This window comes from Hoyosella levis, from assembly GCF_026008515.1.
In the GTDB taxonomy this organism is placed as follows: domain Bacteria; phylum Actinomycetota; class Actinomycetes; order Mycobacteriales; family Mycobacteriaceae; genus Lolliginicoccus; species Lolliginicoccus levis.
Genome location: NZ_BQYM01000008.1, coordinates 1 through 220,857, shown reverse-complemented (window position 1 = coordinate 220,857; position 220,857 = coordinate 1). Strand labels below are relative to the sequence as shown.

Annotated in this window: 209 protein-coding genes, 11 tRNA genes, 1 other RNA gene and 1 pseudogene; 131 read left to right on the top strand and 91 right to left on the bottom strand. The window is 67.7% G+C overall.

Annotated features, from left to right (window positions below; genetic code table 11):
- The 8 genes and pseudogenes from QC765_RS10885 to QC765_RS10850 all read right to left on the bottom strand — a co-directional run.
- Nucleotides 1-526: pseudogene (locus QC765_RS10885) on the bottom strand (arabinosyltransferase); the annotation flags it as partial.
- Nucleotides 527-662: 136 nt separating this feature from the next.
- Nucleotides 663-1,055 carry an Rv3202a family protein gene (locus tag QC765_RS16525; protein ID WP_507762903.1) on the bottom strand — a complete coding sequence of 131 codons (393 nt, stop codon included), beginning with the start codon at nucleotides 1,053-1,055 and terminating at the stop codon, nucleotides 663-665.
- Entirely contained in the window at nucleotides 973-1,287 is a 315-nt protein-coding gene (locus QC765_RS10875; protein ID WP_278314449.1) for a Rieske (2Fe-2S) protein, read from the bottom strand. The genes QC765_RS16525 and QC765_RS10875 overlap by 83 nt, the downstream gene beginning before the upstream one ends.
- Nucleotides 1,284-3,767, bottom strand: a complete 2,484-nt coding sequence (nirB, locus tag QC765_RS10870; protein ID WP_278314448.1) for a nitrite reductase large subunit NirB — start codon at nucleotides 3,765-3,767, stop codon at nucleotides 1,284-1,286. The genes QC765_RS10875 and nirB overlap by 4 nt, the downstream gene beginning before the upstream one ends.
- 290 nt (nucleotides 3,768-4,057) lie before the next feature.
- Nucleotides 4,058-4,813 (bottom strand): decaprenylphospho-beta-D-erythro-pentofuranosid-2-ulose 2-reductase, encoded by a 756-nt coding sequence (gene dprE2 / locus QC765_RS10865; protein WP_278314447.1) that lies wholly within the window; start codon nucleotides 4,811-4,813, stop codon nucleotides 4,058-4,060.
- Nucleotides 4,810-6,243 carry a decaprenylphosphoryl-beta-D-ribose oxidase gene (gene dprE1 / locus QC765_RS10860; RefSeq protein WP_278314446.1) on the bottom strand — a complete coding sequence of 478 codons (1,434 nt, stop codon included), beginning with the start codon at nucleotides 6,241-6,243 and terminating at the stop codon, nucleotides 4,810-4,812. Before dprE1 ends, dprE2 begins: the two co-directional genes overlap by 4 nt.
- Before the next feature lie 11 nt (nucleotides 6,244-6,254).
- Complete coding sequence (locus QC765_RS10855) at nucleotides 6,255-6,857, bottom strand: TetR/AcrR family transcriptional regulator (protein ID WP_278314445.1); 603 nt, start codon at nucleotides 6,855-6,857, stop codon at nucleotides 6,255-6,257.
- Complete coding sequence (locus QC765_RS10850) at nucleotides 6,854-7,375, bottom strand: SRPBCC domain-containing protein (protein WP_278314444.1); 522 nt, start codon at nucleotides 7,373-7,375, stop codon at nucleotides 6,854-6,856. Before QC765_RS10850 ends, QC765_RS10855 begins: the two co-directional genes overlap by 4 nt.
- 111 nt (nucleotides 7,376-7,486) lie before the next feature.
- On the opposite strand from QC765_RS10850, the gene QC765_RS10845 reads away from it, so the two are divergent.
- Nucleotides 7,487-7,972 carry a GtrA family protein gene (locus QC765_RS10845; RefSeq protein ID WP_278314443.1) on the top strand — a complete coding sequence of 162 codons (486 nt, stop codon included), beginning with the start codon at nucleotides 7,487-7,489 and terminating at the stop codon, nucleotides 7,970-7,972.
- A 16-nt stretch (nucleotides 7,973-7,988) separates the two neighbouring features.
- Here QC765_RS10845 and rfbC read toward each other — a convergent pair whose 3' ends face one another.
- From rfbC to QC765_RS10825, 4 genes are read right to left on the bottom strand one after another with little or no spacing between them, the layout of a single operon-like run.
- Entirely contained in the window at nucleotides 7,989-8,576 is a 588-nt protein-coding gene (rfbC, locus tag QC765_RS10840) for a dTDP-4-dehydrorhamnose 3,5-epimerase (RefSeq protein WP_278314442.1), read from the bottom strand.
- Entirely contained in the window at nucleotides 8,563-9,447 is an 885-nt protein-coding gene (gene rfbA / locus QC765_RS10835; RefSeq protein ID WP_278314441.1) for a glucose-1-phosphate thymidylyltransferase RfbA, read from the bottom strand. The genes rfbC and rfbA overlap by 14 nt, the downstream gene beginning before the upstream one ends.
- A 59-nt stretch (nucleotides 9,448-9,506) precedes the next feature.
- Entirely contained in the window at nucleotides 9,507-10,712 is a 1,206-nt protein-coding gene (locus tag QC765_RS10830) for an ABC transporter permease (RefSeq protein WP_278314440.1), read from the bottom strand.
- On the bottom strand, nucleotides 10,709-11,596 hold the full coding sequence (locus QC765_RS10825) for an ABC transporter ATP-binding protein (protein ID WP_278314439.1): 888 nt from the start codon (nucleotides 11,594-11,596) through the stop codon (nucleotides 10,709-10,711). The genes QC765_RS10830 and QC765_RS10825 overlap by 4 nt, the downstream gene beginning before the upstream one ends.
- 292 nt (nucleotides 11,597-11,888) lie before the next feature.
- Between QC765_RS10825 and rfbB the strand changes: the two genes are divergently transcribed.
- Nucleotides 11,889-12,875: a dTDP-glucose 4,6-dehydratase gene (rfbB, locus tag QC765_RS10820; protein ID WP_278314438.1), complete on the top strand. Its 987-nt coding sequence runs from the start codon at nucleotides 11,889-11,891 to the stop codon at nucleotides 12,873-12,875.
- A 128-nt stretch (nucleotides 12,876-13,003) separates the two neighbouring features.
- Here the strand turns inward: rfbB and QC765_RS10815 are convergent, their stop codons facing one another.
- Entirely contained in the window at nucleotides 13,004-14,146 is a 1,143-nt protein-coding gene (locus QC765_RS10815) for an NAD-dependent epimerase/dehydratase family protein (protein WP_278314437.1), read from the bottom strand.
- A gap of 136 nt (nucleotides 14,147-14,282) precedes the next feature.
- Between QC765_RS10815 and QC765_RS10810 the strand changes: the two genes are divergently transcribed.
- On the top strand, nucleotides 14,283-15,404 hold the full coding sequence (locus QC765_RS10810; protein WP_278314436.1) for a glycosyltransferase family 4 protein: 1,122 nt from the start codon (nucleotides 14,283-14,285) through the stop codon (nucleotides 15,402-15,404).
- 61 nt (nucleotides 15,405-15,465) lie between these two features.
- Here QC765_RS10810 and QC765_RS10805 read toward each other — a convergent pair whose 3' ends face one another.
- Nucleotides 15,466-15,918 carry a DUF4383 domain-containing protein gene (locus tag QC765_RS10805; protein ID WP_278314435.1) on the bottom strand — a complete coding sequence of 151 codons (453 nt, stop codon included), beginning with the start codon at nucleotides 15,916-15,918 and terminating at the stop codon, nucleotides 15,466-15,468.
- Nucleotides 15,919-16,129: 211 nt separating this feature from the next.
- On the opposite strand from QC765_RS10805, the gene QC765_RS10800 reads away from it, so the two are divergent.
- Complete coding sequence (locus QC765_RS10800) at nucleotides 16,130-17,350, top strand: DUF418 domain-containing protein (RefSeq protein ID WP_278314434.1); 1,221 nt, start codon at nucleotides 16,130-16,132, stop codon at nucleotides 17,348-17,350.
- Between the two features lie 188 nt (nucleotides 17,351-17,538).
- Here QC765_RS10800 and glfT1 read toward each other — a convergent pair whose 3' ends face one another.
- Genes glfT1 through wzm form a run of 3 tightly spaced genes read right to left on the bottom strand, consistent with a single transcriptional unit; the run spans nucleotide 17,539 to nucleotide 20,102 of the window.
- Nucleotides 17,539-18,426 carry a galactofuranosyltransferase GlfT1 gene (gene glfT1 / locus QC765_RS10795; RefSeq protein WP_278314433.1) on the bottom strand — a complete coding sequence of 296 codons (888 nt, stop codon included), beginning with the start codon at nucleotides 18,424-18,426 and terminating at the stop codon, nucleotides 17,539-17,541.
- Nucleotides 18,423-19,247 carry a galactan export ABC transporter ATP-binding subunit Wzt/RfbE gene (gene wzt / locus QC765_RS10790; RefSeq protein ID WP_278314432.1) on the bottom strand — a complete coding sequence of 275 codons (825 nt, stop codon included), beginning with the start codon at nucleotides 19,245-19,247 and terminating at the stop codon, nucleotides 18,423-18,425. The genes glfT1 and wzt overlap by 4 nt, the downstream gene beginning before the upstream one ends.
- Before the next feature lie 12 nt (nucleotides 19,248-19,259).
- Nucleotides 19,260-20,102: a galactan export ABC transporter permease subunit Wzm/RfbD gene (gene wzm / locus QC765_RS10785; RefSeq protein WP_444979975.1), complete on the bottom strand. Its 843-nt coding sequence runs from the start codon at nucleotides 20,100-20,102 to the stop codon at nucleotides 19,260-19,262.
- A 179-nt stretch (nucleotides 20,103-20,281) separates the two neighbouring features.
- Here wzm and QC765_RS10780 point away from each other — a divergent pair, with 179 nt between their 5' ends.
- Complete coding sequence (locus QC765_RS10780) at nucleotides 20,282-21,505, top strand: polysaccharide pyruvyl transferase family protein (RefSeq protein ID WP_278314431.1); 1,224 nt, start codon at nucleotides 20,282-20,284, stop codon at nucleotides 21,503-21,505.
- Between the two features lie 136 nt (nucleotides 21,506-21,641).
- Here QC765_RS10780 and QC765_RS10775 read toward each other — a convergent pair whose 3' ends face one another.
- A complete protein-coding gene (locus QC765_RS10775; protein ID WP_278314430.1) occupies nucleotides 21,642-22,193 on the bottom strand; it encodes a bacterial proteasome activator family protein in 552 nt (183 codons plus the stop codon).
- A 54-nt stretch (nucleotides 22,194-22,247) separates the two neighbouring features.
- Nucleotides 22,248-23,246, bottom strand: a complete 999-nt coding sequence (locus tag QC765_RS10770; RefSeq protein ID WP_278314429.1) for an NAD(P)H-quinone oxidoreductase — start codon at nucleotides 23,244-23,246, stop codon at nucleotides 22,248-22,250.
- Between the two features lie 132 nt (nucleotides 23,247-23,378).
- Here QC765_RS10770 and QC765_RS10765 point away from each other — a divergent pair, with 132 nt between their 5' ends.
- A complete protein-coding gene (locus tag QC765_RS10765) occupies nucleotides 23,379-23,867 on the top strand; it encodes a MarR family winged helix-turn-helix transcriptional regulator (protein WP_278314428.1) in 489 nt (162 codons plus the stop codon).
- 42 nt (nucleotides 23,868-23,909) lie between these two features.
- Nucleotides 23,910-23,995 (top strand) — tRNA-Ser (locus tag QC765_RS10760).
- A 264-nt stretch (nucleotides 23,996-24,259) separates the two neighbouring features.
- Here the strand turns inward: QC765_RS10760 and QC765_RS10755 are convergent.
- Both QC765_RS10755 and hisC read right to left on the bottom strand, forming a co-directional pair.
- Nucleotides 24,260-25,906, bottom strand: coding sequence for a bifunctional metallophosphatase/5'-nucleotidase (locus tag QC765_RS10755; RefSeq protein WP_278314427.1), 1,647 nt, complete (start codon nucleotides 25,904-25,906; stop codon nucleotides 24,260-24,262).
- Nucleotides 25,907-26,069: 163 nt separating this feature from the next.
- Entirely contained in the window at nucleotides 26,070-27,188 is a 1,119-nt protein-coding gene (hisC, locus tag QC765_RS10750) for a histidinol-phosphate transaminase (RefSeq protein ID WP_278314426.1), read from the bottom strand.
- Between the two features lie 62 nt (nucleotides 27,189-27,250).
- Here hisC and QC765_RS10745 point away from each other — a divergent pair, with 62 nt between their 5' ends.
- The 4 genes from QC765_RS10745 (at nucleotide 27,251) to QC765_RS10730 (ending at nucleotide 29,044) form a co-directional block, all read left to right on the top strand.
- Nucleotides 27,251-27,994 (top strand): dienelactone hydrolase family protein, encoded by a 744-nt coding sequence (locus QC765_RS10745; RefSeq protein ID WP_278314425.1) that lies wholly within the window; start codon nucleotides 27,251-27,253, stop codon nucleotides 27,992-27,994.
- Nucleotides 27,995-28,077: 83 nt separating this feature from the next.
- Nucleotides 28,078-28,169: transfer RNA gene (locus tag QC765_RS10740), tRNA-Ser, on the top strand.
- Nucleotides 28,170-28,201: 32 nt separating this feature from the next.
- Nucleotides 28,202-28,274 (top strand) — tRNA-Arg (locus tag QC765_RS10735).
- 182 nt (nucleotides 28,275-28,456) lie between these two features.
- Nucleotides 28,457-29,044 carry a putative glycolipid-binding domain-containing protein gene (locus tag QC765_RS10730; RefSeq protein WP_278314424.1) on the top strand — a complete coding sequence of 196 codons (588 nt, stop codon included), beginning with the start codon at nucleotides 28,457-28,459 and terminating at the stop codon, nucleotides 29,042-29,044.
- A 7-nt stretch (nucleotides 29,045-29,051) separates the two neighbouring features.
- On the opposite strand, the gene QC765_RS10725 is transcribed toward QC765_RS10730, so the two are convergent.
- Both QC765_RS10725 and QC765_RS10720 read right to left on the bottom strand, forming a co-directional pair.
- Nucleotides 29,052-30,461 carry an amidase gene (locus QC765_RS10725; RefSeq protein ID WP_278314422.1) on the bottom strand — a complete coding sequence of 470 codons (1,410 nt, stop codon included), beginning with the start codon at nucleotides 30,459-30,461 and terminating at the stop codon, nucleotides 29,052-29,054.
- On the bottom strand, nucleotides 30,458-31,435 hold the full coding sequence (locus tag QC765_RS10720) for a prephenate dehydrogenase (RefSeq protein ID WP_373876737.1): 978 nt from the start codon (nucleotides 31,433-31,435) through the stop codon (nucleotides 30,458-30,460). Before QC765_RS10720 ends, QC765_RS10725 begins: the two co-directional genes overlap by 4 nt.
- A 93-nt stretch (nucleotides 31,436-31,528) precedes the next feature.
- Between QC765_RS10720 and QC765_RS10715 the strand changes: the two genes are divergently transcribed.
- The 3 genes from QC765_RS10715 (at nucleotide 31,529) to QC765_RS10705 (ending at nucleotide 32,705) form a co-directional block, all read left to right on the top strand.
- Nucleotides 31,529-32,059 carry a tRNA adenosine deaminase-associated protein gene (locus QC765_RS10715; protein ID WP_278314420.1) on the top strand — a complete coding sequence of 177 codons (531 nt, stop codon included), beginning with the start codon at nucleotides 31,529-31,531 and terminating at the stop codon, nucleotides 32,057-32,059.
- Nucleotides 32,060-32,082: 23 nt separating this feature from the next.
- Nucleotides 32,083-32,541, top strand: a complete 459-nt coding sequence (locus QC765_RS10710) for a nucleoside deaminase (RefSeq protein WP_278314419.1) — start codon at nucleotides 32,083-32,085, stop codon at nucleotides 32,539-32,541.
- Nucleotides 32,542-32,617: 76 nt separating this feature from the next.
- A tRNA-Ser gene (locus tag QC765_RS10705) sits at nucleotides 32,618-32,705 on the top strand.
- Between the two features lie 193 nt (nucleotides 32,706-32,898).
- On the opposite strand, the gene QC765_RS10700 is transcribed toward QC765_RS10705, so the two are convergent.
- The gene (locus QC765_RS10700) at nucleotides 32,899-34,212 is read right to left on the bottom strand and encodes a sensor histidine kinase (RefSeq protein WP_278314418.1); all 1,314 of its coding nucleotides are present in this window, start codon (nucleotides 34,210-34,212) and stop codon (nucleotides 32,899-32,901) included.
- A 217-nt stretch (nucleotides 34,213-34,429) separates the two neighbouring features.
- Between QC765_RS10700 and QC765_RS10695 the strand changes: the two genes are divergently transcribed.
- From QC765_RS10695 to tgt, 5 genes are all read left to right on the top strand, one after another.
- Nucleotides 34,430-35,092 (top strand): DUF6875 domain-containing protein, encoded by a 663-nt coding sequence (locus tag QC765_RS10695; protein ID WP_278314417.1) that lies wholly within the window; start codon nucleotides 34,430-34,432, stop codon nucleotides 35,090-35,092.
- Nucleotides 35,093-35,094: 2 nt separating this feature from the next.
- Nucleotides 35,095-35,580 carry an aminoacyl-tRNA deacylase gene (locus QC765_RS10690; RefSeq protein ID WP_278314416.1) on the top strand — a complete coding sequence of 162 codons (486 nt, stop codon included), beginning with the start codon at nucleotides 35,095-35,097 and terminating at the stop codon, nucleotides 35,578-35,580.
- Between the two features lie 131 nt (nucleotides 35,581-35,711).
- Nucleotides 35,712-36,371: a TetR/AcrR family transcriptional regulator gene (locus QC765_RS10685; RefSeq protein WP_278314415.1), complete on the top strand. Its 660-nt coding sequence runs from the start codon at nucleotides 35,712-35,714 to the stop codon at nucleotides 36,369-36,371.
- Complete coding sequence (locus QC765_RS10680; protein ID WP_278314414.1) at nucleotides 36,347-38,671, top strand: MMPL family transporter; 2,325 nt, start codon at nucleotides 36,347-36,349, stop codon at nucleotides 38,669-38,671. The genes QC765_RS10685 and QC765_RS10680 overlap by 25 nt, the downstream gene beginning before the upstream one ends.
- 102 nt (nucleotides 38,672-38,773) lie before the next feature.
- Nucleotides 38,774-40,015 (top strand): tRNA guanosine(34) transglycosylase Tgt, encoded by a 1,242-nt coding sequence (gene tgt / locus QC765_RS10675; RefSeq protein ID WP_278314413.1) that lies wholly within the window; start codon nucleotides 38,774-38,776, stop codon nucleotides 40,013-40,015.
- 292 nt (nucleotides 40,016-40,307) lie between these two features.
- Here tgt and QC765_RS10670 read toward each other — a convergent pair whose 3' ends face one another.
- The 7 genes from QC765_RS10670 to QC765_RS10640 all read right to left on the bottom strand — a co-directional run bounded on the left by QC765_RS10670 (nucleotide 40,308) and on the right by QC765_RS10640 (nucleotide 45,469).
- The gene (locus QC765_RS10670) at nucleotides 40,308-40,580 is read right to left on the bottom strand and encodes a hypothetical protein (protein WP_278314412.1); all 273 of its coding nucleotides are present in this window, start codon (nucleotides 40,578-40,580) and stop codon (nucleotides 40,308-40,310) included.
- Between the two features lie 18 nt (nucleotides 40,581-40,598).
- Nucleotides 40,599-41,318, bottom strand: a complete 720-nt coding sequence (locus tag QC765_RS10665; RefSeq protein ID WP_278314411.1) for a queuosine precursor transporter — start codon at nucleotides 41,316-41,318, stop codon at nucleotides 40,599-40,601.
- Between the two features lie 21 nt (nucleotides 41,319-41,339).
- Entirely contained in the window at nucleotides 41,340-41,915 is a 576-nt protein-coding gene (locus QC765_RS10660) for an RDD family protein (protein WP_278314410.1), read from the bottom strand.
- Between the two features lie 103 nt (nucleotides 41,916-42,018).
- Entirely contained in the window at nucleotides 42,019-42,936 is a 918-nt protein-coding gene (gene gluQRS, locus QC765_RS10655; protein ID WP_373876732.1) for a tRNA glutamyl-Q(34) synthetase GluQRS, read from the bottom strand.
- 27 nt (nucleotides 42,937-42,963) lie between these two features.
- Nucleotides 42,964-44,094 carry an NAD(P)/FAD-dependent oxidoreductase gene (locus tag QC765_RS10650; RefSeq protein WP_278314409.1) on the bottom strand — a complete coding sequence of 377 codons (1,131 nt, stop codon included), beginning with the start codon at nucleotides 44,092-44,094 and terminating at the stop codon, nucleotides 42,964-42,966.
- Nucleotides 44,063-45,103, bottom strand: a complete 1,041-nt coding sequence (locus QC765_RS10645; RefSeq protein WP_278314408.1) for an arsenic resistance protein — start codon at nucleotides 45,101-45,103, stop codon at nucleotides 44,063-44,065. Before QC765_RS10645 ends, QC765_RS10650 begins: the two co-directional genes overlap by 32 nt.
- A 280-nt stretch (nucleotides 45,104-45,383) precedes the next feature.
- Nucleotides 45,384-45,469 (bottom strand) — tRNA-Ser (locus QC765_RS10640).
- Nucleotides 45,470-45,597: 128 nt separating this feature from the next.
- Between QC765_RS10640 and ffs the strand changes: the two genes are divergently transcribed.
- Both ffs and QC765_RS10630 read left to right on the top strand, forming a co-directional pair.
- Nucleotides 45,598-45,692, top strand: an RNA gene (gene ffs, locus QC765_RS10635) — signal recognition particle sRNA small type.
- Between the two features lie 29 nt (nucleotides 45,693-45,721).
- The gene (locus QC765_RS10630) at nucleotides 45,722-47,002 is read left to right on the top strand and encodes an aspartate aminotransferase type Ic (protein WP_278314407.1); all 1,281 of its coding nucleotides are present in this window, start codon (nucleotides 45,722-45,724) and stop codon (nucleotides 47,000-47,002) included.
- Nucleotides 47,003-47,042: 40 nt separating this feature from the next.
- On the opposite strand, the gene QC765_RS10625 is transcribed toward QC765_RS10630, so the two are convergent.
- Complete coding sequence (locus QC765_RS10625; protein ID WP_278314406.1) at nucleotides 47,043-47,837, bottom strand: class I SAM-dependent methyltransferase; 795 nt, start codon at nucleotides 47,835-47,837, stop codon at nucleotides 47,043-47,045.
- 88 nt (nucleotides 47,838-47,925) lie between these two features.
- Between QC765_RS10625 and QC765_RS10620 the strand changes: the two genes are divergently transcribed.
- The 3 genes from QC765_RS10620 to QC765_RS10610 all read left to right on the top strand — a co-directional run bounded on the left by QC765_RS10620 (nucleotide 47,926) and on the right by QC765_RS10610 (nucleotide 52,984).
- Nucleotides 47,926-50,247, top strand: coding sequence for a DNA polymerase III subunit gamma and tau (locus QC765_RS10620; protein WP_278314405.1), 2,322 nt, complete (start codon nucleotides 47,926-47,928; stop codon nucleotides 50,245-50,247).
- A gap of 308 nt (nucleotides 50,248-50,555) precedes the next feature.
- Nucleotides 50,556-52,376, top strand: a complete 1,821-nt coding sequence (locus tag QC765_RS10615; protein ID WP_278314404.1) for a hypothetical protein — start codon at nucleotides 50,556-50,558, stop codon at nucleotides 52,374-52,376.
- Nucleotides 52,373-52,984, top strand: a complete 612-nt coding sequence (locus QC765_RS10610) for a class F sortase (protein WP_278314402.1) — start codon at nucleotides 52,373-52,375, stop codon at nucleotides 52,982-52,984. The genes QC765_RS10615 and QC765_RS10610 overlap by 4 nt, the downstream gene beginning before the upstream one ends.
- Here the strand turns inward: QC765_RS10610 and QC765_RS10605 are convergent, their stop codons facing one another.
- Together QC765_RS10605 and QC765_RS10600 are read right to left on the bottom strand one after the other, a co-directional pair.
- The gene (locus QC765_RS10605) at nucleotides 52,985-54,334 is read right to left on the bottom strand and encodes a class I SAM-dependent methyltransferase (RefSeq protein WP_278314400.1); all 1,350 of its coding nucleotides are present in this window, start codon (nucleotides 54,332-54,334) and stop codon (nucleotides 52,985-52,987) included.
- A complete protein-coding gene (locus QC765_RS10600; RefSeq protein WP_373876731.1) occupies nucleotides 54,331-55,782 on the bottom strand; it encodes an FAD-binding oxidoreductase in 1,452 nt (483 codons plus the stop codon). Before QC765_RS10600 ends, QC765_RS10605 begins: the two co-directional genes overlap by 4 nt.
- A 175-nt stretch (nucleotides 55,783-55,957) precedes the next feature.
- On the opposite strand from QC765_RS10600, the gene QC765_RS10595 reads away from it, so the two are divergent.
- From QC765_RS10595 to QC765_RS10580, 4 genes are all read left to right on the top strand, one after another.
- On the top strand, nucleotides 55,958-56,404 hold the full coding sequence (locus QC765_RS10595) for an SRPBCC family protein (protein WP_278314399.1): 447 nt from the start codon (nucleotides 55,958-55,960) through the stop codon (nucleotides 56,402-56,404).
- Between the two features lie 113 nt (nucleotides 56,405-56,517).
- Nucleotides 56,518-56,859 (top strand): YbaB/EbfC family nucleoid-associated protein, encoded by a 342-nt coding sequence (locus QC765_RS10590; RefSeq protein ID WP_278314398.1) that lies wholly within the window; start codon nucleotides 56,518-56,520, stop codon nucleotides 56,857-56,859.
- Nucleotides 56,860-56,877: 18 nt separating this feature from the next.
- On the top strand, nucleotides 56,878-57,510 hold the full coding sequence (gene recR / locus QC765_RS10585) for a recombination mediator RecR (protein WP_278314397.1): 633 nt from the start codon (nucleotides 56,878-56,880) through the stop codon (nucleotides 57,508-57,510).
- Nucleotides 57,511-57,534: 24 nt separating this feature from the next.
- Nucleotides 57,535-58,104: a uridine kinase family protein gene (locus QC765_RS10580; protein ID WP_278314396.1), complete on the top strand. Its 570-nt coding sequence runs from the start codon at nucleotides 57,535-57,537 to the stop codon at nucleotides 58,102-58,104.
- 149 nt (nucleotides 58,105-58,253) lie between these two features.
- Here the strand turns inward: QC765_RS10580 and QC765_RS10575 are convergent, their stop codons facing one another.
- From QC765_RS10575 to QC765_RS10555, 5 genes are all read right to left on the bottom strand, one after another.
- A complete protein-coding gene (locus tag QC765_RS10575) occupies nucleotides 58,254-59,060 on the bottom strand; it encodes an alpha/beta fold hydrolase (RefSeq protein ID WP_278314395.1) in 807 nt (268 codons plus the stop codon).
- 3 nt (nucleotides 59,061-59,063) lie between these two features.
- Nucleotides 59,064-59,783: a type 1 glutamine amidotransferase gene (locus QC765_RS10570; protein WP_278314394.1), complete on the bottom strand. Its 720-nt coding sequence runs from the start codon at nucleotides 59,781-59,783 to the stop codon at nucleotides 59,064-59,066.
- Entirely contained in the window at nucleotides 59,776-61,065 is a 1,290-nt protein-coding gene (locus QC765_RS10565; protein ID WP_278314393.1) for a Mur ligase family protein, read from the bottom strand. Before QC765_RS10565 ends, QC765_RS10570 begins: the two co-directional genes overlap by 8 nt.
- Before the next feature lie 86 nt (nucleotides 61,066-61,151).
- On the bottom strand, nucleotides 61,152-62,450 hold the full coding sequence (gene nhaA, locus QC765_RS10560) for a Na+/H+ antiporter NhaA (RefSeq protein ID WP_278314392.1): 1,299 nt from the start codon (nucleotides 62,448-62,450) through the stop codon (nucleotides 61,152-61,154).
- 154 nt (nucleotides 62,451-62,604) lie between these two features.
- Nucleotides 62,605-63,285, bottom strand: a complete 681-nt coding sequence (locus QC765_RS10555; RefSeq protein ID WP_278314391.1) for a TetR/AcrR family transcriptional regulator — start codon at nucleotides 63,283-63,285, stop codon at nucleotides 62,605-62,607.
- An 88-nt stretch (nucleotides 63,286-63,373) separates the two neighbouring features.
- Between QC765_RS10555 and QC765_RS10550 the strand changes: the two genes are divergently transcribed.
- The 3 genes from QC765_RS10550 to QC765_RS10540 are packed head-to-tail and all read left to right on the top strand — an operon-like array spanning nucleotide 63,374 to nucleotide 67,195.
- Nucleotides 63,374-65,737, top strand: coding sequence for an FAD-dependent monooxygenase (locus QC765_RS10550; protein ID WP_278314390.1), 2,364 nt, complete (start codon nucleotides 63,374-63,376; stop codon nucleotides 65,735-65,737).
- A 10-nt stretch (nucleotides 65,738-65,747) separates the two neighbouring features.
- Nucleotides 65,748-66,713 (top strand): carbon-nitrogen hydrolase family protein, encoded by a 966-nt coding sequence (locus QC765_RS10545; protein ID WP_278314389.1) that lies wholly within the window; start codon nucleotides 65,748-65,750, stop codon nucleotides 66,711-66,713.
- Between the two features lie 2 nt (nucleotides 66,714-66,715).
- Entirely contained in the window at nucleotides 66,716-67,195 is a 480-nt protein-coding gene (locus QC765_RS10540) for an SRPBCC family protein (protein ID WP_278314388.1), read from the top strand.
- 253 nt (nucleotides 67,196-67,448) lie between these two features.
- On the opposite strand, the gene leuA is transcribed toward QC765_RS10540, so the two are convergent.
- Nucleotides 67,449-69,257, bottom strand: a complete 1,809-nt coding sequence (gene leuA / locus QC765_RS10535; RefSeq protein WP_278314387.1) for a 2-isopropylmalate synthase — start codon at nucleotides 69,255-69,257, stop codon at nucleotides 67,449-67,451.
- Between the two features lie 219 nt (nucleotides 69,258-69,476).
- Complete coding sequence (gene speB / locus QC765_RS10530; protein WP_278314386.1) at nucleotides 69,477-70,433, bottom strand: agmatinase; 957 nt, start codon at nucleotides 70,431-70,433, stop codon at nucleotides 69,477-69,479.
- 60 nt (nucleotides 70,434-70,493) lie between these two features.
- Between speB and QC765_RS10525 the strand changes: the two genes are divergently transcribed.
- Nucleotides 70,494-71,765 carry a saccharopine dehydrogenase family protein gene (locus QC765_RS10525; RefSeq protein ID WP_278314385.1) on the top strand — a complete coding sequence of 424 codons (1,272 nt, stop codon included), beginning with the start codon at nucleotides 70,494-70,496 and terminating at the stop codon, nucleotides 71,763-71,765.
- Here the strand turns inward: QC765_RS10525 and QC765_RS10520 are convergent.
- Nucleotides 71,731-73,371: an FUSC family protein gene (locus QC765_RS10520; protein WP_278314384.1), complete on the bottom strand. Its 1,641-nt coding sequence runs from the start codon at nucleotides 73,369-73,371 to the stop codon at nucleotides 71,731-71,733. The two genes, QC765_RS10525 and QC765_RS10520, sit on opposite strands and share 35 nt — an antisense overlap.
- Before the next feature lie 131 nt (nucleotides 73,372-73,502).
- On the opposite strand from QC765_RS10520, the gene QC765_RS10515 reads away from it, so the two are divergent.
- From QC765_RS10515 to QC765_RS10495, 5 genes are all read left to right on the top strand, one after another.
- Nucleotides 73,503-74,768 carry an aspartate kinase gene (locus tag QC765_RS10515; RefSeq protein ID WP_278314467.1) on the top strand — a complete coding sequence of 422 codons (1,266 nt, stop codon included), beginning with the start codon at nucleotides 73,503-73,505 and terminating at the stop codon, nucleotides 74,766-74,768.
- A 1-nt stretch (nucleotide 74,769) separates the two neighbouring features.
- Nucleotides 74,770-75,813 (top strand): aspartate-semialdehyde dehydrogenase, encoded by a 1,044-nt coding sequence (locus tag QC765_RS10510; protein WP_278314383.1) that lies wholly within the window; start codon nucleotides 74,770-74,772, stop codon nucleotides 75,811-75,813.
- Between the two features lie 124 nt (nucleotides 75,814-75,937).
- Nucleotides 75,938-76,468 carry a hypothetical protein gene (locus tag QC765_RS10505; RefSeq protein ID WP_278314382.1) on the top strand — a complete coding sequence of 177 codons (531 nt, stop codon included), beginning with the start codon at nucleotides 75,938-75,940 and terminating at the stop codon, nucleotides 76,466-76,468.
- A gap of 248 nt (nucleotides 76,469-76,716) precedes the next feature.
- The gene (locus tag QC765_RS10500; protein WP_278314381.1) at nucleotides 76,717-78,177 is read left to right on the top strand and encodes a catalase; all 1,461 of its coding nucleotides are present in this window, start codon (nucleotides 76,717-76,719) and stop codon (nucleotides 78,175-78,177) included.
- Nucleotides 78,178-78,258: 81 nt separating this feature from the next.
- Nucleotides 78,259-78,732: a Dps family protein gene (locus QC765_RS10495; protein ID WP_278314380.1), complete on the top strand. Its 474-nt coding sequence runs from the start codon at nucleotides 78,259-78,261 to the stop codon at nucleotides 78,730-78,732.
- A gap of 150 nt (nucleotides 78,733-78,882) precedes the next feature.
- Here QC765_RS10495 and QC765_RS10490 read toward each other — a convergent pair whose 3' ends face one another.
- The 5 genes from QC765_RS10490 to QC765_RS10470 all read right to left on the bottom strand — a co-directional run bounded on the left by QC765_RS10490 (nucleotide 78,883) and on the right by QC765_RS10470 (nucleotide 84,826).
- Nucleotides 78,883-79,557 (bottom strand): potassium channel family protein, encoded by a 675-nt coding sequence (locus QC765_RS10490; protein WP_278314379.1) that lies wholly within the window; start codon nucleotides 79,555-79,557, stop codon nucleotides 78,883-78,885.
- Nucleotides 79,547-80,884 carry a TrkH family potassium uptake protein gene (locus tag QC765_RS10485; RefSeq protein ID WP_373876736.1) on the bottom strand — a complete coding sequence of 446 codons (1,338 nt, stop codon included), beginning with the start codon at nucleotides 80,882-80,884 and terminating at the stop codon, nucleotides 79,547-79,549. Before QC765_RS10485 ends, QC765_RS10490 begins: the two co-directional genes overlap by 11 nt.
- A gap of 376 nt (nucleotides 80,885-81,260) precedes the next feature.
- Nucleotides 81,261-81,334, bottom strand: a tRNA-Pro gene (locus QC765_RS10480).
- A 28-nt stretch (nucleotides 81,335-81,362) separates the two neighbouring features.
- The gene (locus tag QC765_RS10475) at nucleotides 81,363-82,325 is read right to left on the bottom strand and encodes a metallophosphoesterase (RefSeq protein WP_278314377.1); all 963 of its coding nucleotides are present in this window, start codon (nucleotides 82,323-82,325) and stop codon (nucleotides 81,363-81,365) included.
- A gap of 71 nt (nucleotides 82,326-82,396) precedes the next feature.
- Nucleotides 82,397-84,826 (bottom strand): transglycosylase domain-containing protein, encoded by a 2,430-nt coding sequence (locus tag QC765_RS10470; protein WP_278314376.1) that lies wholly within the window; start codon nucleotides 84,824-84,826, stop codon nucleotides 82,397-82,399.
- A gap of 555 nt (nucleotides 84,827-85,381) precedes the next feature.
- On the opposite strand from QC765_RS10470, the gene QC765_RS10465 reads away from it, so the two are divergent.
- Nucleotides 85,382-85,690 carry a WhiB family transcriptional regulator gene (locus QC765_RS10465; RefSeq protein WP_149360394.1) on the top strand — a complete coding sequence of 103 codons (309 nt, stop codon included), beginning with the start codon at nucleotides 85,382-85,384 and terminating at the stop codon, nucleotides 85,688-85,690.
- 209 nt (nucleotides 85,691-85,899) lie between these two features.
- Here QC765_RS10465 and bagB read toward each other — a convergent pair whose 3' ends face one another.
- Nucleotides 85,900-87,063: an ArsA family ATPase gene (gene bagB, locus QC765_RS10460; RefSeq protein ID WP_278314466.1), complete on the bottom strand. Its 1,164-nt coding sequence runs from the start codon at nucleotides 87,061-87,063 to the stop codon at nucleotides 85,900-85,902.
- Nucleotides 87,064-87,068: 5 nt separating this feature from the next.
- Complete coding sequence (gene bagA, locus QC765_RS10455; protein WP_278314374.1) at nucleotides 87,069-88,070, bottom strand: ATPase BagA; 1,002 nt, start codon at nucleotides 88,068-88,070, stop codon at nucleotides 87,069-87,071.
- Nucleotides 88,071-88,123: 53 nt separating this feature from the next.
- Here bagA and sp36 point away from each other — a divergent pair, with 53 nt between their 5' ends.
- Nucleotides 88,124-88,291, top strand: coding sequence for a Sp36 family protein (sp36, locus tag QC765_RS10450; RefSeq protein WP_192039688.1), 168 nt, complete (start codon nucleotides 88,124-88,126; stop codon nucleotides 88,289-88,291).
- Nucleotides 88,288-88,755 (top strand): RidA family protein, encoded by a 468-nt coding sequence (locus QC765_RS10445; RefSeq protein ID WP_278314373.1) that lies wholly within the window; start codon nucleotides 88,288-88,290, stop codon nucleotides 88,753-88,755. Before sp36 ends, QC765_RS10445 begins: the two co-directional genes overlap by 4 nt.
- A 101-nt stretch (nucleotides 88,756-88,856) precedes the next feature.
- Here the strand turns inward: QC765_RS10445 and QC765_RS10440 are convergent, their stop codons facing one another.
- From QC765_RS10440 to QC765_RS10425, 4 genes are all read right to left on the bottom strand, one after another.
- Nucleotides 88,857-91,094, bottom strand: coding sequence for an NADP-dependent isocitrate dehydrogenase (locus tag QC765_RS10440; RefSeq protein ID WP_278314372.1), 2,238 nt, complete (start codon nucleotides 91,092-91,094; stop codon nucleotides 88,857-88,859).
- 151 nt (nucleotides 91,095-91,245) lie between these two features.
- Complete coding sequence (locus QC765_RS10435) at nucleotides 91,246-92,304, bottom strand: phosphotransferase family protein (protein ID WP_278314371.1); 1,059 nt, start codon at nucleotides 92,302-92,304, stop codon at nucleotides 91,246-91,248.
- Nucleotides 92,301-93,062 carry an SDR family oxidoreductase gene (locus QC765_RS10430; RefSeq protein ID WP_373876730.1) on the bottom strand — a complete coding sequence of 254 codons (762 nt, stop codon included), beginning with the start codon at nucleotides 93,060-93,062 and terminating at the stop codon, nucleotides 92,301-92,303. Before QC765_RS10430 ends, QC765_RS10435 begins: the two co-directional genes overlap by 4 nt.
- Entirely contained in the window at nucleotides 93,059-94,300 is a 1,242-nt protein-coding gene (locus tag QC765_RS10425) for an acyl-CoA dehydrogenase family protein (RefSeq protein WP_278314369.1), read from the bottom strand. The genes QC765_RS10430 and QC765_RS10425 overlap by 4 nt, the downstream gene beginning before the upstream one ends.
- Nucleotides 94,301-94,385: 85 nt before the next feature.
- On the opposite strand from QC765_RS10425, the gene QC765_RS10420 reads away from it, so the two are divergent.
- Nucleotides 94,386-94,982, top strand: a complete 597-nt coding sequence (locus tag QC765_RS10420; protein ID WP_278314368.1) for a TetR/AcrR family transcriptional regulator — start codon at nucleotides 94,386-94,388, stop codon at nucleotides 94,980-94,982.
- A 20-nt stretch (nucleotides 94,983-95,002) separates the two neighbouring features.
- On the opposite strand, the gene QC765_RS10415 is transcribed toward QC765_RS10420, so the two are convergent.
- Complete coding sequence (locus QC765_RS10415; RefSeq protein ID WP_278314367.1) at nucleotides 95,003-95,893, bottom strand: Gfo/Idh/MocA family protein; 891 nt, start codon at nucleotides 95,891-95,893, stop codon at nucleotides 95,003-95,005.
- Between the two features lie 83 nt (nucleotides 95,894-95,976).
- On the opposite strand from QC765_RS10415, the gene QC765_RS10410 reads away from it, so the two are divergent.
- Nucleotides 95,977-96,780 carry an MBL fold metallo-hydrolase gene (locus QC765_RS10410; protein WP_278314366.1) on the top strand — a complete coding sequence of 268 codons (804 nt, stop codon included), beginning with the start codon at nucleotides 95,977-95,979 and terminating at the stop codon, nucleotides 96,778-96,780.
- Nucleotides 96,781-96,981: 201 nt separating this feature from the next.
- Nucleotides 96,982-97,476: a helix-turn-helix domain-containing protein gene (locus QC765_RS10405; protein WP_278314365.1), complete on the top strand. Its 495-nt coding sequence runs from the start codon at nucleotides 96,982-96,984 to the stop codon at nucleotides 97,474-97,476.
- A 290-nt stretch (nucleotides 97,477-97,766) separates the two neighbouring features.
- On the opposite strand, the gene QC765_RS10400 is transcribed toward QC765_RS10405, so the two are convergent.
- Together QC765_RS10400 and QC765_RS10395 are read right to left on the bottom strand one after the other, a co-directional pair.
- On the bottom strand, nucleotides 97,767-98,441 hold the full coding sequence (locus QC765_RS10400) for a Crp/Fnr family transcriptional regulator (protein WP_149360403.1): 675 nt from the start codon (nucleotides 98,439-98,441) through the stop codon (nucleotides 97,767-97,769).
- A gap of 283 nt (nucleotides 98,442-98,724) precedes the next feature.
- Nucleotides 98,725-98,865 carry a hypothetical protein gene (locus QC765_RS10395; RefSeq protein WP_278314364.1) on the bottom strand — a complete coding sequence of 47 codons (141 nt, stop codon included), beginning with the start codon at nucleotides 98,863-98,865 and terminating at the stop codon, nucleotides 98,725-98,727.
- 167 nt (nucleotides 98,866-99,032) lie between these two features.
- Here QC765_RS10395 and nth point away from each other — a divergent pair, with 167 nt between their 5' ends.
- Genes nth through QC765_RS10375 form a run of 4 tightly spaced genes read left to right on the top strand, consistent with a single transcriptional unit; the run spans nucleotide 99,033 to nucleotide 102,317 of the window.
- The gene (gene nth / locus QC765_RS10390; protein ID WP_278314465.1) at nucleotides 99,033-99,752 is read left to right on the top strand and encodes an endonuclease III; all 720 of its coding nucleotides are present in this window, start codon (nucleotides 99,033-99,035) and stop codon (nucleotides 99,750-99,752) included.
- Entirely contained in the window at nucleotides 99,749-100,426 is a 678-nt protein-coding gene (locus tag QC765_RS10385; RefSeq protein WP_278314363.1) for a TlpA family protein disulfide reductase, read from the top strand. Before nth ends, QC765_RS10385 begins: the two co-directional genes overlap by 4 nt.
- Entirely contained in the window at nucleotides 100,423-101,133 is a 711-nt protein-coding gene (locus QC765_RS10380; RefSeq protein ID WP_373876729.1) for an NUDIX hydrolase, read from the top strand. The genes QC765_RS10385 and QC765_RS10380 overlap by 4 nt, the downstream gene beginning before the upstream one ends.
- On the top strand, nucleotides 101,130-102,317 hold the full coding sequence (locus tag QC765_RS10375; RefSeq protein WP_278314362.1) for a MarP family serine protease: 1,188 nt from the start codon (nucleotides 101,130-101,132) through the stop codon (nucleotides 102,315-102,317). Before QC765_RS10380 ends, QC765_RS10375 begins: the two co-directional genes overlap by 4 nt.
- On the opposite strand, the gene QC765_RS10370 is transcribed toward QC765_RS10375, so the two are convergent.
- The 4 genes from QC765_RS10370 to QC765_RS10355 form a co-directional block, all read right to left on the bottom strand.
- Complete coding sequence (locus QC765_RS10370; RefSeq protein WP_278314360.1) at nucleotides 102,279-103,259, bottom strand: alpha/beta fold hydrolase; 981 nt, start codon at nucleotides 103,257-103,259, stop codon at nucleotides 102,279-102,281. The genes QC765_RS10375 and QC765_RS10370 overlap by 39 nt on opposite strands.
- A gap of 34 nt (nucleotides 103,260-103,293) precedes the next feature.
- The gene (locus tag QC765_RS10365) at nucleotides 103,294-103,842 is read right to left on the bottom strand and encodes a phage holin family protein (RefSeq protein ID WP_373876728.1); all 549 of its coding nucleotides are present in this window, start codon (nucleotides 103,840-103,842) and stop codon (nucleotides 103,294-103,296) included.
- Nucleotides 103,843-104,037: 195 nt separating this feature from the next.
- Entirely contained in the window at nucleotides 104,038-105,987 is a 1,950-nt protein-coding gene (gene acs, locus QC765_RS10360; RefSeq protein WP_278314358.1) for an acetate--CoA ligase, read from the bottom strand.
- Between the two features lie 180 nt (nucleotides 105,988-106,167).
- Nucleotides 106,168-107,583, bottom strand: coding sequence for an MCE family protein (locus QC765_RS10355; protein WP_278314357.1), 1,416 nt, complete (start codon nucleotides 107,581-107,583; stop codon nucleotides 106,168-106,170).
- A 482-nt stretch (nucleotides 107,584-108,065) separates the two neighbouring features.
- On the opposite strand from QC765_RS10355, the gene QC765_RS10350 reads away from it, so the two are divergent.
- Nucleotides 108,066-108,785 (top strand): Fic family protein, encoded by a 720-nt coding sequence (locus QC765_RS10350; RefSeq protein WP_278314463.1) that lies wholly within the window; start codon nucleotides 108,066-108,068, stop codon nucleotides 108,783-108,785.
- 443 nt (nucleotides 108,786-109,228) lie between these two features.
- Here the strand turns inward: QC765_RS10350 and QC765_RS10345 are convergent, their stop codons facing one another.
- Complete coding sequence (locus QC765_RS10345; RefSeq protein ID WP_278314356.1) at nucleotides 109,229-110,050, bottom strand: HAD-IB family hydrolase; 822 nt, start codon at nucleotides 110,048-110,050, stop codon at nucleotides 109,229-109,231.
- A 353-nt stretch (nucleotides 110,051-110,403) separates the two neighbouring features.
- Here QC765_RS10345 and ssd point away from each other — a divergent pair, with 353 nt between their 5' ends.
- The 8 genes from ssd to QC765_RS10305 all read left to right on the top strand — a co-directional run bounded on the left by ssd (nucleotide 110,404) and on the right by QC765_RS10305 (nucleotide 116,407).
- Nucleotides 110,404-111,591 (top strand): septum site-determining protein Ssd, encoded by a 1,188-nt coding sequence (gene ssd, locus QC765_RS10340; protein WP_278314355.1) that lies wholly within the window; start codon nucleotides 110,404-110,406, stop codon nucleotides 111,589-111,591.
- On the top strand, nucleotides 111,588-112,778 hold the full coding sequence (locus tag QC765_RS10335) for a TadA family conjugal transfer-associated ATPase (RefSeq protein ID WP_278314354.1): 1,191 nt from the start codon (nucleotides 111,588-111,590) through the stop codon (nucleotides 112,776-112,778). The genes ssd and QC765_RS10335 overlap by 4 nt, the downstream gene beginning before the upstream one ends.
- A complete protein-coding gene (locus QC765_RS10330; RefSeq protein WP_278314353.1) occupies nucleotides 112,768-113,577 on the top strand; it encodes a type II secretion system F family protein in 810 nt (269 codons plus the stop codon). The genes QC765_RS10335 and QC765_RS10330 overlap by 11 nt, the downstream gene beginning before the upstream one ends.
- Entirely contained in the window at nucleotides 113,574-114,152 is a 579-nt protein-coding gene (locus QC765_RS10325; RefSeq protein ID WP_278314352.1) for a type II secretion system F family protein, read from the top strand. The genes QC765_RS10330 and QC765_RS10325 overlap by 4 nt, the downstream gene beginning before the upstream one ends.
- Before the next feature lie 150 nt (nucleotides 114,153-114,302).
- Nucleotides 114,303-114,500, top strand: coding sequence for a DUF4244 domain-containing protein (locus QC765_RS10320; RefSeq protein WP_278314351.1), 198 nt, complete (start codon nucleotides 114,303-114,305; stop codon nucleotides 114,498-114,500).
- A gap of 83 nt (nucleotides 114,501-114,583) precedes the next feature.
- Nucleotides 114,584-114,901: a TadE family type IV pilus minor pilin gene (locus QC765_RS10315; RefSeq protein ID WP_278314350.1), complete on the top strand. Its 318-nt coding sequence runs from the start codon at nucleotides 114,584-114,586 to the stop codon at nucleotides 114,899-114,901.
- Nucleotides 114,898-115,317, top strand: coding sequence for an Rv3654c family TadE-like protein (locus tag QC765_RS10310; RefSeq protein WP_278314349.1), 420 nt, complete (start codon nucleotides 114,898-114,900; stop codon nucleotides 115,315-115,317). The genes QC765_RS10315 and QC765_RS10310 overlap by 4 nt, the downstream gene beginning before the upstream one ends.
- 61 nt (nucleotides 115,318-115,378) lie before the next feature.
- Complete coding sequence (locus tag QC765_RS10305; protein WP_278314348.1) at nucleotides 115,379-116,407, top strand: iron-siderophore ABC transporter substrate-binding protein; 1,029 nt, start codon at nucleotides 115,379-115,381, stop codon at nucleotides 116,405-116,407.
- A 16-nt stretch (nucleotides 116,408-116,423) separates the two neighbouring features.
- On the opposite strand, the gene sftH is transcribed toward QC765_RS10305, so the two are convergent.
- Nucleotides 116,424-118,718, bottom strand: a complete 2,295-nt coding sequence (gene sftH, locus QC765_RS10300) for a DEAD/DEAH box helicase (RefSeq protein ID WP_278314347.1) — start codon at nucleotides 118,716-118,718, stop codon at nucleotides 116,424-116,426.
- Between the two features lie 127 nt (nucleotides 118,719-118,845).
- Here sftH and QC765_RS10295 point away from each other — a divergent pair, with 127 nt between their 5' ends.
- The 3 genes from QC765_RS10295 (at nucleotide 118,846) to topA (ending at nucleotide 123,746) form a co-directional block, all read left to right on the top strand.
- Nucleotides 118,846-119,766: an SGNH/GDSL hydrolase family protein gene (locus QC765_RS10295; protein ID WP_278314346.1), complete on the top strand. Its 921-nt coding sequence runs from the start codon at nucleotides 118,846-118,848 to the stop codon at nucleotides 119,764-119,766.
- A gap of 177 nt (nucleotides 119,767-119,943) precedes the next feature.
- A complete protein-coding gene (locus tag QC765_RS10290; RefSeq protein WP_278314345.1) occupies nucleotides 119,944-120,666 on the top strand; it encodes a hypothetical protein in 723 nt (240 codons plus the stop codon).
- A 206-nt stretch (nucleotides 120,667-120,872) separates the two neighbouring features.
- Nucleotides 120,873-123,746 (top strand): type I DNA topoisomerase, encoded by a 2,874-nt coding sequence (gene topA / locus QC765_RS10285; protein WP_278314344.1) that lies wholly within the window; start codon nucleotides 120,873-120,875, stop codon nucleotides 123,744-123,746.
- Nucleotides 123,747-123,827: 81 nt separating this feature from the next.
- On the opposite strand, the gene QC765_RS10280 is transcribed toward topA, so the two are convergent.
- Entirely contained in the window at nucleotides 123,828-125,447 is a 1,620-nt protein-coding gene (locus tag QC765_RS10280) for an adenylate/guanylate cyclase domain-containing protein (protein WP_278314343.1), read from the bottom strand.
- A gap of 118 nt (nucleotides 125,448-125,565) precedes the next feature.
- On the opposite strand from QC765_RS10280, the gene QC765_RS10275 reads away from it, so the two are divergent.
- The 3 genes from QC765_RS10275 to QC765_RS10265 all read left to right on the top strand — a co-directional run bounded on the left by QC765_RS10275 (nucleotide 125,566) and on the right by QC765_RS10265 (nucleotide 128,774).
- Complete coding sequence (locus QC765_RS10275) at nucleotides 125,566-126,777, top strand: DNA polymerase III subunit delta' (RefSeq protein WP_278314342.1); 1,212 nt, start codon at nucleotides 125,566-125,568, stop codon at nucleotides 126,775-126,777.
- Between the two features lie 105 nt (nucleotides 126,778-126,882).
- Nucleotides 126,883-126,955: transfer RNA gene (locus QC765_RS10270), tRNA-Thr, on the top strand.
- Nucleotides 126,956-128,594: 1,639 nt separating this feature from the next.
- Entirely contained in the window at nucleotides 128,595-128,774 is a 180-nt protein-coding gene (locus QC765_RS10265; RefSeq protein WP_278314341.1) for a hypothetical protein, read from the top strand.
- Between the two features lie 798 nt (nucleotides 128,775-129,572).
- Here the strand turns inward: QC765_RS10265 and QC765_RS10260 are convergent.
- Nucleotides 129,573-130,463: a DUF4747 family protein gene (locus tag QC765_RS10260; protein WP_278314340.1), complete on the bottom strand. Its 891-nt coding sequence runs from the start codon at nucleotides 130,461-130,463 to the stop codon at nucleotides 129,573-129,575.
- Nucleotides 130,464-131,511: 1,048 nt separating this feature from the next.
- A complete protein-coding gene (locus tag QC765_RS10255; protein ID WP_278314339.1) occupies nucleotides 131,512-131,835 on the bottom strand; it encodes a hypothetical protein in 324 nt (107 codons plus the stop codon).
- 327 nt (nucleotides 131,836-132,162) lie between these two features.
- On the opposite strand from QC765_RS10255, the gene QC765_RS10250 reads away from it, so the two are divergent.
- Together QC765_RS10250 and QC765_RS10245 are read left to right on the top strand one after the other, a co-directional pair.
- Entirely contained in the window at nucleotides 132,163-132,429 is a 267-nt protein-coding gene (locus tag QC765_RS10250) for a hypothetical protein (protein ID WP_278314338.1), read from the top strand.
- Between the two features lie 101 nt (nucleotides 132,430-132,530).
- Entirely contained in the window at nucleotides 132,531-132,860 is a 330-nt protein-coding gene (locus QC765_RS10245) for a hypothetical protein (RefSeq protein ID WP_278314337.1), read from the top strand.
- 145 nt (nucleotides 132,861-133,005) lie between these two features.
- On the opposite strand, the gene QC765_RS10240 is transcribed toward QC765_RS10245, so the two are convergent.
- The gene (locus QC765_RS10240; protein WP_278314336.1) at nucleotides 133,006-133,203 is read right to left on the bottom strand and encodes a CsbD family protein; all 198 of its coding nucleotides are present in this window, start codon (nucleotides 133,201-133,203) and stop codon (nucleotides 133,006-133,008) included.
- A 294-nt stretch (nucleotides 133,204-133,497) separates the two neighbouring features.
- On the opposite strand from QC765_RS10240, the gene QC765_RS10235 reads away from it, so the two are divergent.
- Entirely contained in the window at nucleotides 133,498-134,244 is a 747-nt protein-coding gene (locus QC765_RS10235; RefSeq protein WP_278314462.1) for a GntR family transcriptional regulator, read from the top strand.
- A complete protein-coding gene (locus tag QC765_RS10230; protein WP_278314335.1) occupies nucleotides 134,241-135,488 on the top strand; it encodes an MFS transporter in 1,248 nt (415 codons plus the stop codon). The genes QC765_RS10235 and QC765_RS10230 overlap by 4 nt, the downstream gene beginning before the upstream one ends.
- On the opposite strand, the gene QC765_RS10225 is transcribed toward QC765_RS10230, so the two are convergent.
- From QC765_RS10225 to QC765_RS10215, 3 genes are all read right to left on the bottom strand, one after another.
- Nucleotides 135,457-136,749: a M1 family metallopeptidase gene (locus QC765_RS10225; RefSeq protein ID WP_278314461.1), complete on the bottom strand. Its 1,293-nt coding sequence runs from the start codon at nucleotides 136,747-136,749 to the stop codon at nucleotides 135,457-135,459. The genes QC765_RS10230 and QC765_RS10225 overlap by 32 nt on opposite strands.
- A gap of 61 nt (nucleotides 136,750-136,810) precedes the next feature.
- Complete coding sequence (locus tag QC765_RS10220; RefSeq protein WP_278314460.1) at nucleotides 136,811-140,686, bottom strand: Pls/PosA family non-ribosomal peptide synthetase; 3,876 nt, start codon at nucleotides 140,684-140,686, stop codon at nucleotides 136,811-136,813.
- An 11-nt stretch (nucleotides 140,687-140,697) separates the two neighbouring features.
- Complete coding sequence (locus tag QC765_RS10215) at nucleotides 140,698-141,243, bottom strand: MarR family winged helix-turn-helix transcriptional regulator (RefSeq protein WP_278314334.1); 546 nt, start codon at nucleotides 141,241-141,243, stop codon at nucleotides 140,698-140,700.
- Nucleotides 141,244-141,463: 220 nt separating this feature from the next.
- Between QC765_RS10215 and QC765_RS10210 the strand changes: the two genes are divergently transcribed.
- Complete coding sequence (locus QC765_RS10210) at nucleotides 141,464-142,441, top strand: transporter substrate-binding domain-containing protein (RefSeq protein WP_278314332.1); 978 nt, start codon at nucleotides 141,464-141,466, stop codon at nucleotides 142,439-142,441.
- Nucleotides 142,442-142,498: 57 nt separating this feature from the next.
- Here the strand turns inward: QC765_RS10210 and QC765_RS10205 are convergent, their stop codons facing one another.
- Nucleotides 142,499-142,984 (bottom strand): inorganic diphosphatase, encoded by a 486-nt coding sequence (locus QC765_RS10205; RefSeq protein ID WP_278314331.1) that lies wholly within the window; start codon nucleotides 142,982-142,984, stop codon nucleotides 142,499-142,501.
- A gap of 128 nt (nucleotides 142,985-143,112) precedes the next feature.
- Here QC765_RS10205 and dacB point away from each other — a divergent pair, with 128 nt between their 5' ends.
- The 19 genes from dacB (at nucleotide 143,113) to QC765_RS10110 (ending at nucleotide 162,670) form a co-directional block, all read left to right on the top strand.
- Nucleotides 143,113-144,654, top strand: coding sequence for a D-alanyl-D-alanine carboxypeptidase/D-alanyl-D-alanine endopeptidase (gene dacB / locus QC765_RS10200; RefSeq protein ID WP_278314330.1), 1,542 nt, complete (start codon nucleotides 143,113-143,115; stop codon nucleotides 144,652-144,654).
- A gap of 78 nt (nucleotides 144,655-144,732) precedes the next feature.
- Nucleotides 144,733-145,746 (top strand): Rv3626c family coenzyme F420 biosynthesis-associated protein, encoded by a 1,014-nt coding sequence (locus QC765_RS10195; RefSeq protein WP_373876735.1) that lies wholly within the window; start codon nucleotides 144,733-144,735, stop codon nucleotides 145,744-145,746.
- Nucleotides 145,722-146,816 (top strand): tRNA lysidine(34) synthetase TilS, encoded by a 1,095-nt coding sequence (gene tilS, locus QC765_RS10190; RefSeq protein ID WP_278314328.1) that lies wholly within the window; start codon nucleotides 145,722-145,724, stop codon nucleotides 146,814-146,816. Before QC765_RS10195 ends, tilS begins: the two co-directional genes overlap by 25 nt.
- 2 nt (nucleotides 146,817-146,818) lie before the next feature.
- Entirely contained in the window at nucleotides 146,819-147,379 is a 561-nt protein-coding gene (hpt, locus tag QC765_RS10185) for a hypoxanthine phosphoribosyltransferase (protein WP_278314327.1), read from the top strand.
- A 215-nt stretch (nucleotides 147,380-147,594) separates the two neighbouring features.
- Nucleotides 147,595-149,778 carry an ATP-dependent zinc metalloprotease FtsH gene (gene ftsH / locus QC765_RS10180; RefSeq protein ID WP_278314326.1) on the top strand — a complete coding sequence of 728 codons (2,184 nt, stop codon included), beginning with the start codon at nucleotides 147,595-147,597 and terminating at the stop codon, nucleotides 149,776-149,778.
- Nucleotides 149,771-150,373, top strand: a complete 603-nt coding sequence (gene folE, locus QC765_RS10175) for a GTP cyclohydrolase I FolE (RefSeq protein WP_278314325.1) — start codon at nucleotides 149,771-149,773, stop codon at nucleotides 150,371-150,373. Before ftsH ends, folE begins: the two co-directional genes overlap by 8 nt.
- Nucleotides 150,370-151,266, top strand: a complete 897-nt coding sequence (folP, locus tag QC765_RS10170; protein WP_278314324.1) for a dihydropteroate synthase — start codon at nucleotides 150,370-150,372, stop codon at nucleotides 151,264-151,266. The genes folE and folP overlap by 4 nt, the downstream gene beginning before the upstream one ends.
- Entirely contained in the window at nucleotides 151,263-151,652 is a 390-nt protein-coding gene (gene folB, locus QC765_RS10165) for a dihydroneopterin aldolase (RefSeq protein ID WP_278314323.1), read from the top strand. The genes folP and folB overlap by 4 nt, the downstream gene beginning before the upstream one ends.
- On the top strand, nucleotides 151,649-152,152 hold the full coding sequence (gene folK / locus QC765_RS10160) for a 2-amino-4-hydroxy-6-hydroxymethyldihydropteridine diphosphokinase (protein ID WP_278314322.1): 504 nt from the start codon (nucleotides 151,649-151,651) through the stop codon (nucleotides 152,150-152,152). The genes folB and folK overlap by 4 nt, the downstream gene beginning before the upstream one ends.
- A 3-nt stretch (nucleotides 152,153-152,155) precedes the next feature.
- Nucleotides 152,156-152,635, top strand: a complete 480-nt coding sequence (locus tag QC765_RS10155) for a DUF3180 domain-containing protein (protein WP_278314321.1) — start codon at nucleotides 152,156-152,158, stop codon at nucleotides 152,633-152,635.
- A 55-nt stretch (nucleotides 152,636-152,690) separates the two neighbouring features.
- Nucleotides 152,691-153,278 carry a DUF6779 domain-containing protein gene (locus tag QC765_RS10150; protein ID WP_278314320.1) on the top strand — a complete coding sequence of 196 codons (588 nt, stop codon included), beginning with the start codon at nucleotides 152,691-152,693 and terminating at the stop codon, nucleotides 153,276-153,278.
- Between the two features lie 122 nt (nucleotides 153,279-153,400).
- A complete protein-coding gene (locus QC765_RS10145) occupies nucleotides 153,401-154,312 on the top strand; it encodes a Rossmann-like and DUF2520 domain-containing protein (protein ID WP_373876727.1) in 912 nt (303 codons plus the stop codon).
- The gene (gene panC / locus QC765_RS10140; RefSeq protein ID WP_278314319.1) at nucleotides 154,309-155,229 is read left to right on the top strand and encodes a pantoate--beta-alanine ligase; all 921 of its coding nucleotides are present in this window, start codon (nucleotides 154,309-154,311) and stop codon (nucleotides 155,227-155,229) included. Before QC765_RS10145 ends, panC begins: the two co-directional genes overlap by 4 nt.
- 15 nt (nucleotides 155,230-155,244) lie before the next feature.
- Nucleotides 155,245-155,682, top strand: coding sequence for an aspartate 1-decarboxylase (panD, locus tag QC765_RS10135; RefSeq protein WP_278314318.1), 438 nt, complete (start codon nucleotides 155,245-155,247; stop codon nucleotides 155,680-155,682).
- A gap of 2 nt (nucleotides 155,683-155,684) precedes the next feature.
- Entirely contained in the window at nucleotides 155,685-156,539 is an 855-nt protein-coding gene (locus QC765_RS10130) for a type III pantothenate kinase (RefSeq protein WP_278314317.1), read from the top strand.
- A gap of 186 nt (nucleotides 156,540-156,725) precedes the next feature.
- A complete protein-coding gene (locus tag QC765_RS10125) occupies nucleotides 156,726-157,565 on the top strand; it encodes a rhodanese-like domain-containing protein (protein WP_278314316.1) in 840 nt (279 codons plus the stop codon).
- A gap of 91 nt (nucleotides 157,566-157,656) precedes the next feature.
- Nucleotides 157,657-159,195 (top strand): lysine--tRNA ligase, encoded by a 1,539-nt coding sequence (gene lysS / locus QC765_RS10120; RefSeq protein ID WP_278314458.1) that lies wholly within the window; start codon nucleotides 157,657-157,659, stop codon nucleotides 159,193-159,195.
- Nucleotides 159,196-159,305: 110 nt separating this feature from the next.
- The gene (locus QC765_RS10115; protein ID WP_278314315.1) at nucleotides 159,306-159,653 is read left to right on the top strand and encodes a histone-like nucleoid-structuring protein Lsr2; all 348 of its coding nucleotides are present in this window, start codon (nucleotides 159,306-159,308) and stop codon (nucleotides 159,651-159,653) included.
- 467 nt (nucleotides 159,654-160,120) lie between these two features.
- Nucleotides 160,121-162,670: an ATP-dependent Clp protease ATP-binding subunit gene (locus tag QC765_RS10110; protein ID WP_278314314.1), complete on the top strand. Its 2,550-nt coding sequence runs from the start codon at nucleotides 160,121-160,123 to the stop codon at nucleotides 162,668-162,670.
- A gap of 84 nt (nucleotides 162,671-162,754) precedes the next feature.
- Here QC765_RS10110 and QC765_RS10105 read toward each other — a convergent pair whose 3' ends face one another.
- On the bottom strand, nucleotides 162,755-163,702 hold the full coding sequence (locus tag QC765_RS10105; protein WP_278314313.1) for a DUF5995 family protein: 948 nt from the start codon (nucleotides 163,700-163,702) through the stop codon (nucleotides 162,755-162,757).
- Nucleotides 163,703-163,812: 110 nt separating this feature from the next.
- Between QC765_RS10105 and QC765_RS10100 the strand changes: the two genes are divergently transcribed.
- A complete protein-coding gene (locus QC765_RS10100) occupies nucleotides 163,813-164,250 on the top strand; it encodes an OsmC family peroxiredoxin (protein WP_278314312.1) in 438 nt (145 codons plus the stop codon).
- Between the two features lie 163 nt (nucleotides 164,251-164,413).
- Here the strand turns inward: QC765_RS10100 and QC765_RS10095 are convergent, their stop codons facing one another.
- Nucleotides 164,414-164,734 (bottom strand): antibiotic biosynthesis monooxygenase family protein, encoded by a 321-nt coding sequence (locus QC765_RS10095; protein WP_278314311.1) that lies wholly within the window; start codon nucleotides 164,732-164,734, stop codon nucleotides 164,414-164,416.
- 32 nt (nucleotides 164,735-164,766) lie between these two features.
- Between QC765_RS10095 and QC765_RS10090 the strand changes: the two genes are divergently transcribed.
- Nucleotides 164,767-165,552 (top strand): alpha/beta fold hydrolase, encoded by a 786-nt coding sequence (locus tag QC765_RS10090; RefSeq protein ID WP_278314310.1) that lies wholly within the window; start codon nucleotides 164,767-164,769, stop codon nucleotides 165,550-165,552.
- Nucleotides 165,553-165,765: 213 nt separating this feature from the next.
- On the opposite strand, the gene QC765_RS10085 is transcribed toward QC765_RS10090, so the two are convergent.
- On the bottom strand, nucleotides 165,766-166,665 hold the full coding sequence (locus tag QC765_RS10085) for an HhH-GPD family protein (protein ID WP_278314309.1): 900 nt from the start codon (nucleotides 166,663-166,665) through the stop codon (nucleotides 165,766-165,768).
- A gap of 124 nt (nucleotides 166,666-166,789) precedes the next feature.
- Between QC765_RS10085 and QC765_RS10080 the strand changes: the two genes are divergently transcribed.
- Nucleotides 166,790-167,434 (top strand): carbonic anhydrase, encoded by a 645-nt coding sequence (locus QC765_RS10080; RefSeq protein ID WP_278314308.1) that lies wholly within the window; start codon nucleotides 166,790-166,792, stop codon nucleotides 167,432-167,434.
- Between the two features lie 105 nt (nucleotides 167,435-167,539).
- Nucleotides 167,540-168,367 (top strand): hypothetical protein, encoded by an 828-nt coding sequence (locus tag QC765_RS10075; protein WP_278314307.1) that lies wholly within the window; start codon nucleotides 167,540-167,542, stop codon nucleotides 168,365-168,367.
- Here the strand turns inward: QC765_RS10075 and disA are convergent.
- The 3 genes from disA to QC765_RS10060 all read right to left on the bottom strand — a co-directional run bounded on the left by disA (nucleotide 168,364) and on the right by QC765_RS10060 (nucleotide 171,733).
- A complete protein-coding gene (gene disA, locus QC765_RS10070; protein ID WP_278314306.1) occupies nucleotides 168,364-169,443 on the bottom strand; it encodes a DNA integrity scanning diadenylate cyclase DisA in 1,080 nt (359 codons plus the stop codon). The two genes, QC765_RS10075 and disA, sit on opposite strands and share 4 nt — an antisense overlap.
- Before the next feature lie 105 nt (nucleotides 169,444-169,548).
- Nucleotides 169,549-170,946: a DNA repair protein RadA gene (radA, locus tag QC765_RS10065; protein WP_278314305.1), complete on the bottom strand. Its 1,398-nt coding sequence runs from the start codon at nucleotides 170,944-170,946 to the stop codon at nucleotides 169,549-169,551.
- A 166-nt stretch (nucleotides 170,947-171,112) separates the two neighbouring features.
- On the bottom strand, nucleotides 171,113-171,733 hold the full coding sequence (locus QC765_RS10060; protein ID WP_278314304.1) for a copper chaperone PCu(A)C domain-containing protein: 621 nt from the start codon (nucleotides 171,731-171,733) through the stop codon (nucleotides 171,113-171,115).
- 351 nt (nucleotides 171,734-172,084) lie between these two features.
- Between QC765_RS10060 and QC765_RS10055 the strand changes: the two genes are divergently transcribed.
- The 5 genes from QC765_RS10055 to rlmB all read left to right on the top strand — a co-directional run bounded on the left by QC765_RS10055 (nucleotide 172,085) and on the right by rlmB (nucleotide 176,289).
- A complete protein-coding gene (locus QC765_RS10055) occupies nucleotides 172,085-172,570 on the top strand; it encodes a CarD family transcriptional regulator (protein WP_149360461.1) in 486 nt (161 codons plus the stop codon).
- 49 nt (nucleotides 172,571-172,619) lie between these two features.
- Nucleotides 172,620-173,315 carry a 2-C-methyl-D-erythritol 4-phosphate cytidylyltransferase gene (ispD, locus tag QC765_RS10050; protein ID WP_278314303.1) on the top strand — a complete coding sequence of 232 codons (696 nt, stop codon included), beginning with the start codon at nucleotides 172,620-172,622 and terminating at the stop codon, nucleotides 173,313-173,315.
- 29 nt (nucleotides 173,316-173,344) lie between these two features.
- Nucleotides 173,345-173,812 carry a 2-C-methyl-D-erythritol 2,4-cyclodiphosphate synthase gene (gene ispF / locus QC765_RS10045; protein WP_278314457.1) on the top strand — a complete coding sequence of 156 codons (468 nt, stop codon included), beginning with the start codon at nucleotides 173,345-173,347 and terminating at the stop codon, nucleotides 173,810-173,812.
- A gap of 61 nt (nucleotides 173,813-173,873) precedes the next feature.
- The gene (gene cysS / locus QC765_RS10040; RefSeq protein WP_278314302.1) at nucleotides 173,874-175,277 is read left to right on the top strand and encodes a cysteine--tRNA ligase; all 1,404 of its coding nucleotides are present in this window, start codon (nucleotides 173,874-173,876) and stop codon (nucleotides 175,275-175,277) included.
- Between the two features lie 43 nt (nucleotides 175,278-175,320).
- On the top strand, nucleotides 175,321-176,289 hold the full coding sequence (gene rlmB, locus QC765_RS10035) for a 23S rRNA (guanosine(2251)-2'-O)-methyltransferase RlmB (protein ID WP_278314301.1): 969 nt from the start codon (nucleotides 175,321-175,323) through the stop codon (nucleotides 176,287-176,289).
- Between the two features lie 59 nt (nucleotides 176,290-176,348).
- Here the strand turns inward: rlmB and QC765_RS10030 are convergent, their stop codons facing one another.
- Nucleotides 176,349-178,271, bottom strand: coding sequence for an acyl-CoA dehydrogenase family protein (locus QC765_RS10030; RefSeq protein WP_278314300.1), 1,923 nt, complete (start codon nucleotides 178,269-178,271; stop codon nucleotides 176,349-176,351).
- A 104-nt stretch (nucleotides 178,272-178,375) separates the two neighbouring features.
- On the opposite strand from QC765_RS10030, the gene QC765_RS10025 reads away from it, so the two are divergent.
- The 7 genes from QC765_RS10025 to ccsB all read left to right on the top strand — a co-directional run bounded on the left by QC765_RS10025 (nucleotide 178,376) and on the right by ccsB (nucleotide 184,838).
- Nucleotides 178,376-178,612 (top strand): SHOCT domain-containing protein, encoded by a 237-nt coding sequence (locus tag QC765_RS10025; RefSeq protein WP_278314299.1) that lies wholly within the window; start codon nucleotides 178,376-178,378, stop codon nucleotides 178,610-178,612.
- Nucleotides 178,613-178,669: 57 nt separating this feature from the next.
- Nucleotides 178,670-180,004 carry a glutamate-1-semialdehyde 2,1-aminomutase gene (gene hemL, locus QC765_RS10020; protein ID WP_278314298.1) on the top strand — a complete coding sequence of 445 codons (1,335 nt, stop codon included), beginning with the start codon at nucleotides 178,670-178,672 and terminating at the stop codon, nucleotides 180,002-180,004.
- A 31-nt stretch (nucleotides 180,005-180,035) separates the two neighbouring features.
- Nucleotides 180,036-180,701 (top strand): histidine phosphatase family protein, encoded by a 666-nt coding sequence (locus QC765_RS10015; protein WP_278314297.1) that lies wholly within the window; start codon nucleotides 180,036-180,038, stop codon nucleotides 180,699-180,701.
- A complete protein-coding gene (locus tag QC765_RS10010) occupies nucleotides 180,698-181,297 on the top strand; it encodes a TlpA disulfide reductase family protein (RefSeq protein WP_278314296.1) in 600 nt (199 codons plus the stop codon). The genes QC765_RS10015 and QC765_RS10010 overlap by 4 nt, the downstream gene beginning before the upstream one ends.
- Nucleotides 181,294-182,127: a cytochrome c biogenesis CcdA family protein gene (locus tag QC765_RS10005; RefSeq protein ID WP_278314295.1), complete on the top strand. Its 834-nt coding sequence runs from the start codon at nucleotides 181,294-181,296 to the stop codon at nucleotides 182,125-182,127. Before QC765_RS10010 ends, QC765_RS10005 begins: the two co-directional genes overlap by 4 nt.
- A 140-nt stretch (nucleotides 182,128-182,267) precedes the next feature.
- On the top strand, nucleotides 182,268-183,809 hold the full coding sequence (gene resB / locus QC765_RS10000) for a cytochrome c biogenesis protein ResB (protein WP_278314456.1): 1,542 nt from the start codon (nucleotides 182,268-182,270) through the stop codon (nucleotides 183,807-183,809).
- A gap of 33 nt (nucleotides 183,810-183,842) precedes the next feature.
- Nucleotides 183,843-184,838 (top strand): c-type cytochrome biogenesis protein CcsB, encoded by a 996-nt coding sequence (gene ccsB, locus QC765_RS09995; protein WP_278314294.1) that lies wholly within the window; start codon nucleotides 183,843-183,845, stop codon nucleotides 184,836-184,838.
- Nucleotides 184,839-184,963: 125 nt separating this feature from the next.
- Here the strand turns inward: ccsB and QC765_RS09990 are convergent, their stop codons facing one another.
- Nucleotides 184,964-186,079, bottom strand: coding sequence for a calcium/sodium antiporter (locus QC765_RS09990; protein ID WP_278314455.1), 1,116 nt, complete (start codon nucleotides 186,077-186,079; stop codon nucleotides 184,964-184,966).
- A gap of 228 nt (nucleotides 186,080-186,307) precedes the next feature.
- On the opposite strand from QC765_RS09990, the gene QC765_RS09985 reads away from it, so the two are divergent.
- Entirely contained in the window at nucleotides 186,308-187,432 is a 1,125-nt protein-coding gene (locus tag QC765_RS09985) for a MinD/ParA family ATP-binding protein (protein ID WP_278314293.1), read from the top strand.
- A gap of 111 nt (nucleotides 187,433-187,543) precedes the next feature.
- On the opposite strand, the gene QC765_RS09980 is transcribed toward QC765_RS09985, so the two are convergent.
- Nucleotides 187,544-187,762, bottom strand: a complete 219-nt coding sequence (locus tag QC765_RS09980) for a hypothetical protein (protein ID WP_278314292.1) — start codon at nucleotides 187,760-187,762, stop codon at nucleotides 187,544-187,546.
- A gap of 82 nt (nucleotides 187,763-187,844) precedes the next feature.
- Nucleotides 187,845-188,051 carry a BldC family transcriptional regulator gene (locus QC765_RS09975; protein WP_149360476.1) on the bottom strand — a complete coding sequence of 69 codons (207 nt, stop codon included), beginning with the start codon at nucleotides 188,049-188,051 and terminating at the stop codon, nucleotides 187,845-187,847.
- A gap of 255 nt (nucleotides 188,052-188,306) precedes the next feature.
- On the opposite strand from QC765_RS09975, the gene QC765_RS09970 reads away from it, so the two are divergent.
- The 5 genes from QC765_RS09970 to QC765_RS09950 all read left to right on the top strand — a co-directional run bounded on the left by QC765_RS09970 (nucleotide 188,307) and on the right by QC765_RS09950 (nucleotide 193,597).
- The gene (locus QC765_RS09970; protein ID WP_278314291.1) at nucleotides 188,307-188,654 is read left to right on the top strand and encodes a DUF4229 domain-containing protein; all 348 of its coding nucleotides are present in this window, start codon (nucleotides 188,307-188,309) and stop codon (nucleotides 188,652-188,654) included.
- A complete protein-coding gene (cds1, locus tag QC765_RS09965) occupies nucleotides 188,651-189,793 on the top strand; it encodes an L-cysteine desulfhydrase Cds1 (protein WP_278314290.1) in 1,143 nt (380 codons plus the stop codon). The genes QC765_RS09970 and cds1 overlap by 4 nt, the downstream gene beginning before the upstream one ends.
- Nucleotides 189,794-189,798: 5 nt before the next feature.
- Nucleotides 189,799-190,500, top strand: a complete 702-nt coding sequence (locus tag QC765_RS09960; protein ID WP_278314289.1) for an ABC transporter ATP-binding protein — start codon at nucleotides 189,799-189,801, stop codon at nucleotides 190,498-190,500.
- Nucleotides 190,493-193,003 (top strand): FtsX-like permease family protein, encoded by a 2,511-nt coding sequence (locus tag QC765_RS09955; RefSeq protein ID WP_278314288.1) that lies wholly within the window; start codon nucleotides 190,493-190,495, stop codon nucleotides 193,001-193,003. Before QC765_RS09960 ends, QC765_RS09955 begins: the two co-directional genes overlap by 8 nt.
- Before the next feature lie 213 nt (nucleotides 193,004-193,216).
- Entirely contained in the window at nucleotides 193,217-193,597 is a 381-nt protein-coding gene (locus QC765_RS09950; RefSeq protein ID WP_278314287.1) for a phage holin family protein, read from the top strand.
- A gap of 46 nt (nucleotides 193,598-193,643) precedes the next feature.
- Here the strand turns inward: QC765_RS09950 and QC765_RS09945 are convergent, their stop codons facing one another.
- From QC765_RS09945 to menE, 3 genes are all read right to left on the bottom strand, one after another.
- Nucleotides 193,644-193,997, bottom strand: coding sequence for a DUF2568 domain-containing protein (locus QC765_RS09945; RefSeq protein WP_278314286.1), 354 nt, complete (start codon nucleotides 193,995-193,997; stop codon nucleotides 193,644-193,646).
- 35 nt (nucleotides 193,998-194,032) lie between these two features.
- Nucleotides 194,033-194,902: a 1,4-dihydroxy-2-naphthoate polyprenyltransferase gene (locus QC765_RS09940; protein WP_278314285.1), complete on the bottom strand. Its 870-nt coding sequence runs from the start codon at nucleotides 194,900-194,902 to the stop codon at nucleotides 194,033-194,035.
- A 173-nt stretch (nucleotides 194,903-195,075) separates the two neighbouring features.
- Nucleotides 195,076-196,251 carry an o-succinylbenzoate--CoA ligase gene (gene menE, locus QC765_RS09935; RefSeq protein WP_278314284.1) on the bottom strand — a complete coding sequence of 392 codons (1,176 nt, stop codon included), beginning with the start codon at nucleotides 196,249-196,251 and terminating at the stop codon, nucleotides 195,076-195,078.
- A gap of 80 nt (nucleotides 196,252-196,331) precedes the next feature.
- Here menE and QC765_RS09930 point away from each other — a divergent pair, with 80 nt between their 5' ends.
- Nucleotides 196,332-197,516, top strand: a complete 1,185-nt coding sequence (locus QC765_RS09930; RefSeq protein WP_278314283.1) for a hypothetical protein — start codon at nucleotides 196,332-196,334, stop codon at nucleotides 197,514-197,516.
- A 78-nt stretch (nucleotides 197,517-197,594) separates the two neighbouring features.
- On the opposite strand, the gene QC765_RS09925 is transcribed toward QC765_RS09930, so the two are convergent.
- The 4 genes from QC765_RS09925 to QC765_RS09910 all read right to left on the bottom strand — a co-directional run bounded on the left by QC765_RS09925 (nucleotide 197,595) and on the right by QC765_RS09910 (nucleotide 200,749).
- Nucleotides 197,595-198,173, bottom strand: coding sequence for a hypothetical protein (locus QC765_RS09925; protein ID WP_278314282.1), 579 nt, complete (start codon nucleotides 198,171-198,173; stop codon nucleotides 197,595-197,597).
- Between the two features lie 403 nt (nucleotides 198,174-198,576).
- A complete protein-coding gene (locus tag QC765_RS09920) occupies nucleotides 198,577-199,365 on the bottom strand; it encodes an LmeA family phospholipid-binding protein (protein ID WP_278314281.1) in 789 nt (262 codons plus the stop codon).
- 17 nt (nucleotides 199,366-199,382) lie between these two features.
- Nucleotides 199,383-199,784, bottom strand: coding sequence for a VOC family protein (locus QC765_RS09915; protein ID WP_278314280.1), 402 nt, complete (start codon nucleotides 199,782-199,784; stop codon nucleotides 199,383-199,385).
- Nucleotides 199,785-199,831: 47 nt separating this feature from the next.
- Nucleotides 199,832-200,749, bottom strand: coding sequence for a 1,4-dihydroxy-2-naphthoyl-CoA synthase (locus QC765_RS09910; protein WP_278314279.1), 918 nt, complete (start codon nucleotides 200,747-200,749; stop codon nucleotides 199,832-199,834).
- Nucleotides 200,750-200,807: 58 nt separating this feature from the next.
- Between QC765_RS09910 and QC765_RS09905 the strand changes: the two genes are divergently transcribed.
- Together QC765_RS09905 and QC765_RS09900 are read left to right on the top strand one after the other, a co-directional pair.
- Complete coding sequence (locus QC765_RS09905) at nucleotides 200,808-202,436, top strand: 4Fe-4S binding protein (RefSeq protein WP_278314278.1); 1,629 nt, start codon at nucleotides 200,808-200,810, stop codon at nucleotides 202,434-202,436.
- A gap of 56 nt (nucleotides 202,437-202,492) precedes the next feature.
- On the top strand, nucleotides 202,493-203,485 hold the full coding sequence (locus QC765_RS09900) for an o-succinylbenzoate synthase (protein ID WP_278314277.1): 993 nt from the start codon (nucleotides 202,493-202,495) through the stop codon (nucleotides 203,483-203,485).
- Here the strand turns inward: QC765_RS09900 and QC765_RS09895 are convergent.
- Nucleotides 203,482-204,093 carry a flavin reductase family protein gene (locus QC765_RS09895; protein ID WP_278314276.1) on the bottom strand — a complete coding sequence of 204 codons (612 nt, stop codon included), beginning with the start codon at nucleotides 204,091-204,093 and terminating at the stop codon, nucleotides 203,482-203,484. The two genes, QC765_RS09900 and QC765_RS09895, sit on opposite strands and share 4 nt — an antisense overlap.
- Nucleotides 204,094-204,186: 93 nt before the next feature.
- On the opposite strand from QC765_RS09895, the gene menD reads away from it, so the two are divergent.
- From menD to QC765_RS09870, 5 genes are all read left to right on the top strand, one after another.
- On the top strand, nucleotides 204,187-205,815 hold the full coding sequence (gene menD / locus QC765_RS09890; protein WP_278314275.1) for a 2-succinyl-5-enolpyruvyl-6-hydroxy-3-cyclohexene-1-carboxylic-acid synthase: 1,629 nt from the start codon (nucleotides 204,187-204,189) through the stop codon (nucleotides 205,813-205,815).
- Nucleotides 205,816-205,844: 29 nt separating this feature from the next.
- Nucleotides 205,845-206,294, top strand: a complete 450-nt coding sequence (locus QC765_RS09885) for a DUF3592 domain-containing protein (RefSeq protein ID WP_373876734.1) — start codon at nucleotides 205,845-205,847, stop codon at nucleotides 206,292-206,294.
- Between the two features lie 62 nt (nucleotides 206,295-206,356).
- On the top strand, nucleotides 206,357-207,496 hold the full coding sequence (locus tag QC765_RS09880) for a glycosyltransferase family 4 protein (protein WP_278314273.1): 1,140 nt from the start codon (nucleotides 206,357-206,359) through the stop codon (nucleotides 207,494-207,496).
- Nucleotides 207,497-207,529: 33 nt separating this feature from the next.
- Nucleotides 207,530-208,228, top strand: coding sequence for a demethylmenaquinone methyltransferase (locus QC765_RS09875; protein ID WP_278314272.1), 699 nt, complete (start codon nucleotides 207,530-207,532; stop codon nucleotides 208,226-208,228).
- 104 nt (nucleotides 208,229-208,332) lie between these two features.
- Complete coding sequence (locus QC765_RS09870) at nucleotides 208,333-209,427, top strand: CaiB/BaiF CoA transferase family protein (RefSeq protein ID WP_373876726.1); 1,095 nt, start codon at nucleotides 208,333-208,335, stop codon at nucleotides 209,425-209,427.
- A 26-nt stretch (nucleotides 209,428-209,453) separates the two neighbouring features.
- Here the strand turns inward: QC765_RS09870 and QC765_RS09865 are convergent, their stop codons facing one another.
- On the bottom strand, nucleotides 209,454-210,299 hold the full coding sequence (locus tag QC765_RS09865; protein WP_278314271.1) for a TetR/AcrR family transcriptional regulator: 846 nt from the start codon (nucleotides 210,297-210,299) through the stop codon (nucleotides 209,454-209,456).
- Between the two features lie 137 nt (nucleotides 210,300-210,436).
- On the opposite strand from QC765_RS09865, the gene QC765_RS09860 reads away from it, so the two are divergent.
- Entirely contained in the window at nucleotides 210,437-211,477 is a 1,041-nt protein-coding gene (locus QC765_RS09860) for a polyprenyl synthetase family protein (RefSeq protein WP_278314453.1), read from the top strand.
- A 90-nt stretch (nucleotides 211,478-211,567) separates the two neighbouring features.
- Nucleotides 211,568-212,434: a zinc metalloprotease HtpX gene (gene htpX / locus QC765_RS09855; protein WP_278314270.1), complete on the top strand. Its 867-nt coding sequence runs from the start codon at nucleotides 211,568-211,570 to the stop codon at nucleotides 212,432-212,434.
- On the opposite strand, the gene QC765_RS09850 is transcribed toward htpX, so the two are convergent.
- Nucleotides 212,425-212,916, bottom strand: a complete 492-nt coding sequence (locus tag QC765_RS09850) for a YajQ family cyclic di-GMP-binding protein (protein ID WP_278314269.1) — start codon at nucleotides 212,914-212,916, stop codon at nucleotides 212,425-212,427. The genes htpX and QC765_RS09850 overlap by 10 nt on opposite strands.
- A 229-nt stretch (nucleotides 212,917-213,145) precedes the next feature.
- Between QC765_RS09850 and QC765_RS09845 the strand changes: the two genes are divergently transcribed.
- From QC765_RS09845 to rplA, 10 genes are all read left to right on the top strand, one after another.
- A tRNA-Tyr gene (locus QC765_RS09845) sits at nucleotides 213,146-213,227 on the top strand.
- 237 nt (nucleotides 213,228-213,464) lie between these two features.
- Nucleotides 213,465-213,537: transfer RNA gene (locus QC765_RS09840), tRNA-Thr, on the top strand.
- Nucleotides 213,538-213,584: 47 nt separating this feature from the next.
- A tRNA-Met gene (locus QC765_RS09835) sits at nucleotides 213,585-213,657 on the top strand.
- Nucleotides 213,658-213,894: 237 nt separating this feature from the next.
- The gene (hadA, locus tag QC765_RS09830; RefSeq protein WP_278314268.1) at nucleotides 213,895-214,368 is read left to right on the top strand and encodes a (3R)-hydroxyacyl-ACP dehydratase subunit HadA; all 474 of its coding nucleotides are present in this window, start codon (nucleotides 213,895-213,897) and stop codon (nucleotides 214,366-214,368) included.
- A gap of 29 nt (nucleotides 214,369-214,397) precedes the next feature.
- Complete coding sequence (locus tag QC765_RS09825; protein ID WP_278314452.1) at nucleotides 214,398-214,817, top strand: MaoC/PaaZ C-terminal domain-containing protein; 420 nt, start codon at nucleotides 214,398-214,400, stop codon at nucleotides 214,815-214,817.
- A 122-nt stretch (nucleotides 214,818-214,939) separates the two neighbouring features.
- Nucleotides 214,940-215,012 (top strand) — tRNA-Trp (locus tag QC765_RS09820).
- Between the two features lie 31 nt (nucleotides 215,013-215,043).
- Entirely contained in the window at nucleotides 215,044-215,421 is a 378-nt protein-coding gene (gene secE, locus QC765_RS09815) for a preprotein translocase subunit SecE (RefSeq protein ID WP_278314267.1), read from the top strand.
- A gap of 126 nt (nucleotides 215,422-215,547) precedes the next feature.
- Nucleotides 215,548-216,237 (top strand): transcription termination/antitermination protein NusG, encoded by a 690-nt coding sequence (gene nusG / locus QC765_RS09810; RefSeq protein ID WP_373876733.1) that lies wholly within the window; start codon nucleotides 215,548-215,550, stop codon nucleotides 216,235-216,237.
- Nucleotides 216,238-216,350: 113 nt separating this feature from the next.
- Nucleotides 216,351-216,785: a 50S ribosomal protein L11 gene (gene rplK / locus QC765_RS09805; protein ID WP_278314265.1), complete on the top strand. Its 435-nt coding sequence runs from the start codon at nucleotides 216,351-216,353 to the stop codon at nucleotides 216,783-216,785.
- A 158-nt stretch (nucleotides 216,786-216,943) separates the two neighbouring features.
- Nucleotides 216,944-217,654, top strand: a complete 711-nt coding sequence (gene rplA / locus QC765_RS09800; RefSeq protein WP_278314264.1) for a 50S ribosomal protein L1 — start codon at nucleotides 216,944-216,946, stop codon at nucleotides 217,652-217,654.
- Nucleotides 217,655-217,933: 279 nt separating this feature from the next.
- Here the strand turns inward: rplA and QC765_RS09795 are convergent, their stop codons facing one another.
- Nucleotides 217,934-218,851, bottom strand: a complete 918-nt coding sequence (locus QC765_RS09795; RefSeq protein ID WP_278314263.1) for an alpha/beta fold hydrolase — start codon at nucleotides 218,849-218,851, stop codon at nucleotides 217,934-217,936.
- 378 nt (nucleotides 218,852-219,229) lie between these two features.
- On the opposite strand from QC765_RS09795, the gene rplJ reads away from it, so the two are divergent.
- From rplJ to QC765_RS09780, 3 genes are all read left to right on the top strand, one after another.
- Complete coding sequence (gene rplJ, locus QC765_RS09790; RefSeq protein WP_278314262.1) at nucleotides 219,230-219,766, top strand: 50S ribosomal protein L10; 537 nt, start codon at nucleotides 219,230-219,232, stop codon at nucleotides 219,764-219,766.
- 80 nt (nucleotides 219,767-219,846) lie between these two features.
- Complete coding sequence (gene rplL / locus QC765_RS09785; protein ID WP_278314261.1) at nucleotides 219,847-220,233, top strand: 50S ribosomal protein L7/L12; 387 nt, start codon at nucleotides 219,847-219,849, stop codon at nucleotides 220,231-220,233.
- 460 nt (nucleotides 220,234-220,693) lie between these two features.
- Nucleotides 220,694-220,857: ATP-binding cassette domain-containing protein (locus tag QC765_RS09780; protein WP_278314451.1), on the top strand; the 164-nt coding region annotated here is incomplete at its 3' end.

Genomic DNA, 220,857 nt, shown 5'->3' with positions numbered 1-220,857 from the left:
CGATGTCGATGGTGAGGTTCAGGCCGGTGGGGGTGGTGGCGAGGTCGCTGAAGACACCGACCACCTGCGGCATGAACTGCGCCCCCGGCAGCACGAGATCGGCCTGGGAGGCGCCGCCTGTCGTGGAGATCGCGATATCCGACTTCGTCACCACCACGCGCAGCGACTCGCACTCCGCCATCGAATCGCGCGGCGCCGACCACACCACCGCGTTGCGCGACACGACCTGGGCGTCGGTGGGGGTGGCGCGGACCTGCATGCCGAAGCGGGTGGCGTCGGGCGCGCCGGGCGGGATGGTGGCGGCGACGATGCCGCCGTCGTCGGGCAGCTCGGCGAAGGCCTGGCAGGGGATGGTGGCGTCGAGGGCCTGGGGGAGGTAGGAGATCAGGGGCGCTTCGACGTCGGTGGCCTGGGAGTCCTGGGGCCAGCTCAGGGTGGAGGTGGTCTGGGCGACGGGCATCAGCGGGGTGGCGATGGCGAGGATGAAGCCGGCGAGGCCGGTGATCACCGCTACCAGGCGAGCCATACGAACAGTGCGCGCATCCCTTTTTGTTGCCACGGGAACTGATGGTATTCGGACCTCGTGCACGACGAAGCCCCGGCCATGGCTGGCCGGGGCGTGTCGGGGATCGTCAGGGGTATTCCAGGGCTAGCGAGGACGCCTACTCGCGCGGGTAGTCGTCGTCATCGGGGACCTCCTGGAGCTGTTCCGCGAGATCGGCCTCGTTCGCCTCCATGGTGCGGGAGCCCGTGTCCTGGGTGTCATCGTCCTCGGGGCTCACCGGGGTGGCCTGCTCGATCCGGTCAGCCTCGGAAGCGTCAAAGCTGTCGGACGAGGATGCGCGTGAGGTCATGGTGTCCCTCCTCGTATCGTTCGCGGAAGCCAGCCCGGCCGGGCCGTGCCATCCGCTCCAGTCTACGGAGCGGGCGACCGCGGGGCACGGCAATCCCGTGGCCGCGCTCCGCGGGCAGTCACACGGTGACGAGGATCGTTCCGTCGCGCACCTCGGCGTGGTGCACGGTGACGGGCGCGACGTCGCCGGAGGTGCATTCACCGGTGGCGAGCGAGAATCCGTACTGGTGGAGCGGGCATACCACCACGGAGTTGTCGAGCTGGCCGTCGGCGAGCGGCCCGCCCTTGTGCGGGCAGACCGCGGCGGTGGCGCGAACGGTGCCATCGGGCAGCAGGAAGACTGCGATCTGCTGGCCCTCGACAACGTAGGCGCGCCCCTCGCCGGGCGTGAGGTCGGTGACCGGGCCGACCGGGATCGCGTGGCGGGTGCTCATCGGACCGGCACCTGGGGCAGCGGCAGCAGCGGCAGCGCTGGCGCGAACTGCGCGGGCGAGCGGGGCTCGGTCCGCTCGAGCCACGGATCGCGGTAGCCCTCCACGGACTCCTGCAGGCGCGCGTCGAGACCTGCCGCGATGCCGTCGCTGTCCTCGATCAGCACGGCGCGCAGCGCGTCGAGCCCGATGCGGGGCACGAAGTCATAGGTGCGCTCCAGCCATTTGCCGTTCTCCCGGTAGTACTGCACGAACCGCCCGGCGAGCTGCAGCACCTCGTCGGCCGAGCCGACCGTGGCGAGCAGGTCGCCCTTGCGGATGTGGGCGCCCGCGGCCCCGCCGATATAGATCTCCCAGCGACCATCACCGACCGCCACCACACCGAGGTCCTTGCACAGCGCCTCGGAGCAGTTGCGGGGGCAGCCGGCCACCGCCATCTTCAGCTTCGCGGGGCATTCCAGGCCCTGCAGGCGTTCCTCCATGCGGATGCCGAGCGCGGTGGAGTCGTCGAGGCCGTAGCGGCAGAAGTCGCTGCCCACGCAGGTCTTCACTGTCCGCATGGACTTGCCATAGGCGAATCCGGACGGCATGCCCAGATCGCCCCACACCTTCGGCAGGTCCTCCTTCTTGATGCCGAGCAGGTCGATGCGCTGCCCGCCGGTGACCTTGACCATCGGCACGCTGTACTTCTCGGCGACGTCGGCGATCTTCCGGAGCTGCTCGGGCGTGGTCACGCCGCCCTTCATCTGTGGCACCACCGAGAACGTGCCATCGCGCTGGATGTTGGCGTGCACGCGATCGTTGATGAACAGCGCGCCCCGCTCATCGACCCAGTCCGGGCCCCACACCGTTCGCAGCAGCGAGGCGAGCGGCATCTTGGCCGCAGCGTCCTCCCGGCCTCCCTCGGCGAGCTCGGCGAAGACTTGCGAGACGGCACGCAGATCACGGGCGCGGACCTCGGCGATCAGGTCCGGCTTGGACAGCGGGATGCACGGCACATACCAGTCCGCGGCGGGATCGGACTCCAGCGCGCCCCCGGCGGCGCAGGCAACCACCTCGCCGACCAAGGCCTTGCAGGAGCCGCAGCCCTTGCCCGCCCGGGTCCTCGCCATGACATCGGTGAGTGACTTCGCGCCCTGCTCGACGCAGGAGACGATCGCGCCCTTCGTCACGCCATTGCAGTTGCACACCTGGGCATCATCAGCGAGATCGGCGGCGCCCTGGCCCGGCGACGGTCCACCGAGGTCGAACAGCATGCTGATGCGTTCCTCGGGCAGCTCCACCTTGTCGTCGAAGGCCTGGCTGAGGAACCCGATCTTGCTAACGTCCCCGAGCAGCATCGCCCCGATCAGCTTGCCCTCGCGCACCACCACGCTCTTGTACACGCCCGTGCTGGGCTCGTAGAACTGGACGAACTCGTCATCCTCGCGCTCCGGGCCCTTCACGCCCATCGCGGCGACATCGATGCCCGCCACCTTCAGCTTCGTCGTGATCCGCGAGCCAAGGTAGGCAGCCCGCGGATCGGCGCCGGTCACCACATCGGCGAGCACCACCGACTGCTCCCACACCGGCGCCACCAGCCCATACACCTCGCCGCGGTGCTGCACGCACTCACCGACCGCGAAGATCGCCGACTCGTCCTCGCAGCGCATCTGGTCATCCACGACCACGCCCCGCTCCACCACCAGGCCCGCGGACTGCGCCAGCGCCGTGCTGGGACGGATGCCCGCGGCCACCACCACCATGTCCGCATCGAGGCGCGACCCATCCGCGAACTCCACGCCCGTGATGTTGCCCGTGCCGTCCCGCAGCACCGCGGTGGTGCGGGCCCCGGTATGCACCCGGATGCCAAGCTTCTCGATCTCCTTGCGCAGCACCCGGCCCCCGCGCTCGTCGAGCTGCTGGTTCATCAGGTGCCCGGGCGAATGCACCACCTCCACCTCGAGGCCCTGGGTGCGCAGCCCATACGCCGCCTCGAGCCCCAGCAGGCCACCACCGATCACCACGGCGTGCGTCTTGTCGCGGGAATGCGCGAGCTGCAGCATCCCGTTGGTGTCCTCGATATTGCGGAAGCCGAACACGCCCTTGAGCAGGTGCCCGTCGGTGCCACGCAGGCCGTCGATGTTCGGGAAGAAGCTCGACGATCCGGTCGCGATCACCAGCACGTCGTAGCCGACGACACGACCGCTCTCGCACTCCACCTGCTTGGCGAACCGGTCGATCCGCACCGCGCGATCCCCCGCGTGCAGGGTGACACCGTTCTCCCGGTACCAGCTCATCGGGTTCAGCAGCAGATCATCGTCGTCGATCGTGGCTTCCCCCGCCAGCACATGCGACAACATGATGCGGTTGTAGTTGCCGTACGGCTCATCACCGATCATCGTGATGTCGAACAGGTCCCGGCCGCCGCGGGAGATGATCTCCTCCACCGCCCGCGCGCCCGCCATGCCATTGCCGATGACGAGCAGCTTCCTGGCTGTCATGCGACCACCCGCCCGCGATCGATGACCACCTCGCCCGCGACGGGGAAGGCGCCCTGCAGGAACCGTGGAGTGATCGACATGCGTCCAGGCTCGTCGCCGTCAGTGTCACGGCGACTACCCGAGCGTTACGCCGCAGTCAGGAAGTGCTCACAGCGGCGGAAGGCGCACGGTGCAGGGCCCGGTGGCCAAGGTGCCCCGACGGCAAAAGCACCGGAAACTGGTAGACGCGATAGATAAACCTCGTGTGCTGGTGCGGTTTCCGGTGCTTTTGCCCAGCGGAGGGCGCGAGCCTAGATGGGCAGCTTGCGGAACAGCGGGCGCGGCACGTGCCGCAGCGCGGACATCACGTAGCGGTATGCCGCGGGCGCCCACACCAGTTCCTTGCCCTTGCGGGATGCCTTGACGGCGATGCGGGCGACCTCATCGGCGGTGATGGTCATGGGTGCCTCGTCCATGCCGTCGGTCATCTTGGTGCGCACCATGCCGGGGCGCACGACGGTGACGAAGACGCCTTGTGGTCGCAAGGCCTCGCCGAGGCCGAGGTAGAAGCCATCGAACCCAGCTTTGGAGGAGCCGTAGACGAAGTTGGAGCGGCGCACGCGCTCCCCGGCGACGGAGGAGAACGCGATGATGCGGCCGTGGCCCTGGGCCTTCATCTTCTCGCCGAGGATCACTCCGGCGGAGACGGCGGCGGTGTAGTTGACGGTGGCGAGCTTGACGGCCTCGTCCTGGTTCTGCCACAGCTCCTCGGCATCACCGAGCAGCCCGAACGCGACGATCGCGACGTCGACATCATGGCCGCTGAACGCCTCGTCGAGGGCCTTCTGGTGGCTGCTCGTCTCGAGCGCGTCGAAATCAACGAGGGTGACCGTCGCGCCGGCCTGTCGCAGCCGGGTGGCCGCATCATCGCGGCGGTCGGAGGGGCGGGCGGCAACGATCACGCGCAGCGGGCCCGCCGTCAGGTACTCATCGGCCACCGCGAGGGCGATGTCGGAGGTGCCGCCGAGCAGCAGGATCGTGTTGGGGTTGCCTACAGCATCAATCACAGGAGTTCCAGCCTTCTGGCGAGATCGGAGACAAAGACACCATTGGGGTCCACGGAGCGGCGGACCTTGATCCACTCATCGATCCGCGGGTACATGGCATGGAAGGTCTCGGCGCTGGTGCGGGAGTCCTTCGCGAGGTAGAGGCGGCCACCCATCTCGAGGACCCGGCGGTCGAGGTCGCGGACGAGCTCGTGCAGGCCCGGCTTGATGGGGAAGTCCACGCAGATGTTCCAGCCAGGCATGGGGAACGACAGGGGAGCGTCGTTGCCGGGGCCGAAGCGCTTGAACACGTTGAGGAACGAGTAGTGCCCGCTGTGGGCGATGTCGTGGATGATGCGGCGGAACTCGTCGACGGCACTGATCGGCACGATGAACTGGTACTGCAGGAAGCCCACATCGCCGTAGGCGCGGTTCCATTCCCCGAACAGGTCGAGGGGGTGGTAGAACTGCGTCAGGTTCTGGATCTTGTTCCGGTAGGTGCCGGACTTCTGGTACCACAGCTCGCCGAGCATCCCGAAGGTGAGCTTGTTGCCCATGCCGTTGGGGAAGATATCGGGCAGCGTCATCAGCGTCGGCGCGTCGAACTTCAGCGGGTCCTTCTGCAGCTTCTTGGGCAGCTGATCGAACTTCGCCAGCGACCCGCGCGAGATCGCCGCGCGGCCGAGCTTGGGCCCCTTGGAGATCGCGTCGAACCAGCCCGACGAGTAGTCGTAGTGCTCCTCGCTGCCATCGCTGTGCAGGGCGATCGTCTCGTCGAGATCGCGGGTGCGGTCGCCGTCCGCGATGAAGTACGCCGTCTCCGTAGGGGTCATCTTGATGACGGCGCGCAGGATGATGCCGGTGAGGCCCTGCCCGCCCACGGTCGCCCAGAACAGCTCCGCGTCCTTGCCATGCGGGGTGATCGTGCGGATCTGCCCGTCGGCGGTCAGCAGGTCCAGCGAGACGACGTGGTTGCCGAAGCTGCCCGCGCTGTGATGGTTCTTGCCGTGGATGTCGGAGCCGATCGCGCCGCCGACGGTGACCTGCCGGGTGCCGGGAAGCACGGGCACCCACAGGCCGAACGGCAGCGCCGCCTTCATCAGCTGGTCGAGGTTCACCCCGGCGTCGACGTCAACGAGCTGGGTGTCCGCGTCGATCGAATGGATCGAGTTCAGCGGATTCATGTCGATGACGAGTCCGCCACCGTTCTGGGCCGGATCGCCATAGGAGCGTCCGAGCCCGCGCGCGATGATGCCGCGCTTGAGGTAGGACGGGGCGTCTTCGGCCTTCTCGCTCGCCATGCGAACTGCCTTGGCGATCAGCTCGATATCGGGCGTCGAGAGGACCTCGGCGGTAGTGGGCGCGGTACGTGCCCAGCCTGTGAGGGTGCGCGTCTGCGTGGGCAGCTCCGGCGAGAAGCCCGGGGCCCCGGAATTCGTGGTCGTGGACATCACGGTAGAGATTACTCGCCCCGCGCCGCTTCGGGTGGGTGGACAGCCGGGTTCGGTGCGGTTCGTGGCGTTGCCGCCGGTGTGATGGCCGGCGTGAAGGTGCGGGCGCCGGTGGCCCAGAGCGCGTCGAGGTCCGACCCCGGCGGGTAGCGATTGTCCAGCTCGAGCATGGTGGTGCCATGCGCGAACGACCACAATGCCTGCGCTGTCAGGGGATCACCGGTGACGAGGAAGAACGGTGTGCCTGCCCAGTCCTCCAGGCCTTCGGGCAGCTGGTCGCGGGGGAGTTCCCCGCTCGTGGCGAGCCGGTAGAGGTGCGGGCGCGCCGTGGCCTGGGCGCGGTAGGCGGCGAGCAGCTCGTGGACCGAGCCCGTGGCGGCGTGCAGGGCAAGGCCGGACTGGTGCAGCGCATCGGCGATCAGCACGGCGCGGATGGCGTCGCGGCTGGTGAAGTGCTTGTACAGCGACGGAGCCTTGATGCCGAGCTCGGCGGCCAGCGCGCGCATGGTGACCTCCTCCCAGCCGTGGGCATCGAGGATCGCATGGGCAGTGTCGGCGATCTCGCGAGCGCGGGGGGAGAGCGGTGGGGTCATCTGCGCTGGAGCGTGCGTCACGAGCGGGCCGCCTGCTGCTCGACGCGCTCCTTCAAGGCACGGTTCATGGCGTCGAAGCCATCTCGCACATCGAGCGAGTTGCCGGCGAGGGGCACGAGTGCGCCGCGGAACTGCTCGCCCTGCACGAGCCGCGTCTGGCCGCCAGGCAGCGCCTCGAGGACGAAGTAGTGCTCGCCGTCGACGATGCCGGGGGCGAGGAAGCGCCCGATCCAGCGGAGCTCCTGGGCTGGCTCCGCGACGGTGATGCGGGGCTCGAACGTCATCGCGGACCCGTTGTTGTCGAGGGTGTTGCGCAGGCGTGTGCCGGTGGTGGCGGTGCCAGCCGAGGAGGTGATGAAGGGGTTCCACTGCGCGTAGGCCTCGAAATCGGTGAGCGTGGCCCACACTGCTTCGGGCGGGGCGTCGATGGTGATGGCCGTCTCGATGCCGGGCTTGGTGACGTAGGTGTAGAGGTAGCTGCCGAGCGCTGCGGCGAGGACGGTCGCGACGAGGGCCGACGTGGCGAGGATGACGCGCATGATGCCTCCATGGCTAATGGTGTTAGCTACAATGCTAGGCTAACGGCGTTAGCTGCGCAATGTGCGGCGACGCGCGCCCCGCAACCTGGCGCGCCGCGATAGGCTCAACCGGTGACCCGACAGCCGCATCAGCCCCCCGAGCAGCACCACGAGGTGCCCCTGCCCGTCGAGCTGCCCCTCGACGAATACGTCAGCACAGCGGACGTCGACCTCAAGACCCAGATCATCCGGTTCGGCGTCACCGGCGGGCTCTCCGCCATCGTCGACTTCGGCAGCCTCTTGATCCTCCGCTTCCTCGGCCTCCCCTTCGAGGTAGCCAAGGCCATCAGCTTCATCCTCGGCACCACCACCGCCTACATGATCAACCGGCGCTGGACCTTCAAGGCCGAGCACAGCAACAAGCGCTTCGCTGCCGTCGTCGCCCTCTACGGCCTCACCTTCGTCCTCCAGGTCGGGATCAGCGCGCTGATCTACTACACGCTCGAGGACCGCTGGAACGAGCTCATCGTCATGACCATCGCGTTCGTCATCGCGCAGGGCATCGCCACCGTCATCAACTTCATCGTCCAGCGCGTCGTGATCTTCCGCATCCACTAGCGGGGGAGGGGGCGGGCTACCCCTGGAACCGAGGCAGGATCCCGGCGTCGAGCGCTTCCTGCAGGGTCGGCGCGGCCTTGTCCTTGTCGGAAAGGACCGGATCGAGCGGGCGGCCGGTATGGCCAAGGCGTGGCCAGTCGATGCCGATGGCAGGGTCGCGGGGATCGACGCCATGCTCGGCCGAGGGGTTGTAGCCGCTGGTGACGAGGTACGCGACGGTGGCGGTCTCGCTGAGCGCGAAGAATCCGTGCCCGAGGCCAACGTCGAGGTAGATGGCACGGTGCGAGAGGTCGTCGAGCAGCACGCTGTCCCATTGCCCGAAGGTGGGGGAGCCAACGCGGACGTCGACCACCACGTCGAGGACGGCACCGCTGACGCACTTGACGTACTTGGCCTGTCCGGGTGGCACGTCCGCGAAGTGGATGCCGCGGAGCGCGCCCTCGGCGGAGGTGGACATATTGGCCTGCTCGAGGCTGAACCGGCGCCCGGTCGCTTTCTCGAACGCTTCCTGCTTGAACCATTCATGGAACGAGCCACGGTGGTCGCCGAAGAGGCGAGGCGTGATCTCCCACGCGCCCGCGATGCTGAGTTCACGAAATTCCATCTGCAAGCTCCCGGTGCATCAGGTCGATCAAGTACTGGCCGTATCCGGATTTCACAAGCGGCTGGGCCCGCTCGATCAGCTCATCCTCGGTGATATAGCCGCAGCGCCAGGCGACTTCCTCGGGCGCGCTGATCTTGAGGCCCTGCCGGTGCTCGATCGTGCGCACGAAGTTCGAGGCCTCGAGCAAGGAGTCAAAGGTGCCGGTATCGAGCCAAGCGGTGCCGCGTCCGAGCTTCTCCACCGTCAGGCGCCCGGCGTGCATGTACTCGAGGTTCACGTCGGTGATCTCGAGCTCGCCGCGCGGCGATGGCTTGAGCTCCCGCGCGATCTCCACAACGTCATTGTCGTAGAAATACAGGCCAGGGATGGCGTAGTTCGATTTCGGGCGCGCGGGCTTCTCCTCTAGGGAAACAGCACGGCCATTCTCATCGAACTCGATAACCCCGTAGGAGCGGGGATTGGAAACCCAGTAACCGAATACCGAGCCGCCAGTGACCGTCGAGAACCGAGCGAGGCTGGTTCCGGTCCCGGGGCCGTAGAAAATGTTGTCACCAAGGATCAGGGCCACGGGGCCATTGCCGATGTGATCGGCGCCGAGAGTGAACGCCTGGGCCAGGCCTTTTGGCTCCTGCTGCACCTTGTAGGTGATCGAAATGCCGAACTGGCTGCCGTCGCCGAGCAGGCGCTCGAACTGCTCCCGATCATGCGGTGTCGTAATGATCAGGATGTCACGAATTCCGGCGAGCATGAGCGTCGAAAGCGGATAATAGATCATCGGCTTGTCGTACACCGGAAGCAATTGCTTGCTCGCGCCGAGAGTGATCGGATGCAATCGCGAACCGGTGCCGCCTGCCAGGATTATTCCGCGCATGCCGCAATACTGTCAGGTTCGAGGCCGGATGCAAGCCAGCCCGCGAGCGCGCCGCACCCCTATCGCCGGAGGGCCTCCCGCCACGGGATCCGCGCGCCCATGCGCAGCACCGAGTTGCTGTAGATGCGCGCAGCGAGCAGCGAGATCCCCGCGCACGCCAGCACCATGAGGACGAGCGATCCTGCGATCTCGATGGCCGATGCCTCGCCCGTGGCGACCCGGATCGGCATCGCGAACGCGGAGAACGGGGGCAGCCACGCCGTGACCACAGCCAGCGTCCCTCCAGGATTGGACAGGTTCACGACGCTCGCGCCCAGGCACGCGAACATGACCATGATCACCGGGGCCTGCACCGACTGGACCTCCTCCTGGCGGGACACCAGAGATCCGGCCGCGGCGTACAGCAGGGCGAAGAACAAGTAGCCCAGGATCGCCCACACCACCAGCGAGGCGAACGTGGCGATCTCTCCGCCGGAGACCGAGAGCAACCCCGTGAGGCTCGCGACCACCAGGCCCACGGCAGCGTAGGTGAGAACCTGCAGCAGCCCCGCCGCGCCGATGCCCAGCACCTTGCCCCACAGCAACTGCAAAGGCTTGATCGTCGACAACAGGATCTCGACCACCCTGCTCGACTTCTCCTCCACGACGCCCATCGCGACGTACATGCCGAAACCGAAAACCAGGCCCGTCAGCAGGTACAGCACGACGCCGGCGATGATGGTCTGCTGCGTGGCGTCCGAATCCGGCGGATCAGCAACCTCCACGTCGACCCCCGCCGCAGCATCCGCCGCGAACTCACTGGCATCCACGCCCTGTGACTCCAGAGCTGCATCCATGGCCAGCGCGCCCGCGGCGGACTCCAGCACCGCGACCATGGGTGGCTCCAGCGGCTCCACGCTGTAGGCACTAAGGACAGTGCCATCGCGGCCCAGCAACGCCACCCCGGCATCCTCCTCGTCCACCCAGGACCGCGCCTCCTCGACGCTCGCGGCGTCCCGGGCCTCGACGAGCACCCCGAGCGCCTCGCCCGCACCCTCGACAGCTTCCGACTCCACCGACATGCCCGGCGCCACCGCCACAACGGTCGGCTCCGGCTCTCCATCGCCCCGGAAGATCGAGAACGCCACCAGGCCGCCGACGATGATCACCAGCGTGATGATGTTGCCCACCACGAAGGACTTCGTGCGCACCTGTGCCCGGAACTCGCGCAGGGCTACCAGGAAAACCGCTGAACCACCGGAACTGCCACTCCTGCCACCGCTCATGCCGCCACGACCTCCCTGTACAGATCCGCCAACGACGGCACATGCGACGCGAACCGCTCCACCCGGCCGGTTCCCAGCGCCGCGCGCAGCACCGCCTGATCGTCAACCCCAGGCTCCAGCTCCAGCACCACCACACCATCGGTTTCGCTCACCAGCTGAACGCCCTCCACGCGAGGTACCCAGCCCGGCGGCGCCTCGGGCACCACCAGCTCCAGCATCCGGCCGCCGCGCGACCGCAGCTCCTCCACCGGACCCACCGCGCGCATCCGGCCCTCCTTGATGATCCCGACCCGGTCGCACAACCGCTGTACCAGCTCCAGCTGATGGCTCGAGAACACCACCGGCACTCCCTCCGCGGCCTTCTCCCGCAAGACCTCCGTCATCACATCCACCGCCACCGGATCCAGCCCCGAGAACGGCTCATCCAGCACCAGCACTGACGGATCATGCACCAGCGCCGCCGCGAGCTGCACTCGCTGCTGGTTGCCCAGGCTCAACGCCTGCAGCTCCATCGCGCGCTTGTCCGCCAGGCCCAGGCGCTCCGTCCACCGCTCCATCGCCAACGACGCATCACCGGGCGGCAAGCCATGCAACCGTGCCAGGTAGACCAGCTGCTCACCGACCCGCATCTTCGGGTACAAGCCCCGCTCCTCCGGCATGTAGCCGATCCGCTGCCGCACAGCTAGATCCACCGGCGAGCCATTGATCCTCACCGACCCCGCATCCGAGGCCAGCACCCCCAGGATGATGCGCATCGTCGTTGTCTTCCCCGCGCCGTTCGAGCCCACGAACCCGAACAACTGGCCTGCGTCCACCGAGAACGACACTCCATCGAGCGCCACTACCTTCCCGAAACGCTTGCTGACCGAATCAACTTCCAGCACCCCGACCGCCCTCCAGCCATCTTCCCGCCAACGAGACACACTGTGAGCAACACGCTAGCCGTGGGCGCGGTGGGGCGCAGGGCGAAGCGTGGGATGTCCGGTTTGCTGGGGGTGTGTGCGCTGGATTCCTCGGAAGTGTGCGGTTTTGCACCCTTCGGAGAGCTTGGGAGGGTGCAAAACCGCACACTTCGGGGGAGTCACCCACGTAGTACTGGGCGGCGGGCCCGAGGATGTTCGAGCCGACCTAGGCTGTAGGGACATCGTTCCGGTTGTTGGCGAAGGTGGGTTGAGCGTGCGGGTTCTCGTGACGGGCGGGGCGGGGTTCATTGGTGCGAACTTCGTGCACCTGACGGTGCGGGAGCGCCCGGATGCGCGGGTGACGGTGCTGGACAAGCTGACCTATGCCGGCCGTTGGGAATCGCTAGCGCCAGTGGCGGACCAAGTGGAGCTCGTGCAGGGCGATGTCGCGGACGCGGCGCTGGTCGATGAGCTGGTTGCCCGCCACGATCTGGTGGTGCATTTCGCGGCCGAGTCGCACAACGACAACTCGCTGCGATCACCGGAGCCGTTCATCCACACCAACATCATGGGGACGTTCGTGCTGCTCGAGGCGGTGCGGAAGCACGGGGCGCGGCTGCATCACATCTCCACCGACGAGGTGTTCGGGGACCTCGAGCTCGACGATCCTGAGCGCTTCAGCGAGGCCACGCCGTATCGGCCATCGAGCCCGTACTCGTCGTCGAAGGCTTCGGCTGACCTGCTGGTGCGGGCGTGGGTGCGCTCGTTCGGGGTGGCCGCCACGATCTCCAACTGCTCCAACAACTACGGGCCCTACCAGCACGTGGAGAAGTTCATCCCGCGGCAGATCACCAACCTCCTCACCGGGCGTCCCATCAAGCTGTACGGCGCGGGCGAGAACGTGCGCGACTGGATCCACGTCGACGACCACAACCGGGCCGTGTGGATGATCATCGACCACGGCAAGCTAGGGGAGACCTACCTCATCGGCGCGGACGGCGAGAAATCCAACAAGGACGTCATCGCCGACATCCTCGACCTCATGGGCCACACCTTCGACGAGGTGGAGCACGTCACCGACCGTCCCGGCCACGACATGCGCTACGCCATCGACGCCACCCGCCTGCGCACCGAGCTCGGCTGGCAACCGCACTACCGCGACTTCCGCGACGGTCTCGCCGCCACCATCGACTGGTACCGCGACAACGCCGACTGGTGGAAGCCCGTCAAGGACGCCACCGAGCAGCAGTACGAGGGGTAGCGCGGGGCGCAGCGGGAGGCTCGCGGCAAAGGCCTATGAGACTCAACGGAATGTGGCCGGAAACGGGGCGAATCGTAGCGTTTCATAGGCTTTTGTCGGCAGGAAGGTCGCCAGGAAGCCCGCCCCAGCTAGCCGCCCTGCGCGACGTACTGCTGGTGAAATGCCGTCATGGTCTCGCGGAGCAGGTCGGGGAGGTTCTTGCGGGGAGTCCAGCCGAGCTGGCGCTTGGCGTTTTCGATGCTGGGCATGCGCCGGTCGCAGTCCTCGTAGCCGGGACCGTAGAAGTCGAGGGAGGAGATGGATTCGATGGGGTGGTTCCGGTAGCTGTCGTCACCGGTGATGTCGGCGTAGATCCTGCGCATCAGCTCGGCGAGCTCGCGCATGGTGACCTCGTTGCTGGGGTTGCCGATGTTGAAGATCTGGTTCTGCGCGCCGTCGGGGTTGTCGAGCATCAGCATGAGCGCGTCGACGGCATCCTCGATGGAGATGATAGTGCGTCGCGCGCCGCCGCCATCGACGAGCTGCATGGGAGTGCCATCGATGAGGGCGGACATGAAGGAGGCGAGCACCCGTGGCGTGCCCTCGCCGTCGTGGCCGGGCAGGTAGTCCATGCGTGGTCCGAAGAAGTTCAGCGGCCGCACGATGGTGTAGGGCATGCCGGTCTCGTCGTTGTAGGCGTGGATCAATCGCTCCATCACCTGCTTCGCTGATGCGTAGGTCCAGCGCAGGTTGGAGATCGGTCCCATGATCAGGGGCGTGGAGTCTTCGCGCAGCTCATAGAGGTCGGGATCGTCGTAGGTGTTGCCCGGCAGGTAGCTCGCGATGGTGCGTCCATACACCTCGCTGGTGGAGAAATGGATCAGCCACTTCCGATGCTTGGCGCACAGCACGGGCACCTGGTAGGTGTCGAACAAGTTGGAGTGCAGCACCCGCAAGGGGTTGGTGACGTACTCGGCGGGGTTGCAGATCGCGGCGAGGTTCATGACGACGTCCGCACGGGCGATGTGTGGCTCGAGCGCGGCGATCGCCTCGGGGCTCGACAGGTGCGCGCGGTGGAACTCGAATCCTGGATGCGCGAGGTGGTTCTCGATCTTCGCGGACGAGACATCCCACCCCGTCACCTGCATCCCGGGGATGGCGAGCAAGCGGTCAAGGAGGTGGCTGCCGATGTAGCCGCCGCATCCAAGGATGAGGATCCTGGTAGCGAACATGGTGATCGATGCCTCCTGCTTCGCGAGCCGATGCGTCCTGGCAGCCGGTCCTTGTGCCATATCGGGCATTCTGCCGCTTTTGTAACGTTGTGGCAGGTTGCGGAGCTTTGTGCGGAGTGTCGCGCCGGGGGTTGTGGCAGAGTCCGCTGGCAGCGGCGACTTCGCCGCGGCTGGCATGGCAGGAGGGATTCGCCCCATGAACGATCCGCGGGGCCTGAAGGTCCACATCGTCGGGTTCTCGTCATCGAACAACTCGCTCACCAGGGCCCTGAGCCACGGGCTCGCCGCGCGCGAGATCGCCGACGTCGAGATCCACGCGTTCCGCACCGGTGCCCTGTGGGTCGGTGCCTCGAAGTACCCCTTCGATGTTCACGTGTTCGGGAAGAAAGAGATCGACGATCTTGCCCGGCGCATCGACAGGGATGCGCGGGACCGCCCGGTGGTGGTGTGGCTGTGCAAGGGGCGATGGCCGCTCGACCGCATCGCGAGTGCGCTCGAAGGATCATCCGCCGTGGTGATCGCGGACTTCAGCGACGATGAGCGGGCGCTTTCCGACGCCGTGCGCGATCAGGGCGTTCTCGGCAAGATCCTGCTGTTTCCCCTGATCAAGCACAGCCCATCGGGCACAGCGCGCAGCCAGCGGGCCGTGCTTGAGCGAGCGGATGCCGTGACCGCGGTCAGCGAGCATCTCGCGGGCGTGCTCGCGCGGCAGTATGGCGACTCCCGCTGCCCCACGCGCATCATTCCGCACACGCGGGAGAACTTCCCCGATGGCCCGACGGGTACCAGTGCCACTGCCGATCGCATCCGTGCCGGATTCCTGGGCACGGTCCGCCAGCACAAGCGTCTCGACCGCTTGATCGCCCTGACTCGGCATGATCCGCGCATCCACGGGGTGATCTACCGCCAGCACGGGGTGTCGATCCCCGGCGATGTTGCCGACCGCTGGACCCTCATCGATCCGGACACCCCGCTCCCTGAGGCCTACGCGTTGATCGATGTGCTGGTCATCCCCTCGGAGGAGGACGTAGCCATCACGGCCTCGCAACTGCCAGCGAAGCTCGTGGACGCGGCGGTCGCGGGCTGCGCCGTGCTGGCTACACCTACCCCTGCGATCAGTGAGTACGCCCGCGACGCGATTCTCGCGGTGCGGGACTGGGAGGATCAGGGCGAGCTCTCGGGCCTTCTCGAGCCGGAGCGCATCCGGGAGTCGGGGCAACGGATGCGAGCGCTGTACGAGGACCGGTTCAGCCCCCGCAGGACCGCGGCCCAGCTCGCGGCGCTGCTGTCCGACCTGGGCATCGCGGTACCGAACTAGGAGTGGCACGACCGGGGCCCCACGCAGATCATGCGAGGGGCCCCGGTCGAGTCCTGCTGGGTCAGCTTGTGGCCTTGTCCAGCTTGGTGGCGGCAATGCCCGCACCGACCATCACGGCGCCGAGCACGAAGTGCAACCAGTTGTCAGCGGTGTTGAGGCCGACGAAGTTGAAGTCGCTGTCCAGGTCGATGACCAGGCCGTAGATCCACAGCACGAGGTAGACGGCACCGCCGGCGAGGAGGAACCAGCGGGCACCGGCCGCGGTGCGGGCCAGGACGAGACCGACCACGCCGAACAGCAGGTGCACGATGTTGTGCAGCACGGAGACGGCGAAGATGCCGAGCAGCTGGGCGTGCTCGGTGCCATGGCCATGGCCGGCGAAGGCGAGGTTGTCATAGTTGGTGGTGATGCCGGGGATGAACCCGAGGATCCCGACGAGAAGGAACACGGCACCAAAGACACCGGCGATGATCTGGCCGGTGGACTTGCCATTGAGTATTGCTGGACGGGTCACAGGAGTGATCCTTTCTGTAGGTTGCGCTCTGCCGGTCATTCGCTGGCCAGCTACCTGGTGGATTGGCCGTTGACATGCGGCGATCATCACATCGTCCGTGTGGAACGGATCCACGCCAGCAGGCGATCGCGCGTGCGGATGCCGTGGGCCGGGGGCGTCGATATACTCCCGGCAGGCGCGACAATCTGTCGCAAAACCGGGAGGAGCCGTCATGGCAAAGGATCTCGCGCGCGGTCCCGCCCGCACCGGCGAACGAGCGCTCGCCCCTGACCTCGCCCGCGGCTTCATGCTGCTGCTCATCGCCATCGCGAACACCCCGTGGTACCTCTGGGGGCGCGAGGGGGATCGGCTCGCTGCGCATCCTCCCGGGGGGTCAACCCTGGATCAAGTGACGCAGGCCGTCATCATCACGACTGTTGACCTGCGCGTCTATCCGATGTTCGCGTTCCTCTTCGGCTATGGCATCGTCATGCTCTATCAGCGGCAGCTCGCCGCGGGAACCTCCGAGCGGGCCGCGCGCGCCCTGCTCCAGCGCCGCAACCTGTGGTTGGTCGTCTTTGGCTTCGTGCATGCGCTGCTGCTGTGGTTCGGCGACATCCTCGGCGCCTACGGGCTGGTCGGGCTCATCCTGGTGTGGTTGTTTCTCCGCCGCGCTGATCGGACCTTGCTGCTGTGGAGCGCGATCGGTGGCGGCATCCTGATCCTCCTGACCGTGACGGCTCTGGTCACCGCGCAAATGGTGCCGCCCGCGGACCAGCCGACTGAATCCTTCAACCCGTACTTCATCATCGAAGCCGCGAATGGCGAGTCGGACTACTTCGCTACGGCAGTGACGCGCGTTGTCTTCTGGGGCATTCTGAGCATTCTCCAGGGAATCGTCAGCCTCGCCGTCCCCATCGCGATCCTGCTCGGCATCTGGGCGGCACGCCATCGCATCCTCGAGCAGCCGGGCCAGCACCTGCGGCTCCTGCGCATCACCGCCATCACGGGCATCGCGACGGGGTGGGCCGGTGGCGCGTTCGCGGCATCAGCGAAGCTCGGTGCGTGGGAGCCGACCGAGACGATGCGCGGCGCGATCGAACTGGTACAGCTCAGCACCGGACTCGCCGGCGGGGTCGGCTATGTCGCCCTGTTCGGGCTGCTCGGGCACTGGCTGCAACCACGGGCGCCCCTGGGCATGGTCGGCACCGCCATCACTGCCGTCGGCAAGCGATCCCTGTCCTGCTACCTGGCGCAATCCATCCTGTGCGCGCCGATCCTCGCCGCCTGGGGCCTCGGCCTGGGCGAGCACCTGCACAGCGCCAGCATGGCTGCCTACGCCATCGCCGTGTGGGTGATCATCGCGGCATGGGCGTACTGGCTGGAGCGCGGCGGCAAGCAAGGGCCGTTCGAGAAGTTGCTGCGCGGCCGCGTCTACGGGCGAGCGGGGTAGGGGCTTCGAGGCTGCCGGTCGTTGCAGCCCGCCTGGCCACAACTGGACCTTGCGCAGCGCCAAACGCGATAGAAGCCGCAGAAAACCCAGGACCGTTTCTATCGCGTTTGACGGTTTCCCGTGCTTTTGCCCGGCCCGGAACCTGGCACCTGGCGCGGCACCCGGCCCGGCCCGGCCCGGCAAACACGCTAAGGCCGCCGGAACTGCTCCTCGCGCCCGAGCTTGCGCAGCCGGTTCCATTCGCGCCAGCCCGCGACGTCGCGCTTGCTCACCAGGAAGTACCAGCTGAACCGCACCCACTCCTGGAGTAGCAGCTTGCGCATCCCCGGCTGCGAGAGCAGGTAGCCACGATTGCGATAGGTGAAGTATCGCTTGGTCTCGTTGTCCGGGTACTGGGTGTGCATGCGCCCGCCCAGGATCGGCTTGAACTCGTCGGATCCATCGGGATGCAGGTACGCGGCCTGCAGGCAGGTGCCGAACGGCAGGCCGGATCGCACGAGGCGGCGGTGCACATCCACCTCGTCGCCGCGGACGAAGAGGCGCAGGTCGGGCACGCCCACTGATTCGAGGGCGGCGGCGGAGAACAGCGCGCCGTTGAACAGCGACGCGATGCCGGGCAGCAGGTCCTCGTCGCCGAGCTCGTGCCGCCAGCGCCGCCACACCAGGCCGCGGCGCAGCGGGAACGCCAGCCGATCGGGCTCGTCGATGTTGCACACCACCGGCGATACCTCGGATAGCCCGTTCCGCTCCGCGCAATCGAGCAGGGTGGCCAGCACGGCGGGCCCCTCGGGCCGTCCATCGTCGTCGGCGAGCCACACCCAGTCCGCGCCGAGGGCCAGCGCGTGCAGCATCCCGAGGGCGAATCCTCCCGCGCCGCCGAGGTTGCGCTGCGAGCCCAGGTAGGTGGTCTCGATGGGCTGGGACTCGACGAGCTCGCGCACCTCGGGCTCGTTGGCGTTGTCCACCACGATCAGGTGATCCACCGGCCGATCCTGGCTTGCCACCACGTTGAGGGAGGCAGCGAGCAGCTCGCGCCTGAGGTGTGTGACCACCACGGCAATGATGCGTTCGGTCACAGGTGCTCCTCGATCCCGTCGCGCTTGTCCTCGATGGCCATATCGGCCCGGACCTTGTCGACGATCTGGGCCGCCTCCGGCCCCTTGTAGTGAGTGAGCACGTCCTTGATGCTGCCGCGCTCCCGGATGGTGCCATGGTCGATCCACATGGCGGTATCGCAGAGCTGCGCGAGGAACTCGTCGGAGTGGCTGGCGAAGACCAGGATCCCCGACCGCGAGACCAGCTCCTCCAGCTTGCGGCGGGCCTTGCGCATGAACTCCGCGTCGACCGCGCCGATGCCCTCGTCGAGCAGCAGGATCTCCGGCTCGATGCTCGTGACCACGCCCATCGCCACCCGCACCCGCATGCCGGTCGAGTAGGTGCGCAGCGGCATGTTCAGGTAGTCGCCGAGCTCGGTGAAGTCGGCGATCTCGTCCATGCGGTCCAGCATTTGCTTGCGGGTCATGCCGAGGAACAGCCCACGGATGATGATGTTCTCGTAGCCGGAGATCTCCGGATCCATGCCGACGCCGAGGTCGAAGATCGGCGCCACTCGCCCCTGGACGCGGGCCTTGCCGCGCGTGGGCTCATAGATCCCGGCGAGCAGTCGCAGCAGCGTCGACTTGCCTGCCCCGTTGTGCCCGACGAGCCCTACCCGGTCGCCCTCGCGCAGCGACATGGTGATGTCCTGCAGGGCCTCGACGACCATCACGTTGGAGTTGTTGCGCTTCATCGCGCCGCCGGCCCTGCCGAGCACGGCCTTCTTCAAAGATCGTGTCTTCGCGTCGAAGATGGGGAAGTCCACATACGCCCCGGCGGTGTCGATCCTGACCTCGCTCACGCTGTTCCTCCCTCAGACCCAGTACGCCACGCGGGCGCGATAGTTGCGCATCGCCAGCAGGGTCATGCCCCAGCCAACGACGGTGAATCCCAGCACGATCACCCAGTGGTACAGGTCCACGTGGTTGCCGAGCATGGGCGCCCGGATGATCTCCAGGTAGTGGAACAGCGGGTTGATCTCCACTAGCCGCGCGCGATCAGCAGCCTCCCCGCCCCGGTTGATCAGCCCCTCGGTGGTCCACACGATCGGCGTCATGAAGAACATCAGCAACGTCAGGCTGTTGAGGATCGGATAGATGTCGCGGTAGCGGGTGGCGAGGATCCCGAAGAACATGATCACCCACAGCACGTTCAGCACCAGCAGCACTAGCGCGGGGAACGCCAGCAGGCTATGCCACCCCAGCGGCGGCCGGAACACTGCCAGCATGATCAGGTAGATCAGCATGTTGTGCGCGAAGAACAGCAGCAACCGCCAGGTCAGCCGGTAGACATGCACGCTCAGCGCCGACGGCAGGAACTTGATCAGCCCCTCGTTCTTGATGAACACCTCGGCGCCGTCGATGATGGCGCCCTGGATCATCGCCCACACGATCAGCCCCACCGTGACGTGCGGCAGGAACATGCGCAGGTCGACCTCGAGCAGCACCGAGTACAGCAGGCCCATGGCGACGGCCTGCACGCCGGTGGCGATAGTGATCCAGAACGGGCCGATCACCGAGCGTCGATACCGCTGCTTGATGTCCTGCCAGCCCAGCACCCACCAGAGCTCGCGCTGGGCCAGGCCGGTGCGCAGGTCCTCGATCGCGCGGCGCATCGTGCGCGAATCGGAGGTGATCTCATGCACCTCTACCTGCAGGGCATGGGCGGTCGGCTCGCCGTGGCCTCCGCTGGGCTGTGTTGCTGAGTCGGGCACGGGAGACAAGCCTAGTCGTGCTCCCCGTCCCAGCGCGCGGATGCCGCGCCGATAGCCTCGACCGGGGGACACGGCCAGCAACAGTATTTGCGCCGGACCTGTTGAGCAGTAATGGTTGTCGCATGCCAAAACCGGACATGGGCCAGGATGTCGTCTACCTCATCGCGCCCAGTGGTCACCCCAACTACGGCGATGAGCTGATCGCCGCGCAGTGGCTGCGCTACCTCGCGCGCCGCCGCCCGCGCTCGCTCGTCGTGCTCGACTGCCACACCCCCGGCCAGGCATCGATCCTCCTCCACGGCCTGCACCCCAATGTGATGTTCGTCGACACCGCCTGGCGGCTCGCCTCCGAGGCCAGCAAGCGGGAGCCCGCGCAGGCCGAGGACTTCCTCGCCCATGTCGTCGCGGAACCGGGCCGCGCCTGCCTCATCGTCGACGGCATCGAGCTGCTCGCCCGCGCCTCCAGCATCCACCTGCTCGGGGGTGGCTACCTCAACGCGATGTGGCCCCACCACTACAACCTGCTCGACATCGCGAAGTCCGCCCAGCAACGCTCCGGGGCGCGCCTCTACGCCACCGGGCAAGGGCTCATGCCCGCTGAGGACGCCGGCCGCATCGCCGGCGCCACCCGCCACTTCGACGTCTTCGACGTGCGCGACCAGCCCTCCACGCGCTTCAACGGCACGATCCTCACCGGCGACGACGCCTGGCTCGAACTGCCCACCGCGCCCACCGCGGGCACCGCGGCCGAGGCAGCGCGGCGCGGCACGGTGCTGTGCCTGCAATCCGACCTCACCGGCAGCGAGGACGGCGCTGAGCGGCTCGCCACCCTCGTTCGCGGGCTCCTCGACCACTGGGGCACCCCCGGCAGCGACATCGCCGTCATCGAGGCCATCCCCGGCACCGACCGCGTCGTGTTCGACCAGCTCGCGGACCGCCTCGGCGGGGCACTCTTCGTGCCCTTCACCGAGATCTGGCGGAACGGTTTCCCCGCCAGCCCAGGCCAGACGTGGATCAGCACCCGCTTCCACCCGCACCTCATCGCCGCTGCGGCAGGGGCATCGGGCATCGCCATCAGCGGCCAGCGTGGCTACTACGACACCAAGCACCAGTCGCTCATCGACCTCGGCTCTGGGTGGACGTTGCTGCACGTCGACGACGATCCCCAGGCCGTGCCGCGGCCCACGTCCGGCGGATTCGCTGCGTCCGATGTCGAGATGCTCGCTAGGGCCAAGAACGACCTCGCGGACGCCCTCTACCCGCCAGTTCCCCTGCGCGATCGCGCCCGCGCCCTCGCGCCGCCCCTCGTCAAGCGCGGGGCGAGGAGGATAGTGGGCAGGGGGTAGGGGCCTGCCCGCGGTGGTGGCCTCCGCGTGCATCTCGCAAAATCTGCGCGTCAATGTCACGCGACACGCTGCGACACGCGCCCGCGGACGTGACATTGACTAGCAAATTTCCGCCAGAGCTGGGTACGACGCTCGCCTACAGGTATTGGCCCGTGCCGTGGCCGTTCTGATGCGCCTCGCCCGCCTCAGGCACGCGCGGATCGGTCTCCTGCAGCCCGCCCAGGCTCATACCCGGCGGCAGCGCTCCCTGGCGCATCTGCTCGAGCTGCGCCCGCGCCGCCATCTGCTGAGCGAACAATGCTGTCTGGATCCCGTGGAATACCCCCTCGAGCCAGCCCACGAGCTGCGCCTGCGCGATGCGCAGCTCCGCGTCCGAGGGCACCACATCCTCGTTGAACGGCAGCGTCAAGCGGTCTAGCTCCTCGCGCAGCTCGGGCGCGAGACCATCCTGCAGCTCACGGATCGATGAGTCATGGACCTCGCGCAGCCTCGACCTGCTCGCCTCGTCCAGCGGTGCCGAGCGAACTTCCTCGAGGAGCTGCTTGATCATCGTTCCGATGCGCATGACCTTGGCGGGCTGCTCCACGAGGTCCGTCAAGGGTGTCTCGCGCGGCCCGGGATCGGTGTGGTCGTCGCTCGTGCCGAGCACCTCGATGCCGTCATGGTCCGTAACCGTCATGCATACCATGATGCGGTCGCGGCCCCGCCCGCGCTAATCGGCCAGCAATAGTCGGCCAGCGTGTCAGCTCACGCGCAGCAGCACCTTGCCCGCGACGTTCCCGGAATCGAGCAGCTCGTGCGCCTTGGCCGCGTCGGTGACCGGCAGCTCGTCATGGATCACTGGGCGCACCAGCCCGGCCTCGATCATCGGCCACACGCAGCGAACGGTCTCCCGGATGATCTGCTCCTTGCTCGACTCGCCCATCACCGGGCGGCCCCGCAAGTTCGTTGCCGTCAGCGTGGCCCGCTTCGCCAGCAGCTTCGCTAGGTCGATCTCCGCGCGGCGGCCGCCCTGCAGGCCGATGATGACGATCTTCCCGTCCATGCCCAGCGCATCGATATTCCGGTCCAGATACTTCGCGCCCATGATGTCGAGGATGATATCCGCGCCCGGGTGGGAGAATTCCTTTGTGTAATAGGCCATCTCGGCGACGAAATCGTCTTCCTTGTAATTGATGACGTAGCGGGCACCGAGCTCGCGGCACAGTGCAAGCTTCTCCGCGGAACCGGCCGTCACCGCGACCCGCACGTTCATCGTGCGCGCCACCTGGATCGCATGCGTGCCGATGCCACTCGCCCCGCCATGGATGAGCAGCGTCTGGCCCCGGTGCATGCCGGCGCGCATCCCGAGGTTCGACCACACCGTGCACGCAGCCTCCGGCAAGCTCGCCGCCGAGTACAGGTCCACGCCCTTGGGCACGCGCATCAGCTGGGCCTCGGGAACGGCCACGAACTCCGCGTAGCCGCCGCCGGAGAGCAGCGCGCACACATCATCGCCGACACGCCAGCCCTGCACGCCCTCGCCAAGCTCCACGATCGTGCCCGAGCACTCGAGGCCGAGGATCGGGCTTGCTCCCTCGGGCGGCGGATAATGCCCCGCGCGCTGCAACAGATCAGCCCGGTTCACCGCTGTCGCCGCGACCCGCAGCAGCACTTCGCCACGCTCCGGGCGCGCATCGGGCACGCGCGCCCACTGCAAGACATCTGGACCGCCGGGCCGGGACATAGTGATCGCACGCATGATCATGAGGGTAGTCGCCCGGCAGGCGCGACGGCGCGTCCTTCACCGGTAAGCCATTACGCGGGTCCCTATGCGGTATGACTATTCTCTTACGTGTCACGCAGGACGAATCAATGAGAGGACGCGGGATCCATGGGGGACAGTGACAATAGTGGCTTCGAATGGCTCAATGCCAACGAGCAACGAGCCTGGCGCGCCTTCATAGACGGCAGCCAGCGCCTCATCGGCCTCCTCAACCGTGACCTCGCCACCAGTGATTCCCTCTCCATCGCTGACTACCGCATCCTCGTGCTGCTTTCCGAATCACCGAACGGCGCGCTCCGCATGAGCGAGATCGCCGACGGCATTGTCGCCTCCCGCAGCAAGCTCACCCACCAGGCGCGTCGCATGGAATCGGTCGGCCTCATCCGGCGCGAGGCCTGCTCCGAGGACGGGCGCGGAGTGTGCGCCTACATCACCGATGCGGGCCGCCAGGCACTCAAGAAAGCGGCCCGCAACCACGTCGCGAGCGTGCGCTCCTACTTCATCGACCTCCTCGACGACACCGAGCTCGACTCGCTCGCCCACATCTTCGAGAAGATCGACAACCACGTCATTGCCAAGCAACACGGCGACGACTGAACGATTCGCCCCCGCTCCCACCAGTTCGATAGGATCGCCTACGGAAGCGTGGCAGAGCGGCCGAATGCACTCGCCTTGAAAGCGAGCGTCGTTAACAGCGACCGGGGGTTCAAATCCCTCCGCTTCCGCTCCATGCCCTGACCTGTTGATGCAGGTCAGGGCATTTTGGTTGGCGGGGGAGTGTGGCGGCGGCTGGCGGAGTAGTTTCGCCCCCGGGGTACATTCCCGCCACCCTTCGCGGCTGTCTGCCACCGTTCGCGCGGAGCTGCCACCGATATTTCCGTGGTCGCAATCGCTAGAGGTGGCGGGAACCAGCTATGGGTGGCACGAGTGGCTGGGGTGGCACGGGAAGAGCGCCCGCCACGCGAGGCACCCGAGCCCGCACGCACCGCCTACCCCGTCCGAGTGATGCGGTCTCGCTCGTCGACGGGCGCGGGGGTGTGGGCGGCGATGTAGGTGCGCAGAGCGCTGGCGCCGCGGATGGTGGTCTCGGTGGTGACGTCGTCGAGGGCGGTGAAGCCGCTGCCTGGGCTGGTGAGCGCGGGGTCGATGACGATTCGGTATTCCAGTCCGGGTTGCACCGACTCCGCGTTGATGGTGATGGCGCTGACCCGCGAGCCGATCGGGGCGGCCTCGTCGATGGTGTAGGCGAGCGCGGCCGAGGGCTGGAGCAGCGTGGCGCGGTCGTCCTGGAACTGCTGCTCGAGCAGTCGCGCGAGGGTGTCGCCGGAGATGTCGATGGTGGCGAGCGGGGTGTTGTCCACGGCGGCGAAGATATCTCCGTGGGTGACGGTCTCGCTGAGGTCCTGGCGCAGGAAGTCGGGGTGGATCAGCGCGGCTACGGCCGGGGAGTCGTTGGTGCGCCCGTTGTGGGAGTAGATCGCAGCATCGGCGATGAGCCTTCCGAGGGGGCTCTCGGTTGCTGCGGAGACTGGCTTGGGAGCTTGCTGGGTGAGTGTCCCCACGGGCGTGCGCGCTGCCTCGCCGATCGTGGACTCAACAGCATCGAGCGTCGCGGTGACCTCGTCGGCAGCATCGATATCGCGGGTGACGATCTGGTTGAACACGCTCACCCGGTCGCGCTGCACATCGCCGGTCGCGGCGTCGATCACGAGGTCTGCAACGGCGATGGTGCGGCCGTGCGATCCCGCGGCGAGCAGCGGGCGGTCGTTCCCGGCCGGGTCCCGCACGAGGCATGTGTAGGGGCGCGCGCCGCTGGTCATGACGAGGTCGATCTGGGGTGGCGCCGTGGCGGCTAGGTCATGCGCCGCGGTGTTGCCGGCGCCGCAGTCGCTGGGGCCGCCGGGTGCCTCGGGGAGGTCGGGGCTGTTGACGAGCAGGATCATCGCGGCGACATCGAGCCCCTCGAGTGCTTCGGTGGCGTTGGTGATGGTCTCGCGCTCGGAAGCGAGCGTGTATCCCGGTCCCGCATCATCGTGGATGGTCGCGCCAATGATGCCGACGGGGGTGCCGTCGACGTGGCGGATGGTGAACGGTGCCGTCAACGGGGTGTGGGTGGGCCCGTAGATGTTCGAGCTGACCATGGGAAACGATGCGCCATCGAAGGTTGTTTGCTCATCGCACTCGTCATCGAGGTGGCAGCCACCGTCCGCCTTGCGCAGCAGCTCGGGAACACCCTCAGCGAGCTCGGTGGCGCCGATCGCCGAGGCATCGAGGCCCCAGGAGTCAAGCATTTCGATGACGGGCTCGTGTCGGAGCACCGCGGTGCGGCTTGGTTCGTCCGGCGCGGCGACGTTATTGCCCGCGGAGAGGAACAGGGAGCGGCCCGCCTGGCGGCGCAACTGGTCGAGGTAGGTGCCGAGGTGCGCGGCGCCGCCCGCGTCGATGCGGGAACCGTCGGATTGCAGGACCGTCCCGGCCTCGCCGCCGAGCGGTTCGAGGGCGCTGCGCAGGTCACCGATCGAGAGGATGCGAACCTCGACGTCATCGGGGTGGCCAGCGATGGCGGCGGGCGCGGCGAGCATCGGCAACGCTAGCGCGGTCATCGCTAGGGCGGCTGCATGACGGAGCACGCTCATTCCATGCCTCCTCGACCAGCCCTCTAGTTCGGTGCGCTTGCGGGTTTCACTGCAACCAGTGTGGAGGCTGCCGCCAGATCGGGGGGCAACCATCGCGTCACGGTTGCATCACTATCCGGCACAGCATCGCGGCGAGAACGCCCCTCGCCGACAGCCGCGCGAGCTACGCCAGCCGGGTTGCCGCGTCGCTGAGCGCGAAATCGAGGAACTGGTCGTTCTCGTACGCATCGCCGATAGTGACCCGGACGCCCTCCCCGGCGAACGGACGCACCAGCACCCCGGCCTCGGCGCAGCGCGTCGAGAACTCGGTCGTGTTGACGCCGAGATCCAGCCAGACGAAGTTCGCATGGGTCTCGGGCACGGTGTAGCCAGCCGTGAGCAAGGTATCGCGCACCCTCCCGCGCTCGGCCACCACGACCTCGGTGCGCTCGAGCAACTCGGCCTCGACGTCGAGGGAGGCCAGCGCTGCTGCTTGCGCCAGGCTGTTCACGCTGAACGGGATGTAGACCTTGCTGACCGTGGCGATCACCTCGGGGGAGCCGACCGCGTACCCGATGCGCAGGCCCGCGAGCCCGTACGCCTTGGAGAACGTGCGCAGCACCAGCACGTTCGCGCGGCTTCGGCCCAGCGCGACCCCATCTGGCAGGTCCCCCTCGCCGAAGTCCTCGGCGCGCAGGTACTCGACGTATGCCTCATCGAGCACCACGAGCACATTGCGCGGAACGGCGTCGAGGAAGCGCTCGAGCTCGCTCCGTCCCATCGCGGTGCCGGTGGGATTGTTCGGATTGCACACCATCACGAGCCTCGTGCGATCCGTGATCGCGGCCAGCATCGCATCAAGATCATGCGTATGCCCAGCATCGAGGGGCACGCGGACCGGGACTGCCCCCGCGACTAGCGCGACCAGCGGGTACGCCTCGAACGAGCGCCAGGCGAACAGGACCTCATCGCCCGGCGAGCATGTGGCGAGGACGAGCTGCTGGCACAGGCTCACCGACCCGCATCCCACGGCGACCTGCTCGACCCCCACCCCGAGGCGGGCGGCCAGCGCTTCCCGGACGGCCATCGCGCCATTATCCGGATACCGATTGACCCCCTGCGCGGCGGCCGCGATCGCCCCCACCACGCTGGGCAGCGGACCCGGCGAGGTCTCGTTGCTCGCCAGCTTCAGCGCTCCCGGCCACGACTTTCCCGGCACATACATCGGCAGCGTCCCGAGGTCAGGGCGCAGCTGGACGTGGGCGAAGGGGTCGTTGGCAGGATCTACGGGCGAAGTGGTCACCTGCGCGAGAATAGTCGTTCCAGGCCTCGAAAATCAGGACGAGGAGTGGGAGAGTAGAACCTATGTCGGGAATTCACACGTCACGAGCCCGGCAGGAGTACGCGGCCCTGCCGGATGCATCCACCCATGTGCCGCTCACCGTCATCGCGCCCGAGTCGCAACCGCGTGGCGGAATCGTCTTCCTCCACGAGATGCGTGATTTCCACGAGCCCTTGCTGCAGCTGATGCACGAGCTCGCTGACGAGGGCTGGCTCATCGCGGCCCCGCACCTGTTCCATCGCCAGCCCGAGGACCAAATCGATCCTGTCTTCGGCGCGGAGCTGTTCGACGACGCAGATGCCGCCCGCGACTGGTTGGTCGACCACGAGGTCAATGCGGACAGCGTCGGGATCATCGGCTTCGACAGCGCGGGCACCGCCGCCGCGATAGTCGCCACCCAGCGCCCCTATGGCGCGGCGATCAGCGTCGCGCCGCATGGCATCGAGCGCGCGCTCGCGCCGGAAGCCACGCCCTTGCTCGAGACGGTGCATTCCCTGCGCACGCCGTGGCTCGGCATCTTCGGCGAGGACGATCCGAAGACACCGCCGGACTCGGTGAACGCGTTGCGCAACGCGGCCCTGCGCGCTCCCGTCGCGACGCTCCTCGTCAGCTATCCAGGCCTCGCCCATCGGCCCGACGATGGTTTTGGCACCTGGTCCTGGCACGACGTCGACGATGTGCCCGACGCGGAGCCCGCGGATACCGAGACCGCCGTCACCGCTGCCAAGCAGCACATGTTCGAGTGGTTCGACAGCTATCTCCGCTGACGTCGCCACGCCGCCTGCCTGTGGTTTTGCAAAACTACTGCAGACGTGTGTAGTCTTGCCGATGCCCGACGCAAAGGGTCCAGGGAGGCGTGCCAGAGCGGCCGAATGGGGCTCACTGCTAATGAGTTGTTCCCCCCAAAGGGAACCGGAGGTTCAAATCCTCTCGCCTCCGCCACCGGGGTTCCGGTAGTACAAGAAAATAAGCTCGCGCTCGTAGCTCAACGGATAGAGCATCTGACTACGGATCAGAAGGTTAGGGGTTCGAATCCCTTCGAGCGCACGTCTTGGTTGAGACAGCAATCGCCCCCGCACTCGTGCGGGGGCGATTGGGTTTCTACGGCCAGTTTGTGGCCGCGCCGCCCTCGGCTTTGTGGCCGCTCCGCCCTCGGCGAGGCTCGCGGCCACGCGGTGAATCCCCACGTTCCGTTGCGCGAGGCCCCGGTGCTTCATACGGTAGGAGGCGTGACAAACCCCGTATCGGAGCCGACTTCGTGGCCTGCCGTCCTGACGTGGAAGTCCACCTCGGCTCCGCGGATGGAATCCACCCGCATCCAGCTCTCGGGCAGGCGCGTCAAGGCGTCGGGCCGACTCATTGGTGGTACCTGCGAGGATCACGAGAGCTTCAGCGCTTCCTACGACCTCGTGACCGACGATGCTGGCATCACGCGACGCTTGTCGCTGCGTACCACGACGGCCAGGGGCGAGCGCGTGCTGTCGGTGTCGCGGGATCGGGAGGGCCACTGGACCGTGCACGAGGGCACTACCTCGAATCGTTCACGGTTCGGGGGCGCGCTCGATGTGGATGTGATCCTGAGCCCGTTCTTCAACGCACTGCCCATCCGGCGCCTAGGCATGCAGCATGAGGCGGGTGATGAGCAGGTCTCGGTGGTGTATGTGTCGCTCCCGGACCTGACCGTCCGGGAGGAATCCCTCACCTACAGCGCCGGACCAGAAGGCATCCACGTCATTTCGCCGGTCGCGAGCGCCACTGTGACTGTTGATGGGGACGGCTTCGTGATCGACTACCCCGGGCTCGGGGAGCGGATCTAGCTGCTGCTCACGCCTGCTCGCCGAGTGCCTGCGTGCCGATCGTGAGCGGCGCGCGCGCGGCAGTGCGGGGGAGCGCCGCGAGCTGCACGCCCACGGGGAGGCCGCCACTCTCTCGGCCATCGTGTCCGGGGCCATCGTGCGCGGGCCCGGGCATCGCGGCGACGGAGTAGCCAAGCACGCTGAACGGTATGCACAGCCGCAGGATCTCCGGGCGGACCGGCACCGTCGACCCATCGACGTCCAGATCCTCGACGCCGATCAGGGGAGCGCGGAACGGCACCGTGGCGGCGAGCAGCAGATCGATGCCCTCGGATCGCATGCGCTCGTCGATCCGCAGGCGCAGTTCCCGCAGTCGACGCATCGCCTGGATGTACTGGCTGGCTGTCCGGCCGCGCTGGGCGCGCAAGCGTTCCCGCGTCAAGGGCTGGAAACGGTCAGGAACCGACTCGAGGTCCCGCTCGTGCGTGGCCAGGGCCTGAGCGCCCGTGATGATGCCATATAGCTCCACGAGCTCGTCCGCCTCGCCCAGCTGCACATCCACCACATCATGGCCCGCGCTCGCGAGCTGCTCGGCGGTGGCGTCCACGGCAGCCTGTACCCGCTCGTCATGCACCTGCCAGCCCGGTCCCGCGAGACGGCCGATCCGGTAGCCAGCGACCCGTTCCCCAGCTGGCCCGTCATCGAGCCCCGCACGATCAAGACCGAGCGCGTCCCAGGCCAGCAGCGCGTCGGCGCCCGTCCGCGTGAAGAACCCCACATGGTCGAACGACTCGGCCAGCGGAAACACCCCATCGAGGGGCAGCGCGCCGTAGGACGGCTTCACGCCCACCACGCCGCACAAGGCGGCCGGGGCGCGCACGCTGCACCCAGTGTCCGTGCCGATAGCCAGCGCAACCACACCCTTGGCGACCAGCGCTGCCGATCCCGAGGAGGAGCCACCCGTGATGCGCCTGGCATCCCACGGGTTGGCGGCCGCACCATCCGCGCTCACCGCGCTCGTGGGCCCGTAGGCGAACTCATGCATGTGCGTCTTGGCGACGATGATCGCACCCGCTTCGCGCAGCATCCGCACGATCGCGGCATCCGCGGATGCGGGCTCCACGAACTCGCGCACCAGGCTGCCGCACCGAGTGGGAACGCCCGCCACGTCGATGAGGTCCTTCACCACCACCGCCACCCCGTGCAAGGGGCCCGTGGCCGCACCGCTGGCGCGCTGCTCATCGAGCACCCGTGCTTGCTCGAGCGCCTGCGCGGCGAGCCGATCGTGGAAGTCCCACCCCACCACAAGGTTCTCCCAGGGCGAGCCACGCAACGCCTCGATGCGGCCCAGCACCTCGGTGACATGCTCCACGGCAGTGATCCGCCCGCCGCGCAGCTCGTCCACCAGGCTCGATAGGGTCATTGCCCGTGGGGTCATCGCGCCTCCTCCTCGGGTAGTGCCACTAGTACCGCGCCCGCGCGCCCTGCCTCGCGCAGCGCATCCAGCCAGCCGGGCTCGCCGGGAACGATGCCGTCGATCACCTTCCGGCTCGAGCCACGATTCTCGTATCCCTGGCGCGCCGCGAAGCCCGCCGACGTGAGCACGGAAGTCGAGGAACGCTCAACGAGTGACTTCCTAGCCTCGTGCAGGGTGTCGAGCACCTCATCGAGCACCGGTAGCAACGCATCCGCGTTCGCCTCGCACATCGCATCCACCAGCGCGGGCGCCGTTCCGGCCACCCGGGTGCCATCGCGGAACGATCCGGCGGCCAGCGCCATCGCCAGATCTCCTCCCCGTGCCCCCGCGATCGCCAGCGACTCCGCTAGCACATGAGGCAGGTGCGAGATCCGTGCCGCAGCATCGTCGTGCTCCACCGACTCAGCGGGAACCACCACCGAACCGCAATCCAGAGCCAGCGCGGCCACCTGACGCCACACCGCGGGATCGCGGCCCTCGTCCACGCCCACCACCCAGGTGGCGCCCCGGAACAAGGCCGCATCCCCGGCCGTCCAGCCGGACTGCGCCGTGCCCGCCATTGGGTGCCCGCCCACGTACCGGGCATCGAGTCCATGCTCCCGCACCGCCGCGGCCACTGGGCCCTTCACGCTCACCACGTCGGTGACCGGGCATCCGGGCGCGAGCCGGGCGATCTCGCCCAGCACCGCACCGACCGCCGGCATCGGTACCGCCACCACGATCAGCGACTCCTCCCGCGCGGCACGCTCGAGCACCTCGCCGAGGTCGCTGCTCGCATCAAAGCCATCGGCGCGGGCAGCCTCCACCGCCGCAGCAGACCGGTTATAGCCGAACGCTTTCCGGCCGGCCACGTGCGCCGCACGCACTACCGAACCGCCGATCAATCCCAGGCCAAGGACACAAACAGACTCAGGCACACCACCAGGTTCGCACACCACCGCTGGCGTGTCGTGCCCCGACACCACCCCGCCACCTGCGATTTCCCAGTCGGAGTTCCCACACGTGCCTAGCCGCGCTAACCTCACGGCATGGCAGCACAGCGCGCTCGCACACAAAGCGACGACGATTACGAGGTAGACGGCTTCGCGGTAGGAGTCGTCCGAGAGGACGGCCGATGGCGCTGCGTCGCGCTCTCGCAGTCCGTGCTGACCAGCCTCGAGGACGCCGAGACCGAGCTCCGGGAGCTGCGCAGCTCGGGCGCCACCATCGGACTGCTCGATGTCGACGACGAGTTCTTCATCGTCATCCGGCCATCCCCGGCCGGGACTCGCCTCTTGCTCTCCGATGCCACCGCCGCCGTTGACTATGACATCGCCGCCGAGGCCCTCGACGAGCTCAACGTCGACATCCCCGACATCGACCCCGACGAGCTCGACGAGGTAGACCCCTGGGAGGAAGGCGATCTCGCCATCCTTACCGACCTCGGCCTGCCCGAATCAGTCATGAGCGTCATCCTCGCCGAGGACGATCTCTATCCGGATGAGCAGCTCCAGATGATCGCCGAGCGGCTTGGCTTCGAGCGCGAGTTCGTCACGATCATCGACTCGCTGCAGAACTAGCCAACCAGGTTGGCATCGCATCCATGACGCTCGCTGAGGACGAGGCCATGATCGCCGCTGCCATCGATGCGGCGGCGCTCTCCGGCCCCGACGATGTACCCGTGGGAGCGGTGATCCTCGCGCGCGACGGCACCGTGCTTGCTCGCGCGGGCAACCAGCGCGAGGCCACCGGTGACCCCACTGCCCATGCCGAGATCCTCGCGCTGCGAGCCGCGACGCATGCGATGGGGGATGGCTGGCGGCTCGAGGAGACCACGCTTGCCGTGACGCTCGAGCCCTGCACCATGTGCGCGGGCGCCCTTGTCCTTGCCCGGGTCGGACGCATCGTGTTCGGGGCCTGGGAACCCCGCACCGGCGCGGTCGGCTCGCTCTGGGACGTCGTGCGGGACCGCCGGCTCCTGCACCGGCCCGAGGTGCGGGGCGGCGTCCTCGCCGATCCCTGCGCCCGGCTGCTCACCGACTTCTTCGAAGCGCGCCGCTGAGCTGGGGTTGTCCGGCCGAAAAACGCGTTGACCAGGCGATTCGGCGCGAAACTCAACCTCGGGTACAGTTGTGCGCGGTGGCGTGTCCGAGCGGCCGAAGGTGCAGCACTCGAAATGCTGTGACGGGTAACCCCCGTCCGAGGGTTCAAATCCCTCCGCCACCGCTCTTGACCTCCCGCCTGCTTGCGCAGGTGGGAGGTCTTTTTTGTGCCTGGTTCCCTGGGGTCTGCGGCGGGCTGGTGCCCCGGAGTTGTAAATCTGCTAGCTAATGTCACGCTCCTGCGCGCGTGTCGCGGCGTGTCGCGTGACATTGACCAGCAGATCCTCCCGCAGCCAGCCAGCCAGCCAGCCAGCCAGCTACTCGCCCAAGGGCGCCGAGAGCTCGACGATGGTGCCGTCGCCCGGGCTCGAGTCGATGCTGGCGGTGCCGCCGATGTCGTGCATGTTGGCCTCGATGGCGTGGGTGATGCCATAGCCGCGCGGTGTGGTGGCGGGGTCGAAGCCGCGGCCGCGGTCGACGATGCGGACGGTGAGGCTGGTGTCGTCGGCGAAGGCGGTGAGCCAGGCCTCGGTGGTGCCGGAGTGCTTGAGGACGTTGTTGAGCGCTTCGCGCACGGCTTCGGAGAGGGTGTCGCACCGGTTTCCGGGGATGCGTTCAGGGAGGCTGTGCTGCTTGACGTGGACCTCGAGGCCGAGTGCTTCGACGTCGGCGAGCGTGGCGGACATGACGTTCTGGAGCCGGGATTCGGTGGCGATGTTGGTCTCGGGGTCGTTGGTGATCAGCGCGCGCAGGTAGGCGGCCTCGGCGGCGCAGCGGCGCTGGACCTCGGTGGTCTTGTGGTCGAGCCCGCCGCGGGCGATGGCGGTGAGGGTGGTCAGGACTGTGTTGTGGAGGTGCCGGTACTGGGTCTGGCGCTCGGTGGCGCGGGCGGAGCTGGCGGCGCGCTGGGTCTCGGCGCGGAGCTGCTCGGACTGGATCTTCTCGAGGATGCGGCCTTGCCCGCTGAGGTAGCGGCGGACGAAGTGGGCGGCGACGGCGTACCAGAGGCAACCGTTGAGCACGGAGAGCGTGGGCTGGGCGAGCAGGTCGAGCTGGTTGTCGTGCAGGTATGCGGCGGCGAGGAGGGCGGCGGCGATGATGGCGAGGCAGGTGGCGGCGAGCCACGGCCGGAACGCGGCCGCGGTCAGGGCAGCAGCGGCGAGCGCGAGCTGCACGGGCCAGTTGCTGTCGGAGAACACGTCGGCGCCGGTGACGTTGCGACTGCTGATGAAGAGCAGCGCGACGACGAGCGCGAGGTCGGTCCAGATGGTCCATCGCGGGAACCAGCCGCGGCGGCGCGCGATGAGCAGCAGCGCGACGTTCCAGCTGCCCGCGAGGGCGAGGAGAGCAGCATTGAGCGTGGCGCTCTGGTAGGTGATCGGCGGCGCCGTGGCGGCGGCGGCGATAGCGGGCAGCAGGTAGCTGGCACGCTGGATGAAGAGCAGCGCGAGGATGAAGCGGAGCGCCCGGTCGGTGCTGGAGCGGGTGGCGAGGTACTGGGGGTCGTTCCAGCTGAGGACGTTGCCGAATAGCACGTGCCAGGCTGCGCGCAACCGGGCCGTGAAGGGTGCGGTGAGCACGGCCGCGTCCGGGGATTCTGGTGCTGGCGGCGCTGTCTCGGCGGACTGCATGGCCCCTATTGTCCGGCATGTTGTGGCGGACAGGGTGTAACGGCTCTTGCTGATGGTGCGATTCTGGTGATGGAGTGGCCAGTGTGTGCTGCTGAGCACGTGTTGGTGAGACGGATGATCGCGGTCACCCTTCGCATGGGTTTGGTAGTGCAGCCGCTACCCTTCAATGAGGGTCGACAGTGGTGTGGGCCCGCCGACCATGGCGAAAGGTGGCGTGATGACTCGGGCAGACCGTGATTCGCGCAGTCATCTGGAGCTGGGCCTGGTGAACTTGTCGGATCCGGGCGCGGTTCGCGATGAGCCTGCGCTCGTTGAGCTCGATGGCTGGGTGCGGGCATTCCTGACGCGCCCGCATGCAGATCTGGGCCGCTCGGGGCCGGTGTGCCCGTTCACCGTGCCGTCCTTGTCCCGGAATCTCCTGTGGGCAGGTGTGGTGCGTGGCTCGAGGTTGTCGGAGGACGACATCTCGCTGGCGGTCGAGAAGCTCGTGGATGACTTCGCGCTGCTCGGCCCGTCCGAGGGCGGGCAGGCACTGTACAAGGCAGCCATGGTTGTCTTTCCTGACCTCGTGGACCATTCCCTGATCGATCGCGTGCAGCAGGCGCGCAAGCCGAAGGCTGTTGCCCACGGCTTGATGCTCGGGCAGTTCTATCCCGGTTGCGATGAGCCAGGCCTGTGGAACGATCATTTCCGCCCCCTGGATTGCCCGCTGCCGATGCTGGCGCTGCGCCACATGGTGCCCAGCGATCTGCCCTTCCTCGATGGTGATGAGGCGTGGACCGAGAGCTATCTCAAGCGGTTTGCCCCGACAGTGCCCGCGCAGGTGCGGGCGACGATGGTGCAGCGGCTGGTGCGTCCGCGCGAGCCGCGGGAGGAATAGCAGTGCCGACGGTGCACAGCAGGGTCCGTGAAGCGCTGGATCGTAGCGACCTGGATGTGACGGTGCATGAGCATGCATCGCTGCCGGGCCCGATCCGGAGCCCGCAGGACTTCGCGGATGCCTTGGGCTATTCGCTGGATCGCATCACCAAGTCGGTGTTCCTGCGCGCACGGAGCGGCACCACGCACGCTGTCGCGGTGTGCGCGATGGGGCGCAAGCTCGATATGGCCCAGGTTTCAGCCATCGTTGGCGCGGGGCGCATGGAGCTCGCGGGGCCTGACGAGCTCGCGCGCGTGCTCGACTATCCCCGGCACGGGGTGTCCCCGCTGGGCGTGCCCGCCACGGTCATGGTGGTTGTCGACGAAGGACTGCTCGTCGAGCCGACGGTCCTGGTTGGTGCTGGAGCGGCAGGGGTGGAAGTGGAGGTCGCGCCGCGTGATCTCGTTGCCGCCGCGGGCGCCGTGGTCGCCGACATCGCCCTGGGATAGCTGCGCTTGTGGCGCAAGCACCCACGAACGGGCGCCTGCGCACGGACAAATAAGACAGGGTGTCGCAAATCATATTCTTGCACCCACCTGAAATATTGCAGCCTGTTGCAAAGTGTTGAAGCATGGAAGCCATGCACAACGGACCCAGCCTGCGAGAGCGCAAGAAGGCAGCCACCCGCGCTGCCCTCGCGGCCGCTGCCGTCCGCCTGACCCGGGAGCGCGGCATCGAATCGGCCACCGCCGAGGCCATCGCCGCGCAAGCAGGAGTATCAGCCCGCACTTTCCACAACTACTTCGCTAGCCGCGAGGATGCGATCGTCCACCACCTCGAGACGCTCGTTGACACGCTCCTCGACACCCTCGAGGACATGCCCCGCGAGCTCGACACCATGACCGCGCTGCGGCAGCTCCTGCTCGATGCGGCCAGTGCCCCGCAGCACGAGCTCGCCGACCTCGTTGGCGCGCTCCACCTCGTCGAGGCGCACCCCACCGTTGCCTCGTGCAACCAGGCCCTTCTCACCCGGACCATGAACCGGGCCGTCCGCATCGTCGCCGACCGGGCCGGGATCAACGGCGACACCAACATCTATCCGCGGCTCGCCCTGGGCATCGCTAGCGCTGCCTTCAACGCCGCTGCCGAGGTCTGGGTCCGCGGATCACCCGGCGGCCGCACTCTCACTGACCTCGTCGACGAGGCATTCACACGCATCGCCGGCGGCATGACCGCCCCCAGGACCGACCAGAACCCACGACCACAGGAGCCCTCATGGCCACCTACCTCTACCGCCTAGGCCGCTTCGCCTACCGGCGGAAGGGCATCGTCCTCGCCTTCTGGCTCGCGATGCTCGTCCTTGCTGGCGGCGCGGCGGCGACCCTCTCGGGCCCCACGAAGGATTCCTTCTCCATCCCCGGCACCCCCGGGCAGGAGGCGCAGGACCTCATGGCCGAGCGGTTCCCCAATGCCGCCGCGGACCCGTTCAACTCGTTGAGCGCCCGCTACCTGTTCGTCGCGCCCGACGGCAGCACCCTCGACGATCCCGCTATCAGCGCCGCGATCGACGAGACCCTGACCGCCATCCGCGGCATCGACCAGGTCAGCGAGAGCGCTACCAGCACTGACGGCCCCGGCGCGCTCGCCAGCCCCACCGCCGCGTTCGGCGGCATGGTCGACCAGCTGATCGAGCAGGGCACGCCCGAGGACCAGGCGCTCGCCAACGCCGCCGCAGTCGGTCCGCTCAGCAGCGACCGCACCGTCGGCTACGTCGACGTTCCCATCGACGGCGATTTCGGCGACATCACCGAGCAACTCCGCGAGGACCTCAACGAGGCTGCCGACCCTGCTCGCGATGCCGGCCTCGACGTGCTCGTCGCGGGCTCGGTCATGCAGGACGTGGAGCCACCGGGCGGCACCGCCGAGCTTGTTGGCCTCGCCATCGCCGCTGTCGTTCTCGTCATCACCTTCGGCTCGCTCATCGCCGCTGGAATGCCACTTGTCGCCGCCATCGTGGGCGTGGGCATCGGCGTCTCCCTCATCACCGCGGCCACCGGGTTCATGGACCTCAGCTCCACCGTCTCCACCCTCGCCGTGATGATCGGCCTCGCCGTCGCCATCGACTACTCGCTGTTCATCCTCTCCCGCTACCGGGCCGAGCTCGCTACCGCTAGCTCCCGCGAGGAAGCAGCCGGGCGTGCCGTGGGCACAGCGGGCTCCGCCGTCGTCTTCGCCGGCCTCACCGTCATCATCGCGCTGCTCGCCCTGCGCGTCGTCAACATCCCGTTCCTCACCGACATGGGCCGGGCCGCCGCGCTCACCGTGCTCATCGCCGTGCTCATCGCGATCAGCATGCTGCCGGCGATCCTGGGCCTGACGAAGTCCGCGATCTTCAAGGGCCGTATCCCCGGCCTGCGCCAGGTCGACCCCGAGCATCCTGATCGGCTCACCAACGGGCGTCGCTGGGCCAACGTGGTCACCCGCATCCCTGCGGTCACCCTCATCGGCGCGATCGTCATCCTCGGCGTGCTCGCCATCCCGGCCGCCAAGCTCGAGCTCGCGCTGCCCACCCCGGCCACCGAGCCGCCCGGTACCGTCACCCGCGACGCCTTCGATGTCACCGAAGATGCATTCGGCCCTGGACGCAACGCCCAGCTCATTGTTGTCGCCGACGGCGTTGCCGTGGCCGAGGATGATCGCACCGATGCCTACGCGGAGCTCGTCGACCGCATGTACACCTACGGTGATGTGTCGAACGCCCAGATCGTCGGCATCAACGAGGCGGGGGATACCGCCCAGATCCTCGTCACCCCCGCCACCGGTCCGATCGAGGAAGCCACCAAGGACCTCGTCAACTCCATCCGGGATGCCGAGGAGCAGGTACGGGCCGAGACCGGGCTCAGCTACGGCGTGGCCGGGCAGACCGCCATCGAGATCGACGTCTCCGACCGGCTGCAGGATGCTCTCATCCCGTACCTCGTGGTCGTCGTGGGGCTCGCGTTCATCCTGCTGATGCTCGTGTTCCGCTCCATCCTCGTGCCGCTGACCGCCACCCTCGGGTTCCTGCTCAGCGTGGCCGCCACCTTCGGCGCCACCGTGGCGATCTTCCAGCTCGACTGGCTCGGCATCGCCACCAACCCGCAACCGATCGTCAGCTTCCTGCCGATCTTCCTCATCGGCGTGGTCTTCGGCCTCGCCATGGACTACCAGGTGTTCCTCGTCAGCCGCATGCGCGAGGCCTACGTCCACGGCGAGTCCGCGAAGGACGCGATCATCAGCGGCTTCTCGCACGGCGCCCGCGTTGTCACCGCCGCCGCGGTCATCATGATGTCCGTCTTCGCGGCGTTCATCGCCGAGGACATGGCATTCATCAAGGTGATGGGCTTCGCGCTCGCCGCCGCCATCGTGTTCGACGCCTTCCTCGTCCGCATGGTGCTCATCCCGTCGGTGATGGCGCTGCTCGGCGACAAGGCGTGGTGGCTGCCCGCGTGGCTCGACCGCATCCTCCCCAACGTCGACGTGGAGGGCGAGAAGCTCGACCAGCACATCGAGGAGCGGGAGCTCGCCGCGGCGCAACCAGAGCCGGCCACTACCCGCTAGGCGCGCTTCCCGGGCCCCGCGGCATCGCTTCCCTCCTCGGGAGCCTGCCGCGGGGCCCGCACGCTTTCGTCGGGAGGGTTGCCTCTGGTTGGATGGCTATCCGTGCCACACAACCAGCAGCAACCCTTCGACGTCCACGCCACCCTCGACGGACGCCTCGGCCGCACCGGGACCATCCACACCCCCCACGGCACCATCGAGACACCCGCGTTCATCCCCGTGGGAACCAAGGCGACCGTCAAGGCGCTCCTGCCCGAGACCGTGCAGAGCCTCGGCGCCCAGGCCGTGCTGGCCAACGCCTACCACCTCTACCTGCAGCCCGGCTCCGACATCATCGACGAGGCAGGCGGGCTGGGCCGCTTCATGAACTGGCCCGGCCCCACCTTCACCGACAGCGGGGGATTCCAGGTCCTCTCCATGGGATCCGGCTTCCGCAAGATCCTCGCCATGGAACTCGGCAAGGCCCGCCCCGAGGACATCCGCGCCCACCAGCGCGACCGCCTCGCCCACGTCGACGACGACGGCGTCAACTTCAAGTCCCACATCAACGGCTCGAAGCACCGCTTCACCCCCGAGGTGTCGCTGCGCATCCAGCACGAGATCGGTGCGGACATCATGTTCGCCTTCGACGAGCTCACCACCCTCGTCGATACCCGCGACTACCAGGTCGAATCCGTCGAGCGCACCCGGCTGTGGGCGCAGCGCAGCCTCGACGAGCATGAGCGCCAGACCGAAGCCCGCACCCATCGCCCCTACCAGGCGCTCTTTGGTGTGGTCCAGGGAGCCCAGTACGAGGACCTGCGCCGGGAAGCAGCCCGCGGCCTCGCCAAGCTCCGCTCCTACGCCGGCCGGCCCTTCGACGGATACGGGATCGGCGGCGCGCTCGAGAAGCACAACCTCGGCACCATCGTCCGCTGGGCCAACGAGGAGCTTCCGTACGAGACCCCCAAGCACATGCTCGGCATCAGCGAGCCCGACGACCTCTTCACCGCCATCGAGAACGGCGCCGACACCTTCGACTGCGTCTCGCCCTCGCGCGTCGCTCGCAACGCCGCCATCTACCTGCCCACCGGTCGCGTCAACATGGACAAGGCCCGGTTCAAGCGGGACTTCACGCCCATCGACGACACCTGCGACTGCTACACCTGCGGCCACTACACGCGCGCCTACCTGCACCACCTGTACAAGTCGAAGGAATTCCTCGCCTCCACCCTCGCGACGATCCACAACGAGCGGTTCATCATCCGCCTCGTCGACCAGATCCGCGACAGCATCAACGGCGGCTACTTCGCGGACCTGCGCGCGGACGTCCTCGGCCGCTACTACGCGCCGCGCGAGGGGTAGGGGCTAGCTGGCCAGGCGTGATGGCGGGTGGTCCGGTCGGTTTGCCCGGCCCGGTGGCAGGTGGCCCCGGTTGTGTGCGGTTTTGCACCCTCGGACGGCCGCGAAAGGGTGCAAGCGGTAACACTTCCGAGGCTGGACCGCGGCCGGGCGTGGTGGCCGCCGCCGCCGCCGACGCCGTCCGGGCAAACGCACCGGAAGTTGCGCGCGGACCCCGGATTTTTCTATCGCGTTTGAGGGTTACGGGTGCGTTTGCGGCGAGGACTAGCAGCGTACGGCCGCGGGGCGGGCCAAGCTAGCGGTGCAGCTCCGGACGTGGCGCGAGCTGGTTGGTGCGCCATTTCCGGAACGACCAGATCGCGAGGCCCGAGAGCACCGATCCCGCCGAGAGGAACGAGCCGATCGACAGGATCGACCCGAATGATGCCGCGGAACCGATCGACAGCGCCGAGCCGGTCGATCCTATGGACAGCACCGAGCCCGAGGAGGCGATGGAGAGGACGGAGCCCGTCGAGGCGATCGACAGCACCGAGCCCGAGGATGCGATGGATGCGCGCGATGCCGCCATGGTGTGCCTTCCCGAGGTCTAGGCCTGCTCAGGAATAGCGTAGGTGGGCTCGTGCTTCTTCACCAGGGCAACGACCTGATAGGTCACCGGAAGCAGGATTGCTTCCACCGCGGTCTTGTACACAAATCCGAAGAACAGGTAGTTGAGGAAGTCATCCATCGTGCTGATGCCGATGGCCGTGGCAGCGATGGCGCAGAAGATCAGCGTGTCAGTGAACTGCCCGACCACCGAGGAGCCCATGAGGCGCGCCCACAGGTGCCGCTCCTTGGTGCGCTCCTTGATCCGCACGAGCACGTACGAGTTGAACATCTGCCCGAGCAGGAAGGCGGTGAGGCTCGCCACGAGGATCTGCGGATAGACGCCCACTACCGCCTCGAGGGATTCCTGCCCCTCGTAGAAGCTCGCCGGGGGCAGCAGCGTCACGATCCAGAACGACACGGCTGCGAGGATCGCTACCCCGAAGCCGATGAGGATCGCGCGGCGCGCGGCCCGGAAGCCGTAGACCTCCGCGAGCACATCACCGAGGATGTAGGCGAGCGGGATGAGGAAGAAGCCGCCATCGGTGATGATCGAGAAGTCGCCCACGATGGGGCCGAACTCGACACCCTTGGTGGCGGCGATGTTCGCCATGAACAACAGGGACGCGAAAACCGCGACGATCGTGGCGTACATTCCGCTGCTCGCGCGCGCGAAAACGGCGGGGCCAGGCTGGTCGGCGGTCAAGCTGGCGTTAGGCATCCGGGTATCCAACCACACATCTCAGGCGCGGACCACCTGGGTGCCATCCGCGATGTCGTCATGCCTGCCCTGCTTGCGCGGGCTCCGTGCGATGCTGACCGCGATCGATGCCACCGCAGCGCCCGTCACGACCAAGGCGAGGAAGGCCACCGCGAGGAAAGGCATCATCACCAGGGCTTGAAGGATGTAGAAGGAGTTACGGCGGAAAGCCTCGCTGCGCGTGGGGAACTCGCCGTTGGGGCCGTACACGCGCAGCCGCATGATGCGCTTGCCGAACGTCTGCCCGCTCTCGGACTCGAGGATCACCGAGTATGCGATCAGGGTGACGCCGTAGATCAGCGCGCCAAGGAATCCGCCGAACGCGCCAAGGCCCTCGCCGAGAACCCGGTATATGAAAACAGCAGGGATGCCGACAAACAATCCGTCGATGACGCGGGCGATCGCGCGCGGCGCTAGGTCGGCCGGCTCATGCCCGGAAGGCAAGTACGAGGCATCGGCGCCGTATGCGGCGTGCGGATCGAAGGCACGTGGATTGCGGCCGTCGCCCGCCGGGGCATGGCGGCCATCGCGGCGTGGTTTTTTCTTCCCTTGGCTCATTGGCTCGATCCTGGCTCATCGCGGCGCGGCGGTTGCTTCGTGACGAGACAACAGTACGGCACACCCCGCGCACCCTGCATGATCGCTGCTTGCCGGGGCGCGGTCAGGGAGCCTGCCCGGGCGCGAACGTCCACGGCTCGCGGGGGAGGAGCTCCGCATCGAAGTCCCCGAGCAGGTCGTGCGGCGTGACCTCCGCCTTGTTGCTCAGCCCGAGCGATCGGGCCAGTAGCCCCATGATCCGGGCAGGAGGGTCGCCGATCTCGCGCATCGTCACCGCTCCATCGCGCTTGGCCAGTCGCTTGCCGCTGGGCCCGAGCACCAGGGGCACATGCGCGTACTGCGGCGGCTCGTGGCCGAGCAGGGAGGCGAGGTACGCCTGGCGCGGCGCGGAGCTGAGCAGGTCATCACCGCGGACCACCTGGTCGACCCCGGTGGCGAGATCATCGACCACGCATACGAAGTTGTAGGCGAAGGTGCCATCGCCGCGCCGGATCACGAAATCATCGACCGCGCCGGTGTAGCGGCCATGCAGCGCATCGCTGACCGTGCAATGGGTGGCGCTCGTCCGCAGCCGCACTGCAGGGGAGCGGCCGGTCGCGCGTCGTTCGGCGCGCTGCTGCTCGGTCAGGTCCCGGCACGTTCCCGGGTACGAGCCAGGCGGAGCGTGCGGGGCCGATGCCGCCGCATGGATCTCGCGGCGCGTGCAGAAGCACTCGAAGGTCAGGCCAGCGACGCGCAGCTCGTCCAGCTCTGCCTCATACGTCTCCTGCCGGTCCGATTGGTAGAGCACCGGGCCGTCCCAGTCGATGCCGAGCGCCGCGATGTCGGCGAGCTGCCGCTGCGCCGAGTCGGGATCGACTCGATCATCGAGGTCCTCCATGCGCATCAGGAACGCGCGATCGGTCGATCGGGCGAACAGCCACGCCAGCAGTGCTGTCCGGAGGTTTCCCAGGTGCAGGTCCCCCGTGGGGCTCGGCGCGTACCGGCCTGCCCCGGTGGCGGGCACGAGCGGGATCAACACTCCGCCGATGCTACCGGCGAGCCGGGCTCAGCAGGCGCACGAGGTATCGCAGCAGCTCACGTCCTCTACCCACATGCCGGAGGTCTTCCACGCCTTCAGCGCGCTCGTGTCCATGCCGAGCCGCGTGCCGATGGTGTGCGCCACGTGGGCGAAGCGCTGCCGGAACTTGTAGATGAAGCACAGGTGCAGGCGGGCGTGCCGCACGGCTGGGCCGGCGAGGAACAAGCCCGGGGTGATGGTGGATTCATCATTGCCGGTCAGCGCGGGCCACCCGTCCTCACGGCTCTCGAAAAGATGCTCCACCGGGCCGAGGTGCGGTCGGTAGCCGGTCGCGAGGACCGGCCGGGCGCGCGAGGCATGCGTCGTGCCGTCGCTGGCCGTCACCAGATAGCTGCCGTCGTGCTTCTCGATGGAGCTCGCCGCTAGGCCGCCGCGCAGCTCGTGGTGGCCAGTGGCGCGGGCCTCGCGTAGTCGCACCTGGGTGCGGGGCGCGAGCGTGAGGGAGGGATCCGAGCTCGCGCGCTCCCACGGCGTCTCAGGATCAATAACCGTCACGTGGTGGCCGCGCGCGGCCAGCGAGCAGGCGATGTCGATGCCGGACTCGAAGCCACCGATGACGACAATTGGTTCCCGCGGTGGGGGAGCCCAGGCGGCCGCGTCACTGCTATGGGTCGCCAGATCAGCGCCAGGGATCGGGGGGATGGCGGGACGGACGAACTCGCCGCCGGCCCACACGATCGTGCGAGCAGTGAGCACGCCCCGCGAGGTCGTCACCTGGAACTGGTCGTCGTCCGTGGGCACGATCTGCTCGACTCCGGTGTGCTCGACGACGGGCACCTCGTAGTGCTCGGTGATCTTTCGCAGGTAGTGGGCGTACTCCTTGCCGGAGGGGTAGTCGGTCTGCAGCAGCAGGGCAGGGGACGTCCGGGGGTGGATCGCGTTGAGGTCGATCGCGCCGAACGCATTGCCGGTGAAGGACGGCGTAAGGAGATTCATCTCGTCGGGCCACTGCTCGAAGGTGTGCCCGATGGTGGCTTGCTCGAGTACGCCATAAGTTATGCCATCGACGGCTTGCAGGGCGAGCGCGGTGCCCAGGCCGGCGGGCCCGGCCCCGATCACGAGGGCGTCAACGGTGGGGGACAGGCTCGGCTTGCTCATAGTTGCTCCTTGCGGCAGGGGTGCGTGGTCGCTCGCGGAGGACATGCGCGAGCAGGGAGAGGTGCGGGAACTCGAGGAGCATCGCCAGCACGATCGTGGCGTGCAGCACGGGCTGGTCCGGGAAGGCCACCATGCTCATGGCGAGCATCATGGGCGCGTTGCGAGCGGCGGTGGTCATCGTGAGGGTGACGCGGTCGGCGCGGGGCAGGCGCAGCCGGAATGCCGTCGCGGTGGCGATGCCCAGCGAGCCCGCGAGGAAGAGCGCGGTCGTGGCGAGCACGGGCAGGACCAGCGTGTTGTGGTCCGCCATGACTGGCGCGTTGCTCATGAATATCTGCAGCACCAGCGCGGCCAGCACCCAGGGCACCAGCGCATCAGTGATCCGTGTGGCGTCCACGGCGGCGCGCTCTCGCGAACCGATGCGGGCCAGGACGAGTCGAGCGGCAACAGCCAGCGCAATGGGGGCGCCGAACCACAGCGCCAGGGTCGAGGAGAGCTCGCCGGGGGAAAGCGTGCCCGTGCTCGTGCCCGCGCCGAGCATGACGACCACGGGAAACAGCAGCACCTGGCCGACCAGGTTGGCGGGGACCAGGGCCGCCGCAGCGGCGGTATTGCCGCCCGCGATGCGAGTGAACGCGAGGAACCAGTCGGTGCAGGGGGCCAGGAAGTACAGCATCAGCCCGAGCATCGCGGCGGGATGGCCATTCAAGGTGAGCCAGGCCAGGCCGATGCCGATCGGTGCGATGACGAGGAAGTTCAGCACGAGCGCGGCGGCGACCAATCGCCTGCTCGAGAGCGCGGCGCGCATGGCCGCGAGGTCGAGCGGCAGAAGAATCAGCACGACCAGTACGAAGAGGGTCATGGTGGTGCTTTGGTCCAGGCTCTCCCCGGTGCCGGGGGCCAGGGCCGCGGCTACGATCCCGATGATGATGGCGCCGAGCAGGAGCAATGGTGGCGGTAGGTGGCGCCGCAGCGGGCGTGCAGGCGCGCGATGTCGGGCAGTGGTCATCGTTCCCCCAAGGATTTAGATAACGATAACCGTATTCAGTTACGAAGGGGGAGGCAAGCTGCGGGCCCGGTAGCGGGTTGCCGCGCGCCAGTTGCCGCGTGCCAGTTGCCGCGTGCCAGTGGAAGCTTTTCCCGAATGGAGCGGAAGAAGTTTCCACTAGCGGGGCCTGGCCACTGTCGCGACCGGCCAGCGCGCCGCACCAGCGGGACCACGGTGCCCAGCGCGAACGAAAAAGGGGCTGCCCGCACTTGCTATCAGTGCGAGCAGCCCCTTCTCAGAGCGGAGGATAGGGGATTTGAACCCCTGAGGGCTGTTAACCCAACCCGCGTTCCAGGCGAGCGCCATAGGCCACTAGGCGAATCCTCCGGGGCCATCATAACCAGCCGGTGGGGGCCGAGCGCAAACCGAGGCTTGGGCTTGCGTTGCGACACGCGTGCGGAGCGCGCAGCGGGGGGTGCGCCTGCACGATCGTCGGCAATGTGGTTACACTGTTCCTCGGATCCCGCGTGGCGTGCATCCTGTGAACTCCCCCAGGGCCGGAAGGCAGCAAGGGTCAACGGGCTCTGACGGGTGCGCGGGGTCCCCCAACTTCTTCCGAGAGATGGCGGGGCATTGTTGATGGTGTCGTTCGAGGCGCTGGACCGCGAAGCACTCTCTGCCGAGGTCGACGAGCTGCGCGATCAGTACTCCCAGCTCCAGGCCAAGCAGCTCGACCTCAACGTGACCCGCGGCAAGCCTTCCCCGGAGCAGCTTGATCTCTCCGCCGAGCTGCTCGCGCTGCCCGGTGCGGACTACCGCGATGGCAATGGCCTCGACTGCCGCAACTATGGCGGTCTCGATGGCCTGCCCGAGCTGCGGGCCATCTTCGGCGAGCTCCTCGGCGTTCCCGTGGGCCAGCTCCTCGCGGGCAACAATTCCAGCCTGGAGATGATGCACGACACGATCGTCTACCAGCTCCTCCACGGCAACGTGGACTCGGCGCGCCCGTGGTCGGCGGAGCCGGGGATCAAGTTCCTGTGCCCGTCGCCGGGGTATGACCGTCACTTCGCGATCTGCGAGCATCTTGGCATCGAGATGATCCCCGTGCCCATGCGCCCGGACGGGCCGGACATGGACGTCGTCACTGAACTGGTGAATGACCCCCAGGTCAAGGGCATCTGGTGCGTGCCGATCTACTCCAACCCGACGGGCGTGACGTTCTCCGAGGAGACGGTGCGGGCTCTCGCCTCGATGCCGACCGGGGCGCACGATTTCCGCATCTACTGGGACAACGCCTACGTCGTGCATCCCCTTACTGATGCCGACGCGCCCGTGCATGACATTCTCGGCATGGCCGCTGAGGCCGGGCACCCGAACCGCCCGCTGGTGTTCGCCTCCACCTCGAAGATCACCTTTGCTGGCTCGGGCGTGGGTTTCCTCGGTTCCTCCAGCGAGAACATCGCCTGGTACAAGAAGAACCTCGGCTTCTCCTCGATCGGTCCGGACAAGCTCAACCAGCTTCGCCACCTGCGGTTCTTCAAGGATGCTGCTGGGGTGCGCGCGCACATGGCCAAGCATCGGGAGATCCTCGCGCCGAAGTTCAATGCTGTGCTCGATATCCTCGATTCCCGCCTCAGCGACACCAAGGTCGCCACGTGGACGCATCCGGACGGTGGATACTTCATCAACCTCGACGTCGTCGAGGGGACCGCCAAGCGAGTGGTGCAGCTCGCCAAGGAGGCAGGCATCGCGCTGACCGCTGCGGGCGCGTCCTTCCCCTATGGCAAGGACCCAGCAAACTGCAACATTCGGCTCGCGCCGAGCTTCCCGTCCCTCGAGGAGATCCGCGTTGCCATGGACGGGGTAGCAACCTGCGTGCTGCTGGCTGCGGCCGAGCACTTCGACGAGCAACGGGGCTGAGCGCCAGCACCACGCGTTGACGTCGGGCCGCGCGGAGCCATCACGCTGGCGCGGTGGCCCGGACATACTGGGTGACCCCATGCACCTCCTGCTCGATGCTGGCCATGCCGCGATCCGCGAGATGTCCCGTGAGCTCGTCGAGGCCAAACATGCGCAGGCCCATCGCGCCCAGGATCCGATCCTGTCCTCTGCGCACCGCACCGTGCCGGGACGCGCGCGACGCCATCAGCGCCAGCCTCCCTCCCGGCCGGAGCACACGGATCATCTCGTCGATCACCGCGAACGGCTCGGGAATCAGGTATAGCGCCGCGTAGCAGGTCACCGCGTCGAACGCCCCGTCCCGGAAGGGGAGCCGCGTGGCATCAGCGCGGGCATACACCGCGTTCTCGCGATCGTTCGTTGCCGCAGCACGCCGTAGCATCGGTACCGACACATCCACGCCGACCGCGACCCCGGGCCGAGCAGCATCTCCGGTGACCACTGCATCGGCGAACGCACTGGTGAAGTTTCCCGGCCCGCATGCCACATCCAGCACGGCGTCGCCAGGCCCGAGGCCGAGCCATTGGACAGTCTTCTTGCGCTCCTCGCGGAAGTGGCGCACATCAAGACCCATGAACGCCAGCACGCCAGCCGGGCGCCAGAGCCGCTCATAGATGGGCGCGAGCAGGGGGAACTCCATGACCCACTGCGTCATTGATCGTCCTGCCGTGCCGGGTGGTTCCTGTGGCAGCAGGTCGGCGTACCCCTCGGGGACCGGGATCGGCTGGCCTGCCCAAGCGTCGGCGAGCAACGGCTCGAGCGCCTGTGCCTGCCGGGATGGTGCGGAGTTGTCCACGATGACCTCCCTCGGGGCTCATTGTGCGCGCCCGTGCCGCCCATGTCGACCATCCGGGATAGTCGGTGCGAACCGGTAGGCTTGCCGCGTGGCGCTCTACCGCAAGTATCGACCCGCGACCTTTGCCGAGGTCGTCGGCCAGGAACACGTGACCGAACCGCTCAGCGTTGCGCTGAGCGCGGGCCGGATCAATCACGCATACCTGTTCTCGGGGCCGCGCGGCTGTGGAAAGACATCCTCGGCACGCATCCTCGCGCGCTCGCTCAACTGTGTCGACGGCCCCACCCCGGAACCGTGCGGCACCTGCTCGTCATGCGAGGCGCTTGGTCCAGGCGGGCCGGGCAACCTGGATGTGATCGAGCTCGATGCCGCGAGCCACGGTGGCGTCGACGACACGCGCGAGCTCCGTGATCGCGCCTTCTACGCCCCCGCGGAATCGCGCTACCGCGTCTTCATCATTGATGAGGCGCACATGGTGTCCAATGCTGGCTTCAACGCGCTTCTCAAGATCGTCGAGGAGCCGCCCGAGCACTTGATCTTCATCTTCGCTACCACCGAGCCAGAGAAGGTCTTGCCGACCATCAAATCGCGCACGCACCACTATCCGTTCCGGCTGCTGCCCCCACCCGTCATGCGTGGGCTCGTGGAACAGATCTGCGGCCGCGAGGGCGTCCATGTCGACGACGCGGTGTTCCCGCTGGTCATCAAGGCGGGGGCTGGATCCCCCCGCGACACGCTATCCGTGCTTGACCAGTTGCTTGCTGGGGCCGGAGACGAGGGCATCACCTACAACCGGGCGCTGGCCCTGCTTGGCGTCACCGACCTCGCATTGATCGATTCGGCCGTGGACGCGCTCGCGGAGAACGACGCGGCCGGGCTCTACGACACCGTCAACCGTGTGATGGATGCCGGGTTCGATCCACGTCGGTTCGCTGCCGACCTGCTCGAGCGGTTCCGCGACCTGATCCTCGTTCAGGCCGTGCCCGAGGCCGCGGGGAACGGGCTCGTGGACGCTCCAGCGGAACAGCTCGAGCGGCTGCGCGAGGATGTCGACCGGTTTGGCCCCGCCACCCTGACCCGCTACGCGGAGCTGCTCCACGATGGTCTGGCCGATATGCGGGGCGCCACCGCGCCGCGCTTGCTTCTCGAGGTCCTGTGCGCCCGCATGCTGCTGCCCTCGGCATCCGATTCGGAGGGCGCCCTGCTGCAGCGTCTCGAAGCGCTCGAACGGGGCGGGCCTCCTCGGTCCGTCGGCAGCGGTAGCGCGGGCATCGAGCAGTCGGCAGCATCATCGGGAACTGCCGCTGCTGGTGCTGAGCAGCCACCACGGTTCCAGCGCCCTTCGCTGCGGCCTGCCGCCGAGAAGGAGCAGCGTCCCGCAGTGGGGTCGAGCGAGGGGAGCCCGGGCACTCAACCCGTGCCCGTTGCGCCAGCCCCCAGCGCGCCAGCCGTGCGGATCCCGGCACCGGAATCTCCTGGCACCGAGAGTCCGGCAGTGGAGGCCCAAGCTCCGCAGCGCGGAGCAGCGCAGGGCCCGTCGACACAGCCCCAGCCGCCTCGCGAACCCACCGCCGGAGCGGCGCAGCCACCTTCGCCGGGACCCCCGTCCCGCGGGCCGGGCCCCATGCAGGAATCCAGCGCCGATGCCGAGCGCGCTACCGATGCCGCCCCGTCGGAGCCGGACGCCCCGTCGGAACATGATGCCCCTGGGGCCGTGCTCGATCCACGATCGGTGGAGGCAGCCTGGCCGCGCATCTGCGCCGAGGCCCGCAAGGCGAGCAAGATCATCGAGGTGATGCTCTCGGGCGCGCGGGTCTCCACCACCGAGGGCACCACCATCGTGCTCAGCCACGAGACCCCAGCGCTCGCGGCGCGCCTGCGGGAGCCACGGAACGCCGCTGCGGTGCAAGCGGCCTTCAGCGCAGTCCTCGGAATCCCTGATGCCACCATCGTGTGGTCGGGCCAGCAGCCTGCAGCCCCCGCCGCGCAGCCCCCTGCCCGCCAAGCCTCCGCGCAGCCCGGCCACGCGGCCAGCCACCAGCAGCAGCGGCCCGAGTTCGTGCGTCGCTCCCGCGCTTCCGCGTCCGCCGCGCCGAGCGGGAACCCGCGCAGCGCCCCGCCGCGATCGCCCGCGCCCCCGGTGGACGACATTCCGCCACCGGATGACCCCGGCTACCCGGACGATCCAGGCCCGGGCGAGCCGCACGGAGCATCCCCGGCAGGGAGACGGACGGCTGTTCCTTCGCCGGAGCCGCAGCAGACCGGGGCGACCGAGCCTGATGACGAGGACGAGCTGCTCGCCGAGGCGCATAGTGACACCGGCAGCAGTGACCCGGCCTCTCGCCGCGACCCGGAGGAGATCGCCATCGAGCTCCTCGCGAACGAGCTCGGCGCCAAGCGCATCGACTAGCGGCTTCACGAGGAGCGCAACCGCACTCGCTCGAGCAGTGCTCCGAACGTTGCTCGATCACAGGGTTTCCCCAGTAGGAGCGGTGGCGTTGTGGTGGACATTCCGGCTCTTTGCTCCCCATTCGACCGAAAACCTTGGGCGTACGTGTAATATCCGTGCGGTTGCATTCGATTATCTGCCCCGAATGAGCTACCGGAACATGTGCTGCTCGAGTTTGGTGCAGTGCCGCGAAGAGAAAGGGCGACCACGTGTCTGCTCGAGTCCGTAGGAACCATGCCAGAGCTCGGGTCACTAGTGCGGCAGCAATCGTGGCTCTCGGCGCGGGGCTCTCGCTGCCTGCTATCGCCTTGGCGGAGGAGCCTGGAGCCCCGCAGGGAACCGACGCCGGAGCAATGCCTCCGGAGGGTGATTCCAGCTCCGGAGCGGCAAGCAGCGACGCCAGCCCAACCGATAGTGATACCGATGCCGATGGGCAGGGCGCGGCCGATGCAGGCGAGGCGTCGGGAATCGCATCAGCCACGCCAGAAGGTGACGGAGAAGGCGGCACCAGCCGCGCTGAGGAGCAGAGCAGCACCGGGGAGCAGGGCAGCGCGGACGATGCGGCCAGTCAGGATTCCGACGAGCCGGCCCCATCCTCGGGCGAGGGTGAAGAAGGGGGCGGCGCCACCAGCAGCACTGAGGAGCAGGGCAGCGCGGACGATGCGGCCAGTCAGGATTCCGACGAGCCGGCCCCACCCTCGAGCGATCCCATCGAGCGCGCGGAGCAAGCGACCGCGAGCGCCGAGGTAGCAGCGGACCAGGCCAAGCAGATCGCCGAGGAGCTCTCCGTCGCGGCCGCCCAGGCGGATAGCGAGGCAGCCGCGCTCGAGGCCGAGCTCACGGACGCCAGCACGGGAGCCGTCCGGCTCGAGCAGATCGCTGCCGCTGCAGCAGCTGACGCGGACCACGGGGAGGAGCAGGCGGTCATGGCCGAGGAAGCGGCCGCTCGGGCGAGAGTCGCGGCCAGCGATGCCGCCACGGAGGCCGAGGAGCTTGCCCAGGAGGCCGAGCGTCTCGAGGCGGAAGCGGTCGAGCTCCGCGCCGCTGCCGAAGCTGGTGACCAGGGAGCTCAGGGCAAGCTCGCCCAGGCAGAGGCCGACGCGGCCATCGCCGACGAGAAGGCAGAACAGGCGGCAGCATCCCGCGATGCTGCCGAAGCGGCCCAGCAGGAAGCGAATGAAGCCGCGGCTGCCGTCAAGGAGATCAAGGGCAAGGCCAAGAAGAAGGAAGCGCGTACCCGGGCCCGCGCTGCGGTCGCGGAGGCCAAGGAACTAGCTAGCGCGGCGCGATCGGCACAGGACGAGGCTGATGCGGCTGCAGCGACCGCGGGCAGCTCCTCCGAAGCGGCCCAGATCGCGGCCGCGGAGGCCGAGGAGGCTGCGACCGCCGCAGCGACCGCGGAGGAGGCCGCCCGCGCGGCCCAGGCTGCGGCCGCGGAGGCCGAGAAGATCGCGGAGGAGAAGGCACTGGCAGCCGCGGTTGCGGGGGACGATGCCGACGGTGCGCGCGCCGCTGCCACCGAGGCAGCGGAGAAGGCTCGGCAAGCTCGGGACGATGCCGACGTGGCCATGAGCGAGGCGCAGGCAGCGCTCACCGAGTCGGACACGGCACGCGCGGCCGCGGAGGAGGCCCAGCTGGCAGCCGACGAGGCAGAGGCCGACGCCAACGAGGCCAGGGCCGTCGCTGATGCTGCTCGCCAGGCGGAGGAGGAGCTCAAGGCCGAGCGCGCTGCCGAGGAGGCCGCCGCGGAGCAGATCGATACCGATGTGACCGTCGGGGACGAGACCGTCGGGGACGTTCTCCTCGAGAAGATCAATGACTACACCGCGCGGGTCGTGTCCACGGAGTATGAGCTAGTCGGGTACTTCGAGGATGCGCAGTTCCATGTCGTGGACTACTACACCGAGGAGGGCCTGGCGGGAGAGCTCCCCCCGGTCGATCTCGCGCTGGGCGGCGCCTCCGCGGAGCCGGGCATGCCGGGCGACACGGGCCTGGGCGCTCCCGTGCTGCTGCTAGGGCTGGGCGTCGCGGGCGCAGCTGCGGCGGGTGGTGTCGTGGTCTGGCGCCGTAGGAACTCTGCTGGCCAGTGATCCGCCCGGGCCGGGCCCTCGCGGCTGCCACATCGATCCTGGCAGCTCTCCTGATCGGGTGCGCGCCGACGCCAGCATCGGCCCCGGGCCAGCCCCAGGCCACCGTTTCGGTGTTCGCGGGCGGGGAGGCCTGGCCCGTGCGGGTCGAGGTGCGGTCCGAGGACGGCTCGCCGGTGCTCGCTTCCGGGCTGCACCCGCAGGGAGTGGTCCGCACGGGCGCCGGCGAGGCGATCCTCGACCCTGTCGATGAGCGGCCAGCATGGTGGTCCGAGAGCGGGCTGCCCGTGAAGGACGCGCAGGAGACGGTCGTTATCGTTGGGCACAACTACAATGACCGCACCGCCCCGTTCGCCGCGCTGCGCGATGTGGTGCCGGGAGACGAAGTGAGCGTGCGCACTAGTGCGGGGGCACTGCGATACCAGGTCGAGCGCGTGGAGCCGCTAGCGAAAGGTGCCCTCCTGGGCGAGCACGAGCTTCGCCAGCATGTTCCGGGCCGCTTGATCCTTGCCAACTGCGATGTCCGGGATGGCGTGGACACCGGTGACAACTACCTCGTCATCGCGCAGTTCATGCACTGGCAGGAACTCGCTGCCCCGCCCCCGGGATGATCAGCGGCTCCACCAGGGGCGCAACGGCACTCGCGCATCGCCCGAACCGGTGGGCTTGACCGCGAGGATCTGGTGCAGCTGGATGGAGTTCTTCTCGAACGCCACGCGCGAGCCGGCGATGTAGAGCCCCCACACGCGCGCGGTGCCCTCGTCCGATGCAGCGACGCAAGCATCCCAATTGCGGGCGAGGTTGGCATTCCAGTCGCGCAGCGTCAGCGCGTAGTGCTCCCGCAGGTTCTCCTCGTGGCGCACCTCGAGCCCCGCGTCGTGGATCTCGTTGATGAGCCGACCGGGCGCGGCGAGCTCCGCGTCGGGGAAGACGTAGCGGTCGATGAACTCGCCGGCGTGCTCGCTGATGCGGTTGCTGGGACGCGTGATGCAGTGGTTCAGCAACCGACCGCCGGGGCGCAGCTTGTTATGCAGGAACCGGAAGTAGCTGGGATAGTTGCGCACGCCGATGTGCTCGGTCAACCCGATCGAGGAAATGGCGTCGAAGCCGGACTCGGGGATGTCCCGGTAGTCACTGAATCGCACCTCGGCGCGATCATCGAGGCCTTCGCGGGCGATCGCTTCCTGTGCCCATTCGGCCTGCTGGCGGGACAAGGTGGCGCCGATGACCGTGACACCGCGCTTCGCGGCATAGCGCGCCATGCCGCCCCAGCCGCATCCCACATCGAGGAGACGGTCCCCCTCGCGCAGGCCCAGCTTGTCATGCACGAGCGCGTACTTGGCTTCCTGCGCGTCCTCGAGGGTGGTGTCCTCGGTGGCATAGGTCGCGCAGGTGTAGGTCATCGATGGCCCGAGAACGTGCTGGTAGAACTCGTTGGACACGTCGTAGTGATGCTGGATGGCTGCCGCGTCGCGGGCCCGGGAGTGCAGCAGGCCCTGGGCGATGCGCCGCCATCGGGGCTGGTGCTCCTGCGGTGGGGGAGCGATGGGGCGCAGGTTCTGCCAGCCCAGGGAGCGCACGATCGTCGCCAGCTCGACGGGCGAGGGGCGCCGTACCGTCACCTCCTTCGTGAGCAGCTTCATCAGCGTGTACGGATCCCCGGGGTGGGCGCCGGTGATCACGAGGTCGCCGCTGACGTAGGCACGCGCCATGCCCAGGTCTCCGGGCGCGGACGCGAGGTAGCGGAGTCCGCGCGGACTGCGCAGGTGCATCACGTGCTGGGCATCCTCGGGCCCGTGGGCGGACCCGTCGTAGGCCGTGAAGCGGACCGGGAGGTCGTCCCCGAGCACCGAGCCGACGACCTCGGCGATCGAGAGGGTGTCCAGGTCGGGCACCCGCAGGAGGTCGGGCAGCCGCAGGGAAGCATGGGCGCCGGCCGAGGCCTTGTTCGATGCTCTCATTGGTTTCGCACCGCCTTCGCGTACAGGTCGAGTAGTCGTGAATGGGGGTCGTAGCGTTGCTTGAGCTGCCAGTAGGAATCCCCGCCGTAGAGCGCCTCGAACTCTTCCCGGGCGTAGTAGGAGTCCGAGTACAGCGACTTGTGCCCCTCGAGGCGGGTGACCTCGGCCTCGATCGCTCGGTTGGCCTGGCCGGGCTCGTCCGCCGGATCGGTGGGCACGGAGGACCAGAAGCCGATATTGACGTAGGTGCGATTCCGGTGCAGCGGATACAACGGCCACGGATGGTCCTGCTGCGAGCCCGTTCCCTCGGCCGTGCTGCCGCGGAGGCGCAGGGGGCACAGCCACACGGGCTCGATGGGGACGTGGGAGAGGAACCAGCGCAGGAAATCGGCGGTGCGCTCCACTGGGACCTCGATGTCCTGGACGACCCGTTCGCGTGGCGGGTTGCCCTTGCGCGCCTCGATCCGGTCGGAGAGGCCGATCTTGTTGTCCAGGCCGAGGAGCTTCCAGTAGACGCTGGAGCGGCGCCACCGGCCCGGCCATGCGCGGCGCAGCACCGGATGCTGGGCGCCGAACGCGCGCGAGCACCAGAACCAGTCGGTATCCCACCGCCACAGGTAGTCCCGGGCGCGCATCCGGTCCACCGCGGGTGTGTCGATCGCGTCGTGCTGGATGGACCGGTAGAAGATTCGCGAGCCGGTGTAGTCGCTGACCGGGCCGGGCTCGCTGGTCCACCGCCCGAGCACCAGGTAGCTCTCGGTGGCGGAGAACATCACCCCATCGAGGAAATCGACCAGCTCGCCCTGGTAGGTGTGCTGCTCGGCGATGTCGGCGATCGCATCCTGCAATGAATCGAGCTCGGGAAAGCGGATGTGGCGCAGCTCCACGAACGGCTCGATGGGCTCGAGCGTGATCCGTAGCCGCGTGGCGTAGCCGAGGGTGCCGTACGAGTTGGGGAAGCCATGGAACAGATCGGCATGCGGGCCTTCCGGCGTCGCGGTGATGACCTCGCCCGCTCCCGTGAGGATATCCATCTCTAGCACGGACTCGTGCGGCAGGCCGTTGCGGAACGACGAGGATTCGATGCCCAGGCCCGTCACCGCACCGCCGAGAGTGATCGTCTTGAGCTGCGGCACCACCAGCGGCATCAGGCCATGCGCCAGCGTGGCGTCGACGAGATCCTCGTAGGTGCACATGCCGCCGACATCCGCGGTGCGCCCTGCGGTATCGATCGAGATGACTCCGCCAAGCCCGGAGACGTCCAGGCCCGGCACCCCTGTTCGAGCACGATTCCGGAACAGGTTCGACGTCTTCTTCGCCAGCCGCACCGGAGCGTCCTCGGGGAGCGCGCGGTAGCTCGCCACAAGCCGCTCCACGGCAGCCTCGTAGCCGCGCGGCCGGTCTAGTGACGCTCGGTCGCCGGCAAGCCAGGATGTGATGCTCCGCACAAGCCCGACTGTAGACCTCCCGCGTGGCCACGCGCACGGCCCCGGCGTTGCTCCTGGGTGAATTTTCTGTCGGAACCAGGCAGTATGGTCTCCGGTACGAGGCAGCGGGTGGGCCAGCTCATGGCTGGTCCTCCTGGCAACGGTAATCAGCCAGCAGGCTTGAAGGGAGATCGGTGTGTCCACGCCGAACAAGGTCAGCGCATCCAGCACGGTCACGATCGATGCCCCCGCGGAGGCAGTGGTGGCAGCGCTCGCCGACTACAGCACCGTGCGGCCGAAGCTGCTGACGGAGCACTTCCATGACTATCGGGTCGTGGAGGGCGGCGCGGGCTCGGGCACCGTGGCGGAGTGGACGTTACAGGCCACGAAGAAGCGGTCCCGCGAGGTTCGCGCGGTGGTCGAGGCGGCAGGCAGCACCATCACCGAGCGCGACGCCAACTCCTCGATGGTCACCACCTGGTCGGTGGAGCCCAGCGACACCGGCAGCGTCGTCACGACGAGCACGGAATGGAATGGCGCTAGCGGCGTGGGCGGCTTCTTCGAGCGCACGTTCGCGCCCCTTGGCCTGCGCAAGATCCAGGCGGCGATGCTCTCCAACTTGCAAGCGCATCTCACGCGATAACGTCCACGAGCACCGCTCCGGAGCGTCCCGCGCCAGCGCGTGCCCGGGCGACTACCCTGGGGCACGTCCCGCGCGACGGGGGCCCGTCGCACACCTGATCGAAAGGGAGACCCATGCAGCCTGACGGCCAGCCTGACATGCAATCAATCATCCAGCAGGCGCAGCAGATGCAGCAGCAGCTGATGGAGGCGCAGGAGAAGATCGCCGCCGCAGTCGTCGAGGGGCAGGCCGGGGGCGGTCTCGTCACTGCCAAGCTCACCGGTACGGGCGAGCTTGTTGACCTCACCATCGATCCGAAGGTCGTGGACCCGGACGATGTCGAGACCCTGCAGGATCTCGTGATGGGCGCGATCAAGGATGCGAACGCAAAGTCGCAGAACCTCGCGGCCGAGACACTCGGGCCATTCGCGCAGGGCATGGGGGGCGGCTCCGGCATTCCGGGCCTGCCCTTCTGATACCGGGGCGAGGGGCACGTGTACGAGGGGCCGATCCAGGACCTGATCGATGAGCTGGGCAAGCTCCCCGGGGTTGGCCCCAAGGGTGCCCAGCGCATCGCGTTCCATCTCCTCACCGTTGATCGGGAGGAGATCAGCAGGCTGCAGGGCGCGCTGCAACGCATCCGCGACGGCGTGCAGTTCTGCGCTGTCTGCGGCACTGTCGCCGAGCAGCAGCTCTGTCGCATCTGCGCGGACCCGCGCCGCGATCGCGCGCTCGTCTGCGTGGTCGAGGAGCCCAAGGACGTGCAAGCCATCGAGCGGACCCGGGAGTTCAAGGGTCTCTACCACGTCCTCGGCGGGTCGCTGAACCCGCTCGCGGGGGTGGGGCCCGATCAACTGCGCATCCGTGAGCTGCTCGGCCGCATCGGCGGGCAGCAGGTGCTCCCCGAGGGCGTCACGCACGAGCCCGCCGAGATCACCGAGGTCATCATCGCCACCGACCCCAACACCGAGGGCGAAGCGACCGCGACCTACCTCTACCGCATGCTCAACGGCTTCCCCGGCCTCACCGTCACGCGCCTCGCAACCGGCCTGTCCATGGGCGGCGACCTCGAGTTCGCCGACGAGCTGACCCTCGGTCGCGCGCTCACTGGCCGCCGCTCCCTCTAGGTGGAGCGCGCCATCAGCGATCGCATGGGCCCCTCGACAGGCGCCATCGCCGAGCTCATCGAGCTCGCGCTAGGCCGCCCGCCACGGCTTGGGCCAGTGCGCGCGATCGCCATCGACGGGCCCTCCGGTGCAGGAAAGACCCAGTTCGCGCGAGCCTTGAAGCGCGAGCTGGAGCAGCAGGGCACTAGCACCGTCATCGTCCCCTGCGATGCCTTCGCCACCTGGGACAATCCCGTCGCCTGGTGGCCGATCCTCGAGGAAGCTGTGCTCGCGCCCCTCGCGCACGGCAAGCGCAGCAGCTACCAGGCCGTCGAATGGATCGACAGCACGCCCGTCCCAGGTCCGTGGCATGCCGTGCCCGTGCCGGAGGTCCTCATCATCGAAGGCGTCTCCAGCGCGCGGCGCAGCATCACCGCACGGCTCACCGCTAGCGCCTGGATCGGCTGGGGCGACGACCATGCCCGCCTCGAGGCCGCGGTGCGCCGCGATGGCGAGGAATGCCGGGAACATCTGCAACGCTGGCAACGCTTCGAGCACGGCTGGTTCCCCATCGACGGCGCGCGGCACCGGGCCGACATTCGCGTGACCGGCTAGCGGGCTCGCGACCTCGGCGGGCTGGCGGGACGGCGAGTGTGCGAAAAACGACAGGGTCTAACGCGTGAGCCTGTCGCTAATCGCACACTCGCGGGCTGGATGGGGTGTCACGGGCTGGATGGCGCGGGCTGGTTTGACTGAGCCAACCGCTACCGCGCGGCCCCCGACGTCGACAGCCTGGCGAGGAAAGCCTCGATGCGCGGGTTCACTACCTCGGGATGGGTGAGGTTGACGGCGTGCGCAGCACCTGGCACCTCCACCACCTCGCGGAGATCGGGCAGGTTGTCGATGAGCGAGCGGGCCCGCTCGATCGGGATGGCCACATCCTCGAGGCCACGGATGAGGATCGCCGGCGCGGTGATCGACGGGACCTGATCGGTGATGTCATCACGGTAGAGCAGGCAGTTGCCCGCCGTGGCGATCGGGATGCCCTTGCGATCCCGCCACTTGGCGATCCATGCGGGCTCGAGCTCCGGATCGCCGATGATCTGCCCGGCGAGAGCACTGGTGAGCTCGTCTACCGGTCCGATGGTGTCCCACACGAGGAACGTCTCGCCGTAGATCTTCTGCTCCTCGTCAGGGCAGGGCCCCGCCTCGGTGCTGATCAGGATCAGGCCGGTCACCCGCTCCGGGGCCATCAGTGCAGCCCGCAACATGGTGAAGCCGCCCTGCGACATCCCGCCGAGCACCGCGCGCTGCACCCCGATCTCATCGAGGACAGCCAGCACATCATCGGCAGCGTCCCAGTAGGTGAAGGGCGTGTCATCCGACATCGTGGCGCCGTGGCCGCGCGCATCGATGCACACCACCCGGTAGCGGTCCGAGAGGGCCTCGACCTGCGGTGCGAACATGCTCGTGTCCATGAAGAACCCGTGCGCGAGAACGATCACGGGCAGGTCCGCGCCGCCGCTATCGGTGAAATGGATGCGAGCACCGGTCTGCTCGATATAGGGCATGGCTCATCGCCTCCCCGCATCAAGGCGCTCGCGACGCAGCAGCTCCACGTCGGGCAGGTCGAGCGGCTCGAGGACCTCCACGTCGAGGGCGCGGCGGATCATCAGGTCCGCGAGCTCCGGGTTGCGGGCCAGCGCCGGACCGTGCATGTAGGTGCCGATGACCGAGCCCTGCACCGCTCCCTCCTGGGAATCGCCCACCCCATTGCCGATTCCGGCAGTGACCCGGCCGAGCGGCTGGGCGTCGGAGCCGAGAGTGGTGCCGCCGCGATGATTCTCGAAGCCCGTCAGCGGCCCGGCCAGCCCCTCGATGAGCGGGTTGGTGATGACCTCGCCGATGGCGCGCTTCTCCTGCGGCACCGTCGTGACGTCGAGCATGCTGATGCCGTCGACGCGCTCGCCCGCCGAGGTCTCGTACCAGTGGCCGAGCACCTGGATGGCCGCGCAGATCGCCAGCACCGGGGCACCCCGCTCGGCGGCGCGCTGCAGGCCAGGATGCTGGGTGAGGTGGCGCGTCGCGAGGCGCTGCGCGTAGTCCTCCGCGCCGCCGAGGGTGTACATGTCGAGGGAATCGGGCACCGCATCGTTGAGGGTGATCTCGATGATCTCCGCTTCGTACCCGCGCATCCGCAACCGTTGCCGCAGGATGAGCGCGTTGCCGCCGTCGCCGTAGGTGCCCATCACATCGGGCAGCACGAGGCCGATGCGCACGGTGGAATCAGCCACGGGAAACCTCCCTCTCGATGGCCCGGTTCAGGCCCAGGAACGCGGTGTAGTTCGCGAGCACCTCGACCTGCCCCGGCGGGCACGACTTGATCGCCTCCAGCGGATCCTTCACCAGGGTGTGCGTGACGTCGGCATAGGTGAGGCGCACCCCGAGATCGGTGCCCCGCTCGCCCGCGGCAACGACCTGCACGCCCTCGAAGCTCTCGAACCGCACGTCCCACAGCCAGGAGAGATCCTCGCCATCGGGCACCTGGCCGTTGACGGCGATGACAAGGCCATCGGCGCTGCTATCGACCATCGATAGCGCTTCCTGCCATCCGGCTGGGTTCTTCGCCAGCAGCATGCGCACGTTGTGCGAGCCGATCTGCACGGTGCTGTAGCGCCCGGCGACCTCGCTCACCGAGGAGACAGCCATGACGGCGTCGCTCGGGTCCACGCCCATCGCCACCGATGCGGCCACGGCCTGCGCGGCATTGCCCCGGTTTGCCCGCCCCGGCAGTGCTAGCTCCATGGGAAGCACAAGGCCATCGGGCCCGTGCAAGCTGGTGTCGTCCACCCACCAGTCCGGCTCGGGGCGCTTGAAGTCCCCGCCGGTGCTGTACCAGTGGTCGCCGTCCCGCGCGATCGGCTCGCCCGTGCGGGGGCAGCTCACCGAGTCGCCCAGCCAGGCGTTGCCCGCGGCGACCCAGATCACGTTCGCGCAGTCATAGGCCGTGGAGGTGACGAGCACATCGTCGCAGTTGGCGATGACGACGGCATCAGGGTGCCGCTCGAGGCTCGCGCGCAGGCGCCGCTCGATCATGTTGATCTCACCGACCCGGTCGAGCTGGTCGCGGGTGAGGTTGAGCATGATGATGGCCTTGGGGTCCACGAAGTCAGCCACGTGGGGGAGGTGCAGCTCGTCGACCTCGATGGCGGCGCGCGATGCGTCGAGGTTCTGGTTGTAGGCCGCGACGATGCCCGCATCCATGTTGGCGCCGTCCAGGTTAGTGGCGACCTCGCCGAGGGTGGCGAGCGCGGCGGCAGTCATGCGAGTGGTGGTGGACTTGCCGTTCGTCCCGGTCACGAGCACGGTGTCGCGATACGAGGCGAGCTGCGTCAGGATCGTCCTGTCGATCTTCAGCGCGATCAGGCCGCCGATCATGTTGCCCGCGCCGCGCCCGGTCTTGCGCGAGGCCCACGATGCGGAGCGGGCGGCCCGCAGGGCGAGCTTCCCGCGCGCGCTGATGGGTTGCCGCGCGACCGTACCGCTCTCGCTGCTTGAAGAGTTCCCCTTGGCCATGGCTATGAGGCTAGTACGTCGGGGTTCCGCCGGGGGTGGCAGGCGCGGAAAACCTTGCCCTCGAGGCAGTCCGCGCCCCTAGGCTGTCAGTCCCGATTCTGGTACACATCCGGGATGCCGTCGCGGTTGGCATCGCGCGTCTCGAGCGTATGGATGGCGCGGTAGGCGCGGTTGCGCGCCCGCAGGACGATCGAGGCGATGAAGGCCGCGAGCACGGACCCGGTGAGGACACCGACCTTCACATGCTCGTCGCGCAATGACTCGGGGCCGTAGGCGAGCTCGCCGATCAGCAGCGACACGGTGAACCCGATGCCCGCGAGCAGGGAGACGCCCAGCACGTCGAACCAGCTCAGGTCATCATCGAGCTTGGCGTGGGTGAACTTCGACATCAGGTATGTGGTGCCGAGGATGCCGATGGCCTTGCCGAGAACGAGGCCCGCCACGATCCCCACCACGATCGGGTCCTGGAGCGAGTCGACATACCCAGTGAGGCCGCCGACGTTGACGCCGGCGGCGAAGAACGCGAACACGGGGACCGCGAAGCCCGCGGAGACAGGCCGGACCATGTGCTCGAAGATCTCGGCCATGCCGGGTCCGGCGCTCTCGCCGCCGTTCTTCATGCTGCGCACCACGGGGACCATGAAGCCGAGCAGCACGCCGGCGATGGTGGCGTGGATGCCGGACTCGTGGACGAGGACCCAGGTGATCGCGCCGAGCGGCAGCAGCACGAACAGGTTGTGGAAGCGGCGCTGCACCAGGATCGCGAAGATGCCCAGCGGTATGAGGGCAAGTAGCAGTGGCAGGATCTTGAGATCAGCGGTGTAGAACACGGCGATGACGATGATGGCCAGCAGGTCATCGACCACAGCGAGGGTGAGCAGGAAGATCCGCAGCGCCGAGGGCAGGTGGGTGCTGATCACCGCGAGGATCGCCACGGCGAAGGCAATGTCGGTCGCGGTGGGAATCGCCCAGCCGCGCAGCGCCCCATCGCCGGTATTGAGGTTGAACGCCACGAAGATCAGGGCCGGGACGACCATGCCGCCGATCGCCGCCACGATGGGGATAGCGGCGCGGGAGGGATCGCGCAGATCGCCCTGCACGAACTCGCGCTTGAGCTCGAGGCCCACCATGAAGAAGAAGATCGCGAGCAAGCCATCAGCGGCCCAGGTCGCCAGCGAGAGGTTCAGGTGCAGCGACTCCGGGCCGATCTTGAAGTCGCGCAGCGCATCGTAGGTCTCGGCCCACGGCGAGTTGGCCCACACCAGCGCGGTGATCGCGGCGATGAGCAGCAGCGCGCCACCGACGGTTTCCTTCCGCAGGATCCCCGTGACACGCGAGGCTTCTGCCCAGGAACCACGGACAAACAGACGACGGGGAGTGGACATGGAGCTCCTCTTCGCTGGCAAGTGGCATCAGGCCGCCGCGATGGCCGGACGCACGATCTGGATTCCGGGCCAGTCTACCGGTGCGGGCCGGAAGGGCTGCACGCGCGTGCTCGGCCTCGCGGCATCGGTGCACGGGCGCGGGGAGGTGGCGCGCTCATGGGGTTGCCGTGGTGCCCTGGTTCCCGCGCGCCTGGTCGCGGGGGAACCAGGAACGGGAGGACCGCAGGGCGGAGTCGCGGTCATCGCCGAGCCCGATGACGAGGTTGAGCATCATCGGCCGGAGCACGTTGCGTATCCCGGCATCGGGCGGGGTGTAGTAACCGGCCAGCTCGAGCACCACATAGCCATGCAGCGCGGTCCAGATCTGGGCCGCGATCGCTACCGGGGCAAGCTCATCGAGGCGCCTGGACTCCACCGCGCGGCGCGCGGCCTCGACGATGTAGTCGTAGGCGTAGCGGCCGGTGCGCAGCAGGTCATCGGGCGTGCTGCGGTAGCCGCCGAGGGATGCCGAGCCGAACATCACGACATAGAGGTCCGGGTTTGCGCGGGCGTGAGCGATGTAGGCGGCGAAGATCCCGCCGAGGTCCGCCACGGGATCGTCGGTCCGGGGCGCGCGCTCGAACTCGTCCGCGAGCCGGGCGTAGCCCTCGTCGACCACCGCCTTGATGAGCTCGGGCATGGAGCCGAAGTGAGAGTAGAGCGTCATCGTCGAGGTCCTCGCGGCAGCGGCTACCTTGCGGGTCGACAAGCCGCTCGGCCCCTCGAGGGCAAGGAGATGGGCCGCGCTCTCCATGAGGCGCGCGTGCATCGGCGAATCAGTTCGGCGGCTGGCCATTCCAACATTTTCTACCACGAACCCTTTATAACGCTGATATATCAGTGTAATTTGGCAGTATTGCTCATCGCTCGAGGGAGTCCAGCTAGTGCCAGAAACCGTGGATGTCGTTATCGTCGGAGCGCGCTGCGCCGGAACCGCGATGGCCGTGCCCCTTGCCAGGGCAGGAAGGAAGGTCGTCGTGCTCGACAAGGCGGCCTTCCCCGCCGACACCTTGTCCACGCACGTGCTGTTCCCCATGGGGGTCACCGAGGTGGCGCGCATGGGCGCGCTCGAGCGCATCCTCGCCCTCGATCCGTCCCGCATGACGCATCTGCAGCTCGACATCATCGGCGCCAGCCGCACCGAGCGATTCCAGGAGATCGACGGCATCGACTACGGGATCAGCGTTCCCCGCATCGATCAGGACGCCGCGTTCATCGAGGCCGCGCGCGAGGCGGGAGCGGACGTCCGCGAGCAGAGCACCGTCACCAGCATCATCCGCGATGCCGGTGGTCGTGTGGTGGGGCTCGAGTACCTGGATCCGACGGGTGAGGCCAAGGAGATCCGGGCCAGCCTCGTCGTTGGCGCGGACGGCCGCGATTCGCTCGTCGCGCACCAGGTCGGGGAGTGGGAGCCCTACCGGCGCTCCCGCAACGGTCGCGGCATGGTCTTCCGCTACATGGATGACCCGGCCGCCGGCACGCATTGGGCAACGACGCTATGGGAGGGCCGCACGAGCGACACCATCGCTTTCGCCTTTCCCGGTACCCCACGGGGACGGCTGCTCATCCTGTTCATGGGCCCCCGGGCCGAGGTCGCCGAGGCCCGCGCCGACGGCGAGGCGTACTGGGCGCGAAAGGTATCGGAGTTTCCCGCCCTGGCCGCGCGGGCCGCGGGCGCGCGGAACCTCTCCCGCATCCGGGCTACCTCGCGGACCCACGCCTATTTCCGGCGATCATCGGGTCCGGGCTGGGCGCTGATCGGCGACGCCGGGCATTTCAAGGATCCTGTCCTTGGCCAGGGCATGCGTGATGCGATGTGGATGGGGCGACGGCTGGCCGAGCACGTCAGCGAGGTGCTCGACCAGCCGAGGAAGCTCGATCGAGCCACTCGCGCCTGGGAGCGCGCCCGCGACCAGGAATGCCTGCCCACCTACCACTTCGGCAATCTCGAGACCCGCATCCCGGCCGTGCCGCCGGAAATCCTCGCGGCCGTGGTGCGGGGCGTGGGAGGCGCGGAGCTATCGGACATCCACCAGCGGCTCATCAAGCCCCAGGGCGTCTACACCTTCCCGCGCATCATTCGTGCCGCCGCCTCCGCGCTCAGCGAGACCGGCCCACGTCCCCAGCTCCTCCGCCAGCTCGGCGGGCTCGCAGCGATGGAGGCATTGAGCCGCGCCGAGCTTCGGGCCGCGGGATCGCTCCCGGTGCGCATGCCGGGGCTCGGCATGGCAGTGGGCGAGAATCCCGATGACGGCCCATGGGGCCGGCCGCCCCGCGCAGCCAGGCCAGGAGGTAGCGGGCGTGGCGCCAGCGCCACGATGCGCGCCCTCGTCGCTCGGACCAGAGCGGCCACCGCCGAGGTGATCATGCTCGACCTGGTCCGCGCCGACGGCGAGCAGTGGCCCGAGTGGGAGCCCGGAGCCCACATCGACCTGCATCTCCCGTCGGGCAAGCTGCGGCAATACTCGCTATGCGGCACCCGCGAGGATCGGCGGTCCGTGTCCATCGCCGTGCTCCGCGAGGCGCAGGGCCGGGGCGGATCTAGCGAGATCCATGAGCTCGCGGAGGGCTCCAGCATCATGGTCGGCGGCCCGCGCAACAACTTCGGGCTCGAGGACGCCTCGGAGTACTTGTTCATCGCGGGAGGAATCGGGATCACGCCGATGCTGCCGATGATCGAGGCCGCGGAGGCGCTCGCGAAGCCGTGGCGCCTGCTCTACCGCGCCCGCTGCATCGACCGGATGCCGTTCGCCGCCGAGCTTGCCCACCGCTACGGCAGCAGAGTCGTGCTGAGCGACGCCGAGCACGCCGACCGTCCAGACATCGGCGCCTCGATCGCGGGGCTGCCCGAGGGAGCCGCCATCTACTGCTGCGGACCAAGCTCGCTCATGGACGCAGCCGTCGCGCACGCGGCCTCTCGCGAGGACGTCAGCGTGCACATCGAGCGCTTCGTCCCTTCCGATAAGAGCTCCGGGGAGGATCAGCCTTTCGAGGTCGTGATGCAGTCAACCGGTATGACCGTGCCGGTGCCCGCCGGGACCTCAATGCTCGACGCGATGCGCGCTGTCGCGCCGGACCAGCCAGCATCCTGCGAGAACGGTCTCTGCGGCAGCTGCGAGGTCGCGGTGCTCCGCGGCCGGCCAGATCACCGCGACGACATCATCCAGCCAGCAGAGCGTGCCCGCACCGACATCATGTATCCGTGCGTATCGCGATCGCTGGATGCCAGCCTGACCATCGACGCATAAGGAGCACGAAGTGCCGCGCACCCTCACCGTCGCCGCCGTCCAGCCCGCGCTGAAGCTCGCTGACGTCGACAACAACCTCGCCCGCCTCGAAGCACTCATCCGAGATGCCCACGGGGCCCACTCACCGGACGTGATCATCGTGCCGGAGGCCGCCTCCTCGCCGAACGTGCACCATCCGGCAATGCGGCGCGTTCCACGCCCCGAGCGCGGCGCGCCGTTCCAGCTGCTCTCCGGCCTCGCCCGCGAGCTCGGCATCGTGGTGGGCGGAGGCTATCTCGCCGAGCGCGATGGGGACGCCTTTGGGCACTACGTGCTCGCCGAGGCGGATGGGACTGTCACCGAGCATGACAAGGACATCCCCACGATGTGGGAGCAGAACTACTACGTGGGTGGTCGCGACGACGGCATCGTCCACAGCCCCACGCTTGGCCCGGTCGGGCTGGTGTGCGGCTGGGAGTGGGCCCGGTTCGCCACCGCCGCCCGCCTTCGCGGCAACGTCCAGGCAGTGCTCGGCGGCATGTGCTGGCCAACGACGCCCCACAACTGGATCGGCCCCGCCGGATGGTGGGGCAACCGCGAGCACCAGCTCCAGATCGGCCTAGCCCGGAAGCTTCCTGGCCAGTTCGCGCGTCTCGTGGGAGCGCCTGTCGTCCATGCTAGCCACGTCGGTCCGATCACCATGCGCATGCCCGGGCTGCCCCGGGTCCCGTACCGGACGAGCATGCTCGGCGAGACCCAGATCGTGGAGCGCGACGGAACCATCCTGGCCAGGCTGTCCGAGAAGGACGGGGAGGGTCACATCGCTGCGACGATCGAGCTTGCCGAGCCGCACCCGATCGATGACCTCGAGGACGACTACTGGATCCCCGATATGACCGCCACCGTGCGTGCTACCTGGGATCTCGCCAACCTCCACGGCAAGGCCAACTACCGGTTGCGCAAGATCGCCGGAATCCATATCGCACAGAGGGAGTAGTAATGTTCGACCTGCATGAATGCGACGAGGCGTTCTTCCAGACGGCACCAATCGTCCACGCCTTCAGCCTGGACCTGCCCGTCCCCGCATCACGTGTGTGGGAAGGGCTCGCGGGCGACCGACCGCTGGAATGGTGCCGGTTGCTCCGCAACGGCCGCTACACCTCGCCGCGCCCCTTCGGCATCGGCACGACCCGCGAGATCACCGTGGGCGTTGGCTTCCACCTGCGCGAGGAGTTCTTCCGGTGGGACGAGGGCCGGGGGCACTCGTTCTTCGTCACGCAGTCCAGCCTTCCGTTGTTCCGGCGCTTCGCGGAGGACTACGTCATCGAGCCTCTGGGCAACGAGCAGTGCCGCTTGACCTGGACCATCGCGTTCGAGCCAAGCAAGCCGATCGCGCGGCCATCCAGCTTGGCGGGCGAGGGGAACAAGCTGATCCTCGCATGGTTCGAGCATGACACTCGTCGCCACTTCGGCGGCTAGGGGCCGCACCGGGCTCGATGCCGCGCCCCTTCCCGATAGTGGAAGCTTTTCCCGCCCCAGCCAGGAAAAGTTTCCACTATCGGCGGTGCACCCGGCGGCCAGGGCCGTGTGGCGGCAAAAGCACGAGAAAGCGACAAACGCGATAGAAGCCGACCAGGTTTCCCGACGGCTTCTATCGCGTTTTCGGCCAGCGCTGAGGTTTGGCGGCAAACGCCTACGTTTGGCGGCAAGCGCTGGCGCCTGCAAGCCCTGGCTACTCCGCGGCGTGCAGGAAGGCCCGGTTCACGGCCGACACGACTGCGCGCAGCGATGCGGTCGTTATCGATGTAGCAATACCGACGCCCCACACCTGGGTGTCACCGACGAGGCATTCCACGTAGGCCGCGGCCTGGGCGTCATCCCCGGCCGACATGGCGTGCTCGCTGTAGTCGAGCACGCGCACATCGATATCAAGGGTGCACAGCGCGTGGACGAAGGCGGCGAGCGGGCCATTGCCCTTGCCCGTGATCTCCCGCTCCTCGCCGCCATAGATCACCGTCGCGCTGATCGAATCAGTGCCGCCATCGATCTCGGCCTGGTCGAACAGCTGCCGGATGCGCTCGAGGGGCTGCACCGGCTCGAGGTACTCGCGGGAGAACGCCGCCCACATCGCCTCGGGGCTGATCTCGCCGCCCGCGGTGTCGGTGTGGTTCTGGATGGTGCGCGAGAACTCGATCTGCAGGCGCCGGGGGAGCTGCAGGCCATGATCGGCCTTCATGATGTAAGCGACGCCGCCCTTGCCGGATTGCGAGTTGACGCGGATCACGGCCTCGTAGGTGCGCCCCACATCCTTCGGGTCGATCGGCAGGTACGGCACCTGCCACACCATGGTGTCGAGCTCCTTGCCGTAGTGCGCGGCATCCTCGCGCATCGCGTCGAAGCCCTTGTTGATCGCGTCCTGGTGGCTGCCGGAGAAGGCGGTGTACACCAGATCCCCGCCGTAGGGGTGGCGCTCGGGCACGTTGAGCTGGTTGCAGTACTCGACGGTGCGGCGGATCTCGTCGATGTCGGAGAAGTCGATCTGCGGGTCCACGCCGCGGCTGAACAGGTTCATGCCCAGGGTCACGAGGCACACGTTGCCGGTGCGCTCGCCATTGCCGAACAGGCAGCCCTCGATGCGGTCCGCGCCGGCCTGGTAGCCCAGCTCGGCGGCGGCGATGGCCGTACCCCGGTCATTGTGGGGATGCAGCGACAGGATGATCGAGTCGCGCCGCGCGAGGTTGCGGTGCATCCATTCGATGGAGTCCGCGTAGACGTTGGGCGTGGCCATCTCCACGGTTGCCGGCAGGTTGAGGATCACCGGCTTCTCGGGCGTGGGCTGGAAGATCTCGGTGACCGCATCGCACACGTCGCGGGCGAAGCTCAGCTCGGTGCCGGTGTAGGACTCGGGGGAGTACTCCCACATCCAGTTGGTGTCGGGGTACTTCGCGGCTTGCTCGAGGCAGATCAGGGCGCCATCGACGGCGATCTTCTTGATGACGTCCTTGTCGGCGCGGAACACCACGCGCCGCTGCAGGATCGAGGTGGAGTTGTAGATGTGCACGATGGCGTTCTTCGCGCCCGCGCAGGCCTCGAACGTGCGCTTGATCAGTTCCTCGCGGCACTGCGTGAGTACCTGGATGTAGACATCGTCGGGGATCGCGTCCTCTTCGATGATCTCGCGGACGAAGTCGAAATCGGTCTGGCTGGCAGCGGGGAAGCCCACCTCGATGTGCTTGTAGCCCATGGCGACGAGCAGGTCGAACATGCGGCGCTTGCGGGCCGGGCTCATCGGGTCGATCAGGGCCTGGTTGCCGTCGCGCAGGTCCACCGCGCACCACACCGGGGCGCGCGTAGTGATCTTGTCGGGCCAGGTGCGGTCGGGGAGCGATACGTCCTCCACCTCGTCCGCGAACGGCAGGTAGCGGTAGACCGGCATCGAGCTGTTCTTCTGCGTGTTCCACACCGGCTGATCAGTGGGCGCGGGGCGGGATGGCGCGGTCACCATCTCGATGCGGCCTTCGGTGGGATCAGTGATCGTCATCGGAAGTTCTCTCCAGGATTGTGTGAACTGCTTGCTCCCCACGTGCCTGCAGCCGCCGGGGAGTCGACCAGCACCATGAAGCCCCGCGGCGGGACGCCGGTCTGGGTCAGACCCCGCCGCGGCAATCAAGGAGAAGGCCGCGATGCATGATTCAACTGTACATCCGAGCATGGCGCTGTCGCAGCGGCCGGCCCGGCCTGCACCGCCGGGTCCTCGCGGCTACGGCGCCGGCACCATCGCCGAGATCAACTCATAGGCGATGTGAGCTGCGGCGATACCCGTGATCCCGGCGTGATCGTAGGCGGGGGATACCTCGACGACATCAGCTCCGACGAGCTCGTGGCGTGACAAGGATCGCACCATCGCGAGCAGTTCCCGCGAGGTCGCTCCGCCCGCTTCCGGGGTGCCCGTTCCCGGAGCGAACGCAGGATCGAGGACATCCACATCGACGCTGGCATAGACAGGCCCGCTGCCCAGCCGGCGGTGCATGCGCTCCATCAGCGCGGGCAGCCCCTGCTCCTCGAGATCAACGCAGGTCAGCTGCTCGAAGCCGAGCGCCGTATCGTCCGTGAGATCCGCGGCCGAGTACAGCGGCCCGCGCACGCCCACGTGCACGCTGCGCCGCCGGTCGATCAACCCCTCCTCCGAGGCCCGGCGGAACGGAGTGCCGTGGGTGAGCGGCGCGTCGAAGTAGGTGTCCCAGGTGTCGAGGTGCGCATCGAAATGCACCACCGCCACCGGGCCATGCCGTGCCGCGACCGCCCGCAGCAAGGGCAGCGCGATGGTGTGGTCGCCGCCGAGCACCACTAGTCGGACATCCTCGTCGGCGAACTGCCGGGCAGCAGCCTCGATAGCGATCACTGCGGCAGCGATGTCGAATGGCGTCACCGGGACATCGCCCGCATCGGCGACTTGCACCACATCGAAGGGAGCATGGCCGGTCGCGGGGTTGAAGGGGCGCAGCAGCCGCGAGTTCTCCCGGATGTGCGCTGGGCCGAACCGGGCGCCTGGGCGAAAGGTGGTGCCCGCGTCGAACGGGATGCCGAGCACGGCGATGCGCGCCCCCGGGGCATCCTCGATGCGGGGCAGCCGCGCGAAGGTGGGAAACCCCGCGAACCGTGGCACCTTGCTGCTGTCCGCAGGACCCACTGGGGGACCGGTCGGCCCGTTCGCCATGGTCCAAGGCTACGCGCGGTCGCTATATCGCGCGGCGGCGGCAACCGCTAGCGTGGGGGCATGGCAGCTGCGGAATCACAGGCACGGGAATTCGATCTGGTCCTCTATGGCGCGAGCGGCTTCGTGGGCCGGTTGACCGCCGCGCACGTCGCGCACCGCGCGCCTGACTACGCGCGCATCGCGGTGGCCGGGCGCAATCGCGACAAGCTGCAGGCCGTCCTCGACGAGATTGGCGGTGTCGCGCATACCTGGCCGATCGTCGAGGCCGATGCGAGCGATCCTGGTTCGCTGCGCGCGCTCGCCCGGCGCGCCCAGGTGATCGTCACGACGGTGGGCCCGTACGCCCAGTACGGGATGCCGCTGGTGCAAGCCTGCGCCGAGGAGGGCACCGACTACGCGGACCTCACCGGCGAGCAGCTCTTCGTCCACGACACCGTCGAGCAGTGCCACGAGGTGGCAGTCGCCTCGGGCGCGCGCATCGTGCATTCCTGCGGGTTCGACTCGGTCCCCTCCGACATCAACGCATACCTGCTGTACAAGCATGTGCTCGCCGACGACGCGGGGGAGCTGCTCGACACCACCCTCTATGTCAAGGCCGCGCGCGGCGGGCTCAGTGGCGGCACCGTCGCCTCGGGCCGCTACCAGATGGAGCGGGAGGCGCGGGACAAGGAACTGGCCCGCATCACCCACGATCCCTACACCTTCAGCACCGATCGCGCGCTCGAGCCGGAGCTGGGGGAGCAGCCCGAGGGTGGTTTCGGCAAGGCGTCGGATATCGATCCCGGCCTGCGGGGCTGGACGGGGACGTTCCTGATGGCGCCCTACAACACTCGCATCGTGCGCCGGACCAATGGCTTGCTCGGCTGGGCCTACGGCAAGCAGTTCCGCTACCGCGAGGTGATGGGCACTGGCTCCGGCGCCGCCGCGCCGATCGTGGCGGGCACGATGTCGGCCGCGCTGGGCGCGTTGTGGAAGCTCGGCCCGACGATGTTCCGCCGTGTTCCCCGGCCGATCCTTGATCGCCTGCTGCCCGCGCCCGGGACTGGTCCGAGCGACGAGGCGCGCGCCAAGGGGTTCTTCGTCATCGAGACCTACGCGGATACGACCTCCGGGGCCCGCTACAAGGCGACCTTCACCGCCCAGGGCGATCCGGGATACGCCGCCACAGCGATCATGCTCGGCGAGTCCGGGCTCTGCCTCGCCCTCGATCGGGGCGAGCTCTCCCCCCTCACGGGCGTGATCACCCCGGCCGCAGCGATGGGGGACGTGCTGCCCCGGCGGCTGCGCGACGCCGGGATCACCGTTGGGACAGAGCGGCTTCCAACTCCCTGACCTCGGCGTGGAACGCGTCCCGCAAGGCTAGCGGAGCTGTGTTGACGCTGGCGAGGACGCGATAGCCCAGCGCGATGATCGCCACATGCGTGGCCCACTGCTCCCGTGCCCATGCGCGGTCGCTGTGCGCCGTGGCATCCGCGGCGAGGACCGCGCCGATCAGGTCGAACTGGGTATCGCGGCGCAGCTGGCGCACCATCGCCGGATCAGGCTCCTCGAGGAGCGCGCGGACCCGGTCGAGCAAGGACCGCTCGGCCCGGGTCTGCATGCGCCGGTCCGCCCGCCGCGACCATGCCCACAAGGTCACTAGTGCCAGGCCCACGCCCAGTGCGGTCTCGGCGAGCCGGTACGCGGACGTGGCGAGCACGCTCGAAAGCGGGTTCATGGATGTGCTGAGCAGCAGCGCGAGCGGAGTGATGAACGTGGCCGCGACCGCATAGTTGCGGGGCACGGCCAGCTCCACCGCGAACAGCAGCAGCGCCAGCACGACGATCAGCGCGAGCCCGCGCGGCCCGGCGGAAACGATCAGCATGAACACCCCGATCCCCGCGACCGTGCCGAGGAACCGCTGCGCGCCGCGATAGGAGCCGAGCACGCGGTCGGGAGCGCCGCCGAGCACGAGCGTCGCTGCGACCATCGCCCACTCGGGGTGCTCGAGGCCCAGCATCGCGCCGATGCTCGCCGCCACGATCGTCGCGATTAGTACTCGGCTCGCCGTGATCATCGGCGGTGAATCGGGGTGCCACGCGCCCGCGAGCCGGTGCCAGGCCGAGGGGCGGCCCAGCGGGATGATCCCCTGTGGCAGCACCTCCTCCAGCTCATCCCCGGTGCCGCCCGGCTTCTGCGCCTGGTCCTGCTGCTGGCCGACGAGTCGAAGAAATCGCTTGTGCGCCTCGCGGAGGCGGCCCGCGAGGGACCCAGGTGCCGGATCCTTGGCGAGCCGGGCCTCGTGCAGCGTCGCCCAGCCCTGATGGATGGCCGCGCCCGCGACGTGGTGCGCGGACCTCGACGGGGCCGTGGCGGATGCCACCTTCTCGACCGCCTTGTCCGCGGCTGCTACCGCCCGCCGGGCGGGGCCGTAGGGATCCACGAGGATTGGCGCCATGGTAGCGACCAGCGCGCCCGCGACGCCGAGCGCCACCCACGACGATGCTTCGAGGACTGCCAGCCCGGAATGCGGGGCGAGCGCGCCCACCGATGCCGCGAGCGCGACGAAGACTGGTCCGGGCGGACCCATGCGCAAGGCGTTCATGCCGTAGGTCGTGAGCGCAGCGATCACGCCGATCACAGGAATGATGGCCCAGTAGGCCCCGTCCGCGTGGGCGCTGGCCGCCATCGTGGTGGCGAAAGCGCCCGCCATCGTGGCCCCCACCGCGGCAACGACGAGCCAGCGGATCCGGTAGGCGCGGTTCTCCCCGTAGAGCACGGCGAGGGCACCGATGCTGCACAGCACCGCCTCCCGCGGATGGCCGAGCAGCGTGGCGAGCAGGGCGGGGAGCAGGAAAGCCGTGCTCGCCCGCACCGCATTGGGCCACAGTGGCGGCGCGGAGGCGAATCCGAGCAATATCGAGCGTGCCCTGGGGGGTACCGGGAAGTCATCGGTCACCTGCGTATTCTCGCGTCCCAAGGGGGTGCGGTGGCAAGCCGGAATCGGTACACGCTGGCGCATTATGGCTGGATACTCGCTAGACTGACTAGCTGAATCCCAGCAAATTACGCGGAAGGGTGAGTATTAGCGTGGCGCTTGTCGTGCAGAAGTACGGAGGGTCCTCGGTGGAATCCGCCGAACGGATCAGGCGTGTCGCCGAGCGGATCGTCGAGACTAAGCGCCAGGGCAATGATGTTGTGGTGGTTGTTTCCGCGATGGGCGATACAACGGATGACTTGCTGAAGCTCGCTCATGCCGTGTCGCCCTCGCCGCATCCGCGCGAGATGGACATGCTGCTGACCGCTGGCGAGCGCATCTCCAACGCGCTGGTCGCGATGGCGATCCATTCGCTCGGCGCGGAGGCGCGGTCGTTCACCGGGTCGCAGGCGGGGGTGATCACCACGCAATCGCATGGCAAGGCGAAGATCATCGACGTCACCCCGGGGCGCGTGCGCGCGGCCCTCGACCAGGGCTCGATCGTGCTCGTCGCGGGCTTCCAGGGCGTGAGCCAGGACAGCAAGGATGTCACCACGCTTGGCCGCGGTGGTTCCGACACCACAGCCGTGGCGCTCGCGGCGGCTTTGAACGCGGATGTGTGCGAGATCTATACCGATGTCGATGGCATCTACAGCTCCGATCCCCGGATCGTCCCGTCCGCGAAGAAGCTTGACAAGATCACCTTCGAGGAAATGCTGGAAATGGCAGCGGCTGGCGCGAAGGTGCTCATGCTGCGTTGCGTGGAGTACGCGCGCCGCTACAACACGCCCATCCATGTTCGTTCGTCATACTCAAACAAGCCCGGAACGATCGTGTCCGGATCAATGGAGGACATCCCTGTGGAAGACGCCATCCTGACCGGTGTAGCGCATGACCGCAGCGAGGCGAAGGTCACCGTTGTCGGCATTCCCGATGAGCCTGGCTTTGCCGCGCAGGTCTTCCGCGCTGTCGCCGATGCCGAGATCAACATCGATATGGTCCTGCAGAACGTGTCGAAGATCGAGACCGGCAAGACCGACATCACCTTCACCCTGCCGCGCGATGACGGCCCGCGCGCCGTCGAGTTCCTCACCAAGCGCCAGGACAAGATCGGCTTCAGCCAGGTCCTCTATGACGATCACATCGGCAAGCTGTCGCTGATCGGCGCGGGCATGCGCTCCCATCCCGGGGTCACCGCCACGTTCTGCGAGGCCCTCTCGGACGCGGGCGTGAACATCGAGCTGATCTCCACCTCCGAGATCCGCATCTCCGTGCTGTGCCGCGACACCGAGCTCGACAAGGCCGTCCAGGCCGTGCATGCCGCCTTCGATCTCGGCGGCGAAGAGGAAGCCACTGTCTATGCCGGGACGGGGATCTGACATGAGCACAACCATTGCAGTAGTAGGCGCCACCGGCCAGGTCGGCCGCGTGATGCGCCAGCTCCTCGAGGAGCGGAACTTTCCCGCCGACACCGTGCGGTTCTTCGCCTCGGCGCGCTCGGCGGGCAAGACCCTGCCGTTCCGTGGCGAGGACATCGTGATCGAGGATGTCGCCGCGACGTCCGATGAGGACCTGCGCGGCATCGACATCGCCCTGTTCTCGGCGGGGGGCACCCTGTCGAAGGAGCAGGCGCCTCGCTTCGCCGCGGCTGGGGCCACCGTGGTGGACAACTCCTCGGCGTGGCGCAAGGATCCCGAGGTGCCGCTCATCGTCAGCGAGGTGAACCCGGAGCAGATCCACAACCTGCCCAAGGGCATCATCGCCAACCCGAACTGCACCACGATGGCGGCCATGCCGGTGCTCAAGGCGCTGCACGACGAGGCCGGCCTGCAGCGGCTCATCGTCTCCACCTACCAGGCGGTCTCCGGCAGTGGCCTCGCCGGGGTGAACGAGCTGCTCACCCAGCTCAAGGCTGTCATCGATGATGCCGAGAACCTCGTTCACGACGGTTCCGCGGCGAACTTCCCCGAGCCGGGCGTCTACGTCAAGCCGATCGCGTTCAACGCGCTGCCGATGGCAGGCTCGATCGTCGACGATGGCAGCGGCGAGACCGACGAGGACCAGAAGCTGCGCAACGAGAGCCGCCGGATCCTCGGCCTGCCCGAGCTGCTTGTCTCCGGCACGTGCGTGCGGGTTCCGGTGCTGACTGGTCATTCGCTGTCGATCAACGCGGAGTTCGAGCGTCCGCTGTCGGTGGAGCGGGCCGAGAAGGTCCTCGCTGACGCTCCTGGAGTGCTGCTCTCGGACGTCCCGACCCCGCTCGACGCGGCCGGGCAGGACCCCTCCCTGGTGGGGCGCATCCGCCAGGATCCGGGTGTTCCCGATGGCCGTGGACTCGCGCTATTCATCGCGGGCGACAACCTGCGCAAGGGTGCCGCGCTCAACACCATCCAGATCGCGGAGCTGCTCGTCGCCGCGAAGTAGCTCGTCCGTCGCCGCTTGCCCGGCCCGGTAGCCGCACCGTCGGCTGCCGGGCCGGGCTGTTGCGTGGTGCCGAAGCGCGGGTCGATGTGGCCGATCGGGTGCCGCGACCAATAGGGTGTCGGATGTGAGTGCGAACCATGAGGCTGTGCCCCCGCCCCCGATGCCGCCGCGCATCCTCTGGTGGGGGTGGTTCCTGTGGCGCCTGGGCGCCGCGCTGTTCCTGCTCGCCGCGGCGCGCATCATCTGGAACCTGGGGGAGATCCGCTCCCGCCTGGCCGAGGAGCTGCGCACCGATCCCAATTGGGCGTTCCGCGAGGTCGGGGAGGTGGAGCGCACTGCTGGCTTCGCGCCGCTCGGCGTCATCGTGGCGGGCGTGGTGCTGCTGCTCGTGGTGCTCGTGTGCGTGGCGCTGATGCGTCATGTCGGGTCGCGCGGGGCGCGCATCGCCGCCATCCTCTTTGGCATCGTCCTGGTGTTCGTGACCGAGCTGGCGATCAATCTTGGTGGGCAGACGAGCGATGCCACCCCGTCGCTGGTTGATGCAACGCCATTCCTGCAGGCTGCGGTCATGCTCGCGGCGACAGTCCTGGTGTATGTGCGGCAAAGCTCGGAATGGTTGTACCTGGCCCACGAGCACTGGCTCGATCAGCGCTAGCGGGTGTCCCGCGCTCAGGCATTTCTCAGCAAAACTTTACTAGCCTTTTTCTTGACTCAATCCAGAAAGAGGGCATACTGGGATCATGCCCACGGAGCACGCCGCTAGTGACCCGCGCAACACCCTGCGCGCCGCTGGCCCGCGCGTGACAGCCCCCCGTGCGGCAGTCCCGGTCGCGCCCGCGCGATGCCTCGCATCCGGTGCAGCGTGATCGGACCAACCCCCAGACCGCACCAGGAGGTCATTCCATGACTGCAGCGGAAAAGCCAGCAACCACCACGAACACCGGCATCCCCGTCGCCAGCGATGAGCACTCCCTCACCGTGGGTAGCCAGGGCCCCATCGCCCTGCACGATCACTACCTGATCGAGAAGATGGCCCAGTTCAACCGCGAGCGCGTCCCCGAGCGCGTCGTGCACGCCAAGGGCTCGGGCGCGTTCGGCGAGCTCGAGATCACCGATGACGTCAGCGCCTACACCTGCGCCGACTTCCTCCAGCCCGGGCGGAAGACCGAGATGCTCGCGCGCTTCTCCACGGTGGCAGGCGAGCAAGGCAGCCCCGATACCTGGCGCGATCCACGGGGATTCGCCCTCAAGTTCTACACCGAGCACGGCAACTACGATCTCGTCGGCAACAACACCCCTGTCTTCTTCGTCCGGGACCCCATGAAGTTCCAGGACTTCATCCGCTCCCAGAAGCGCCTGCCCGATTCCGGACTGCGCGACCACAACATGCAATGGGACTTCTGGACGCTCTCCCCGGAATCCGCCCATCAGGTCACCTGGCTCATGGGCGACCGCGGCATCCCCCGCGCCTACCGCAACATGGACGGCTTCAGCTCCCACACCTACATGTGGATCAACAAGTCCGGCGAGCGCTTCTGGGTCAAGTACCACTTCAAGACCCGCCAGGGCATCGAGTGCCTCACCCAGGAGGAGGCCGACGAGCTCGCCGGCAGCACGCCCGACGCGCACCGCCAGGACCTTTTCGAAGCCATTCGCGACGGCAACCACCCCCAGTGGGACCTCGAGGTGCAGATCATGCCTTTCGCCGACGCAGAGAAGTATCGCTTCAATCCCTTCGACCTCACCAAGGTGTGGTCCCAGAAGGACTACCCCCGCAAGCACGTCGGGGTCATGACCCTCAACCGCAATCCCGAGAACTTCTTCGCCCAGATCGAGCAGGCCGCGTTCGAGCCGTCGAACGTCGTGCCTGGCATCGGCTTCTCGCCCGACAAGATGCTGCTCGGCCGGGTCTTCTCCTACGCCGACACCCACCGCTACCGCATCGGCGCCAACTACGCCCAGCTGCCGGTCAACGCTCCCAAGGTGCCCGTCCACAGCTACAGCAAGGATGGCAGCATGCGGTACACCTTCAACGATCCCGCGCAGCCCGTCTACGCCCCCAACTCCTATGACGGTCCCCACGCCGACCCCCAGGCCGCTGGCCCCTACGACGGCTGGGAGTCCGCCGGGGACATGGTGCGCGAGGTCTACGTGCAGCACCCCGAGGATGACGACTTCATCCAGGCCGGCACGCTCGTCCGGGAAGTGATGGACGACGATCAGCGCGAGCGGCTCGTCAACAACGTCGTCGGCCACCTTTCCGACGGAGTCACCGAGCCCGTGCTGGCTCGCGCCTTCGAGTACTGGAAGAAGATCGACCCCGAGATCGGCAAGCGCATCGAAGACGGAATGCGCGCGAGCTAGAACCTACATCGCGATGCTGGCGGACCCGATACTGTGAAAATCACGGTTCCCCCGGCCACCGCAACACAAGGAGGACACACAATGCCAAACCCCATCACCAGCACCCTCACCGCTGAGCAGCAGTCGACCACTGGCGAGGCGCTGCAGGGCACCGTGGTCGATCTCATCGACCTCACCCTCATCGCCAAGCAAGCGCACTGGAACGTCCTCGGCAGGAACTTCCGCTCCGTCCACCTCGCCCTCGACGAGCTGGTCACGGTTGCCCGCGAGTTCACCGATGAGGCCGCCGAGCGCTCCACCGCGATCGGGGTGAGCCCTGACGGCCGCGCCTCCACCGTGGCAGGGCAGTCCAGCGCCAAGGGCATCGGCGAGGGCTGGACGAGCGATGAGGACGTCATCAACATCGTGGTGGACAACCTCGCCGCCATCATCGACCGGCTGCGTGCTCGCATCGCCGTCACCGAGGATGCCGACCCCGTGACCCAGGACCTGCTCATCTCCATCACTGCTCGCCTCGAGCAGCTCCACTGGATGTGGCAGGCGCAGGTCGCCTGACCTCGCTAGCAGTTCCGGGCCAAACTGACGGCCACGGGCCAAACTGACGGCCACGGGCCAAACGCGATAGAAGTTGCAGGAATCCCTGCTCCACTTCTATCGCGTTTGGCGTTTTCCCGTGCTTTTGCAGGCGAGCCGACCAGCCCCCGACTAGGTGATATTGGCGAACGACTCGACCTGGCGCACCTTGCCAGCAACGAGGAGGATGTCCCCGCGCATGAGCACGGTGTCCTGCGTGGCGTAGGTGAAGTTCTGCCCGGCCCGCTTGACCGCCACCACGGTGATCTCGTAGCGCCGCCGCAGCTCGCTGTCCTTGAGGGGTATGCCGATGGCCTCGGCGGGGGCAAGGGTCTTGACCATGGCGTAGTCGTCACCGAACTCGATGTAGTCAAGCATGCGGCCGGTGACGAGGTGGGCCACCCGCTCGCCCATATCGTGCTCCGGAATGACGACATGGTGCGCGCCCACGCGCTCCAGGATCCGCTGATGCTGCTTGGAGGTGGCCTTCGCCCAGATCTGCGGCACCTGGAAGTCGGCGAGCAGCGAGGTCGTGAGGATGCTCGACTCGAGATCGGTACCGACGGCGACCACAGCGTGCGGGAACTTGTGCACCCCGAGCTGCATGAGCGAGTCGCGGTCGGTCGTATCGGCGGCGGCGGTGTGCGTGAGGTCCTCGGCGAGGCGCTGGACGATCCGTGAGTCCGAATCGACACCGAGCACCTGGGTGCCGCTGGCGACGAGCTCGCGGGCGAGGGACCTGCCAAAGCGTCCGAGCCCGAGCACGGCGACCCGGGTGCTGGGGGGACGGTCATGTTTACCCGACAATGGGGCGCTCCTCTGGTAGTTCGTATCGACGGGGGCGTTCTTGCAGCGCGAGCGCGGACGCGAGGATGATGGGCCCGATGCGTCCGGCGAACATAAGGATGCACAACACCACTTGGGCCGGTGCCGGCAAGTCCTCGGTGATGCCCATGGATAGCCCGACGGTGCAGAAAGCGGAGATCACCTCGAACAGGACAGTCTCGAGCCGGTGCTCGGAGATGCCGAGGATGAAGATGGTTCCGGCCATGACGGCGGCGATGGAGATCAGGGCGACGGTGAGGGCCTGCCGCTGCACGGTCTCGGCGATCCTGCGGCCCATGACATGGACGGTCGGCTGGCCGCGCAGCTCCGCGAGGATGACGAACCCGAGCAGGGCGAAGGTGGTGACCTTGATGCCGCCGGCGGTGCCCGCGCTGCCTCCGCCGATGAACATCAGGACGTCAGTGATGAGGACGGTGGCGGCGCTCATGTCGCCGGTCTCGATGGTGTTGAAGCCGCTGGAGCGGGGCGCGATGCCCTGGAACGCGCCGGCGAGCAGCTTCTGCATCGTGCTGAGCGGGCCCATGGTGGCGGGGTTGGCCCATTCGAACATGATGACCGAGAAGATGCCCACAAAAGCGAGGACACCATGGGTGAGGATGGTGATCTTGGTGTGCACGGTCCAGTGGCGGGGAGTCGCGTCGGTCTCCGGATCGGCCTCGTGCATCGAAGTCCGGATGTGGCGCGTGACCTCGAAGATCACGGGGAACCCGATGGCGCCGAGGGTGAACGCCACCATGATCGGGATGAGGATGAAGGGATCACCCACGTACTGCATCATGCTGTCGGATTGCAGCGCGAAGCCCGCCGAGTTGAATGCCGATACCGCATGGAAGATTCCCCAGTACAAGGCATCGCCCGGGGAATCCGTGTAGGCGATCATGTAGCGGCTGGTCAGGAATACCGCTGTGATGGCCTCGATGAGGAAGCTCATCCTGATGACGCCGATGATGACGCGGCGGATATCACCGAGGCGGAGGTTCTTCGTCTCGGTATGGGCGATCAACTGCATGCGCATGCCCATGCGGCGCGCGACGAGCAGGCCGAGCAGCGAGGCGACCGTCATGATGCCCAGGCCGCCCACCTGGAACATGCTGACGATCACGGCATGGCCGAACGGCGACCAGAAGGTTCCTGTGTCCACCACGACCAGGCCGGTGATGCAGCCAGCGGAGGTGGCGGTGAAGAGCGCCTCGACAAACGTGGCCTGCTCGGGCCCCGCGGTCGAGACGGGCAGCAGCAACAAGCTCGTGCCGACGCCGATGAACATCAGGTAGGCCGTGACGATCATGCGCGCCGGGTAACGGACGAACGCGCGCGCGGCCTTTCTCAGCCTCGCGCTTGCTCTCGAGCCGTGCTCCTCGGAGTCTGGGAGCGTCACAGCGGCAGCTTCACCGTATTTCCGGGGCACGCCAAGCCATTCGCGCAGGGGGCGCGCCCGCGGGTAATCGGATGCTGATCAAGCATGGAGGTGAGACTACGCCTCGCTCGTGGGCGGCGCGCGACAAGGGGTCGGCATCCCAGGGTCGAGAATGCTTGCGCGACTGTGCCGGTGGGCCCGCCCGCGGCTGCGGCCGCTCATTCCAGGGCGGACTGACCGCGGACCGCAACGACTCAGGGCCGCTCCGGTGTGTCACCGAAACGGCCCTGGCCTGCATCTTGTGGTGTCGGGGTGGCGGGATTCGAACCCACGACCTCTTCGACCCGAACGAAGCGCGCTACCAAGCTGCGCCACACCCCGGTGCTAGCTGCCGCCAGCGTTGGAGAGTCTAGCGCACTGTGGCGTCGGATTGCGAAACCGGCTCGCTTCCCGATCGTGGCTCGGTGTGCTGCGGGGCCGCCACGAGGGTGAGCAGGCTGGCCTCGGGGCGGCAGAAGAAGCGAGCGGGGGCGTAGGGGGAGGTGCCGATGCCCGCGGAGACGTGCAGGCGCATGTGGTTGCCCCAGCGGGAGAGGCCCTTGACGCGGGATCGGTCGATGCCGCAGTTGGTGACGAGCGCTCCGACGCCGGGGAGGCAGAGCTGCCCCCCATGTGTGTGCCCGGCGAGGACGAGGTCGTATCCGTCGCTGGCGAAGCGGTCGAGGACGCGGGGCTCGGGGGAGTGGGTGAGGCCGATGCGCAGCTGGGCTCGTGGGTCGGGGCTTCCACTGATGGTCTTGTAGCGGTCGCGGTTGATGTGGGGGTCGTCGACGCCGGCGATGGCGATGCGGATGCCGTTGATCTCGAGCTCGCGGCGCGTGTGGGTGGCATCGAGCCAGCCGCGCTCGTTGAAGGCAGCGCGCAGGTCCTGCCAGGGGAGGGGGTCGCCATAGGTCCGCTTGTGGTTGGTGCGGAAGTACTTGAGCGGGTTCTTGAGGCGAGGACCGAAGTAATCGTTGCTGCCGAACACGAAGGCGCCAGGGCGCGCAAGGAGCCGGTCGAGCGACTGCACCACGCTGGGGACGGCCCGGGTGTGGGAGAGATTGTCGCCGGTGTTGATGACGAGATCGGGCTCGAGGTGGGCGAGCTCGGCGAGCCACGCCTGCTTGAGGTGCTGCCTCGGCGTCATGTGCAGGTCGCTGAGGTGCAGGATCCGTAGCGCGGGAGTGCCGGGCGGGAGGATCGGCACGGTGATGTTGCGCACCGTGAAGGCGTTGCGCTCGATGAGCGTGGCGTGGACGAGCGCAATGCTCCCTGCCGCCACCGTTCCGAGTGCTGCTTGTGCCGCGAGCTGCCGGGTGTTGCGTGCCATTGTCCAAGGATACGGCAGGGGCGCGGCAGGCGGCACCGGGCCGTGCAGCCGGTGCCGCCTAGTGCCTGGCGCTAGTTGTTATCGGGCACGGGCACGGGGTTGGGCAGTCCGGGGATCTCGACCTCATCGGGCAGGTCCGGGCGCTCGCGGCGCTGCGGCGTGGCGGGCTCGTCGGCATCATCGGAGTCGTTGTTCCCCGTCGAGGGTGATCTCGGGGCGGGCCGGACCACGCGCTCGCTGCCATCGCTGATGTAGAGGGTGATGGTGCTGCCGGGCTGGGCGAATCCGGAAGGCGAGTAGGAGGTGACTACTCCGCGGGTCTCGGCGCTGGAGGTGCTGACTGTCTCGTACTCGTATCCAGCGTTCTCGAGGCGGCGGATGGCGGTGGCCTGGTAGAGGCCGGTGACGTCGGGCACCTGCAGGCTGGGATCGCCCTCGCGGAAGCGGCGCTGGTCGGCAACTGGCTCACGGATGGCGCCGAGCTTGTTGACGACGGGCCCCACTGCCTGGAACCAGGTCTGGGCGGGCTCGTTGCCACCGAAGAGGTTGCCGCTTCCGCACTGGCGCAGGTTGAAGGAGCAGATGGGGCTCGGGGTCGGGGAGTCGCCGTAGACGTAGGCGACGCCGGCGACGGTGTTGGTGTAGCCGAGGAAGCCCGCGGAGAAGTTGGAGTTGGTGGTTCCCGTCTTGGCGGACAGGGGTGCGGACCATCCTGTCGCGTTGGCGGCGCGGGCGGCCGTGCCGTTGCCCACGTGGTCCTGGCTGAGTCCCTGCGACAGGGCTCGGGCGAGCCCCGGCTCGACGACCTGCTCGCATGGCTCGGTGGCGAGCTCGACGGGGTTGCCGTACCGGTCGAACACAGCGTCGATGGGGGTGGGCGGGCACCACATGCCATCGGAGGCAAGCGTGGCGGCGACGTTGGCAAGCTCGAGGGGATTGACGGCCACGGGACCGAGCGTGAACGAGCCGAGGTTCTGCTCGGAGAACATGTCGGCCAGGCTCTGCTCGCTATACCCGGATGAACCGGGCTCCGTGTAGGAGCGCAGGCCGAGCTTGACGGCCATGTCCACGGTCTCCTCCACGCCCGTCTGCTGGATCAACTGCACGAAGGTGGTGTTGGGCGAGGTAGCGAGCGCCTCGGTGAGGCTCATGGAGGACTTGTAGGAGGTGAAGTTCTCCACGCAGTAGTAGTTGGCCGGGCAACCGGGTGCGCCGCCGTCGCCGAGCCCATAGGCGTTGTAGCGGTTCGGGACGTTGACCCAGGTGTTGATGCCCATGCCCTGCTCGAGCGCGGCGGCAACGGTGAAGACCTTGAAGACGGAGCCCGCGCCGTGGCCGACCATCGAGAAGGGCTGGGCGCTGACGGTCTCGTAGTTCTCGCCATCGAGGCCGTAGGTGCGGCTTGACGTCATCGCGAGCAGCCGGTGCGCATCCTTGCCGGGCTGGATGAGATTGAGCACGCTGGCGACGCCTGGGGTTTTCGGGTTGGCGTTGTTATTGACGGCGCGTTTGGCGGAGGCCTGGATCTCGGGGTCGAGGGTGGTCTGGATGCGGTAGCCGCCGCGGCGGAGCTGGTCGCGGCTGAGGCCGGATTCGGCAAGGTATTGCAGGGCGTAGTCGCAGAAGAAGCCACTGTCATCGGCGGTGATGCAGCCCTGTGGAATGGTGCGGGGCTCGGGAATGACGCCGAGGGGTTCTTCCTTGGCGGCGATGAACTCGGCGGCGCGCTCCGGGATGTTCTCGATCATGGTGTCGAGGACGACATTGCGGCGCTCGAGCACGCGCTCGGGGTTGGTGTAGGGGTTGAGGGCCGAGCTGCTCTGCACGACGCCCGCGAGCATGGCGGACTGAGTGACGTTGAGGTCGGCGGCGTCGATGGCGAAGTAGGTCTGGGCGGCCTGCTGGATGCCGTAGGCGCCGTTGCCGAAGGGCACGAGGTTGAGATATCGGGTGAGGATCTCTTCCTTGGTGAGCCGGCTGTCGAGCTCGAGGGCCATGCGGATCTCGCGGATCTTGCGGGCCGGCGTGGTCTCGATCGCGGCGCGGCGCTCGGCGTCGTTCTGCGCGAGCACGAGGAGCTGGTAGTTCTTGACGTATTGCTGGACGAGGGTGGAGGCGCCCTGCTGGACCTCGCCGCTGGTGGTGTTGGTCAGGGCGGCGCGGATGGTGCCCTTCCAGTCGACGCCCTCGTGGTCGGCGAAGCGCTTGTCCTCGACGGAGACGATGGCGAGCTTCATCTCGTCGGAGATGCGGTTGGAGGGCACCTCGGTGCGGCGCTGCTCGTAGATGTGCGCGATGGTGTCGCCGTTGACGTCGACGACCGTGGTGATGGCGGGTACTTCGCCCTCGATGAGCTGGGCCGAGGTGTTCTCGACTGTCTGCGCGGCCTTGTTGGATGCCAGGCCGAATCCGCCCGCCGCGGGAAAGAGCATTCCTGCGAGGAGTACGCCTCCGAGGATGCTGGTGCCGCCGAGCTTTGCGAGAGTGTTTCCGATCGCCACGGTACCTAGGGTACTGAAGCGCGGGGGCGAAGCGGTAGGGCGCGCGGGGCGGGTGCCATGTGGCGCGCCTGGTTCGTGGTATTCCGGGCATCTGGGAGCGCCTGGAAGCTTCTCGGCTTGCAGCGCGGGAATTGTTGTTGCACAAAAGAATCTGTGCGGAGATGTGACTGTGTGCCGGACGGATTAACGTGGGTGCAGGAAGCGGTAGTGCGTCGACCTGGTAACCGTCCCGTCTCGGAGGCAAATCCGAGGTTGCATTTAGCGCAGTTAGTACCTAAGTTTGTTGCCAGTGTGACTCGCACAACACTAAATGGCCAACTGTGATCCAGAGATCACGTGTTGGTGCTTGATGGGGCTAGTGATTTCTGCATCCCACAGGACGCACGAGATCGCTTGCGGGGGATGCGCGTCCAGCCTGGGGCTGGTCAGCGTGCAAGAACACGACCGCAGGGGGCCGGAAGTAGGGAGTCAGCGAAGGTGATGAATCAATCGGCGCCCATAGCGTCCAGTGCATCGATCAAGCGACCCGCGCAGCGTCGCGGCGGTGGCCTCCCGATGACAGCCACGATGTCGACGGAGGAGGCCGAGGCTCGCATCGCGTGGGTTTCCCAGGCCCGATGCCGCGGCATTGACCCCGACGTGCTCTTCGTGAGGGGGGCAGCGCAGCGCAAGGCCGCCACGATCTGCCGGCACTGTCCGGTCGTCCTCGAATGTGGCGCCGACGCCCTCGACAATCGCGTCGAGTTCGGAGTCTGGGGTGGCATGACGGAGCGGCAACGCCGCGCCCTTCTCAAGCAGCACCCAGAGGTGGAGTCCTGGGCCGAGTTCTTCTCCACGCAGCGCGCTCAGCAATCAGCGGGCTGAAGAAGGCGATCGGACGACAAGCCACCCAGCCGACCGAGAGGGGAAGCTCAGTCGGGCTGGGCCTGTCGAAGCCGCCACCCTGGAGCTCAGCGAGATGACTCAACCACAAACGCGATAGAAACCGCCGGAATGATCGGGTGGCTTCTATCGCGTTTGACGTTTTCCAGTGCTTTTGCCGTGGCTGGACCGCCGCGCCGCCGGCACGTCGGCTAGTGCTTGCGCCAGAGCTCCGCGATCGCCCGCAGCGCCGCAAGGTCAGAGACCTCGTAGGGCAATGTGCGGACCTTCGCCACTGGCACCCGCGGGTGCGCGAGCGTGAAACGGGTGAGCAACCGCTGCTCCCGCTTCTCCGTGGTGGCCCGGTCCGCATGGATCGCGAGCACTGCCGACGCGAGCGCCGTGTCCCCGTCCGCCGTGTCCCCGTTCGCCAGTTCCTCCGAGGCGAGGCGAGCCTTGTCCGCGCCGAGATCCGTCAGCGTCTGGTGCGTGCGGTTGAGCAACAGGCCCGCGAGCGGCATGCCCTCCTTGGTTAGGCGGTTGACGAAGAACGAGGCCTCCCGCAGCGGATCCGGCTCGGCGGCCGCGATCACCATGAATTCCGTGCCCGGAGCGCGCAGCATGTCGTAGGTGCGGTTGGCGCGCTCCCGGAACCCACCGAACAGCGAATCCAGCGAGCGCACGAAGCTCGACGCATCCGAGAGCATCTCGGATCCGACGATGGTCGAAACACCCTTCATGGCCAGCCCCAGCGCCCCGGTGACGATCTTGCCGAGGCCCCGGCCTGGCGCCATGAACAGCCGGATCATCCGACCGTCAAGGAACGTTCCGAGCCGTTGCGGCGCATCAAGGAAGTCCAGCGCGTTGCGCGAGGGCGGGGTGTCGACGATGATCAGGTCCCAGCGCTTCTGGTGCACGAGCTGGCCGAGCTTCTCCATCGCCATGTATTCCTGCGTGCCCGAGAACGACGAGGCGACTGTCTGGTAGAACGGGTTCGCTAGCACCGCCGCGGCCCGCTCCGGCGACGAGTGCTCCTGCACCATCTCATCGAAGGTGCGGCGCATGTCCAGCATCATCGCGTCCAGCTCGCCCGTCGAGCCCTCGAGCTCGACCCGCTGCGGCGTGTTGTCGAGCGCCCCGAGCCCGAGAGCCTGGGCGAGACGGCGGGCGGGATCGATCGTGAGCACCACGACCTTGCGCCCCATGTCCGCGGCACGCACCGCGAGCGCGGCGGCCGTGGTGGTCTTGCCGACGCCGCCGGCGCCGCAGCACACCACCACGCGGGTCGACGAATCAGCGAGGAAGCGATCGACGTTCAACCACGGGATGGACGAGTCGGGCACCGGGTCGACCGATGCGTCGTCGATATCGGGCATGCTCATCAGTGGACCCCTTGCTCCGTCAGGATCTGTGCCAGCTCGTAGAGCCCGCCGAGATCGACTCCGTCGGTCATGGTCGGAAGAACAAGCTGCGGGATGTCGATCTCCTCGAGCTGCCGGGCGCTCTCCTGCTGCGCGCGGGTGCGCGCCGCCTGCTCCGCCGCCTCCACGAGAAGGCCGTCGAGCTCCTCGTCGGTGACGGTGATGCCAGCCTTGCCGAGACCCGCGCGGATCGCGTCCCGATCGAGCTCGTTGGCCTGGGCGGCATCGAGCAGCTCCGCGGGAAGGTGCTCGGTGTCCGTCCGGTTCACGATGATCGAGCCGACGCGCAGCTCCTTCTCCTTCAGCTCCTTGACGGCATCGATGGTCTCCTGCACCGGAAGCGACTCGAGCAGCGTCACGAGGTGGATCATCGTGTCATCGGAGTGGAGCAGCTTGACCACCCCGTCGCTCTGGCTGCGGATCGGCCCGGACTTCGCGAGGTCCGACATCGCCTTGGTCACATCGAGGAACGTGCCGATACGGCCTGTCGGCGGGGCATCGACCACGATCGCATCGTAGACATGCTGCCCGCGCTCATCGCGGCGGATGACACATTCCTTGATCTTGCCGGTCAGCAGCACGTCGCGCAGCCCGGGGGCGAGCGTGGTGGCGAACTCGATGGCACCGACCCTGCGCATCGCCTTGCCGGCCAGGCCCAGGCTGTAGAACATGTCGAGGTACTCGAGGAACGCTGCCTCGATATCCACCGCCAGCGCCTTGACCTCACCGCCTCCGTCGGCGGCCGCTACCCGCGTCTCCGCGTAGGGCAGCGGGGGGATGTCGAACAGCTGGGCAATGCCCTGGCGGCCCTCCAGTTCAGCGAGCAGCACACGGCGCCCGCCCGCTGCGAGGGCCAGCGCGAGCGCTGCCGCGACAGTCGACTTTCCGGTGCCGCCCTTGCCGCTGATGAAGTGGAGCCGGGCGCGGGCGGCCTTGCGGGACCACGAGTCGGAGCTAGACACGGTACGAGCTTATAAGCTGCATCAAGGGTAGTGGCCCGACTAGGGTGGTTTTTATGTCTGAGATCACCCGCTGGGAGTATGCCACCGTCCCCCTGCTCACCCACGCGACCAAGGCGATCCTTGATCAATGGGGCCAGGACGGCTGGGAACTCGTCACCGTGCTGCCCGGCCCCACTGGCGAGCAGCACGTCGCCTACTTGAAGAGGGGGCTGTCCGCATGAGCGCCACCCCTAGCGCGCGCCTCAAGGAACTAGGCCTCGCCCTGCCTCCTGTCGTGCCTCCAGTCGCCGCGTATGTGCCCGCGCTGCGGGCCGGTGACTTCGTCTACACCTCCGGGCAGCTCCCGCTGGTGGCCGGCGAGCTGCAGGCCGCGGGCAAGGTGGGCGCGGAGGTCACGCCCGAGCAGGCACAGGGGATGGCGCGCATCTGTGGGCTGAACGCGCTCGCCGCGATCGATGCGCTCGTCGGCATCGATGCGGTGGAGCAGGTCGTCAAGGTGGTGGGCTTCGTCGCCTCGGCACCCGGGTTCAACGGCCAGCCCCAGGTGATCAATGGCGCGTCCGAGCTGTTCGGCGAGGTCTTCGGCGATGCGGGCAAGCATGCCCGTTCCGCGGTCGGTGTCGCCGAGCTGCCCCTCAATGCCGCCGTCGAGGTCGAGGTCATCGTGCGGGTCCGCGGCGAGTAGCGGGAGCTGCTGCTGCATCGATAAGAGAGCATCACGCAACGATCCCCGGCCGCCGCGCGGAGCGCGGCGGCCGGGGATCGCTCGTTCCGGGAGGGCGGGGGCTACTCCTGCGCTTCCGCGAGGGCGGCGTTGAACGTCTTGCTCGGTCGCATCACCGCGTCGAGCTTGTCGAGATCAGGCGCGTAGTAGCCGCCGATCTCCACGGCCTGGCCCTGGACCTCCGCGAGCTCCTTGACGATGGTCTCCTCGTTGTCCGCGAGCTTCTTGGCCAGCGCCGTGAAGTGCTCCTGCAGGCCCGAGTCCTCGGTCTGCGCGGCGAGCTCCTGCGCCCAGTACAGCGCGAGATAGAACTGGCTGCCCCGGTTGTCGAGCTCGCCGGTCTTGCGCGAGGGGTTCTTGTTGTTCTCGAGCAGCTTGCCCGTGGCCGCGTCCAGCGTGTCGGCGAGGATCCGGGCACGGTTGTTGCCGAACTTGCGGCCCATGTCCTCGAGGCTGACGGCCAGCGCGAGGAACTCGCCAAGCGAGTCCCAGCGCAGGTGGTTCTCCTCCACGAGCTGCTTGACATGCTTGGGCGCTGATCCGCCCGCGCCCGTCTCGTAGAGGCCGCCGCCCGCCATCAGCGGCACGATGGACAGCATCTTGGCGCTGGTGCCGAGCTCGAGGATGGGGAAGAGGTCCGTGAGGTAGTCGCGCAGGATGTTGCCCGTGGCGGCGATGGTATCGAGCCCGCGGATCAACCGCTCGAGCGTGTAGCGCATGGAGCGGACCTGGGACATGATCTGGATGTCGAGGCCCTCGGTGTCGTGCTCCTTGAGGCAGGCCTGGACCTTCTTGATGAGCTCGTTCTCGTGCGGGCGGTACGGGTCCAGCCAGAACAGCACCGGCATGCCCGAATCGCGCGCGCGAGTGACCGCGAGCTTTACCCAGTCACGGATGGGCGCGTCCTTGACGGTGCACATGCGCCAGATATCGCCGGCCTCCACATGCTGGGTCAGCAGCACCTCGCCGGTCTCGATGTCGACGATGTTGGCGTCACCGGCCTCGGGCATCTCGAAGGTCTTGTCGTGCGAGCCGTACTCCTCGGCCTTCTGCGCCATCAGGCCGACATTGGGCACGGTGCCCATGGTGGTGGGGTCGAACGCTCCATTGGTCTTGCAGAAGTTGATGATCTCCTGGTAGATGCGCGCGAACGTCGATTCCGGCATCACCGCCTTGGTGTCCTTGGTGCGGCCGTCGGCGCCGTACATCTTGCCGCCCGAGCGGATCATCGCTGGCATCGAGGCATCAACGATCACATCGCTGGGCGAATGGAAGTTGGAGATGCCGCGGGAGGAATCCACCATCGCCAGCTCGGGGCGGTGCTCGTGGCAGCGATGCAGGTCCTCGATGATCTCGTCGCGCTGCGAGCTCGGCAGCGACTCGATCTTGTCGTAGAGATCCCCGAGGCCGTTGTTGACGTTCACGCCGAGCTCGTCGAACAGCTCCTGGTGCTTCTCGAACGCATCCTTGTAGAAGATCCGCACCGCGTGGCCGAACACGATCGGGTGGGAGACCTTCATCATCGTGGCCTTGACATGCAGCGACAGCATCACGCCGGTCTTGCGCGCGTCCTCCATCTGCTCCTCGTAGAACTCGAGCAGGGCCTGCTTGCTCATGAACATGCTGTCGATGACGTCGCCCTCACCGAGCTCGACCTTGGGCTTGAGCACGATCAGCTTGCCCTCGCCGGTGACGAGTTCCATCTTGACGTCGCGCGCGCGGTCGAGCGTCATGGACTTCTCGCCGTGGTAGAAGTCGCCATGCCGCATGTGTGCCACATGGGTGCGCGACGCCATCGACCACTCGCCCATGCTGTGCGGATGCCTGCGCGCGTACTCCTTGACGGCCTTGGGCGCGCGCCGATCCGAGTTGCCCTCGCGCAGCACCGGGTTGACCGAGCTGCCCTGGCACTTGGCGTAGCGGTCGCTGATCTCCTTCTCCTCGTCGGTCTGCGGATCCTGCGGGAGGTCGGGGATGTCGTAGCCCTGGCCCTGGAGCTCCTTGATGGCCGCCACGAGCTGGGGCACCGAGGCGCTGATGTTGGGCAGCTTGATGATGTTGGTCTCGGGCAGCTGCGTCAATCGACCGAGCTCGCCGAGGTTATCGGGCAAGCGCTGCTCCTCGGTCAGGTAGTCGGGGAACTCAGCGAGGATGCGTGCCGCGAGGGAGATGTCGCTGGTGGTGACCTCGATGTCCGCCGGCTGGGTGAAGGCGCGCACGATCGGCAGGAACGCGCGGGTCGCGAGCAGCGGGGCCTCGTCGGTCAGGGTGTAGATGATGAAGGGCTGTCGAGAGGTCATGGATTCTTCTCTTCCCGCGTTCGCTAGCTAGTTGTCTGGCGCCGTGACGGTCCTGGGTCCGATGATAGTGGGCATGGCTGCTCCCGGTGGGGTGGTTGCGGGCACGCATCCAGTCAGGTGCAGGCGCGTGGGCACCATGCGCGCCGCTGGATCAGGCGAGACCGATGCGGGACATGCAGCGCCACTCCAGGTAGCCCACGAACATCCAGAAGCTGGCGAACACCGGATTGGTGGTGCCGCCATCGTGATACCGCTTGTAGAGCTGCTGGACGATGCCGGCGAGGCGGAACAGCCCGTACACCTCGTAGAACGTCCAGTCGTCGAGATCGATCCCGGTGCGCGCGCAGTAGTGCTGCACTACCTCGTCGCGCGTCATCATTCCGGGCAGGTGCGTGGGCTGCCGGCGGGTCTGCTGCATGACCTCGTCATCATCGGCCTGCACCCAGTACGCCAGCGAGGCCCCGAGCTCCATCAGCGGATCCCCGAGGGTCGCCATCTCCCAGTCGAGGATGCCGATCACCTGGAGCGTTTCCAGCGAGTCGAACACGACATTGTCGAACCGGAAATCGTTGTGGATCAGGCAGGTCCCCACATCGGGCGGCTGGTTCTCCGCCAGCCAGCTCATCACGGCCTCGAAGTCGGGCACGTTGTCGGTGCGGGCGCGCCGGTAGCGGTCCGACCAGCCGCTGACTTGGCGACTGACATAGCCGGTGCCCTTCCCGAGGTCGCGCAGGCCAGCGGCGTCGATATCGATGCCGTGCAGCTCGACGAGCCGGTCGAGCATCTGCGTGCAGGCCATTCGCGCGCGGTCCGGTGCCAGCTCAGCGCCCTCGGGGAGATCGCGCCGCAGGATCACGCCCGAAAGGCGCTCCATCACATAGAAGTCCGAGCCGATCACCGATTCGTCGGTGCACAGCGCCAGCATCGCCGGGACATGCGGGAAGCGGGGCGCGATGGCCTCCTGCACGTGGAACTCGCGCCGCATGTCGTGGGCGGAGGCGGCCCGGTGCCCGCCAGGAGGGCGCCGGAGCACCAGGTCCCGGCCCGGGTAGGACAACAAGTACGTCAGGTTCGAGGCGCCGCCAGGGAACTGGCGAACCTCGGGCAGTGAATCCAGGCCCTCGACCCGCGCTGACAGCCAGGAGTGCAGGCGCGCGACGTCGAACGCGTCATCCTCGCGCGGCGCTATGGTCTGGTCGTCCCCGCTCAACTCAGCCTCCGGACCACGCCCAGCGGCGCGAACCTCATGACCTGGGCTAGCACCGTCCACGGCCAGCCTGGCACGTAGGCTTTCGCCGGCTCGCGCTCGATCGCCTTGACCAGGGCGCGGGCGCCCGAGCGCGCATCGGTCATCAGCGGTGTCCTGGGGGCCTGCGCGGTCATCTCGGACTCGATATAGCCAGGCATGATGGTCGTCACGGCGATGGGGGAGCGCAGGTGCTGCATGCGGATGCCCTCGGCGAGGGAGGCCGCCGCGGCCTTCGTCGCCGCATAGGTCGTGATATTGCCGCGCATGCCGCGCACCGCGCTGACCGAGGACATCACCACGAGGTGCCCGGAATCCTGGGCGTGGAAGATATCGAGGGCGGCCTCGCACTGCGCGAGCAGGCCGATGACATTGGTCTCGGCGGTCTGCCGGTTCGCCTCGAAGCTCCCGGTGCCCAGCGGCTGGCCCTTGCCGAGACCGGCGTTGGCGATCACGCGGTCGATGCCGCCGAGCTCGTCGCGCAGCTCCCCGAACACGCGGAAAACCGCATCGTGGTCATTCACGTCGAGCGCGCGGACCGCGACCCTGATGCCCGGGCGCGCGGACCGGAGCTCGGTGGCGAGCTGCTCGAGGCGATCGGTGCGCCGCGCGCACAGTGCCAGGTCGCGGCCCAGGGTGGCGAACTCCCGCGCCATGCCCTCGCCGAGCCCCGAGCTCGCGCCCGTGATGAGGATCTTCTGCCGAGTGGTGGCCATGGTCATGCTCCGTTCCGGTTCCTATCGCGGTGCTGGGCGAGCTCCAAGCGCGAGACTACCCCGAGGTGCACCTCGTCCGGGCCGTCCGCGAGGCGCAGCGAGCGCGCGGCAGCGAACGCCGCCGCGAGCGGATAGTCGCTGGTGAGACCGCCCGCGCCATGCAGCTGGATAGCCATGTCCACGACCTCCTGAGCCATGCGGGGCACCGACGCCTTGATCTGCGACAGCTCCGACAGAGCGCCGAGCGGGCCTTGCTGGTCGAGCAGCCACGCGGTGTGCAGGACGTGGAGCCGGGCCTGGTTGATGGCGATGCGGGCGAGGGCGATGCGCTCGCGGTTGCCGCCGAGATTGGCGAGGGGCTTGCCGAACGCGGTGCGCGTCGTCGACCGGCGCGCGGCGAGCTCGAGGGCACGCTCCGCGAGGCCGATCAGCCGCATGCAGTGGTGGATGCGGCCGGGCCCGAGCCGTCCCTGCGCGATCTCGAAGCCGCGGCCAGGCCCCGCGATGATGTTGCCCCGCGGGACCCGAACGTCGGTGAAGGTGACGTCACCATGGCCGTAGGGCTCGTCCTGGAACCCCAGCACATCGAGCATCCGGCCCACTTCCATGCCGGGGGTGCCCAGGGGAACGAGCACCATCGAGTGGCGCTGGTGGCGGTCGGCGTCGGGGTCGGTGAGCGCCATGACGATCACGAAGGCGCAGTCGGGGTGGCCGATTCCGGTGGAGAACCACTTATGACCATTGACCACCACATCGTCGCCGTCGAGCACCGCGGTCGCCGTCATGTTGGTGGCATCCGAGGAGGCGGCCTCGGGCTCGGTCATGCAGAACGCGGATCGTATCTCGCCACGCAGCAGGGGCAGCAGCCATTCTTCCTGCTGCCGATCGGTGCCGTAGTGGACGAGCACCTCGGCATTGCCGGTGTCCGGGGCGTTGCAGTTGAACACCTCGGGCGCTATGGCATGACGTCCCATCAGCTCGGCGCTGGGGGCATAGTCGGTGTTGCTCAGGCCTGGGCCGTGGCCGGTGCGCCGGGCGTACTCGGGCGGGAGGAAGAGATTCCACAATCCAGCCTCGCGGGCGCGCTGCTTCAGGGTATTCATGAGGGGCGGAACGCTCCAGGGCGAGGCCTGGGACCGGAGTTGTTGGTAGTACTCCTGCTCGACCGGGGCAATCTCGCTGGTGATGAATTCTCCGACCCGGTTGCGGTACTCGGAAGCGGTGGCGGAGGCCGAGAAGTCCATGGCGGATAGACTACTCCGCTATCGAGCATTGCTCGATGAGTTTGCTGCGAGAATCCCGCCGCGAGAACCCCAAGGAGGACAGCCCGTGAGCGAAGGCGCCACCGCAACGCCCCCGCGCCGGAACCGGCAGAACCCCGACGAGCGCCGTCGCCAGCTCATCGGGATCGGCCTCGAGATGCTCACCCGCCGCCCGCTCCACCAGATCACCATCGACGAGGTAGCCGTGGCCGCGGGCATCTCCCGCAGCCTGTTGTTCCACTATTTCCCCACCAAGCGGGACTACTACGCGGCTGTCATCCGGGCCGCGAGCAAGCGATTGCTGCGCGCCGCCCGGCAGGCTGGCACCGCAACCACCGTCGAGGACATGCTCGACGGGTACCTCTCCTTCATCGAGCGCCGCCACCAGCCGTACGTGGCGCTCTTCCAGTCCTCTGGGTCCGAGGACTGGATACGCGAGATCCTCGCCGAGACCCGGGCAGCCCTCGTGGATCAGATCATCGACCTGCTCGACCTGCAGGAACCGCCCAGCGAACTGCTCCGCGCCGGGCTCGGCGCCTGGCTGTCATTCGCCGAGGAGCTAGCCCTCAGCTGGGCGCGCACGAGCACGGGCACCCGCCAGGCGATCCTCGGCATGCTCAACGACACCTTGCACGCGGTGGTCCGGTCCGCCCTATCGCAGTGATTCCCTATCGCGGTGATTCCCTATCGCAGCGATTCCCGGGCTAGCTGCTCCACCCGCATCGCTTGCTCGATCCGCGCCACGGCCTCGAGCAATTCCACCCCCCGGTGCAGCGAACCGACCGCCATGCCGGGGCTCGCGGAGCGATCAAGGAACTCGTCGAGCATCGTCCGGTAGCACTCCAGCGCGGGCGTCTCGCGGCTCGTCAGTTCCACCACGCCCGACGGGCCCTGCGCGCTCACCCGCAGCCGTGATGGCAGCACCGGCGTGCGCATCGACAACGTCGCGGTCGAGACCCGTTGCCCCGCATGCTCGAGCATGACCTTGGTGGCATCGCTCAACCTGTCCCGGCGGGCGCACAATACGTCGGTCACTGGCCCGAGTACCTCGATCAGCAGATCCAGCACATGTGGGCCCACATCCACCAGCGCGCCACCACGTTGCCGCCACGACGAGGTCGCGAACGGACCGCCGAGCAATGCGCCCGACAGCCACTCCGCATCCGCGGAGGCCCACTCCCGGCCCGCTGCGGCGTCCAGGAAATCGCGTGTCTCCGGCGCGAACCGCCGCGTGAGGAACACGACGGCGCGCACGCCGCGCTCCCAGGCCAGGCGCTCGAGCGCGAGGCCATCGGCCACCGAGCCCGCCACCGGCTTCTCCAGGATCACATGCTTGCCCCGCGCGACAGCGAACATCGCCAGTTCCGCCTGCACCGCGGGCGGCACCGCGAACGCCACCGCGTCCGAGGCCTCTACCAGGTCACCGAGATCATCGAAGACCGGAGCGCCCACCTGCGCCGCCGCGGCGGGATCACGCGCCCACACGCCCACGAGGTCCACGCCGGGATGCACGGCAAGCGCTGGAGCGTGCGTCATCAAGGCCCACTGGCCCGCACCCACCAAACCCACGCGCATCCACCTACCGTACCGAGGTCCGCGCTGATCGGGCCGCAGGCCACGGCGGTAGGCTGGACGAGCAACGGGAAAGGGGAGCATCCATGCCAAGCGAGCTCGCGCACCCCGCATACGGGCAGGCCCGCCCCGTCACCGACGCTGCGGCGGTCATCGTCGCCCCTAACCCCGGCCCGATGACGCTCGAGGGCACCAATACCTGGTTGCTTGGCGATCCCGGGAGCCGCGGCCGCATCCTTGTCGATCCTGGCCCGATGGACGAGCAGCACGCCGAGGCGATCATCGCCGCGGCCGGCGCGATCGAGCTCATCCTCATCACGCACCGCCACCACGACCACACCGCCGGCATCGACATGCTCGCGGAGCGCACGGGAGCTCCCGTGCGAGCCCGGCTGCCCGAGCACTGCCGCGACGCTGCTCCCCTGGAGGATGGGGAGGCGCTGCGAGCGGGCGGCCTCGCGCTCACTGTCGTGCCGGCGCCCGGGCATACCGCGGACTCGATCATGCTCGCGGTGGCTGATGCCTCGATGCCCGTGCTCCTGACCGGCGATACGATCCTGGGCCGCGGCACGACTGTGCTCGACCCAACAGATGGTGATCTCGGTAACTACCTCGACACGCTTGATGCCATCATCGATGATCATTCCGGTCATCTCGTGCTTCCCGGGCATGGCCCCGAGCTATCGGACGCCGCGGATGCCGCGAGCGCCTACAAGGCTCACAGGCTGCACAGACTCGATGAAGTGCGCGAGGCCCTGCGGGTCCTCGGGGACAGCGCGAGCGCCCGGGACATCGTCGAGCATGTCTACGCCGCGGTGGATCGGTCGCTGTGGGGAGCGGCGGAGTCATCGGTGCTGGCGCAGCTCGCATACCTCCGCGATCGCGCATGATCCGGACAACCGTACTAAGCTACCGGACAAAGGTGTTCGATGCGCGGGATTCGCGCATCCGACAGGCCTAGGCGGGGATGCCTTCCGGAGCTGCCGCCGCGCGGCAGCAAGCTGGGGGGCTGCCGGAAGCGATCGGCGACCGATCGACCACGGGGGGATTTCCCGCACGCATTAGGTCCATGCGACAGAAACGGGGAGCAGATGACTGAGCCAACGGCGGTCCAGGGGAGCGCGCACAATACAGCCGCGACGAGCGTGGATGACAACGAGACGAACGAGCGTGGTGTCTTCGCCGAGCGCCTCGATGAGCTGTTCCGCAACGTGCCGGACCCGCAGGGGCGGCGCTATACGGGCTCAGCGATCGCGCGTCGATCCACCGAACTGGGATTCAAGCTCGGCGAGTCCTACCTGAGCCAGTTGCGGTCCGGCAAGGCCCGGACGCCTTCGTTCCGCACGGTCGAGGGCATTGCCGCGGCATTCGGCGTGGACGTGCGATTCTTCCTCGAGGACGGGGGGCGCCAGCGCAGCCGCAATGAGATCGACATGATGCGCCTGCAGGCCGACCGGTCCATCCATGACGTCGCCTACAAGCTCGCGGGGCTCTCGGAATCCTCGGTGCACATCGTGCACGAGCTGATCAAGGTGCTGCGCGTCCAGCAGGGCCTCGTGGCGGACCCGCAGCCCGAGGCTGACTGAGGCCTTGAGCCGGGGCGCTCGCATCGCGGGCCTGCGTGCGTGGCGGGGCGCTCGGGACGCGTGACGGGGCGGCCGGGACGCGTGGCGGGGCGCGGAAGTGTTACCGAATGCACCCTCCAGCGCGCTATACCAGGTGCAAAAGCGCACACAACCGCGATGGGGTCACAGCGGTAGGGCATTGGCTGGCTGCCGCAGCGGCCAGGGCAGGGTTAAAGGCACCCAATACCATCAAACGCGAGAGAAGCCGACCCGGGAATCCGGCGGCTTCTCTCGCGTTCGCAGTTCCAGTCCTAGCGGGCCCGGCGCGCCAGCCGCTCCGAATCGGAGATCAGCACGCTCTTGCCCTCCAGGCGTAGCCAGCCACGATGCGCGAAGTCAGCGAGTGCCTTGTTGACGGTCTCGCGGGAGGCGCCCACGAGCTGCGCGATCTCCTCCTGCGTCAGGTCATGGGTGACGCGCAGCGCGCCATTCTCCTGGGTGCCGAAGCGCTGCGCGAGCTGCAGCAGCGCCTTCGCGACACGGCCCGGGACGTCGGTGAAGATGAGGTCCGCGAGGTTGTTGTTGGTGCGGCGCAACCGGCGTGCCAGCACGCGCAGCAGCTGCTCGGCGATCTCGGGACGCTGCCCGATCCACTCCTTCAGCGCCGCTCGGTCCATGCTCACGGCCCGCACCTCGGTGACGGTCGTCGCGCTCGACGTGCGTGGGCCGGGGTCGAAGATGGACAGCTCGCCGAACATGTCCGACGGCCCCATGATCGCGAGCAGGTTCTCCCGGCCATCCGGGGACCGGCGACCGATCTTTACCTTGCCGTTGACGATGATGTACAGCCGATCACCCGGCTCGCCCTCGTTGAAGATGACATGCTGGCGCGGGAAATCCACCGGCTGCAACTGGTGGGTGAGCGCGGCAATGGCGGAGGGCTCGACTCCCTGGAAGATTCCGGCTCTGGCCAGGATCTCGTCCACGTGGGCTCCTTCGGGAACTCGTCGGCACTGGAACAGCATCCAGCGCCGCTATGTCTTGGGAACGCAGGCTGCGCACGCAGCGAACGCCCGCATTCAGCCCCACTCTAGTGGCTTTCATCACATATTGTCCGGTGCTTTCGCGTTATGGACGCAGCCGATGAAGCCTTGCACAGCAGGGGGAGCGGGTCACGATGCTGCCCAGAGTGTGGTGGCTACCACTTGATCTTGCACAATAGGCCCCGGAAATTCCACTCGGGGGCTCGGCGCGGACCGCGCGCGGAATTCATTCGCGGCGCGGCGATCCCGTCTCCACCAAGGGCGAATCCGCGGCGCAGCTCGCCAGGAGGATGCGCTCGACCCGATCAAGGCCCATGGCAAAGAACATCAGCAGCACCGGGATGAGCAGCACCGCCAATTCTTCCATGGACCTAGTCAACACCGCGTAGGTCTCGGAACGGCAACGTCCCGGCACCGGCCCGGACACTAGCTCGCGCGAGCACGGCCCCACCGAGCGATACGTACCCTAGACACGTGAGCACACCCCAGCCGAGCCGGCGCGCGCGCCGCGCGCCCGAGACCCGACTAGGCCTCATGCGCCGTGCCCGCCGCATGAACCGGACCCTTGGGCGCGCCTTTCCGCACGTGTATTGCGAGCTCGACTTCACCACGCCGCTCGAGCTCGCTGTCGCCACCATCCTCTCCGCGCAATGCACGGACAAGCGTGTCAACGAGGTCACCCCGGCGCTGTTCGACCGCTATCGCACCGCCGCTGACTATGCCGGGGCCAACCGGGCCGAGCTCGAGGAACTGATCCGTTCCACTGGGTTCTACCGCAACAAGGCCACCTCGCTGATCGGGCTCGGGCAGGCCGTCACCGAGCGGTTCGGCGGCGAGCTGCCGAGCACCCTCAAGGAGCTCGTCACACTGCCCGGGGTGGGCCGCAAGACCGCGAACGTCATCCTTGGCAACGCCTTTGATATCCCCGGCATCACCGTCGACACCCACTTCGGGCGCCTGGTGCGCCGCTGGCAGTGGACCGAGGAGACTGACCCGGTGAAGGTCGAGCACGCCATCGGCGAGCTCATCGAGAAGCGCGACTGGACCCTGCTCTCGCACCGCGTCATCTTCCACGGCCGCCGTGTATGCCACTCCCGCCGTCCCGCCTGCGGCGCCTGCATCCTCGCCCGTGACTGCCCGTCGTTCGGCGCTGGCCCCACTGACTACGCGACCGCCGCGACGCTCGTCCGCGGCCCTGAGACCGAGCACCTGCTCGCGCTCGCTCGGCCCGCGAGCGAGCAGGACGCGTCATGAGCACGGGCGCCCGGGGCAGCCTCGCTGCCCTCGCGATCGTGCTCGCGCTGATCATCGCCATCTGGCCACGCGGCGGTGACGAGGCGACCACGCCGAGCACCCTGCCCGGTCGCGGCAGCCAGGCCGAGCAGGGCGCCGGCCGTCCCCCCGCTAGCAACGAAGCGCTCGCGGCCGAGCGTGCCCGCGCTGGCCTCGAGCCTTGCCCCGGCATGAGCGGGGCCACCGGAGCGTCCTGGGCGGGGGACAACCCGTTGCGAGGCGTGGAAGTGGGCTGCCTCGCGGACGGCGCTCCCGTGGATCTCGAGGCCGCGCTCGCCGGCAAGCCCGCCGTGCTCAACGTCTGGGCCTACTGGTGCGGGCCCTGTGCCGAGGAGTTGCCGGCCATGCAGGAGTACGCGCGCGGCGTGGCCGGAGACATCACCGTGCTCACCGTGCACCGGGACCCGAACGAGGGCAATGCCCTCGCCCGGCTCGCCCAGTATGAAGTGACCATGCCTGGGGTACAGGATGGCAAGGGGCGCATCCCAGCCCAGCTCGGCGCGCCCCCGGTGCTCCCCGTCACGATCGTGCTCGATGCGGGCGGTAATGTCGCCGGTATTCTCGCCGAACCCTTCACCACTCCCGGGCAGATCCAGGATGCGGTCACGGCAGCCTTGCAAGGAGAACCCCGATGAGCACTCTCGGCCACGGGCCTACCCCGCCATGGCTGTCGCACGTCTGCGCCAAGTCTCCCGACGCGCACCCCCGCATGATGCTGCGCCCTCCCGCGGAGGTCGTCCCGCGCCCCGCCGCGGTGCTCATGCTCTTCGGCGGCAGCGAGCAATCCGACCCCCGGCGTCCGGGAGGACTGCCCGATGACGCCTTCATCTTGCTCACGCAGCGCGCCGCCACGATGCGCCAGCACCGCGGCCAGGTCGCCTTCCCGGGCGGGGCCGCGGACCCCGGTGATGCCGGGCCGGTCGATACGGCACTGCGGGAGGCGCGCGAGGAGACCGGGCTCGATCCCGCCGGCGTACGGCCGCTCTCGCTGCTGCCCGGGATCTACGTGCCCGTCTCCGGGTTCGAGGTCACCCCGGTTCTCGCCTACTGGGAAACCCCGAGCCCCATCGGTGTGGTCGATCCCACCGAAGCCTCCCGCGTGGACACCGTCGCCGTCCATGACCTCATCGAACCGGGCAATCGGTTCGCGCTGCGCCATCCTGACATCCCGTACGATTCGCCAGCATTCGTCACAGACGGCATGCTGATCTGGGGCTTCACCGCGGGACTTCTCGCGGGGATGCTCTCGGTCTCCGGGTGGGAGAAGCCCTGGGACCAGTCCGATGTGAGGGACATGGAATCAACCCTCGCCCAGTACGGCATGGAGGTGCGTCGCTCGTGACAGGCTCGCAGTGGATCGACCTCATCCTGCTCGTCGGAGTGCTCCTCGCAGCGGTCTCCGGCTGGCGGCACGGCGCTCTCGCCTCGGGCCTCGCGTTCGTCGGAGTGGTGATCGGCGCGATCTTCGGGATCATGCTCGCGCCGCGCGTCGTGGTCCTCGTCGACGATCAGTTCGGGCGCTTGATCATCGGGATCATCCTCATTGTCGCGCTCGTCATCCTCGGCGAGGTGTGTGGCATGGTGATCGGCCGCACCGCCCGCGGATTGCTCCGCGCCTCGCTGCTGCACTTCGTCGACAGCATGATCGGTGCGATCTTCCAGGGCATCGCGATCCTTCTCGCGGCCTACCTGCTCGCCATCCCCGCGGCATCCGCGGGCCGCGCGGATCTCGCCGCAGCCGTCCGTGGCTCGAACCTGCTGACCCAGGTCGATCAGGTAGCCCCGGAATGGCTCAAGGAGATCCCCCGCGACTTCGCCGACCTCATCAACACCTCCGGGCTGCCCGATGTGCTCGGGCCGTTCGGTCGCACGCCCATCGCGGCGGTGGATCCGCCCGACGGGGACGTCGCCTTCTCCCCGGTGGTCACCGATGTGCAGCGCAGCGTGCCGCGGGTCCGCGGTACCGCTACCTCCTGCTTGAAGTCGCTCGAGGGCAGCGGGATCGTCATCGCGCCCACGCTGGTCATGACCAACGCGCACGTCGTCGCTGGTACCGAGGGCGTGACCGTCGAGACCCTGGATGGCGTGTTCGATGCGACCGTCGTTGTGTTCGACCCATCCGCCGACATCGCCATCCTGCGAGCTCCCGGCTTGCCCGCTGCCCCGCTCGAGGTGATCGATGGACTTGTCGAGCGTGGTACCAGCGGCGTTGTCGTCGGCTACCCGGGCGGGGGGCCGTACACCGCGAACGCAGTACGCATCCGTGATGTGGTGGAGCTCTCCGGCCCGGACATCTACCAGGCCAGCACCGTCAACCGCGAGGTCTACACCATTCGCGGGACGATCCGGCAGGGCAACTCCGGCGGCCCCTTGCTCGATGGACAGGGCAACGTGCTCGGGCTGGTGTTCGGCGCGGCCGCTGACGACCCCGAGACTGGCTTCGTCCTCACCAACAGGGAGATCGCCCCGCACGTCAACGCGGCAGCGTCAGCGTTCAATCCCGTCGGAACCGGCGCCTGCGTGTGAACCAGGGCCCGAGTGGGCGCGCACGAACTCGATGAGTCGTGAGCTCACTAGGTCGGGTGCCTCCTCGTGCACGAAGTGCCCGACCCCGTACACGATCTGCAGCTCCCTGTTGGGAGCCCAGGTCTTGTCCCGGTAGAGCGAGCCAGCAAGGATGAACGGGTCCGCTCCGCCGTGGATCTGCAGCACGGGCTGCGACAGCTTCTCGCGCATCGATCGGAAGAAGCGCCGCCCGTCCGAACGGAACTGCGAGCGGAAAGCCCACCGGTGGTATTCCAGGGCGCAGTGCGCGGCGCCGGGGATCTGCACCGCCATGCGGGCATGGCGCGCGACCTCCGCGAAATCATCGGACCGCACCCATGCCACGCCGCCGCGCTGCCGCAGCATCTCCTCCGCGTAGGCGCCGTCATCGCGCACGAGCCGGCGCTCGGGCAGCCACGGGACCTGGAATGGCAGCAAGGCCCGCGTCAGTGCCGCGCGCTGATTGCGGTCGCGCAGTGCCGCGCGCTTCACTGACATCGGGTGCGGGGAGCCCAGCACCGCGATGGCACGCACCTGCCGGGGATGCAGCGCGGCCGTGGCCCAGCACACCAGCCCGCCCTCGGCGTGGCCGACGATGATGGCGTCCTGCAGGCCTAGCGCGCGCACCAGCCCAGCCGTATCGCCGGCGAGCGTCCAGCCGTCATAGCCGCGCGGAGGCTTGTCGGTATCGCCATAGCCCCGCAGATCCACCGCGAAGGCACGGATCCCGGCGTCCGCGAGCGCGCGCAACTGGTTGCGCCATGTCCACCAGAACTCACCGAAACCGTGCAGCAGGAGCACCGTCGGCACATCGGGGCCAGAGGGCCCGGATTCCGCCACATGGAACCGGATGCCATTCGCGTGCACGTCCCGGTGCTTCCACGGGCCTTCTAGCCGCACGCGCGATGGATCGGGGGCAACCATTCCGCGCCCTTCCCGCTATTCTCCGGGCTGCCTGCTATCGCGAGCTCGAGGAGGATCCAGGAAGCTGGGCCCGCTGGGACTCGGTCAGCTCGCCGCGGGCGAACCGCTCCGCGGAGGGCAGCACCTCCCGCAGGCCCTTCACCGATTCGATGGTGTGCTCCGGCTTCTTGAGCTTGCGCACCTTCAGGTAGCCGATCAGGCCGCAGATCGCCGCGACGAGCACCATGATCAGGAAGACGACGCCCCAGGCGGCCCATTGCCACAGCCAGAGCTCGAGGACATGGCCGAGGAAGAAGAAAAAGAAGAACAGGCTGAACAGCAGGACGACGCCGGCGACGACGAAGAAGACGCTGCCCTTCACGCCCTTCTTGACCTCGCCCACTACCTCGGACTTGGCGAGCTCCACCTCGGCGCGGAACAACGTCGATACCTGCGACGTCGCCTCCTTGACGAGATCGCCGATCGAGACGGACTCACCGGGGCGTCGGGCATCCGCGTCCGCGAGCGGGATCGACGCGACGGTACGTGGCACCCCGTCCCCCGTGTAACGCCCATTGCTGCGGTCGTTGAAGGTCACGTGCACTCCTCCACTTGGGTTGTGGCGTCTACTCGCTCGACGATCGAAAGGCGGTCTGCCGCCTATGTTGCCACGTCTTGGGCCATCCGTACCGGATTAGGTGCGCATTGCGGCCCAACTTCCGCGTGATCATCGGTCAAACACGACGGGGCGGGCAGGCCATCGAGGCCTTGCCCGCCCCTGGTCGTGCTGGGGGATGCGCTACTTCTGGCGCAGTGATTCCACCACTGCTGGATCGACCAGCGTGGAGGTGTCGCCCAGCTCGCGGCCCTCGGCGACATCGCGCAGCAGGCGGCGCATGATCTTGCCACTGCGGGTCTTGGGCAGCTCCGGGACGACGTAGATATCCCGTGGCTTCGCGATCGGGCCGATGTCCTTGGCCACTGCCGCTCGCATGTCCGCCACCAGTTCTTCGCCAGTGTTCTCCACGCCCTGGCGCAGGATCACGAACGCGACGATGGCCTGTCCCGTGGTCTCGTCCGTAGCCCCGATCACGGCGGCCTCGGCGACCGCGTCATGCCCGACGAGCGCCGACTCGACCTCGGCGGTCGAGATCCGGTGGCCGGAGATGTTCATGACGTCATCGACACGGCCGAGCACCCAGATCGCGCCATCCTCGTCGAACTTCGCGCCATCGCCGGCGAAGTAGTAGCCCTGCTCGGCGAACCGCGACCAGTAGGTGTCCTTGAAGCGCTGCATGTCGCCCCAGATGCCACGCAGCATCGACGGCCACGGCTTGTCCACCACCAGGTAGCCATTGGCCTCCTGCTCGCCGCGCTGGACCGGCTTTGCCTCGTCGTCGACGATCTTCACCGAGATGCCCGGCAGGGGAGCCATTGCCGAGCCCGGCTTGCACTCCGTCACGCCTGGCAGCGGCGAGATCATGATCGAGCCCGTCTCGGTCTGCCACCACGTATCCACGATCGGGCACCGGCTCTGCCCGAACACCTCGTGGTACCAGCGCCACGCCTCGGGGTTGATCGGCTCGCCCACCGTGCCGAGCAGCCGCAGCGTCGACAGATCGTGCGCATCGGGGATCGCCCGGCCCCACTTCATGAACGTGCGGATCAGCGTCGGTGCCGTGTAGTAGATCGTGACGCCGTACTTCTCGATCACCTCGAAGTGGCGATGCTCGTTCGGCGAGTTCGGCGTGCCCTCGTAGACCACCTGCGTGGCGCGGTTCGACAGCGGGCCGTACACGATGTAGCTGTGCCCGGTCACCCAGCCGATGTCGGCGGTGCACCAGTACACGTCCTTGCCAGGCTTGTGGTCGAACACGGCATCGTGCGTGTAGGACGTCTGCGTGAGGTAGCCGCCCGAGGTGTGGACGATGCCCTTAGGCTTGCCCGTGGTGCCGGAGGTGTAGAGCAGGAACAGCGGGTGCTCGGCATCGAAGGCCTGTGCCTCGTGCTGGTCCGAGGCCTGCTCCACCGTCTCGTGCCACCACACATCGCGGCCGTCCTGCCACGGCGTTTCCTGCTCGGTGCGGCGCACCACGAGCACATGCTCCACCGACGGAGCTGGTGTGTCGCCACCGATGGCCTCATCGACCGCGGCTTTGAGCGGCGCGGGCTTGCCACGGCGGAACTGCCCATCCGTGGTGATCACCAGCTTGGCGGCGGCGTCATCGATGCGGGAACGCAGCGCGCTCGAGGAGAACCCCGCGAACACCACGGAATGCGTCAGCCCCAGGCGGGCGCAGGCGAGCATCGCCACGATCGCCTCGGGGATCATCGGCATGTAGATCGCGACCCGGTCGCCGGGCTGCATTCCCAGCTCGGTGAGGTAGTTGGCCGCCTTCGAGACCTCTGCGAGGAGGTCCTTGTAGGTCAGCGCGCGCGAATCCCCGGGCTCGCCCTCCCAATGGATGGCGACCTGATCCCCGTGCCCGGACTCGACGTGCCGGTCAACGCAGTTGTAGGCGACATTCAGCTTCCCATCGGCGAACCACTTGGCCACCGGCGCCTCCGACCAGTCCAGCACCTCGGTGAAGGGCGTGTGCCAGTGCAGCCGCCGGGCCTGCTTTGCCCAGAACGCCTCCCGGTCCTCCTCGGCCTCCTGGTACAGGCTTGCCTGCGCGTTGGCCTGCGCCGCGAACTCCGCGCTGGGGGCGTAGGCGGATAGGGCCCGCTCGGTCAGGTCTGTCGACATTGCGTGCTACTCCTCGTTCGGCTCCTCGATTGGCGGACATGGTGTCCGGCTCAACCCTGTGGGACTCTGCCTGTGAGGGTAGTCACATCCCGCCGGGGCGCGCACGACCCTTGCCTGTGTGTGGGATCACACCAGCGACGAGCGGTCGGAATCCAGCGGCCGGCGGTGGGCTCCTCGTGGTCATTGGCCAGGCCCGGGCCTGGCGGGCTCCGGGCTGCCGGGCTGGAGGCTGATGGCTGTGCCCCGCAGCAGGGGCGCCCCGATCAAGGTTGTCCAGCCAGGGACATCGGCCGGATCCGTTCCCGTGGCATGCCCGTAGATCGCTTGCCGCGCCTGGCCCTCGGCCTCGGAACCGGGGGCCGCGGCAACCTCGGCGGCGAGGGCGAGAGGATCGGGCAGCTCCGCGAGATCCTCCTGGCCGGGATTGCGCGAGGGCACCGCATAGGCGCCAACGTTGAAGGGGCCACCTGGATACTGGGGGAAGCTTCCCGCAGCAGGATCGACCGGCTGGTAGCAGACTGGACCGCGGTCATCGAAGAATCGCGCCTCGTCCTGGTTCGGCACGTACTTGCCACGCGGGTTCGTGAGCTCGATCGTCATGTTCAGCCCGGGCATGCCCTTGCCCTTGCCGAACGCGGTCTCGAGCCTGTCGCGCAGCCCAGCGAAGTAAGACAGGGTGCAGCCGAAAGCGGGGGAGTAGCGGGCGAGGACCTCGAGCGCCTCCCGCGAATCAGCGGTGATGCCAATGATGCGGTCCTTGTTCTCCTCCAGGATCTCGGCCGCGGACCTGCTTGCCCCGATCAATGCCTCGTGCATGGCCGCGAGGTCGCCGCGCCGCTCGACGATCGTCTTGTTGGTGGTCCGGAGATCGTCGAGCGCGACAACGAGCTCGGGCAGCACATCGGAGTAGGTCTCGGTGAGCTCCGCGAGGCCAGTGATCTGCTGCTCGAGGGCAGGTGCTTCGGTGTTGAGGGAAGCAGCCATGCGGGAGAATCGATCGATCATCTCGCCGATGCGTTCCCCGCGCCCCGCCAGCGCGGCATTCATCGATCCCAGGGCTGAGGCGAGGTCAGCGGGCGGCACCGCGTCGAGCAGGTCGTAGAACACGTCGTACATCCGGGAGGCGTCGATGGCACTGCCGCTCGCGTTCTCGTGGAGCACATCGCCCTCCCGCACGGGCCGGCCCCCGATGCCCGAACCGACGAGCTGGACATAGCGTTCCCCGAACAAGGTCTTGGGCACGACGCGCGCTGTCGCGGTGGAGGGCACCAGGTGCGCGGACTTCCCCTCGATGGCAAGGGACACCTCGACCTCGAAGCCCGGCCGCAGGCGAAGTCCCGTGACCTCTCCAACGAGAGCGCCACCGAGCTTCACATCAGAGCCTGGCGCGAGGGCATTGCCGACGGTCCCGACCACGAGCGTCACCGCGATGCGCTCGGAGAATGCATTGCGGTAGATCATCGTCGTGGTCGCCATGAAGGTGACGATCATGGCGATCAGGACGACACCGAGGCCCACATGGCGCCAGGACCCGGTGAACTCGTCCTCGTTGTCCGGGTGCGGGGGCTTGTCCTGCGGCGCTGGGCGATCGCTCATTGGTTCCCGTGCGGCCTCTCGCTGTTCGGGCTCGACCGCATTGGCATTAGCGCGTCACGGTGACCCATTTACTCATCCGCCGAATACGTTGCGGCACAGACTGTCCCGGTCCAAGCTCAACGAGCGATAAGTGAGCAAGCGCTCCTCGGCAGCAAGAACATGGCGAGGCGCACAGCGAAGGGGCTAGTGGGCCGCGATCACAGGAGGGCGGAAGCGAGCTGGGTGGCGATGCCGCTGTCGTTCTCTCGGCCGTTCTCGCGCCGGTTCTCGCGCCGGTTCTCGCGCCGCGCGGAAGTGTTACCGAATGCACCCCTCGCGGCGCGGATCCGGGTGCAAAACCGCACACAACTGGCGCCCGGCCGCCGTCGGCAGCGCGAGATGGAAGCGCCAGGAGACCATCGTCGCTTCAGGCCAGGGCACGAGTGGCGGTAGCGTCTAGATGCGTGACCGAATTTGCAGATCCCCTAGCGCCGATACTCGAGATGCCCGGAATCCACGACGCCGCGGAACGGGCCCGGTCCGCGCTCGGCGAAGCACATCGCCACGCCGCCAACCGCCGCGAATGGGCCAAGAGCGCCACCGAGGCCTCGGTGCGCGCGGCCCGGGCATCCTCCGCCCTCGACGGCGGCCGGACCGAGCTCGACGCCTCCGGCAAGATCGAGGATCCCACGCTCTCTGGTGCGATGCGCGTGGCCCAGGCGCTCGACGGGGAAGCGCTCACTAATCTCTCGGGAACCTGGAAGCGGGCCCCGCTGCAAGTCCTGGCTCGGCTGCACATGCTTGCCGCTGCTGACCTTGTCGATGATCGGGACCGGCTTGGTCGGCCGCGGCCCGAGCCGGGGGTGGGGGAGAGGCTCGAGCTCCTCGCTCACCTCGTCACTGGGGGGACGCGGGCACCCGCGCCGGTGATCGCGGCGGTGGTCCACGGCGATCTCCTCGCCCTGCGGCCCTTCGGCACCGCCGACGGAATCGTCGCTCGAGCGGCATCCCGGCTCATCGCGGTCACCTCGGGCCTCGACCCGCACAACCTCGGTGTTCCGGAAGCCAGCTGGCTGCAGCGGGCGAGCGCCTACCGCAGCGCGGCAACGGGCTTCGCGGAGGGCACCGCGCAGGGCGTGGGCAACTGGGTCATCCTGTGCTGCGGCGCGATGGAAGCTGGCGGCCGGGAGGCAGTAGCCATCGCCGATGCCGCGCGCGCCTAGCCGGGAATGCGCCGATGGTGATCATGAATGGGGCGCGATCATGAAAATTCGTCGCGCGCCACTGGGGACATCCAGGCATTAAAAAGCGGGCGGTGAAACCCAATTCACCGCCCGCGTAGCACTGAGTCCCAGGTTACCATGCGTGCTTATGTGGGTTGTGTGGGAAGGCCTCGGCGAGAGCGCCACCTGAAATTGCTTCCCCTTCCCACAAGGGGAGAACTAGTCCGGTATTGGTGACGTTTCGCAGGCCCACAACACTTCTGCCCTTACGCGGCGTGCTCCGCGTGGGTGCCTGGTGCTCGTGCCCAGGAGCTTTGACCGGGGGAGTCGAGATCTTCTCTTCCGATTCGGCCCTGTCCTGTCGTGCTCCCTTACCTATTTTGTACTCCTGACCTGCATCCGCTGCAAGGGGTTCGAGTGAATTGGAGCGAGTCCAGAAACTTCTAGCGGGCTCGCCGCAGGAAACTGAGCGCCACAGCGCCCGCCGCAAGGGCCGCCCCGAGCCCGACCGCGGCAGTGGTGGCGAGCGTCCGCGTGGACGGCGCGGGGAGGTGCTCCCGCAGTGAAATGGAATCCGAGAAAGTCAGGATGGGCCAGCCCGCCGATGCCGCTTTTCGCCGCAATTGTCGATCAGGGTTGACCGCGGTGGGATGCCCGACAAGATCAAGCATCGGCAAGTCCGAGATCGAATCGGAGTACGCGTAGCTCTGCGCGAGGTCATAGTTTCTTTCCGCAGCGAGCCGGAAGATCGCATCGGACTTTTCTTCGCCCTGGCAATAGAACGAATAGCCACCCGTGTACTTGCCATCCTTCGCGGCCATCTCGCTGGCAATGATCGCGTCCGCCCCTAGCGCATCAGCGATGGGCGCGACGACCTCGCGGCCGGACGCCGAGACCACCACCACGGCATGGCCGCGCGAGCGGTGGTCCTCCATGACCGCTGCCGATTCGGCGAACACGAACGGCGTGACAATATCGCGCAGCGTTTCCTCGACGATCGCCTCCACCTGCTCGATCTCCCAGCCAGCGCACATCGAGGCGATATGGGTGCGCAAGCGCTCTGTCTGCTCATGGTCGGCTCCCGGCAGCAGCGCGAGGAACTGCGCATAGCTGCTCTTGAGCACCGCCCGCCTATTGATCAGCCCGGTCTCCGCGAATGGCTTGCTGAATGCCAGCGTTGATGACCTCGCGATGATGGATTTGTCCAGGTCGAAGAAGGCGGCAGGGGATCGCTCGTGCGCGGTGCCATCATGAGGGTGAGTCACACGCCCAGGATAGTGGCACTGGCCACAGTTTGCCGCTGTCCGCGCTGCACGTTCGGCGTTGATCCTGTAGAGGGCTGGTTGTAGACTGAGATTTGTCCAAGATTTGGTGCTTGATTGCGGAAACACTTGCGCGATCGTGTGTACTATGAAGGCACTCGGACATGATCCGGGTGAGTTCAGCCCGACCCCCCGGGGCTGAACTCCGACGACCCCCGCCCCTCCCCCCCTGGCGGGGGTCGTCCTCTATCTACACCCTGGTGGCCACTCCCGCGGTGTTATCCACAGAGGCCGGTTTATCCACAGTCGAGCTGCTGTAGCTCGAACCTTGAATGGCGTCCCCGCACAGTTGGGGCATGCCCAAGCTTCCCGGCGCGGACCACGCATATCCGGCCCATCCCGACGCCGCGCTCGCCCATATCCACGATCCCGAGCTGCTCGCCAGCACCCGGCGCATCACCGCCTCGCTTGGCCTCGGCATCGTCGAGGCGGACCAGCATGAACCTGGGAGCAGCGCACTTCCCGCGGCCCGGGGCCTATCCAGCACCAGCGAGGCGCCGTCACTGCGCACGCTCTGGGAGACCGCGCCGCTCGTGATCCTTGACGACCTCGGTGCCCGGCGCTGCCGGGAGAGCGGGCTCGGCCGCCGGAGCAGCATCATCAGTGTGGTTGTCCGCGGCAACACCGCCCGCCCCAGCCCGGACGCATGGCGCGATCATGTCGCGCTCGGCACCGAGCACGTCTTCGAGCTCCCAGACGACGAGCACGCCATGATGCAGGCCATTTCCGGCCTCCGCTCGCGCAGCAGCACCAGCCGTGGCCGCACTATCGCTGTCACCGGTGCCTGCGGCGGAGCCGGCGCGACCGTGTTCGCTGCCGCGCTCGCTCTGGCCCACGTGCATGACTCCCTCGTCATCGACCTCGATGGCCACGGCTGCGGCATTGACCTGCTGCTCGCAGCGGAGAACGATCCCGGGCCCCGCTGGCATGACATCGCGGCCATCACGGGCAGCATCGCGCCCGAAGCACTGTGGTCCGCGCTGCCCTCCCACGGCACCACGGCGTTCCTCGCCCACCAGCGCGGCACCGAGGTGACACCGCCTAGCCCGCCCGCGCTCGAGACCATCCTTGCCTCCGCCCGCGATTCCGGGCGGCTCACGGTCTGCGACATGCCACGCACCGGAGACGCCGCCGCAGTCACCGCCTGCGCCGCGGCCGACCTCACCGTCATCGTGGTTCCCGCCAACCTCAGGGCCTGCGCAGCGGCGCAAAAGGTCATGCAATGGACGCGGCCGCGCAGCCGCGACATCGGCATCATCGTCCGCGGGCCCGCGCCCAGTGGACTCGCGGCCACCACCATCAGCCAGGCATGCAATGCCCGAGTGATTGCCTCCATGCGCCCTGAGCCCCGGCTCGATTACCGGATCGACACCAGCGGCCTGAGCCTGTCCGCCCGGTCGCCGCTGCGCAAAGCAGCCATGTCTGTGCTCGCGCAGCCATCCATCGACCAGGGCAGGCCCACCTCCACAAGCGGGGCGACATGACCCAGCAGCACGCGCAGCTTCTCGACAGGGTCCGGGCGCGGCTGGCCGACAACAACCAGCACCCCACCCCGGAGCAACTCGTAACCCTGATTCGCGACGAGTCGCGCGGGATGATCAGCGATCACGACACCCTCGCGGTCCTCCGCGCGGTGCATACCGACCTCAACGGCGCAGGCCCGCTCGACGCCCTGCTCGACGACGAGACCATCACTGATGTGATCGTCAACGGTGCCGGGACCGTATACGCCGACCGGGGCAGCGGCCTCGCCCCCACGGAGGTGCACCTGCCCGATGAGCAATCCGTCCGGCGCCTTGCCCAGCGCCTCGCCATCGCTGCGGGCAAACGACTCGATGAATCACAGCCCTGGGTCGACGGCCACGTGCCCCGTGGTCACGCCGCCACCTCGGTCCGGCTGCATGCCATGCTGCCCCCGCTATCCGTCGACGGAACGTGCATCTCCCTGCGCATCCTCCGGCCCGCTCGCCACAGCCTCCGTGATCTGACGGGCACTGGCATGCTTACCCCGGCCAGCCAGCAGTTGCTCGAGTCGCTCATCCACGCGCGCCGCTCGTTCCTCATCACCGGAGGCACCGGTACAGGCAAGACCACGCTGCTCGCTGCCCTGCTCGCAGAGGTGCCCCGTCACGAGCGCATCATCTGCATCGAGGACGCCACCGAGCTCAATCCACCTCACCCGCACCTCGTGCGGCTCGCCGCCCGCGCCGCCAACATCGAGGGCATCGGCGCCATACCGCTGCGCGACCTCATCCGCCAGGCGCTGCGCATGCGTCCTGATCGGCTCGTCATCGGTGAGGTGCGCGGCAGCGAGGTCGTCGACCTTCTCGCAGCGCTCAACACCGGGCACGAGGGAGGGGCGGGAACCGTGCACGCAAATTCGCCCCGCGAGCTCCCCGCCCGTCTCGAAGCGCTCGCAGCGCTCGGCGGATTGCCACGGCGAGCTCTCCATGCCCAGCTCGCGGCGGCCGCCCACGTCGTGCTTCATGTCCAGCGCGAGCACACGCAGCGCGTGCTCGCAGAGATCGGGATCATCAAGCCCCACCCGAACGGACTCACCACCGTCGAGACCGCATGGACGGCGCGGCACGGCGCGAGCACGGCATGGACGGACCTCCTCGCACTGCTCGCCCGGCAGGACCACACCACCGGAGGGCACCATGGGCCCTAGCCTCATCCTCGCGGCCGCGGCATTGCTCGCAATCCCCGCCGCGACCGTGCGTCCCCGGCTCGAGCAGCTCGGGATCGCCCGCCACGCATGGCTAGCGAGGCAGCTCCGGCTGCGCGCCCACGTCCGGGGGTGGCAGTGGATGGCCGGTGCCCTCGCACTGCTGGCAACCGTGATCCTGCTCGGCCCTGCACTCACGCTGGTCGCGGTCATCATCGCGGCCACGGCCGGACGCCTACATTCGCGCGCACGGTCGCGCCGGGCAACCGAGCTATCCGCCGCGACACTCCTAGGTTGCCTCGATGACATCATCGCTGAGCTGCGCGCCGGTGCTCACCCCGCCGCTGCGACGGCCGGCCTTCGCAGCGATCATCAGCAGAGCATCGCCGGAGCCTTCGCCCGGGCGTCAGCACGGACGCAGCTAGGCCTGCCCGTCGCCGGAGCGTTCGAGTACCCAGGCGCGGATGCCCGCGTGAGGCACATCGGAGCAGCCTGGATGCTAGCCACCACCCAAGGCGTACCTCTCGCGACCCTGCTCGATGAGGCCAGGGCCGGGCTCGTTCTCGGCGACAGGCACGACAAGCACGTACGCGCAACGCTCGCCGGCGCCCGGGCGACCGCAGTCCTGCTCGCAATGCTTCCCGCGCTCGGCACGATCCTCGGTGAACTGATCGGCGCGAGCCCGCTGCGCGTCCTTGTCACTACATCGATCGGCAACGCGCTGCTGCTCGTCGGCGCCACCCTCGCGTGCACCGGTTTGCTGTGGACACACGCCATTACTGAGAAGGCGGCCCGCGGATGACCACAGCCACAGCCATCGCGTGCATTCTCGCTGGAGCCGGAATCCTCGCCTACCCGGAGCGGGCGCTCGTGCCCCGGCTGAGCCAGATCCACCGCCGCGAGGGAGGCGTCGTGGGGAGCATCGCGCCCACGGCACGGCAAGCCCCGCTCGAACCGCTCGCGCTCGACCTCTACGCTGCCTGCCTGACGGCGGGCCTCGGGCCTGCCGCGGCCGCCCAAGCGGTCGCCCGCGCCACGGGAACCACCATCTTTGGGCGCGTGGCCGAACTGCTTGGGTTCGGAATTGACGCTGCCACCGCCTGGTCGACCGCCGCCACATCCCCTGAAGAGCGGGCCTTCGCGCGAGCGGCACAGCGCTCGCATCGCACCGGGACCCAACTCGCTGCGACAGCCAGAAGCGCTGCGCGAACGCTGCGCGACGAGCAGCACCATGCTGCCATCGCGCGTGCCGAGAAAGCATCCGTCCTCATCGCCGCGCCCCTTGGGCTCTGCTTCCTGCCTGCGTTCCTCTGCCTCGGGATCATCCCCGTCGTGGTCGGCCTTGCCACCCAGCTCGCCCCGGCGGTCCTGCGATGAGCATTCCAGCCTCCATCGACATCCCTGCATCTATCGACATCCGCGCCCCCGCCGAAGTCCGAGCCTGCACCGACTTCCGGGCCCCGTTCGCGGAAACGTATGAATCCTCCCGGGACGCCAACCGGCGACCGGGCAATCGAAAGGAAAACAATGAAGGCACCACGCATTCCGGTCGGCAGGCTCCGCCAGCTTGCCCGCGACGACGAGGGAATGAGCACCGTCGAGTATGCAATAGGCACCGTGGCGGCAGCCGCGTTCGCGGCATTGCTCTACGCCGTGGTCTCGAGCGACGCGGTCGTTGGCGCGCTGACCAGGATCATCGAGCAGGCCCTATCCACCCAGATCTAGCTGGACCCCCGGCTCCAGCTAGACCCCCTAGCCCAGCTGGCCAGCGCACCGCGAGACGTCGCCTTGGCGACGACGAGGGCGCCGTGACGGTGGAGACAGCGCTCGCGATGGCGATCCTCGTCATGGTGATCGGCATGTGCGTAGGCGTGCTGGGAGTCGGTGCCTCCTATGTGCGGTGCATCGATGCGGCACGCGAGGTGGCGCTCGTGGCTGCCCGGGACGAGCAGGGCCGGGCGGTCGATGCGGGCGCCCGGCTCGCGCCCGGCGACGCGACGATCTCGATCGCTGACGACGGAATGCTGGTGACTGCCAGGGTGACGCTACGGCCAGCCATGCTTCCTGGTCTCACGCTGACTGCCGAATCGATTGCTGCCATCGAGCCAGGCAGGCGGCAGGGTTGAGCTCGCGCGCTACACGATTGGGCAATGACGACGGCAGCGCAACGGTGATCGCTGCGGCCGGCATGTTGGTCCTTGTTCTCATCGTTGTCATGGTGCTTCACCTTGTTGCGGTGGTGGCGGCCCGGCATTCGGCGCAGGCGGGTGCCGATCTCGCGGCGCTCGCGGCCGCCCAGCATCACGCCTGGGCGCTGCCGGGCGAGCCGTGCGCGGTCGCCCGCGAGATTGCCCGGCGCAATCGGGTCACCCTCGAGGAGTGCCGGATCGACGGCGGGGATGTGCGCGTCGATGTCGTGCGGCCGGTGCGGCGAGCAAGCGGGACGGAAGGGGAGTGGATCGCGGCGTGGCAGGTGCGCGCGAGCGCGCGGGCCGGACCTGAATTGTCGTCATCGATGCTGGATAACCGCGTATACAACTAGGGCAAAAGCTGGGGAACTAGGGTTCGCCGCAACATTGATTCCGTGAGCCAAGGAGTTAACCATGGTGCATCGTCGCCATCGCGCCGCGCCCCTGCTGGGCGCGCTGCTCGCGAGCATGACGCTCGCCGTGGCCGCCTGCGGTGGCCAGGCCGAGCAGTCGACCAACGCTTCCTCCGGTGATGGAGAGTTCCCCATCACCATTTCCCATGCTTTTGGGGAGACCACCATCGAGGATTCCCCGGAGCGTGTTGCTACCTGGGGCTGGGGCAGTGCTGATGCTGCTGTCGCGCTCGGCGTCACGCCCGTGGCGATCCAGAGCCAGACCTATGGCGGCGATGAGAACGGCATGCTGCCCTGGGTCCAGGAAGCTCTCGATGAGAGCGGTGACGCCACGCCCACGATGTTGCCGGAAGCCAGCGAGCCTCCGTTCGAGGCTATCGCTGCGGCAGCGCCGGACCTGATCCTGGCCGTCTACTCCGGCATCACCGAGTCCGATTATGAGCAGCTCAGCCAGATCGCGCCGACCGTCGCGTACCCGGACAAGGCATGGTCCACACCTTGGCGCGAGACCATCCGCATCGTTGGCGAGGCCCTCGGCAAGGCCGATGAGGCCGATGCACTGCTCGCCGATATCGAGGCTCAGATCGCCGCGAAGGCCGAGGAGCACCCCGAGCTGGCGGGCAAGTCCGTCGCGATGGTGTTCAACACTCCCGATGCGTTCTACGTCTACAAGCCAGCCGATCCGCGGGTCGGCTTCACCCTCGACCTCGGGCTCGTCAACGCCGAGAGCGTCGATGCGCTCGCCAACGGTGACTCAACGTTCTACTACACGCTCAGCCAGGAACGCCTCGGCGACCTCGAGAGCGACATCCTTGTCTCCTACGCGGATACCCCCGAAGCGTCCGCGGAGTTCCTCACCTCCCCCGAGGCCGAGCTGATGGGCCAGGTACAGGACGGGCGCGTGGCCGAGATCGTCGGCACCTCGTTCATCGCGGCTGTCTCCCCGCCCACGGCGCTGTCGCTCACGTGGGGACTCGACGAGTACGTCTCGATCCTCTCCGAGACCGCCCAGCGCGTCGACGGGAGCTAGCCGGCAATCTGGCCAGCTAGCCGAGGGCGTCGAGGACAGTGCTGAGCACGCGGACCGCCGCGGCCTTGTCGAGCGGCTCGTTGCCGTTGCCGCACTTGGGTGATTGCACGCAGGATGGGCACCCGGCGCGGCAACGGCACCCGCGGATCGTGGCACGCGTCGCGGAGAGCCATTGCCGGATGTGGTCGTGGCCGTGCTCGGCGATGCCCGCGCCTCCTGGATGGCCGTCGTAGACGAATACCGAGGGCATGCCGGTATCGGGGTGCAGAGCTGTGGATACCCCACCGATGTCGTTGCGATCGCAGCTCGCGAAGAGAGGCAGCAGGCCAATCGCCGCGTGCTCGGCAGCGTGGAGCGCTCCGGGGATGTCCTCGTCGGCGATGCCCGCGGCGCCGAGGCTCCCCAGGGTGTGCGTCCACGCGACCGCGACCGTGGGCAGGGTCGATTCCGGCATGTCCAGGTCGATGGTGGCGAGCACCTCGCCGCCCGGTCCGCGCCGGAGGTAGTTGGTGATGCGGCTTGTCACATCGACGCGGGCGAGCCCTACCGTTACTGGCCCGTGCTGCTGTGACCGGATCACCTCGATGATGCGGATATCGCTCACCGACCGGGCGACGGTGGTGTAGCCAGGATCGCCCGCGGTGACCCGCGCGATGCCCTCCTCGAGGTCGAGATCATCCACGACAAAAACCTCGCCCTGGTGCAGATGGACCGCGCCCGGATGCACCGTCGCGGGCGCCCGCGACGCATCGACCGTGCCGAGCAGTCGGCCGGTGGCCGACTCGACGATCACGACCTGCTCGAGCATCGTGCCGCGCAGGCCGGTCTTGCCGTGCGCGTCAATGCCGGGAGCGGGGAACCATCCGCGTGGCCGGCGCCGCAGGAATCCTTGGCCGGCGAGACCAGCGACAGTTCCCGCGATGCCGAGGTCAGTGACTTCCTCGTCGGAGAGCGGTAGCTCCGTCGCGGCGCACATCACCTGCGGGGCAGCGATATAGGGATTGGCGGGGTTGGTCACCGTCGCCTCCACGGGCTTGTCGAGCAAAGCGGCGGGATTGTGGATCAGGTAGTTGTCCAGTGGATCATCGCGGGCGACGAGCACCACGAGCGCGCCCTGCCCGCGCCGCCCGGCCCGGCCTGCTTGCTGCCGGAACGAGGCGACCGTGCCCGGAAACCCCGTGAGCACCACCGCATCGAGCCCCGCGATGTCGATGCCGAGCTCCAGCGCATTGGTCGTGGCGACGGCGCGCAGCTCGCCGCTGGCCAGGCCTGCCTCGAGGCGGCGCCGGTCCTCCGGCAGGTATCCCGCGCGGTAGGCGGCGACGGTCCCGGCGAGGGGCGGGCCGAGCCGCTCGCGCACCATCATCGCGGCATGCTCAGCCCCTGCCCGCGAGCGCACGAACATCAGGGTGCGTGCTCCCTGCTCGACGAGGGCAGCGGTGAACAGGGCGGCCTCGGTGTGCGGGGAGTGGCGCTGCGCCGGATCCCCGGAGCCAGCCAGGCCGGGCTCCCACAGGACGGTGGTGCGGTGGCCGCGCGGCGCGGCGTCCTCGGTGACGGCCTGGCAGTCGGCGCCGATGAGCCTTGTGGCGGCCTCCGCGGGATTGGCGGTGGTGGCGCTGGCGAGCACGAACACCGGGTGCGATCCATAGCGGGCTGCGATGCGGCGCAGTCGGCGGATCGTCCAGGCCACATGGGATCCGAAGACACCGCGGTAGTGGTGGCACTCGTCGATGATCACGTAGCTCAGGCCCCGCAGGAAGCGGCTCCACCGTGGATGGTTCGGGAGGATGCCGACGTGCAGCATGTCGGGATTGGTGAACACGAGCCTGCTGGTATCGCGGATCCAGCGGCGGTGATCGGTCGGGGTGTCACCGTCATAGAGATGCGGCTCGGCGGAGGCGAGCCCGGGAACCGCGCTGGTCAGCGATCGGGTGGCGCGCAGCTGGTCGGCACCGAGCGCTTTGGTGGGTGAGAGGTAGAGGGCGGTGGCGCGGGGCTGCTCGGCGAGCGCGGTGAGGGCGGGCAGCAGGTATGCCAGTGACTTCCCGGAGGAGGTGCCGGTGGCGAGGACGACATGCTGCCCGTCGCGGGCGAGGCTGGCCGCCTCCACCTGGTGCGCGTAGGGGGCGGTGATGCCACGCTCGATGAGCTCATCGCGCAGGCCAGGGTAGGTCCAGTCCGGCCAGGCCTGGTGAATGCCGGGCCTTCCCTGCTCGCGGTCTATATGAGTGGGCGCGCCGGTGAGCAGTGCGGGGGATCGGTCCGCGATGGCGGCGAGCAGATCATCGCCAAGGCCGTGGCCTGCCATAGCCTGCTCCTTTCCCGCGCGCTGGACGTGGGCAGTCTACGTCGATCGCGCGCGATCCCGATTTTGCCGGATATCCGGACACCTGCCGCGCCGACAGGAGGTGTCTGGCACGGTGATCGGTGTGCGCATGAACTGGACGAGAACCCTGGGACGTGGAGTGACCGTGGCGGCAGCGAGCGCGCTTGCGGTCGCCGGGCTTTCGATTGGAGGGCACGGCATCGCGGGCGCGCAGCCAGGCGATCAGGCCGGTGCCCGCTACGTGTCCCTGGGGGATAGCTTCACCTCGGGGCCCAGCTATGACCCGTTCGGGGGCTGCCCGCAGCTGCCCTTTGCCTGGCCCAAGCAGTTCGCGCAGCAATGGGGGCTTGGCGGGGATTGGTTCGACGCCTCGTGCTCCGGCGCTGTTGTTGATGGTCGCGGCACCAATACGTTTGGACAGCAGATCAGTACGGCCGCCGGTGCGATGGGGCCGCGAACGGAACTGGTGACGATCCAGTTCGCGGGCAACGAGACCTACGGCGGCGCGGGCCGCAGTGCCGCATGGTCGGTGGGCACGTGCGTGCTCGACTTCATCAACGGGTGCAACGATGCGGCCGACCCAGCGGCGGTGCGGCCGGACGCCATCACCGGCCCTGAGCTGGCGCGACGACTGACCGCCGGAGACAGTGGCGACATCATCGGCCGGATCCGCTCGGAGGCGCCGAACGCGCGGATCGCGATCGTGGGCTACCCGACGGTGCTGCCGCGCGACACCTCGGTGTGCTTGCCGATCAACGGGCTGGAGGCACCGGACTTCCAGCCGCGCGCGGCCTATGCGCGCACGGTCCTTGACCGCATCGAGTCTGCCCAGCGGGCCGCCGCGGCATCGCTGGGGGTGGAGTTCTGGTCCTTGAAGGATGCGACAGCGGGCCACGATGCGTGCCAGCCGATCGGCCAGCGATGGATCACGCGGATCGGTGACTTCCACGAGGACCTGCTGCCCTTCCACCCGACCCGCGATGGCTACGGGGCGCAGGCCCGAGCGCTGACGGGGTACCGGGTGGGCTGATCGTTCCTCTCGCCGTCCGGGCTGGCCGCGCGGCGCGCCCAGTGCCCTCGAGGCAGGTCCGGCTTGCGCGACTTCGCACCCGCTCCCCGTTCCCGAGCGCTACGGTGTCCTCAAGAAAGACTCCACGGTAGCGGAGAATTCGGCTCCGCCCGGCCATCGGGAAGCGGGGAACAGTCCATGGGAACGTCGGCTCGCACCAGCATGATCGCGCTCGCGGTCCTCGTCGCGCAGCCGCTGCTGGCAGCGTGCGGCAGCGACGACGCAGCGGACGACGGATCCGCGGGGGATAGCTCCGGCTCCGCGAGCGCGACCGAGGAAACGATCGCCACCGAGGACTGGCTCACCCGGTACTGCGGGCCATTCGTGGCGCTCACGGATGCGTTCGAGTACTACGACGTTGTCGTCGCCGAGCCGCCGGCGGAGGTGGAGCAGGCCCGCCAGACGTATCTCGATCTCTATGTCCATCTGCGCACCGTGCTAGCAGATTCCGCGGTCAGCTTCCGTGAGCTCGGTGACCCGCCCGTGGATGACATCCCGCCGGGCCTCGCCGAGCACCTCTCGAACTCCACGCAGCAGGCCGCGGACGAGGTCGACGCGCTGCGTGCCTCCCTCGACGAGATGGAGCCTGGCGACCCAGTAGCGATGTCAGAGTTCACCGAGCGCATCGAGGGCACACCGAACCCCATCACGGGCGCCTTCGCCGATCTCGAGCGATACCAGTCCGACGAGCTTGATGCGGTGATCGAGGATGTGCCGGCCTGCCAGCCCCTCGTGGCGCCCGAAGATCCCCCCGCCGAGGATCCACCCGCGGAAGAACCCCCTGCGGAGGACCCTGCAGCGACCCCCGCGGAAGAGCCCGGGGAAGAGCCCGCGGAGGCTCCTGCTGAACCAGGCGAGTAGCCCCTGCGCATCCATCGGTCGAGCAAGCTCGCATCGTCCGATGGGCGCGATGTCGGACTGGTGCTGCATACTTGCCTCCGTTGGGCACAGCGGTGGCAGACAGGTTGCGGCATGAACGGCACTGCCTGTGTCAGTGTTGAGTGACAGCGTTGAACGGCAGCGTTGAATGACATCCTTGCAGGAATTCAGAAAGGTACGAGCGTCAGGTGGCAGCACGCGGAAGTGGCACGGCGAATGGTTCGGCGCGCTCCGGGAAGCCGGCGGCAACCCGGCGCCTGGTGATCGTGGAGTCGCCCACCAAGGCAAAGAAGATTGCCTCCTACCTGGGCGCGAACTACGTCGTCGAGTCGTCGCGCGGGCATATCCGCGACCTGCCCAAGGGCGCGGCGGATGTTCCTGCCCGCTACAAGGGCGAGCCGTGGGCGCGCCTCGGCGTGAACGTCGATGCTGACTTCGAGCCGCTGTATGTCGTCAGCGCGGACAAGAAATCCACCGTCACCGAGCTCAAGAGCCTGCTGAAGGATGTCGACGAGCTCTACCTCGCCACAGATGGTGACCGCGAGGGCGAGGCCATCGCCTGGCACCTCCTCGAGACGCTCAAGCCGAAGATCCCCGTCCGGCGCATGGTGTTCCACGAGATCACCGAGTCCGCGATCCGCGCCGCCGCCGAGAATCCCCGCGACCTCGATACCGATCTCGTTGATGCCCAGGAGACACGCCGCATAGTCGACCGCCTCTACGGCTACGAGGTCAGCCCGGTGCTGTGGAAGAAGGTCATGCCGAAGCTGTCGGCAGGCCGCGTGCAATCCGTTGCCACGCGCATCATCGTGCAGCGCGAGCGCGAGCGCATGCGGTTCCGCTCCGCGAGCTTCTGGGACATCGCCGCCACCCTCGATGCCGGGGAAAGCGCTTCACCGCGCGCCTTCGGAGCCAAGCTCAGCGCCGTGGATGGGGCGCGGGTGGCCACAGGCCGTGACTTCGGCCCCGATGGCAAGCGCAAGAACTCCGATAACGTCATCGTCCTCGATGAGGCACACGCGAACCGTCTCGCCGACGCGCTCGCCGGTGTCGGGCTCGTCGTCACCTCCGCCGAGGAGAAGCCCTACACGCGCAAGCCGTACGCGCCGTTCATGACCTCGACCCTGCAGCAGGAAGCTGGACGGAAGCTGCGATTCTCGGCGGACCGCACCATGCGCACCGCGCAGCGGCTCTACGAGAACGGCTACATCACCTACATGCGTACCGACTCGACGACCCTGTCCGAGTCCGCCATCACCGCAGCCCGCAACCAGGCCCGGGAGCTCTACGGGCCCGAGTACGTCTCGCCCTCGCCCCGCCAGTACACCCGCAAGGTCAAGAACGCGCAGGAAGCGCACGAGGCCATCCGCCCATCCGGCGAATCGTTCCGCACGCCGGGCCAGCTCAGCCGCGTGCTCGAGCAGGATGAGTTCCGGCTGTACGAGCTCATCTGGCAACGCACCGTCGCCTCCCAGATGGCCGACGCCAAGGGAACCACGCTGAGCCTGCGCATCACCGGCACGGCCGCCACCGGCGAGGAGTGCACCTTCAGCTCCTCGGGGCGCACCATCACCTTCCCCGGCTTCCTCAGCGCCTACGTCGAGACGGTCGATGATGAGTCCGGCGGCCAGGCCGACGACGAGGAACGCCGTCTGCCCCGGCTTGCCGAGGGCCACGCCGTCAACGCCGACAAGCTCTCCCCCGAGGGCCACACCACGAATCCACCGTCACGCTTCACCGAGGCGTCGCTGGTGAAGAAGCTCGAGGAGGAAGGCATCGGCCGACCCTCCACCTATGCGTCGATCATCAAGACCATCCAGGACCGCGGCTACGTCTACAAGAAGGGCAGCGCGCTCGTCCCCTCCTGGGTCGCGTTCTCCGTCGTCGGGCTGCTCGAGCAGCACTTCGGCCGCCTCGTTGACTATGACTTCACCGCCTCCATGGAGGATGACCTCGACGCCATTGCTGAGGGCCGCCAGGGCCGCTCCCATTGGCTCGGCGCGTTCTACTTCGGCGACGACACCAGCGCGGAAGGAACGCTCGCCCGACTCGGTGGCCTCAAGAAGCTCGTCGGAGTCAACCTCGAAGGCATCGACGCGCGCGAGATCAACTCCATCAAGCTGTTCACCGACAGCGAGGACCGGGACATCTTCGTGCGCGTCGGCCGGTTCGGCCCCTATCTCGAGCGCACCGTCACCAGCGACAGCGGCGAACCGAAGTCCCAGCGCGCCAACCTTCCCGACGACCTTCCTCCGGACGAGCTCACCCTCGAGATCGCCGAGAAGCTCTTCGCGACCCCCCAGGAAGGCCGCAGCCTCGGCACCGACCCCGAGACCGGGCACGAGATCGTCGCCAAGGAAGGCCGTTTCGGCCCCTACGTCACCGAGATCGTCCCCGACAGCGACGAGTCCACCAAGAAGAAGCCCAAGCCGCGCACCGGGTCGCTGTTCAAGTCCATGGACATCGCCACCGTCACCCTTGACGACGCTCTGACGTTGCTCTCCCTGCCTCGCGTCGTGGGCAGCGATCCCGAGACTGGCACCGAGATCACCGCGCAGAACGGTCGCTACGGCCCGTACCTCAAGAAGGGCACCGACTCCCGCTCGCTCGCCACCGAGGACCAGATCTTCAGCGTCACTCTCGACGAGGCAGTCAAGATCTACGCCGAGCCGAAGCGACGCGGGCGCCAGGCCGCAGCGCCGCCACTCCGCGAGGTAGGCGACGATCCCGCGAGCGGCAAGCCGATGGTGATCAAGGACGGCCGGTTCGGCCCCTACGTCACCGATGGCGAGACCAACGCGAGCCTCCGCAAGGGCGACGAGGTCGAATCCCTCACCGTTGAGCGGGGGGCCGAGCTGCTCGCCGACCGGCGTGCCCGCGGGCCAGCGAAGAAGACCACCAAGAAGGCTCCCGCGAAGAAGGCCGCTGCCAAGAAGGCGCCCGCGAAGAAGGCCGCTGCGAAGAAGACTGCGACCAAAACAGCTGCGAAGAAGTCCACCGCTAAGAAGGCGCCGGCCAAGAAAGCCCCGGCGAAGAAGGACGCCCCGCCTGCCGAGGAATAGCGGCAGAGGAATAGCGGGGAAAGGGCGGCCGGGCACGCACAGCTTTCCGGCGACTGCCGCCGGGAGGGAAGTCGTTGCCGGCTAGAGCGGTGGCTCCTGCGCAGCGCCACTGCCCGCGGCATCATCCGTAGAAGTGGGGCCCCGGCCCGGCGCGGCCAGCTCGCTCGCCACCCCCCGCCCCCGGAGTTCCACCGACCGCACGATCGTCCACTTCTCGGCCTCGTCCGGATGCGCCCGCTCCACCGCTACCGACGAGGCCAGCACCGCCCCCGGCTCGTCCTTCGCAAGCTCCGTGATCCGGGCCGCCTCGTTCACCGGATCACCGATCACTGTGTACTCCAGGCGATGCGCGGCACCGATGTTGCCCGCCACTACCGTGCCCGCAGCAACCCCGATCCCAAACCCGACCGGCGCATCGTCGCTGCCCGCGAGCAGCACATACGGCAATCGCTGCGCCAGCTCTCGCGCTGCACCCAGTGCCGCGGCCGCCGGATCCGGATGCTCCAGCGGCGCGCCGAAAACCGCCAGCACAGCATCACCGAGGAACTTGTTCACTAGCCCATCGAAGCGGTCGATCACCTCCACCGCGACGCGGAAGAACTCATTGAGCAACGTCACGATCTCCGCCGGATCCCGCCGCGTGGCCAACGTTGTCGATCCCACCAGGTCAACGAACAGCACCGCCACGAAGCGCTCCTCGCCACCGAGCCGCACGCCGTCGTTCAATGCTCGCCGCGCCACATCGGTGCCGACGTAGCGCCCGAAGACCTCCCGGATCTGCTCCCGCTCCGCCAGCGACCGCACCATCTCGTTGAAGCCCGCCTGCAACTGGCCCAGCTCTGTCGCGTCGAAGATCCGCACCGGGGTATCGAATCGCCCCGCCTCGACCCGCCGCAGCGCGGACCGCAACTGCGCGATCGGATCCGCGATGGCGCTCGACGTCAGCTTCGTCACCACGAAGCTCGCCACCACCAGGGCCGCGCACAACGCCATGATCGAGGTCAGCACCGCGCTCGTGTCCGCCACGAGGCTGCCTGTCAACGCGGAGTTCGTGACCACCAGAATCCCTGCGACGGGAACCAGGACGCTCACCGCCCACCCCACTAGCAGGCGGCTCGATACGCTCGGCGGATGCCGGAGGCTCGCGTCGCCCACCGCCATCGCCGCCGCGTGCACCGGCCGCAGCACTCGCTCCGCGAACAAGTACCCCACCGCGCACGCTGTCGCCCCGCCAATAACTACCGTCACCGACGTGATCACCACTAGCTCCACCGACTGCGCCGTCGACACCACGAAGATGACGCCGCCGACCAGCCAGAACGCCGCGTAGACCCAGGTCAGCAGCTGCGGGATCTTCAAGGCCCGATCCCGCGCCACGAGCCCCCGCGCGCCATCCCCAGGGTCTTGCTGCCACACGATCACCGGCAACGCCAGCCACCACGCCACCACCGTGCTCACCACTGCCGTGAAGACCAGGTATGCCAGGAAGGGGCCAAGCCGCTCCGCATCGAGCAGCTCGACCAGCCGCACCGCGTCCCCGCCCGGCAGGAGGAACTGCAGGAAGCCAAACACGAACACCGCGCCCGCTACGTTCGCTACCTGCATGCCCGTCGCGTACAACGGCCACGGCCGCGCGACCGATCCCCGCGCGACAACCATGACGGACTCCCGCGCCCCAGCCAATGAATTCCGCGCACCCATGACCACGATCCTCGCGCATCCCCGCCGCCAGCGGTAACCACTTGGCGGTAACCACTCACCCAGCCAGTAACCACCCAGCCAGTAACCACGAGAGCGGCCACAGCGCTACGCTGCCCTTGTGGCAGCAGTGTTCGACAAACTCCTCGGCCAGGACAACGCCATCGGCGAGCTCCTGGCCGCATCCACCGATGCCCGTCGCAGCACGCGCGGCAGCGCCAGCCCCGGGCACTCCGCCATGACCCACGCCTGGTTGTTCACCGGACCGCCTGGCTCCGGCCGCTCCATCGCTGCCCTCTGCCTCGCCGCGGCCCTGCAATGCACCAGCCCCGACGAGCCCGGCTGCGGGCACTGCGCCGCCTGCACGAGCACGCTCGAGGGAAACCACTCCGACGTGCGGCGCATCATCCCCGAGGGCCTCAGCATCGCCACCGCCGAGATGCGCGCCATCGTCCGCACCGCAGCGCGCCGCCCCAGTGTCGGAGCCTGGCACATCATCATCATCGAGGACGCCGACCGGCTCACGGAGGGCGCCGCCAACGCGCTGCTCAAGATGGTCGAGGAACCGCCCACCCACACCGTCTTCATGCTGTGCGCCCCGTCCCCGGACCCGCACGACATCGCCGTCACCCTCCGCTCCCGCTGCCGGCTCATCACCCTCACCACCCCGAGCACCACCGCCATCGCTGAGGCCCTCGAGGCGCGCGAACACCTCGATCCCGAGACCGCCCACTGGGCCGCCGCCATCTCCGCCGGGCACATCGGCCGGGCCCGCCGGCTCGCCACCGATGAGCAAGCCCGCCACCGGCGCGCGACCGTCCTCGCGATGCCGCCGACGCTCGACCGCCCCGCCGCTGCCATCAACGCGGCCGACACCCTCCTCGCCACGGCCACCGAGGACGCCAAGACCCTCACCACCGAGATCGATGCCCGGGAGACCGAGGAACTACGCACCGCGCTCGGAGCAGGAGGTACCGGCAAGGGGGCTGCCGGAGCGCTCCGCGGTTCCGCAGGAGTGCTCAAGGAACTCGAGCGCAAGCAGAAGTCGCGCGCTACCCGTGCGATCCGCGACGCGCTCGACCGTGCCCTGATCGATCTCGCCGGCTACTACCGCGACGCGCTGCTTGCCAGCATTGGCACCACCATCGGCCCCATCCATCCCGACAAGTCCGAGGACATCGCTCAGCTCGCCCGGACCACCCGCCCCGAGACGCTGCTGCATTGCATCGACGCGATCCTCCACTGCCGCGACACCCTCGCCACCAACACGAAGCCAGAGCTGGCCATCACCGCCATGCTCACTACCATCAGCGAGCACATGCGCCAGGGATGATGCGGGACGGGGGAGGGCTTGCAAGCCGCCCGGATGACCAGCATGTTTTCCAAACCCCGCGCGTACCCGCTAGACTGCACAACGCCGAGGCGCACGCCCCGGCACGCCGCCTTAGCTCAGTCGGTAGAGCGCTTCACTCGTAATGAAAAGGTCGGGGGTTCGATTCCCCCAGGCGGCTCACGGAAAGCCCCAGGTCAAACAGTGTTTGACCTGGGGCTTTTGGCATTCTCGGGTCGAAGCCGTGTGTGATCAGGTTGTGGTAACTATTGGTCCAACGCTCCAAAGGCAGATATCGCTTGCCGGTCTGGAACATGCCGCGGTATCTGCACCGTTTGCGCCCTGGTTCAGCCTTGGGGGTGTGCAGGTACGGCGGTGCCCCCTGCTTGCAGGCATGCCAGCAAGCGCACGAACGACCGAAACGTGCTGTGGTCGGCCACTAAAGGAGATCACGCCAAGACTGACGGAGGTCCCTGCAAGTGAAATGAATGCGCGACTAGTCGGCAGTGTGGCTACGCTCATCGAGGGAAGTTCAATGACTCAGTGGTGGCAGATAGCGATACCATCCGCGTATGCAGTTGGGGGTGGATCAGCTACTGTCTGGTGGCAGGGCCGCAACGATAGCTCGATGCTGCGGATAGAGCTAGAACTAATCGCGAAGGTGCCTCTGGAAGGATTCGAGCATGAGAAGTAGGCCCGGCTTCTCGACGCAAGGCCTGTGCATCATTGACGTAGACCTGATCGAACTTGAACTTGTGTCGGCAGGAAGACGTTGAATCCTGGCAAGGGCACCAGAGCCATAGAAGCCCAAGGTTTGTCGCGATGACGTGGTTCGTCAATAACAATCTGTCGGACGGCCCAGATATGCTGTCGTCACTGGGTAAGTAAACTGCCAGGGTATGCCGACTAAGTGGACCAATACATTGCGCAGAGTTACCATTCTATGGTTCTGCGGGCCGGTGCTTCATGTCAATTAGATTGGCTACTGGATTGCTCACACAAAATTAATAAGTTGGACGCTATAATCGCGTCTATTTCAACCTCCAGTCTCGTCATAGTTTTCGTACCGGTTATTATTGGATATTGGGTGGCCAGTGAGCGCAGAAGAGTTGACGTGAACCGACTCGAGCGTGGGTCCGCAACTTTTCTAGAGGTACCGAAACTCCAACAGTGTCGTGCTACAAGGCAAGGAAAGGTCGGATGATTCGCAGCGTGTAGCTGGCAATGGTGAGATTGAACGTGCGGTGAAAATCGAAGAAGGTCAAAACCTCGAAGGCCTAGGCATTTTTCAGGGGTTCACACAGAAATTGGACAGTGATACAGGGTTTGACTGGGCGCGTTAGACGACTGTCTGCAATCTCGGACGGTTGAGTATTCCGACTGTGGAGCGCCTGCTTCGAATATTCTAGAAAGCCCCCAGTAATCAAGATCAGTAGCCAACGATATGGTACGGAAACTCTTTGTCAGTACTGGTACCCGTGCTTGAAAGCCGACCGCAGAATCACCGCAACTGTTTTGTTCCAGTAATCTCCGTTTCGCCCATCGGTCCTGGCGATCCAAAACGCGCATAAGTCGGCGTGCCTACCCCGGAGGTGAACTGAAGTCCGCAGTTCGAGTGAAAACTGGATCCGGCTACGTCGCCGGCCAAGCTGCAACGGCCATTTCGGGAGTGTCGATCGCCAACTAAGCGCGCATGCAGTACGTTGCCGGCCAGTCAAATATTATTCTCGATAGATCTTCCTTGACCCAGCAACGGTAATAGAACTGTCCTCGCGGGTTAGATATGTGATGTCCGATGTGCGTACACCAATGAAACTTCATTGATCGAACTGATCCTGCGCCTGATCGTCCGGACCGGGAGCAGTTTCACTCATACGGATGCCGTGTCAGCTGCAAAAAAATGTTGCTACAAATTACAGGCGATGTTTGATAACAGCCAACAGGTCCTTAGCCTGTACGGTCAGGCCGCCAAAGAATTTATGGAGGTGTCGACATCCTGACTGGTAGCGGTTTCCGACGACCACCGAGTCACGATTGAAGTTGAGTGCGATGCTGTGGAGGAGATAGATTTCACCAGTCCGCGCCTACGACGTGAGCGAGACTCGCGCCTTTGAATCGAGAACTGCAGAAATTGGTGACGAGTTTTGATTGAATCGCTTTGCCGATGTGCTGGCGGTCACGCGCCTGAATCTGCCACACCTTAGATGTCGATGGCGGGCACGCACATTATGTTAGGTGTGATGACACCCTGCGCACATGATTGAACGGGATCGAACTACTCGGCATCTTTTCGCCTCTGCTCGCGGGCGAGGCGCATGCTCTCCTCTTTGATTGCCTTGACCCGAGAAGCGCGAGCCTGGTGTCTCCGTGTAACACGGCCAAGCGATATGGACCCCAGGATGCAATAGATCGTGCCACCTAAGATCACTGAAAGAAGAATCGCCACAACGACCCTCGACAAAGTTTCATATAAGACGATAGTAAATATCGACAGCAATGCTAGTGCGTAACCCGTGATCATTACGATCCAATATGGCTTCGATGCTCGACGTTCGTTGATGTCTACAGTTCGAACGAGCTCGCCGTATTCGGTTTTATGAAGAAAGTCGCTTAGCCAGCGCATTCCGATCGTCCAGCTAGCTGCGATCGTAGCGCATGTCGTGGCCGACCCGATCAGATAGGGCCGAGCGTCGATAAGTTCACGAGTGCTAGGGATTACGAATACTGCAAAGGTTATGCCGCACAGCACGGCTAAGGCTGCGTCCCACTCGTTGAGCAGACGCTTGAACAAGCTGGGACTACCCGACGTACGCGTCATCTTCTGGCTCCAGGGGTGCCACGCTTGATGTCTTCGGGAGGTAGTCGATCCCCGACTTAAGCTCGGCCAGGGGGGCCTCTTGGCCGCCTTGGCCATACGACTTTACGCGCGCTGGTATCCGTGACGCGGCTCGCTTCGCCTTAGTCCAGATCGATTCGTTTCCTTCCTCGTCGATACCCGTGAGTGTGGCTTTTCCGTAACCGCGTAAGACATGATCCATAGCCTGTTCGAATGGATCTGACGTTGTGGAGACGCCGTCGTCTGCAGATTCCGACCCAGTCAATCGAATATATTCGACATTCAGCCCCTCGATTAGGGTTTCAACTATCTGGTCGTCATGATAGCTAGGATTCGGGCGTTCAAGCCTGAAGTCGAAGCGAGTCACACGCGTCGTACTCTTGCGCCAGTCCTCGTATTCAATGTCCTGAACGTAAGGGTCCAGTTTCCACCTATAAAGTCGTGTTGCATCAGATGACATCAATTCTGAAAAGGCTCGAATGAATGTCTGCTCGCGAACTAGGCTGGAAATGAGCTGGTAGGTTATAAGCCCGTTGCGGTTTAGATAGAATGGTACGACAACGCCCGAGGGGGCTTGGCCTCGAACAAAGTTTTTAGTTTCGGTGTCGAAAAAGAGTGTGTCGACCTCGTTGCTATTGACGAACCCGATTTTTCCGTACCAGCCCTCCCCGTCGTCTTCCAGGATGCGCGAGAGCGTCCAGCGTCGCTTGTATATCTCCAGTTGCCGACCTGGCTGCCAGCTTTGCTTGACTGCGTCAGATACTGTGAGTGGCGCCTCAAGGCCCTCGAAACTGACTCTTGCAAAACCGAGAATGTATAGCGCCTGCTTGGCATTTTCGGTTTGATCAGTCATGCGCCTAGCCCCTTCGTCGACAACGGGTCACCTGCTGTCAGGGTATCCCAAGGACGCCAGTTTGTGCCCCTTTCATCCTAACCTTCGTTTGTGCCTGGTGCGAAACATGGTGCGCGGACGAGCAGCGGCGTCCCACAAGAATGCCCACACCGATCACTCGATGTGGGCGATTCTAGTCAGAACAGGCCGGTGCCTGTAGTGCCGATGCGCGGGGAGTTCTGACTAGGAGGGCGGCGAGGTGCTCGTCAGGCGTTAGATTGCCTGGAACAAGCGCGTCGCGCGTCGTGATGTCGGAGCCTGCACTGTGGAGAGCGTCGTATGGATGCAAGGCGGATTCGAAGATGGTGTGCGCAGCGTGGGGGCTAGCCGCCTCGAGTCGGGCTAGGCGTCATAGGCGGTGTGGTTCTTGGCTCAAATCTTGGAGCGAGAATTAATCGTTGGCGCACCGCCGCAACGATTGCTAGCGCCTTACGCGTAGTGTAGTCGTTGCTTGCACATAGGGACACGTGTAGCTCGCGGGGTGCCGTGCTGAGTATCTCGATTACCTCGTGTGTAGTCAGGGCCTGAATGTCTTGCTGCTGTCGGCGTGCAATTCTGGTAGGGTGGCAGAGCAGCAGCAAAGATCCTTCGTCTGATACTTCGCCCTCTATTGTGAGCAATCAGCTGGAATTTGGCAGCAGGTCGTTCGGCCGGCGTCATAGATTCATTAGCGCAATCGATCTAATGGACGCATTTCTATCCCATTTAGCTGGCGAATTGCATCTTACGAAGGATTTGGTCGACTAGTGCCGGGCGGACGCGCCCTAACTTGGCGCTAGTTTTGCCTTGGAAGGTAGTGCGCCAATGTTATTGCATGGTTTGTTCTAGGCGTGATAGAAGAGCCTGTATTGCCGCTGGCAGGCGGTTTGAGCCCCCTGGCGCCCTTGTCGTATGCAAGGGTCTTGAGACTGGTTGGGCCGACGTGCGAAAGTCTGGCGTAGGCGAAGCTCATCCTTTAGCGGTGCCGGGCCGCCCGAGTCGTGGGCGAGCGCGGCAGCAGGCCTTGGCGCTATACCGGGCTGGACTCGGTCGAGCTATCGAGGTCGGCGTCCCTGATCGGGATGTCCTTGTTCTCCTCGACCGCGCAGAAGGTGATGATGATGAGCACCGCGGCATCGACCGCGGCCTCGCTCTCGGCGGTGTCGGTCTCCCCGGGCTCGTCTGATCCCTCCCGCAGGAACTCCGCAGCGGTCTCTCGTTTCTCGGTATTGCTCTGCTCGTTGAAGCTCGCGCAGGTCACGTCGCCGCCCGTCTCTGTGCCGCAACCGATCGCAGCGAGGAGGAGCGCCCCAGCGGTGGCAGCACCCCGGAATACGCGGGTGGAGGATCTCATGTCCCGCTCCTTTTCTTTGCCGAGGGGCGCGGCTGCCCCCTGGTGGCGCGGCTCGCGTTCCTATACGGGTCATACCCGCTGGGAAACCAGGTCAAACGTGTGCAGCAGGGCTGCCCGGTACCGTGGCGCGCGACCAGGGGCGGGTTTGAACCAGAGTGGTGCGGGTAGCCAGGGCTTGCACGATGAGCGGCCGCTTCGGCAGCCGGAGCGCACGGTCATGGCGAGGGCTCTACGCCGCCGGGAAGCGATCCGGCTCTGCTCCGCACCGCACCAGGCCGGAGCGACTGCTTGGACACTGCCTGTGTGGGCGGAAGGACGGCGAGCTAGATGAGCGGGAATGGCAATAGCAAGGACGACCGGAACCGCGACGAGGGCGGTCGAGGGGAGCCAAGCAACCAGAAGGATCAGGTCAAGGAGCAGAAGGACCAGGAGCAGTGGAACGAGAGCAACGACACTGGCAATGAGCTATCCGCTGAGGTGGATGACTTGGAGGAGGGCATCATCGACGAGCGGGAGCGCGAGGGAGCAAGTGGCAACCTGAGCGAGCGCGCGGATGTGAAGCCGGTTCGCTCGGAAGACGACGCTCCTGAATGACGGATGCTCCTGAATGTCAGCGCACCCGATGAGGAAAAGGATCCAAGATGGCGGCTAGAGAACTCCTGAGCGCCCCTCGCGCAGCGAGAGCGGTGGGATGCATGACGTTGGCCTACAGCATCGCCGTGCTGCTCCGGCCGAAGGTGCTGGCGGCACCCTGCGGGCTGGTGGATGACGCACAGGAAGTGCCTCGGCCGGTGGAGATGACAGTACGAGCCGTCGCGGCGCGGGATGCGGCGATGGCGGTCGCGATGGTCCTCGCTCCCGCCGGGCCTGCCCTGCGCTTGGCGACGGGGGCACGGGCCGCCTCCGATTTCGCGGACGCGGTGATCTTCGGTGCTGGGCTGGAGCCTCGCGATCAGGCGATGAAGGTCGCGGGTGTCGCGGCTGCATGGGGCGCTCTCAGCGTGGCCTGCCTGGCCCGAATGTGAGCGCCCAAATGTGAGCGCGGTGGCCATGTGAGTCCGGTCGCTCTGCCGTGGTTGTTTCGCGCAGCGAGAGGCTTTCAGCAATCAAGCGCCTACCGCAGCAAAAAGCGGAGCCACCGTGGTGCAGTGGCTCCGCCTTTGCTGTCTCTTACTCGCGGATTGTGCGCTTGCCCTTCTCGGCAGCGTCGCTCACGTGGTCCTTGGCCTGCTTGGCCTGGCCCGCGGCCTTCTCGGCAGCGCCTTCGCGCTCGGTGCGCGGGTTATCAGTGGCGCGGCCGGCTGCCTTCTTGGTCTCGCCCTTGAGCTCTTGGCCCTTGTGGCGCAGCTTGTCCATGAACTTGGCCATTTTTGCCTCCTTATTGCTTGGTTGTCCTCCCCCTGATCAAAGGGTGCCCACTGTGGCGCTGGCTAAACCTAGCGACCATCGTTCGTGAAGAACTGGCCCCGCGGACGGTGGCTGGATCTGCACGATCGGTGCCGGCTGCGAGGGCCGCCGCGACCCCGCCCACGCTGCGCGATACCGCGAGCAGGCGTATAAATACATCTTGTGTCTATGTTGTATCCCGGATCTCCTGGCGGTCCCCCAGGGCCTGCCCGCGACCGCCCCGAACCCCTGGCCGCTGCCGACCACGCGCGCGGGATGGGCGGGGTGCAATCCGCGGCGGACCGCGTGTACCTGGCGGTCAAGGAGCAGATCATCACAGGAACTCTCGCTGGTGGCGAGCTGCTCAGCGAAGGTGATGTAGCACGCGAGCTGGGGGTCTCCCGCACGCCAGTGCGCGAGGGCTTCCTGCGCCTGCAATCGGAGGGGTGGATGCGCCTGTTCCCGAAGCGGGGCGCGCTGGTGGTCCCGGTGGCGCCTGGCGAGGCGGAGTCGGTTGTCGAGGCGCGGTTCCTGGTGGAGGTCCAGGCGGTGCGCCGGTTGGCGGCGGAGCCGGATCGGCGATCGGACGTCGTACAACGCCTGCAGCACGTGATGGCGCGGATGCGCGATGACGCGCGGACGGGGGATGTGGCCGCGTTCAGCGCGGGTGACGCCCTGTTCCATGGCGCGATCGTGGGCGCGCTGGGAAATCCGCTGCTCGAGGGCTTCTACGCGACGTTGCGGGACCGGCAGCGGCGCATGTCGCACCAGTCGGTGATGTCGCGGGAGCAGGCCGCGAGGGACATCCTCGCTGATCATGGCGCGCTGGTCGATGCGATCCGGCAGGGCGATGCGGAGCGGTATGCCGATCGGGTATGGCGGCATATGCGGACGGTGCATCGCTTGCCGCCGCGGTCGCGCCCGGATCAGTGCGGACAGGCGCGCCAGTCTGGCACCGCGAGTCCCAGCGACACCACCGGCAGCACTCCGAGCACATCGAGCAGCGAGGAGCCGGGCTCATGACGGGCACGAGCAGCAATCCGGACCACCGCTTCTGGGTCCCTGTCGCGGTGTCCTTGTTCGCTATCGCGTGGGGCGGGAACGAGTTCACGCCGCTGCTGACGATGTATCGCCTGGACCAGGGGTTCTCTGACGTCGTGGTGGATACGTTGTTGTTCGCGTATGTGCTGGGGATCGTTCCGGCGTTGCTCCTGGGCGGGCCACTATCGGATAGATGGGGGCGCCGGGCGCTGATGGTGCCTGCCCCGCTGGTGGCGATCGCAGGCTCTGCAGTGCTGGCGGCGGGCTCGGATCATGCAGCCGTGCTGATCGGGGGCCGCTTGCTGTCCGGGGTGTCGCTGGGACTGGCGATGGCCGTGGGCGGCAGTTGGTTGACTGAGCTGTCGCGCGCGCCGTTCGAGCCAGGTGCGGCGGCGGGGGCTGGCCCGCGGCGGGTGGCGATGTCGTTGACCGCCGGATTCGGTGTGGGCGCTGGGGTGGCGGGCGTGCTGGCTGAGTGGGGGCCGTGGCCGAGCGGCTTCCCGTATCTCTTCCACATCGTGGTGACAGCCGCCGGGTTCGTGTGGTTGCTGGGGGTCCCGGAGACGCGGGTGGATATCCCAGCGGACAAGCGGACAGCTCCGTTGCGGGAGGATCTGCGGATCCCGTCGGTGGCGCACCGGCGCTTCTGGCTGGTGGTGGTGCCGCTCGCGCCGTGGGTGTTCGGCGCGGCAGCATCGGCGTACGCCATCTTGCCGGCGTTGATGTCGGAGCGGGTGTCCTCGGCGCCGATCGCGTTCTCGGCGTTGCTGTGCCTCATCGCGCTCGGCTGTGGCTTTGGCATCCAGGCGCTGGGTCGGCGGATCGATCGCCCGGGTTCGGCGCGGTCGTCGATCACGGCGTTTGGCTTGTTGATCGTGGCGCTGCCGCTGGCGGCATGGGCGTCATTGACCCTGTCGATCCCGGTGGTGGTGCTGGCGGCGGCAGTGCTGGGCATGGGCTACGGCATGGCTCTGGTGTCGGGCTTGCTGGAGGTGCAGCGGATCGCCACCCCGGATGACCTGGCGGGGCTCAACGCGGTGTTCTATTCGCTCAGCTATCTGGGGTTCGCGGTTCCGGTGACGATGGCGGTGGCGTCGTCGTGGCTGAGCTATCCGGTGATGTTCCTGGTGGGCATGACGGTGGCGGTGATGTGCTTGCTGCTGGTGCTTCTGGGTTCTCGGCGGCCGCGCGCAGTCAAGGAAGGTTGGGAAGAGGTTTCCGGGTGAGCCACTCGTTCCACATCCCGTCGAGGTCATGGCGGGTGTAGTTGCTGGCGAGCTCGGTGAAGTTCTGCGTGGTGACGGTGCCGAAGCGGTGCCGGGTGGTCCAGTCCTGCAGCAGCGAGAAGAAGGCGTCGTCGCCGATGCGGCAGCGCAGGGAGTGCAGGGCGAGGGCGCCCCGCTTGTAGACGCGGTCGTCGAAGAGGTTGCGGGGGCCGGGATCGGTGAGGACCAGATCCTTGGGGCTGCTGTCGAGCTTGGTCCAGTAGTGCTCGGCCCATTCCTTGGCGGTGGGGCCGTCGCTGTGCTCGGACCAGAGCCATTCGGCGTAGCAGGCAAACCCTTCGTGGAGCCAGATGTCCTTGTGCTGGGCGGCGGTGACGCTGTTGCCGAACCACTGGTGGGCGAGCTCATGCGCGATGAGGCGCTCGGAGCCGCGGCTGCCGTCGCAATGGTTGGCGCCGAAGATGGACAGGCATTGCGCCTCGAGGGGGATCTCGAGCTCGTCCTCGGTGACGACGACGGTGTAGGAGGGGAACGGGTAGGGCCCGAACATGCTGATGAAGGTGGTCATCATGTCGCGCTGCCGGGCGAAGTCATGGTCGAATCGGCGGCGCAGCAGCGGCGGTACTGCTGCCTTGATGAGCACGGGCGTGGCGGCGACGGTGTGCGTGGTATATCGGCCGATATGCACGGTCGCGAGGTAGGGCGACATCGGCTCGGGCTGGTCGTAGACCCAGGTGGTGGTCCCGGCGCTGGACTTGCGGCTGACCAGCGTGCCGTTGGCGAGCGCCTGGTAGGTCGATTCGGTGGTGATGGAGATGCGATACGACGCCTTGGCGCTGGGGTGGTCGTTGCACGGGAACCAGGTGCATGCCCCGTTGGGCTGGTTGGCAGTGATGGCGCCCTCGGTGAGCTCCTCCCAGCCGATGCTGCCGAACATGTTGTCGAGCGGCTTGGGGTGCCCGGCGTAGCGCACGTCGATGCGGACCAGATCGCCGCGCCGGATGGTCCCGGCGAGCTTGATGCGCAGCTTGTTGTCGCGATGAGTGAACTTGATGACCCCGGCGTCGTTGACCTTGACCTTGGTGACCCTTAGAGCCGATCCGAGGTCGAGGGCGATGGTATTGAGGTCCTCGGAGGCCGTGGCGGTGACGAGCGCGTGGCCCTCGAGCCGGTTGGTGGTGACGCGGTAGGAGAGGGCGAGGTCGTAGCGGCATACGTGGTAGCCAGTGTTCCCACTGGTGGGGAGGTAGGGGTCGAGCATGTTCCTGGACTTGCCGTTCACCGGTGCGTCCTTCCTGAGGTTTGGTTCCCCGTGGGTGTCGTCAGGTGGCCGTGGTCCATGGCGCGATGGGATTGCCGCGCCATCTGCTCGAGGGCGGGACGGCATCGCCGCGCATCACCAGTGATGCGGGTCCCACTGTCGCGCTGTCGCCGAGCGATGCGGCGGGCAGGACGACGCTATGCGGCCCTAGGGTGGCGCCGTTGCCGAGGGTGACGGGTCCGACGCTCATCACGCGATCATGGAAGAGGTGGGTCTGCACCACGCTGCCCCGGTTGACCGTGGCCCCATCGCCGAGGGTGACAAGGTCTGCCTCGGGCAGCCAGTATGTCTCGCACCATGCGCCGCGGCCGATCGAGGCGCCCATGCCGCGCAGCCAGGCGTTGCCCACCAGTGTGCCCATGCAGGTGCGCAAGCACCAGGGGGCGGCCACCATCTCGGTGAACGTATCGGCAAGCTCGTTGCGCCAGACGAAGCTGCTCCACAAGGGGGTCTCATGCTCGCGGATGCGTCCGACCAGTGCTTTTTTCGCCACGATGGTAGCGATGCCGGCGAGCGCCGCGGCCAGGGCAAGCATGGGGCCGGCGAGGAGCAGCGCGGCCACGGTGCCGTATCGATCGAGCGCGAGGACGAGTGTGGCGAGCACCATGCTGCCGAGCAGGAACGTCACGATCACGGGCACGATGCGGCCGAGCTCGACAATGGCGCGGAGCACGCGCAGGCGGGCCGGTGGGGCGTAGGTACGGGATTCGGTGTCGCCGGGGCGCGAGGGGCGGCGCAGCTTCACCGGCGGACTACCCAGCCAGGAGGAGCCGCGCTTGGCCTTGCGGGGCGCGGTGGAGAGCACCGCGACCAGGCCATTCTTGGGGACCTTGCGGCCCGGGCTGGCCATGCCGGAGTTGCCGAGGAAGGCGCGCTTGCCGACCTTGGTGTGGCCGATGCGCACCCAGCCGCCGCCGAGCTCGTAACCGGCGACAAGGGTGTCGTCGGCGAGGAACGCGCCATCGTTGATGGTGGTGAACTTTGGCAGCAGCAGCACTGTCGATGCCTCGACGTTCTTGCCGACGCGGGCCCCGAGAAGGCGCAGCCACAGGGGAGTAAGGACGCTCGCGTAGAGGGGGAACAAGAAGGTGCGCGCGGAGTCGGCCAAGCGCTCCGTGGCCCAGGCCTGCCAGCCGGCGCGGCTGCGCACGGGATAAGTGCCGGGGCGCAGGCCGATCGCGAGGATCCGGATGGCGACGACGATCAGCACCGCGAACGTGACCATGGACAGGACCGCTGCCGCCGGTGCCCAGAGCACGAGGGGGCCAATGGCCTCGGTGGGAGTGCTGGCGGCCTCGAGGACGGGGACGAGGAGAAGCAGCGCGGGCACGAGCGCGGCGAGCGGGAACGCGGCGAGCACTACAGCGGTGACGCCGTACGCGGGCCCCCAGCGGCGCCCGGGCGGGGGCGGGCTAGCGGGCCAGTCGTTGCGTGGCTTGCCCGTCTGGTGCGCGGGCGAACCGCCCCAGCGCTGTCCGGAGGGAACGATGCCGGAGACCGCGGAACCCGCTTCGATCTCGGAGCCCTTGCCGATGCGCGTGCCTGGGAGGAGCGCGGTGCGTGCTCCGATGGTCGCCCGCCTGCCGATCGCGATGCTGCCGATGTGGACGGTGTCGCCGTCCACCCAGTAGCCACTGAGGTCGGTCTCGGGCTCGATCGCTGCGCGGGCTCCGACAGTCAGCATTCCGGTGATCGGCGGGGCGGTGTGCAGGCTGACGTGCTTGCCGATGCGGGCGCCGAGCATCCTGGCGTAGAGCGTCATCCAGGGGGCGCCGGAGAGATTGGTGGCACCCACGGTCTCGGCGATCCGTTCGGCCAGCCACAGGCGCAGGTGCACGCTGCCCCCGCGTGGATAGGTGCCGGGCTCGAGGCCAGCGAGGAGCATCCGGGCTGATCCGGCGCTGACCATGATGCGACCTGGCGGGGTCAGCAGCAGCGCTACGAGGAGCGCGAGCGCGGGCCAGGGCACGCTGGGCAGCCAGTCGGCGCTCGCGAAGTGGCCTAGCATCGTGGAGGCCAGCGCGGCCCACGTTGTCCAGATCGCGCCGGAAAGCGCGAACGGCACCGCGAGCAATGCGGCCTGGATGAGCTGGCTGCGCCGTGGTTGCGGGGCCACGGGACGATGCTGGGCCGCGATGGCGGGAGCCTGCGCGCCGAGGTGCGCCGCAAGCTCGCCGAGGCGATGATGCTCGTAGAGCTCGGCCACCGTCAGGGCGGGGAACTGCTCGCGCAGCCGCGAGACGAGCTGCGCCGCGGTGAGGGAGCTGCCGCCGAGGGCAAAGAAGTCATCGTCGATGCGCGTCACCTCGGCGCCGAGGACGGATTCCCACGCCTCGGCCATCCAGGCTTCCAGGCCCGTAAGGGTATCGGCGTGGCCCGTGGTGCTCGTGGACGGCAGCGGCCACGGCAGCGCGGCGCGGTCTACTTTGCCGGAGGTGCGCACCGGCAGGTCGGGCAGGACGGCAAGGCGCGGCACGAGCGCCGCCGGGAGGCGCTCAGCCAGCCTGGCCCGCGCATCCGCCATGTCGAGCTCGGCGCCGCCGGTGGTGAGGTAGCCGACCAGGACGGGGGTGCCCGATTGCGATCGCTGTACCGTGCTCGCGGCAGCGACCACCCCGGGCAGGTCCTGCAGCAGGGTATCGATCTCGCCGAGCTCGACGCGTCGGCCACCGATCTTCACCTGGTCGTCCGCGCGCCCGTGGAAGAGGAGCCCGGTGCCGTCGAACGAGACCAGATCGCCGCTGCGGTAGGCGCGCTGCCAGCCCAGCGACTCGAGCGGGGCGTACTTCTCGCGGTCCTTGTCCTGGTCGAGGTAGCGGGCGAGGCCGACGCCACCGATGACAAGCTCGCCCGGTGTGCCGGGGGAAACCGGCTGGCCACTGGTATCGACGATCGCGAGGTCCCAGCCGTCGAGTGGCAGCCCGATGCGGATCGGTTCGCCGGGCACCAGGGGCGCCGCGCACGCGACGACGGTGGCCTCGGTGGGGCCGTAGGTGTTCCAGATCTCCCGCCCAGGCGCGGCCAGCCTGCTCACGAGCTCGGGCGGGCATGCCTCGCCGCCGAAGATGAGCAGCCGCACCGCGGCGAGCGCATCGCTCGACCACAGCGCGGCCAGGGTGGGCACGGTCGAGATGGCGGTGATGCGCTGCTCGATGAGCCATGGGCCGAGCTCCTCGCCGCTTCGTACCAGGGCGCGGGGCGCGGGCACGAGGCAAGCGCCATTGCGCCAGGCCAGCCACATCTCCTCGCACGAGGCATCGAAGGCCACCGAGAGCCCGGCGAGCACGCGATCGCCGGGGCCCAGGGGCTCGGGGCGCAGGAACAGGCTGGCCTCGGCATCGACGAACGCCGCCGCATTGCGGTGCGTGACGGCCACGCCCTTGGGCAGGCCGGTGGAGCCGGAGGTGAAGATGATCCACGCGTCGTCCGAAGCGCGGGGCGGCTGCAGCCGGGACAGGCGCCGCACACGGCGGGCGGGGATCCCCTCATCGGTGATGATGGTGGCCACTCCGGCCTCGCGGAAGACCGTCTCGGCGCGCTCGTCGGGGTCATCGGCGTCCACGGGCACATAGGCGGCCCCGGCGGCCAGCACGCCCAGGATGGTGAGGTACAGCTCGGCGGTGCCGGAGGAACGGCGCACGCCTACCCGGTCGCCACGCTCGATGCCGTGCTTGTGCAGCGCGCGGGCACGATCACCCACCTCGGCGATCAGCTCCGCATAGGTGTAGGTGACATCCATGGCCTCGATGGCGGGCGCGCCGGGGTACTCGGTGGCGGTCGCGTGCAGGATGTCGAGGAGCGTGCGCGGCGCGGGGGCGCGTCGCTGCGCGCGCAGCAGGTCGGGGGTCCCGGTGCCTCGGGGATCGGTGTGGTCCAGGGTGCTGGTGGTCACGATTTCGCCTTCGCTGGTGCGCTGCGCTTGGTCTGTCCTGTGTTCGGCGCCGTGGCTTGATCCGTGCGCGACTTCTTGCCCTGGCCCTTGGCGGAGACCGGAGCCACGGTCGCAAGTGCCTTGCGGGTGAGCTGCTGGAGCGTCGCTCGTTCCTTTCGGCTGAGCGGCGCGAGCACGGTGACGAGCGCATCATCGACGATGCCGCGGCACAGCGAGCGGGCGGCGTCGCCGGTATCGGTGAGCGCGAGCGTGTGCCGGCGGCGGTCCTTCTTGTCACGCGTGCGGGTGAGCAGTCCGCGGTCCTCGAGATCATCGATGATGCGGACCATGTCGCTGCGGTCGATGGAGAGCGCGTTGCTGACGTCTTGCTGCGATGGGCGAGCGTCGTGGGTGATGCACTCGAGGATCCAGTGGGTGCGCAGGGAGAAGCCGGCATCGCAGAGCTGCCGCTCGGTGTGGTCGCGCAGCTCGCGATGCAGGCGCGCGAGCAGGAACTCGGTGCCGTCGAGCGGCATCGGGGGGAAAGTCGGCGTGTCGGGCACCGGGATACCGTACCGGTTCGCGGGGGGAATAGATAGTAGGACACACCTACAATTGGGATATTTTTCCGCGGCGAGGGGCTCGGCGCCTCATGTCGCGCCGGTCACACGCGGACCAATCGGACGCGTGATCCGGATCATTTGTCTGTATCCTCATCCACAGAAATCCCGGGATCGCTCGCGCGATCGGCAGGACCGCAGTGCCCCACGGGGGAAGGGACACATGACCAGCCACACCAGTCCGCAGCGACGGCCGATAGTCGTCGTTGCTTGCTTCGTGGTGCTGCTCGTGCTCCTTGCCGCGCTCAACGGATGCAATCGCTCGAGCCAGCCCGCGGGAAACTCCTTGCCCGCCGAGTTGTTCGTCGTCAATACCAGCCCCGACCAGCAGCGCATCCGGGCCGAGGCTGTTCGTGAGCTCGCGCACGCCGTGCCCCAGCAGGTTCGCGATGGCGGAACCCTCGTAGTCGGAATGACGGGGAACTATCCGCCGCTGTCCTTCCGCGCCGATGACGCGATGACCATGATCGGCATCGAGCCCGATCTTGCCCAGCTGATCGCTGATGTGCTCGATCTCGAGCTCGAGCTGATCATCACCGATTGGCTCGACGTCTTCGCTGGCGTCACCGACGGCCGCTTCCACGTCGGGCTCGGCAACATCGCACTCACCCCGGAGCGGCTCGCTCGCTACGACATGGTCGCCTACCAGCAGGAGAACCAGGCGTTCGCCGTGGTCGACGGCTCGCCCATCGAGTCGCTCCAGCACCCCGGGGATATCTCCGGCCTCCGCATCGGTGTGGGCGGGCAGACCAAGAGCGAAGAGATCCTCGAGGACTGGAACGCCTCGCTCCGCAACGCTGGCCTGGAGCCCGCCGAGCTGCAGAACTTCTCCGAGACCTGGGAATACCAGGCAGCGCTCGAGGCTGGCGAGATCGATGCGACGTTCGGCCCCATGTCCATCCTCAATTTCGAGTCCGTCACCAAGGGGCGCAGCCGGATCGTGGGCCAGGTTCCCGGCGATGGCGTGCGGCCCGCGCTCGTCTCCGCGATCGTCAAGAAGGACGCGCAGCTCGGTCCGCTCGTGCGCGACGCCATCGACACGGTCATCGTCACCGGCAAGTACCAGGCCATCTTCGAGCGATGGGCTCTCGAGCACGCGATGCTGCCCAGCTCCACGCTCAACGCCACGGAGCTGAACTAGCAAAGCAGCCCCGGCCACCTCGATCGCGGTAGCCGGAGCTGCTCGGCACGAAGCTGCTCAGTGACCGTTCTGCGTGAAGCGATCGATGGACCGGTTGATCTCCGACACGGCCTCCTCGCGACCGACCCAGTCAGCCGCATGGACTTCCTTGTTCGGCTCGAGGTCCTTGTAGCGCTCGAAGAAGTGCTTGATCTCGGCCAGCTGGTGCTCGGGGATATCCGCGAGGTCCTGGATGTGATCGAAGCGCGGATCCGTCGGCACGCATAGCACCTTCTCGTCGTCGCCCGCCTCGTCCCGCATCCGGAACATCGCGACCGGCCGCGCCTCGACGATCACGCCCGGGTACACGGGCTCGGGGAGCAGCACCAGCGCGTCCAGCGGGTCGCCATCGCCGCCGAGGGTGTCCTCGATGTAGCCATAGTCCGCGGGATACTGCATGGAGGTGAACAGGTAGCGGTCGAGCCGGACGCGCCCCGTCGCATGATCCACCTCATACTTGTTGCGCTGACCCCTCGGGATCTCGATAGTGACGTCGAATTCCACACGTCCTCGCTTCGGTCGTAGCGTTCCAGGAAATTTCGCGAGCACGCCCGCCAACCATGACGGGCAGCGGCTCAAGGATAGTCTTGGAACTGCGAGCGCGAGCAACAACCCACCCTGGAGGAGTATTGATGGACGACGCGGATGCCTCCAGTGGCGCCCCGTCCCAGGGGGGCGCGGAAGCCGACGGTCCGGCCCCGGGCAGTGGCGGTGCTCCGCAGCGGCGCCTCATGGTGCTCGCGATCATCCTGGTGCTTGCCGTGCTCGGAGCTACCAGCGTCGCGGTGGGCGCCCGGTACGTCCAGGGCTACCAGGACAGCCGTGACTTCACTGTCGACCCGGCCCCCGCGCTCGTGGTCCCGGACATCGAGGTGCCCGCCGCGGCCTGGGATGATTCCCCGCTCGATGGCTCGCGCGCCGCGGCTGCCCTCGACCAGCTCGCGGAGGACCCCGCGCTGGGCTCGCTCTCCGGGCATGTCAGCGACCCCTACACGCGAACTGTGCTGTGGGCCCGCGATCCCGCGACACCCCGCACCCCGGCATCGGCGACAAAGGTGCTCACCGCTGCCGCGGCACTGCTCGCGGTGCCCACCGGCCAGCGCATCAGCACCCGTGTGCTCGCGGGAAGCGGCCCGGGCGAGCTCGTCCTCGCCAGCGAGGGCGATGTCACGCTGAGCTCGAGCGCAGCGGGCGCGGCCACCTACTACGAGGGCGCGGCCCGGCTCGACGATCTGGTCGCGCAGATCAGGGCAGCAGGCGTCGAGGCCAGCAGGATCGTGGTCGCCACCAGTGCCTTCAGCGGTCCCGCCATGGCCCGCGGGTGGGAGGACGAGAGCATCGCCGAGGGCTACATCGCGCCGATGGACCCCGTGATGGTCGACGGCGGGCGCATCCTCCCGACCGAGCCCGAGTCGCCCCGCCACACTGAGCCCGCGCTCGCGGCTGGCAGCCTTCTCGCCGAGCGGCTGGGCCTGCCCGCGGACGCCGTCGTCGTTGCCGATGCAGAGGACATGCCCGAGACCGGGCGCGTCATCGCGGAGGTGGCATCCGCTCCGCTCCTGACACGGCTGCGCCAGCTCATGCACGAGTCCGACAATGTGCTTGCCGAGGCGGTAGGCCGGGAGATCGCCATCGCCGAGGGCGAGCCAGCGTCGTTCCGTGGCGTGGCCCGGTCGATCCGCGCGGTGCTGGCCCGCAATGGTTTCCTCACCGACGGGCTCGAGCTCGAGGATGCCAGTGGCCTCTCCACGGATAACCGCATCACGGTGGCGCTGCTCGATTCGGTGCTAGCGGCCGCGGTCGGCACCGTGGGCCGGGCCAGCGGCGAGGCCAGCGAGATCGACTCGGAGTCCGCGCTGCGCACCGTGCGGCTCCGGCCCATGCTCGATCTGCTGCCCGTGGCGGCCGGCAACGGCACACTTGCCGAGCGCTTCGCCGGAGCAAGCAGTTCCGGGGGAGCGGGATGGGTCCGTGCGAAGACCGGAACGCTCGAGGGCGTCAGCGCGCTCGTCGGCTATGCTGCCACCACCAATGGGCGGATCGTCACGTTCGCGTTCATCTCCACGGGAAGCAACGCGTTCGAGGCCAGGCCGGCTCTCGATGCCGCGGCCGCGCGATTGCGCGATATCGTCGGCACCGAGAGCACCGCGACACCGGACGACGGAGGCAACTAGGTGGACCGCCCGAGCGAGCCAGCACCCCGGTCCCCGGATACCGACGGGGATTCCCGCAGCGGTGCGACCGTCGACTGGATGCTGGCAGCGCGCATCGCGGCCCGGCTGGCCCGCCCCGAGCCATCGATGTCGAGCTACACGCGCGAGCAGCTGCATAGCGAGCTCGTCGAGTTCTCCGCGGGCGCCGAGCAACCGGTTCGGGAGGTCACGCGCCTCGCGGATGGCCATCCCGTTCCCGAAGCGCTCATCGTTGACCGTCCTGGCTGGTCCCGCGCGGCCGCCGGCTCCCTTGCGGGCCTGCTGGGCGGCTCGATGGACGAGCGGCCCAGGGGACTGCTCGCCGGGCGCGCGTCCGGGCTCCAGGCAGGCACGGTGCTGGGCATCCTTTCCAATGCGATCATCGGGCAGTACGACCCCTTCGCTGGACAGGGCGGGCAACTGCTCCTCGTCGCGCCGAACGTCATCCACACCGAGCGCGCCACGCGGGTGCGTCCCCGCGACTTCCGCACCTGGGTATGCCTGCACGAGGTCACCCATCGCGTGCAGTTCTCCGCGAGCCCCTGGCTGGCGGGGCACATGCGCGCGCTCATCGATACCGCCACCCCGGAAAGCGGCGAGCCGCTTCTCGCGACCGGCCAGCGCCTGGTCACCGCGATCCGCTCGCACGATGGCTCCCAGCAACCCGATCCGTTGCTCGGCACCGGCGTCCTCGGGCTTGTCCTCGAGTCCCAGCCGCCCGAGCAGCGCGAGGCCATGATCGGCCTCATCATGCTGGGCACGGTCCTCGAAGGTCATGCCGAGCACGTCATGGATGCCGCGGGGCCGCGGGTGGTGCCCACCGTCGAGCACATCCGCGCGGTGTTCGACGAGCGACGCCACGAGCGCCGTGGGATCCTCCAATGGATCATGCGGACACTGCTCGGGATGGACGCCAAGATGGCGCAGTACGCGCAGGGAAAGCGCTTCGTCGATGCGATCGTCGCGCAGGTCGGCATGGATAGCTTCAACACCATCTGGAACTCGCCCGATACGTTGCCGAGGCCCAGCGAGATACGTGAGCCGGAGACATGGATAGCACGCGTCCTCGGATAGCCTCCCCCAGGGAAAGCCCCCCAGGGAAAGCCACCCCAGCAGAAGCGACTCCAGCGCTGCGGGAAGTCCGCCGCGCGGTCCGGTCCTGGATTGCCCAGCATCATGATGGCGGGCCGATCGCCGTCGCGATCTCCGGCGGCGCGGATTCCACGGCACTGTGCGCGGCCGTCGTGGCCGAAGCGGCTGGCCCAGTGGCAGCGATCACTATTGACCACCAGCTCCAGGATGGCTCACGCGGCTTCTCGGAGGCTGCCGCGCGGGCCGCGACGCGTCTGGGATGCGACAGCGCCACTATCGTCCCGGTCACGGTCGCGGGAGCCGGGGGCATGGAGGCAGCGGCCCGCAGGGCGCGGTACGAGGCGCTCGACGGTGCTCGTGGCTCTGCTACCGTGCTGCTCGGCCATACCCTTGATGACCAGGCCGAGACCGTGCTCCTCGGCCTAGCGCGCGGCAGCGGCGCTCGGTCGATCTCGGGCATGCGGCCGCTAGCCCCGCCCTGGGGCCGCCCGCTCCTGGGCATCCGCCGGGCCACCACCGAGGCAGCATGCGCCGAGCTGGGCATCGAGCCGTTCCAGGATCCGCACAACGTGGACGGGCGCTTCACCAGGGCGCGGCTGCGCCAGGAAGCGCTGCCCCTGCTCGAATCGATCCTTGGCGGCGGTGCCGCGGAGTCCCTGGCCCGCACGGCACGGCTCTTGCAGGACGACAACGACGCGCTCGACGAGATGGCCACCGACGCCCGCATGGGAGCCCAGCATGGGGCCGTGCTGCTCGTGGAGAACCTGCAGGCACTTCCCGTGGCGGTGCGCTCCCGGGTCGTGCGCGGCTGGCTCCAGGACGAGGGATCGGGAGCGCTCGCCAGCGCGCACCTCGACGCGATCGATCAGCTCGTGACGGAGTGGCGGGGGCAGGGCGCGGTGGCGGTGCCGTGGCCCCCGGGCGAGGCGCGGGAGGGGGCGCGGTTGGTCGTCGAGCGCCGGCATGGCACGCTGGCACTGGGCATCCACGAGCGGGTGCCCGCCCATGCCGCATGCAGTGCCGGGAATCGGCGCGAGGAGAGGGGTACCTAGTCGTGTATGACGGCGATATCGCATCCGTGGTCATCAGCGAGGACCAGATCCGGGCCCGGACCACTGAGCTGGCCGCCGAGCTCGCGCAGAGGTACCAGCCAGATCCAGGGAAGGACCCCGAGGAGGACCTGCTGCTCGTGGGCGTGCTCAAGGGCGCGATGATGTTCATGACGGATCTGGCGCGCGCGCTGCCCATTCCGACGCAGATGGAGTTCATGGCGGTCAGTTCCTACGGCTCGTCCACCTCGTCGTCCGGCGTCGTTCGCATCCTCAAGGACCTCGACCGCGATATCGCGGACCGGGATGTCCTGATCGTCGAGGACATCATCGACTCGGGGCTCACGCTCTCCTGGCTGGTGCGCAACCTGGAAGCGCGGAACCCGCGCTCGCTGGAGATCTGCACGCTGCTGCGCAAGCCCGAGGCGATCAGCATGCAGGTGGAGATCACCCACGTGGGCTTCGACATCCCGAATGACTTCGTGGTCGGCTACGGCCTCGACTACGACGAGCGGTACCGCGACCTGCCCTATATCGGGCTGCTCGATCCCAAGGTCTATTGCTAGTTCGCTGCAGGCTTAGCGTGGTCGCTGCCGGGCCAAATGCCTGCGGTCGCAAGGTTTCCGGCCATGCGCGGAGGCGGGCGGACGGGCCCGGATCGGCGCGCGGTTACCCCTTGCCGTGAACGGGCGGTAGCCTGGAATCTCACCGCCAGGTGTGTTTGCTGCCCGGCGAGCTTCGGTCCGTGCACTGGAAGGATAAGCCACCCGGCTAAATCTGTATGAACCGTAAGACAGTCTTCAGAAACCTCGCCCTGATCGCCGCGATCCTCCTGGTGATCTACGCGTTCACCTATTTTGGCAGCGACACCCGCGACTACCACGACGTCGAGACCTCGGTAGCTGTGTCGCAGCTCGAGTCCGGCAACGTCGTGGAGGCCCAGATCGATGACCGCGAGCAGCAACTGCGGCTGACCCTGCGTGAGGCCATCGACGAGTCCGAGGGCAACACCCAGATCATCGCCAAGTACCCCACGGGCGCGGCCGAGCAGATCTACGACCAGGTCAATGCCGCAGAGCTCGACAGCTTCGATACCAAGGTCACCCAGGAAAGCTGGCTGTCCTCGCTGCTGCTGTTCATGCTGCCCATGCTGATCCTGCTGGGCCTGTTCCTGTTCATCATGATGCGCATGCAGGGCGGCGGGCGCGGCGGCATGATGGGATTCGGCAAGTCCAAGGCCAAGCAGCTGACCAAGGACATGCCCAAGACGACGTTCGCCGATGTTGCTGGCGCCGACGAGGCGGTCGAGGAACTCGAGGAGCTCAAGGACTTCCTCCAGCATCCCGCGCGGTACCAGGCATTGGGCGCGAAGATCCCCAAGGGCGTCCTGCTGTTCGGCCCGCCCGGAACCGGCAAGACCCTGCTCGCCAGGGCCGTGGCGGGCGAGGCCGGCGTGCCGTTCTTCACCATCTCCGGCTCCGACTTCGTCGAGATGTTCGTCGGCGTCGGCGCCTCCCGGGTGCGCGACCTGTTCGAGCAGGCCAAGCAGAACGCCCCCTGCATCATCTTCGTCGACGAGATCGACGCCGTCGGTCGCCAGCGCGGCGCCGGGGTGGGCGGTGGCCATGATGAGCGCGAGCAGACCCTCAACCAGCTGCTCGTGGAGATGGACGGCTTCGGTGCCCGCCAGGGAATCATCATGATCGCGGCGACCAACCGGCCCGATATCCTCGACCCGGCCCTGCTCCGTCCCGGTCGCTTCGACCGCCAGGTTCCGGTGGGCAACGCTGATCTCGCCGGTCGCCGGTCCATCCTGCGGGTCCACTCGCAGGGCAAGCCGCTCGCGCCCGACGTCGACCTCGATGGCCTGGCAAAGCGCACTGTCGGCATGTCCGGCGCTGACCTCGCCAATGTCATCAACGAGGCTGCCCTGCTCACCGCTCGCGAGGCCGGCACCGCCATCACCAATGAGGCGCTCGAGGAAGCTGTCGATCGGGTCATCGGCGGGCCGCGCCGCAAGAGCCGCATCATCAGCGAGCTCGAGAAGAAGGTCACCGCCTATCACGAGAGCGGCCACACCCTCGCCGGCTGGGCGATGCCCGACCTCACCCCGGTGTACAAGGTGACGATCCTGGCCCGCGGGCGCACCGGTGGCCACGCCCTCGCCGTCCCCGAGGACGATAAGTCCTTGATGACGCGCTCGGAGATGATCGCGCAGCTCGTCTTCGCCATGGGGGGCCGCGCCGCCGAGGAGCTCGTCTTCCAGGAGCCCACCACCGGTGCATCCTCTGACATCGAGCAGGCCACGAAGATCGCCCGGGCCATGGTCACCGAGTACGGCATGAGCCCCCGGCTCGGCGCGGTCCGCTACGGGCAGGAGCATGGCGATCCCTTCATGGGCCGCACGATGGGGATGTCGCCGGACTACTCCCACGAGATCGCGCGCGACATCGACGAGGAAGTGCGTCGTCTCATCGAGGCCGCGCACACCGAGGCGTGGCAGATCCTCGACGAGTACCGCGACGAGCTCGACCACCTCGCCACGGAGCTGCTCGAGAAGGAAACGCTCAACCGCAAGGATCTCGAGCGCATCCTCGGGGGAGTGACGAAGCGGCCGCGGATCACCGAGTTCAACGACTTTGGCAACCGCATCCCGTCGACACGGCCACCGATCAAGACCCCCGGCGAGCTCGCGAAGGAACGTGGCGAGCCCTGGCCGCCCCCGGAGCCCGCCACCCGCGAGCAGCCTGCGGGCGATCCCGCCGGGCAGGAATCACCTGGAGCGCGGGACGATGATGCTCCACGCGGAGAACGCACCGCGCCAGCGCCCGTCGGAGCCGGGCCCGGACGAGGCCGATCGGCGAAGCAGCGCAGCTACGGCGAGCCCTCCGATTGGTCAGCGCCGGGCTGGCCCCCGCGCGAGCCCTCCCGAGACACTCCACCTGCCAAGGATGACCGTGACTGAGATCGCCAACATCGTGCCCGGGCCAAGCACGTTCAACCAGGCCAGGGCCGAGGCCGCGGTGCGCGAGCTGCTGCTCGCCATCGGGGAGGACCCGGACCGCGATGGGCTGGCCGAGACGCCCGCACGTGTCGCGCGGGCCTACGCCGAGCTGTTCGCGGGCCTGCACACCGACCCCGATAGCGTGCTCGACAAGACCTTCGACGAGGGCCATGAGGAGCTCGTCCTCGTCAAGGACATCCCTATGTACTCCACGTGCGAGCACCATCTCGTGCCGTTTCATGGGGTCGCGCACGTTGGCTACATCCCGGGGCCGACCGGCCGCGTCACAGGGCTGTCCAAGCTCGCGCGCGTCGTCGATCTCTACGCCAAGCGCCCCCAGGTGCAGGAACGGCTCACCAGCCAGATCGCTGATGCGCTCATGCGCAAGCTCGAGCCACGAGGCGCGATCGTCGTCATCGAGGCCGAGCACCTCTGCATGGCCATGCGGGGCATCCGCAAGCCGGGCGCCACCACCACGACCTCCGCGGTGCGCGGCATCCTCAAGACCAGCCCCATCTCGCGCTCCGAAGCACTCGACCTGATCCTCAGGAAATGACCAGCACAGGACCAGCCAGCATGTCGTTCCGCCACCCGCTCCTGCCCGCTCCCGGGCGCTGCGTGGTGATGGGCATCGTCAACGTCACCACGGATTCCTTCTCGGACGGCGGGGAGTACCTGCGCACCGATCGTGCCGTGGCGCGGGGCCGCGAGCTGCATGCCCTGGGAGTGGACATCATCGACATCGGCGGGGAATCAACGCGGCCGGGCGCTACCCGCGTGGAGCCGGGCATCGAGTCCCGCCGCGTGGTTCCCGTCATCGAGGCCCTCGCCGCGGAGGGAATCCCGTGCAGCATCGACACGATGCGCGCGGATGTCGCGAGCGCTGCGATCGAAGCGGGCGCCAGCATTGTCAATGATGTCTCCGGGGGCCAGGCCGATCCGCGCATGGCGCGAGTGGTCGCTGACGCCAAGGTGCCGTGGATCCTTATGCACTGGCGCTCCAATGGTGACTACGTGCACCGCCGCGACAGCGGGCGCGAGCATTACCGCGATATCGTCTCCGAGGTCAGTGCCGAGCTGCTCAGCCAGGTCGATGCCGCAGTGCGCGCCGGGGTCTCGCCCGATGCGATCCTCGTAGACCCCGGTCTCGGGTTCGCGAAGTCAGCCGCTGACAACTGGGCACTGCTGCGGGCCCTGCCCCACCTCGCGGGCCTGGGATTCCCGGTGCTCGTCGGGGCTTCCCGCAAGCGCTTCCTCGGATCGCTCCTCGCCGGCCCCGAGGGCGATCCCCGGCCCGTTGATCAGCGCGATACCGCCACCGCCGCCATCTCCGCCCTCTCCGCGGCACGCGGCGCCTGGGGCGTGCGGGTGCACGATGCCCGCTCCACGCTCGACGCGCTCGCGGTGGCCCAGGCATGGGGCAGCACCGGGGGAGAGGTGCCGCGATGACCAGCAGCGACCTCATCCATCTGCGTGGCCTCCGGGCCCGGGGCCACCACGGCGTGTTCGACCACGAGCGGCGCGACGGCCAGGAATTCATCGTCGATATCCTGCTCGCCGTGGATCACACCACCGCCGGGCGCACCGATGACCTCAACGACACCATTGATTACGGCGCGCTCGCCCACACAGCGGTCGGGATCATCAGCGGCGAGCCATGCGACCTGATCGAGACCGTCGCCACCCGCATCGCCGATGTGGTCATCGCCGATGCCCGGATCCAGCGGGCCGAGGTCACCCTCCACAAGCCGTCCGCGCCGATCCCGCACACGTTCGCCGACGTCTCCGTGACGGTTGTGCGCCACCGCGACCAAGCGGGAACGGGCGCGCGATGACGTTCGCAGTCCTCTCCATCGGCTCCAACATCGGCGATCGGCGCGCTCACCTCGAGGGTGTCATCGACGCGCTGGGCACGCGGCTCGTCGCCCGCTCCCGGATCTACGAGACACCCCCCTGGGGCGGGGTCGAGCAGGAGCCGTTCCTCAATGCGATCCTCCTCGCCGAGGCCGCCGATTGGGCTCCCGCCGATTGGCTCGACCTGGCGCAGCAGTGCGAGCAGGCTGCCGAGCGGGTGCGCGACATCCGATGGGGCCCGCGCACCCTCGATGTCGACATCATCGCCTGCCACGATGCCCGCGGCGAGATCCGCAGCGACGATCCACGCCTGACGCTGCCGCACCCGCGAGCTCACGAGCGAGCCTTCGTGCTCGTGCCCTGGGCGGAGGTGCAACGAGGAGCGACCCTCGCGGGCATTTCGCTCACTGATCTCCTGGATCGCCTGCCGGACGCCGAGGTGCAGGCCGTGCGGCCGCTCGCGCCACCGACGGGCTGGTGAGCCATGCGCGCCACGCGGATCTCTGATCTTGCCGCGCTCGCGGTCACCGCGCTCATCGCGGCCTGGCTGCTGGCCCGGGGTTTTCCCGGCGCGCTGCCACCGCTGCGCTGGTACATCGGCGGCTCCCTGTACCCGGTCGCGATCATGGAGGCAGTGCTTGCCGTGCGCATCGCCCGGAGCATCACGGAGCATCGTGTCGGGCTTGGCCCGAACCAGTGGCAACCCGTGACCATCGCGCGGATCGTGGCGCTCGCCAAGGCGTCGTCGCTGATCGGCGCGGCGTTCGCAGGAGCATGGGCGGGCCTGCTGCTCGTGCTGCTCCCGGATGTCGGTACGATCAGGGCGGCGACCGAGGACTTCCCCGCCACCATCGTCGGCACGCTCGGCGGGCTACTGCTCGCCGCGGCAGCCCTGTGGCTCGAGCGGGCCTGCCGCGCGCCCGACGATCCCGAGGACGACGACCGCCGGGGCCCGGCTTCCTGAGGCTCGCCGAGCCAGTTGCCGCGGCGGGGGCAGGCACACCGGTATTTTCTGGGGCATGCCGGAACACGCAGGACCCCAGCAGGATTCGCCACATGCCCGCCGCGCCAGGCATCGGCGCCGCGGCAGCTCGCTGCTCGCCCTCGTCGTGGTGCTCTCCGCGGCGGCCAGTGTCTTCCTGATGCTCAGCACTAGCGTCGAAGCACTGCGCATCGGGTTTGTCATCGCGCTGTGGGCGGCCATCATCGGCGTGGTGGCGGTGGTCAAGTACCGCAAGGAGACCGAAGCAGAGCGTGCTCGCATCCGTGACATGCGCCTGGTGTACGAGATGCAGCTCTCGCGGGAGATCACGAGCCGTCGCCGCCACGAGCTGACTGTCGAGGCGAGGCTGCGCCGCGAGCTCGATACACGCTCGCGGACCGAGACCGCCGAGCAGCTTGCCGCGCTTCGCCACGAGATGGCCTCGATGCGTGGGCATGTGGAGTACGCCCTGGCTACCCGCAGCACCGTGGAGCAGATAGAGGTCCGCGAGATAGGCCCCGCGGGCGATTCCCCGATCGCCGTCGCTGGAGCGCCCGAGGAGGTCGTCGATGCCGAGCTCGAGGATGACATCGGGGCGGATCGGGCGACGGCGCGCGCCGAGTAGCCTGGGCATGGGTGACAAACCTCACCTGCCCTAGGCCTTCAGGATCCGAGGTCAACGAGCCTATCCTTGACGCACACGTCTGGTACCTGCAGCGCAGGACTGGAACGAACGAGAGGACAAAGGTGACCTCACACGAGCTCACTCGCGACCCCATGCCCGCGCGCCTAGCGGTCGGGGTCATTTCCGCTGGCCGGGTTGGTACTGCGCTCGGCGAGGCCCTCGCGGCCGCTGGGCACCCCGTCGTAGCCTGCTCCGCGGTGTCCGATGCGTCGGTCGGTCGCGCGACCACACGGCTGCCCGATGCCGCGATCCTGCCGCCGCCCGAGGTGGCCGAGCGATCCGAGCTGCTTGTCCTTGCCGTCCCCGATACCGAGCTGCCCGGCCTGGCCCGTGGTCTCGCTGCCTGCGGCGCGGTGCGACCGGGCACGATCGTCGCCCACACCTCCGGCACCTACGGGATCTCCGTCCTCGAGCCGCTCGTCGAAGCGGGGGCGCTCGCGCTGGCACTGCATCCGGCCATGACCTTCCTGGGCTCCGCCGAGGACACCGAGCGGCTGCGCAGCGCCTGCTTCGGGGTCACTGCTGCCGATGCGACCGGTTCCGCGGTCGCGCAGGCGCTTGTCCTGGAGATCGGAGCAGAGCCCGTTCCCATTCCCGAGCAGGACCGCGCCCTCTATCACGCGGCGCTCGCCCATGGCGCGAACCACCTGGTGACCCTGGTCGTTGACGCGGTGGCCGCTCTTGAAGCAGCCCTCGGTGACGTGCCCGGCCTGGAGCGGCGCGCGACGGCCCAGCGAATGGTGGCACCCTTGCTCTCCGCCGCGCTGGACAACGTGCTGCGGCGCGGTCAGTCCGCGCTGACCGGGCCAGTGGCTCGCGGCGACTCCGCCACGGTTGCCCGGCACCTCGATGCGCTGGGCGAGGTGGACCCCGAAATCGCGAACGGATACCGGGCGCTCGCGCGACGCACCGCCCAGCAATCCGGCGCGGGCGTGCCGATGTTCGACGTTCTCGACGGGAGGCAGGGCCAATGAGTGGCAACACGACATTGTTCGCACCGGGCGATCTGCGGGTCCATCAGGATCCCGCTACGGTCGCGCGGATCTCCTCGGCCTTGCGCCGCACGGGCCGGCAGGTCGTGCTCGTGCCCACCATGGGAGCGCTGCACGCGGGCCATATCGAGCTGGTCAAGATGGCCCGCCGCACGCCCAACAGCGTGGTGATCGTCTCGATCTTCGTCAATCCGCTGCAGTTCGGCGAGGGCGAGGATCTCGACAAGTACCCGCGAACCCTCGACGCTGACGTGGAGCTGCTGCGCGAGGCCGGCGTGGAGATCGTCTTCGCGCCGTCCGCGCGCGAGATGTATCCGCAGGGCCGGCGCACCATGGTCCATCCCGGATCGATCGGGGACGAGCTCGAGGGCGCGAGCCGCCCCGGGCATTTCGCGGGAATGCTGACAGTCGTGGCGAAGCTCCTGCTCATCGCGCGCCCCCATGCCGCCTTTTTCGGGGAGAAGGACTACCAGCAGCTCGCGCTGATCCGGCAGATGGTCGCCGACCTCGATCTCGGCACGCGGATCGTGGGCGTGCCCACGGTGCGGGAAGCTGATGGGCTGGCGATGAGCTCCCGCAACCGCTACCTGACCGAGGAGCAGCGCCACGACGCCACCGTGCTCTCGGCCGCGCTGGTCGCTGGCGCTCACGCTGGGGACCACGGGCCGGAGGCAGTGCTCGCCGCCGCTCATGCGGTACTGGCCCATGCGCCGTCCATCACGCTCGACTACCTGGAGCTGCGCGGCCCGCAGCTCGAGCCGCTGGAGCCGGAAGGCGGGGAGGCACGACTGCTCATCGCCGCCCGGGTCGGGGAGACCCGATTGATCGACAACGTTGGCCTGGTCGTGGCACCGGGTCCTCGGACGGGCTCGCCCGAACCGCAATCCGACCACCACTGAACGGAGAACCCCGTCATGTTCCGCACCATGCTGAAATCCAAGATCCATCGAGCGACCGTCACCCAGGCCGACCTGCACTACGTAGGTTCGGTCACCGTTGACGCCGACCTGCTCGACGCCGCCGACCTCATCGAGGGCGAGAAGGTGACCATTGTCGACATCAACAACGGCGCCCGCCTCGAGACGTATGTGATCTCGGGCGAGCGCGGGTCCGGCGTGATCGGTATCAACGGGGCGGCAGCGCACCTCGTCCATCCCGGTGACCTGGTCATCCTCATTTCCTATGGAGTCATGGAGGATGCCGAGGCGCGGGCCTACGAGCCGCGCATCGTGTTCGTCGACGAGGCCAACGCGCAGATCGAGCTGGGCGTGGACCCCGCCCACGCTCCCGAGGGCTCCGGGCTCAAGTCGCCCCGCTCGCCCGCGCAGCCCGCCGCGCCGAACGCTGCCTGACCATGCTGCTCGCCGTAGATGTCGGGAACACCAATATCGTTCTCGGCCTTTTCGAGGGCGCTGGCGAGGAATCGCGCCTCGTCGCTGATTGGCGCGTGCGCACAGACCCGCGGACCACTGCCGATGAGCTCGCTCTCATGGTGCGTGGCCTGCTCGGGCCTCTCGCAGCGAGCGTCACCGGGGTCTCGGGGCTCTCCACGGTCCCGTCGCTGCTGCGCCAGCTGCGCGTCATGCTCGAACGATACTGGCCGAACGTGCCCCACGTGCTCGTGGAGCCCGGCGTGAAGACCGGCGTGCCGCTGCTCGTCGACAATCCCAAGGAAGTGGGCGCTGATCGGGTGGTCAACGCGCTCGCCGCCTACCATGCCTGCCGCAGCGCGTGCATCGTCGTCGATTTCGGCACCTCCACCAGCGTGGATGTCGTCTCGGCCAGCGGGGAGCTCCTTGGTGGCGCGATAGCCCCAGGAATCGAGATCTCGGTGGATGCGCTCGCCAGCCAGGCCGCGGCGCTGCGCAAGGTCGAGATGGTGCGGCCACGGTCGGTCATCGGCAAGAACACCGTCGAGTGCTTGCAGGCCGGGGTCGTTTTCGGGTTCGCTGGCCAGGTGGATGGCCTGGTGCGGCGCGTGCAGCGCGAAGCGCGCCTGCAGGACGCGACCGTGATCGCGACGGGCGGCCTCGCCACCCTGGTGCTCGACGAGTGCGAGACGGTGCTGCGCCACGAGCCCGAACTGACATTGACGGGCCTGCGCCTGGTGTTCGAGCGCCACCTAGCGGCCCAGCGACGGCCACATCGCCCCGCGGTGGCCCACAACCCGCGCGCATCCGCGGTGCATGCCCAGCGTGCCGCGCGCTGAGCAACCTGTGATCCATGCCCTTATCGGCTACCGATCCTGCTGTGCCTGTGCAACACTGATAGGCATGTGGATCTCCAAGCATGTGGCGTGCCGTTCCTGGCGCGTCGATGCCTGCTGTCCGCAGAACTGTCGCGCCCTCTGAGACCGCCGCACTGTTCTGCCGACATTCCCCTGGAGATTTCCCCCATGATCGCCACCGCTACATCCCTTCCTGCTGCCGCAGCGGCGCCCGCGCGCGTGCCCTCCGCGCCGGTCCTGCTCGCCACTGCCGATGAGCACGCCGCGCGGGTGCTCGATGGCACCGCCCAGTTCCTTGCGCACGAGGTCGTGCCAGGCCGCCAGCGCTGGCTGCTGCACCGCGATGACCATATCGAGGTGTGGCTCGTGGAGCAGGAGCCCACTACCCGATGGCACCGGCCGACCGGGCTGGGTGCCGCAGCGATCACGGTCCTCACCGGCGAGCTCGATATCGAGCGCTGGAACGGGGAGGGGCGGATCACGCGCCGGGCTGGCAGTGGCGAGCAAGCATCATTCGCGAGCGGCACGATGCGGGGCACTCGGCCCGTGGCCGGTGGCCCCGCCGTCGCGGTGCATGCCGTGGCGCGGCACCGGGCCCCGCTCGACGATCTCGCAGCCACCGCCCTCTTCCCCAGCGACTTGCCGACCGCGGTCGCGCGGGGAGCGCGCGTCATTGATATCCGCACGCAGCAGGAGCGCATCGCGCAGGGCCCGTTGCTCGGGGCGATCGCGATCGACCCGGACAAGGTGGCCCATCGCGTTGATCCCCGCAGCGCTGTGCGGTTCCGCGAGGCTACGAGCACCGACATCGAATGGATCATCGCCAGCGCGGACGGGATGGCCGCGCAGCCCATCGTTTCCGAGCTCCGGCGCCGTGGCATCACGCGTGCCCGCGTGCTCGTCGATGGCTTTGCCGGCCTTGCGGAGGAAGGCCCGGTGGAGCCGCTGCGCGCGATCCTCGGCGGTGTCGGGCATCATCGTGATGCTGCGGTGATGGCCGCGCACTGATCCGCGATGCGGGACGTTGGGCACTGAGCCACTATTCTGGTCTGTCGTGAGTGCTGCCCGAGATTCCGACAACCAGGCGACGGTGAGTCCAGTGTCCGATCCTTCCCAGTCCACGACGAGCGCAGCGGCGAGCGCGGCGAGCGACGAGTTCGAGCAGCTCCGCATTCGGCGCGAGAAGCGCGACCGGCTCATCGAGTCCGGAGGCGAGGCCTATCCGGTCTCGGTGGAGCGCACGCATTCCCTGCGAGAGGTCCGCGAGAAGCACGGCGACATCGCGGCGGGCGAGTCCACGGGCGAGCACGTGAGCGTCGTGGGCCGGGTGATGTTCATCCGCAACACCGGCAAGCTGTGCTTCGGGGTCCTGCAGGAAGGGGATGGCACCCAGCTGCAGGCGATGCTCAGCCTCGCCGAGATCGGTGCGGACGCGCTGGGCCAGTGGAAGTCGGATGTGGATCTCGGCGATATCGTCCAGGTCACTGGCGAGGTCATCAGTTCCCGCCGCGGCGAGCTGAGCGTGATGGCCAGCGGGTGGCAGATGGCATCAAAGGCATTGCGCCCGTTGCCAGTGACATTCAAGGAACTGAACGAGGAATCACGAATCCGGCAGCGCTACGTGGACCTGATCGTGCGCCCGGAAGCGCGGGACATGGCGCGCAAGCGGATGGCCGTGGTGCGCGAGCTGCGCAACGCGCTCGAGCGCCGGGGTTTCCTTGAGGTAGAGACACCGATGTTGCAGACATTGCATGGCGGTGCCGCGGCACGCCCATTTGTTACGCATTCGAACGCGCTCGACATGGACTTGTACCTCCGGATCGCTCCCGAGCTGTTTCTGAAGCGCTGCGTGGTTGGCGGTATCGACAGGGTTTTCGAGATCAACAGGAACTTCCGCAACGAAGGAGCGGACTCGTCGCATTCGCCCGAGTTCGCGATGCTCGAGACGTATGAGGCATACGGAACCTACGATGATTCGGCGCGGATGATACGTGAAGTCATCCAGGAAGTCGCGGACGCTGCATTTGGTACGCGTCAGATCATCCTTGCCGATGGGTCGGTCTATGATATCGACGGCGAGTGGACAGTGATGGAAATGTATCCTTCGCTATCCGAAATCCTTGGCGAGGACGTGACGCCAGACACCACGGTGGAGGACTTGCTTGCCATCGCGCAGCGCGTCGGCTTCGAGGTCCCGGAGGGCAAGGGATATGGCCACGGCAAGCTAGTGGAGGAATTGTGGGAGCACCTTATCGGTGATCATCTCCATGCTCCGACGTTCGTGCGCGACTTCCCGGTCGAGACCTCCCCGTTGACGCGCCAGCACCGGACCAAGCCAGGGGTTACCGAGAAGTGGGATCTCTACGTGCGGGGATTCGAGCTTGCCACTGGCTACTCGGAGCTCGTCGACCCGGTCATCCAGCGCGAGCGATTCGTTGACCAGGCACGCCTTGCTGCTGCTGGTGACGACGAGGCCATGGTTCTCGATGAGGATTTCCTTGCCGCGATGGAGCATGGCATGCCACCAACGACGGGCACTGGCATGGGAATCGACCGCTTGCTTATGGCGCTCACTGGGCTGGGAATCCGTGAAACCATCTTGTTCCCGATTGTGCGTCCGCTTGGAAAAAGCAGCTAATTAGTTCTATCATCGGCGGTGGGCATGCTTATTGTTTTGCTCAGGGTCCCCGGGCATCATGGTTCGCGGGGCATGGAGCGTGCAACTGATGATGAGAGAGGCAAATAGCAATGGCGCAGAAAGTAACCGTCACCCTGATCGACGATCTCGATCAGGAAGCACCGGCCGACGAGACTGTTGAGTTCGGGCTCGATGGCGTGACCTACGAGATCGACCTCTCGTCGGATAACGCCGTGAAACTGCGCGAGCAGATGGAAAAGTGGGTTGCGCATTCCCGCCGTGTCGCGGGCCGGAAGACCCGCCGTGCTGCAGGTGGTGGAACAGCGAAGGGCCGCGCCTCGCTGGACCGCGAGCAGAGCGCCGTGATCCGCGAATGGGCGAGGAAGAACGGGTACAAGGTCTCCGCCCGCGGTCGTATTTCCGCGGAAGTGACAGAGGCATACAACAAGGCCAACTGAGGGGTGGTGGGCCGAGCCCACGATTCCCGGTGATAATTCTTGACCTCGGCGCGAGCCACTGCGGTGATCCGCAGTGGCTCGCGCCGCCTTGTAGCGCGGCGCGGCCTCCCGCCAGCGCGGCCTCCCCTCAGCGCGGTATTGCACCGGCGCGCACGTGTTCTCTGTAGGCGTAGCGGCGCGGGAAACGATCTGGGTCGCCGAGGCGTTGTTCTGGTACGTATGGTGGAAAGACCTAGGTCGAGACGTCATACCGGGGATCTGGCCAGCATGGCCGGGCCCACGGTCGAGCGCCACGCTGGTGGTGCCGGCCGACAAGGATAAGCATGGTGCGACGTCGCGGTTCGCTCTCAGCAACTAGAGTGGTGATGCGCGGCAAGGACCGGAATGCCGGGATCAGCGACGGCATGCGGAGGCGCTCGCCATCGCGCGCCAGCGTCCGGGCCTAACGAGGAGTGTGAGGGAGAGCGATGTTCGAGAGGTTCACCGATCGCGCACGGCGCGTTGTCGTTCTGGCACAGGAAGAAGCCAGGATGCTCAACCACAACTACATTGGCACCGAGCACATCCTGCTCGGCCTCATCCACGAGGGCGAGGGAGTCGCTGCCAAGTCCCTGGAATCGCTCGGTATCTCGCTCGAGGCCGTGCGCAACCAGGTCGAGGAGATCATCGGCCAGGGCCAGCAGGCCCCCTCCGGCCACATCCCATTCACGCCCCGCGCGAAGAAGGTGCTCGAGCTCAGCCTCCGCGAGGCGCTGCAGCTTGGCCACAACTACATTGGCACCGAGCACATCCTGCTTGGGCTGATCCGCGAGGGCGAAGGGGTCGCCGCGCAGGTGCTCGTCAAGCTAGGCGCTGACCTCAACCGGGTCCGCCAGCAGGTCATCCAGTTGCTCTCGGGCTACCAGGGGAAGGAGCCGGCGGAAGCTGGCGTGGGCCGAGGAGAGGCTGGGACCCCCTCGACCTCGCTGGTCCTCGATCAGTTTGGCCGCAACCTCACGCAGGCCGCGATGGAGGGCAAGCTCGACCCCGTGATCGGTCGCCAGAAGGAGATCGAGCGGGTCATGCAGGTGCTCTCCCGCCGCACCAAGAACAACCCGGTACTCATCGGCGAGCCCGGCGTGGGCAAGACCGCCGTCGTCGAGGGCCTCGCCCAGTCCATCGTCAATGGCGAGGTGCCCGAGACTCTCAAGGACAAGCAGCTCTACACGCTTGACCTCGGCTCCCTGGTCGCGGGCAGCCGCTACCGCGGTGACTTCGAGGAGCGCCTGAAGAAGGTGCTCAAGGAGATCAACACTCGCGGTGACATCATCCTGTTCATCGACGAGCTGCATACCCTCGTGGGTGCCGGCGCGGCCGAGGGCGCTATCGACGCTGCCTCGATCCTCAAGCCCAAGCTGGCGCGCGGCGAGCTGCAGACCATCGGCGCCACCACGCTCGACGAGTATCGCAAGTACATCGAGAAGGATGCCGCGCTCGAGCGTCGCTTCCAGCCCGTGCAGGTCGGCGAGCCGTCGGTGGAGCACACCATCGAGATCCTCAAGGGCCTGCGCGATCGCTACGAGGCCCACCACCGGGTCTCGATCTCCGACAGCGCCCTCGTCGCTGCAGCGACCCTCGCGGATCGCTACATCAACGATCGGTTCCTGCCCGACAAGGCCATCGACCTGATCGATGAGGCCGGTGCCCGGATGCGCATCCGCCGCATGACCGCGCCACCAGACCTGCGCGAGTTCGACGAGCGCATCGCCGATGCGCGGCGCGAGAAGGAATCCGCCATCGACGCGCAGGACTTCGAGAAGGCCGCGAGCCTGCGCGACAAGGAGAAGCAGCTCGTCGCGCAGCGCGCCGAGCGCGAGAAGCAGTGGCGCTCCGGCGACCTCGATGTGGTCGCTACCGTCGACGAGGAGCAGATCGCGGAAGTGCTGTCCAATTGGACCGGCATCCCCGTCTTCAAGCTCACCGAGGAGGAGACGTCCCGGCTGCTGCGCATGGAGGACGAGCTGCACAAGCGCATTATCGGCCAGGAGGATGCTGTCAATGCGGTCTCCAAGGCGATCCGTCGCACCCGTGCAGGCCTGAAGGACCCACGTCGCCCCTCGGGCTCGTTCATCTTCGCCGGGCCCTCCGGCGTCGGCAAGACCGAGCTGTCCAAGGCGCTCGCCAACTTCCTGTTCGGTGACGATGACGCCCTCATCCAGATCGACATGGGCGAGTTCCATGACCGCTTCACTGCCTCGCGGCTCTTCGGTGCCCCTCCCGGCTACGTTGGCTACGAGGAAGGCGGCCAGCTCACCGAGAAGGTGCGGCGCAAGCCGTTCAGCGTGGTCCTGTTCGACGAGATCGAGAAGGCCCACCAGGAGATCTACAACACCCTCCTGCAGGTCCTCGAGGACGGTCGCCTGACCGACGGCCAGGGCCGCACGGTCGACTTCAAGAACACCGTGCTGATCTTCACCTCCAACCTCGGCACCGCTGACATCTCCAAGGCCGTCGGCCTGGGCTTCACAGCGGGCTCGGGCGAAGCGTCCAACTACGAGCGGATGAAGCTCAAGGTCAACGACGAGCTCAAGAAGCACTTCCGGCCGGAGTTCCTCAACCGCATCGACGACGTGATCGTGTTCCACCAGCTCACGCAGGACCAGATCATCATGATGGTGGACCTGATGACCAACCGCGTGGCCACCCAGCTCCGGCACAAGGGCATGGCCATCGAGATGAGCGACCAGGCCAAGGCCCTGCTCGCCAAGCGCGGGTTCGATCCCGTGCTCGGCGCGCGGCCGCTGCGCCGCACCATCCAGCGCGAGATCGAGGACCAGCTCTCCGAGAAGATCCTGTTCGGAGAGATCGAGTCCGGCCAGACGATCGTGGTGGACGTCGACGGCTGGGACGGCAAGGGAATCGGCGAGAACGCCACCTTCACCTTCACCGGCAAGCAGACCGTCACCGCGGAGGACAGCGAGGAACCCGCTGAGGCTCTTGCCGCCACCGGCGAGAACTCCAGCGAAGACTCCGAGTAGCAAGAACGAACAGGGGCGGGGCACCGGAAGGTGCCCCGCCCCTGGCGTTCGGACCGGACTAGCCGGCTGCCCATTGGTGGGCGCCTACAGCCCTCCAGCCAGGCGCAGCCCAGCCAGCACATCGTCGGCCATTGACCACAGGCCCGCGATTCGCCGTTCCGCATCCCCAGCCAGCATGGGCTCCTGCAGCGCGAGGCCGTGCGCCAGGGTCAGCGAGTTGTATCCCACGTCGGCGAACCTCAACAGCGCCGTCGTGCCCACGCCCTCGCCCACGAGCGAATCGAGCGCCGGGCCCACCACATAGCCGCGCCACAACGGGCCCAGATCGGCCCCGTACGCAGCACGCGTGCGATCAATGATCAAGTCGCCCCGCAGCGCGATCGCATCAACGATGCGGAAGAAGTCCGGCACATGCGCATCCCGGGTCCCGGCCGCCGAGACCGCCCGCGCGAGATCCACCGTCAAGTGCGCGTTGTAGCCAGCCATCGCAGCCTGCGCGGGGGAGGCGGAGCAATCCTCCGCGAGATCGAAGAACCGCTCCCACTGCGGCTCCAGCACGCCGCCGGTCAGTCGTGCGTGAAGATTAGCGAGATACCGCTCGAGCAGATCCAGGCTCAGCTCGTTCGCCCATTGCGGATCGACGAACTGCTCCCTGTCGCGCTGCATCGGCAGCACCGCGTGCTGCTCGACCGCGTCGAGGCCCACCGAGAACAGCCCCCGGCGGTCGCCCTGTGACTCGAGCAGGGCAGTAACGCGCGAATGCCGTGCCGCCGCGTCCTCCAGCCGCTCCAGGGTGGTGCTGCCCGTGATGCGCGCCGGATCGGACAGCTCCGCGAGGCGCGCATCATCCGCATGCGAGGCGCATGGCCCAGATGGCGCGCCTGGGGATGACGTGCCTGCCGATGAACCCGGCAGCGCGCCGGCGGCAGGAAAGCCCGCCAGCGCAGGGGAATCCGCCAGCGCAGGGCCAGCGCCCGCGATGAGGGAGCCAGCGAGGGCGAGGGCAGCAAGCGAGCGGGGCACACGATTCACGCCACGAAGTCTAGAAGAAAGCCCCGGAAATACTTGCAGCCTGGGCACATTGGGGAAGACTGGGTACGGGCCCGGAAAGATGGGGCCAATCATCAACGGAAAGGACCACAATGCCAACACGTTCGGCACGCACCGCTTGGAACGGCACCCTCCAGGAGGGCGGCGGCACCGTGGAACTCACCAGCTCGGGCATCGGCCGGTTCGACGTCTCGTTTCCCAAGAGGACGGCGGACGAGGCCGATGGGACCACTAGCCCGGAGGAGCTGATCGCGGCAGCGCACTCATCCTGCTACTCGATGGCACTGTCGGGGCAGATCGCCCAGGCCGGGGGAAACCCCCAGAACCTCGAGGTGCGCGCCGATGTCACGGTCGCCCCCGATGGCGACGGTGGACTCCGCATCACCACGAGCAAGCTCACCGTCCGCGGCGAGGTCGAGGGCATTGACGCGGCAGCGTTCCAGGAAGCCGCCAACGCGGCCAAGGAAGGCTGCCCCGTGAGCAAGGCCCTCGCCGGTGTCGAGATCAGCCTCGAGGCTTCGCTGCTCTGAGGCACCTGTCGCCTCCGCGGCGAGCCGTGGTCGCGACAAGCCGTGAGGAACCATAGCCGCAAACGCGATAGATGCCGCCGGGAACCCAGGACGGCATCTATCGCGTTTGACGGTCTTTCGTGCTTTTGCCTAGTTCGCGGAGGCGTCGAGCGACGGCCTGCGGCTAGCCCGCGGCACCCTTCGGGGTCACATCAAGGACAACCTCGAACTCGAGCAGCGATGCCCCCGACGCCACGGGCCGCTTGCCCTCCCCGCCAGCGTGCGCGGCACGGGCAGGCCCCGAGGCCCAGGCGTCGAAAGCCTCGTCCGACTCCCACTGGGTGACCACGAAGTAGCGCGATTCGCCCTTCACCGGCCGAAGCAGCTGGAACCCCAGGAACCCGGGCGAGTCCTCCACGGTCCCCGCGCGCGCGGCGAAGCGCTTCTCGAGCTCGGCTCCAGCACCCTCGGGCACATCGATGGCATTGATCTTCACTACAGGCATGCCGTGATCGTACTCGCGTAGAGTCACTCCGCGTGTTGGTCGATCACGGTGGCGACGGTGGCCCGATCCTCCTCCTGCATGGGCTGATGGGACGAGGCCGTACCTGGCAGCCATGCGTGCCCTGGCTGCGCCGCTACGGCCGGGTGCACACCTACGACGCCCCGCACCACCGTGGCATCAGCGGCGCGGGGAGCGAAGATGGCGCCGGCATTGTCACGGAGGCCTTCGTCGAGGACATCGCCGCCATCCTGGCGGGCTGGGAAGAACCGGCCATCCTCATCGGTCATTCCATGGGCGGGCTCCACGCCTGGTGCACCGCTGCCGCCCATCCCGATGCCGTCCGAGCCATCGTGGTCGAGGACATGTGCCCGGACTACCGGGGCCGCACCACCCAGCCGTGGGACGCCTGGTTCGCATCCTGGCCGGCCGAGTTCACCGACGAGAACGAGGTGCTCGACATGTTCGGACCAGTGGCGGGCCGCTACTTCCTCGACTCGTTCGACCGGACGGCCACGGGCTGGCGCCTGCACGGCCGCATCGATACGTGGCGCGCCATAGCCGGCCACTGGGGCACCCGTGACTACTGGCAGCAGTGGCGGGGCGTTCGCTGCCCGGCTCTGCTGCTCGAGGGGGAGCACACCCTCACCATCCCGGGGCAGATGAACGAGATGGCGGGCGTCCCTCGTGCGGCATGGACGGACTACCAGAAGGTCCCTGGCACCGCGCATCTCATCCACGACGAGGCACCGGAGGAGTATCGCGGCGCGGTGGAGGCCTTTCTCGCGGCGATTCCCGCGCGGGGCCGCGGGGCGCCCTAGCTCGGCCGCGAGCGTCCTAATCCAGCCGCGGGGCGTCCTAGCTCAGCCGCGAGGCGTCCTAGCTCGGCCGCGAGCAAACGCGATAGAAGCCGCGAAAATCCCACCGCGCGATCTATCGCGATTGACAGTATCCCGTGCTTTTGGCTGCCATGCCAGCTCGGCCATGCCATGCCAGCGCGGCCATGCCATGCCAGCGCACGGCCGCCGCCCGGCCTAGTCCGCGCCACCCTCGCCGGCCAGGGCGAACCGGCCGTCGCTGGTTTGCTCCACGAGCCCGTCGGACAGCAACGAGCCAAGCGCGCGGTCTCGCTGGACCCCGTCGAGCAGCCATGCGCTGTCGATCCTGGACCGCTCGACCGGCCCTGTCTCGCCCCGCAGCACATCAAGGATGCGGCCGCGCACCTGCCTGTCCGTGCCTGCATAGCCCTGGCTGCGCCGCTTCGGCCCGGTCGCGGCGGGCCGGCCAGCTTCCACCCAGGCGCAGCGGGGGAGCGGGCAGCGCGAGCATTCCGGGCTTCGTGCTGTGCAGATCACCGCCCCGAGCTCCATCAGGGCGGCCGCGAACACCGCGCCATCGCGGCTCGGGGTGATCGCCGCGGCCTCGCGCAGGTCGCGGGTCGCTGACGGGTTCCCTGGCTCGGCGTCCCCCCGCACGGCGCGGGCGATCACGCGCCGCACGTTGGTATCCACGACCGGCACGGATTGCCCGTAGGCGAAGCAGGCGATCGCGCGGGCGGTGTAGGTGCCGATGCCAGGAAGCGCGAGCAACTGCTCGATATCGTCGGGGACCACGTCGCCGTGGTCCCGGGCGAGGATGCCAGCGCACTCGTGCAGGCGCAGCGCGCGGCGGGGGTAGCCGAGCTTGCCCCAGGCGCGCACGATCTCGGCAGGGGATTCCGCGGCAAGATCGGAGGGTCGCGGCCAGCGGCGTACCCAGTCGTGCCAGATCGGCTCGACCCGGGCCACGGGCGTTTGCTGCAGCATGATCTCGCTGATGAGGATGTGCCAGGCCGAGACTCCGGGGCGGCGCCACGGCAGGTCGCGGGCCTCGTCGCGGAACCATGTTACGAGTTCCTCAGCGCCGCGCCACTGCTCGGTCCCGCTCGATTTCACCAACACTTCACACCCTCACAGAAGCGGACATCGTCGCATTTCAATCGCTATTTCCTAGGCTGTCCGGGACGCTGTTCCCGGTATGGCGCGCCAAGCCGGGCGGGAAACAGTGCAGAATGGACCCATGCCATCCTCCAATCCGATTTCCGCCTGGAAGTCCCTCAAGGAGGGGAACCAGCGCTTCGTCAGCGGGTCGCCCCTGCACCCCAGCCAGGGTATCGATGATCGTGCCAAGCTTGTAGCGGCGCAGCACCCCACCGCGGTCCTGTTCGGCTGCTCGGACTCCCGCGTGGCCGCCGAGATCATCTTTGACCAGGGGCTCGGCCAGATGTTCGTCGTGCGCACCGCTGGCCATGTGATGGACTCCGCGGTGCTGGGATCCATCGAGTACGGCGTCGGCGTCCTCAATGTTCCCCTCGTCGTGGTGCTCGGCCACGATAGCTGCGGAGCCGTCGCGGCCGCGGTCAATGCCCTCGAGGGCGGGGACGTGCCCGCGGGGTTCGTGCGCGATGTGGTCGAGCGTGTCACGCCTTCGCTGCTGCGTGCCAAGCAGCGTGGGCTGAGCGCGATCGATGAGTTCGAGGCGCAGCATGTGCAGGAGACATCGACGCTGCTGCTCGCGCGATCACGCGTGGTCGCCGAGGCGGTCGATGCTGGCCGGTGCGCGATCGTCGGAGTGACATACAAGCTCGCGGAGGGCGAGGCCCGGCTGCGCAGCGTGATCGGCGATGTCGGCGATCGGGACATCGACGACATGTCGGATCGCTAGCGGCCTGCTGGGGCTTCGGGGGCGAGGGTCCTGGGGCGAAACTCACAGCCGACACGCCCGCCGTGATCAGGCTGCCGGGTAACGATCGGGAATACCGTAAGTCCCGTGCACGACCCTCGCTATCCCTCCCCGCGCCGTCCGCGCCGGCTCCCGCACCCGCCCGAGGTGTATCGTCGGCGCCGCATCGTGGCCGCCGCCGTCGTGCTACTCCTCGTCCTGGCCTTGATCGTGGGGATCATCGTCGGGGTCGTCGCGCTGTTCCGGGGCGGTGACGAGCAGCCCCCCTCTGCTGCCGCTAGCAGCAGCGCATCCGAGCAGGACGGCGCGAGCGAGCAGGCGGGGGAGCAGGACGATGCTCCGGGCGGCGAGCAGCAGGGTGCCGAGGAAGTCGTCGAGGAGGCTCCTGCGGACGATTCCGAGCCAGGCTCCGAGGACCTCGAGGACCTCGATGAGGAGCCGAAGGTCGCGGAGGGGCCCTGCAAGGACGAGTCGATCAGTTTGCGCGCGACGATCGATCGCGCCGAGTACCTGGTGGGCGACCAGCCCCGGTTTGGCATCGTTGTCACCAATATCGGTGATACGACCTGCGCGCGCGATCTCGGTCCCGCCGTGCAGCAAGTGATGGTCAGGGCGGTCGAGGGCGATCGGCGCACCTGGGTGAACACCGACTGCGCGCCCGGCACGGGGCGGGATGTGTGGACGCTCGCTCCCGCGGACCAGGTCGCGTTCGCGATCACCTGGTCGGGCACGTCCTCCGCACCAGGCTGCTCCGGATCACGGAACCCCGTAGCGCCGGGCGAGTACCGCGTGACCGCGCAGGTGGGCGAGGTGGAGTCCGAGCCGGTTCAGTTCACCGTCATAGACCCATCGGTTCCCGAGCCCGAGCCGGAGGCGGCATTGCCTAGCCCGCCCCCTCCGCCGCCCGCGGGCTAGAAGCGATCCTCGAGAGTGGAACTGGCGAGCCTCGAGAGCTCGTCGGCGATCATCCGGGCACGGTAGGAACTGATCCCCTCGACCGTGTGGAGCTTCTCCGGGCGCGCGGCGAGCAACGCTTGCAGGGAACCGAACGCGTCAACGAGCTGCTCGATCTGGGAGACCGGAACTTTTGGCAGTTGCGCGAGGAAGCGGTAGCCCCGTGGAGAAACCGTCATCTCGTGGGAATCAGCGGGGGTGTCATGCCCGAGCAGGCGGGCGAGCGCACTGAGGTCGAGCAGCATCGCATCGGACAAGCCAGCGAGCTCCGTGGCGACATCGTTGGCGTCGGCAATGGCCGGGGTGCCCTGATGGGGCAGGTAGTCGCGCAATACGACGCGCAGCAGCTGGTCATTGTCGCCAAGCAGCTCGACGAGCTGGAGCGCTACCTGGCGCCCGTCCGTGCCCAGCTCGATGACGGCCCGGTCGATCTCGATGGCGATGCGCCGGACCATCTCGCAGCGCTGGATGACGAGCAGCACATCACGGAGGCTGACGACATCATCGAGCTCTTCCACGGTCAGTGAGCGAGTCGCGGCATCGAGCCGGTTCTTGTAGCGCTCAAGGGTGGCGATGGCCTGGTTCGCGCGCGACAGGATGGTCGCGGAATCCTCGAGCACATGGCGCTGGCCGTGGGTGTAGACGGTCGCGATGCCCATCGAATGGCTCACCGAGATCACGGGATGGCCGGTGTGGTGCGCGGTGCGCTCCGCGGTGCGATGCCGGGTTCCCGTCTCGCTGCTCGTGATCGACGGGTCCGGCACGAGATGCACGTTGGCCCGGACGATTCGCCTGCCATCCGCGGAGAGCACGACAGCCCCATCCATCTTGGCGAGCTCCCGGAGCCTGGTTGGCGCGAACTCCACATCGAGGCTGAACCCGCCATCGCAGATCTGCTCGACGACGTCGTCGAGGCCGAGCACGATGAGCGCGCCGGTACGTCCGCGAAGGATGCGCTCGAGCGCATCCCGCAGCCCCGTTCCCGGCGCGAGCCGGGCGATGGTGGAGAGATCCGGCGAAAGGGCTCGCTGCGCCACGGAACGACTCCCTGCTTGTTCATGAAGACTGCTTGGCCACGATGAAACGTCAATGAAGGCTACTGCAGAACTGGGGGCGTCGCATGGTCGCCCCCGAATAGATCGCTAGTCGCGCGGCAGCAGCGCGAGCGCCTCGGCCATGTCGCGAACACGCAGGGCCCGTACCGATTCGGGCAGCGCCTCGGAATCCGCGGGGACAATGGCACGGGTGAAACCAAGGCGAGCCGCCTCCTGGACCCGTCGGGCCACTCCCGGCACGCGCCGCACCTCGCCCGCGAGCCCGACCTCGCCGATCACCACGGTCTTCTCCGGCAGGGCCCGGTCCCGCGCGCCCGAGGCGACAGCTAGCGCGATGGCGAGGTCCGCGGAGGGCTCGGTTACGCGCATACCGCCAACCGTCGCCGCATACACCTCCGAGCCGGTGAGAGCTACCCCGCAGCGTCGTTCGAGCACCGCGAGGATCATTGCCACCCGCGCCCCATCGAGGCCGCTCACCGCGCGCCTGGGGGACGGAATGCCACTGCCCGCGACCAAGGCTTGCACCTCGCCGAGCAAGGGCCGCTTGCCGTCCATCGCCACAGTGATCGCGGTTCCGGGGACGCTGTGCGCATGATGGTGCAGGAAGAGCCCCGACGGGTCCGAGACCTCGGCGATGCCGCTGTCCTTCATCTCGAAGCACCCCACCTCGTCAGTGGGGCCGAACCGGTTCTTGATGCCGCGGATCATGCGCAGTGTCGAGTTCTTGTCGCCCTCGAAGTGCAGGACCACATCAACGATGTGCTCGAGCGATCGGGGCCCGGCGACCGAGCCATCCTTGGTCACATGGCCGACCAGCAGGACCGCGATGCCTGTTGACTTCGCTAGCGCGGTCAGCGCATTGGTCACCGCCCGCACCTGCGTCACCCCGCCCGTGGTGCCCTCGGAATCCGCAGCCCGCATCGTCTGCACCGAATCGACGATCAGCAGGCTCGGGCCTACTTGCTCGACGTGACCGAGAATGGTCGCGAGCTCCGATTCCGAGGCGATCATGACGCGGTCGTGCAGGGCGCCCATGCGTTCCGCGCGCAGTCGCACCTGTCCCGCGGACTCCTCTCCCGTCACGTAGAGCGCGATATCGTTGTCGGCCCAGCGGCGCACTACTTCGAGAAGCAGCGTGGACTTGCCCACGCCGGGCTCCCCGGCGAGCAGGATCACCGCGCCGGAGACCACGCCGCCGCCGAGGACCCGGTCAAGCTCGCCGATCCCGGTGGAGCGGGTTGCTGCCTGGGTGCCCTCGACCTGGCTCAGGGGCAGCGCGGGGCTAGACGGGAGGAGGCCCCCGGTGGTCGAGGCAACGCGGGATTCGGGCAGGGCCGACCGTTGCAGCGCTGATTTCTGCAGGGTCGAGAGCGCCGGAGCTTCCTCGACGGAGCCCCATGCGCCACATTCGGGGCAGCGTCCTGCCCACTTGTATGTCACGTGCTGGCAGGCGGTGCAGCGGAAGCTCGTTCTGGTTCGGACCACAATGCAGCAGGCTAGTCCATGCCCCTGACACTTCCGGCCCGCGTGTATTCGGCCTGTCATCGCGCGCCGCGAGCAGCGGGTGGTCTGGCAGGGGGCCGACCGTACGAGGCCCGGCCTAGCACCATGGGGTGCTAGGCCGGGACGGTCTCAAGCCGTGCGCGGGGGGTCAGTGACCCAGGGGCTCGGCGGGCACGTAGGTGCGCTGCGAGGCGGCGCCGGCGTCGATCGGAACGTTGACGGTGACGTCACCAGCCTCGGCGAAGGTGAAGGTGAATGGCACGGTCAGGCCGGGGCGCACGTCCGGGCTCAAGTTCGACAGCTCGATCGTCGGACGGTCGGCGTCCTCCTCCTCGAGCTCCTGGGCAGCGACCCCGACCTCGAGGACACCACCGGCAGGGATCTCGAGCTCGGCGTCCTCGGGCAGGGCAACCTGCGCTTCGAAGGATTCGATGCCGAGCAGGGTCTCGTCCTGCGTCGCGCTGGTGTTGACGAGGGTGAACACCAGCGAGGCGGTGTCCGCGGCCTCGAGCGGGTACGCGGTCTCGTCGCCCTCGAAGACGACATGCGCGTTGCGCAGCGCGAGATCCCCGATCTCCACCGCGCTTCCCGTGACCGCTGCGACCTTGGTGCCGGTCTGGGTGAGCTGCCCGGCACCACAGCCGGCCAGGGCGAGCACTGAGCTCGCGCCGAGCGCGAGCGTCATCGCAGCAAGACGATGCGAGCGCGTGCGCGAGCGCGAGGTGAGCACAGTGGTTTGTGCGCGGTGCTGCGCTGTTGACGAAGTCACGGTCGGTCCTCCCGGGCTCTTGGTGATCGTGAAGCAGCGCGAGGCGCACCGTGCGCCGTGCGAACGCTTCCACTATGCAGAGTAGTTGGCCCGGGACCGGTCGTGCGCGGTGGGTGGGGTTTCTGGTCGTTTCGGTCCATGGGCATGGTCCACCCGCTCCCGCCCGCGGTCGGCGCGCGCGGGAGCGGGCCTTGGCGGGCCAATCCTGGCCGGGGTGTTTGCAACTGCAAGCCCCGAAGAACCGCAGGTGAGCGGTGGTGCCTCGGTGTGGACGGCGCTGACCTGCAAGGACGTCATCCATTTAGGGCAGGCTCGTGTTAGCATAGTCATATCGAAAGGGGTACGGGACATATGAATTTCAGGGTCGGAGACACCGTTGTTTATCCCCATCACGGTGCAGCCACGATCGATGCTATTGAAACCCGAACCATTCGGGGTGAGCAGAAGGAGTACCTCGTACTGAAGGTTGCCCAGGGCGACCTGACGGTTCGGGTTCCTGCCGCCAACGCCGAGTATGTTGGCGTTCGTGACGTTGTTGGCGAGGAAGGCCTTGATCGGGTGTTCCAGGTCCTGCGTGAAGCGCATACCGAGGAGCCGACCAACTGGTCCCGCCGCTACAAGGCCAACCTCGAGAAGCTTGCTTCCGGGGATGTGAACAAGGTCGCGGAGGTCGTGCGTGACCTGTGGCGCCGCGACCAGGATCGTGGCTTGTCGGCCGGCGAGAAGAGGATGCTCGCCAAGGCGCGGCAGATCCTCGTTGGCGAGCTCGCTCTCGCGGAGGGCACCGACGATGTCAAGGCAGCCTCGATGCTCGATGAGGTCCTTGTCGCGTCGTGATGCCGAAGCATCCTGATCCGAAATAGCCGGGCGCGTAGCATCGCCTGGTGTGAATAGCACGTCATCCCGGACCGTGGCCCTGGTGCCCGCAGCGGGCAAGGGTACTCGTCTCGGTGGGGCGCTCCCGAAGGCCTTCATGGCTCTCGGTGGGCGCCCCTTATTGTCCTGGGCGGTAGACGGATTGCGCGATTCCGGCGTGATCGACCACATCATCGTCGTCGCGCCCGCTGACCGTCTCGCCGAGGCCCAGGAGATCGCGGGCGCCGGAGTGCGTGTGGTGGCAGGTGGAGCGGAGCGCGCGGATTCCGTTCGTGCGGGACTCGACGCGCTCGGCGACGCGCGCCATGTGCTTGTTCACGATGCCGCCCGGGCACTCACGCCCCCGTCCGTGATCGCTCGTGTGGCAGAGGCGCTCTGGTCGGGCGAGGACGCGGTGATCCCCGTGCTCCCGGTGACCGACACCGTCAAGACGATCAATGAGCACGGCTATGTGGCATCCACGCCGCCCCGCGCCATGCTGCGAGCAGTGCAGACCCCCCAGGGGTTCAGCGTCGCGGTACTTCGGGCGGCCCATGCCGCGGCCCTCGCCGCGGCCGACCTGACCGATGATGCGATGGCGTGCGAGCGCAACGGCGTGCCGGTGCGGACCGTGCCCGGCGATCCGCTCGCCTTCAAGATCACCACGCCGCTCGATCTCCGGCTCGCCGAGTCGCTCGTCGGCGCGAGGGCCCTTCCCGGCACGTGACATCCCCAGCGGATAGAGTCAGCAGCGTGATGCGCGTGGGAATCGGAACCGATGTCCATCCCGTCGAGCCAGGCAGGCCATGCTGGATGGCTGGCCTGCTGTTCGAGGGGGAATCCGGCTGCACCGGGCACTCCGATGGCGATGTCGCCGCGCACGCGCTGTGCGACGCGCTGCTCTCCGCGGCCGGGCTGGGCGACCTCGGTACCGTGTTCGGCACCGGGCGACCCGAGCTCGACGGGGTCAGCGGAGCGTCCCTGCTCGCGCACGTGCGCGACATGCTCGCCGATTCCGGGTACACCATCGGCAATGCCGCGGTGCAGGTGATTGGCAACCGGCCACGGATCGGACCACGACGCACCGAGGCCGAGGAGGTCCTGGGCGGGATCCTGGAGGCGCCTGTATCGGTCTCGGCGACCACGACCGACGGACTGGGCCTGACCGGTCGCGGCGAGGGCATCGCCGCGGTCGCGACAGCCCTGATCTCGAAGGCAACCTAATACCTCGGTCGCGGCCCGTGGATTCGAGAATGCACCGGACGACCCAGTACGATGATGCGTTGTGACCCTGCGCCTTTTTGACACCGCGACACGCACCCAGCGGGACTTTGCCCCGCTCGTCGACGGCCAGGTCTCGATCTACCTGTGTGGCGCGACGGTGCAGGGCGAGCCACATATCGGCCATGTTCGCAGCGGGGTGGCATTCGATGTGCTCCGGCGCTGGCTGCTCGCGCAGGGGCAGGATGTCCGGTTCGTGCGCAACGTCACCGACATCGACGACAAGATCCTTGCGAAGGCCGCGGATGCGGGACGCCCCTGGTGGGAGTGGGCCGCGACCTATGAGCGAGCCTTCGATCGGGCCTACGAGAAGCTTGGCGTGCTGCCCCCCTCCGTGGAGCCGCGCGCTACCGGGCACATCACCCAGATGATCGAGCTCATCGAGGTGCTCATCGACCGGGGCCACGCCTATGCCGCCGGCGGCGACGTGTACTTCGAGGTGCGCAGCTTCCCCGAGTACGGCGCCTTGTCCGGGCATCGCATCGACGACGTCCACCAGGGCGAGGGCGCCGGCGGCCACAAGCGCGATCAGCGTGATTTCACGCTCTGGAAGGCCGCGAAGCCAGGCGAGCCGTCCTGGCCGACGCCATGGGGGCAGGGCCGTCCCGGGTGGCACCTCGAATGCTCCGCGATGGCCGCGGCGTACCTCGGCCCGGAGTTCGACATCCACTGCGGCGGGATGGACCTCGTCTTCCCGCACCACGAGAACGAGATCGCGCAGAGCCGCTCCGCGGGAGGCGGCTTCGCCCGCTACTGGCTGCACAACGGCTGGGTCACCCTCGGTGGCGAGAAGATGTCCAAGTCGCTGGGCAACACGTTGTCGATCCCCGCGATGCTCGAGCGGGTGCGGCCGCAGGAACTGCGCTACTACCTGGGCAGCGCCCACTACCGGTCCATGCTGGAGTACTCCGAGCATGCCGTCCAGGAGGCTGCGGCGACCTATCGGCGCATCGAGGCATTCCTGGACCGGGTAGCGCGACGGGCTGGCGAGATCTCGGTGGGCGCGTGGACGAGCGCCTTTGCTGCCGCCCTCGATGATGACCTCGGGGTGCCGGCCGCGCTCGCGGAGATCCACACCGTCATCGGCGCGGCAAACACCGCTCTCGAGGGCGGCGAGCCTGAGCGGGCCAGGGAGCTAGCTGGCCAGGTGCGGGCAATGCTTGCCATCCTGGGGGTCGATCCGCTCGCGCCGCAATGGCGCGGGGGACAGGCGGCGCCCGACAGCACTGACGCCGCCCTGGCAGCGCTCGATGTGCTGGTCCGCGACGAGCTCGTCCGTCGACAGCAAGCGCGCGCCGATCGGGACTGGGCCACCGCTGATGCCGTCCGGGACAAGCTCGCCGCGCTCGGCATCGACATCACAGACACACCAGATGGGCCGGAGTGGGCCCTGAGGAACGACCACTAGCGCTTCCGCGGTTCGCGCGCGGAAGGGGAGAACGAGGGACACAATGCCAGGAAACTCCAGCCGCCGGGGCGCGGTCCGTAAATCCGGCACCAAGAAGGGTGCGGTCAAGGGCACCGGTGGCAAGCGGCGCCGGGGGCTCGAGGGCCGCGGCGCCACGCCTCCAGCGGAGGCGCGGGTCGGCCATCCCGCCGCGCGGCGTGCTGCGGTGCAGGCCAAGGCACGACAGGGCAAGGCCGGGGCCCAGGCCGCGCGCCGCCGCGCTGGGGATGGGCCCGAGCTCGTGCTCGGTCGCAACCCCGTCGTCGAGTGCCTCCGGGCCGGAGTGCCCGCCACCGCGCTCTACGTCGCGGTGGGCAGCGAGCCGGACGAGCGTGTCGCGGAGGCCGTGCAATACGTGGCCAACAAGGGCATCCCGCTGCTCGAGCTGCCCAAGTCGGACCTCGACCGGATGACCACGAACGGCATGCACCAGGGCATCGCCCTGCAGGTGCCGCCGTATGAGTACGTGCATTCCGACGATCTGATGCGCGCGGCCCACGAATCACCTGATCCAGGGCTGGTCGTGGTGCTCGACAACATCACTGATCCGCGCAACCTCGGCGCCGTCGTCCGGTCGACCGCGGCGTTCGGCGGCAACGGAGTGCTCATCCCGGAGCGGCGCTCGGCGAGCGTCACCGCCGTGGCCTGGCGCACCAGCGCCGGAGCGGCGGCCCGCATCCCCGTGGCGCGCGCGACCAACCTCACCCGGACGCTCAAGCACTTCCAGGAGAACGGCTACTTCGTGGTGGGCCTCGACACCGAGGGAGCGGTCCCGCTCGATGAGTTCACCAGTGTCGATGTTCCGCTGGTGATCGTTGTCGGTTCCGAGGGCAAGGGACTGTCGCGGCTGGTCCGCGAGACCTGCGATGTGATCGTCAGCGTTCCCATGGCAGGTGCTGTCGAGTCGCTCAACGCCTCGGTCGCGGCGGGGGTCGTGCTTGCCGATATCGCCCGGCAGCGCCGCCACCGCTAGGAGACAAGCAGCGGGCCCCGGCGCTAGTCCCGCCGGGGCCCGCTGCTTCGCCGTGGAGCCTATTCGCGCTCGTAGACGTTGGCGTCGTGGAGCATGGAAGCGCGCAACATCGTCTCGGGAACGCCGAGGCCCTCGACGAGGGTGAGCGCATGCGGGCGAAGCGCCTCGCACAGCTCGTTGACACCACGGCGGACCGCCTTGGCGCGCTCCACCGACATGAACCGGTGCATGATGAACCAGTCCCGGTCGGCCTCGAGCTCGGTGAACACGTAGAGATCGCAGAGCGTCTCCGCGATCTTGCGGGCCTCCTCGTCCTTGATCAGCTCGATGGCGTCGATGAATTCCTCGAGGATCAATCGGTCGATGTGCGCTCCGCCTGCCTTGAGGATGTGGTCCTGGGCATTGTTGAACGCCTTGAACGCATCACCCTCCTTCGCGCCATTGCGCAGCCGTTGCGCGGCGGTGCGGACGAGGTAGTCCTCGCGGTCGGCGAAGAGCTGCAGCTGCGATGCTCGCTTGGACAGGTCGCCCTCCTCGACGCTCCCGTCGCCGCGATCGAAGAGGGTCTGGATCATCTGCCGCACGCCGGAGCGCTCCCGCACGACGTCACCGGCCATGGTCGCGGCGAAGCGGATCCAGTCGGAGGCGTCGTAGTCGCGGACCTCGTCGGCGTAGGAGGTGAGCAGTTCCTTGGCCACGAGCTGGGTGAGGACGGTGTTGTCGCCCTCGAAGGTGGTGAAGACATCCGTGTCGGCCTTGAGGGTGACGAGCCGGTTCTCCGAGAGGTATCCGGCACCGCCGCAGGCCTCGCGGGATTCCTGGATGGCTCGGGTGGCGTGCCAGGTCTGCGCGACCTTCAGGCCAGCGGCCCGCTTCTCCAGCGCGCGCTGCGCCTCCGGGTCGGTGTTCTGCCCGGTCTGGATGAGGTGCATCTTGCGCACGAGGTCGTTCTGCGCGAAGGCCAGCGCGTAGGACTTGGCGATGAGGGGCAGCAGGCGCCGCTGGTGGGCGAGGTAGTCGAGCAGCACGTTCTCCGGCTCATCGTTGGCGGGACGGAACTGCCGGCGCTTGAGCGCGTAGCGGGTAGCGATGCTCAGGGCAACGCGAGCCGCGGCCGCCGCGGCGCCACCCACGCTGATGCGGCCGCGCACGAGCGTGCCAAGCGTGGTGAAGAACCGGCGGCTATCGTTCTCGATCTCGGAACGGTACGTGCCGTCCTCCTCGACATCGGCGTACCGGTTGAGCAGGTTCTCGCGCGGGATGCGCACATTGTCGAACATGATGCGGCCGTTGTCCACGCCGCCGAGGCCACCCTTGTGGCCGCAGTCGGAGGTGGTGACGCCGGGGAGGTCGCCCCCGTTCTCGTCACGAATGGGAATGACGAAGCAGTGCACGCCGTGCGATTCGCCCTCGGTGATCAGCTGCGCGAACACCGCGGCCATGGTGGCATGCTCGGCCGCGCCACCGATGTAGTCCTTGCGGGACGAGGGGGTAGGTGAGTTGACCACGAACTCCTGGGTGGCCGGATCATAGGTGGCGGTGGTCTCGAGCTGCTGGACGTCGCTGCCATGCCCGGACTCGGTCATCGCGAAGCAGCCGAGCAGGTCCAGGTTGATCAGGGGACGGATGTACTTGTCGTGATGGCGCTTGGTGCCCAGGTTCTCGACCGCGCCGCCGAACAGGCCCCACTGCACGCCGGCCTTGACGGTGAGCGAGAGATCCGCGTAGGCGAGCATCTCGAAGCCCGCCACGGCCGCCCCGACGTCGCCGGTCCCGCCGTTCTCCTGGCGGAAGCCGCTCTCGGCGTAGCCGGTCTCGACGAGCGCATGCATCTGCTCGAGGGCGCGCGCTCGGGCAGCCTTGGTGTCGAGGGTCGGGTCGGAGGCGAAGATGTCGGCGGGAAGGTATTCACGGCACTTGTCACGGACCTCTTTCCAGGGACCGTCGAGTGCGTCGCGCAGATATTGCCCAGTGCTGGTCATGACTTCGACGATAACCGCACTCGCTAGGGTTAGCAGGGTGTTCTCAGGCCCTGCTCAGGAACGCATCCCTGCGGCCCGGCGCGCCCGGTGCCATGATGGGAGGCATGATGATGGTGCTCCTGGCGGTCGTGGCGATCACGTTGCTCGTCCTTGCCGTGGCCACGATCATGCGGCTCAGCGCGACCCCGGCACCCGAGGACGCCCGCCCGGCATTGCCGCAGAAGCGCAGCGCGGCCGAGGAAGAGGTGCGGCGCCGGTTCGCGGCCGGGGAGCTCACCGAGGTTGAGTACATCGAGAAGCTCGCGATCCTGCGCATGGATGATGAGCGGGACCTGCCATAGGCGCGGTACTACACCCCGTCGTCGACGTGCGCGCGGGAAGCTGGAACACTGGTAGCCGTGACCGAGCCCCGCGACCACGCCCACGTGCCCCGTTCCGCCCAGCTCTTCGACCGCGCCTCGCGCGTTATCCCCGGGGGAGTGAACTCGCCGGTGCGCGCGTTCGGTGCCGTCGGGGGAGTGCCCCGGTTCATCCGGGAGGCGCGCGGCCCCTGGCTGGTGGACGTCGATGGCAATCGCTACGTGGACCTGATCTGCTCCTGGGGGCCGATGATCCTCGGGCATGCTCATCCAGCCGTGGTCGAGGCGGTGCGCGAGGCAACCCTGAAGGGCACTTCATTCGGCGCTCCCACCGAGGGAGAGGTCGAGCTCGCCGAGGAGATCGTGCGCCGGGTGGAGCCGGTGGACCGGGTGCGACTGGTCAATTCGGGCACGGAGGCGACGATGAGCGCGGTGCGCCTGGCCCGGGGCTTCACCGGTCGTAGCAAGATCATCAAGTTCGCCGGCTGCTACCACGGCCACGTTGATTCCCTTCTCGCGCACGCGGGCTCCGGCGTCGCTACCTACGCCCTGCCGACCTCACCGGGCGTCACTGGCGCGCAGGCCGCCGACACCATCGTGCTGCCCTACAACGATCTTGGCGCTGTCCGCGAGGCGTTCGCCCGGCACAAGGGCGAGATCGCGGCGGTGATCACCGAGGCGGCAGCGGGCAACATGGGCGCGGTCGCGCCACTGCCCGGGTTCAACGAGGGCCTGCGCGTGGCCTGCCACGAGAATGGCGCGCTGCTCATCATGGACGAGGTGATGACGGGCTTCCGGGTCAGCGCTTCGGGATGGCATGGCATCGACGGGGTGGCCGGTGATCTCTACACCTTCGGCAAGGTCATGAGCGGCGGCCTGCCAGCAGCGGCGTTCGGTGGCCGGGCCGACATCATGGACCACCTCGCGCCGAACGGAGCCGTCTACCAGGCCGGGACGTTGTCGGGCAACCCCGTGGCGGTCGCCGCGGGCCTCGCGACGCTGCGCCACGCCACCCCCGACGTGTACGCCGCGCTGCGCCGCAACCATGCCGCGCTGCGCGAGCTGCTCGCTGATGCGCTCGATGCCGTGGGCATCGCGCACCATGTCCAATCAGCGGCAACAATGGTGAGCGTGTTCTTCACCGATCATTCCGTGCAAGACTATGCACAGGTGAAGGCGAGCGAGACGTGGCGATATCCGGCGTTCTTCCATGCCCTCCTCGACCGGGGCGTGTATGCGCCACCGAGCGCGTTCGAGGCATGGTTCGTCTCGGCGGCCCTCGATGATGAGGCGTTCGAGGTGATCGCACGCGCGGTGCCAGCAGCGGCGGAGGCCGCGGCGGCCGCGACACCGCCCGAGCCCGTGAAGGCCTGACAGGACGACATCCGCTCTAGGAGGATGAGACGTGACCGATCCCAGCAATGACAGCGCGCGCTCGAGCGATATCCGCACGATCGTGCATCTCGTGCGCCACGGCGAGGTGCACAACCCCAACGGCATCCTCTATGGCCGGCTTCCCGGCTTCCGTCTCTCCGAGGCCGGTCAGGACCAGGCCCGCCTCGTCGGCAAGGCGCTCGCGGGCCACGACATCACTCATATCGTCGCGTCCCCGCTGCTGCGCGCCCAGCAGACCGCCGCGCCCATCGCCGAGGAGCATGGGCTGCAGGTCGCTACCGATGAGGACCTCATCGAGGCGGACAACCAGTTCGAGGGGCTGCGCGTCTCTGTGGGCGATGGCGCGCTGCGCCGCCCGCGGCACTGGATGAAGCTGCGCGATCCGTTCAGGCCGTCCTGGGGCGAGCCCTACCTGCAGATCGCGCACCGCATGCTCGCCGCGGTCAATACCGCCCGCGCCGCAGCGTCCGGGCACGAGGCGGTCTGCGTGAGCCACCAGCTGCCAGTGTGGTCGTTGCGGCGGTTCCTGCAGGGGCAGCGGCTCTGGCACGATCCGCGGCATCGGCAGTGCTCGCTGGCATCACTGACCTCCCTGGTCTACGAGGGTGACGAGCTGATCGACATCGTGTACTCCGAGCCGGCGGGAGCTTCGGATCCCACGGTGACGCGGGCATGAGACCGCGCTCTCCGCGACGCTGGACCCTGGCCGCTGCGGTGGCCCTGGCTGGCTCGCTGCTCGTGGGTTGCTCCTCCGGTGACGATGCCGTCGTCTACGGGGGCACCTTCAACTTTGTCTCGCCGGGCGGGCAGACCGAGATCTATTACGATCCGCCCGCCGAGCGTGGCACCGTGGGCGGGATCGCCGGGCCCTCGCTGATGCAGCCCGACGAGACCATCGCCCTCTCGGACTACGCGGGCGAGGTCGTCGTGCTCAACGTATGGGGCCAGTGGTGCGCGCCCTGCCGCACCGAGATGCCCCAGCTGCAAGAGGTCTTTGACAACACCAAGGACCTCGGCGTGCAGCTCATCGGCATCAATGTCCGCGACCGGCAGATCAGCAAGCCGCAGGACTTCGTGACCTCCTCCGATTTCACTTTTCCCTCGATCTACGACCCGCCCATGCGGACCCTCCTCGCGCTGGGCGGCATCCCCACCAGCGTGGTTCCGATGACGGTGGTCCTTGACCGGGAGCACCGCGTGGCCGCGGTGTTCCTCAAGGACCTGCTCGCCGAGGACCTGCAACCGGTGGTCGAGCGGGTGGCCGCCGAATGACCACCGTGCTCCTCGCCGCGTCGATCGGCGACACCTTCCGCGATACCGCGGTGGCCGGCCCCATGCTCGCGGCGATCGTTGTCGCGGTGCTCGCGGGCTTCGTGTCCTTCGCGTCGCCCTGCGTCATCCCCCTCGTGCCCGGCTACCTGTCCTACCTCGCGGGCCTCGTGGGTGCCGAAGCGCCACCGACCACGGTCCAGCAAGCACAGGGGACGACCACCCTCACCACGATCCGTGATCGCACCCGCTGGCGAGTGGCCGGCGCCGTCGCGCTTTTCGTGGCCGGGTTCACCGTGGTGTTCGTGCTGGCCACGGCATCAGTATTCGGCATGATCGGAGCGCTGAGCCTCAACCGGGAGCTGCTCCAGCGCGTGGGCGGGGTCGTCACGATCCTCATGGGCCTGGTGTTCATCGGCCTGATCCCCGCGCTGCAGCGGGAGGCACGATTCTCGCCGCGACGATTCACGTCCCTCCTTGGCGCCCCCGTGCTCGGTGGCATCTTCGGCCTCGGCTGGACCCCCTGCCTGGGCCCGACCCTGGCCGGGGTGATCTCGCTCGCCGCCGGGACCGAGGGAACCACTGCCACCCGCGGCGTCATCCTGATCATCGCGTACTGCCTGGGGCTCGGGCTGCCCTTCGTGATCCTGGCCTTCGGCTCGACCGCCGCTCTGCGCGGGGTCGGCTGGCTGCGCCGCAACGCCCGGCTGATCCAGGTGCTCGGCGGCCTCATGCTGATCGCCGTGGGCATCGCCCTCGTCACCGGCGGGTGGGAGCTTTTTGTCGGCTGGGCGCGCGATGCGTTCATCACCGACACGGTGCTGCCGATCTGATGGGCCACCAATCCGCTGATCGACCACTGAACGCCTGGGAACGAGGCGCGAGCCGGGGAGCACGCGCCCACAGATGGGGAGGATGAGTGCTTCGCAAGGTCCTGGCCACGCTGCGCAATCTGTGGCGGAGCCTCACCAGCATGAGCACCGCGCTGGTGCTGCTCTTCCTGCTGGCGCTCGCTGCCGTGCCGGGCGCGCTGCTGCCGCAGCGCAGCCTCAACGCGCAGAAGGTGGCGCAGTACATCGCGGATAGGCCCACCATCGGCCCCATCCTGGACACCTTCGGGTTCTTCGACGTCTTCAGCAGCTTCTGGTTCACTGCCGTCTACGCCTTGCTCTTCATCTCGCTGGTGGGCTGCATCCTGCCGCGCGCCGCTGATCACTGGCGGGCCATGCGGGCGCCCGTCGTGCGCGTGCCCCGCAACCTCGCGCGGCTGCCCCGTCACGCGGTCGGCACCGCGGACACCGAGCCCGAGGAGCTCGCTGGCCGCGCGGAGCAACTGTTCCGCCGGTGGCGCACGAGCATCCGTCGCCAGGACGGCGTCATCGAGATCTCGGCGGAGCGCGGCCATTCCCGCGAGCTCGGCAACCTCGTCTTCCACGTCGCGCTCGTCGGGGTGCTCGCCACCGTGGCCGTTGGCCGCATCCTCGGCTACGAGGGCTCTGTCATCGTCATCGCGGACGACGGGCCAGGCTTCTGCAGCGGCAGCCCCGCGGTGTACGACTCGTTCCGCGCGGGCGTCGACGTCGACGGCACCGATCTCGCGCAGTTCTGCGTTCGTGTCAAGGACTTCACCGCCGACTACCTGCCCTCGGGCCAGGCGGAGATGTTCACCTCCAACATCGAGTACCAGGCGGGCGAGGACCTCGCGACCGGCACCTGGCGCCCCTATCGCCTGCGCGTCAACGAGCCACTGCGCATCGAGGGCGATCGGGTGTACCTGATCGGCCACGGCTTCGCGCCCACCTTCACCGTGACCTTCCCCAACGGCGAGGAGCGCACCGAGACCTTGCAGTTCGCGCCCGAGGAAGCCACCACCTTCCTCAGCTCGGGAGCCATGCGCTTCGACCCGCCAGGTGGCCTGTACAGCGACAGCGCCGAGCGCCGCAAGAACCAGATCGCCATCGAGGGACTGTTCGCGCCCACCGCGGCCTTCCCGGACGGCACGCTGCTCACCTCGTCGTTCCCCGCGATGCTCGATCCCGCCGTCGCCATCGACATCTATCGCGGCGATACGGGGCTCGATACGGGCAAGCCGCAGAGCATCTTCGCGCTCGACCAGTCGATGATCGAGCAGGAGCGCCTTGTCCGCGAGGCCCGCGTCAACCTGTACCCGGGGGAGTCCGAAGTCCTCGACGACGGCACCGAGGTGCGCTTCGATGGTGCCGAGGAGTGGGTCTCGCTGCAGGTATCGCACGATCCCGCGCAGAAGTGGGTGCTCGTCTCGGCAGTGACGATGACGCTGGGCCTGCTAGCGTCGCTCACGATCACGCGCCGCCGGGTCTGGGTGCGCATCGCGCCAGGAGCAGCGAGCCCCGATAGCGATGAACGACGTACTGTAGTAGAGATGGGCGGCCTGGCCCGCACCGATCAGGCCGGGTGGGGCAACGAGTTCGACGAGCTCGTCGATGATCTCGGGCTGCGCCGTTCCGATAGCGGTGACGATGGCCGCAATGCCTAGCGCACATGGCAACACGAGAAACTGGAGTGCCGAATGAACGTGGATCCTGAGCTCGCGCGCTGGAGCGATGGCGCCTTCCAGGTTGCTTTCGCCATCTACGTGCTCGCCATGGTGATGTTCGCCGGGCAATACGCCACCTCGCGCGTGCGGGCATCGCAGCAGCGCGAGCCCGCCGGGGTTGCCACCGGGGCCTCGGGGGCGTCGCGCTCGCCAGCGTCACCGCGAAGTGCTTCATCACGGCCCGCGCAGCGCACCTGGTTCGACAAGTTCGGCGGCATGGGCTACGCCCTCGTCATGCTCGGCGCCGTGTTCCAGCTCGCCTCGATCGTGCTGCGCGGCCTGTCCGCGGGACGGTTCCCGCTCGGCAACATGTATGAGTTCGTCTCCGGCATGGTGCTCGCCACCGTCGTCGGCGGCCTCGTCTTCGTCCGGAAGCCCGAGCATCGCCCGCTGTGGATCTTCATCCTCGCGCCCGTCGTGGCGCTGGTCTTTGTCGCGGGAACCGTGCTGTACGCGGACTCGGCCCCGGTAGTGCCAGCGCTCAGGTCGTTCTGGCTGCCGATCCACGTCTCCCTCGCCGTGCTTGGCAGTGGACTATTCCTCGTCTCGGGCGTCGCGAGCCTGATGTTCCTCGTGCGCTATGCGCTCATCGAGGGTCGCGCCGAGGATGCCCGTCCCGGGGGAGTGCGCGGTCGCATCGCGAGCCGCCTCCCGGAGGCGCGAACCCTCGACCGGATCGCTTACCGCGTCACGATCGTGGCTTTCCCCATCTTCGGCCTGGGCGTCATTCTCGGCGCGGTCTGGGCCGAGGCCGCGTGGGGCCGCTTCTGGGGCTGGGATCCCAAGGAGACCATGTCCTTCGTGACCTGGGTGGTCTACGCCGCGTACCTGCATGCCCGCGCCACCGCTGGCTGGCGGGACGTCAAGGCCGCCTGGATCAACGTCGTGGGCTTCCTCGCGATCGTGTTCAACCTCTTCTTCATCAACATGGTGATCTCGGGGCTGCACTCCTACGCCGGCCTGAACTAGCCGCCTGCTGGGCCCGCCAGCTGGGGGTTCGCCTTTGCGGAATCTGCTGGTCGATGTCACGTTCTCGAGTCCGTGTCGCGGCGTGTCGCGTGACAATAGCTAGCGAATCCTGCGCCAGTGGGCCGCTAAACGCGGGCGAGCCGCTTGCGCGCTTCATGCGCCGCGAGAACGAGCAGCCAGAACGCGGTGATGGGTATGACGAACCACAGCATCGCCGCGCCGAAGGGCTCGAGCGCATCATGATCAGTGGCGTCGAGAACGAGGTAGCCGAGGTAGGCGACGTAGAACGCGAGGAAGACCCCGCCCTCCCAGCGGGCCACCGCGAGACCAGTGAAGGCGATCGGGAGCAGCACGAGCGCCACGGCGATCATGATGGGAAGGTCGAACCCCACCGCGCCGGGCGCGACGTCGATCCCGCTGGGAGCGACCACGGCGGTGATGCCGAGCACGGCGCCGATGTTGAAGATGTTGCTGCCCACCACATTGCCCACGGCGAGATCGACCTGGCCCTTGCGCACCGCGATGACGGTGGTGGCGAGCTCGGGCAGCGAGGTGCCGATGGCCACCACGGTAAGGCCGATGACGAGGTCACTGAGGCCGAATTGGGTGGCAATCGTGGTAGCGCCGTGCACGAGGAACTGCGCGCCGGCGACGAGCAGCCCCACTCCGAGCAGCACGAGGAGGGTACTCGTCGCGGCCTGCTTCGCTCGCGACCCAGTGCCGCTACCAGTGACGCTGCCAGGGGAGCTGCTTGGGGCGGGGCTTGCATCGGGTGCGGGATCTTCACTGCCGTCGGATTTCCGCCGCGTGACTGTCACTAGCGCCACCAAGTACACCAGGAGGATCACCAGCAGGATGATGCCGTCGATACGACTGATCGAGCCGTCGAGTGCGAGGGCGAGCAGGAACAGCGAGAGCCCGATCATCACCGGAATGTCCTTGCGGACGATTCGGGAGGTCACGAGCAAGGGAGCGAGAAGGGCGCCGACACCAAGGATGAGGAAGATGTTGGCGATGTTGGAGCCCACGACGTTGCCGATCGCGAGCCCGGGATAGCCGTCGAGCGCGGCGCCAGTGCTGACCGCGAGCTCGGGAGCGGATGTTGCGAAGGACACGACTGTGAGGCCGACGACGAGCGCGGACATGCCGATGCTCTGGGCGAGGGAGGTAGCACCGCGAACAAGGAGCTCGCCGCCGCCAACGAGGAGTACAAGGCCTCCTACCAGCGATAACAGGGTCATGAAGCTCACGGCGCAACGGTAGCACGCACCCTCTCCGCAGGCATTCTGGCGGGGCCCGGGCGGCCAGCGGGGGAGCTTGCCGAGCCTCTCCGGGCGGTCTCATTATCTGGGAGGCTGGCTCGCGTGGGGTTGCGCGGGACCGCCCGATGGTGCTTACTCAATATCGGCGACCAATCGGGGGATTGTCGCTTCCATCATTCAGTTCACGCGCTTCAGGGGGAGGTGGCGATGACCGGTCAGGTCAGCCATGCGTACAAGAACGATCCACTGCAGAAGGACGTCCCGGGCATTTGGTCCGATGACCAGGCCGGACGGATTCCGTCCGCACCGAAGGCCGCGCCAGCCGCATCCAGCAAGGGTTCCGGCGCCATAGCAGCGGCCACCACGGATCTCTTCGCTGGTCCAGGCGCATCATCGAGCAGCCTGAACTCGTGGGATCTCTCTAGCGAGGTCCTGCTCAAGCCGGTCAAGCCAGCGCCGCGGCGGGGTTGGCGGAAGGCTGTCTACTCCTGCACTGGTGGGTCGGTCAATCTGGGCGACGGCAAGAAGGAAGCCCGGATCGCCGAGCTGACCGCAGAGATCCGGGGCTCGCTCTACGGCTGCCACAAGATCGCGGTGCTCAGCCTCAAGGGCGGCGTCGGCAAGACCACCGTGACCGCGGCTGTCGGCTCGACGTTCGCATCGCTGCGCGGCGACCGGGTCATCGCGGTGGACGCGAACCCGGACCGGGGCACCCTGAGCAACAAGCTGCCCCTCGGTACGGATGCCACTGTGCGTGACCTGCTCCGCAAGGGCGCCGACATCCAGCGCTACAGCGACGTCCGGGCATTCACCTCGCAGGCGACGAGCCGGCTCGAGGTCCTGGCATCCGACAGCGACCCCGCGGTCTCGGAGGCGTTCAGCGCCACGGACTATCACGAGGTCCTCGATGTGCTCGAGCGCTTCTACAACCTGGTGCTCACCGATTGCGGCACCGGGCTCATGCATTCCGCGATGTCGGGCGTGCTCGATAGCGCGGATGCGCTGATCATCGTCAGCTCGGGATCGGTCGATGGCGCACGCAGCGCCTCGGCCACCATGGACTGGCTCGAGGCGCACGGCCACGCTGACCTCGTCGCCAGGTCGGTCACCGTCATCAACGCTGCCCGGCCCAAGGCGGGCAAGGTTGATCTCGACAAGGTGGTACAGCACTTCAGCAAGCGCAGCCGTGCCGTCCAGATGCTGCCCTTCGACCCGCACCTCGAGGAGGGCGCGGAGATCGACATGGAGCGCCTGCGCCCCGCCACGAAGCTCGCGCTGATGGAGCTCGCGGCGACGCTGGCGAGCGGCTTCGGCAACGCGAGCAAGGGCTGAACAACATAGTCGATCGAGACACACGAAAGCGGTGGGGAGCCTAGGCTCCCCACCGCTTTCGTCGTGTATGGAAAATCGCGACCGCGCGGGCCGTCCCGGATCTCCGCTCCCTTATGCCTCGCCGCTCTCGTTCTGCGGGTCGGTGCGGTTCGGGTCGACTGGACGTTCCTTGCTCATGTCCTTCTTGATCCGCCACAAGAACTCGGGATCATCATCCGGGCCAACTGCTCGGGGGGTGTTGTCCGTCCGCCCGAGCAAGGTGGGTCCGAAAGCGCGCCACAAGAGCACAGTGAGCAGGATCAGCCCCAGAATGGCCAGGATCCACAGCATGACGCACCTCCTTCTCCTTACGAGAGTAGCGGTGCGGTGCTGTCCCGGCCAGGAAGACCCTGGCCCGGGCTCCAGCGTGGTGTCAGCGGTGCGCCTCGGAGGTCAGCCGGGCATGCAGCTCGCGGACCTCGGACTCGCGGAAACGACGGTGCCCGCCCGGGGTGCGCAGCGATCCGAGCCGTCCGGCGAGCGCCCAGCGGGAAACAGTCTTCGGGTCGACACTGAAGAGTGAGGCGACCTGGCCGGGGGTGAGCAGTCGCTCGTTGGTCTCGAATCCAATGACAGTCATTTCCGTGCTCCTTCGGTTTGTGACCGGATGAACTTTGATCAATAGTGGCACCGAGGGGGCCAGGTACTCGAACGGTAGGACGTTGGTAAAGCGGAAGTAAGGGATTAAGCGGGCATTTCTCCACGGTCGTGGAGGGCCCTGCTTGGCGTCCTGGCCAGACCTCGCTGCCCTCGACTGGCCTTGCATGCTCCACCGCCAAGTGCCATGGCCGGTGGCGGGCAGAGCGCGCGGCCAAGTACTCGGTAGCCTTGAGCCGTGAGCACCTCGTCATCGTCACCCCAGGCATCGCCGCAGCGCCAGCACACCAAGGGCACCCTCGTCCGCGACATCATCCTGTTCACCATCGCGAGGCTGGTCCTCGCGGCCATCATCGCCGGGATGATCATCGGCGGGGGCATGCTCGTCGGGGTCGAGGTCTACCTCCTCGTCGCGCTGCTGTTCGCCGTCCTGATCGCCATGCCCTTGTCCTTCGTGCTGTTCAAGCCATTGCGCCAGCGCATCAACGAAGGCATCGCCGCCCTGGACTCGCAGCGCCGCCAGCAGCGAGCGGACCTCGAGGCGCGGCTGCGGGGAGCGCAGCAGGGCGATACGGGCGGGCAGTGACCCCACCGCGCCAGGGCTTGCCGTCCACCTCCGCTGCGCCCAGCCGGGATTGGGCGGACAACGCGGTGCGCCTCATCGAGGCCGACGCGCAGCGCAGCGCCGATACCCACCTGCTGCGCTATCCACTGCCCGAGAAGTGGCCCGGATCCGAGGCGCGCGTGCAGCTGTACCTCAAGGACGAATCCACCCACATCACCGGCAGTCTCAAGCATCGCCTGGCCCGATCGCTGTTCCTGTACGGCCTGTGCAACGGGTGGATCCACGAGCGCTCCACCGTCATCGAGGCGTCCTCGGGCTCGACCGCTGTCTCCGAGGCCTACTTCGCGCGGCTGCTCGGGCTGCGCTTCGTCGCCGTCATGCCCGCGACCACCAGCCCATCGAAGATCGCGTTGATCGAGGCGCAGGGCGGCGAATGCCACTTCGTCTCCGAGCCCAGCGAGATCTACCGCGAGGCGCAGCGCCTCGCCGAGGCCTGCGGCGGGCACTACCTCGATCAGTTCACCAACGCCGAGCGGGCGACCGATTGGCGGGGCAACAACAACATCGCCGAATCGATCTTCCAGCAGCTCGAGCTCGAGGAGCATCCCGTGCCGGAGTGGATCGTCGTGGGGGCGGGCACGGGAGGCACCAGCGCCACGATGGGCCGCTACCTGCGCTACAAGCGGCATGCCACCCGGCTGTGCGTGGTCGATCCCGAGAACTCGGTCTTCCTCGATGCATGGCGCACCGGGCATCGGGGACTGACCGAGACGTGCGGATCGCGCATCGAGGGAATCGGGCGGCCGCGGGTCGAGCCATCCTTCGTGCCCGAGGTCGTCGATCACATGGTGCGCGTCCCCGATGCCTCCTCCATCGCCGCCATGCGCTTCGCGTCGCGCCACCTGGGCCGCCCCGTCGGCGGATCCACCGGCACCAACCTGTGGGGTGCCTTCGAACTGATCTCCCGCATGATCGCTGAGGGGCGCAGCGGCAGCGTCGTCACCCTGCTGTGCGACGGCGGGGACCGGTACGCGGGCACCTACTTCGACGACGGCTGGATAGCACGCGAAGGCCTCGATCTGGCGGGGCCCACTCAGGTGATCGAGGACTTCCTCGCGACAGGGCAGTGGACTACGGGGCAATGGACAGCAGGGGAGTAGCACCCATGACCAGCGGCGGCAACGATCCGGCAGTGCGATTCCACAAGGTGGTGCGCGAGTACCGGCTCGGCGAGGAGATCGTGCGCGCCCTCGACGGGGTAGACCTCGACCTCGCCGGCGGTCAGTTCGTCTCCATCGTCGGCCCGTCCGGAGCAGGCAAGAGCACCCTGCTTCACCTGATGGGCGGGCTGGACACCCCCACCTCGGGCACGGTCACCGTGGGCGGCCACGACATCGGCGCCTACAGCGACACCCAGCTCGCCGAGTTCCGGCGCCACCACATCGGGTTCGTGTTCCAGTTCTTCAACCTCCTGCCGACCCTTACGGCCTGGGAGAACGTGGCCGTGCCCCGGCTCCTCGATGGGCAGGCACTCTCCAGCGCCCGCGAGGACGCGATCGCGCTGCTGCAGCGGGTGGGGCTCGCGGATCGGGTGGACCACCGGCCCGCGGAGCTCTCGGGCGGGCAGATGCAGCGCGTCGCCATCGCCCGCGCGCTCATCAACGATCCCCCCGTGATCCTCGCCGACGAGCCCACCGGCAACCTCGACTCCCGCACCGGAAGCGGCGTCCTCGACCTGCTCACCGACATCGCGCACAGCAGCACCAACCGGCTCGTCGTCATGGTCACCCACGACGCGTCCGCGGCCGATCGCACCGACCTCGTCCTCGCGATGCGCGACGGGCGCCTCGAGCACGCCGATGGCTAGCGTTCGCGCGCACCTCGACCGCTGGTGGCTGCTGCACCTTCGTGAACTGTGGGCCCGGCCCGTGCGCGCCGCCATCTCCACGGCCGTCATCGCGGTCTCCTCCGCGCTGATCGTCTCCGTGCTCTCCACCTACGGGTCCCTCACCGGATCAGTGGGGGACCTCTCGGCCACCGTCGCCGGCGATGCCGACCTCGAGATCACCGCCATCACCGACACCGGCTTCGACGACACCGTCGTGGGCCGGGTGCGCGTCGTGGACGGGGTCGATGCGGCGGTGCCAATGGTGTGGACCCCCGTCCCGACGGCCGACAACGGAACAACACTGCTCTTCGGCAGCGACGCCAGCGCAGCCCGGCTCGGCAGCATGATCGCTGACGGCCTCGACGCGGCTCCTTCGGACCTCCTCGCGGGCGGTGTGCTCGCCGGACCCGGGATCGGCGCCACCGCTGGCGACGAGATCGAACTGGCCGGAGGCACCGCGACCGTCATCGAGGTCCTCGAAACGCCCAATGCGGCGGCCATCAACGGCGGCAACTTCCTGATCACCGCCCTTCCCGTCGCGCAACGCCTCGCCGGCCGCGAGGGCATCCTCGATTCCGTGTTCGTCCTGCTCGAGCCCAGCGCCGATGCGAACGCCACGCGCGAGCGCATCGAGCAGGCCATCGACGGCGAGGCACTCGTCGCCGAACCAGGCTTCCGCACCGCCCAGGCCGGCTCGGCCATCGCCCTCACCCGCGATTCCACCCTGATCGTGGCGATGATCGGGCTCGTCGTCGCCGCGTTCCTCGTCTTCAACTCCATGAACATGACGGTCGCGCAGCGCAGGCCCGCGATCGCGACGCTCCGGGCGGTCGGCGCGCGGCGCGGCACCATCGTCCGCGGCCTCATCGGCGAGGCCGCCTTCCTCGGCGCCCTCGGTGGTGCGCTCGGGGTCCCCCTCGGCGCGCTCATGGGCGGCCTCGCGGTCAACCGGATACCACCCGTGCTGCTGCAATCATTCAGCACCGAGATCACCTTCGCGGTGCAGTGGTACGCGCCCATCATCGCGGTCCTGCTGTGCATCCTCGCCAGCGTGGCAGCATCCGCCGTCGCCGCGCGGCAAGTGTTCGCCGTGGCGCCAGTCGAGGCGCTGCAGCCCGCGGATGTGATCACCGCGGAGGGCGATCACCAGCCGTGGACGAGAACGGCCACGATCGGTGGGATCGCGGTCATGCTGCTCGCGCTCGCGATGGCCTTCCAGTTCGAGGATCGCCGCGCCCTCGTCGCCAGCGCGCTGTTCGCGGTCGGCGGCCTGGCCCTGTGCTACGGCGTGATCCGCGGGATCAGCGGTGCCACCGCCTGGCTCGCATTGCGCGGCGGAGCACCCGGCAGGCTTGCGTCCGAATCCGCGTCCCGCGCCCCACGCCGCGTCTGGGCCACCGCAGTGACGGTCATGATCGCTGTCGCGGTCGCGGTATCGACCACCGGATCCATGCGCAACCTGGTGGATTCCTCCGGCGACCTCGTCGCGCCCCTCGCCGACGCCGACTTCTACCTCTCCACCACGCCCGTCGATGTCGTCCCCGCCGGGCCGGTCGTGCCCGAGGGGGCTTACGAGGTGCTCGACCAGGCCCCTGGGATCGAGAGCGTCACCGAGGGCCAGTGGGCCTACGCCAACATCAGCAGTCCCGGTGGCGCGCCGTTGAAAGCGATGGTCCTCGGGGCGATGCCCGGCACCACCGCGCCCGCCGTGCGGATGATGGACGAATCCCTGCGGCAAGCCCTGCACCAGGGCGACGGGATCGTCCTGTCCCGCCAGCTTGCCCGGCAGATCGGGCTCGAGACCGGGGATACTGTCGAGCTCGCCACGCCCAGCGGCGCCCGCTCCGCGCCGATCATCGGCGTCATCGACTACCTCTCCGTGGGATCAGGGATGCTCGCGATGCCGCTGGCGATGATGCAGGAGTGGTACGAGCGGCCTGGCTCGACCTTCCTCGAGGTGCAGGTGGCAGACGGCGCGGAGGCTGCCACGGTGATCGCCGCGGTGCGCGAGCAGCTCCCGGATGGGGTATTCCTCGAGACGGGCGCCGAGGCGTATGGCGCGGCCCGCGGCGCCACCGAGCAGGCCGGAGCCCTCGCCGTGGGCGTGCAATGGATCGTCGCGCTCGTCGCGGCCGTTGCCCTGCTCAACACCCTCATGCTGTCGGTGCTCGACCGGCGCCGCGAGCTCGGCGTGCTTCGCGCCATGGGCGCGAGCCGACGCTTCATCGCGCGCACCGTGCTCGTGGAAGCCGTCTCGGTCGGCATCGTGGGCGGCGCGCTGGGCCTGCTTTTCGGTGGCGCGCTGCACTACCTCGCCACCGTGGCGCTATCGGGCACCACCGCGGTGAGCATCAACTACGAGATCGTTCCCGTGGCCGGGCTGTACGCCCTCGCTGCGCTGATGCTCGCGCTAGCCGGTGCTCTCGTGCCTGCCTGGCGGGCGGGCCGGATGGATATCCTGAGCGCGGTCGCGGCGGAGTAGGGGCCGGTGCCCGCTGGGCGCCGTCAGCCGCAAACGCGATAGAAACCGCGATAATCCCAGGTCGGTTTCTATCGCGTTTGGCGGTTTCCCGTGCTTTTGCCCGCCGCGAGCCTCTCGCGAGCAGGGCCCCCCGCCGACCGCGCGCGGCAAGCCGAGATGTGACGCTTCCGACTGGACCGGGCATATCAACCAGCAGCGTGCCACGATGGGGGCATGATTTTCCTGCTGACCCTAGCGATCAACTCGTTCGCGATCTGGCTCGCTGCCGAGTGGATCACGGGCATCGACCTGTATACCCCTGGCGAGACCACGGCCGAGAACGTGCTATTCATCGTGGCGATCGGTGTGATCTTCACGCTGATCAACATGCTGGTCAAGCCGGTGGTCAAGCTGCTCGCGCTGCCGCTGATCATTCTCACGCTGGGCCTGTTCCTGCTGATCATCAACGCGTTCATGCTACTGCTCACCGAGTGGATCACCACTTACCTTGACTTTGGCCTGATCATCGCGGGATTCGGGGCGGCATTCTGGGGCGGGCTGCTGATCGCGGTCGTCAACCTGGTGCTCGGCATGATCGTTCCCGATCGCGCCTAAGCACGTCCGACTAAGCACGCCCGGGCTGAAACAAGCCCGGGCGTTGCTATTCGCTGGCAGGAAGGATCGGTGACTCCGCGAGCAGGTGCACCACGATCCACGCCGCCGCGAAGGCGATGCCAAGGGTTGCTCCCCACAGCATCCAGATGGAGTAGGTGGCCGCTGCTAGTACGGCGAGCTTGACGAGGATCCGCCCGGGCGGGAAATCGTAGTGAGATCGGGGCGAGGCATATGCCCACCACAGCACCGCGATCAGGAGCACGGCAGCGATCGCGAGTGCCGCGCCCGTCGCATCGGAGCCTCCGAGCGAGAAGGCGTACGCGCCGACCGCGACGACGGCGATGAACTCGGTGACCAGCAGGAGCAGGAGCAGCGCGCCGACAGCGGCGGTGAGCAGCATGGAAGGATTCCCTTTCGACAGTTGCGGACTGGTACTCACCCGGCGTTGAGCCCAACGGTGACGAGGATCGCCCAGCCGAGCAACGCCAGGCCAGTGTCGCGCAACGTCCCGATCAGCGCCAGACCGGTGTCCCCGGAGCGCACGGGGATGTATGCGCGCAGGGCCATGGGGAGGGCCACCAGGCCGAGGAGCGCGGCGGGATGCTGCAGCGCGAGCGGTAGGCACATCAGGAATGGCACGAGCACGAGCGCCAGGTACAACTGCCGGGTGCGGCGATCGCCGAGGCGAACCGCGAGCGTAACCTTGCCCGCGACCTCATCGGTGGGGATGTCGCGCAGGTTGTTCGCCACGAGCACCGCGGTGGTCAGCGAGCCGATCCCGATCGCGCACCACAGCCCCGCGAGCGTCACCGAGCCGGTCTGCACGAACTCGGTGCCGAGCACCGCGACGAGCCCGAAGAACACGAATACCGCTATCTCGCCAAAGCCGAGGTAGCCGTAGGGGCGGGAGCCGCCGGTGTAGAACCATGCTCCCGCGATGCACAGCAGCCCCACGAGCACGATCCACCAGGCAGTGGTGGCCGCGAGCACGAGGCCTGCCAGCATCGCCACCCCGAAGCAGCTGAACGCCACCTTCTTGACGAGGGCTGCGTCGGCGGCGCCGGAACCGACCAGGCGCATGGGGCCCACCCGATCATCGTCGGTGCCGCGGATCCCATCGGAGTAGTCGTTGGCGAAGTTGACCCCGAGCACCAGCGCGACCGCGACGACCAGTGCTAGCAGGGCCTTCCACCACACGATGCCGCCCGCGGCCCCGGCGACGCCGGTACCTGCGATCACGGGGGCGAGGGCGGTCGGGAGCGTGCGCGGGCGCGCCCCCTCGATCCATTCAGCTACCGATGCCATGCCTTGATCTAATCAGCATTGGCCGGTCGGCCGCAGGTTGGACGCGCGGGTCAGGCGGCGGTGGGTGGAGGGCGCCTGGGGGGTTGCGCAGCGGTTGCCCTCGGGATGCCCGGCGGCAAAAGCACGGGAAACCGTCAAACGCGATAGAAGCGGACCTGGGTTTTCCGCGGTTTCTATCGCGTTTGCGGCTGGCCCTTACCAGCAAGCTGCTCGCGCAGCGCGCGCCGGTCGATCTTGCCGGGGCCACGGTGGGGGAGGGCGGTGACGATGTGGAGCTCTCGGGGAGCAGCGCGCGGCCCGAGCTGCCCTGTTACATGCTCGCGCACTGCTTCGAGCGTGGGAGCCGGCTGGCCGGGGCAAACGAGGATCGCCACGGCGATGCGCTGGCCGAGCCGATCATCGTCGAGGCCCACCACCGCGCACTCGGCGATCGCGGGATGAGTGCCGAGGGCCCGCTCGACCACTTGCGGCACCACGGTGAGACCACCACTGGTGATCGCCTCATCGAGCCGACCGGTCACCACGAGCGTGCTGCCGTCGAGCTCGCCGGCATCGTCGGTGCGGAACCAGCCAGGCTCGGCGAACGCGGGATGGCCGGGCGCGTTGAGATAGCCGTGCGCGAGCGTGGCCCCACCGAGCATGATCCGGCCATCGTCGAGGCGGACCTTCACGCCATCGAGGGGCACACCGTCGTAGACGCACCCGCCGCAGGTCTCGCTCATGCCGTAGGTCCGCACGAGGCGCGCGCCCGCTGTCCGTGCCGCGTCGCGAACCTGCGTCGGAAGTGCTGCGCCACCAACGAGGACGGCGTCGAGCCCCGCGAGAGCGGCGCGGGCACGGGGGTCATCGAGGATCTTCCGCACCTGCCCTGGTACCAGCGAGGTGTAGCACGGTCCTGGGCCAGCCAGCATCCGTTCCGTGGCTTCGGCGAAGGCCTCGGCAGAGAACCCGCCCGCCACATCGAGCACGGTCGGCGTGGTCCCCGCGACTAGGCTCCGCAGTAGCACCTGCAGCCCCGCCACATGATGCGGCGGCAAGGCCAGCAGCCAGCGGCCGGGCCCGCCGAGCCTGGCATGAGTGCTCGCAATACTGGCGTGCAACGCGCTGGAGGAGAGCATTGCGCCCTTCGGGAGGCCCGTGGTGCCGGAGGTGGCGACGACGATCGCGGTCTGCCGATCCGTGGGAAGCACGTGCCCGGCCATCGCGTCCCGCAGCCGCAACGATTCCCGCTCGTCGCCCTCGGGCACCGGGAGCCATGTCTCGCGGCCCGCGAGCGCCGCAGCGAGATCATCAAGGACCTCCGCTGCCCCGGCGCCAGTGGGTATCGGCAGGGGAACGGGAACGGTCATGCGCTTGATGCTGCCACCCTCGCCAGCGCTGGCATTTGCTGGGGCGGGACAGCGGGTGCTAGCAGCGATACATTGGGTATGTGGACGAGTCAGTCGCGGCAGCCATCAGCGCGCTCGATGCGGATGACCCCGCCGTCGCAGCGGACGCCGAATCCGCATGGCACGAGCTCGTCGCGCTCTCGCCCCCCGGCGGCCCCATCCAGGCCAGCGTGCAGCAGTATTGCTGGGCAACCATCCGGCGCCTCGACCTCGGCGTCGAGCGGGCCTGGGCCCGTAGCCAGGCCCTCGCGGACCTGCTCGATCGCCTCGGCCTCGCTCGCTATGCCGCCATCGCCCGCAGCGACGAGACCCGCGCCCTGCTCACCATCGAGACCGACGAGACATGGGAATCCATCTTTCGCGAGCACATGCACGCATCCGGAGTCACGCCCCCCGACACCCGCGTCGTCTCCTGGCAACCCATCTGCACCATCAGCGAGCTCGACATCGTCGACCGCATCGCCGCCACCCTCGAGGTCGCCACGATCACCGACGGTGTTGTCACCACGGGGCGGCCCAGGCTGAGCCAGGGCAGCCGCGAAGCGATCACCCACTCCATCCTCGCCACCGGTCACGACGGTCACACCCTCCTCGACGACCTGCTCGACTGCCGCATCGAGCTGTGGTCCACCCTGTCGCCGACCCGGGCCGCCCTCTATGACGAGCTCGCCAGCGTGATCCATGCAGCCCGGATCGTCCCGCTCCATGCCGCCCGAACCGCATACCGCTACCTGCAGGAGCACGGCGAGCACCACACGTCGAGCGTCGAGACCGCCGCCGAGCGCCAGCTCCGCCTCGTCCTGCAACGCCTTGGGCTCGTCCACCGCGCCAACGGGCGCACAACCCTGCGAGCGCGCGCCCGCCATCTCTCCATCGACGACGTGCTCGACACCCTCGTCCACGACTGGATCGGTACCCGCTACACGGCCGAAGCGGTCATCGCCGAAGCACTGATGATCTCGCTCGCCAGCACCGCCCGCGGCACCACCACCATGAACGCGCACTTCCTCGCCGACGCGATGCTCACCGAGGAAGGCTGGCACGACGGCATCAGCGAAGCATCCGTGAGAGCCGCCTCCCGCACCCTCGGCAAGCTCCGCCACGAGCTCGAGGCTCTCGGCATCCTCCACCCCGGCGAGGCGCAACCCGACAGCATCGCCGTCATCTTCGCCTGCGCCGTGCTCCGCGCCCGCCTCCTCCACGCCCGCTACCCGCGTGGGCGGTAGGGGTAGCGGCTTTGGGCCGCGCCGCCAGTGGAAACTATTCCCGTCTCAACCGGGAAAAGTTTCCACTCGTGGCAAGAGCTAGAGGTTGCGAGCAGTCTCAGCAGCGAAACGGGTGGATTTCACCACGCCCTTGGCGAAGACCAGGTTGCCACCGGCGCCGATCGCTGCCCCGATCCCGAAAGGAGCGACTCTACCGATGACAAGGACTCCCTGGCGTGTGCCATAGCGGGTGACGAAGTTGTAGCCAAGCACGCGGTTGATCGAACGAATCGTGGTCAGCGGTACAGAGTTGGTGAGCAGCTTGCCCAAGTGAGCGCCCGTGCGTCCCGCTGCTTTGGAAGCGAAGACCGATCCGCTTCCGCCGGCCAGCACGGTGAGCACGACAGCCTTCTGATGCTCGAGGTCGACAAGCTCAATGCCATGCACGCGAAGCACCGCCAGGACGTGTGCTGCTGAGGCCGTCATGAACCAGCTAGTGTCCCCGGCCGTCATGGCCAGTGCAGCGGCCGTGCCGACTCCAGGGACTGCCGCAGCGCCGCCGGTGGCTGCACCACTGGCCGTTACCGCGGACATGAATGTGGTCTCCAGCTTCTTCACCAACTGATCGGCACTGGCCTCGGGGTGCTTCGCCCGCAGGCGCTCGACTCGCTTTAGCATGAGCGAATCGGCAGCAATAATGGCCTTGTCGAGCAGTGCAAGCGACTTGCTGGCGTTCTCCTCGCCGTATCCTCCGCGCCGACATTGCCCGTATCAGCAGGCCTGCTGTCCTGTGCATCGTCCATGTACATTCCCTTTCGAAGCTGGATACGGTGCATTCTCATGGCCTCGCCGAACACGTAGGCGCTTGACCGCAATGGATCGAGCCCCGCGCGACCATCTTGTTGCCACCGCTACTTCTGACGAAGGTACGTGAGGCCGAATGCTTCCACCTGCCGGGTTCCGTGGCAGTGAAACGATTGCCTGTGTTCCGGGCGCCCCGCCCCGCGAGTGGAAACTTTTCCCGGTTGAGGCGGGAGAAGTTTCCACTGCCGGGGCCATCAATGCCTCCGCGCGCCCGCCTCTACCCGGTGATCTGGTCCACGAGCCGGGTGATGAGGGCGAGCATCTCGGTGAGCGAGATCATGGCGAGGCGCTCGCGGGCGCGATCGGTGACGCCGTGGATGATGAGTTCGCCCGGGCCGGTCTCGATGCTGGTGAGCTGGAGGCCGTGGGGCAGGTCGGGGACGGTGACAGCGAAGGGCCGGATGCGGTGCGCGATGGGCAGGCTGCGTTGCCAGAGGTGGATGCCGACGGGGTCAAGGTAGATGACTGATTCGCCGGCGGTGGCGCGGAGCTCGATGTGGCCGAGCAGGGGGCGGCGGGCCCATCTGGCGTGGATGCGGCCGCGGTCGGTGATGGCGACGTCGATGTCGGGGGCGACCTGCTTGACCCAGTGGTGGACCTCGGTGCTGGTGACGGTGATGCGAAGGTCCACGCGCCCGGCGACGAGGTAGGGGGCGGGCAGCGAGCGGAGCCTGACGTCGCGGCAAGCGACCTGCACCTGGTGGAGGGTTGTGGATTGCCAGCGGACGTGGTTGGCGGTGACGCGGAGCTCGCTGAGCGCGCCGGTGGCGAGGTCGAGGGTGCGGAGGTTGCTGCTGATCTCGACGGGGGTGAAGGAGACGTCGATGTTTCCCGTGCGGAGGGTGAGCCGTCTGCCAACGAGTCGGTCCGTGGCGATGCGCAGGATGAGCTCGAGGAGCTGCCCGGGGGTGGTGGGCACAGGTGGGCGCAGTGACTTGCCGAGCGCGAGCAGTCGCTCCATCTCTCGCTTCGGCAGCCATTCGCCGAAGAGTCGCGGACCGCTCATGGCTTAAGTATGGCGCCTCAGGTGGCGGGGCTCGCGGGTGGCCGTTGGTCGCGGCGCAGTGGATGGTCGTCGGGGATCTCGACGAGCACGATGGGAGTGCCGTCAGGGTCGGTGGTCCACATCTCGATGAGGCCCCACGGCTCGGTGCGGGCTTCGCGGGTGATCTCCGCGCCGCGCTCCTTGAGCTGCCGGGTGGTGTCGGCTAGCGAGCGCACCTGGAGCCAGAGTGCTCCGCCAAACGTTCCGGCGCTGGGGTCGTGGCCGTGCGCAGCAACCTCGATGAGGCTTTGCCCAGCGAAGAGGACGGTGCCGCCGGGATACTCGCGGTAGGTGGCTAGCCCCAGGACGTCCCGGTAGAACCGCAGCGTGGCGGCAGGGTCGCGGGGTCGCAGGATGATGCGGCTGCTCAGGATGTCCATGGGGCCAGCCTCCTCGTGCTCGCGGGAAATCGGGGTCAGCTAGGGCGTCAGTAGTACCAGGGGAACGGGGACCAGTCGGGCGCCCGCTTCTCCAGGAAGGAGTCGCGCCCCTCGACTGCCTCGTCGGTCATGTAGCCGAGGCGGGTGGTCTCGCCGGCGAAGATCTGCTGGCCGACCAGGCCGTCGTCGACGGCGTTGAACGCGAACTTGAGCATGCGGATGGCGGTGGGGGACTTGCCGAGGATCTCGCCGGCCCATTCGAGGGCGGTGTCCTCGAGCTGATCGTGGTCGATGACGGCGTTGACAGCGCCCATGCGGTGCATTTCGTCGGCGGTGTAGGCGCGGCCGAGGAAGAAGATCTCGCGGGCGTTCTTCTGGCCGGTCTGGCGGGCGAGGTAGGCGGAGCCGTATCCGGCGTCGAAGCTGCCGACGTCGGCGTCGGTCTGCTTGAACCGGGCATGCTCGCGGCTGGCGAGGGTCAGGTCGCAGACGACGTGGAGGCTGTGGCCGCCGCCCGCTGCCCAGCCGTTGACGAGGCAGATCACGACCTTGGGCATGAAGCGGATGAGGCGTTGCACCTCGAGGATGTGGAGCCGTCCCGCGCGGGCCTTGTCGACAGTATCGGAGGTGTCGCCGCTGGCGTACTGGTAGCCGGTGCGGCCGCGGATGCGCTGGTCGCCGCCGGAGCAGAAGGCCCAGCCGCCGTCCTTAGTGCTGGGGCCGTTCCCGGTGAGCAGGACCACGCCAACGTCCCCGGACATGCGGGCGTGGTCGAGGACGCGGTACAGCTCGTCGACGGTGTGCGGGCGGAACGCGTTGCGTACTTCGGGGCGGTCGAAGGCGACGCGCACCACGCCCTGCCGGGCACCATCGCGGACGTGCCGGTGGTAGGTGATGTCGGTCAGGTCGTCGAATCCGGGTACGGGCTCCCACAGCTCTTCGTTGAACGTCACGGTCCCGAGCATAGGCGGTGGGATGCATACTGGGGTGGGAGTGCCCCCGGCGACGGCGAGGACTGGTCCGATGGCCTATGTCATTACACGATCCTGCTGCAATGATGCCTCGTGCGTGCCGGCGTGCCCGGTCGATTGCATCCATCCCGCGCTGACGGATCCGCTGTTCGCCACGGCCGAGATGCTGTATATCGAGCCGGATGCGTGCATTGATTGCGGCGCGTGCGTGGATGAGTGCCCCGTGTCGGCGATCTTCCCGGAGGATTCGCTGCCGGTGGAGCAGGAGCCGTTCATCGACATCAATGCCGCCTATTTCGACCGGCATCCCTATGGGGCGGAGCCAACGAGGCCGGAGCGCCCGCCTGCGCTGCGATTCGCCCCGGGGCCGTTGCGCGTCGCGATCGTCGGCACGGGGCCGGCCGGGCTGTACCTGGCCGAGCAGTTGCTCGGCCTCGGCGGGGTGGAGGTGGAGCTGTTCGACCGGTTGCCCACCCCATTCGGGCTGATGCGGGCAGGCATCGCGCCCGACCATGCTGATACGCAGCAGGTCGTGGAGATGTTCGCGCCCCTGCTCGGCAAGCCCGCGCTGGGCCTGCACCTCGATGTGGAGGTCGGTACCCATCTGGCGCACCAGCACCTGCTCGATCATCATCACGCCGTGGTGTACGCGGTGGGCGCGGGCTCGCCCCGGCAGCTAGGCATCGCGGGGGAGCAACTTCCGGGCAGCGTGGCCGCCACCGACTTCGTGGCCTGGTACAACGGCCACCCCGACCACGCGAGCGACCAATACCGGCTGGAGGGGGACACCGCAGTCGTCATTGGCACCGGGAACGTCGCTCTCGATGTCGCCCGCATCCTCGCGATCAGCCCCGAAGCGCTTGCTGGCACCGATATCGCCGATCCTGCGCTCGAGGCGCTGCAGGGCAGCGGCATCCGGGAGGTCCTGGTGCTGGGGCGCCGTGGCCTGCTCGATTCCACGTTCACGCTGCCCGAGCTAGTGGGCATGGGCAACATCCCCGGGGCATCAGTGGTCATCGATCCGGCGGACACCGAGGTCGATGGGGCAACCAGCGAGTGGCTGCGGCGCGAGGCCGAGCCGGAGGTGGCGCAGAAGCTCGCCGTCGCCCGCCAGCATGCGCAGCGCGCTACATCGCCGGGAGATCGCACCATTCGTTTCCAGTACCGCACCACGCCGCTGCGGATCCTCGGCGACGACCACGTGACCGGCATCGAGGTCCGCGAGCACCGGCCCGGCGAGTCCCCGCGCGACCGGATCATCGACGCTTCCCTGGTGCTGCGCGCCGTCGGCTACCAGCCGGGCCCGCCGCCGGGCCTGCCCGTCGATGACAGCACGGGGACCGCCGCGCACGAGCATGGCCGCGTGGCCACGATGAGCGGCACCTACGTGGTGGGCTGGGCGAAGCGTGGACCCCGCGGGCCGCTCGGGTACAACCGCGCCGACGCCATCGACACCATGGGGTCGATCGTCGACGATGCGAATTCCGGGGCCCTCGACAGACCGATCGGTGGGCGGGAGCAGCTCCACCAAATGCTCGCGGAACGTCGCCCCGGAGCGATCGGGCTGGCGGGCTGGCGGGCCATCGACAACGTCGAGAAGACTGGAGGGCGGGGGACCGGGCGCCCTCGAAGCAAGATCACCACCTGGGACGCGCTGCGCGAGGCCGCCCGCGCGCGCTGAGGGACGCCGCCTCCAATGGCCGTCGCCTCCAAGAGCCGTCACCTACAGTGGCGGGCATGGACGCACCTGCCTTGCCCGGACTTGCCGAGCTGCGCGGCAGCGCGCGCGTGGTGTCGCTCCCTCTGCGGGTGCGCTTCCGCGGCATCGAGCATCGCGAGGCGCTGCTCATCGAGGGCCCGCACGGCTGGGGCGAGTTCGCGCCGTTCCCCGAGTACCCGGACGAGGAGGCGGCGACCTGGCTGGCAGCGGCTATCTCCGCGGCCTGGCAGCCCCCGCCCCGCGCGCTCCGATCGTCGATCCCCGTCAACGCCACCGTTCCCGCCGTGCCCGCCGCCGATGTGCCCGCGGTGCTCGCTCGGTTCCCTGGTGCCACCACCGCCAAGGTGAAGGTCGCCGAGCGCGGCCAGGTCCTCGCTGATGACCTCGCCCGTGTCGCGGCGGTGCGCGAGCTCGTGCCCACCGTCCGCATCGATGCGAATGGCGCCTGGACGGTCGAGGAGGCCACCGCCGCGCTCGAGCAGCTCGGGGATCTCGAGTACGCGGAGCAGCCATGCCGCTCGGTCGAGGAGCTCGCAACTCTGCGGCAGCGCGTGGCAGTGCCGATCGCGGCCGACGAGAGCATTCGCCGGGCCTCCGACCCGCTGCGCGTCGCCCGGATGAAGGCTGCCGATATCGCGGTCATCAAGGTTGCCCCGCTCGGTGGCCCCGCGCGCGTGCTGGGCATCGCCAACAGCCTCGCCGCTGCCGGGATGCGCGTGGTGGTCTCCAGCGCCATCGACACCGCAGTGGGCATCGGCACCGGGCTCGCTACCGCAGCGGCCTTGCCCGAGCTGCATCATGCGTGCGGGCTGGGCACCTCCCGGCTGCTTCTCGACGATGTGGCCGAGCCGCCCGCCTGGAACGCCGGTACGATGCTGGCCGAGCGGCCCGTCCCGGACCCTGCCGCGCTGGACCGGCTCGCCGCCACCCCCGAGCGGCAGCAGTGGTGGCTGGAGCGCCTCGACCGGTGCCATCGCATCCTCGCCGAGCGCCCGGCCGCTGCCGTCTAGCTCGCTGCTGGTGGGATCGGCCGCGGCACCTCGCGCGTGTCCATCCCCACGCCCCACTCGGTGCCACCGAGGCGGCTCAGCGGGGCGAGCGCCTGGCTCGCGGGCAAGCCGTCCTCATCGAGCGCGCGACTGTTCACGGTGACGAACACCACCCGGCCGAGCACGAGGAAGGAATCACCGATCTCGATGATGCGCTCGCGCACGCACTCGACGCTGACGGGCGCGTGCAGCACCCGCGGCGGGGCGACGCGCACGCTGGGCTCGAGGGCGATATCGAGCTTGTCGAACTCGCTCTCCCCGGCTCCGTACGCGGCCGCGCTGGCATTGACCTGATCGAGCATGGGCTGCGAGGCGAGGTTGACCACGAACTCGCCCGTCTCGGCGACATTGCGGACACTGTCTTTGTGGCCGACCGAGCAGAACTGCACGATCGGCGGCCGCGTGCTCGCGATGGTGAAGAAGCTGTAGGGCGCCAGGTTGTCCACCCCGGCCGCGGACCGGGTCGAGACCCAGGCGATGGGCCGCGGCACCACGGTGGCGGTCAGCAGTTGGTATACCCGGTCGGGTTCCATCAGGACCGGGTCGAAATGTGTGCGCACGCCTGCCATCGTCGCACCCTCGGCGGGCCATGTCAGCCGGGGCGGGTGCCGGAGCGGACACGGTAGGCCGCGCGGCGCCGCGAAATCTGACACCCTGGAAGCGTGAACCCGTCCACTGCCCAGGCCAGTGCTGTCGTCGATGAGCTCGTCCGCGGCGGCGTCCGCGACGTCGTGCTGTGCCCGGGATCCCGCAATGCGCCACTGGCCTTCGCGCTCCATGCCGCCGAGACAGCGGGCCGCATCAGGCTGCATGTCCGCATCGATGAGCGCACCGCCGGGTTCCTCGCTATCGGCCTATCTCTGGGCTCCGGCAAGCCAGTGCCAGTGGTGATGACCTCCGGCACGGCCGTGGCGAACCTCACGCCCGCGGTGTTCGAGGCCAACTACGCGCGCGTCCCGATGATCGTGCTGAGCGCGAACCGGCCGTACGAGATGCTCGGTACCGGTGCCAACCAGACCGTGGAGCAGCTCGGCATGTTCAACGAGCAGGTGCGCGCCTGCATCAGCCTGGGCATCGCGGAGGAGGACCGGGACCAGAACAGCCAATGGCGCTCGGCGGTGTGCCGGGTGCTGGCAGCCGCGCGCGGTGACCGCACCGGCAACGCGGGGCCGGTGCAGTTCGACCTGCCGCTGCGCGAGCCGCTTGTGCCCGAGATCGACGGCGGAACGGTGCCGCCCGGGCGTCCCGACGGCGCGCCGTGGACCAGCACCCCGCGTGCCCATCTCGATGTGCCACTGCCGATCGATGTCTCGCTCGACACGATCGTCGTGGCGGGGCACGGCTCGGGCGAGCATCCCGAGCTCGAGGGGCTGCCAACGGTCACCGAGCCGACGGCGCGCCATGTGCCTGGCGGTATCGCGGTGCATCCCTATGCGCTCGGCGAGCTGCATCCCCAGCAGGCCATCATCACGGGACGGCCCACCCTGCATCGCTCTGTGTCCCGGCTGCTCGCGGATCCGCGGATCGCCGTTCATGCGCTCACGACGGGACCGCGCTGGCCCGACATCTCCGGCAACCTGACCGCGGCGGGCACTCGCGCGGTGCTCTCGGGCACGCCCCGGCGCTCGTGGCTCGAGCAATGCCAGGACCTGTCGCAACGCGCGCGGATCGCGATGCGGAGCGAGCTCGCGAACCATCCGAAGGCAACCGGCTTGCATGTGGCAAATGCGATCGTCGGTGCGGCAAGGCCAGGGGACTTGCTCGTGCTCGGCGCGTCCAACCCCGTGCGCGATGCCGCCCTCGCGGGCCCCGTGCCCGAGCACGTCCGCGTGGTGTCCAATCGTGGCGTCGCCGGGATCGACGGCACCGTCTCCACCGCGATGGGGGCGGCGCTCGCGCATGGCGGCCGGGCCATCGCGCTGCTCGGTGACCTGACGTTCCTGCATGACAGCTCCGGCCTGCTGCTTGGCCCGCATGAGCCACGGCCGGAGGATCTCACCATCGTTGTCGCCAACGACGATGGCGGCGGTATCTTCGAGCTGCTCGAGCAGGGTGACCCGGTCTACGCGGGCGCCTTCGAGCGGATCTTCGGCACCCCGCACGGGGTCAACGTCAAGGCACTGTGCGAGGCATACAACATCCCCTACCAGCAGCCCGAGCTCGACCAACTCGGTGAAGTGCTCGCCGAGGGCGCGGCCGATGCCGGGGGAGTGCGCATCGTGGAGGTCCGCACGGACCGGTCGGGGCTGCGGGAGCTGCATAGCGCGATCCGCGCGACCGTCGCCCGCTAGCGGATACGCTGCTTTTCGTGAGATATCGGATGCTGCGGCGGGCCAGGCGTGCAGTGCTCCTCCTGGCCGGGGGGATCACTATGCTCGCGGTGATCCTCGTGGTCGGCGCGTGGCGCAACGATATGATCATCGAATCGGACATGGGGGTCGCCACCGCGGAGGTGCTCTCGGCGGGGGTCCGGCGCTCCGCGGTCATCTTCAGCACCTCCGACGGCGTGCTGCACAACCCCAGGCTGGGTGTGCTCTATCCCACCGATCTGGTGGTGGGCCAGCGCATCGAGGTGGAGTACGCGCGCACGGATCCCGACCTGGTGCGAGTGGCTGGCCGGGACGCGTGGGTTGCCGTCCCCCCGGCGACATCCATCGTGCTCATCACCTGGTTGATCGCGGCGCTGCCGCTCTGGTACATCCGGCGCGAGTTACAGCGATCTGAACAACCCGGGCACGGCAGGCGACGCGACGCCGAGAGCTTCAACTGAGATTCTCCTGCTGGTCATGGCGCGCTTGGCTGGCCGCCGTTCACCTCGTTCACGCTGCAGCTATGCGTATTGCGATCGTGTCCGAATCCTTCCTGCCGAACGTCAACGGTGTGACCAACTCGGTGCTCCGCGTCCTCGAGCATCTCAAGCGAAACGGCCATGACGCGATCGTGATCGCGCCTGGTGCCGTCGGTGACGAGGAGGCTGTCCACGAGTACGAGGGCTTCCCGGTGCTGCACGTGCCCGCGGTGATGGTGCCGATGGTCACCTCGCTGCCCGTGGGACTGCCGCAGCCGTGGATCACCGACGCCCTCCGCGAGTTCGATCCCGACGTGATCCATCTCGCGTCGCCGTTCCTGCTGGGCGCGGGCGGCATCGGTGCCGCTCGACGGCTCGGCGTGCCCGCGGTGGCGATCTTCCAGACTGATGTCGCGGGCTTCGCCGACAGCTACGGACTGGGCCTGACGGCGCGTGCCGCCTGGAGCTGGACCCGCCGCATCCACCGTGCCTGCGACCGGACTCTCGCGCCCTCGAGCGCATCGGTACGAGATCTCGAGAAGCACGGCGTCCCCCGGGTGCACCGATGGGGCAGGGGAGTGGACATCGAGCGGTTCTCGCCGACTCGCCGCAGTGGCGAGCTTCGCGAGCAGTGGACCCCGGAGGGCAAGCTCCTCGTCGGGTTCGTGGGCCGCCTCGCCCCGGAGAAGCACGTCGAGCGGCTCGCGGTCCTCAGCGGCCGGGATGACGTGCAGATCGTCATCGTGGGCGACGGCCCGGACCGGCCGAAGCTGCAGCGGATGATGCCCGACGCGGTGTTCACCGGGCAGCTCGGCGGCCTCGAGCTCGCCCGGGCCTACGCGAGCTTCGATATGTTCGTCCACACCGGCGAGCATGAGACTTTCTGCCAGGCGATCCAGGAGGCGCTGGCCAGCGGCATCCCAGTGATCGGTCCGGATGCGGGCGGGCCGAAGGATCTCATCGCGAATGCCCGCACCGGATTCCTGCTGCCGGTGCCGAGCTTCGAGGAGGTCCTGCCCGGCGCTGTGGAGACCTTCCTTGACCCGATGGCACGGTCGCAGTTCGGCCGGGCGGCGCGCCGCTCGGTGCTGCAGCGGACCTGGCCGGCGATCTGCGATGAGCTGCTCGGGCACTACGCGGAGGTCGCGGGCTTCACGGCGACGGAGCTCCCTGCTACCGCATGACATCGTGTTCCGCGAACGGGTAGGTTCGTCTAGGTGACCAACGTGCAGAGCTCCCGCGCCACCCTCGATAAGGACCCCCGCGAGGTCGCTTCGATGTTCGATGGCGTGGCCCGGCGCTACGACATCACCAACACGGTGTTGTCGTTCGGGCAGGACAGCTTGTGGCGCAAGGCCACGCGGCGGGCGCTCGGCCTGGCGCCCGGCGAGTCCGTGCTGGATCTTGCTGCGGGGACGGGCGTCTCGACGGTGGAGCTGTCGCGGTCCGGCGCGTGGGTCGTGGCGACGGACTTCTCGAAGGGCATGCTGCAGGCCGGGGCCGGGCGGCGCGTGCCGATGGTCGCCGGTGATGCCCTGCGCCTGCCGTTCCGTGATGAGTCGTTCGACGCGGTGACGATCTCGTTCGGGCTGCGCAACGTCGCCGATGTGGATCAGGCGCTCGCGGAGCTTCGGCGGGTGACAAAGCCCGGTGGGCGGATGGTGGTGTGCGAGTTCTCGGCGCCAGTGGTTCCGGTCCTGCGGACGGCCTACATGGAGTACTTGATGAAGGCACTGCCCGCGGTGGCGCGCTCGGTGAGCTCGAACCCTGATGCCTACGTCTACCTGGCCGAATCGATTCGGGCATGGCCGGTCCAGCGGGCGCTCGCGCAGCGGATCGCTGCGGCGGGCTGGCGTGATGTGCAGTGGCGCAACCTGACGGGTGGCATCGTGGCGCTGCACCGCGCGGTGCGGTAGTGCCTGTCCCCGGCGAGCCGGTGCTGCACCCCGCCAGGTAGATGTGACATCCTGTCCCAATAATGTTGGGCTGGCGCGCCGCGCCGGGACAGGAGGCAAGAATCATGCCAGGACCGCTCCACGGGATACGCATCATCGAGATGGCAGGGCTTGCCCCCGGCCCATTCGGCTGCATGATCCTCGCCGACCTCGGCGCAGAAGTTCTCCGAATCGAGCGCGCCGGCGGTGGTGGTGGCCTCGTCCCGCCGCAAGGCCCTCTTGACCGGGGCAAGAACACCCTTTCCCTCGATCTCAAGTCCGAGTCCGGCAAGAAAACCCTCCTCGCGCTCTGCGACGCCGCTGATGTGTTCGTCGAGGGCTACCGGCCCGGGGTCGCCGAGCGGCTCGGCATCGGCCCCGCTGACCTGCACGCGCGAAACCCCCGCCTCATCTATGGGCGCATCACTGGCTGGGGCCAGGACGGCCCGCTCGCGCCGCGCGCCGGGCACGACATCAACTATGCGGCCGTCTCGGGCGCGCTCGATCTCCTGGGCCGGGCAGGAGAGAAGCCCACCCCGCCCGTCAACCTTCTCGCCGACTTCGCCGGTGGTGGAATGCTCCTCGCCCTCGGCATCCTCGCCGCGCTGCACGAGCGCAACACCTCCGGGCAAGGCCAGGTCATCGACGCCGCGATGGTCGACGGATCAGCCCTGATGACGACTTTCCTCCATGGGATGCGCGCCAACGGCCTCTGGAACGGCCCGCGCGGCACCAACCTCCTCGACACCGGCGCGCCCTGCTACGACACCTACGCCACCGCGGATGGCAAGCACATGGCCGTCGGGGCGCTCGAGCCCCAGTTCCACGCGGAGCTCATCGCCCGGCTCGGCATCGACGATGAGGACCTGCCCTTCCACCTCGACCCCACCGGCTGGCCGCAGTGGCGCGAGACCCTCGCCAAGGCATTCCTGCAGCGCACCCAGGATGAGTGGACCGAGATCTTCGCCGACAGCGATGCCTGCGTCTCGCCCGTCGTTGATGCGTGGGAAGCGCAGCATCACCCGCACAACGCCGCGCGCGGCACCTACGTCGAGATCGGCGGGGTCACCCAGCCCGCCCCGGCACCGCGGTTCAGCCGGACGTCGCTGGATACCCCCGAGGCGCCCAGCGACGACCTTCCCGAGGGATACCTCGCGAGCTGGGGGATCACCGGCGACTAGGCGCTATCCCGGTAGCTCACCGTGGCCTAGTTCTCCAGCAGCGGCCGGATATCGCCAGTGATCTCGCCGAGCGAGGCCTGGCGATCGAGAGTCACGCCGAGGTCGCGCAGCGCCCCGCTGATCACATCGAGGGCAGCGCTGCTGAGCACATCGGCGAGCTCGCTGGTTGGCAACCTGCCCTCGCCGTGGTGCAGCCATTGGTTGACGGCTCCGTCCACGAGCCCGACGAGCCCGAACGAGACTGCCTCGGCCCGGTCGCCGGGAAGGTCGAGCGTGGCAAGGCCCGCCGCGATCACATCGGTCACATAAAGGCCGAAGGCGGTCTTCACTCCATCCAGCGATTGCGCGGCACGAGCAGGGCGCTTCGGGCCGGTGGAGAGGAACTGGTGCAGGTTCGGGTGCGCGGCGATCCAGTCCACATAGGTGTGGATGGCGCGGTTGATCGCGAACTCGACCGATCCCTCGGGCACGAGGGCGGGCGCGAGGGTCTCCATCATCGAGGAGACGATGTGCGCGCGCACCTGCTCGTCGAGGTCGGTGCGCTCGCGGAAGAGCCGGTACACCACCGATCGCGGAAGCCGCGCGTACTCGGCGATCTGCTGCACCCCTACGTCGGAGCCCTCCGAGTCGATCGCGCGGAGCGCTGAATCCAGCACGATCTTCCGCCGGGCCGCCTTGTGGTCCTCCCAGCGCACGCTGCGCCCATCCACCGGCTGCTCGGGAGCCTCCGGTCCTGTAGCTTCGCCCTTCGGATCGCTCGCGGATGTCGCAGCGGGGGAGCCGGCAGCGGGGGAGCCGGCAGCGGGGGAGCCTTCGGAGCGGGAATCAGGGGCCGAGGAATCAGGGGCGGGGGAATCACTTGCGCGGGACACGCGTCCAGCTTACTTCGGGCCGAGGCCCGCGTTCGGCGAGACATGTCTCAATCGGCCTGTTCCATCACGTGCATGGCGCGCGCGTTCGCTACGGTGTTCACATGGTGGATGACATCCACGGCAACCCGAGCGACAGAATGGGCACGAGCACCGTGAATAGTGACGACGCAGCATCACGCGACGATCAGGTCGTCGCTGGGATCGACCTCGGTGACGCCCAGGTTGCCGGGGTCGTGCGCAGTGGCCTCGAGTCCGTGGAAAAGCTCCTCATCGACGAGTTGTCCGACGGCGAGGAGTTTCTCACCGAGACCGCCCTCTATCTCGCGCGCGCCGGGGGCAAGCGTTTCCGGCCTCTCTTCACCATTCTCTGCGGGCAGCTCGGGCCCGAGCCGGACGAGCACGCCATCACCACTGCGGCCACCGTTGTCGAGATGGTGCACCTCGCCACCCTCTACCACGATGACGTCATGGACGAGGCCAAGATGCGGCGCGGCGCCGTCAGCGCCAACGCGCGGTGGAGCAACAGCATCGCCATCCTCGCCGGTGACTACCTCTTCGCGCACTCGTCCCGGTTGCTCTCGACGCTCGGGCCGGACGCGGTCCGCGTCATCGCCGAGACGTTCGCCGAGCTCGTCACCGGCCAGATGCGCGAGACGGTGGGCGCGCCCCCAGCCCAGGACAAGGTCCAGCACTACCTGAAGGTGATCCGCGAGAAGACGGCCTCGCTGCTTGCGGCGAGCGGCAAGTTCGGCGGCACCTTCTCGGGCGGCACGCCCGAGCAGATCGATCGGCTCGAGCGGGTCGGTGACGCGGTGGGCATGGCCTTCCAGATCTGCGACGACATCATCGACATCGACTCGGTCTCGGCGAAGTCAGGCAAGACCCCGGGGACCGACCTCCGCGAGGGAGTCCTCACGCTGCCCATGCTGTACGCGCTCGACCAGCAAGGAAGCGACGGTGATCGACTGCGCGAGCTGCTCGCCGGGCCGATCACCGACGACGGCTTGGTGGAGGAGGCGCTGCGTCTCCTCCGTGCCTCCGAGGGCATGGCGCGGGCCCGTGCTGACCTTGCCAGCTACGCCGATGTCGCGCGCGCCGAGCTCGCTGAGTTCCCCGGCTCGGCCGCTCGTACCGCGCTGCTGCAGGTCATCGACTACACCGCGAGCCGCGTGGGGTAGATCACCCACGGCCCAGCCTGCCCGTGGAACCCACGGCAGGTGCTTGTTCGTTCCTAGAGTGCCAGTGCCGCTCTCGTGGAGGAATGAGTCATGACCGGTCACGCGAATGGGCTCAAGACCGCCATGCTGCTCGGTGGCATGTCCGCGCTCATCATTTTCGTGGGATCACTCTTCGGCAACGCTGCCATCCTCTGGATCGCCGTGCTCGTGGCGGTCGGGATCAATGGCTTCGCCTACTTCAGCAGCGACAAGCTCGCCCTGCGGGCCATGCGCGCCCAGCCCGTCAGCGAGTTCGAGCAGCCCGCCATGCACCGCATTGTCCGGGAGCTCGCTACGGTCGCGCAGCAACCCATGCCACGCCTCTACATCAGCCCGACCATCGCCCCGAACGCGTTCGCGACGGGACGCAATCCGCGCACCGCCGCGGTGTGCTGCACCGAGGGGATCCTCCATCTGCTCGACGAGCGAGAGCTGCGCGCCGTTCTCGGCCATGAGCTCGCCCACGTCTACAACCGAGACATCCTGATCTCGTCCGTGGCCGGGGCTATGGCGAGCATCATTTCCGGACTGGCCAACCTGGCTATCTTCGCCTCGATCTTTGGTGGTGGCGATGATGACGACGCGAATCCGATGGCACTGCTGCTCATCGCGCTGCTTGGCCCTGTCGCGGCGGGAGTCATCCAGATGGCCGTTTCGCGGTCCCGCGAGTTCCAGGCCGACGAGTCCGGTGCGCGCCTGACCGGTGATCCGCTGGCCCTCGCTTCCGCGCTGCGCAAGATCGAGCGGGGAGTCGCGGTCGCGCCGCTGCCCCCGGAGCCGCGCCTGGCATCGGAGTCGCACTTGATGATCGCGAGCCCCTTCCGTGCCGGGGAACGCTTCGTCGGGCTCTTCGCGTCCCATCCGCCCATGGCCGAGCGCATCGCGCGGCTCGAGCGCATGGCCTGGGATCAGCGGTAGTTCACGAACTGCAGCGCCACCTCGAAGTCCGAGTCCTTGAGCAGCGCGATGATTGCCTGCAGGTCGTCGCGCTTCTTGCTGGAGACGCGCAGCTCATCGCCCTGCACCTGGACCTTCACGCCCTTGGGGCCCTCATCGCGGATCTTCTTCGAGATCTTCTTCGCATGCTCTTGCTCGATGCCCTCCACAAGTGATCCCGTGATCTTGAATCCCTTGCCCGATGGGATCGGATCGCCCGGCTTGAACGCCTTCATCGAGATGCTGCGGCGGACGAGCTTCTCGCGAAAGACCTCAAGGATCGCCTTGACCCGGTCCTCGCTGCTCGCGGAGAGCACGATGGCTTCCTCTCCTGACCAGGCGATCGACGCGTCGGTGCCGCGGAAGTCGTAGCGGTTCGCGATCTCCTTGGCAGCCTGGTTCAGCGCATTGTCCACCTCCTGGTGGTCCAGCTTGCTCACGATGTCGAATGATGAATCAGCCATGTTGTCCTCCAGCCTTGTCGAACCCGCGGATGTGCGCACCCACCATAAGCCAGCCATGAGTGGCGCGTGGCCAACCACCGGCGGCCCGGGCGATCGGCGGCATCAGTGGCATCGGAGGCATCAGTGGCATCGCTGGCCTTGCTGGCCCCGATTTGCATAAGGCATACCCTTTCGATGTATTGTGCCTTCACACGGTGCGCCCACCTCGGGGTGGAAGCAGCGTGTGAACGGCAGGTTGCCCGAGCGGCCAAAGGGAGCGGACTGTAAATCCGTCGGCATCGCCTACGAAGGTTCGAATCCTTCACCTGCCACATCCAAGGACCCAGGAACACGTGCTGTTCCTGGGTCCTTGTCTGTATCCGGCGTCGCTGGCTGCCCGGCGAGCTGTGGCTAGCAGGGACCTATGGATGGGGCTAGCGGGCTGTGCATCATCCCGGTGAGCAGCGAGTTTGTGCGCAGGGTGAAAATCTGTGTACCCTCTTGGAGGCTTCAACGCATGGGGCTCGTGGGTCTAGCCGAACCGCGAATATCCGTGCGCAGTAGCTTGTGCCCCCTTAGCTCAGTCGGCAGAGCGTTTCCATGGTAAGGAAAAGGTCAACGGTTCGATTCCGTTAGGGGGCTCACTCAACAGTGGGTTTCCCGGTCTATCCTCATCACGGTCCGGGCAAGGCGGTGTAGCTCAGTCGGTAGAGCAAGCGGCTCATAATCGCTGTGTCGCCGGTTCAAGTCCGGCCACCGCTACTGCACAAGGCATGACATCGGGATATATGGAGGGGCAGGCCGCCTAGGCCTGCCCCTCCATTCATGTTCGTGGACCACCCCTAGCCGTACCGGGCAGGTGCTCCGGATCCCATCACATTTCGCGGACAGGCCGCGCCCATCCACGACCAATGGGCCCAAAGGTGGATAAGGTGCATGCACGCATGTTTTTAGCTATCCGCGCAGCGTTTCCGTGATGCAGCGTCCGTCAACGAGGTGGTGAGCACAGTGGCCTTCACGGCAGACAGTGTCGGCGCGAAGTACCGCATGGCTAGTTTCTATGAGGTAGGACGCGAGAAGATCCGGGAATTCGCGATCGCGGTGCAGGACGACCATCCCGCGCACTTCTCCGAGGAGGCGGCCCGCGACCTCGGGCACGATGCACTCATCGCTCCCGTGACCTTCGCCTCCGTGCTGGGCGTCATCACCACCCTCGAGATGTTCGAGCACTTCGGGTGGTCATCGGACCTGCGCAATATCATGCAGACCGACCAGCGGTTCGTCTTCCATCGGCCCATCGTCGCGGGGGACCGGCTCAGGGGCGAGACATGCATCGATTCCTTCCGGCACATGGCGGGCAATGATGTGATCGTCACGGCGAACCACTTGCTCGACGACAAGGACGAGATCGTGCAAACGACCTACACGACACTGATCCGCCGGGAAGATCTTGTTGCGGGGGGCGAGCAGTGATGAGCGCGCTGGGAGATGCTCGGCCCACGATGGCGACGGTGAGCGAAGGCATGGAGCTGCCACCGCGGGAGTACCAGGTGACCCGTTCGGACCTCGTGCGCTATGCCGGGGTCTCGGGCGACCTCAACCCGATCCATTGGAGCGATGCGACCGCGAGCGCGGTTGGGCTGCGCAGCGTCGTCGCGCACGGCATGCTCTCGATGGGAATCGGGGGGACCTACCTCACTTCCTGGCTCGGCGACCCCACGGCCGTGCTCGAGTACGCGGTGCGCTTCACGAGCCCGGTATATGTGCCCGACGACGAGGTGGGGGGCATGATCGAGTTCTGCGGCAAGGTCAAGTCCGTGAACGAGGCTGATCGCACGGCGGTCGTCACGCTGGTGGCTAAGTCGGAGGGGCGCCGCATCTTTGGCCGAGCGGCAGCCACGGTGCGGCTCGCTGCGGAGTGACGCCCCTGCGATTGTGACGGATCGCTGATCGTCAAGTACACTCAAGACCCTGTGGCTAGAGTGTGGCGCGCCGCCCTATGGTGGCGCGTTGTTCTTGGTCATCCAGAGGTGCACAACACCGAAGGGGCGTAGCTCAACTGGCAGAGCAGCGGTCTCCAAAACCGCAGGTTGCAGGTTCAAGTCCTGTCGCCCCTGCTGCGACGGTCAGCGACGGAAGGATTCACGGGTGAGTGAGCAGCCAGGTCGACGGGCTGACGGGGAAGAGAATGATCCCCGTTCTGCTGGTTCGGCCGAATCCGGTGGGGCCCAGCGCCCGGCCGGCAAGCGAGCAGCCCGAGCGCAAGGGTCCGGCCCGAGCAACACTGTTGAGCCCGCCGGGTCATCGCCGAGCAAGCTGGGGACCGATACGCGCGAGAACCCGTTCCAGCTGATCGCGCGGTTCATTCGTGAGGTGATCTCGGAGCTCCGCAAGGTCATCTGGCCCAACCGGAAGCAGATGGTCACCTATACGATCGTGGTGTTCATCTTCCTCTTCTTCATGGTCGGGCTGATCTTCGGCCTGGATCAGGTCTTCTCCCGCGGGGTCCTCTGGCTGTACGGGTAGCCTGGAGCCGTGACCGGATCCCGGCGAGTTGGAGGATCCGGTGCCGCCCGGCCCGGAAGCGGACAGAGATTGCGTGACTTTAGAGAGGAAGCGAGTAGCCCAGTGAGCGCCCCGGAGAACGATGCAGTGAACCTCCCAGGCGAGGACGACGTGGTGACCGATCAATCGGACACCATTGTCGACGAGCCGGAGCAGGATCCTGTCGAAGAGCTCAAGGCGAAGCTTCGCCGTGCCGAGGGCGAATGGTACGTCGTGCATTCCTATGCCGGTTACGAGAACAAGGTGAAGACCAACCTCGAGACCCGCGTGCAGAACCTCGATGCCGGAGACTTCATCTTCCAGATCGAGGTGCCCACCGAGGAAGTCACCGAGATCAAGAATGGCCAGAAGAAGCAGGTAAATCGCAAGATCCTGCCTGGCTACATCCTGGTCCGCATGATCCTCAACGATGAGGCATGGGGCGTCGTCCGAAACACCCCCGGGGTCACCGGGTTCGTTGGTGCCACTCCGTCCCGGCCATCCCCGATCACGATCAACGAGGTAGTGAAGTTCCTGCTGCCGCCGCAGGCGCGCAAGAAGCCTGCCAGCGCGGGATCCTCCCAGTCCGCGGACGACACCGGGTTCGCGCCGAAGCCCACGATCGAGGTCGATTTCGAGATCGGGGAGTCGGTCACCGTCATGGACGGGCCGTTCGCGACCCTGCCCGCCAGTATTTCCGAAGTCAATGTCGAGCAGCAGAAGCTCAAGGTGCTCGTCTCCATCTTCGGACGCGAGACCCCGGTTGAGCTTGGGTTCAACCAGGTCTCGAAGATCTAGCTTCACGGCCATGGTGATCGGCGCAGTAGCAAACCAGGCCCACCCGGGCTTGCGCTACTGCGCCGTAGTGGCGTGAGAATCAGGAAAACACCGAACAGTTCAGGGAAGTCGAGATGCCCCCCAAGAAGAAGAAGAAGCTCACTGGAGTAATCAAGCTCCAGATCCAGGCCGGCCAAGCTAACCCGGCCCCGCCGATCGGCCCTGCCCTCGGCCAGCACGGCGTCAACATCATGGAGTTCTGCAAGGCGTACAACGCGGCCACCGAGTCGCAGCGCGGCAACGTGATCCCCGTCGAGATCTCCGTCTACGAAGATCGTTCCTTCGACTTCAAGCTCAAGACGCCGCCTGCCGCGAAGCTCCTGCTCAAGGCCGCCGGAGTCCAGAAGGGATCGCCGACCCCGCACAAGGAAAAGGTCGCCAAGGTCACCTGGGACCAGGTCCGCGAGATCGCGAAGACCAAGCAGGAAGATCTCAACGCCATCGATATCGATCAGGCCGCGAAGATCATCGCCGGTACCGCCCGGTCGATGGGCATCACCGTCGAGTGATCCCTGTGGCGATGCCACGTCCCGCGCGACTGCCCGGGGCACCCGGATCGCTGCATGTGCACGAAATTCAGACATGATCAAGCAAGACTGTGGGAGGACCAGGCGCTGGTCCGGACCACGACTGACCTAGCCGATGATCTCGGCACGATTGGACAGACATGGCAAAGCGCAGCAAGGCGTATCTCGCCGCTAGCGAGAAGATCGACAATACAAAGCTGTACAGCCCCGTGGAGGCCATCCAGCTCGCTCGCGAGACTGGCTCGAAGAACTTCGATTCCACCGTTGAGGTCGCTATCCGCCTCGGCGTTGATCCCCGCAAGGCGGACCAGATGGTGCGCGGCACCGTCAGCCTGCCCCACGGCACCGGCAAGACCGTCCGCGTGATCGTCTTCGCCGCTGGCGAGAAGGCCAACGAGGCCGAGGCCGCCGGAGCCGACGCCGTCGGCGCGGAGGACCTCATCGAGCGGATCCAGGGCGGCTGGCTCGACTTCGATGCCGCGATCGCCACCCCGGACCAGATGGCCAAGGTTGGTCGCATCGCTCGCATCCTCGGCCCTCGCGGCCTCATGCCGAACCCCAAGACCGGCACGGTCACCATGGATGTCGCGAAGGCCGTCACCGACATCAAGGGCGGAAAGATCAGCTTCCGCGTCGACAAGCAGTCCAACCTGCACTTCATCGTGGGCAAGTCGTCCTTCGATGAGCGCAAGCTTGTCGAGAACTATGCCGCAGCGCTCGACGAGGTCCTGCGCGCGAAGCCGTCCGCGGCCAAGGGACGCTACATGAAGAAGGTCACCGTCTCGACGACCACCGGACCGGGCATCCCGGTGGATCCCTCCAAGACCCGGAACCTTCTCGGCGAAGACTGAGCTGTTCGAGTCTCGGTGCCCCGCTTGCCACACGGCAAGCGGGGCACCGCGCTTTCTGGGCGGCAAATGGCCAGCCGGGCGGGTCGGCCGCGTGATGGCGGGCGGCCTTGTGCTGGCAGGGCTGCCGCGCGATGCCAAAAGCACGGGAAACCGCCAAACGCGATAGAAGCTGTCCTGGTCTTTCGGGGCGTTCTATCGCGTTTGCGTCGGTACGGTCCCCAGCACTGTCCTGCCCCCAGCACTGTCCCGGCCCCCAGTGCAACCCCGGCGGCCTCGCAACTAGCTTGCCCGCGCGGTCGCCGCGAGTATCTCCCCGGCGATCCGTGGCACGAGGGCCGGCGGCAAGTCATGCCCCATGCCGTCAATGACGGTCAGGCTGGCCCCGGGGATCGCCCGGGCAACAGCGCGGCCCGATCTGGGCCGGACGAGGGGATCGGCGGAGCCATGGATCACCGTCGCCGGGGCCGTGATGGCGCGGGCGTACTCGCGTAGCGATCCGGTGCCGAGCACTGCCGCGAACTGCCGGACCATGCCTGCCGGGTAGTGGCTTCGTTGCACTTGCTCGAGCGCGAGCTCGCGGAGCTCCTCCGTGGACCTGGGGTAGCCGGGGCCCGAGAGCACGCGGAATGTGCGGACGCTGCGTTCGACGAGGGCCTCGGTCGTGGGGTTCCTGGGCGGGGGAGCGAGCAGCGCTCTGAGCGCGGTGGGCGTCGGCGGAGGCAGGAAGGGCTCATTGGTCGAGGAGAAGATGATGGTGGCCGAGTGGACCCGTTCGGGGTACTGCGCGGCGAGCACCTGGGTGATCATTCCTCCCATGGAAGCCCCGACTATGTGAGCGCGCTCGATGCCGAGCGAATCAAGCAGCTGGCGCGTGTCCTCGGCCATGTCGACGAGCGTGTAGGGAACGTCGCTGGGCTTGCCGAGCTGGCTGCGCAGGATCCGCGCGAGGAACCTGCCTTCCACCCGTGTGCCGTCGAGCTTGGTGGAGAGTCCGATATCGCGATTGTCGAACCGGATCACCCGGAAGCCCTTCATGGCGAGGGTGGTGCAGAGCTGCTGCGGCCAGAGGGTCAGCTGCGCGCCAAAACCCATGATCAGCAGGATCGGGATCCCGTCCGCGGGTCCATGCTCCTCGAATCCCAGGCGCAGGTCTCCGGCTTCAGCGAAGCCGGATCTCGTGGGAACCTCGGTCGTCATGGTGGCGATCCTAGCGCGCTTGCTGATCTGATTTGGTGCCGGTGGCAGCACCGAGTACAGTATGCCCCGGACTTATGTCCGATCGATTTTCCCTTGGGTTGGTCGATCCCATCCCATATACGTTCACCGAAGACCGTTGGTCACATGCTTCTGCCTGCTCCTCCGGGGGCTCGTGGGAAGCGGTTGAAGGTCCGGGTTAAACCGGCGGCCCGCGCAGGAGGACGAGACTGGGGAGATGGTGTGCCATTCGTGCCTGTTTCTACAGGGCGTGGTGTTCCCTCCCGTTGTTCTCTGCCGCCCGCGTCGGCTGTTGCCCGTTCCTTCTCCCGTATGTCAGCCCAATGGTTCTCGGGCGAGTGAGGAGAGAGGAGGCGAAGCATGGCAAATGCAGAGAAGATCGCCGCGGTCACAGAGATCGCTGAGCAGTTCAAGGGCTCTACCGCGGCAGTGGTCACTGAGTACCGTGGCCTATCAGTTGCCAGCCTGACCGCACTGCGCCGGTCGCTCGGCGCGGGTACCTCGTACTCCGTCGCCAAGAACACCCTCGTCAAGATCGCCGCGCGCGATGCTGGCGTCGAGGGTCTCGATGATCTGTTCTCCGGTCCTACCGCGGTCGCTTTCATCACCGGTGAGCCGGTCGATGCGGCGAAGGCGCTCAAGGAGTTCGCCAAGGAGAACAAGTCCCTCGTCATCAAGGGCGGCTACATGGATGGCCGCTCCCTCTCGGTGGAGGAAGTCAACAGGATCGCCGACCTCGAGTCGCGCGAAGTCCTGCTGGCCAAGCTCGCCGGGGCGATGAAGGGCAACACGGCGAAGGCTGCGGGTCTGTTCAACGCGCCTGCTTCGCAGGTGGCGCGGTTGGCAGCAGCGCTGCAGGAAAAGAAGGCAGCCGAAGGCGCATCCGCGGAGGCCTGAGGTCACCCCGCGTCCGGCATTCATACCAGCCCCGAACTGCAGAACGGTTGGGGCGACCACATTAGGAAGGAACGTCAATCATGGCGAAGCTCACCACTGACGAATTGATCGAAACGTTCAAGGAGATGACCCTTCTCGAGCTCTCCGAGTTCGTCAAGGTCTTCGAGGAGACCTTCGAGGTCACCGCTGCTGCTCCCGTGGCTGTCGCCGCGGGCGGCGCTGCTCCCGCCGCGGCCGAGGCCGTCGAGGAGAAGGACGAGTTCGACGTCGTCCTCGAGGCTGCTGGCGACAAGAAGATCGGCGTCATCAAGGTCGTTCGCGAGATCATCCCGGCTCTCGGCCTGAAGGAAGCCAAGGAGCTCGTCGAGGCAGCTCCCAAGGCCATCCTCGAGGCTGTCGCCAAGGACCAGGCGGACGCCGCCAAGGAGAAGCTGGAAGCAGCGGGCGCCAAGGTCTCCCTCAAGTGATCTGACGCTAGTTTCTCGGGATCCTGCCTTCGGGCGTGAATCCTGCGTATGGGGCCATCCATTCATGGGTGGCCCCATTGCGCGTACTCGTTCGCCCGTCGCGCGCCTTTTCAATCTGCGCCCGCGTAGTGGGAGACCGCGTACGAACCCGAGCCCGATTTGGGGGGATCCGGAGGGCGCGCGGGGCGCCGCGCAGGGCAGTCTCGTCCGGCTGGCCAGAGCTGCCCTGCGGCGCAATTCAATACTGAAATCAACTGTGCCGCAACGCTATTCGAATCCCACTGCGGCATTCGCGGATACGCCTCCGAGGTGCTCGAACACGGCGTTTTGCCCCCATTTCGGAGGGCGCCCGCATCGTCGCATTTGCGGCAGTTTATTGTTCATTGGGTGCGTGCCACTGGGGTGCGTTAAAGTGACGCGACCCACACTGATTCGTGGTGTGGCAAAGCTGGGAGGTTCCGTGGGAGTCGAGGTCGCGGTCGAGGGTCTGACTAAGTCATTCGGATCGACGAATATCTGGTCCGATGTGTCGTTCACCATTCCGAACGGGGAGGTGTCGGCGTTGCTCGGCCCGTCGGGCACGGGCAAGTCGGTGTTCCTGAAGTCGCTGATCGGCCTGCTCCG

Excerpts from the sequence above, each read along its gene's own strand:
- QC765_RS10875 (WP_278314449.1), bottom strand. The coding sequence starts at position 1,287 with ATGAGCACCCGCCACGCGATCCCGGTCGGCCCGGTCACCGACCTCACG.
- nirB (WP_278314448.1), bottom strand. The coding sequence starts at position 3,767 with ATGACAGCCAGGAAGCTGCTCGTCATCGGCAATGGCATGGCGGGCGCG.
- dprE1 (WP_278314446.1), bottom strand. The coding sequence starts at position 6,243 with ATGTCCACGACCACGAATTCCGGGGCCCCGGGCTTCTCGCCGGAGCTG.
- QC765_RS10850 (WP_278314444.1), bottom strand. The coding sequence starts at position 7,375 with ATGCGCGTCATCCTCGCCACGTCGGCCCTCGTCGCGACCGTCCTCGCC.
- rfbC (WP_278314442.1), bottom strand. The coding sequence starts at position 8,576 with ATGGAATTTCGTGAACTCAGCATCGCGGGCGCGTGGGAGATCACGCCT.
- rfbA (WP_278314441.1), bottom strand. The coding sequence starts at position 9,447 with ATGCGCGGAATAATCCTGGCAGGCGGCACCGGTTCGCGATTGCATCCG.
- QC765_RS10830 (WP_278314440.1), bottom strand. The coding sequence starts at position 10,712 with ATGAGCGGTGGCAGGAGTGGCAGTTCCGGTGGTTCAGCGGTTTTCCTG.
- QC765_RS10815 (WP_278314437.1), bottom strand. The coding sequence starts at position 14,146 with ATGGCACAAGGACCGGCTGCCAGGACGCATCGGCTCGCGAAGCAGGAG.
- QC765_RS10810 (WP_278314436.1), top strand. The coding sequence starts at position 14,283 with ATGAACGATCCGCGGGGCCTGAAGGTCCACATCGTCGGGTTCTCGTCA.
- QC765_RS10800 (WP_278314434.1), top strand. The coding sequence starts at position 16,130 with ATGGCAAAGGATCTCGCGCGCGGTCCCGCCCGCACCGGCGAACGAGCG.
- QC765_RS10780 (WP_278314431.1), top strand. The coding sequence starts at position 20,282 with ATGCCAAAACCGGACATGGGCCAGGATGTCGTCTACCTCATCGCGCCC.
- QC765_RS10775 (WP_278314430.1), bottom strand. The coding sequence starts at position 22,193 with ATGGTATGCATGACGGTTACGGACCATGACGGCATCGAGGTGCTCGGC.
- QC765_RS10770 (WP_278314429.1), bottom strand. The coding sequence starts at position 23,246 with ATGCGTGCGATCACTATGTCCCGGCCCGGCGGTCCAGATGTCTTGCAG.
- QC765_RS10765 (WP_278314428.1), top strand. The coding sequence starts at position 23,379 with ATGGGGGACAGTGACAATAGTGGCTTCGAATGGCTCAATGCCAACGAG.
- QC765_RS10755 (WP_278314427.1), bottom strand. The coding sequence starts at position 25,906 with ATGAGCGTGCTCCGTCATGCAGCCGCCCTAGCGATGACCGCGCTAGCG.
- QC765_RS10745 (WP_278314425.1), top strand. The coding sequence starts at position 27,251 with ATGTCGGGAATTCACACGTCACGAGCCCGGCAGGAGTACGCGGCCCTG.
- QC765_RS10725 (WP_278314422.1), bottom strand. The coding sequence starts at position 30,461 with ATGACCCCACGGGCAATGACCCTATCGAGCCTGGTGGACGAGCTGCGC.
- QC765_RS10715 (WP_278314420.1), top strand. The coding sequence starts at position 31,529 with ATGGCAGCACAGCGCGCTCGCACACAAAGCGACGACGATTACGAGGTA.
- QC765_RS10710 (WP_278314419.1), top strand. The coding sequence starts at position 32,083 with ATGACGCTCGCTGAGGACGAGGCCATGATCGCCGCTGCCATCGATGCG.
- QC765_RS10700 (WP_278314418.1), bottom strand. The coding sequence starts at position 34,212 with ATGCAGTCCGCCGAGACAGCGCCGCCAGCACCAGAATCCCCGGACGCG.
- QC765_RS10695 (WP_278314417.1), top strand. The coding sequence starts at position 34,430 with ATGACTCGGGCAGACCGTGATTCGCGCAGTCATCTGGAGCTGGGCCTG.
- QC765_RS10685 (WP_278314415.1), top strand. The coding sequence starts at position 35,712 with ATGCACAACGGACCCAGCCTGCGAGAGCGCAAGAAGGCAGCCACCCGC.
- QC765_RS10680 (WP_278314414.1), top strand. The coding sequence starts at position 36,347 with ATGGCCACCTACCTCTACCGCCTAGGCCGCTTCGCCTACCGGCGGAAG.
- QC765_RS10670 (WP_278314412.1), bottom strand. The coding sequence starts at position 40,580 with ATGGCGGCATCGCGCGCATCCATCGCATCCTCGGGCTCGGTGCTGTCG.
- QC765_RS10665 (WP_278314411.1), bottom strand. The coding sequence starts at position 41,318 with ATGCCTAACGCCAGCTTGACCGCCGACCAGCCTGGCCCCGCCGTTTTC.
- QC765_RS10660 (WP_278314410.1), bottom strand. The coding sequence starts at position 41,915 with ATGAGCCAAGGGAAGAAAAAACCACGCCGCGATGGCCGCCATGCCCCG.
- QC765_RS10650 (WP_278314409.1), bottom strand. The coding sequence starts at position 44,094 with ATGAGCAAGCCGAGCCTGTCCCCCACCGTTGACGCCCTCGTGATCGGG.
- QC765_RS10645 (WP_278314408.1), bottom strand. The coding sequence starts at position 45,103 with ATGACCACTGCCCGACATCGCGCGCCTGCACGCCCGCTGCGGCGCCAC.
- QC765_RS10630 (WP_278314407.1), top strand. The coding sequence starts at position 45,722 with ATGGTGTCGTTCGAGGCGCTGGACCGCGAAGCACTCTCTGCCGAGGTC.
- QC765_RS10605 (WP_278314400.1), bottom strand. The coding sequence starts at position 54,334 with ATGAGAGCATCGAACAAGGCCTCGGCCGGCGCCCATGCTTCCCTGCGG.
- QC765_RS10590 (WP_278314398.1), top strand. The coding sequence starts at position 56,518 with ATGCAGCCTGACGGCCAGCCTGACATGCAATCAATCATCCAGCAGGCG.
- QC765_RS10580 (WP_278314396.1), top strand. The coding sequence starts at position 57,535 with ATGGGCCCCTCGACAGGCGCCATCGCCGAGCTCATCGAGCTCGCGCTA.
- QC765_RS10575 (WP_278314395.1), bottom strand. The coding sequence starts at position 59,060 with ATGCCCTATATCGAGCAGACCGGTGCTCGCATCCATTTCACCGATAGC.
- QC765_RS10565 (WP_278314393.1), bottom strand. The coding sequence starts at position 61,065 with ATGGCCAAGGGGAACTCTTCAAGCAGCGAGAGCGGTACGGTCGCGCGG.
- nhaA (WP_278314392.1), bottom strand. The coding sequence starts at position 62,450 with ATGTCCACTCCCCGTCGTCTGTTTGTCCGTGGTTCCTGGGCAGAAGCC.
- QC765_RS10555 (WP_278314391.1), bottom strand. The coding sequence starts at position 63,285 with ATGGCCAGCCGCCGAACTGATTCGCCGATGCACGCGCGCCTCATGGAG.
- QC765_RS10540 (WP_278314388.1), top strand. The coding sequence starts at position 66,716 with ATGTTCGACCTGCATGAATGCGACGAGGCGTTCTTCCAGACGGCACCA.
- leuA (WP_278314387.1), bottom strand. The coding sequence starts at position 69,257 with ATGACGATCACTGATCCCACCGAAGGCCGCATCGAGATGGTGACCGCG.
- speB (WP_278314386.1), bottom strand. The coding sequence starts at position 70,433 with ATGGCGAACGGGCCGACCGGTCCCCCAGTGGGTCCTGCGGACAGCAGC.
- QC765_RS10525 (WP_278314385.1), top strand. The coding sequence starts at position 70,494 with ATGGCAGCTGCGGAATCACAGGCACGGGAATTCGATCTGGTCCTCTAT.
- QC765_RS10510 (WP_278314383.1), top strand. The coding sequence starts at position 74,770 with ATGAGCACAACCATTGCAGTAGTAGGCGCCACCGGCCAGGTCGGCCGC.
- QC765_RS10500 (WP_278314381.1), top strand. The coding sequence starts at position 76,717 with ATGACTGCAGCGGAAAAGCCAGCAACCACCACGAACACCGGCATCCCC.
- QC765_RS10495 (WP_278314380.1), top strand. The coding sequence starts at position 78,259 with ATGCCAAACCCCATCACCAGCACCCTCACCGCTGAGCAGCAGTCGACC.
- QC765_RS10485 (WP_373876736.1), bottom strand. The coding sequence starts at position 80,884 with ATGATCGTCACGGCCTACCTGATGTTCATCGGCGTCGGCACGAGCTTG.
- QC765_RS10475 (WP_278314377.1), bottom strand. The coding sequence starts at position 82,325 with ATGGCACGCAACACCCGGCAGCTCGCGGCACAAGCAGCACTCGGAACG.
- QC765_RS10465 (WP_149360394.1), top strand. The coding sequence starts at position 85,382 with ATGACAGCCACGATGTCGACGGAGGAGGCCGAGGCTCGCATCGCGTGG.
- bagB (WP_278314466.1), bottom strand. The coding sequence starts at position 87,063 with ATGCCCGATATCGACGACGCATCGGTCGACCCGGTGCCCGACTCGTCC.
- sp36 (WP_192039688.1), top strand. The coding sequence starts at position 88,124 with ATGTCTGAGATCACCCGCTGGGAGTATGCCACCGTCCCCCTGCTCACC.
- QC765_RS10445 (WP_278314373.1), top strand. The coding sequence starts at position 88,288 with ATGAGCGCCACCCCTAGCGCGCGCCTCAAGGAACTAGGCCTCGCCCTG.
- QC765_RS10440 (WP_278314372.1), bottom strand. The coding sequence starts at position 91,094 with ATGACCTCTCGACAGCCCTTCATCATCTACACCCTGACCGACGAGGCC.
- QC765_RS10430 (WP_373876730.1), bottom strand. The coding sequence starts at position 93,062 with ATGACCATGGCCACCACTCGGCAGAAGATCCTCATCACGGGCGCGAGC.
- QC765_RS10425 (WP_278314369.1), bottom strand. The coding sequence starts at position 94,300 with ATGGACTTCTCGGCCTCCGCCACCGCTTCCGAGTACCGCAACCGGGTC.
- QC765_RS10415 (WP_278314367.1), bottom strand. The coding sequence starts at position 95,893 with ATGCGCGTGGGTTTGGTGGGTGCGGGCCAGTGGGCCTTGATGACGCAC.
- QC765_RS10410 (WP_278314366.1), top strand. The coding sequence starts at position 95,977 with ATGCCAAGCGAGCTCGCGCACCCCGCATACGGGCAGGCCCGCCCCGTC.
- QC765_RS10405 (WP_278314365.1), top strand. The coding sequence starts at position 96,982 with ATGACTGAGCCAACGGCGGTCCAGGGGAGCGCGCACAATACAGCCGCG.
- QC765_RS10395 (WP_278314364.1), bottom strand. The coding sequence starts at position 98,865 with ATGGAAGAATTGGCGGTGCTGCTCATCCCGGTGCTGCTGATGTTCTTT.
- nth (WP_278314465.1), top strand. The coding sequence starts at position 99,033 with ATGCGCCGTGCCCGCCGCATGAACCGGACCCTTGGGCGCGCCTTTCCG.
- QC765_RS10385 (WP_278314363.1), top strand. The coding sequence starts at position 99,749 with ATGAGCACGGGCGCCCGGGGCAGCCTCGCTGCCCTCGCGATCGTGCTC.
- QC765_RS10380 (WP_373876729.1), top strand. The coding sequence starts at position 100,423 with ATGAGCACTCTCGGCCACGGGCCTACCCCGCCATGGCTGTCGCACGTC.
- QC765_RS10370 (WP_278314360.1), bottom strand. The coding sequence starts at position 103,259 with ATGGTTGCCCCCGATCCATCGCGCGTGCGGCTAGAAGGCCCGTGGAAG.
- acs (WP_278314358.1), bottom strand. The coding sequence starts at position 105,987 with ATGTCGACAGACCTGACCGAGCGGGCCCTATCCGCCTACGCCCCCAGC.
- QC765_RS10355 (WP_278314357.1), bottom strand. The coding sequence starts at position 107,583 with ATGAGCGATCGCCCAGCGCCGCAGGACAAGCCCCCGCACCCGGACAAC.
- QC765_RS10350 (WP_278314463.1), top strand. The coding sequence starts at position 108,066 with ATGCCCGGAATCCACGACGCCGCGGAACGGGCCCGGTCCGCGCTCGGC.
- ssd (WP_278314355.1), top strand. The coding sequence starts at position 110,404 with ATGCCCAAGCTTCCCGGCGCGGACCACGCATATCCGGCCCATCCCGAC.
- QC765_RS10335 (WP_278314354.1), top strand. The coding sequence starts at position 111,588 with ATGACCCAGCAGCACGCGCAGCTTCTCGACAGGGTCCGGGCGCGGCTG.
- QC765_RS10330 (WP_278314353.1), top strand. The coding sequence starts at position 112,768 with ATGGGCCCTAGCCTCATCCTCGCGGCCGCGGCATTGCTCGCAATCCCC.
- QC765_RS10325 (WP_278314352.1), top strand. The coding sequence starts at position 113,574 with ATGACCACAGCCACAGCCATCGCGTGCATTCTCGCTGGAGCCGGAATC.
- QC765_RS10320 (WP_278314351.1), top strand. The coding sequence starts at position 114,303 with ATGAAGGCACCACGCATTCCGGTCGGCAGGCTCCGCCAGCTTGCCCGC.
- QC765_RS10305 (WP_278314348.1), top strand. The coding sequence starts at position 115,379 with ATGGTGCATCGTCGCCATCGCGCCGCGCCCCTGCTGGGCGCGCTGCTC.
- sftH (WP_278314347.1), bottom strand. The coding sequence starts at position 118,718 with ATGGCAGGCCACGGCCTTGGCGATGATCTGCTCGCCGCCATCGCGGAC.
- QC765_RS10295 (WP_278314346.1), top strand. The coding sequence starts at position 118,846 with ATGAACTGGACGAGAACCCTGGGACGTGGAGTGACCGTGGCGGCAGCG.
- QC765_RS10290 (WP_278314345.1), top strand. The coding sequence starts at position 119,944 with ATGGGAACGTCGGCTCGCACCAGCATGATCGCGCTCGCGGTCCTCGTC.
- QC765_RS10280 (WP_278314343.1), bottom strand. The coding sequence starts at position 125,447 with ATGGGTGCGCGGAATTCATTGGCTGGGGCGCGGGAGTCCGTCATGGTT.
- QC765_RS10260 (WP_278314340.1), bottom strand. The coding sequence starts at position 130,463 with ATGACTGATCAAACCGAAAATGCCAAGCAGGCGCTATACATTCTCGGT.
- QC765_RS10255 (WP_278314339.1), bottom strand. The coding sequence starts at position 131,835 with ATGAGATCCTCCACCCGCGTATTCCGGGGTGCTGCCACCGCTGGGGCG.
- QC765_RS10250 (WP_278314338.1), top strand. The coding sequence starts at position 132,163 with ATGAGCGGGAATGGCAATAGCAAGGACGACCGGAACCGCGACGAGGGC.
- QC765_RS10245 (WP_278314337.1), top strand. The coding sequence starts at position 132,531 with ATGACGTTGGCCTACAGCATCGCCGTGCTGCTCCGGCCGAAGGTGCTG.
- QC765_RS10240 (WP_278314336.1), bottom strand. The coding sequence starts at position 133,203 with ATGGCCAAGTTCATGGACAAGCTGCGCCACAAGGGCCAAGAGCTCAAG.
- QC765_RS10235 (WP_278314462.1), top strand. The coding sequence starts at position 133,498 with ATGGGCGGGGTGCAATCCGCGGCGGACCGCGTGTACCTGGCGGTCAAG.
- QC765_RS10230 (WP_278314335.1), top strand. The coding sequence starts at position 134,241 with ATGACGGGCACGAGCAGCAATCCGGACCACCGCTTCTGGGTCCCTGTC.
- QC765_RS10225 (WP_278314461.1), bottom strand. The coding sequence starts at position 136,749 with ATGCTCGACCCCTACCTCCCCACCAGTGGGAACACTGGCTACCACGTA.
- QC765_RS10210 (WP_278314332.1), top strand. The coding sequence starts at position 141,464 with ATGACCAGCCACACCAGTCCGCAGCGACGGCCGATAGTCGTCGTTGCT.
- dacB (WP_278314330.1), top strand. The coding sequence starts at position 143,113 with ATGGACGACGCGGATGCCTCCAGTGGCGCCCCGTCCCAGGGGGGCGCG.
- QC765_RS10195 (WP_373876735.1), top strand. The coding sequence starts at position 144,733 with ATGCTGGCAGCGCGCATCGCGGCCCGGCTGGCCCGCCCCGAGCCATCG.
- tilS (WP_278314328.1), top strand. The coding sequence starts at position 145,722 with ATGGATAGCACGCGTCCTCGGATAGCCTCCCCCAGGGAAAGCCCCCCA.
- ftsH (WP_278314326.1), top strand. The coding sequence starts at position 147,595 with ATGAACCGTAAGACAGTCTTCAGAAACCTCGCCCTGATCGCCGCGATC.
- folP (WP_278314324.1), top strand. The coding sequence starts at position 150,370 with ATGACCAGCACAGGACCAGCCAGCATGTCGTTCCGCCACCCGCTCCTG.
- folB (WP_278314323.1), top strand. The coding sequence starts at position 151,263 with ATGACCAGCAGCGACCTCATCCATCTGCGTGGCCTCCGGGCCCGGGGC.
- folK (WP_278314322.1), top strand. The coding sequence starts at position 151,649 with ATGACGTTCGCAGTCCTCTCCATCGGCTCCAACATCGGCGATCGGCGC.
- QC765_RS10155 (WP_278314321.1), top strand. The coding sequence starts at position 152,156 with ATGCGCGCCACGCGGATCTCTGATCTTGCCGCGCTCGCGGTCACCGCG.
- QC765_RS10150 (WP_278314320.1), top strand. The coding sequence starts at position 152,691 with ATGCCGGAACACGCAGGACCCCAGCAGGATTCGCCACATGCCCGCCGC.
- panC (WP_278314319.1), top strand. The coding sequence starts at position 154,309 with ATGAGTGGCAACACGACATTGTTCGCACCGGGCGATCTGCGGGTCCAT.
- panD (WP_278314318.1), top strand. The coding sequence starts at position 155,245 with ATGTTCCGCACCATGCTGAAATCCAAGATCCATCGAGCGACCGTCACC.
- QC765_RS10130 (WP_278314317.1), top strand. The coding sequence starts at position 155,685 with ATGCTGCTCGCCGTAGATGTCGGGAACACCAATATCGTTCTCGGCCTT.
- QC765_RS10125 (WP_278314316.1), top strand. The coding sequence starts at position 156,726 with ATGATCGCCACCGCTACATCCCTTCCTGCTGCCGCAGCGGCGCCCGCG.
- QC765_RS10115 (WP_278314315.1), top strand. The coding sequence starts at position 159,306 with ATGGCGCAGAAAGTAACCGTCACCCTGATCGACGATCTCGATCAGGAA.
- QC765_RS10110 (WP_278314314.1), top strand. The coding sequence starts at position 160,121 with ATGTTCGAGAGGTTCACCGATCGCGCACGGCGCGTTGTCGTTCTGGCA.
- QC765_RS10100 (WP_278314312.1), top strand. The coding sequence starts at position 163,813 with ATGCCAACACGTTCGGCACGCACCGCTTGGAACGGCACCCTCCAGGAG.
- QC765_RS10095 (WP_278314311.1), bottom strand. The coding sequence starts at position 164,734 with ATGCCTGTAGTGAAGATCAATGCCATCGATGTGCCCGAGGGTGCTGGA.
- QC765_RS10080 (WP_278314308.1), top strand. The coding sequence starts at position 166,790 with ATGCCATCCTCCAATCCGATTTCCGCCTGGAAGTCCCTCAAGGAGGGG.
- QC765_RS10055 (WP_149360461.1), top strand. The coding sequence starts at position 172,085 with ATGAATTTCAGGGTCGGAGACACCGTTGTTTATCCCCATCACGGTGCA.
- ispF (WP_278314457.1), top strand. The coding sequence starts at position 173,345 with ATGCGCGTGGGAATCGGAACCGATGTCCATCCCGTCGAGCCAGGCAGG.
- rlmB (WP_278314301.1), top strand. The coding sequence starts at position 175,321 with ATGCCAGGAAACTCCAGCCGCCGGGGCGCGGTCCGTAAATCCGGCACC.
- QC765_RS10030 (WP_278314300.1), bottom strand. The coding sequence starts at position 178,271 with ATGACCAGCACTGGGCAATATCTGCGCGACGCACTCGACGGTCCCTGG.
- QC765_RS10025 (WP_278314299.1), top strand. The coding sequence starts at position 178,376 with ATGATGATGGTGCTCCTGGCGGTCGTGGCGATCACGTTGCTCGTCCTT.
- QC765_RS10010 (WP_278314296.1), top strand. The coding sequence starts at position 180,698 with ATGAGACCGCGCTCTCCGCGACGCTGGACCCTGGCCGCTGCGGTGGCC.
- QC765_RS10005 (WP_278314295.1), top strand. The coding sequence starts at position 181,294 with ATGACCACCGTGCTCCTCGCCGCGTCGATCGGCGACACCTTCCGCGAT.
- resB (WP_278314456.1), top strand. The coding sequence starts at position 182,268 with ATGAGCACCGCGCTGGTGCTGCTCTTCCTGCTGGCGCTCGCTGCCGTG.
- ccsB (WP_278314294.1), top strand. The coding sequence starts at position 183,843 with ATGAACGTGGATCCTGAGCTCGCGCGCTGGAGCGATGGCGCCTTCCAG.
- QC765_RS09990 (WP_278314455.1), bottom strand. The coding sequence starts at position 186,079 with ATGACCCTGTTATCGCTGGTAGGAGGCCTTGTACTCCTCGTTGGCGGC.
- QC765_RS09985 (WP_278314293.1), top strand. The coding sequence starts at position 186,308 with ATGACCGGTCAGGTCAGCCATGCGTACAAGAACGATCCACTGCAGAAG.
- QC765_RS09980 (WP_278314292.1), bottom strand. The coding sequence starts at position 187,762 with ATGCTGTGGATCCTGGCCATTCTGGGGCTGATCCTGCTCACTGTGCTC.
- QC765_RS09975 (WP_149360476.1), bottom strand. The coding sequence starts at position 188,051 with ATGACTGTCATTGGATTCGAGACCAACGAGCGACTGCTCACCCCCGGC.
- QC765_RS09960 (WP_278314289.1), top strand. The coding sequence starts at position 189,799 with ATGACCAGCGGCGGCAACGATCCGGCAGTGCGATTCCACAAGGTGGTG.
- QC765_RS09955 (WP_278314288.1), top strand. The coding sequence starts at position 190,493 with ATGGCTAGCGTTCGCGCGCACCTCGACCGCTGGTGGCTGCTGCACCTT.
- QC765_RS09950 (WP_278314287.1), top strand. The coding sequence starts at position 193,217 with ATGATTTTCCTGCTGACCCTAGCGATCAACTCGTTCGCGATCTGGCTC.
- QC765_RS09945 (WP_278314286.1), bottom strand. The coding sequence starts at position 193,997 with ATGCTGCTCACCGCCGCTGTCGGCGCGCTGCTCCTGCTCCTGCTGGTC.
- QC765_RS09940 (WP_278314285.1), bottom strand. The coding sequence starts at position 194,902 with ATGGCATCGGTAGCTGAATGGATCGAGGGGGCGCGCCCGCGCACGCTC.
- menE (WP_278314284.1), bottom strand. The coding sequence starts at position 196,251 with ATGACCGTTCCCGTTCCCCTGCCGATACCCACTGGCGCCGGGGCAGCG.
- QC765_RS09925 (WP_278314282.1), bottom strand. The coding sequence starts at position 198,173 with ATGCTAAAGCGAGTCGAGCGCCTGCGGGCGAAGCACCCCGAGGCCAGT.
- QC765_RS09920 (WP_278314281.1), bottom strand. The coding sequence starts at position 199,365 with ATGAGCGGTCCGCGACTCTTCGGCGAATGGCTGCCGAAGCGAGAGATG.
- QC765_RS09915 (WP_278314280.1), bottom strand. The coding sequence starts at position 199,784 with ATGGACATCCTGAGCAGCCGCATCATCCTGCGACCCCGCGACCCTGCC.
- QC765_RS09910 (WP_278314279.1), bottom strand. The coding sequence starts at position 200,749 with ATGCTCGGGACCGTGACGTTCAACGAAGAGCTGTGGGAGCCCGTACCC.
- QC765_RS09905 (WP_278314278.1), top strand. The coding sequence starts at position 200,808 with ATGGCCTATGTCATTACACGATCCTGCTGCAATGATGCCTCGTGCGTG.
- QC765_RS09900 (WP_278314277.1), top strand. The coding sequence starts at position 202,493 with ATGGACGCACCTGCCTTGCCCGGACTTGCCGAGCTGCGCGGCAGCGCG.
- QC765_RS09895 (WP_278314276.1), bottom strand. The coding sequence starts at position 204,093 with ATGGCAGGCGTGCGCACACATTTCGACCCGGTCCTGATGGAACCCGAC.
- QC765_RS09885 (WP_373876734.1), top strand. The coding sequence starts at position 205,845 with ATGCTGCGGCGGGCCAGGCGTGCAGTGCTCCTCCTGGCCGGGGGGATC.
- QC765_RS09880 (WP_278314273.1), top strand. The coding sequence starts at position 206,357 with ATGCGTATTGCGATCGTGTCCGAATCCTTCCTGCCGAACGTCAACGGT.
- QC765_RS09870 (WP_373876726.1), top strand. The coding sequence starts at position 208,333 with ATGCCAGGACCGCTCCACGGGATACGCATCATCGAGATGGCAGGGCTT.
- QC765_RS09860 (WP_278314453.1), top strand. The coding sequence starts at position 210,437 with ATGGGCACGAGCACCGTGAATAGTGACGACGCAGCATCACGCGACGAT.
- htpX (WP_278314270.1), top strand. The coding sequence starts at position 211,568 with ATGACCGGTCACGCGAATGGGCTCAAGACCGCCATGCTGCTCGGTGGC.
- QC765_RS09850 (WP_278314269.1), bottom strand. The coding sequence starts at position 212,916 with ATGGCTGATTCATCATTCGACATCGTGAGCAAGCTGGACCACCAGGAG.
- QC765_RS09825 (WP_278314452.1), top strand. The coding sequence starts at position 214,398 with ATGGCGACGGTGAGCGAAGGCATGGAGCTGCCACCGCGGGAGTACCAG.
- rplK (WP_278314265.1), top strand. The coding sequence starts at position 216,351 with ATGCCCCCCAAGAAGAAGAAGAAGCTCACTGGAGTAATCAAGCTCCAG.
- rplA (WP_278314264.1), top strand. The coding sequence starts at position 216,944 with ATGGCAAAGCGCAGCAAGGCGTATCTCGCCGCTAGCGAGAAGATCGAC.
- QC765_RS09795 (WP_278314263.1), bottom strand. The coding sequence starts at position 218,851 with ATGACGACCGAGGTTCCCACGAGATCCGGCTTCGCTGAAGCCGGAGAC.
- rplJ (WP_278314262.1), top strand. The coding sequence starts at position 219,230 with ATGGCAAATGCAGAGAAGATCGCCGCGGTCACAGAGATCGCTGAGCAG.
- rplL (WP_278314261.1), top strand. The coding sequence starts at position 219,847 with ATGGCGAAGCTCACCACTGACGAATTGATCGAAACGTTCAAGGAGATG.